We start from the raw sequence: 201,133 nt of genomic DNA, 5'->3' as shown, positions 1-201,133 counted from the left end.
GTGTTGGTGTTGGTGTTGGTGTTGGTGTTGGTGTTGGTGTTGGTGTTGGTGTTGGTGTTGGTGTCGTCATTGATCTGCTTTGAGTAAAGTTATTCCGTGCGCCTTGATCGGTTGTATGAACTGAAATTTACACAAACAGTGGGCGATGTATTTCACAAGGAAAATCATTCCATTGTAAAGAATATAAATCCGAAAATAATTTCATAAAGCAACATGTTGATACAAATCAACTTCTATGCGCAGGGCAATGATTTCTGCCGTTTTCCAAACTTAGAAGCGGCGTGCGTGTGGGTGCAGGCATAAGCGGCACGGGCAAAAAAAAGCTCCTGGAAAACCAGGAGCCTTGTGGGGTCGGGCAGGCAATGTGGTCCGCACCGGCGACTCTAGGTGAAGCGCCAGCCGGACCGCTATCCACGCCAAGGGGTTCAGTTACCTGCCATCAACCGCATTGTCAAGAGACTTCGTCGTAGCAGCTGATTGAACGAAGAAACTCTCCAATATTTGCAGGCCGACCATCTGCCGCCGCTACAGCCACCCCTCGCGCTTCAGCCGCCGGTGCAGCCAGAAGCAGCCGGCGATGATGAGGACGATCACGGCTGGATAGCTGCCGCGCCACTTCAGTTCCGGCATGAATTCGAAGTTCATGCCGTACAGGCTGAAGACCATGGTGGGCACGGCCAGGATGGCGGCCCAGGCGGCCAGGCGCTTGACGACCTCGTTCTGGCGGATCGAGATCTGCCCCAGCGCCACCTGCATGGCCGAATTGACCAGCTCGCGCATCTGCCCCGCCGTGTGCGTGACCCGTTTGACGTGGTCGAGAATGTCGCGGTAATAGATGCGGTTTTCCTTGGGCACGATGTCGCCATGGAAACGGATCAGCTGGGTGCAGATGTCGTGCAGGGGATTGACGGCCGCGTCGAGCTTGAGCAGCTCCGTCTTGAGCTGGTAGAAATCCTGCAGCTTGTCTTCGCTCAAACTGGGCTTGAACAGCTGCAGTTCGTAGTGCTGGAAGCGGGCCTGCAAATGGTCGATGCAGGGCTGGTACTGGTCGACGATGAAATCGATGATGGAATACAGCACGTAGCCGGGGCCGCTGGCCAGCTTCTCGGGCACACTTTCCTTGCGCTCGCGCAGCTTCGCATAGCCGGCCGAGGGGCCATGGCGCACCGTGATGATGAAGCGGGGGCCGAGAAAGACGTGGGTTTCGCCGTAGACGATGGCCTCGCCATCGAGGGTGGCCGTGTGCATCACCATGAACAGGGTGTCGCCGTACTCTTCCAGCTTGGGCCGCTCGTGCGCGCCCTGCGCATCCTCGACGGCCAGTTCGTGCAAGCCGAACGCCGATTGCAGCGCCTGCATGGCCGTGGCGTCGGGGCTGGCCATGCCGATCCAGACGAAACAATCGGGGTCGCCGAGAAAGTCGCCCACCTTGTCGATGTCGAAGTGGGCGATCTTCTTGCCATCGCGATACGCTTCGCAATTGACGACGGCGGCGTGGGTACTCAGGTCCATGTGATTTTCGGGCTACGATGTCGGGCCGTCAGTATAGCGGAAAGACCTCGATTGCCATGCCAATACAGCCCCGCCGCCATTGACATTCAACCATGTGACAATTTGTGAGTTTTCCATACAGAAATATCCGTAGAATCACGGCGCGCCACGGCACGCCTTGCCGGCATCACTGATCCTACTATGAAAAAAATCATTATCACTCTTCTTGCAACCATGCTCTCCGCCTGTGGCGGCGGCGGAGGTGGCGGCGATGCCGCACCAGCGCCATCGGTCATCGCGGCCATCAGCAGCGGTACATTGGACGGCAAGTGGAAGTGTGCAACTGGCTCCCAAACGCTGGGCCAGATCGCCGCCGGCGCCAGCGACACCTTGCAGATATCGGGCCTTGCCTATTACCCTTATCTGGGGGCATCGGCACAAACACTCTCGTTAAACCAGGGCATCATCACCGGCCCCGATACGGCGCATTATGGCGGCGCCGGCAATCTTGCAAGCCAATTAGTCAACGATCGCATCTATCCGGTAATCCACCTTGCCGACAAGATCGGCTATGCCGGCATCTATAGCACGCAAGATGCGCCAATTGGACGGGGTCGGGAATTCCGCCTGAATTCCAGCGGCAACTTGGTTGTAAAAGATTACGCTGTAAAATTCCTGTATGACACGGTCTTCTCGGATGCCAGCGGCAAGGCTGCGAACCTGGATATTACCGAAACGACTTGCACAAAAGTATAGTCCGCCCTCCTGCTAGCAACCCGGCAAGGCTCTGACGGCCTTGCCCCTCTCCCCCAGGGCATACCCCGTCGATATGACAGCATTCAAGGCCCGCCGCAATTCCTTCAGCCGGGGCGGCTTGCCCAGCACGCAGTTGACGTGTTCGGGATAGTCGCTGTCGGCCGCCAGGCGCTGGCCCCAGCCCGTGAGCATGATGATGGGCGTGGCCGGCGAACACTGGCGCACGGCGCTGGCCACCTTGCGCCCGTCCACGTGGGGCATGCCCAGGTCCGTGATGACTACCTCGAAATCTTCGTGCCGGTCGCGCGCGGCCAGGAAGCTGTCGATGCCGGCCTGGCCCCCATCGGCGGACACCACGTCGTGGCCATCGATTTCCAGGATGTCGCGCAGGGACTTGAGCACCATCGGGTCGTCGTCCACCACGAGGATGCGCAGGCGCGGCGGCACGGCGTGGGCCGCGTCGGGCGCCGGCTCCCCCGCGTCCGCCGCGCAGGCGGGAAATGCCAGGCGCACCGCCGTGCCCTGCCCCGGCGCCGTGACGATGTCGATGCTGGCGCCATGGCGCTCCATCATACCGTACACCATGGCCAGGCCCAGGCCCGTGCCCCGCTCGCCCTTGGTGGTGAAAAACGGTTCCAGGCAGCGGCGGCGCGTGTTCTCGTCCATGCCGACGCCCGTGTCGGCCACTTCGATCAGCACCTGGCCGGGCGCGCCCACGCCGGCCGTGCGCACGGTCAGGGTACCGCCATCGGGCATGGCGTCGACGGCGTTGAAGACGAGGTTGGTCAGCGCTTCGCGCAATTCGCCCACGCTGCCGGGCAGCATGGGCAGCGCGTCGGCCAGCTCCGTGCGCAGGGCGATGACGATGCCGCGCTGCTGCGGCATGTCGCTCCAGCGCGCGCGCGTCAGGTCCAGCACCTGCTGTACCACCAGGTTGGCGTCGATCGGCGAGAGCGCCAGTTGCGGTTCGCGCTGGCGGTAGAATTCGCGCATGCGCGCCACGGTGGCGGCCACGTCGTCGATGGCCCGTTCGATCACTTCCAGGCAATGCCGGCCCTGCGGACTGAGATTGGTTTCCGTCTCCAGCAGCGATTCCGTGTACAGGGCGACGGGGGAAATGGCGTTATTGATGTCGTGCGCGATGCCGCTGGCCATCTGCCCCAGCGCGCGCAGGCGTTCCTGCTGCATCACCGACTGCTGCGTCTGGCGTAAATCGTCATACGCGCGCTGCAGTGCACCGTAGAGCTGCGCCTGGTTGGCGGCCAGCGCCACGTGTTCGCTCAGCTGGCTGAGAAATTCGCACTCGCCGCTGGTAAAGCTGTTTGCGGCGCGGCGCGCCACGATCAGGATGCCGAACACCGTGTTTTCGGCCAGCAGCGGCGCCATGACGAGGGCGCGCAGCCCCCCTTGCGCCAGGCGCTGCGGGAATGGAAACGCCACCCCGGCGATGTCGGCTTCATACACAAGCTTGCCGCGCACGCAGCTCGACAGGCCATTCTCGTCGATGGGAATGTGCGCGTGTTCGCTCATCATGAACGACTGCGCCAGCGCCTCGCTGCGCACGCCCACGCACGTCACCTGCAGCGCGTGCTGCGACGGTTCGTACAGGCAGATGCAGCTGAAATCGATGGGCAGCTGCTCTTCCAGGCTGCGCACCACCACCTGAAAGATGCTGCGCAAGTCCTGCCGCTCGCCGATCGAGCGCGTGATCTGCTGCAGCAGGTTCAGGCGTTCGAGCTGTTCATGCACCTTGCGCTCGGCCAGCTGGCGTTCGGCGATCTGCGTTTCCAGGGCGGCATTCGTGTGCGCCAGCTCGTCGCGCGAGACGGTGGTGCGGCGCAGCTTTTCCGTCATGCCGTCGAAGGCGCGCGCCAGGTCGCCGATTTCATTTTTGGTGTGCACGCCGAGCGAGAAGTCCAGCTTGCCGGCGCCGACGATCAGGGTACCCTGGCGCAGTTTTTCCAGCGGTCCCGTGACGCTGGTCATGGTGAAGTAAATCAGGCCGGCCACCAGCGCGATGATCATGCCGCCAAACAGCACCACGGCCACGTTGGCCCGCTGCTGCGCCTCCAGCACCCCTTGCCGGCTCAATTCGGACAGCCGCATCGCCTCCGAAATCATGCCCTGCACCTTGCCCATGATCTGGCCGGACAGGCGCGACTCCAGCTCGTCCAGCACTTCGCGCCGCTGCGGGTCCTGCCCCAGCTCGCGGTGGTTCGCGACAAACAGGTGGAACAGGCCGCCCACGCCGGCCAGGTCGCCCTGCAATTTCAGCAGCAGCGCGCGCTCCTCGTCCGTGCTGAAGGCGGGCGCGGCCAGCAGGCCCGACGACAGCGATTCGCTGCGCAACTGCCACTGGGCCCGCGTGCGCTCGCCATGGTGCAACGCATATTCGATCGACAGGTAGCGCAGCGACGTGACGGCTTGCAGGATATCGGCCGCCGCCTTGTTCTTCGCCAGTTCGCGCTGCATCGCCATGGTGGTGGAAAACAGCATGGCGACGATGATGGCCACGAGCACCACGCAAAACAGTTCGGCCAGCTTGAAACGCGTTACGATTTTCACGGTGGCCTTCTCAATGAATGACCGTCACGGCCGATGGCGCGACGGCTTCCAGGCCGTCCAGGTAGACGGCGTCGAGGAAGTTCGGCATGTCGCCGCGCTCGGCCAGCCGGTTCCTGATGGCCCAGCGCGCCTCGTCTTCCAGCGCCAGCAGCAAGCCCTGGTCGAGCACGACGCCGAAGCGGTAACCGTGCCAGGCCGCCTGCAGGCGCGCCGTCTCGCTGGCCGATGCCTTGGCAAACAGGGCGCGCGCGGCGTCGGGCTCGTCCTGGCAAAAACGGGCGCCGGCGATCAGCGCGCGCAGCACCTTGCGCACCGTGGCCGGGTGGCTGCGCACATAGCCGTCCGTGCCGGCCACGTTGAACAGGCCCGCATAGACATCCTCGCCATAGAAGATGGCCGCCTTGCCGGCGATGGCATGCGTCATGCCCGTCAGGAACGGTTCCCAGCCAGCCGCCGCATCGATCTCGCCCCGCGCCAGCGCCCCGGCCAGCTGCTCGGGCGCGTAGTTGCGCAAGGTGACTTCGGCGGGCAGCAGCTTCTGGCGGTTCAAAAAGGCATCCAGCGTGAATTGACCGGACGTGCCCAGGGTCACGCCGATGCGCTTGCCCTTCAGGCTGGCGGGCGTGGACACGCCGCGGTCCAGGCGCCCCACGATGCCGTGGTCGCGCTCGGCCTCGAAGATGCTGGCGATGATGACGACGGACTGCTTCTTCAGGCTGGCCAGCACGACGGGAATATCGGAAACCGTGCCCAGGTCGGCCTTGCCCTGCAACACGGCTTCCATCGAGGCCTTGCCCGACGAATACGGCTGCAGCCGCGCGTCGATGCCTTCGCGCGCGAAATGCCCCTGCCCGTGCGCGGCCAGGACGGGGCAGCTGCCCACGTATTCCGCATTCACGGCCAGGCGCAGCACTTCCACGGGGCCGGGCGGCGCGGCGGGACGGGCATGGAACTGCCAGATGGCCGCGGCAACCAGCGCCAGCAACAACGCGATGACCGCCAGCCTGGCCATCCACCGCCCCGGTGCAAGGCCGCTCATGCGCTGCACTGCGCCGTGGCCGACTCCAGCGCGCTGTTGATCGCCTCGGAAAACGCCGTTACGTCGATCGGCTTGGTGAGATAGCGGTAAAAGCCCGCCGCCAGCCCCTGGCGGATATCGCCGGGCCCGGCCAAGGCCGTCAGGGCGATGACGGGGATATGCGCGGTGCGGGCATCGGCGCGCAGCTGCTGCATGACTTGCGTGCCGCTGATGTCGGGCAGGTCGCTATCCATCAGTATCAGCTGCGGCACGTGGCGGCGCGCCATGTCCAGGCCCGTCTGGCCGTCGCCGGCCGACAGCAGGTCGAGATCGGGACGGAAATGGATCAAACCCGCCACCAGGGTCACATTCAGGGGATTGTCTTCCACATACAGCAGCGTCTTGCGGTCCGGCAGCCGTACCGCTTCGGCGGGCCGGGCAATGACGGACAGGCGCGCACTTTCCTGCGGCGGCTGGCGCGCCGGGCAACTGGCGATATCGAGCCAGAAGGTGCTGCCGCGCCCGGGCGTGCTGGCCACGCCCAGCCTGGCCTGCATGGCTTCGGCCAGGCGCTTGCTGACCACCAGCCCTAGGCCCGTGCCCTCCTCGTCGCGCGCATCGCGTCCCAGGCGGTTGAAGGGCTGGAACAGCGCCTCCAGCTGCGCCGCGCTCATGCCGCCGCCCGTGTCGCGCACGGACAGGCGCAGCTGGCGCGCGTCGACGGGCTGGCAATCGACGTGGATCTCGCCCTGTTCGCGGTTGTACTTGACGGCGTTCGACAACAGGTTGATCAGCACCTGCTTGAGGCGCGTGCGGTCGGCCAGCACATGCACGCCGCCCGCTTCGACGAACGTCAGGGTGATGCCGCGCTTGTGCGCCAGCGGTTCCATCATTTGCCAGCATTCGTGGTAGATGTCGGCCAGGCTCACGGGTTCCATCGACAGCGACATATTGCCCGACTCGATCTTGGCGATGTCGAGAATGTCGTTGATCAGGGTCAGCAGATGCCGGCCGGCGCCGAAGATGTGCGAGGCAAAGGTTTTCTTTTCCTGCGCCGTCGAGGGGATGGAATCGGACATCAGCATCTGCGAAAAGCCCATGATGGCGTTGAGCGGCGTGCGCAGCTCGTGGCTCATGCTGGACAGGAAATTGGTCTTTTCCTGGTTCGCCCGCTCGGCCACTTCGCGGGCCAGCTGCAAATCCTTGTTCATGGCGTCGAGTTCGGCCGTGTGCTGGCGCAGCAGCAGTTCCAGGCGCGCATTGGCGATGCGCAGCTGGCGCGTCTCCAGCGCCCGCGCCAGTATCAGCAGGATGCCCGACACCTTGAACGGCTTGACGACGTAATCGAGCGCGCCCGCCTTCATGGCCTGCACGGCCGAGGCGATCGTGCCTTCGCCCGTCATGATGATGCAGGCCAGGTCGGGATCGATCTTGCGCGCCGCTTCCACCACGGCGATGCCGTTCATGCCCGGCATCATCAGGTCGACCAGCAGCAGGTCGAACGATTCGACGGCCAGCAGGGACAGCGCCGTCTCGCCCGAAGCGAGCCCCGTCGTGTCATACGCCTGGCCGCGCAAGGTGTCGCACAGCGCGCGCACATGCGCCAGCTCGTCATCGACGATCAGTATCCGCGGCGGCATTGATGAGCTGTTCATGCATTCTCCTGGCGGCATGGCCTTGCGAGCCGGAAATTTTCCCCGCACCATGCGTTCCGAGCATAGCACTTGAAAATTACCAAAAATACACGCATTGTCACGCGCGCAAGGACGCCAGGCAGATGTCAGCTCATGACGGGCAGCCCCCGCAGCAGCTTGTCGAGGGTCAGCGGATAGTCGCGCACGCGCACCCCCGTCGCGTTGTAGACGGCATTGGCGATGGCGGCCGCCACGCCGCAGATGCCCAGCTCGCCCACGCCCTTGGCTTTCATGGGCGAAGACGTGGGGTCCGTTTCTTCGAGGAAGATGACGTCCTGGTGCGGAATGTCGGCGTGCACGGGCACTTCGTAGCTGGCCAGGTCGTGGTTGACGAAGAAGCCGCGGCGCTGGTCGACCACCAGTTCTTCCATCAGGGCCGCGCCCACGCCCATGGTCATGGCGCCGATGACCTGGCTGCGCGCCGCTTTCGGGTTCAAAATGCGCCCGGCCGCGCACACGGCCAGCATGCGGCGCACGCGCACTTCGCCCGTGTCGCCGTCCACGCCCACTTCGACGAAATGGGCGCCAAACGTCGATTGCTGGAACTTTTTATCGAGGTCGCCGTATTCCATATGATCTTCCGCGACGACGTCGCCATGGTAGGCGGCGGCAGCGAGCGGCACGCTGCGCTCGCCCTGAGTCACTTGCCCATCGGAAAAGCGCGCCTCTTTCTCATCGAAGCCCAGCTTGACGGCGATGGCCTGGCGCAGGCGCACGCAGGCCGCGTACACGCCAGCCGTGGAACTGTTGCCGCCCCACTGCCCGCCCGAACCGGCCGAGACGGGAAAATCCGAGTCACCCAGACGCACGACCACCTTGTTCAAGGTCACGCCCAGCATTTCCGCCGCCGTCTGCGCGATGATGGTGTAACTGCCCGTGCCGATGTCCGTCATGTCCGTTTCCACGGTCACGATGCCGTTGCCGTCGAGGCGCACGCGGGCGGCGGACTTCATGACAAGGTTGTTGCGGAAGGCGGCCGCCACGCCCATGCCCACCAACCAGCGGCCGTCGCGCCGCGTGCCCGGCTGCGCCGATCTCTCCTTCCAGCCGAATTCCACAGCGCCCGTGCGCAGGCAGTCGATCAGGCGGCGCTGGGAAAACGGCCTACTTGGCTTTTCCGGGTCCACTTTCGTGTCGTTCAGGATACGGAAGACGATGGGGTCCATTTTCAGCTTGTCCGCCATCTCGTCCATGGCGATTTCCAGCGCCATCATCCCAGGCGCCTCGCCCGGCGCGCGCATGGCATTGCCTTCCGGCAAGTCAAGCACGGCCAGGCGCATGGCCGTCATGCGGTTCGGTCCCGCATACAGCAGCCGCGTCTGCATCACGGCCGTTTCCGGCTGCCCCCCTTTCAAGTCGCCGGACCACGATTCATGGCCGATGGCCGTGATCTTGCCGTCGCGCGTGGCGCCGATGCGCAGGCGCTGGATGGTGGCGGGCCGGTGCGTCGTGTTGTTGATCATCAGGGGCCGCGCCAGGGCGACCTTGACGGGACGCTGGGCCGCGCGCGCGCCCAGGGCCGCCAGCAAGGCTTCCGCGCGCACGAACAGCTTGCCACCGAAGCCGCCGCCAATATACGGCGAAACGATGCGCACCTTGTCTTTCGGTATCCCCAAAGTGCGCGCCAGATCGCCGCGGCCCCAGTCCACCATCTGGTTCGCCGTCCAGACCGTCACCTTGTCGCCTTCCCAGGCGGCAATCGAGGCGTGCGGCTCCATCATGGCGTGCGACTGGTCAGGCGTCGTGTAGGTCGCATCCAGGCGCACGGGCGCATGGGCATAGGCGCCGGCGAAGTTGCCCGTCTTGCTGTCGGGCTTGCCGTCTTTCGGCTTGGTGGCGCCGCCCTTGGCCCTGGCCAGGTCGAACACGCCCTGTTGCTCGATGTACTTGACGTCGAGCAGCTGCGCGGCCGAGCGGGCTTGCTCGAAGGTGTCCGCCACCACGAGCGCGATGGTCTGGTGGTAATGTTCAATGTCCGGCCCGCCCAGCAGCTTTGCCGTGTTCATCTTGCCTTTGCCCAGCTTGCCAGCCGACTCGGCCGTCACCACGGCCAGCACGCCCGGCGCGCGCCGCGCGGCGCTCGTGTCGATCGAAGCAATGCGCCCCTTGGCGATGGCCGCGCCGACGACATGGCCGTAGGCCGCATGCGGCGCGGCCTTGTTCTGCTCATACGCATACGGCGCCGTGCCCGTGGTTTTCAGGGGGCCGTCGATGCGGTCCGTGGGGCGGCCCACGATTTTCAGCTGATCGATGGGATTGGTGGTCGCAGGTGTTGAAAATTTCATGGCGCTAGCCTTTCTTCGCTTGTGCTTGCGCCAGCACCGAGGCAATCGTGCGCTGCGCCAGGCTCACCTTGAAGCCGTTGTCGTCAGTGGGATGGGCGCCGGCCAGCAGGCGTTCGCTCACGGCGGCGGCCCCCTCGGGCATCGCCTGCTCGGCGGCGGACACGCGCCACGGCTGCGGCGCGACGCCGCCCAGGGCCAGCCTGCCCGTGCCGTTCGGCAAGATGATGGCCGCCACGGACACGAGCGCGAACGCGTACGAGGCCCGGTCGCGCACCTTGCGGTAGACGTGCGTGCCGCCAGCGGGCCGGGGCAAGGTCACGCTGGTGATCAGTTCGCCGGGCTGCAGCACGGTTTCCACGTGCGGCGTGTTGCCCGGCAAGCGGTAAAAGTCGGCGATGGGGATGCTGCGCGTGCTGCCATCGGCCCGCACCGTGTCGATGCCGGCATCGAGCACGCGCATGGCCACGGCCATGTCGCTCGGGTGCGTGGCGATGCAGGCATCGCTGCCGCCCAGAATCGCCAGCGGCCGGCTGAAACCGCCGATGGCCGAGCAGCCGCTGCCCGGCACGCGCTTGTTGCAGGCCTGGTTCGTGTCATAGAAATACGGGCAGCGCGTGCGCTGCAAGAGGTTGCCTGCTGTCGTCGCCTTGTTGCGCAATTGCGCCGAAGCGCCGGCCAGCAAGGCGCGCGACAGCACGCCATAATCGCGCCGCACGGTGGCGTGCGCGGCCAGCGCCGTGTTGCGCACAAGGGCGCCGATGCGCAAGCCGCCATCCTTTGTTGCTTCCACCTTATCCAGCGCGAGGCCATTGACGTCGATCAAGTGTGCCGGCGTCTCGATTTCCAGCTTCATCAGGTCGAGCAGATTCGTCCCGCCCGCGATGAAGCGGGCGCCCGGCGTGTTCACGGCGGCCGCCGCCGCTTCGGCCGGCGTGGCAGGCTTCTGGTAGCTGAACACTCTCATGCCGGCCTCCCCGCCACCTCGGTGATGGCCTCGATGATGTTGGAGTAGGCGCCGCAGCGGCAGATGTTGCCGCTCATGCGTTCGCGCAGCTCTTCCGGCGTTGCCTGCGGGACCGCGTTCAAGTCCGTGCTGACGTGACTGGGGATGCCCTGGCGTATCTCTCCCAGCGCGGCGACGGCCGAGCAGATCTGCCCCGGCGTGCAATAGCCGCATTGATAACCGTCGTGGGCGATGAAGGCGGCCTGCATCGGGTGCAGCTTCTCGGGTGTGCCCAGCCCCTCGATGGTGGTGACCTTGGCGCCGTCATGCATCACGGCAAGAGTTAAACAGGCATTGATGCGCTGGCCGTCGAGCATGACGGTGCAGGCGCCGCACTGGCCGTGGTCGCAGCCCTTCTTGGTGCCCGTCAGCTGCAAATGTTCGCGCAAGGCGTCGAGCAAGGTGGTGCGCGTGTCGAGTTCCAGGCTGTGGCGCCGGCCGTTGACATCGAGGCTGACTTTCATCAGGACTGGTGGCGCCTGGCCGGTCGTGCTGACGGCCTGCGCCGCTCCCGCGACGCCGGGCACGGCCGCCGCCGTGGCCGACAGCGCACCGGCGATCAGCAAGCCGCGCCTGCCGGCATTAATTTCATTACAGTCTGTCATCTCGCGCTTCCTCCTGGCTGGGTGGGCGCATGCAGGCCCGAAGCAGCAGTCTGACGGCCCGATGCCTACGCGTCTGTACGCAAACGAACGTTCAGCCTGAGGCCGCGCCGGGTCGTGCCGACGCCGCCCTGCGCCGCGTAGCCCGTGTGGCGGGCGCAATGGTCGAGCGCCTGGCGCAAGGCCGTATCGACGTTACGCAAGGACATGCCGTGCCGCTCGGCCACCTCCTGGCGGGTCAGTTCATCCACGCGCAGCGCTTCGAGCACTTGCCGGTGGCGCCGCGGCAGCAAATCGACAGCCAGCGCCAATCGGCGCACGTCGGCCTGCAGCTCGGCCAGGCGTTCCGGCCCCGCCGCCGTATCGGCGAGGAAATCGACGAGGCCTGCACCACTCCCATCGCCGTCGTCCGCGTACAACCAGGCGCGGTTGCGGCGCAGGCTGTCCATGGCCGCATTGCACGCGACGCGAAACACATAGGCGACGGGGCTGTGCGCCAGCGCAGCTCCGTCCGCGTCCCCGGCCGCCAGCCTGCCCAGGCGCAGCCAGGCGTCGTGCAAGCTGTCGCTGGCCAGCTCGGCGCAGCCCAGGTGGCGCGCCAGGCGCCGGTGCAGGGCCGCGTAATTGCCCTCCAGCACAGCCTGCAGCCGGGCACCCTGCCCTGGCGCCACGTCGTTCGCCGCCTGCTGCCGGGGGCGGATGGCCGGGCGGTACCAAGCCATGCCCGTCATGCGCAAGGGCAAGGCAGCCGTCATACTCACCAGGCCGGCCATCATGGCGACAACCTGCTGCGCTCTTGCGCCGTCAGCTGGCGCGTGGCCGATTCAGGCAGCGGGCCCAGGCCCAGCACGCGCACGGCGCTGCGCGGATTGTAGTCGGCCGCCTCGATGCGCGCGCCATCCTGCGGCGCCGCTTGCGCGCTGTCGGGCGGCGCGTCATTGCCGAAGCCCAGCACGCGCACCGTAAACACGGAGGGCTGCGCCGAACGGGTGGCGGCGCGCTCGCGCTGCACCACGTCCTGGGCGGCGGCCGTGGCCTGCGTGGCGGCCGCGCTGGCGTTCGTCATGGCCGCCACGTTGACGGATGCCACGGCCGGCATGCCCTTGGCTTCGCCCTTGACCTGGATGTTCGCCGCGTTCATCACCGTCAGCGCGGCCAGGTTGACGTTGCCCGACACGCGGATGCCCGCCTCGCCCGCATCGATGGTGCCCAGCGGGGCCAGCAAGTCCACGTCGCCGGCCGGCACTTCGGCGATCGGCGCCAGGGTGGCGATGCCGGCGCCCGTGCTCGGCACGTCGGACGACAGGGCCACGTTGCCCCAGCTGTCATACACGCGCTTGGGCGGCGTGTAGACGATGGTCGACTTCGAGCCGCGCCCCGCGTTGATGTCGCCCGTCGATGACCAGCCGAGGATGTCGCCGCCAAACGTCGTCATGATGCGGCTCTGGCCCAGCAGGATGCTGCCGTGCGAGAACAGGCCGATATTGCCGCCGCCCTTGGTGATCACGCCCGACGTCGATGGCGGCGCCTCGCCTTCGATGCCCAGCACCTGCTTGCCGCCCGGCGTCAGCATCTGGATGTCGCCGCCGAAGTTCGTATGCACGTAGCCGCTGCGGGGGAAGTAATCCCAGCGCTGCTCGCCGTCGTTGCGCTTGGCGTACAGGCCGCGGTACATGATGATGTCGCCCGCATAGGCAATCGTCTTGCCATTCGCGTCCGTGGCCGGCGCCAGGCCCGCGATGGCGTTGCGGCTGCGCAGGAAGCTGCCGTAGCGCGCGCTGTCCGCATCGTTGAACTCGCGCCCGCCCGCCTTCAGTTCCGCGAAATACACGTTGCGGGCAAACACGCGCTGCTGCGGCTCGGGCAAGGCCAGGAAGTAGGCCAGCGCTTCGGCGGCCGTGCCCTTGAAGCCGTAGCGCTCGCCGAGCCAGCTCGCCAGTTCGCCGTCGTACGCTTTCACCACCTTGCCGGCCTGGTCGGCCAGCGGCACGCCCGTCTGCGCCACGTTCGCCGGGTCGAGATAGGGCTTGACGAAGCGCAGGTAGTCAAGGCCGGCCGCGCCCACGCCGGCCTGCATGGCGATGCCGGCGCCTGGACGCTTGTCGCCCGCCACAACGGGACCGAGGCTGACGACGCTGCCCTTGTCCTGCATCAATATATTGCGCCCGGCGCTGATGTCGAGCGTGCCGGGGCCGGCCACGTTGAAGGAACTGCTGAGGATATCGCGTCCGGCCGACACCACCGACACGTCGAAAGCGTTGTTGTGCACGAACAGGTTGCTGTAATTGCGGAACATCATGTCGCCACCGCCCGTGCCGTCGATGGCTTCCAGCAGCGCCGTGCCGCTGCCGACGATATCGCGGCCCGCCCTCATCCAGACCGGTTGCGCTCCCTCGTACCAGGTGATGCCCGCGTGCTTGGCGTCGTAGAACGCAACCATGCGGCCGCTATTGACGCCGATCAGATCGCCCTTCACGGCATAGATGCGCGCCACTTGCGTGCCGCTGTTGGCCGGACCGGCGGCGGAATCGGGCCCGAAGGCGAACAGCGGAAAGTTCCACTGCGACGATGGCACGCCCGTGCCCGAAACATTGCCGCCCGCCGACGTCAGGCTGCCAGGCCTGAGATTCCACGCTTCGAAGGCCGGCTTGAACGGCGTGGCCATGCTGTCGGCGGCCGCGCCGGACTGGCTGACGGCATAGCCGCCCGCATAGATGGAATCGCCGGCCAGCCACTCCAGCTGGGCGTAGCCCGACGGCGCCAGCAGCAAAGGATCGGCATACGCGGTCGCACCACCCCAGTCCGAGATGGTCTTGCCATAGTACAAGCTGCCATTCGCGGCCGCGGCCCGCACGATGGACGGGTAGACGACGGCCAGGTCGGTGGCCGTGCCGACCGGCGCCGTCAGCGGCGTCATGTTGCCGCCGGCGGAGAACAGGTCGAGCGCCGTGCGCGGCGTCCAGAGGCTGAACCAGCTGTAGCCGGCGCCCGGCTCGCCCGACGCGCTGATGAACGGCGCGGCGTTGAACATCGGCACGCGGCCCGGGTCGGCCACGTCCTGCAGCACCTGGTCGCCCAAGGTTGCCACGCTGACGGTGGCGTCGCCGGGCACCAGGGTCATGCCGCCCTGCGGCGTGGCGCGCGTGGCGTGGAAGGCGTCGAAGGCGCGCGTTTCCAGCGGCACGTGGTCGGTCGAGCGCGTCCCGTACTGCAGCGCGACATTGCCCAGCTGCGTTGCGGCCACGTCCACGTGGCCGCGCAAATCGACCAGCGCGCCATTCAAGTGGCCGCCACCGGACTGGCTGGCAGGATTGAGGGCGCCGCCCACGCGCAGGTCCAGGTCGCCGCCGCCCGTCAGTTGCAGGCTGCCATCGGCCAGCACGCGGCCCGTGCTGCCCACGGCCAGCAGCAAGCCCTGCGAGCGCGGATTGATGTTGATGTCATACACGGTGGCAACCTTGGGCGCCAGCACGCCCGCATCGCCCGCCACGTCGGCGCGCACGTTGCCGCCACCCAGGGTGCCGAAGCCCGTAAAGCCCAGCACGGTATCGGCCAGGGTATCGCGGCCCACGTAGCTGCCGAAATTGATCCACCACGCTGTCGGCTGGGCCGGACCGCCCGTGGCCACGCCACCGCTGCCCTGGCGCCACAGCCAGTTGCCCACGGCCACCGAATCGCCCGGACCATCCTTGCTGACGGGGCGCCCGTTGGTGGCGGCGGACGCGCCGACCAGCGAGCCGCTCAGGTCGCCCGCCACCCGCAGCAGCAGATTGCCGCCCTGGTCCGGATACCATGCCCGGTAAATGCTGTCGGCGCCGCCATCGACCAGGCGTTCATGCGCACCATCGGGATTGGCCAGCACCTTGCCGTCCAGATTGCGCGCGCGCGCCAGGTTGTACGGGTCGCCGGCCGTGGTCGCCATGGACGACATGCCGGCCGTGTACACGCCGTACAGGCTATCCACGCGCAAGTCGCCGCCGCTGACGAGGTCCAGGTCGCCCGTGCCCGTGCGCAGCACGCTGTGGCGCAGGCTGGACGCCTTGTTGTCGAAGGTAGGGTTGGAGGTGCCGCACCAGGTGGGGTTTTCCTCGCACATGGTGGGCCAGCCCAGGCCGGCCAGGTCGACCACGTCGCCCGCCTTCACGCTAGGGTCGGCGAATTCTTCGGCGCCGGCCTTGGTCCACACATAGGCCAGCTTCAGCACACACATGCTGGCGTCGCCAGCGCAGAACTCCGCCACGGTCTGGCCGAACTGGCTGATGAATTCCTCGGTGATCGGTTCGCCCGCCACGATGCCGACGATGCCCTCGCGCTCGCCCAGCTCCTGCGCCGCCTGCGTCCAGTGCTGCACGCCCTTCGGCGGGATCATGACGCCATACATGCCGTAATGGCTGTCGGCCAGGCGCAGGGTGCCGTGCGACGGATGCGCCTGCACGCTGCGCGTGTCGGCCGCGTCCAGGTCGGCGCCGGCCGCCAGGCGCATGCCCCACGATTGCGAACCTTCGGCCAGCATCGGTGCGATGGCCCACAGCGCGCCCTGGCGCCCCGCCACTTCCGGACGCAGTTCGATGGCATCCACGCCGGGCAGCAGCTTGACGTCGGTGCCGTTCGGGATCAGCGCGCCGACGGGCAGCGCCACCTTGCCACTGAGCGTGACCACGTTGAGCTCGCCCAGCAAGCCGGGCAAGGCAACGCCTTTCGGCCAGGTCATGGCGCGCACCTTGACCATTTGCGCGACCACGCTGCCCGCGTCGAGCCGCATGCCGGCAGTAAAGGTCTGTTCCGTGGCCAGCAAGGTACCCGCCGCGTGGACGATATTGCCGGCGCTGTCGCGCACGGCAGCGGCCAGTACCGTGCCGGCCGGCACGGTGAGCTTCTGGTTCAGGACCACATCCACGGGCAGGCGCGTGTTGGCGCGGAAACTCAGGGCCTTGACGGGCACGTCGTAATTGAGCGTGACGCCGCCCGGGAAGATGGTGCCGTCGGCCAGGGTCACGCCCTTGCCCGGCACGATGACGTCGCTGCCGTTGATGTCTCGCCCCGGCAGCAACAACCAGCCCTTGTCGTCCTGCGTGGACGGCGGCGGCGCGAAGCCGTCATTGATGCTGCCATAGATATTCAAATCGCCGCCAGCGCGCAGCAGCAGGCTGCCCACCTCGCCCGAGCCGCGCGCATTCGTCACTTGAAAACGCGGGTTCAGGCTGGCGTAGCGCATGCCTGACAAATCCAGGTCGCCCTGCACCACCAGGTCGCCGTCCGCCGTCTTGCTGACGATATCGACGCCGGGACGCAAGTGCAGCGCCTCGGCATACGCGGCCGTGTTCAAGCCCGCCAGCTTGCCATTGCGCAAGTTCGTGTTGGCCAGCGCCGCATCGATAAAGGCCGTGCTGTCCACATGCTTGCTGTCGAGGTATGCCTGGTTGACCACCTGATATGGGCGGCCGGTGGCCGACAGGTCCGTGGCATAAGCCGCATCGTCATAGCGCTGCATGGCATTGACGGCGATCGATTTCGCGCCGCGGATGGTGAAACCGCCGCCAGCCGTAATGGCGATATCGCCAAAGGTGGCCGCGTCTGCGTCCGTGCGGGAACCGCCGCTGCCCAGGCGCGGCGCGCTCAGTTCCACCGTGCCGCGCGCGGCGCCGTCGTATGCGCCCTTGCCCTTCCCAAGCACGGCCGCCGTGCCGTGGCGCACGTCGATCTGCGCGCCGCCGGCCAGGTCCAGCAAGCCTTCGCCCCCGTTCAGTTCCACCATGGCCCGGTTCGGGCTGTCGATGATCTTGCCATAGCTGTCGACGCGCAGAACGGTGCCATGCGCGTCAAGCACGGCGTTGTTGGCCAAGGTGACGCCATGCTTGCCGGCCAGGCGGATGCTGCCCACGCGCTCGCCGCTGGCATCGATCACGCCGGCCACCGTCAGGCGGCCATTGTCGACGGATACCTGCACCTCGCCCGCCATCAGTTCATTGCCGATGGTCAAGTCGCCCTGCTTCAGCTGGAAGCTGCGCGCGCCCGTCACGCCGCCCTCGTTCAAGCGCGTGTTGAGCGCGGCGAACTGGCCGTCCACGGTGCCGCCCGCTCCCAGGGTGTGCGCGCGCACGTCCACGCTGCCGTTCTTATAGTGCAGCATGGTGCCGCCCGCGTCGTAGCTGCCGCTGGCGCCGCCCAATATCTTGCCTTGCAGCTCCACCATGCCGGCCGCGCCATCGAGGGCCACGGCTTTCAGGCTGCCGGCGCGGTTGTTCCCGGCCGACAGGTCGATCACGCTGCCGCCAGCTGCGCGGATATCCCCGGCGCGGCTGTCCAGGCTCACGTCGCCGCCCCAGCTGTATTTGTCCACGTCGAAGAAAGTGCTCTTGCGGCCCGCCATGTCGATGCGCGCAGCGTCGGCCACACTGATGTCGTGCTGCGCGCTGATGGTGAGCTTGCCGCTCGGCAGCACCACGGCCGTGGCCACGTTCACGCTGTCGCCGTGCAAGGCCAGCTGGGCGCCCAGCGCGGCGTTATTCTTGGCGGGAATGGCTGCCGCCGCTCCGGCCGGCGCCGTCACGGCCAGCGCGCCACCGGCCGTGTAGCTGTGGGCGGAACCGGCGTCGCCCGTCAGCAGCGGCGTGACGATGTTCAGGTTGCCGCCGCTGTACTGGAAACCCTTGCCCGTCTCATACGCGCCCTGCGCCTGGTGGACGGACAGGCTGCCCTTGTGGTTGGCCGTGACCTGGCCCGACGCTTTCAGGTTGACGGTGCCAAAACCCAGCGCCATGCGGTCGAAGGTGGCGACGCCGGCCGGCTGCGTGAACGGGCCGAAGCCGAAATCGATGCGTTCCGCTTCCAGGCTCAGGGTGCCGCTGCCCGTGCCGGCGCCGCGCGCAATCACATTGCCGGCCTGCGACAGGGCGCCACCCCAGATCAGATTGGCCGTGCGGATGGTGGCCACTGTGCCGGCAGCGCCCTGGCCGTACATGGCCGGCGTGGTCAGCACCAGGCGCTCCAGGTTCGATTTTCCGCTCGTCTTGTCGTAGGTGTCGAGCACCACGTCGCCATAGAAATTGACGCTGTCGGCCGCGTTCAGCATCAGCGCCTGCAGCGCTGGCGCGCCCGTGCTGGTGTCGCCGCGCAGCAATCGGTCCAGCAGCCCCTGGTTCAGGGTCAGGCCGGCGGGACGCGTGCCGCCGGCCTGGGCCGCCGCCAGCGCCTCGTTCGAACCGATATTGATGGCGCCCACGGCCAGGCTCAGGTTGCGCGTGCCGTAGCGGGCCGTGTCGTCGAGCTGGAAGCTGCCGCTGGTCGCCAGCAGCAAGGTGCCTTCCGAGTACAGGCTCGCTGTACCCGTGCCTGTGCCGGCGCAAGCGGCGGCGCACATGCCGATGCGGATGCCGCCGCGCGTCGTGCCGCTGACGGGGGCCACATTGAGCAAGCCGTTCGACGCGGCCAGCACGTGCACGTCCGGACGGCTTTTGTAGATAAAGCCATCGTTGGCGTCGTACGCGGCCTTGCCGCGGCCCAGGGTGTTGATGCCGGCGCCGGCCGCGATATCGATCAGGCCATTACCCAATTGCGCGTTGCTCGGGTCCTGGGCGACGAGGAACACTTCGGGCGCCGACAGGACGGCGCCGGCGCGCAGGTAGATGGCGCGCGCCGACTGGACGCCGAAGTTCACGTAATTGCCGCCCTGGCCATATTCCACGGTGGGCGAATTGCCCACCACAATGCGGGCCGCGCCGATATTGTTCAGGCTTGAAGCGCGTATGCTGACCTGTTTTGCGCCGCCGCTGGCTGGCGCGCCGTCAGCGAGGATTTCAATTTCGCCAGTCGAGCTATCGTTCGACATCAGCACCACGGTGCCGCCATAGCCGCCCTCGGCCGCCGCGAACTTGCCGGCGCCCTGGAACTGGAACGTCTCGAGCCCGCCGCCGGGCGCCATGTTCAGCTTGAGCGTTTTCGCATCGGACGGCAGCATCGCGCGGGGAATGCCGCGCGTTTGCGCATCGGCCAGGGCAAACGCGGCATAGCCCATTTCGTTGTACTGGGAATACGTGCGCAAGACCTTGGCCGGCGTGAGTATCAGCTGGCTGGCCAGCGGCGCGCGGATGTCCGTGCCGGCGATCGACAGGGTGCCGGACGCGGCCCAGGAACCGTTGCGCAGCTGCTGCGCCAGCGTACCGGCGCCGCCCTGGCCCGCCAGGCCGTTCAGCTCCACGCGGAAGGCGCCCGGCAGCAAGGCGTAGGTCGACGGCATCAGTGTATAGGTGCCGGCCGCCAGGCCCGGCACGCCGCTGCCTATCGTCACTTGCCGGCCAATGACCGCATCGGCGGCGCCCGAAGGCGCTTGCGGCGCCTGCACGCCCGGCACGATGGCGTACACGGGATTCGTCGCCAGGCCCGGCAGGATGAAACCGCCGTTCGCCCCCACCTGCACCAGCGGGTGGGTGCGCGCATCGGTGGAACCGCCGCGGCCCGCGATGAAGCCGGCGCCCGTCAGTTCGCCGCCGCCGGACAGGTAGAGCAGCGCGCCCGGCTGCACGTGCACGGCCACGCCGGCCATTTCCACGCCGACGCGCAAGCCGCCCTGCGCATTGAAGCCGCCCACGCCCATGAAGGCGGCCAGCTTGCCGTCCACGTTCCAGCTCTGGCCATCGACCGTGCCGCCATACGGCATGACCAGGCCGGCGCCGCTGACGGAGCTGATGCTGTTGGCCAGCAGATTGACGCTCAGGCTTTTGTCATTGTCATAGCGGGCCGCGCCGATCGCCAGGCGGCCCAGCGGTGCGCGCACCACGCCGCCCTGCTCGATATGCGCAGCCTCCAGTTCCAGCGAGCCGAAGGCGGAATACGGCATGGCCGGCACGCCATCGGTCGTGCGAGCGATGCGCAGGCTGCGCGCCGGGTCGTAGCCGAACTTTCCATCGGTGCGGCCATAACCGACGCGTACGGCGGCGCCGGCGCCCGTGTCCGGGTACAGCTGGGCCGCGCTGAGGGTCATGTCGCCCGGCGAGGACAGCACCGTCGTCGCCTCCGCACCGCCCCAGCCCAGCGGGGACAGCAGGAAACGCAAGTCGCCGCGGCTGGTCAGGCGCACGTCGTCGGCAACGATATTAACCAGGCCGCGCACGTCGATCAGGTCGCCCGCCATGCTGACCTGGCCGGCGACCGGCGACTCGCCCGCCGTGCCTGGCGTGACATAGAAATCGCGTCCAACCGGCTTGACGCTGGCCAGGCGCACGTACGGCGCCGCGATGCCGACCTTCGCGCCGGGCTTGCTGCCTGGTGTCAGCACGGGCGCGCCGTACAGCTGGAAGCTTTGCTGCAGATGCAGCGACACGTCGCCATCGAAGGAGGCGGCACCCAGCAGGGCCAGGCTGCCGAAGCCGCCCGCTTCCACCTGCTCCACGGAAAACCGGCCGTGGCCGTACTGCAGCGTTGCCGCCGCGTCCCGTGCGCTCACGTTTTCAGCCAGGTCGCTGGCGCCCTGGCGTTGCGTCAGCGCCAGCTGGCGCCCCTGCAGCACCTTGTCCGTGGCCAGCACTTTCAGGTATTCGGGCGACCCCGTGGCCACGGACAGCGTGCCGCCCGCCGCGCCCGCGCCACCGGCCCTGGCCAGCAGCTGGCCATCGAGATACAAGCCATTGTTCGACGCCAGCGCGATGCCCCCGCCCGCGCTGGCCACGTCGACGGCCGCGCCGTTCACGTCGAGTACGGCATGCGCGCCGGAAGCGTCGAGCACGGCACCGTCGCGCACGACGACGAACAAGCTGGCCGCCGACGTGCTGCCCTGCACAGGGTCGATCTCGCCGCCGACGACGATGCTGCCGCCATCGACCACCTTGCCGTAGCGCCGGCCCTGCGCATCCGTGGCCGTGACGGCGCGCGAGGCGACGTCGAGCACGGCATTGTCGCCTATCCACAGGGAACGGCCATGGCCGGCCGCTTCCACGGCTTCGGACACATTCACGGCGACGCCCACGCCGCCCAGGCTGATCTTGCCGCCCCAGGCGTTCAAGCGGCCATCCACCGTCAGCTGGCCCACGCTGGACAGCTTGATGGACTGGCCCGCATCAACGCTCACCACGGCACTCTTGCCCACCAGCAGTTCGGCGCTGGCCATGCCGGCCGCATCGGACTCGATATCGCCCACCTGCAAGGCCAGGCTGGCGCCCTTGCGCTGCGTCAAGGTGCCCTTGAGCGCGTTTTCCGTGACCTGCTCCGGCGTCCATACGGCCAGTTTCTCGTTGTCCACCACGCGCAGCACGGGCATGCGCACGTCGACCTGCGTGCCCTCCGCCACCGCCACGCCCTGCTTGCCGACCAGGCTGTAGCTGGAAAACCCCTTGTCGAAGAAGTCGCCGCCCAGTTGCAGGGCGCCTTTCCGTTCCGTCTCGGCCTGGCCGATCACGATCTTGTTCGCCTGCAATTCCAGCTTGCCGCCGCCCGCCACGCCATGGCCGCGCACTTGTGCGCCCTCGCCCAGCACCAGGTCGGCCTTCGGCCCATAGCTGGCCAGGCTCACGTTGCCGCCCTTGCCACCCTGCTGTTTCGCCTGCGACAGGATGGCCGCGCCCGAGCTCACGTCGATCAGGCTGCCATTGCCGATGCGCACGTCGCCGCTCGCCCGCAACGAGACATTGCCGCCATTCATGTAGGGCAAGCCGGCGGCGGCCAGCGGGTCGCGCAGCACATTGCTAAGCAAACCGCTGGTGTCGAGACTGACGCCATCAGCCAGCACCAGCTTGCCCACGGACCCGCCCGGGATGACGACGGTGTCGCTCATGCCCAGCGCGCCGATCTGGTTCAGCACATTGCCGGCCATGATGCTGCCGCCATGGCTGCGCAGGCTGGCGTTGATGGCCACGTCATTGCCGAACAAGGTGATGTTGCCGCCATCGGCCACCTGCAGCGCGCTGTCGACGGTGACCGCGCCCTTGGCCGCGATGCGGATGGCGCCCAGTTGCTGGCTGTTCAGCAAGCCGGTGTCGAGCAGCAGCTTGCCCTGGCGCTCAGCGTCCAGCATGCCTGTCACGTCGAGGGCGGCGGCGATGCCGTCCTGCACACGCGTCAGGCGCACCTCGTCCATGACGGCCGACAGCGCATGCTGCAGCACGCCCGTGCGCTTGTCGAACATGGGCTGATACTGGCCAACGATCAATTGTCCCCGCTGCGCGGCCGCGAACTGCGACTGCTGGTAGCCGTCGAGCAGCGCTTGCGGCGCCTGCACCTGGCGCTCGCCCTGGAAAACGTCGCCGGCGATGCCGCCTTCCAGCACGGCCGACCCCGTGGCGACCACGAGCTTGCCCGCGTCGCGGCCTGCCGTGTAGCCGTTTTCCAGGCGCAGTTGCGCGGCGATCAGGGGATTGGCGTAGAAGGCGCTGGCATCCTTGCCCCAGCGCGCGTGTTCCTCCTCGTAACCCTTGTAGACGCCCAGATACTGCAAGTCGCCGGGCGCATTGCCCGCCTCGTGCAGCTTGCCGTCCGCGCCTTTGAGCCAGGTCTGGCGCACGGCGCCCGTTTGCACGTCCAGGGTGCCGCCCGACAGGTTGATGCTGGAGCCAAGCTGCGTGACGACATCCTTGCCGCCAAAACTCACCGTGCCGCCCTGCGCCATCCATTCGCTGACGGAATGGCCTTGCGTGCCCAAATAACCGGCCACTTCCAGCAAGCCGCCGGCCGTGTACCAGCGGTCGCTGTCGTAGCCGTTCGTGCCTTTCGGTACGAACACGAGCTTGCGGCGGTCGACCCAGATGCTGCTGTTGTTCAGGGCCTTGCCGTCGCGGTTGACGGGCGCGTCGCGCTGCTCGTTGCCCTGCACGTTGATCTCGACATTGTTCGCAGACATCGCCACTTTCACGCCCACGGCGCCGGAAACGTCGAGCTGGGCGCCATCGCGCACGAGGCTGCGGCTGCCGGCGTTGACGGCGAGCTGCCCGCCCGTGGCCAGGGTCAGCGAGTCGCCAAGGAATTCCACCGTGCCGGCGCTGCCGATCTCGATGCGCGACTGGTCGCGGCGGTCGTTGACGGCGAGGATATTTTCCGTGGACGTCACGGCCGGCCCGCGCATGGCGTCGCGCTGGCTGTCGAGCGCCATCGTCTTGCCGTCGTCCTCGACGACGATGGCCGTGGTGGCGCCGCGTCCCAGGGTCACGGCAGCATCGCCGCCCAGGGCGTTGAGGTGGATGGTGCCTCGCGTGGCCGCCGTGGTGGACGCGAGCAGCACGCCATCCTGCCGCACGTCGCGCCCGGCCAGGGTGATGTCGCCTTCGCGCGCCTGGATCAGGCCCGTGTTGACGACCTTGCCCGCAGTGCTGGCGGCCGCGAATTGCGGCGTGACTTCGCTGCCGCGCGTGGTCGACAGCGGGTTGCCATCCGTGCCCACGCCCTTCTTGATGGTAAAACTGTCGCCGGCGGCCAGCAGGGCCTGGCCTTTCGGCGTATTGATCTCGCCAGCATTGTGGACCTCTTTGCCCAGCAGCATCACGTAACCGCCGCCTTCCGTGCTGCCCTTGGGCGCATTGCTGGCCAGGCGCGCGCCCGTCTGCACCAGCACCTTGCCGTCCGCCTCGGTGAACGTCGCGGCGCCGGCAGTGCCGGGGCTGTAGATGCCGTTCTTCTGGAATTGCGCATCGCTGATGCGGGCAGCGGCCGCCACCAGGCTGCGCGTGTCGACCTGGCTCGTGCCGCTGAACACGATGCCGTTGCGGTTGACCAGCAGCACCGTGCCGTCGGCCTTGATCTGGCCCTGGATCTGGCTGGGCCGCGCTTGCGGATCGTTGACCCGGTTCAGCACGGCCCAGTCCTTCTGCTGCTGGAACGTCAATGTCGTGTCCTTGCCCAAATTAAACGTTTCCCAGTTCAGGATGGCCTTGTCCGCCGTCTGCTGCACCAGCACGGCCGTCTTGCCTGCCGCTACCGTCTGCACGGGCGCCTGGGCGTTGAGCCAGCCAGCCGTCAGGCTGTTGGTGTCGACCTGCAAGCCGCCCTGCGCCAGGCCGTTCGGCAAGCTGGCGCCGCCGGCAGCGGCCTGACGCGCCTGCGCCTGGGCCGCTTGCTGCGCGGCGATGGCGCGCGCGGCCAGGTTCAGGTTGTTGAGCGAACGCTGCAACTGCTGGTTCGCCTGCTGTTGCTGGCCCTCTGGGCGGCTGCCCAGCGGCAGCGGCTGGCCATTCGGCAAGCGGCCGGAGCTGGCCGCCGTATTTTGCGCCGCGCCCTTGGCCGCGAACCAGCCGCCGCTGAACGCCTGCTGCGCGCGGGCCGGCGTGCTGAAGGCGCCCGCCATCAGCATGGTGGTCAATGCGTAAGCGAGCGGCGTGAGCCGCAAGCGGCTGCCCAGCGTGGACGTGGGGACTGGGCGCTGGGCAGTGTGAAGCTTGGTCATGGCAATGGTTTCCTGGCTAGAGAGAAGGGAACGGAGCCTGGCGTTAGCGCAAGCGTCCATGCCTCCATGACGTAGCTGGGCGGCGGAAGGGATAATACTTTTGTAAAATATTTTTTGCGGCGCACCCTGGCACGCGCCGCACTTCAGCTGAGCAGCACGATGCCGCCTGGCAGGCTGGTCATTTGCGCCCCAGTCAAGTCGCGTATCATCGCCAGCGCGCCATCCATCTGGGTGATGGAAAAGCGCATGCGCACGAGGCGCCGGCCCAGTTCCGCATTGCGCAATACGACCCTGCCCGGACGGTAGCGGTTGATTTCATCGACCACGCGGGACAGCGGCTGGCCGGCAAACGACAGCGCACCCGTGCGCCACGCGCTGGCTTCCTCTGCCGGCGCGGCCGTGGCCGCCTGCACGCCCCGCTCGTCGTAGACCAGTTGCTGCCCCGCGTCGAGAGTCTGGCGGCGCTGCTGCCAGACCACGTCCACGGCACCCGCCAGACAGGTGACGCACACGGCGTCGTCCGTGTGGCGCACATTGAAGCGGGCCGACTGCGCCAATAAACGCCCGGCACCCGCCACCACCGATACGGGCTGGCGCGCGCCGCTGGCAACGATTTCCGCTTCGCCGCCCAGCAGTTCGATCGCTTCCGGCGCCCGCACGTTAATGCGCGTCTGCGTATTCATCTGCACCGTCATCTGCCGCGACAGGGCCACTTGCCGCTGCTCGCCCGTGCCCGTGCGGTAGTCGGCGCTCAGTTCCTGCAGCGACGGCCAGGCGCCCAAGGGCGGGCGCAAGGCCAGCACGGCCACGCCGGCCGCCAGCGCGCCACCGAGAAAAGCACGGCGTCCGGGCCGCACCGGGAACGCCAGCACGGCCGCCTGCTGCGGTGCGGCGGCGCGGGTCAAGGCGGGGTCGAGCGCCTGCCACACTTGCTTGAGCTCGCGCCAGGCGCGCGCATGGTCGGGGCTAAGCGCGCACCAGGCGCGCAAGGCGTCGGCGTCGGCTTGCGTAAAATCGTCGGCACGCAGCCGCGCCCACCAGGCAGCGGCTTGCCGGCCGATGTCAGCCTCGCTGTTGGCAGTATGGGAAGGGGCGCGTGGATCGCGGTCGGGAGCAGTCATGGGATTCATCAATATTTACGCCGGCCCGACACATCGCTGCGCTGGGCCGCATCGGCGTCGGCCATGCACGTTTTACAGTGTTGCAGGGCGGCCTGCAATTCTTTCTTCACCATCGCCACAGAAATGCCGAAGCGTTCGGCAATGTCCGCATTGAGCATGCCGTCGATGCGCGCCGCCGTCAGGATGGCGCGGCGGCGCGGCGACAGGGCCGCCAGGGCCGCGTCGAGCGCCTGCACGTCGAGCCGCGCCGAGACGATGCGCGCGGGGTCGCTGATGTCGTCGCCGGGTTCGTCAGCCATGCCCATCAGCTCTTCGCGTTCGCGCTCGGTGACGATGATGCGGTCGCGGCGGTAGGCATCGGTGGCGATATTGGCCGCCATGCGCAGCAGATAGGCGTCGGGATTGTGGACGGGCGCGGCGGCCGGTCCCGGCGCCACCATCGCTTCGAGGCGCAGCCAGGTTTCCTGCAGCGCATCGGCCGCATGGTGCTTGCAGCCGACGACGCGCTCAAGACGCCAGCGCAGCACGGCGTAGCGCGAACTGAGGTGGCGTTTGAGCTTGGTGCGCAGGTCGGGCATGCTCATGGCGCGGACATGGTCTTGGGGGCGCAATCGACTTCGCTGCCCGGCCCTTGCGGCAGCAGCAGGATGGAAACGGGCTGCGGCATCGAGGGCAGCGGCGCGGCGCCCACGCGCATGCCCAGCACTACCCGCGCGATGGCCGTGTCGCGCGCGCGCAAACCCGTGCTGTCGAGCAGGTGCACGCGGTCCACCACGCCGGCACGGTTCAGATACAGTTGCAGCGCGAGACGGTAGCCGCCGGGACGCGTCTGCGCCGCGCGGCACAGCAGTCCCAGCAGCACATGCTGCAAGCGGCTGACATAGGCCGCATGGTCGCCGCCGCCCTGCGTGGCGCCCGGGATGTCGGCGGCGGCCACGACGCTGACTTGCGGCAAATCGCCAGCGGCCGGGGCATACACGATGACGGCTTGCGCGTCGGACAGGCGCGATAGCAGGCCCGTGCCTTCCAGCAAGACTTGCAGGGCCGCACCCGCCGCATACGGGCCGCGCACGGCGGCCGACTGGCGCTGCGCGTAGCGCTGGTCCATCAGCACGGCGACGCCCGTGCGGCGGCTGTACATATCGAGCGCGTCGCCCAGGTTTTGCGCGCCGATATCGAACTGCAACACGGCGCCATCGGCCGGCTGCGCCCGCACGGGCCCCACCGTGGCCAAGAAACCCAGCAGTACCAGGTATCCCGCCAGCGCAAGCACATGGACGGATGCCGGGCTGCCTGTCATATCGCTATCGAGTCGCTATCGTGTGAGGGGAAAACTGCGTGGCAACAAGTGATTGCCAAGTAACAATTCTTGTATCAACTGCAATAGCCTACACACAAAAAATGACGGCTTCGTGACATGCTTGCCATCAATAAATTTCGCCATGCGGGACGTCGGACGTGGCGCTTATTTCGGCTACACTGGCTGCTACTTTCCCTTTCAGACGCCTGATGATCGAAAAGAATCTGCCCGAGCTGGTCATGCTGAAGCGCCTCATCGACGAGGGCGGCAGCCACCTGGAAGTGGCCGCGCCCTGCAGCATCGCCATGGATGGGCGCGAATTTCCCGTGTACTCGATCGCCATGGGCAATCCCAGCCCGGACGTGCCCGTGCTGGGCTTTTTCGGCGGCATCCACGGCCTCGAACGCATCGGCACGCAAGTGCTGCTGTCGTTCCTCGAAAGCCTGATCGCGCGCCTGCGCTGGGACGCTACCTTGCACCAGCAGCTGGAAACCATGCGCCTCGTGTTCATGCCGCTGGTCAATCCGGGCGGCATGTGGCAAGCGACGCGCAGCAATCCGCAAGGCGTGGACCTGATGCGCAATGCGCCATTGAGCGCGCGCGAAAAAGTGCCGTTCATGCTCGGTGGGCAGCGCTACAGCGCCCGCCTGCCCTGGTACCGGGGCGCGGCGGATGGCCCGATGGAGGTGGAAAGCCAGGCCGTGTGCGACCTCGTCGAGCGCGAACTGCTGTCGCGCCAGTTCAGCATCGCCCTCGATTGCCATTCCGGTTTCGGCTTGCGCGACCGCATCTGGTTTCCCCATGCGCATACCAAGGTGCCCATCGAGCACCTGGCCGAGATCGGCGCGCTGGAAGAATTGTTCAGCCAGAGCTATCCCAACCACAACTATGTGTTCGAGCCGCAAAGCCGGCAATACCGCACGCATGGCGACCTGTGGGACTATCTGTACCTGAACGGCACCAGCTACAGCGGGCGCGTGTTCCTGCCGCTGACCCTGGAAATGGGCTCGTGGCGCTGGGTCAAGAAAAACCCGCGCCAGCTGTTCAACCGGGTCAGCATCTTCAACCCCACGGCCGCGCACCGCCTGCAGCGCGTGCTGCGGCGGCATCTGGTGTGGTTCGATTTCCTCATGCGCGCCGCCAGCAGCCACGGCCGCTGGATGCCGGAGGGCTTGCTGCGCAAGGCCCAGCGCCGGCGCGCCCTGGCGCAATGGTACGAGTCATGAACGGGTCGCCCACCTGGGTCCTGCTGCGCGGCCTGATGCGCGAACAGCGCCACTGGGGCAGCTTTCCCGCCACCCTGGCCCGCGCCCTGCCCGGCGCCCACATCGTCACGCCCGACTTGCCCGGCAATGGCACGCGCCACGCGCAGCACAGCGCCACCCGCGTGGCCGCCATGGTGGAAGACTGCCGCCAGGAGCTGCAGGCGCGCGGCATCCCGGCGCCCTACCACTTGCTGGCCCTGTCCCTGGGCGGCATGGTGGCCGTCGAATGGGCTCATCGCTATCCGCAGGAAATCGCCCGCTGCGTGCTGATCAACACCAGCATGCGGCCGTTCAGTCTCTTCCATCAACGCTTGCGCTGGCAAAACTATGGCGCCCTGCTGCGCCAGTTGCTGCTGGGCGACGCAGGCAGCCAGGAAGCGCTGATCCTGCGCCTGACCAGCCGCAGGCATGCCCATGGCAACCCCGCGCTGCTGGCCGACTGGCTTAGTTACCAGCAGCAATACCCGGTCAGCCGCCGCAACGCGCTGCGCCAGCTGCTGTCGGCCGCCCGCTACCGCGCCCCGGCAATCCGCCCCCCCATGCCCGTGCTGGTGATAGCCGGCGCGCTAGACCGACTGGTGGACCACCGTTGCTCGCAGCGCCTGGCCCGCGCGTGGCAGGCCGATTGCCTGATCCACGGCGATGCGGGCCACGACTTGCCGCTCGACGAGGGGCAATGGGTGGCGCAATCGGTGGCGAGGTGGCTGGGCGTGGCAGCGACAGGCAATAACAAGATAAACACAGCACAATCATCATGCCAATAGCAAACCACACAGACCAACTGACAGCGCTGGTAGAAGCCGGCGTCCGTGACCACATTTTTCCAGGCGCGGCCTGGGCCGTGGGCAGCGTCGACCACGGCGTGGCACGCGCGGCCGGGCGGCTCACGCCCGAAGCGTCCAGTGCCGCGATGCAAGTCGACACCTTGTTCGACATCGCGTCGCTGACCAAGATCATCAGCGTCTGGTCGCTGACCGGCCAGTTGGTCAAGCAGGAACGCCTGCGCCTCGATAGCCGGCTGGCGGACCTGCTGCCCGGCACAGTGGGATACGCGCTCGCGCCCATCACGATTTTCCAGCTGCTGACGCACACGGCCGGCTTGCCGCTGCGCGCCCGCCTGCGCGCCAGCTATGGCGAGGTGTACGACGATATCGTGCGCGGCGTGCTGCGCGAACCGCTGGAAGGCGTACCAGATCAAGCTGTCGAATACACGGACCGCGCGGCCCTGATCCTCGGCCTGGTCATCGAGCGGCTGCTGGACATGCCGCTGGACGTGGCGCTGGCCGAGTACGTGCTGCAACCGCTGGCCATGGCCGCCACGGGCTACGGTCCTGTGGCGACCCGGCACGGCCAGCTGGTCGCGCCGACCGAGTATTGCGAGCAGGCGGGTGCGCACCTTGCCGGCGTGGCGCATGATTTTTCGGCCCGGCTGCTGGGCGGCGTGTGCGGCATTTCCGGGCTGTTTTCCAACGTACCGGACCTGGAGCGCTTCCTGCGGGCGATGCTGGCGCCGGACGGCAAGGTATTCGACGCCGGCTGGGTGCGCGATTCGCTGACGGTGCGGACGGGCGCGCTGCAGCCGTCGCGCGGCCTGTTCTGGCATCCGGCGGCAGGCACCGGGCCGCAAGACGATGTCTGGTGCCACCTGGGCTTTACCGGCACGGCGATGTGGCTCAGCCCCCGGCGCGGCCGCTATGCCGTGCTGCTGACGAACAAGCTGTATTACACGCGCGATTTCACCAGGATCAACGACATCCGGCGCGACTTCATGCGCTGCGCATTCGATCTCTGAAGCCACGCCGCTTTTCAGAACAGTCCGATTTTCCGTGGATGCCGAAGTTTCTATACTTCGTCCATCTTAACCTGTCGGGAAAATCGCCATGAGCGCAGCCGTGTATGCCCTTTCATCCACCACGATGAGGCAGCGCCTGCCGGCGCGCCCCTTCGCCGTGCCCAGCGACGCGGACGTCATCCATGCCATCCATTCGGGTGACGGGCTGCGTGTCGTCTACCAGCCCCAGTATGACTTGCACAGCCGGCGCGTTGTCAGCGCGGAAGCGCTGCTGCGCTGGGACCATCCACAGCATGGCAGCGTGCCGCCGTCGGTACTCATTCCCATGGTGAACCGGCTCGGCCTGCATCTGCCGCTGTTCGACCTGGTCGTCAAGGAAGTCATCGCCATGTTGCAGCACCTGCGCCGTCAAGGTGGCGACGTGCCGGTTGCCGTCAACGCCTCGATCGATACCGTGTGCACGCCCGGCATGGCCGATCTGCTTGCCACAAGAATGTGGGATGCCTGCCTGCCGACGCGCCTGCTGAAAGTCGAAGTCACCGAAGACTTGCCGGTGCTCGACGAACTGTGCCTGTCGGCTTGCCTCAACACCTTGCGGGCAAAGGGCTTTCCCCTGTCGCTCGACGATTTCGGCGCCGGTTCCGCCACCTTCAACGTCCTGTTCAAGATGCCTTTCGATGAAGTCAAGATCGACGGCGCCTTCATTCGCGACATGGAAACCAACGCCCATTCGCACGCCATCGTCGCCACCCTCATTTCACTGGCACAAAGACTCAACCTCAAGCTGGTGGCCGAAGGCATCGAGAACGAATCGGTGCTGGCGGCCCTGCTGGGCATCGGCTGCCATATCGGCCAGGGCTATGCGCTGGCGCGCCCGATGGAGCGCGAAGAGTTTATCCAGCGTCAACTGACCAGGCCCGTGGCAATGGCAATGACACTGAAGGCGATGTGACATGAGCGACATGAAGCAATTACCGCTGATCTTGACCACCGATGCCATGGCTGCCGGCACAAGCGTCCACACGCACGATGCTGCGGCACTCGTCGAACGCCTGCTCGCCTACATGGGACTGCGCAATGATGCCTGCCTGGCACGCGAACTGGGCGTGCCGCCGTTCGCGATCAGCAAGCTGAGAAGAGGAAACGCCGCGCTCGATACGGACATGCTGATACGCATGCACGAAGCATCGGGCCTGTCCATCGGCGAACTGCGGGCACTCACGGATCCCCGGCACTGATCCCCACCGAGCGGCATGGCCGCTCCCCAAGCAAAAACGGCGCGCCATCACTGGCGCGCCGTTTTTTTGTATTGGAGCATCCCCGCATGGCGGCATGCTCCAGCCATTGCACAGCTTTATGGCTTTCTCTTTTGCGTGATGCCTGCGGCGGCCAGCTGCGGGCCCTGGCGTGGCGAGCGCGCCATGAGGAATGCGGCCGGCACTTGCAGATCGAGGCGCTGGACAGCAGCCTCATGACTCCAGCTGGCGCCGGGAATCGACGCCAGCACTTGCTGGCACGGCAGCAGCAACTGCTCTTTGGACAGCTGCACGCCATACTCCTGCAAATCCACTGTACTCATGCACGGCGAGGGACGGCTTTCTCCAGCCACCGGCAGGAAGGCCACGTCGCGCCGTTCCATGCGCTGGCCATTGACGAATATGTCAACCGTATGCGTGCCGCCCAGCAGTTCGGCGCTGCGTTCATCGGCGGGTGCCGCCTTGGCATTGATGAGCTCAGGCACGCACACGGCATCGGCTTGCTGCAGCTTGCCGCCCTCGCCTTGCATGACAGATGCGGGAATGGCCAAAGTACAACGTTCATGCGCCCTGCCGCCCCAGGAAATCGATAACTGCCGGGTAGTTTCCTGCAGGCGCGCATACAGCTGGCCGCCCTGTCCCACCACGCCCACCGGCAAGCCTTGCTCATCTTTCACTGTGGCACCAAAGGCCAGCACCTCGCCGTTCGCCAAGCTCACGTTGAATAGTATCGCGCGGCCCGTGCTGGTGCCATACTTCAAAAATACGACAGCGCCATCACGCGGTGCCACCTGCTGGCTTGTTTCGCTCAGCTCGACATCCATCGACGTGCCCTGCGGATCAATCGCCACTTCATTCAATTCATACGGACGCAAATAGGGCAGGACCGCATTGCCGCTGGCGTCGAGCCTGAGGCCAGGATAGCCGGCCACCTTGGCGCCGGCGGCACCAGGCGCATGCACGACGGCGATGGTTTCGCCACGCAGCGGCGTCAGGGTCACACCGCCCGGATGGGCCACCACGCTGCCGCTCATGCTGACCGAGGCACTGCTATAGCCGGTGCCGCGCCCCACGCTGGCGCCAACCATCGCCTGCGCCCCGGTATACTGGCCGTTGAGGGTGCTGCTGTTGCTGCTGCCATTGCGGCTCACTGATGCGCCATAGCTAAATTGCCGTTCTTCTCCGGCGCTGCCGCTCAGCGTTGCCAGCTGGTCATAGCGGCCATCCGTGTCGCGCGATACCTGCGCCGACATTTGCGGCCTGTACAGACTGTCATTGCCACCCAGCGGCATGCTCAAGGTCAGTTGTATCCTGCTTTCCATACCGCCATAAGATACCTTGCTGCGATTGGCATTGATGCCGTAGCTCACGCGCCCCACCTGCTTGTTGTAGCTGAGCTGATATTGCAAGTCCTGGCCCGGCCGGTTCCAGTAATTCTGTGCATAACCGCTGATGCTGACCTGCCCCCACGCACCCAGGCGCTGGTCGGCGGTCAAGGACACGCGGTTGCGGGGCCTATACTGCATATTGGAATCGTAACCATTGCGTTCGGCGTCGAGCACTTGCGTCGCATTGGCAAAATCCAGATAGCCGCTGGTGGAAAAACGGTAAGCAGCCATCGAGAAATTACTGCCGGTGCTCAAGACATTCTTGCTGTATGACAAGCGCAGACTTTGGCCCTTGGCCGTGTCTGCGGCAAGTTTCGTCTGCGCGTGACTTAGATCGATGGATACGGCGCCTATCGGTAATGCAAAGGCCACGCCGCCGAGCAGGGACAAATAGTCCTCACTGGCCTGCAAGCCACCGTAACCGGTCAGGCTATTATTCAAACCATACTGCAAAGTGCCCTGCAGGACGCGCGCCTGCTTGCTCAAGAAATTATTGCGCGTTACGCCAGCCGCCGCGCCGAAGCGCAGCGAACCCGGACGCAGCAACTGGCTGACGGCCGCATACGGCACGACAAAGCGCTGTTCGCTACCGTCCGCTTCGGACACTGTCACGTTCAAGTCGCCACCGTAACCCGTGGCATACATGTCGTCGATGACGAAGGCGCCTGGCGCCACCGTCGTTTCAAGCAGGAGATTGCCCGCCTGGCGTATGCTCACGCGCGCGTTGGTGCGGGCAATGCCGCGCACCACGGGCGCATAGCCGCGCAAGGAATTGGGCAACATGCGGTCATCGCTGGCCAGTTGCGCTCCCCGGAAGGATAAGGTATCGAAAATCTCCCCGCTGGTATTCGCATCGCCCAGTGTCAGCTGGCTTTTCAGCGCCGTCATGTCGCGCCGCGCATAGGTATCAAGCACCTGGTAACGACTGCCTCCCTGCTGCTGCCAGCTGAGTGCGCCATTATGGCGAAAACGCCAGCCGCCCATATTGAAGCCGCCGTTGAGGCCCAGATAAGCGGAGTCGAATGACGTACCGCCACTCTTGTTGTGATAGCTGTTAAAGTTGTAACCCAACATGCCCGAAGTGACACCGCTATCCCACAGTTCCGGGCTGACATAACCGCGCGCATTGCGCCGCAGCGACGCCTGGGGAATGCTGATATTGACCTGCTGAATCTCCGGCAAAAACACGGCCGTGGCATTCGCTATCAATTTGCCCAGTTCGACACACTGCCCTTCTGCCAGCAAGGTCATGGCTTCCGGCGACAGCAGTGATATATTCACGCCCAGCAATTCAAGCAGTTTGCGCGATACGCACACCACGGGACTACTGCCGTCATCGTTGGCATTGATGCGGATATCCTGACGATTTCTCAGCTCGCCGTTGAGGGCGATATCGGCGCGATACGTGCCCGGCAAGACAGGATTGCCTTTTTGATAAATGGCGAGATCCAGGCTGCGCGAGCCTTCCGGCAAGAAAACACTATTAAACTCGACCTGGTCCGCATGTGCAGCTGGCACGGTCAAGGCACATGAACTGAACGCCACCGCCTTGAGCATACTGCCAACAAGCGCATTGACGCCTGGACCAGGCTTTGCTTGAGGATAATAGAAGACGTGGCGATGATTATTCATGATTCAAACCTTAAGGAGCGGGCCGCGCGGCCGGCGCAGAAAGGCTACGCCGTGCCGGCATCGGGACACCGTAATCATTGATGGCGCTAAACTCCACCTGTGCGCCTGCGGTAGGCAAGGCCTTCAGGGAGGGCAGCGCAAATTGTTTCGTCTCGCCTGGCGCCACCATGCCGCCATCACTCTCACTGCGCTGGGCGCCGGCCACCAGCGACAGCGACGCCACCGACACGTGAAAGGCGGACGGGTTATATGCTTCCAGGGCAAAGCCCTTGCCACTGCTGGCAGAAACGGCACGCCATTGCACTTGTTCGATCGCGTCGACAGGATTGCCAGCGAGTCCCTCGGGGCGGTAAAAAATCTTGACGCGTGAGCGGAACGCCATCTGCAGGCTGTTCACATCGGCGTCTTGCGACTTGGGTGGGATCTCCAGCATATTCAGCCAGAACACCGATTCTTTCGTTGCCGGCAAGGCCGGACCGACAAACATCAGGCGCAGGCTCTGCCCCTTGCCCGGATCGATGCGGGCCAGCGGCGGCGTCAGCACAAAAGGCACTTTGGCCGCCGCCGGCGTCGATGCGACATCGCCAGCATCGACCCACGCCTGCACCAGCGCCGGCACTGCGCCATCGTTATTGAGCTTGACCGTGATTTCTTTTTGCTTCGCCGGATAAATCTGCCGCGTGCCCGTGATCACTACGCTGGCCATTGAGGAAGAACAAAACAACAAGGCGAGACTGAGCAACAACGAACTTTGCAATGAATGATAGGGGAGCATGGAAGACCTCAGAATGTAGACCGGAAGCGCGTCCCGCCTATGCGGCGAGGACGTGCTTCCCTGGCGAGTGGATTACTCGTAAGTGATGGAGTAGGTAACGGCACCCTTCACCAGACCGGCGGCGGCAACGCCGGTGGAAATATATTGCACGGCATACGGCAGAACCGCGCCGCCGCTAGCATCTTTCGTGACCTTGCTGGTATTCGCAACTTGCGAGAAATCACCAGCCTTGATCACCTGACCGTTATTGGCATCGACCAGCTGCAGCTGAACATTCTGGGCACCACCTACGCTCTTGTCGTTATTTCTCAGATTATGGGTCAGTGGATCAACGTTGGCACCCGCTTCGAAAAATGCGGCGGCCTTGGTGGTCGTACCGCTACAAGCACTCAGCGTAATGTTAAAACCTGTCTGACCTGCAATGGTGCCAGCCGTTTTCAGCTGGGCAGCCGAGACTTTCGGCAATGTCACGGTCGCAGCAGCAGGGCCAACCGTGCCGTTAACATTCACGGTACAAGTCGAATCGAGCAGTTGGCCTTCAAAATTGATCGTGCCATCGGAAGCGAAAGCGGATTGGCTTACAGCGGCGGCCAGCAGAACGGCGAGGATACGGACTTGGGATTTCATTGAGACTACTCCTGAAAGATAAAGGTAAATGCGCACCAGTTAATGTAGGAACGCGGCTGTTGATGCAGATTCGTACTTTACAGAGCCGCGGTAGTTGTCGATATGAGAATGGTCTTAAAAATCCGCGCCGCCGGATGAGACATGTGCAAATAGATGCACACATCGGCAACAACACGCGCAGGATGCAAGCTGCCTGGCAAGCTGGCGTTGCGGCGTGGCTGGAGAGAATGGAGAGGCAGTGCGGGGATGAAAGCTGTGGGGAGCGCCTGCAAGACGGCGCTTGCAGGCGAGATGAAGGCTGCTGGCTGGTCAGCCGGGCAGCACCGCCTGATCGTCAGGTTTCAAGATTGCCTGCGCCAGCCAGACCAGAGCCGTCGCCAGCAGCAAAGGGCAGACAAGCAGCAATAAAACCAGCGTTGTCCAGCCAACCCTCTCTTTCAGAGTGATGCAAAGGAGATCGGCGAGCGGAATGCCCAGGTTGAACGCGACATAGAACAAGCCCACGGCCCGCATGTTCTGCAGAGGTTCCACCGCTTGTATCAGGGCCGCCATGATATTGACGTAGAACACCGCAGTGAAGCCAAAGCCCACCAGGAATACCGGCAACATGAGAATACCCAGGGGAATCTGCCATCCCCAAAATATCAGACCGCCGATAGCAGCTGTGAGGGGAAGAGCAATCAACAGCAATTTCAGGGTGCCATAGCGGTCCCCCAGCCAGCCACCGAGCGGTGCCAGCAAGTTTCCAATCACGACAATGCCGATCGCCATCTGTACCGTCTTGATGGGAACGCCCAGTATCTCGCGCAGGTAGGCGCTATACAGATAGTCGAAGTTACCAGCGCTCAATGGCAGGCATAGGGCAGCCAGAAACAGCAGCAACGGGCCTGGGGACCAGACCGACCCCACCGTTTTTTTCGCTTCAGGGCGGATGAAGCGCCGCTCGCCGGTCGTATTGATATGCTGAAAAAAATGCCAGATCAGGATATACAGCAGGATCAGGATCAGCATGCCAGCCAGGGCGGGCAACAGGGGCGGCTTCCCCTCTTCATTGATGGCATGGTTGATGGCGCTGAATTGGCTGGCAACGATGTTACTGGCCACGGCCAGGCAGTTCATGAGTCCCACCACCAGCGCACAATGGCGCGGAAAATACGTGACCCCGATACTGATCCAGGCACAGATATTCATCGTGCATCCTATGCCGCCCAGCAAGCTCCAGCAGCACAGTTCAAATAGCGTGCGGGAATACAGGCCCATAATCGCGGCTACCGCCAGCAGCAGGAAGCCTGCCAGCAAGGTTTTCTTGCGCGACAGCGTTGCCGGCAGCAGTGCCAGCACCAGTCCCGTCAACCCCATGCTGACGTAAAAGATCACTGCGGCTATCGGGAAACTGCCCAGCGTCGCGGGCAGGCCGAATGGCAGGGGCCGGGATGCCAGCGGCAACTTTGCCGGATCCATGCCGGACAACACCAGGAACAGCAAGGTGGTCGGCAACATCAACGCCAGCATCCCCATGGCCTCTTTTTTATTCTTGTTCATCCTGCGCAACATGATGCTCCTTTCAATTGAAATCAATGCTGACCGCGGCTACGCCAAGCTGCCACCAGTTCCCGCAGGAGCTGGCCGCAGCGCGCATCGGTCAGCGCTTCCGCACCGCGCAACAGGCTCTCGAGCTGCCCTGCCGGCTGCGCCATCTCCGTCCATTGCATGGCCAGGGCGGCGCCATGCAGGCGATGCGCGGCACGCACCGCACCATCCCGTTCGTGCATGGCCATGGCCTGCAGCAATTCGCCCATATCGTTGGCGAACGCCGCGCGCACTTGCGGCATATCGAATACGGCCAGGGTTTCCATCGGCGGCGCATGCAGTACCAAGGTCGCGTCGCACCACAGTTCGACGATATCCTGCAGTTTCGCCAACCGGATCGGCTTGCTCAATATGCCATCCATGCCGGCTTCAAAGCAGCGTTCCGCATGATCCTCGCCCGTCGAGGCGGAAATCGCGATGACCGGACAGCGCGCCTGTTCCAGGTCCGCTTCGCGCCTGCGCCATTCGACCGTCAGGCTGTAGCCGTCGATGTCGGGCAAGTCGCAATCCATCAGTACCAGGTCATATTCGCGCAGGCCGAAACAGGCCAGGGCCCTGGCGCCATTCTCGGCAATGTCGGCATCGCAGCCCAGGCTGGCGAGCTGGGCCCGCAACACGGCCTGGTTGGCCGGCACATCCTCGATGACCAGGATGGACAGGCGCTGCGCGGCCGCGCCCCCCACCGGAGCGGGCCGGGCAACGACCACGTCGGCCGCAGCAGCGGAGCCGGGCGCCAGGTCTGCAGGCAAGGAAATCAGCATGCGCGTGCCCCTGCCCATCTCGCTGTCGATGGTGATCGTGCCCTGCATCAATGTCACCAATTCACGGCAAATGACGAGGCCCAGCCCGGTGCCGCCCGAACGTTTGTAGGTGCCCTCCACCTGCACATACGGGCGAAACAGGATCGCTTGCATGGCGGCGGCTATGCCGATGCCCGTATCGGCAACGGCAATTTCCAGCCGCGCCTGGCCATGCCCATCGTCCAGCATGGCAATCTGTATCTCGACGCCGCCGCTTGCCGTAAATTTGATGGCGTTCGAGACCAGGTTGTGCAGCACCTGCAGCAGCCTGGCCTCGTCCAGCATCAGCAGCGGTACCGCCGCGTGCACCGGCACATCGAGCGTAATGCCCTTCTCCCGCGCCCGCAGTTGCTGCAGGGCCGCCACGTCGTTGGCCAGGGCCGCGACATCGACGGCATCAAGGCTGAGCGTCAGTTGCCCCGCCTCCAGCCTGGAGACATCGAGCACGTCGTCGAGCAAACGCAGCAGGATATTTCCGCCGTTGCTGGCCAGGTCGACAAAGTGACGCTGCTCCGCATTCATGGGCGTGGAGCGCAGCAATTCCACGGCGGCCAGCACGGCATTCATGGGCGAGCGGATTTCATGGCTCATCACGGCCAGGAACATGGCCGCCCGGCGCTCGTTGCGCAAGGCGCGCCGGTGCGCACCGTAGGCCTGGTACGCCAGGCCCGCCAGGATCAGCAGCAAGGCCACAGCCAGGCCCACATGTTCGCCAAAGTGATCCGCCGAGAACAGCATGCCCGAGTGATCATCGCCCGGCGCTCCCAGCCAATCCTGGCGTACCAGCCGGATCTGGGCCGGGGTCATCGCGGCCAGCGACTTGTTCACGATCGATACCAGCAAGGGATCGCTATCGCGCAGCGCCATGCGCACATCGGACGTCATCGCCACGGGCAATTCCGAAAAATAAAGCTTTGCGCCTTCATCGCGCATTAAATTTGGCAATAGCTGCGCCTTGCTGCCGATGGCGACGTCGGCGCCGCCCTGTGACAGCAGCGCCAGCGCCTGGCGCATGGTGGGACTGACAACGATGCGCATGCCGTCGTGGCGTTCACGCAGGAAGGGACCGAACAGGCCAGCTTCCGCGGCCGGCAGCGCCACGGTCTTGCCATCGAATGCGATGCCATCGGCACCAGGTTCACCCTGTTCACGCGTGGCGGCAATAGCCGTGGTCGACAGGTAGGGCAAGCTGTAACTGATGCCGGGCACCTGCTCCGGCGTGCCGATGCTGCGCACCGCGGGCAGGCAATCGACCCTGCCTTCACGCAGCGCAGCCAGGCCGTTGTCGGTGTCGGCCAAGGTCACGATGTCAAAGTCCAGGCCGCTATGCCGTTGAATGACTTTGATGTAATCGGCGGCGATGCCAACCCCGGTCGCGCCGCGCTGGACGATTTCAAACGGTGGCCGGTTTTGCAGCAGGCCCAGCTTCAACACGGGATGCGCGCGCACCCAGGCTTGCTCCGCGGCGTTGAGCGCGTGCGCCCTTTCCTCTCCCTGCGCCGCCATGCAGCAGACGGCCAGCAGGAAAGCGGCGATGCCGGCGCGCCAGCGCCTCATGCTTCGCCTATGGTATGCCTGATCTTGAATAGTTCATTATTCGATGTGACGCCGAGCTTGCGGAAGGCGGTGGTCTTTTGCGAGCTGATGGTCTTGATGCTGCGTTTGAATTTTTCGGCGATTTCCGTCACGGTCATCCCCGCCAGATAACAGCGGATCACCTCGCGCTCGCGCGCCGACAGCGCCGCCCCCAGCAGCAGCGCATCCGCGCCGTCCTCACCCTCTCGCGCATCAAAGGTGGTGCTCGCTTCGGCCACCCGATAGGACATCTCGGCGCTCAGGTACACGGCGCCCGACACCACCTTGCGCAGCGCCTTGACCAGCTCCGCCATTTCCTCGCCCTTGCCGGCAAAACCACGGGCGCCGACGCGCAAGGCCAGCGCCACCGTGGCCGGCTCATGATGCGTGGACAACACCAGGATGGGACAATCGGGGAATTTGGCCCGCAATGCGCGGATCAGCGACACGCCATCGAGTTCGTCCGGACCCAGCGCATAGTCGAGCAAAATGACGTCGGCCGGGGCCGCGAGCAAGCCCGCGATCAGCTCCCGGCTGGTACTGTAGGCGCCCACCACGTCGATATCCGGTTCCGCGCCGAGGCGGGCCACAAGGCCATGCCGCACCACGGCGTGATCATCGAGCAAGGCAATACGTAAGCGTTTCATAGGCATGGGCAAGAACCGGACGCTGTATGAAAAAAGTTTCTTTTGATGAGATTACTCCTATTTGTGCCACGACCGCCATACGAGATGCAGTTTATTAACATAGGTGCTCCTGTGCAACAAAAATGCTTCGATTTACCCGCCTTCAGACTCACATCACAATAAAGTTACTTTTATTGCATTAGCGAAGGCACGCATTATTTATTGCTGACGCTGGCGAAAAAGTCGCGCAACTCCAGGGGGCGCGCCAATGCATAGCCTTGCCCCGTGGGGCAGCCAAGCTGGCACAGCGCCTCGATGCACGATGCGTCTTCGATACCTTCCGCCACCACTTTCAGATTCATCAGCCGTGCCAGATTGACCGTCGCGGTAATGACGGCCTGCGCGGAAGCACTGGTTTTCATGTCGCGCACAAACGCGCCATCGATCTTGACCTCGTCAAAGGTCATCCTGGCCAGCAGATTCAGGGTCGATGAACCCTGCCCAAAATCATCAAGCGAAACGGGAAACCCTTTCGCCCGCAGCGTATTGAGCGAGGCGGACAGCAGCAGTTCATCGTCGACCGGCAGATCGCCAGTCAATTCAATTTTCAGCAATTGCGGCGGCACGCCTGCCCGCTGCATCTTTTCAGCCAGCCGCTGCGCGAGACCTGGCGTACACACGGTTTCGGCAGAAGCATTCAGGGCGATGGGCAAGGTCACCTGGCGGCTCTTGAGCACCAGCAGGACGTCGATCACGCGCGTCTCGATAAAGCTGAACAACAGCAAGTGCAGGCCCAGGCGGTTGACCATGGGGATCAGCACCGATGGCGGCACTTCGCCAACGCCGGGATGGTTCCAGCGCAGCAGCGCCTCGGCGCCGATGATGCGCCTGGTACGCAAATCGTACTGCGGCTGCAGCATCACGCGCAGATTCTTGCCTGTCGTCAACGCTTCGATCACATCGGCTTCCGTCGGACCGTCGGGCGGCGCAAAACAGCCTGCCTGCCGCTTGATCGACGGGACCAGCAGCAAGGCGCGCAAGGCCTCGGCAAACGCGGCGTTGCCGCCGCCGTAGACCATGCCTACATTGATGCCGGCGCGATGCGCCAGCCGGGCATGCGCCAATAATGCCGTCACGGACAAGCCGCCGATGCGGGCAACCGCCGGTTTTTCGAGCATCGCCGCGGCCTGCCCATGCAGCAAATTGAGCAGCGTCGGCTGGCCCACCCACAGCACATGCGGAAAACGCGCCAGCGGATTGGCCGCATCGAGCGTCTTGAGCAAAGTCGGCACCATCAAGCCACCATGTTCGACATCCGCGACGATCACGTCAACCTTCCCTTCGCGCAAGAGCGAAGGAATCAAGCTCAAGGAATTGATGCTTTTTACGTCTGCAACATTGATGGCACTCAGCATCGTGCCCAGCCATCGGGCACCACTCTTGTCCGTATCAGGCGTCAAGGTCAGCACGCGCAGGCAATGAAATTCGCTACGCACAGGGGAGCTGATGGTTTTCACGGAAGTTTTCCTTGGGTTAAGACGCATGGGTGAACAAAGAGTGGAAGACGCCAGAAAATGACGGGCGGCAAACCTCTTAATTGCTGTCCTCGTCATCGGGCATGCCGAAACGCGTGCGATGATCGCCCATGCATGCCCGCAGCTCATGAATACTCAGCCGGCTTACCTCGTGCATGCGTATGAGGATGGCGGCGCTGACCGGCAGCGAGCCATGTCTGATTTTGGAAAGGATGGGAGCCGATACCTGCAATTCGCGCCCCAGGGCCGCATCGTTCTTCAAGCCCAGAAAATCGATGAGCACATCGAGCAGATCGGCGTTGCGAAAACCGCTTGCAGCATTCTGTGGAAGCCGGTTGCGTAATCCCGTCACGCGTGGGGAATGCTGCTGTATTTGCTTTGTCATAGCCGCTACTTTCAATAAGGAAGATCAGGAACCGGCCACGACATGCGCATGGCAGCTGGCGCGAACCGGTGATGACTTGAAGTGTAGCGACAGACTTTCTTGACCGAAATCAGAACAGTCCTAAAATTCCCAATGAGAATTTAAAACGACGTCCTACAGCCGCAGGCTGACGAAAATCGCCAGCAGCAGCGCGCTAGCCGCCGCCAATAGTGCGCTGTTGAAACTGTGCGACTGTGCATACAGGCTGCCGGCCAGCACGGGGCCGATGATCTGTCCGATACCGTACACCACCGTCATGATGGCCATCATGTTGGCGCCAGACTTGCCCGCCTTGCCGGCGGCCCGCTGCGCGGCCGGCATGGCGATGGTCACCGTGCCGACAAACGTGCCGCCGACGAGGATGGCGCTGAGCAGGTAAGCGGCGGCCGATGGCGCCAGCACGGGCAGCGCCACGCCCAGCGCCTGCAGCAGCAAATTGAGCCTGAGCGTCTGGCGCGTGCCAAATCTCACATGCAGACGGTGCCACATGAAACACGAGGGCGCCGCACCGAGGCCGAACACGGCCCACACGTGGGCGGAGTTCAGTCCGGGCAAGGCCGCGCCGACCAGCACGGGCAAATACGTGGCCGTGACGATGTAGCCGAGTCCCGCCAGTCCGTAGATCAGCACCAGCGGCCACGGCGCCACGGGCGCCAGCGCGGTTGCGCCAACTTGCGCCGGCGCATCCGGCGCATCCGGCGCCGGCTGGCCGCTGGCGGCAATGGCGGGCGCGGCCGCCAGCCCCGTCAGCACGGTGACGCCGGCCAGCAGCAACCACATGCCGGCGCTGTGCCAGCCCAGGTGCGACGCCAGCACCAGCAATTCGGCCGACACGGCGATGCCGGCGCCCACCCCCGCGTACAGCAGCGGCGCGCCGCGCGCCTGCCGGCGCTGCACCAGCAACCATAATGAGGCGGCCACCATGGCCAGGGCGCTGAACACGCCCGCCACGCCGCGCACCGTCACGATGAGCCAGACGGGCATAGTCAAGGCCAGCACGCCCAGGCACAGCGCCGTGCCGGCCACCGACCACAGGCTCAGCCGGTGCGCGTTGTGCGCCCGCGCGCGCATGGCCAGGATGGCGCCCAGCAAGTAACCGGCATAGTTGGCCGAGGCGGCCAGGCTGCCGTCGCGCAAGCTCAACACGCCTTCCCCCACCATGTGCGGGTAGATGGCCGTGAAGGCGAAGCGGCCGAAACCCATGCCGATGGCGAGGACGACCGCCGCGGCGATGGCCGCGCGCAGCCTGGCAGGCGCGTTCACGGCGCCTCGCCGAGCTGCACCAGCAAATGCTGAAAGGCGGGCACGTCGAATCCGGCGCGCCACACCAGCACGGTGTCAATCTGCCCTGCGGGCAAGGTTGTCAAGGTGGCAGGCGCGTCCGACAGCGCCAGCACGCTGGCCGGCAGCAGGGTCACGCAGGCGCCGGCCGCCACGCAGGCGATCATGGTGTGATACGAACTCAGCTCCTGCACCTGCCATTGCGTGCTGCCGGCCACGCCCAGCAGCTCTTCGGCGATGCCGCGGTAGGTGCAGCCCTGCGGGAACGCCGCCAACGAGCGCGTACGCACGTCCGCAGCGCGGCGCGCCTGCCCTTCGCTGGCCGGCAGCAGCAAACACAGTTCCTCGCGCCACACGGGCATCGATGCCAGGCCCAGCTCTTCCAATGCGGCGGCGCCTCCGAACGCGGGCGGCAAGGCGACGAAAGCGCAGTCGAGCAAGCCCGTGCGCACCTGCTCGATCAGGGGGCGCGACGGCCCCGTGCTCAGCGCCAGGCGCGTGGCCGGATGGCGGGCGTGATATGCGGCCAGCAGGGCCGGCAAGCGGCTGGCCGCCGTGCTTTCCATGCTGCCGACGCGCAAGGTGCCGCCCTCGCGCCCGCCCGTGACGACGTGCCGCGCTTCTTCCGCCAGCGCCAGCAAACGCTGCGCATACTCGAGAAAGCGCTCGCCGGCCGCCGTCAGGGCCATGCGTTTATTGGTGCGCACGAACAATTCGGCGCCGATATCGGCTTCCAGCTGCTGGAGGCGCGTGGTGACGCTGGATGGCGCACGGCCCAACCTGGCTGCGGCCTGGGTGACGCTCAGCTCACTGGCGACAGAGCAAAAAATCCGCAATGATTCCAACTCCATCGTATTCTCCATTTGAAAATGATTATGCTATTATATTCTCAAAATACGAATTGAACGCAGCATCCTCAACTTCATGAAGGAAACATCATGACTTCAATCCAGCCCTTCCTCGACCGTCTCGGCTTGCAACTGCCCATCATCCAGGCGCCGATGGCCGGCGTCTCCACGCCGCGCATGGCCGCCGCCGTCTCGAACGCGGGCGGCCTCGGTTCGCTGGCCATCGGCGCGGGCACGGTGGCGCAGGCGCGTCAGGTGATCATGGACACCCGTGCGCTGACGGATGGGCCCTTCAATATCAATGTGTTTTGCCATGCGCCGGCCGTGCGGGATGCGCGGCGCGAAGCGGCCTGGCTGGCCCATCTGGCGCCCCTGTTTGCGGAGCTGGGGGCAAGCGTGCCCGTGGAACTGGACGAAATCTACGCAACGTTCATCGGCAATGACGCGACATTCGATCTGTTGCTGGAACAGCGGCCCGCCGTCGTCAGCTTCCATTTCGGCTTGCCGACACCGCAGCAAGTCCAGGCCCTGCGTCAGGCCGGCATCTACACCATGGCCACGGCCACCAATCTGCGCGAGGCGGCCCTGATCGAACAGGCCGGCGTCGACGCCATCGTGGCGCAAGGCGTGGAAGCGGGCGGCCATCGCGGCGTCTTCGACCCGCAAGCGCCGGACGAGCGCCACAGCACCAGCGTGCTGCTGCGCCTGCTGGCGGGCCGCACCGCCCTGCCCCTCATCGCCGCCGGCGGCATCATGGATGGGCAAGGCATCCACGCCGCGCTGGACCTGGGCGCGGCGGCCGCCCAGCTGGGCACGGCCTTCGTGCTATGCCCGGAATCGTCGGCCAATGCAGGCTACCGCGCCAACCTGAAAAGCGAGCGGGCATCGGCCACGCGCCTGACCTGCGTGCTCTCGGGCCGCCTGGCGCGCGGCATGGTGAACCGCTTGATCGACTACGGCGAAGCGCCAGGCAGCCCGCCACCGGCCGATTATCCCGTCGCCTACGATGCCGCCAAACAATTGAACGCGCTGGCCAGCCAGCACGGCAACAGCGAGTTCGCCGCGCAATGGGCTGGCCAGGGCGCGCCGCTGGCGCGGGAAATGGGGGCGGAGGAATTGATGTTGACTTTGGCCAGGGAAATGGCGCGCTGATTTCAGCACGCCGCTGACATGCGGGCGGCCAGGACAAGGAAGCCCTTGGTCGCATGCCGTCTTGGCTAGACGCTGCGACGGCATTGCAGTATCCGCTTCAGCCGCGAAGCGGACCTTTCAGCGATGATACGCTTGCCACGAAGTAGCCTTAGAGACAGCCCCAAAGATAAATGGACTGTCCCGTGGTGGCGGCTTGACGTGCGAGCGATTGCAAATCCTTTAATAGCGGCCGCAAATCTGCTGCATCGCACTCCATCTCTTCAGTTTTTGCCCATTGCTCCGATGCGCTCTCCAACCCGTCCGCATTTGAATTTGCAAGAAGACTTGTCAGCTCGTCCGGAAATCGGTGCAGCCAGGACTCGCCGTCCTCCTCAACGTAAATGTCTTCAGGCATGTGTTTTTCTATATCCCACTCCCTGCTTTCCAAAATGGCCCAAAGAGTACCGATTTCCAGGTCTGTGATGCCATTGAATTGGACCGGATTCAACAAAAGCGCAATTTCCTCGCCTTCGTCAGGCTCTTCAATCCGATTTGCATATCGGATGGCCTCGGCTGGACCGGCGATAAAGAAGTCTGCAATTACTCCCAATGTAGTTCTCCCAGTTTTTTGCACAAGATTGATTGGATATTCAACGACTGCTGCTGGCCGGCTGCCGTCGTTTCACTAACGGGCTAGGCGCCGATCCGGTGGGATTCCCTCAGGACGTTTTCTGACCGAGCTGTTCGGCAAGCCCGATGAGGATTCCTTCCGGACCACGAATATAGCAGAGCCGGTACATGTTTTCGTACTGGACTACTTCGCCGACCAGCTTCGCGCCGCGTTTGACGAGCCGGACGAGCGTATCGTCGATATTCTCGACGGTAAACATGACGCGCAGGTAGCCGAGCGCGTTCACTGGGGCGTTGCGGTGATCGGCGACCACGGGCGGCGCGAGGAAACGGGATAATTCCAGACGGCTGTGACCGTCCGGCGTACGCATCATGGCAATCTCGACGCGCATGCCGTGCAGTCCGGTGACGCCATCTGCCCACTCTCCTTCAACCGGGGCGCGCCCTTCGAGAACGAGACCAAGTTCGGTGAAGAATGCAATGGCGGCATCGATGTCTTCTACCACGATGCCGACGTTGTCCATGCGCTTGACTGTCATGTTGCCTCCTGGGTGTTAACGTAGTCTGCGGTCAGGGAGAACGAGCGCCCCGCTACGGCAGCCTGTGCCGGAAAGTCGGCTCGATATTACGCGCATGCAGCCAGCGCACGATGTCTTCCAGGCTGGCGTCCTGCAGCAGCAAGCCCGGCGCAGCGGCGGATGTTGCCACTGGCAATGCGGCGATGGCGGGAGCGGGCACGGCGTCAAGCAACCCCGCATGTCCCTGCAACTTCGCCAGCGCCTGCGCGAATTGTCCCGGGTTGATGCTGCGCAAGCTTTCCAGGAAACCCAGCTGCGCGGCTGGGGGCGGCGGCATGTCCAGGCCCGGCTCGTCAACGAAGGCGGCGCCCATGCTGGGGTGGATGAAGGCGGCCCACTTGCCCGACGGCTGCAGGCACGGCGGCAGCGCCGCCTGTTCCACATAGTCTGGCGGCGCGATGGCGAGGATGTCGGTCGATGCTGGCAGGAAAGTCGAGCGCAGCAATTGGACGAATTGGCGCGCCTGCGCGACGGGCACGGGCGTGGCCAGCGACAGCCACAGCTGGAATGCACTGCCCGAGATGCTGACGGCGGGCGCCGGCAAGTCCAGCTCGTGCTGCACGGCATTGGCGATCGTGCACAACGCGCCCCAGTGCGCCTCGCCGCCACCCTTGCCGCCAAACTCCAGCACCAAGGCGCGCGTCAGGCCGCTCTCGGTCACGAGTTGCACGGCCACCGTCTGCTCGCCCGACAGATGGCGCGCCAGCACGGCCGGCGTCAGCGGCTGCGCGCCGCCCTCCGCATCGATGTGTTGCTGCTGTTCCTCGAACAGGTACAGGCGGGTGAGTTCGGAAATCAGTTTATGCATGGGCGGCCTCGTAATAACGTTGAGCAAGACTTGTCAACGTGCCCAGATTATAGCGTCCTGGCTATTCCCTCACTGGCAGCCCGGCTGCATGCCGCGTCCGTCCGGCGCCAAACACCAGCCAGCTGGCCACGGCGAACAGGCAGGCGGCCACGCCGCCATACAGCATCACGGCGCCAAATCCCTGCGCCAGCGCCAGCTTCGCCACGCCGGCCGGCAGTGCGCCGGCGCCCTTGCCTACCGACAAGCCTTCCGCCATGGCGCGCAAGGTGGCTGCGTCCAGTCCGCCGGGCAACTGCATCCGCAAGGCGGACTGGATGGCTGCGACGAGAATACAGCCCATCAGCGCGATATTCACCGACAGGCTGATCATGCGCGCGCTGATGTCGATGCTGGAAGCCATGCCGGCCCGTTCGCCCGGTACGGCGCCCGTCGTCGTATTGGTGACGGGCGTGTTAGTCAGGCCCAGGCCCGTGCCCGCCAGCAGGCAGCCGGGCAGGATCGTCAGCCAGCTGGCGGCATCCACACGGCTGCCCCACAGCATCAGCAAAAAACCCACGCCGATGACCAGCAAGCCGGCAGGAATGACGGCATCGGCCCGGTAGCGCAGCGCCAGGCGCTCGGCCAGCGGCGGCACGAGCAAGGTGGGCAAGGTGTAGGCCAGCAAGGTCAGGCCCGTGTCCAGGCTGCTGTAGCCGAGGCCATACTGCACGTACAGGGGCAGATAAATCATGAACGGCCAGAAACTGCAGTTCATGCCCGCCGAACCGAGCAGCGCTCCCGAGAAACGGCGGATGCGGAACACGGCAAAGTCGATCATCGGTTCGGCCTGGCGCCGTTCGATCATGACAAACAGCATCAGACTGATCAGCGCCACGGCCAGGCTGGCCACGCTGCGCGGATCACCGAACCCCAGCGCCGGCCCCTGCGTCAGGCACCAGGCCAGGCTGAACACGCCCAGCGACAGGGTGGCGATGCCGGCCACGTCCAGCTTGCGCCGCTGCGGGTCGCGCGATTCGCTCACGCCCAGCGTCACCAGCAGCAACGCCGCCAGCGCCAAAGGTCCGTGTACGAGAAATACCCACTGCCAGTTTGACAGCGCGACGATGGCCGCGCCGATGATGGGACCGAAGCCCAGGCCCAGGCCAAACACGATGCCCCAGGCGCCAAACGCCCGGCCCCGCGCGGCGCCGTCCGGAAACTGCTGCGACAGCACGGCCACCTGGCAAATCAGCATGGCGCCGCCAGCCATGCCCTGCAGCGCGCGCGCGGCGATCAGCACGCCCGTGCTGCCGGCCCAGCCGCATGCCAGCGAACTGAGGCCGAACAGGATCAGGCTGGCGAGCAGCAAGCGCTTGCGGCCATAGCGGTCGGCCAGGGTGCCGGTTGCCATCAGCACGGTGGTGCAAGCCAAGGTGTAGGCGTTCATGATCCATTGCAAGTCCTTGAAGTCGCCATGCAGCACGGTTTCCAGGGTGGGCAGGATCACGGGCACGCTGGAAATTTCCAGGCCAAACATGAGCGAGGCCAGGCAGACGGCGGCCAGGGTCAGTGCGTTTTGTTGCGAAGTAGTCAGGTGCATCGAAGCTTTGCTTTCGGTAGTCATGGAGGGATGCGTAGTGCCGGAGCACTGCAAGCGACCATTCTAGAAAACGTGGACTCATGAGGGAAATGATAAAATTTTGTACAATTCATTCATTTTCATCATGAATAACAGGAACCCCATGGACTTCGATACCGCCCTGCTGCGCGCCTTTGTGGCGGTGCAGGACACGGGTGGCTTTACGCGCGCCGCCGAACGGTTGCACCTGAGCCAGTCCGCCATCAGCCACCAGATCCGCCGCCTGGAAGAGCAAGCGGGCAGCGCGCTGCTGGTGCGCACGACACGCAGCCTGCGCCTGACGGAAGACGGCGAGGATTTTTTGCGCCACGCGCGGCAGATCCTGGCTGCCCAGGATGCGCTGGCGCGGCGCTTTCAGCGCTCCTCGATTGCCGGCGCCGTGCGCTTTGGCGTGCCGGAAAATTTCATGGGCGCGCGCCTGCCTGCCCTGCTGGCGCAGTTCGCGCACCTGTTTCCCGCCGTGCGCCTGGATGTCACGGTAGGCACCTATCTTGACTTGCAGAAACTGGTCGCTGCCGATGCGCTGGACCTGGCCGTCGTCATGGCCCTCGCGGACGGACAAGATGAGGCAGCCGTGCTGCGCCGCACGCGCTTCGTCTGGGCTGCGGCGCAGGATTTCCGGCACGACAGCGCGCTGCCGCTGCCGCTGGCGTTTTCGCCCGCACCCTGCCTGCACCGGCAAGTGGGCGTCGACGCCCTCGATGGCGCCGGAATGGACTGGCGCGTGGCGTTCACCTCGCCCAGCCAGCAGGGCTTGCGCGCCGCCGTGCTGGCGGGTCTGGCGATCACGGCCCTGCCGCAAGGCGACCTGGAAGCGGGCATGGTGGTCATCGATGGCCAGCATGGCTTGCCCGCCCTGCCCGCCGCCCAGTTCCAGCTGCTCTGGCGCGCCGCCAGCAGCACGGCGGCAGCCGAAGCGTTTGGACAATTGCTGCGCGAGTGGTCAGCCGTCGCCAGTGTACCTTTGCAGGCGACATTTTCAGGCCAAAGCACATCGCCAATGACGTAACAAGCCAGGTATTGCTGCTGATGGAGGCGGCAGTCCGATAAATCGTCGCCGGACGGCTACAAGTCAGTCATAACTCATCGTGAACGTCGCCGATGCGTTTGCCGGACCTGGCGTCACCTTGCTGCCCGTCTGCAGGTAGCGCGCGCGCAGCGCGATGACATAACTGCGTTCGGTGGAGCTCAGGGTCAGGCCGCTGCTCTGCAAGCTTGCCAGCGGCACCGTGTTACTGGCCTGGGTGGCTATCTGCAGGCCTATGCCGGTGGCGGCGGGAGGACGCCCGGCGGCACCGGAGTCGAGGCTCAGCACGCCGTTGCCTGCGTTGATGGCCATGCGAACGGGATCGATGCGATAGCGCAGGCTGTTCACTTCACGCGTTCCGGGTGTCCCCGTGCCGCCCGGAGAGCTGCCGCTTTGCGACTCCCAGCTTGCAGCGGTCTTGTTAACCGTTCCATGAAACGCCGGGCAATCATTCAAGCGTATGGAAAAATCCTTCCAGCCGGTGGCGCTGTTGATCCCGCTAAAATCTTTGGGTGCATACGTGCCCATGGGCACCGAGACATCCGGCGTGCTGCAGGTCCGCGAGACGATCTGGAGACTGCCGGTGATGCCTATCTGGAAGCCCAGCACTCTGGCATCGCCGAAATTGCCGTACAGGCTGACGGTCGGCAATGAGCTGTTTGTCAACACCCCGGGAGTCACGTCTCCCAGCTTGATCAATATCAATTCAAAATTGGACGGCCCCTCAAAAGGAATCAGGCAGCGATGGCCCGGCGTGCAGGTGCTCGGCTGCGTGGAGGTCCGTCTTGGCAGTACACCGCCCCGACTATTCATGACTACCCCCAACCCCGGAATACTGGTCTTGTAGACTTTATTGGCATACGTCCCGCTGGGCCAGGCGGCCAGGCCGAAGCTGGCGTCTACCGTCAGCTCGGTAAACATTTGAAACGGGGCATACAAGCAGTCCGGTGTCACTGCCTGGCCGGAGGCCATTTTGAATGTCTGGCGATACACCTCGGTGCCCACCGGCACGTCGCGCCCGACGGTGATCGCCGACACTTGCAAAGGCATGTAGCCTATTGCCGGCTGGATCCCATTCGAGTAAGTGCAGTTGACCGCGAAAGCCGAATCGGCTACCGCCCACAGTAGCGCGACGGCCAGACCCGATTTGAGCAAAGAGCCAATATTCATAACGCGACCTTTTATATGTTGATTGGTGCAACTTACTGATGATTCATGACGTAATCATGGCGCTGGCGAGGGCGCCCAGCGGCGCAGCAATTGCTCCGTGGCAGCCCCGAACCAGGAATGTCCGGCGTTCAGATGGAAAGCATCGATGCCCGAAATCGCTCCTGTGTTGTTGCGGATGAAGTGTATGGCCCCCACGGCACATGCCATATAGGAGCACTCCGAAAAGCGGATACATTGCAAAAAATGGCTATGTCACCGTCAGATGTGGGAATGCGCCCAGCGTTGCTTTCAATAATGCTCCGGTGAACGGATACACCGGGCGTCGAGTATCCAGCGCCATAACTGAGCAAACTGCGCGATAAAACTGATCCATCAAGCAAACCCGGCAATACCCGGCAGCGAGCTGGAAAGCCTGGTGCCTGGAACAATACCGATGCGGCGCCGGCGGCCATTTGAGCCAGCGCAAACCTCCTTCGAGCGTGCACGGCCACTTGCGCGAACACGCGTTTACCGCGCGGCGGCGCAGGTCTATAGTGGCATCTTTCCCACCTTTTCAAGGACAGGATCGCCATGAAACTCTTTTATTCTCCAGGCGCCTGCTCGCAAGCGCCGCACATCCTCCTGCGCGAAACGGGCACGCCATTTACGCTGGTGAAAGTCGATCTGGGCCAGCACCGGACGCAGGAAGGCGGCAATTACTATGAACTCAACCCGAAGGGACAAGTGCCGCTGCTGGCGCTCGACGATGGCACGACCTTGAGCGAAGGCCCCGTCATCGCCCAGTACATCGCCGAACAGAGCGGCAAGCAAGACCTGCTGCCGCCCGTGGGCAGCCTGGCCCGCTACAAGGTGCTGGAGTGGCAGAACTACATCACGTCCGAGCTGCATAAATCGTTCAGCCCCCTGTTCGATTCCCGCATCGACGCCGCCACCAAGGCCTTGTTCATTGAGCAACTCGGCAAGAAATACAAATGGGTGGACAGCCGCCTGGAAGGCCAGGCCTACCTGACTGGCGACACGTTCACGGTCGCCGACGCCTATCTGTTCGTTATCACGGGCTGGGCGCCAGGCCTGGGCGTGGATTTGTCCGCGCTGGCGAATGTGCAATCCTTCCTGGGCCGAATTGCCCAGCGCGACAGCGTCAAGGCTGCCTGGGAAGCGGAAGGTTTGGCCAAGGCCGCCTGAAGCCCTTTGCACGGGGTTCCCTGGGCTGGCGGAGCGCGACAGTCCCGTGCTAAGATCGTGCTGTCGAAAAAGGTGGACCGGCGTGGTGAGCCCCGGTCAGCCGTCCGCCTGCGGACGGTCATATTCCAGCCCTGGGGGCAGCGGACCACGACGAAAAGCGGACGTGCGCCGTTTTTTCGTCGGCGTGCGTTCCGTCACCCTGCTGCCTGAACGTCGTTGCGCCTGCCGCGAAAATTCACCACGTCCTTGACCGAGTGTGCTCTGCACAACACCCAGGACGACATCATGAACCCAGCTTCAATCCACACCCCTGTACTCATCATCGGCGGCAGTCTCGTCGGACTTTCAGCATCGCTCTTCCTCGCATGGCGGGGCGTGCCGCATATCCTCGTTGAAAAACACCACGGCAGCGCCGCCCACCCACGCGCCACGGGCTTTACGGAACACACGCTGGAATTTTTCCGCGCCGCCGGCATCGCCGAACGCATTCCCCAGGTACCGCCCGGCGCCACCGTGCGCCGCGCCCGCGTGGAAAGTCTGGCGGGTCAGCACTACGAGGAATTGCCGTGGACGCCAGGCCAGCCGGAAGAGCGCGACGGCAAGGCTACGCCCATGGCCGGCGCCGCCATCGCCCAGGACCTGCTGGAACCGATACTGCGCGAGGCCGCGCGCGCACGGGGCGCCGATCTGCGCACGGGCGTGGAACTGTTGTCCGTGCAGCAGGATGCGCAGCGCGTCACGGCGCAGCTGCGCCAGCGCGACACGGGCGCAAGCTATGCCGTCACGGCCGATTACCTGATCGCCGCCGATGGCGCTGCCAGCCCCATCCGCGAACAGCTGGGCATCGCGCGCCAGGGCGCCGGTCCCCTGCGCGTGCTGCGCAGCGTGCTGTTCCGCTGCGCGGAGGCGGACACCTTTCTGGAACCGGGTATCCGCCAGTTCGACATCGACCAGCCAGGCTTCAAGGGTTTCCTGGGCACGTATTCGGACGGGCGCTGGTTCCTCATGTTTGAAGAACAAAGCGACAGCACTGACGCGCAATTGCGGGCGCTGATCCGCCAGGCCCTGGGCAAGGACATGGCCTTCGAGCTGATCACCACCGGGCGCTGGGAGCTGGCCGGGCTGATCGCGGACAGGTTCAGCGAGGGACGCATTTTCCTGGCCGGCGATGCGGCCCATCAATTGCCGCCCACGCGGGGCGGCTACGGCGCCAACACGGGCATCGACGACGTCTACAACCTGGCATGGAAGCTGCAAAGGGTGGTGCGGCAACAATCGCGCCCCGCCCTGCTCGACACCTATACGGATGAGCGCCAGCCCATCGCCTGGCTGCGGCACCAGCAAACCTTCGCCCGGCCGGACTACGCGAAATGGGTCGGCGACGGCTACCAGAACGAACCCTTGTATGGCAACCTGGCGATGGAGCTGGGCCAGTTGACGCGCTCTGGCGCCATCCTCGGCGCGGACGCGGCGCTGCCGCCGGCCGCCCACCCGCGCGACTGGGCTGGCCAGCCCGGCACGCGCGCGCCCCACGTATGGGTCCGGCATCGCGGCAACAGCGTCTCCAGCATCGACCTCTTGACCGACGATTTCGTGCTGCTGACAGCCGATCCCCGCTGGTCTGCCGCCGCCGCGCACCTATCGTTGAAGACCTTGCTCATCGGCGCCGATGTGCTCTTCCCCGCCGATCAGGCCTTCGGCGACACCTACGGCACAGGCGATGACGGCGCCGTGATCGTCCGGCCGGACGGCATCATCGCCTGGCGCTCGGCCCCGGCCGCGGCGCCAGGCGCCACGCTGCTGCGCGCCGTGATGGAAAAAATCGCCATGCCGCACGGCTGACGGCAACGGCGCCGCCGCGCTGTGCGAAAATGCCCGCCTCTGCCATTGCCGGACTTTGCCCATGCCGCACGCTGCCATTGCTACCCTTTCCGAACGCGACGCGCGCCGCATCGCCCGCCACGCCCAGGCGGCTGATGCGGCCCGCTTCCTGCATCCGGCCCAGCAAGCCTTGCTGCACCGGCGCGGCTGGCTGACGATGCTGGCGCCGCGCAGCGCGGGCGGGGCCGAATTGCCCTTGCCGCAAGTGGTGCGCCTGGAGGAAGCCGTGGCCGCCGTCGATGGCAGCATGGGCTGGGTGCTGACCCTGTGCGCGGGCGCGGGCTGGTTCGCGGGTTTTCTGGCGCCCGACATGGCGCGGACCATCATCGGCACGCCCCGCGTCTGCCTGGGCGGCAGCGGCGCGGCCACCGGCTACGCGGAAGAAGAAGGTGACGGCTACCGCATCACGGGCAGCTGGGACTACGCCAGCGGCGCGCCCATGGCGACCCACTTCACCCTGAACGCCCAGCTGCGGCGCGATGGCCAGCCTCTGCTCGATGACGAAGGCAAGCCGCGCATCCGCGCCTTCCTCGTGCCCGCCGCGCTGGTGCAGCTGCTGCCTTCGTGGACCAGCATCGGCATGCGCGCCAGCGCCTCGCACAGCTACCGGATCGACGGCCAGTGGATTGCCAAGGAAAATGGCTTCACCATCGACGCCAGCGCCGCGACGGCCGGCGGCCCCCTGTACCGCTACCCGTTTTACTCGCTCGCCTACGTGACCCTGGCCGCCAACGTGGCCGGCATGGCCGCGCATTTCATGCAATTGGCCGAAGAATGCATGCACCACCGCCGCCACGCGCGCGCAGGCTTGCCGCTGCTGGAGGTACCGGAGGTGGCGGCCATGTTGCAAGCAAAGAAAGATGTTTACGCTGCCGCACGCACCCGTTTTTACACCGTGCTGGACGACAGCTGGGCAACGGTGGCAGGCGGCGCGGTGCTGGACGACAACGCCATGCAGGCCGTGCAAGAGCGCTCTCTGGAGCTGGTCGCCGTGTGCCGCGCGGCAGTCGATGGCCTGTATCCGTATTGCGGCCTGTACGCGGCCCGCGAAGACAGCACCATCAACCGCGTGTGGCGCGACTTTCATACGGCCGGCCAGCATGCATTGCTGCTGCCCTGACAGGCGCATGGCTGAAAAGGCTGCCGGGCGCCATGCAGGCCGGATTGCCTGATACTATGGGAGCATTGCTACTTCCCGCTCCCCTACCCATGCACGTCAACACGCTCAGCAGCCTGGCGCAACTTTTGGCCAGCGCCGAAACGGAAACCCTGGCCTTTCCCACAAGCATCAATACGGCCCTGCTCCTGCAAAAGGAGCTGGCCAATCCCGATTGCCACTCGGCCGACATCAGCCGGCTGCTGCTGTGCGAACCGACCTTGTCGGCGCGCGCCGTGGCGCTGGCCAATTCGGCCCTGTTTGCGCCCGGCCAGGCGCCCGCCATCACCAGCGTGCGCGGCGCCGTCGAGCGGCTGGGCCACCGCAACCTGTATGCGCTGGCGACGGCGGCCGTCATCCGCCAGCTGAACGCGGGCATCCGCGACGAAGCCTTGCGCGCCCGCGCTACCCAGCTGTGGGCGCACACCGTGCACGTGGCGGCGCTGGCGCATGGATTGGCGGGCGCCGTCACGCAGACGGATGCCGATACGGCGCTGTTCGCCGGCATCGTGCATGAAGTGGCCGGCTTTTATCTGCTGGCCCAGGCCGACAAGACCCCGGGCCTGTACGCCCACCTGGAAACGCAGATGGCGTCCGCGCTGGAAGTGATCGGCCGCGCGCTGATGCGCCAGCTGGGCGTGCCGCAGGCGGTTGCCGATGCCGTCAATACCTTGCCCGGTTCGACCATCATGCTGCCGCCCGAAGGCTTGCGCGACACCCTGCTGCTGGCCAAGGCGCTGGCGCCCGTGCCCTCGCCGCTGCCGCAGGCCGGCATCACCGTCAGCGCGCCGCTGCAGGCCTACCTGGACAACGATCCCGTGCTGCTTGCGCTGCGCACGCAGCCGTCGGCCGAAGCGAAAGCCCTGATCGAGGTGCTGCTCAGCTGATGGCCGATCTGCTATGATGGCGCAGGCCGGGATGGACCCGGTCCGCTTTCATTCATGTCCACTGGAAAACTGCCTTGACTACCTCCTTACGCATGCTCGGCCTGGCCGCAGCTCTGACCATGGCGTGCAACGCCAACGCCGACAGCTTCGTTTCCTCGGCCTCCAGCGCCGGCTCGCAGTCGAGCGGCAGCATTTCCGATTCGCTCAACGGTTCGAGCAACAGCTCTTCGCGCGACAACAAGGTGGCCAATGGCCCCTACCGCATCATCGACGTGGCAGCCTTGCCAGGCCGCAACGGCATGACGCGCCTGACCATGCAGGCCGACGCCACGGCCACGCCGCTGGTGCTGGACTTGCCGCAAGCGGCGCTGGACAAGCAGCAGCTGGCGCAGGGCGACGTGGTGCATGCGCAAAACCGCGCCTACGGCATCGAATTCTCGCGTAACGACACGCGCGCCGCCTTCTTCCTCGTGCTGGCCGACGACTGGTACGGCGAAATGGCCACGCGTCCCGTCAGCCTTTGATTCGTTTTCTCCCGCGCCGCCCGGCACTGCTGCTGGGCGTTTGCGCCATCTTCAGCGCCGGCGCGGCGCAGGCGGGCACCTCGCTCGCCTCGTCGCGCTTTTGCGACCGCGCGCAAGAACTCACGGCCACGGAACAGGACCGGCTGCTGCGCTTTGCCGCCGTCGTGCGCGAAGAACTGGCCGCCAGCGAAGGCAGCGTGGCCCTGATCAGCCGCTCGGGCCTGGACCTGGCCCGCTTCGGCATCCGCTATTCGCACGCGGCACTGGCCTGGCGCCACGACAGTGACAGCGGCTGGTCCGCGCGCCAGCTGTACTACGCCTGCGACGAAGGCCGCCCGCGCATCTTCGACCAGGGCACGGCCGGTTTCGCCATGGGCACGGAAAATCCATCGCTCGGCTACATCTCGCTCGTGAAACTGCCGGCCGAAACCGTGCCGCCCCTGCGCCGCGCCCTGCTCGATCCCGTGCGCGTGCAGCAGTTGCTGGCGGGCCGCTACAGCGCCAACGCGTATGCCTACAGCCTGAAATACCAGAATTGCAATCAGTGGGTGGTGGAAATGCTGGCCGCCGCCTGGGGCGAACTGGCGGCCGGCGGCGACTTGCGCGCCCGTGCCCAGGACTGGCTGCGCGCCGCGCCGTATGCGCCCGCCCCCGTCGACGTGGGTGCGCGCTGGCTGATGCTCGGTTCCATCTTCGTGCCCCTCGTGCACATGGACGACCACCCGCCGGAAGCCATCGGCACGATGCGGCTGGCAGTGAGCTTGCCGGCCAGCCTGGAAGCGTTCGCGCGCCAGCGCCTGCCCGCCAGCGAGCGCGTGGAAATCTGCCACGACGGCAAGCAGGTCGTGGTGCACCGGGGCTGGGATGCGATCGCCGACGGCTGTATTCCAGGCGTAAACGACAGGATCATCGCCCTCGACGATACGCCGCACGACAGTCCCTGACGACAGTCCCTAAGCAGCGGCCAGCACCGCTTCGACCTGGTCAAGCAGGCGCGATGGTTCGAGCCCCTGCCCCATCCGGCGGGCCACCTCGCCGCACGCCAGCTGGACCCCGGGCGCGGCGAGCAGGCGCGCCAGCTGCCGCTGCATGCGCCCCGCCGACAGGCGCCTGGCCAGCAAGACATCCCCCACGCCGAGCCGTTTGACCCTCCAGCCATTATCGAACTGGTCGTATGCGAACGGCACGATCAGTTGCGGAATGCCCGCACGAAAAGCATCCGCGCTGGTGCCGATGCCGCCATGGTGCACGACGGCCGCCACGCGCGGCAACAGGGCCGCAAACGGCACGTGCGCCTGCCACATGACGCTGGCCGGCAAATCCTGCGGCACTTGCGCCGCATGGGGCGTGAGGAACAGGCCGCGCCGTCCCAGCCGCCGCAACACTTCCAGGGCGACGCTGAAATAGCGCTGCGCGTGCTGGTGCCCGGTACCGGGCGTAAACACGATGGGCGGTTCGCCCTCGCCCAGAAAGCGTTCCAGCTCCGACGGCAGCGCCGCAGCGCCATGCGTGGCGGCGCCGGCGAAACCAGTTTGCACGAAATACGGCGGCCAGTCCGCCTGCGGGGCGGCGAACCACGCTGGAAACAGTCCCAGCGAGGCATCCGGCGCGGCCAGCATGTGCGCAAAAAAATGCGCTTCGGGCGGCAGTCCGTGCTGCGCGCGCGCCCCGTTCAGGCCAGGCAGCAGCACCGGGTCGACCATGCTGCGGTTGATCAGCCGCCACAGGGCCTGCCGCCAGGCCAGCGGCACCCAGGCGGGAACGCGCAGCGAGCCGGCCGCCAGGAAATCATGGCTGCTGCACAAATTCGATGGCGCCAGATAGGCCGCGACGATGCGCAGGTCCGGGCGTGCCGAGCGTGCCAGGGCAGCCATCGGCACGAGGAAGGGGTGGCACAGCACCACGCAATCTTCTCCGTCCGGCAAGCCTTGCACGATGCCGCGCACGGCGCCCAGGTGCGGCACGAGGCCGCGCCACACCAAGCCCCAGCCCTTGCGTTCATCCCACAGGCCCGGGTCGCCCAGCATGGCCTGGCCCTCTGCCGCGCTGCCAAAGGTGTGATATGGCAGCCTTGACGCCTGCGCTGTCGCTTCCTGCCAGCCCGGCACGAGCAGCAGCACGCGCCGGCCCCGTTGCTGCAAACCCTGCGCCAGCGCGATAAACGGTTGGATGTCGCCGCCCGTGCCGCTGCTGGCGACGATGACGAGCGGCGTGGCGGCGGCCTGGCCCGCCAGCGCGTCAGCCCGGGGCAGCATCGAGCGCCTGGCCGATCGCATAGAAGCGCCCGCCGGCGATGTAGTGCAGGCTGCGCCAGGATGGATCCGCGTCTTCGAAATGCCAGTGCCCGTCGCGGAACACGCGCGTGTCGGCCCAGGCGCCCACCACTTCGCCGATGAACAGGTCGTATGCGGTCTGGTTGTGCGACTCGGGGATCAACCGGCAGGCCAGCCAGGCGGAACACCCGGCCACGAACGGCAAATCGTATCCGTCCATGTGAAACAGCCGCACGCCGGCGCGCGCCAGTTTGTCGGGCTGTGCATCGAGGCTGTACGTGCCGACGGCGTGGGTCAGTTGCAGCTGCGCCGCCGTCGGCACCTGGATGACGAACGTGCCGCTGCCTTCGACCAGCGCGCGTGTGCGCGTCGCCTTGTCCAGCACCACGGTCAGTTTGGGCGGCGCGAAATCGAGGGCGCAAGCCCAGGCGGCGGCCATCACGTTGTCGATGCCGCCATGGCGGGCCGAGACGAGGATGGACGGACCGTGATTGAGCAAACGATAGGCTTTTTCCAGCGGCACGGCGGCGATGTGGTCCCGTTCATTTAGCGACAGCAGCATGTCCCACTGGTCGATGCCGGGCCCGAAGCCGTCCGGCGTCACCTTGACTGTCTCAAAGCCGAAGCGCGCATAAAAGGCCTGCGTGTGCTGGCTGGTGTTCATACTCACCTCGGCCACGCCCGGCACGGCGCGGATGGCGTCCAGGCGTGCCTGCGTCAGCGCGCGGCCCAGACCCTGGCCGTGCAGATCCTGCGCCACCATGCCCCAGCACAGGCTGGCCACCGTGCCGCCCGTGTCCAGCGCATGGCCGCCGCAGGCGACGATGCGTCCGTCGAGTTCGATGACCAGATAAGGATGTGTCGAATTTTCCAGCCAGGCGGCAAAGTCCGCGCGCTCGGACGGGTCGAAAAAGCGCGGCGTATTGCCGTCGAAAAGAGCCAGGCAGGCATCGCGGTCGCCGGCCTGGTAAGGACGCACTGTTTGCATTTGTTGTACTTAAAAAAACATGAATGGCAATTATAAGGGGCGCGCGGTCAAGCCAGCTGTTCCGGGCCGACGACGTGCACGCCCGGCGTGCCGGCCAGCGCCGCTTCCAGCAAAGCGCTGGCGATACGCGGCGCGGGATTGATGCGCCAGCGGCGCGGCAGCACGGGACCGAGCACGCGCAGGACGCGCAGGGCAGCGCCCTCGCCCGCCCGCGCCTCCTCGCGTTCGCCGCCGATCAGTCCCGGCCGCACGTGCGTCAGCGATGCAAAGCCCAGCGCTTCCAGGTCGCGTTCCAAGTCTCCCTTGACGCGGTTGTAGAAAAAGCGCGAGGCCGCGTTGGCGCCGGCGGCGGAATTGAGCGCATACGTGCGCGTGCCGGCCGCCAGCGCCATCCGCGCCGCGGCCACCGGATAGTCATGATCGACTCTGCGGAACGCCTGCCGCGTGCCCGCCACCTTCATGGTCGTGCCCAGGGTGCAGATGACGGCGTCCGCCTGCCACCAAGGGGCATCGGCCGGCAAACGGTCGAAGTCGACGAGCGGCGCGTCCAATTTGGGATGCGCCGGCAAGGGCTTGCGCACGGGCGCGACGATGGCCGTGACGCGCGTGTCACTCAGCGCCAGGCGCAGCACTTCGCGGCCCACCAGGCCCGTGGCGCCTATCAGTATCAGTTTCATTCATTCTCCCCGCATGCTGGACGCCACACGATACAGCATCGGGCGCCCAGGCAGCGCATCAGGCGCCCGCGTGCGTGTGATAGATCTTGCTCACGATGGTCCACTCGCCCTGCACCTTGAGCAGATTGAAAAAGTCGGTGAAGCGGAAGCCCGAGATATCGTCCGTGTCGACGCGCGCGCTGGCCGCCGTGCCCACGATATCGATCCGCGCGATGGCCGCCTTTGCCTGCGGCGATGGACGGAACGCGCTGTCGATGATTTCGAACAGGCCTTCGATGGGCCCGCCCGTCAGCTTGTCTTCCCCGTCGATGCCGAAAATGGTGGCCTCGCTGCTGAAGGCGGGGCGCATGATGCTGCTGTCGGCCTGCGCGCCGCCCGCATTGTATTGATTCAGCACGGCGACAATCGCCTGGTAATCCTGCACATAAGTGGTGTTGTTCATGGTGCGCTCCTTGGTTGGGTGAAAAGAAAAATCAGGACTGGCTGGCCGGCCAGTCGGTGTAGCCGACGGCGCCGCCGCCGTAATACGCCGCGCGCGGCGCCACGGCCAGCGCCACGCCATGGCGCAGGCGCGCCACGAGGTCCGGGTTGGCGATGAAGGGACGGCCGAAGGCCACCGCATCGACCTTGCCTTCGGCGCGGCGCGCCAGCGCCAGCGGCAAGTCGTAATGGTTGTTGCCGATGTAGGGGCCATCGAACAGCGCCCGCAACGCGTCGAGGTCGACGCCGTCCGGTACCTCGCGCGAGGTGGCCGTGGCGCCTTCGACGAAGTGCAGATAGGCCAGCCCGTGGCGGTTCAACTGTCCGATCAAATAGCCATAGGTGGCCATCACGTCGCTGTCGACGGGCGTGTTGCCCGCGTCGGGCGTGACGGGCGACAAACGGATGCCTACCCTCGCCGCACCCCACACGTCCACCACGGCATCCGTCACTTCCAAGGTCAGGCGCGCGCGGTTGTCGATGCTGCCGCCATATGCGTCCGTGCGCCGGTTGGTCGAGTCGCGCAGGAACTGGTCGAGCAGGTAGCTATTGGCCGAATGCACCTCGACGCCGTCGAAACCGGCGCGCAACGCGCATGTGGCCGCATGCGCATACTGGGCAACGATGCCGGCGATTTCCCGCGTGTCCAGCGCGCGCGGCATCGACACGGGCTGCATGCCGCTGGCCGTGTAGGTGCTGCCCTCGGCCCGGATGGCGGACGGCGCGACGGGCGCGGCGCCATCGGGCTGCAGGCTCGTATGAGAAAACCGCCCCACATGCCACAGCTGGCAGACGATCTTGCCGCCGGCCGCATGCACGGCGTCCGTGACCAGCTTCCAGCCAGCCACCTGCTCGTCCGACCAGATGCCCGGTGTCAGGGCATAGCCGCGCGCCTGGGGCGAAATATTCGTCGCCTCGCTGATGATCAGGCCGGCGCTGGCGCGCTGGGCGTAGTACTCGGCGTGCAAGGCGTTCGGCACGCCATCGTCGCCCATGCGGCTGCGCGTAAGCGGCGCCATGACGATGCGGTTGTCCAGCGCCAGCGCGCCCAGGTCGACTGGAGAAAATAGATCGCTTTCATGCTGTTCGGTCATCGTATTGCTTTCATATTGTGCGAGAGATCAAAAAATAACTGACCGGTCGTCTAGTTAATGATTAAAAAAAACGGCTACGCCAGCAGCCGTTGCGTGGTGGACATGGCCGCGTCGAACGGCCCGCCGTTCCTGGCCACCTTGACCATCAGGGAAGCGCCCAGCCACAGCTGGTACAGCGATTCGGCCAGCACGCGGGCCGGCGTCGTCGCCGCCACGGAACCGTCGAGGTGGCCCGCTTCCACGCACTGCGTCAGACGGTCGAGGACGGCGCCTGTGCCCTGCTGCAACACGGCGCCCATGTCCACGGACAGGTCGCACACTTCGGCGCCCAGCTTGACCACCAGGCATTTGCCTTCCGGCGCACTGCCGGCCTGGGTCGTGCTCCAGTAGTCAAAATAGGCCAGCAGGCGCTCGCGGGCGGTGCCCGGGCCGTCCAGCAAGGCGTCAACCGTCTGCAGATAGGTGGTGAAATAGTCGTCGAGCAAGGCTTGGCCAAACTCTTCCTTCGACTTGAAGTAATAGTAGAACGAGCCTTTCGGCACGCCGGCCGCCGCCACCAGTTCGGCCAGGCCCACGGCCGTATAGCCCTTCTCGGCCATCAGGGCCTTGGCGATGTCGATCAGGTGCTGGCGCATGTCAGCGGAGGATTTTTTGCTCATGCGGCCAGTATAGCAAAAAATCTGACCGGTCGTCTAGTAAACTATCCCCTGCTCCGCCATCACCCCAGGCGCAGCGCCAGCGCGGCCAGGGTCACGAGCAGCACGGGCACGGTCAGCACGATGCCGACGCGGAAATAGTATCCCCAGGAAATGTGGATATTCTTGCTGTCGAGCACGTGCAGCCACAGCAAGGTAGCCAGGCTGCCGATGGGCGTGATCTTCGGTCCCAGGTCGCTGCCGATGACGTTCGCGTAGATCATCGCTTCGCGCACGGCTCCCTGCGCCGTCGTCGGATCGATGGCCAGCGCGCCCACGAGCACCGTCGGCAAGTTGTTCATCACGGACGACAACAAGGCCGTCAGCACACCCGTGCCCATGGCCGCGCCCCACACGCCGTACTGCGCAAAGTGGTTCAGCATGCCCGTCAGGTAAGCCGTCAAGCCAGCATTGCGCAAGCCGTACACGACCAGATACATGCCCAGCGAAAAAACGACGATCTGCCACGGCGCATGGCGCAGCACGTGGCGCGTGGAAATCACGTGGCCCTTGCCGGCCACCACCAGCAGCAGCGCGGCGCCCACGGCCGCGATCAGGCTGATGGGCACGCCCAGGCGCTCCTGCGAGAAAAATCCCACCAGCAGCAGCGCCAGCACCAGCCAGCCGGCGCGGAAGGTAGCCAGGTCGCGGATGGCGGCGTCAGGGCGTTTCAGCTGCGCGACTTCGTAGTCGCGGGGGATATCCTTGCGGAAAAAGAGCAGCAAGGCGGCCAGGGTCGCCAGCACGGCGACGACATTGACTGGCGCCATCACGGACGCGTACTCGGCAAAACCGATCTTGAAGAAATCGGCCGAAACGATATTGACCAGGTTCGACACTACGAGCGGCAGACTGGCCGTGTCGGCGATGAAGCCGGCCGCCATCACGTAGGCCAGGGTGGCCCTGGCGGAAAATTTCAGCGCGCGCAGCATGGCGATGACGATGGGCGTCAGGATCAGCGCGGCACCGTCATTGGCGAACACGGCCGAGACGAGCGCGCCCAGCAAGACCAGCAGCACAAACAGTTTTCTGCCGCTGCCCCCGCCCCAGCGCGCCACGTGCAGCGCGGCCCATTCAAAGAAGCCGGCCGCATCCAGCAGCAAGCTGATGATGATCACGGCCACGAAGGTGCCCGTGGCGTTCCACACGATATGCCAGACGACGGGAATGTCGCCCCAGTGGATCACGCCGGCCAGCAAGGCGACACAGGCGCCGATGACGGCGCTCCAGCCGATGCCCAGGCCGCGCGGCTGCCAGATAACGAGGATTAAGGTGGCGAGGAAGATGAGGAAAGCGGTGAGCATGGGGCGAGGTTCCGGGTATGCGGCATCGCGGGCACCATGCGCCGCAGCCATTGAATATCAACAACAATTCTATAATACTGGAATTATTGAATCAAAGCAAAGCTGCGGCGTACTTCCTTACTTGAGCGCGATGGCAATATCCACCAGCCCCACCGCCCCATTGCCGATGGCGGAAGCGGCCGGCGTGGCCGCACCGCCGCTCAGCACGGCCCCACCCGTCGCCAGGTCGATGCGGTACAGCGAGCTCGGTCCCGTGGCCGACGTGCGCAAGGCCGCCAGGGCCAGGCCGTTGGCGCCGCCCGCGATATCGAAGCCCACGTCGCCCGCCACCGCCACGCCAAGCGCGCCGACATTCACCAAAGTGCCGTCGTTTGGCGGATTTTGCAGGGCGAGCGAGGCGCTGGCGGTGTCGATATCGAACAGCATGGTCGCCGTCGTGCCGGCAAAGCTGTTGGTATAGGCGGCGGCTGTCACGCTAGGCGCGGCGCCCGCGCGGTTGACTGTACCGTCGGTGGTGGTGGCGCCCGTGTCGACATTGATGCGCAGGCTTTGTCCCGCGTTGCCGATCACGCGCAGGCGGTCGGCGACGGGATTGAAGTCGACGCCAAAGGCCGTGCCCGCGATGGCCGTGTACGGCGCGGTGACGTCCAATGCATCGGCGGCCAGCGTCGCCTTGACGGTGGCCGCACCCGTGGCCGGGTCGATGGTGACGATGCGCCCCGTCGACGATATCCCGTACAGCAAGCCATCCTTGGGACGGATGTCAAAGCCCAGCAGGCGCTCGCCTGCCGCCAGGCCCGTCACGGCCACGTTGGCATCGAGGGTGTTCGGCGTGGCCGTCTTGAAGGTGACGATGCGGGTGTCGTCCGTCAAGCCGTAGGCGATAGGCGCGGCCGGCGCTTTCAGGGCGATACCGCGCAGCTCTTCCGCCGCGCCGATGGCCGCCACCAGAGTCGCCGGCGCCGTGGTGGCGGCCAGGTTCAAGATGTACAGGTTGCGCGCGCCGGCCACCGTCATGACGGCGTAGCCCGTATTCGTGCGCGCATCGATGTCGAAGCCGGCCACGCCGGTGGCCGCCACGCCCAGCGGCACGGCGCCGGCCAGGGTGCCGTTGTTCGGCGGATTTTGCGTGTACAGGGTGGCGTTGGCCGCATCGATGACAAATAAGGTGGTGCTGGCCGTGCCGGCAAAGCTGTTGGTATAGGCGGCCGCCGTGATGGCCGTATTCGCTGCACCACCGTTGATATTGCCATCTGTCGTGGTGGCGCCCGTATCGACATTGATGCGCAGGCTCTGGCCCGTGTTGCTGACGATGCGCAGGCGGTCGGCGACGGGGTTGAAATCGACGCCGAACTCCGTACCGGCCAGCGTCGTGTACGGGGCCGTCGCATCGGCTGCATCGGCTGCCAGGGTCGCTTTCACGGTGGCGGCGCCCGTCACGCCATTCAGGGTGTAGATGCGGCCCGTGCTGCCGACGCCATACAGCTGGCCATCGGCGGGACGGAAATCGATGCCCAGCAGGTTTTCGCCGGCCTGCAGGCCCGTCACTGTCGCCGTGGTGCGGATGGTGGCCGGCGTGGCACGGTCAAACGACAGCAGCTTGTTGCTGGCGGTGAGCACGAAGACGTCGCCGGCCACCACCACGGGCGGCGGTGGCGTGACGACAACATCGTCGTGGTCGCTGCCGCCGCCGCAAGCGGACAAGGTCATGGCGACGGCGGAAACAAGCAGCAGCTTGGCGTATGGCAAGGTTGGCAGTGGTGACATGGTCGTGGTCCCGATAGAGTGAGTGGAGGTGCCGCTCATGCCGCCGTTGCGGCGAGCGCACCCCTGTACTACTCGCCGTGCCCGCGTTTGGATGCAGTGATGCAAAAAAATTTATTTCGGCGCAATTTATGCTTGTGTTTAGGCAACTTAATCGGTGTATAGTCGCAGGCACGATTGAAACTGGGGTCAGGAAAGTGGCGCGCATCTATCAGACCAACAACATGGGCGAAGCCGACGTGCGGGTGGCCATCGCGCAGCGTGGCAGCGCCGACTTGCTGGTACACCGCGTGGCCAGCTGGGGTCTGGCGCATGGCGACGCACAGTGGTTCATCACCCGTGAGCGCCAGGATGCAACGGCCAGCGTGTATTTCACCTCGCCAGGCTTCGCGCAGCTGACCATCAGTTTTGTCGACCACGCCAGCGAAGCGGGTTGGACCCGGCCACATCGGCTCAAGGGCTGCCTGTCGCACGGCGGCAGCTGACATCAAGCGGAGGAGCTCGTCATGGATTTGATTTTGCTGGAACCCGGCAACGGGGAACTCGTGTTCGGCAAGACGCCGGACGGTGGCAATGCCGGCATCGACGCGATCTGGCGCGACGCCGCTGCGCTGCAGGGCATGGGACCATGCATCGAGCTGGTCTCGCTGCACCAGGGCATGAAGCAGCAAATAACGACGGACGTCAGCAATTCTGCGCGCACGTCGGGGCGGCCCGTGATCACGGAATTTACCTGTGTCAAATATGTCGACCGGACCTCGGTCAACTTGTACGACCTGTGCCTGCGCGCCAAGCCGCTGGGCACCGGCACGGACCAGCCAACCAAGCTCTACATCGCCCGCAACTCGGGCGACAAGACGGCCAACATCATGACCATTTGGCTGCGCGACGCCATCATCAGCGAAATCCAGCTGCAAACCCATCCCGATGACATGCCGACCGAGCAGTTCAAGCTGAATTTCACGGAAATCCTCTGGAGCCACAGCGTGCAGCAGGCCGACGGCAAGCCCGGCCCCCAACACACGACAGGCTGGAGCCTGGCGCGCAATCGGCCCATCGGCGCTTTCACGGGCTAAGCAAAGCGCCTACTCCTCCAGCCCTCCCCCCAGCGCCTTGTACAAGGCCACGGCCGACTTGAACTGGTCGCGCCGTGCGTCAAGCAAGGCTTGCTGCGCCGCATACGACTGTCGCTGCGCGTCGAGCAATTCCAGGCGGCTGTCCTGGCCCGCGTCGTAGCGCAGCTGCGACAGGCGCTGGCGCTGCTGCGCCGCCACCACCACGCGCTGTTGGGCATCGATCTGCTGCGCGTACGTGGCGCTGCCGGCCAGGCCGTCGCGCACTTCACGAAACGCCACCTGGATCGCCTGTTCGTACTGCAGCACGGCCACGTCCTTGCGCAGGCGCGACAGCTGCAGTTCCGCGCGCAGCTGGCCGCCCTGGAACAGCGGCTGCGTCACTTGCGGCGCGAACGACCAGCTGCGCGCGCTGCCGCGGAACAGGTCACCAAGCTCCGGGCTGGCAAAACCCAGCGACGCCGTCAGGGACAGGCGCGGGAAGAAGGCGGCGCGCGCGGCGCCGATTTCCGCATTCGCCGCCACCAGCGCATATTCCGCCTGCAGGATGTCTGGGCGGCGCGCCAGCAAGTCCGACGGCAGGCCGGGCGGCAGCTGCGTCAGCACGGGCTGGCCATCAAGTGCGCGGCCAGCCGGCAAATCGGCGGGCAGCGGCGCGCCGAGCAGCAATTCCAGGTTGTTGCGCGCCAGGGCACTGGCCCGTTCGCGCGCCTGCACGTCCGCCTCCGCCGTGGCGGCCTGCCCTTGCGCCTGCGCCACGTCCAGGCCGCTGCCCTGCTGCGCGCCATGCAAGCGCTGCGTCAGCACCAGCGCCTGGCGCCAGTCGAGCAGGGTTTGCCGGGCCAGCGCCAGCTGTTCCTCGGCCAGCCGCTGTTCCAGATACGCGTCGGCCACGGCGCCGATCAGGGCCATGCGCGCGGCGCGCTGGCCCTGCTGCGTGGCCAGGTAGCGGGCAAACGCGGCGTCCGACAGGGAACGCAGGCGGCCAAACAGATCGATCTCGAACGCGCTCATGGCGATGCCGGCCGTGAATTGGTTTTGCGTCACCGCATCGGCGCCGCGCTGGCGCACGCCGCCAGCATTGGCGCCGATGGCCGGATAGCGGCCCGCATCCTGGATCTGGTACTGGGCCCGCACGGCTTCGACGTTGAGGGCCGCCACGCGCAAATCGCGGTTGTTTTCCAGCGCGATGTCGACCAGGCGCTGCAGGCGCGCATCGAGCAGCATCTGGCGCCAGCCCAGGTCCGCCGCAGTGTCCACACTGCCCGGTGCGGAGACCTCGGCATACGCTGCAGGGATCGGCGCCGCCGGCTTGACCAGCGGCGGCGTCAAGGAACACGCCGACAAGGCCAGCGCGGCCAGGGGTGTCATAAAGAATAAACGCATTACAACTCTCCTTCCACCGTCTTGACGGCGATGCGATGACTGCGTTTGTTGAAATAGCTGCTCATCTTGTCGACGGCGCCCAGCACCACGACAAAGAACACGGGCACGAAAAACACGGCCAGCACGGTGGCGGTGATCATGCCGCCGAAGACGCCCGTGCCGATCGCGTGCTGCGTCTCGGCGCTGGCGCCCGTGGCCAGCATCAGCGGCACGACGCCCAGCGCGAACGCCAGCGACGTCATCAAAATCGGACGCAAGCGCAAGCGGGCCGCTTCCACCGTCGCCTCGACCAAGCCCTTGCCTTGCGCCTGCAGCTGGCGCGCATATTCGACGATCAAAATGGCGTTCTTCGCCGACAGGCCGATGATCGTGATCATGCCCACCTTGAAGAACACATCGTTCGGCATGCCGCGCAACATCACGGCCAGCACGGCGCCCAGCAAGCCCAAAGGCACGACCAGCATCACGGAGACGGGAATCGACCAGCTTTCATACAGGGCCGCCAGCACGAGGAAGACCACCAGCATCGACAGCGCCATCAGCATGGGCGCCTGCGAGGCCGATTCCTTCTCTTGCAGCGACTGGCCCGTCCACGCCAGCGCGAAGCCCGGTGGCAGCTGTTTCACGAGCCGTTCCATTTCCAGCATGGCGTCTCCGCTCGATACGCCCGGCGCCGCGCTGCCCGAAATGCGCGCCGCAGGGTAACCCTGGTAGCGCACCAGTTGCAGCGGCGATTCGCTCCACACGGGACGCACCAGTTCGCCCAGCGCCACCATGCCGCCCGCGTTATTGCGAATGCGCAGGGCCAGCACGTCGTTCAACTGCATGCGCGACGGCGCATCGGCCTGGATGATCACCTGCTGCATGCGGCCGGCATTCGGGAAATCATTGACATAGGTCGAGCCCATGGCAGCCGTCAGCATGTCGGCAATGGCCGTAAACGACACGCCCAGCGCTTCGGCCTTGGTGCGGTCGATGTCGAGGCGCACGCTGGCGCCCGGTGGCAAGCCATCCGGATACACGCCCGCCACCTTGCCGCTTTGCGCAGCCAGGCCCAGCAACTGGTTCTGCGCCGCCTGTAAGGCAGCGACACCCTGGTTGGCGCGGTCTTGCAGGCGCATGGAAAAGCCGGACGAGTTGCCCAGTTCATCGATGGCGGGCGGCATCAGGCTCATGATCATGCCCTCCTTCGCCTGCGACATGGCCGCCTGCGCCAGCGCCACTTCTTCCTGCGCCGTGGCGCCGTTGCGCTCTTTCCAGTCCTTCAGCATGGTGAACGCCAGGCCCGCATTCGGCCCCGCGCCGGAAAAGCTGAAACCGAGAATAGACTGGTTCACTTCGATGCCGGGCCGCGTGGCCACGTGCTGCTCGTACATCTTGACGACGTCGAGCGTGCGCTCCATCGTCGCGTCGGACGGCAGCTGGATCGAGGTGATGAAGTATCCCTGGTCTTCCTCGGGCAAGAAGGCCGACGGCAACTGCATGAAGGCCACGCCCAGCGCCGCGACGATAGCGCCATACAGCACCATCGAGCGGCCCGCGCGTTTCACCATCGCCACCACGCCCTTTTCATAGCGCGTCGTCATGCGCTCAAAACCGCGGTCGAACCACAGGAAGAAGCCCTTCTTGTCATGGTCGTGCGGACCGATCGGTTTGAGCATGGTCGCGCACAGGGCCGGCGTCAGTGTCAAGGCCAGGAACGCCGAGAACAGGATGGACACGGCCATGGCCAGGGTGAACTGGCGATAGATCGCACCGACGGAGCCGCTGGCCAGCGCCATCGGGATGAACACGGCCGTCAGCACCAGGGTGATGCCCACTACCGCCCCGGTGATTTCGCGCATCGCTTTCGACGTCGCTTCCTTCGGCGACAAGCCTTCGGTCGCCATCAGGCGCTCGACGGCTTCCACCACGACGATGGCGTCATCGACGATAATGCCGATGGCCAGCACCATGCCAAACATGGTCAGCACGTTGACGGAATAGCCGGCCATCAGCATGACCGTGAAGGTGCCCATCAGGGCGATCGGCGCGACGATGGCGGGAATCAGCGTGTAGCGTATCTTTTGCAGGAACAGATACATGACGAGGAAGACCAGCACCATCGCTTCCAGCAAGGTGATGACGACCTTCTCGATCGAGATCTTCACGAACGGCGCCGTATCGAACGGTACCGAATACTTGATTCCGGCCGGCATGGTATGCGCCAGTTCGGCCATGCGCGCGCGCACGGCGCTGGCCGTCTGCACGGCGTTGGCGCCGGGCGACAGCATGATGGCGGCGCCCGACGCGGCTTGCCCGTTTTCGCGGATGCTGAAGTTGAAGCTTTGCGCGCCTAGCGACACTTTCGCCACGTCGCCGATCGTCACTTTCGAGCCATCCGCATTCGCGCGCAGCACGATGGCGGCAAATTCGGCCGGCGTCTGCAGCTGGCCCTGCACCGTCAGCGGAATGGTCACGCGCTGGCCGTGCACGGCGGGCGAGTCGCCGAGGCGGCCCGGGGCGATCTGCGCATTTTGCTGCGCGATGGCGGCCGTCAGCTCGCCCATGGCGATGTTGTACGACACCAGCTTGGCCGGATCGACCCAGATGCGCATGGCCCGCTCGGAGCCGAACAGCTGCACCTTGCCCACGCCGGGAATGCGGCGCAGTTCTTCCGTCACGTTGCGCGCCAGGTAGTCGCCCAGCGCCACTTCATCGTGCTGGCCATTGTCGGAAATCAGGCTGACGATCATCAGGAAGCCGGACGACGCCGATTCCACCGTCAAGCCGTTTTGCCGCACGGCTTGCGGCAGGCGCGGTTCGATGGCTTTCAGGCGGTTTTGCACGTCCACCTGCGCCATTTCCGGATCCGTTCCCGGCTGGAAGGTGACGGTGATCGAGGCCGAACCCGACGTATCGGTGGACGACTCGAAATACAGCAGGTGCTTGACGCCCGACAGTTCGCGTTCGATCAGGCCGACCACGGAATCGTTCATGGTTTGCGGCGTGGCGCCAGGATAGTTGGCGCTGATGCTGACACTGGGCGGCGCCACCGAGGGGAAGCGCGCAATCGGCAATTGCGGTATGGCGATCAGTCCGAACAGGACGATGAAGACCGCCACCACCCACGCAAAAACGGGGCGGTTGATGAAAAATTGAGGCATGTCGTTAGGCTTTCATGGTATTCAAATGGCGCATCAATGCGCCTTGGCGGCGGCCGCCGTTGCCACGACAGCCGGCTTCCACGGTTGCGGCGCGGCGGTGGCGCCCGGCTGCAGGCGCTCCTGGCCTTCGATGACGACGGTTTCTCCCGCTTTCAGGCCGCCGTTGACCACGTACTGGTGGTCGATCACGTCGCCCACGGCGATCGTTTTCAGGCTCGCTTTGTTCGTGCCATCGAGCACCCAGGCCTGCGCCTGGCCGCCGCTGCTGTGCAAGACGGCTTGCTGCGGCAGCAGCACGCCATTTTCCTGCACGGCGCGGGCGATGCGCGCGCGCACGAACATGCCTGGCAAGAGCTGGCGCTGCGGATTGTCGACCAGCACGCGGACGACGGCGTCGCCCGTGCCCGCATCGACGCTGATGCCCGAGAACAGAATGCGGCCCGTGACGGGATGCGGCTGGCCATCGGCGCCTAAAATGGTCACGGGCAGCTTGTCCGCTCCCCCGTTGCCCGAGGCTTGCAAGGCTGCCAGCGCGGCGGCCGGCTGGCGCACGTCGACGTACACCTTGTCGATCTGCTGAATGCGCGCCATCGGCGTCGCATCGGCCAGGCCCACGAGCGCGCCTTCCGTCACCAGTTCGGAGCCGATGCGCCCGGCAATCGGCGCCTCGATGCTGGCAAAAGCCAGGTCCAGGCGGCGGCGCGCCAGGGCGGCACGCGCCTGCGCCACGGTGGCCACGGCCTGCTCGCGCTGGGCCACGGCGTCGTCATACGCCTGGCGGCTGATGGCGTCCGCCTCCACCAGCGGTTTTAACCTGTCGGCCTGGCTGCTGGCGCGCTTCGCCGTGGCCACCGCATGCTGCAAGGAGGCGGCGGCCGAATCGACGTCCGCCTGGAATGGCGCCGGGTTCAGCTGGAACAGCTTCTGCCCCGCTTTCACTTCGGCGCCCTGCTCGAACTGGCGGCGCAGCACGATGCCGCCCACCTGCGGGCGGATATCGGCCGTGCGGAAGGCGGCCACCCTGCCCGGCAATTCATCGCTGAGGACGACGGGCGCCGCTTGCAGCTTGAGCACGGTGACGGCGGCGGGCGGCGCCGCACCTTCTTCCGGCGCGGGTTTGGAACAGGCGGCAAGGCTGAGCAGTGCCGCGGCGATCAACATGTTTTTCTTGGTGAGGTGGCTCGGATGCATGGTCTTTCTCTATGGCAGATCCCAACCGGCGGTCCGGTCGACAGATAGGCCGCAGCATAAAAGCCTTGCATGGATGTTCCGTCAAAGAAATGTGGAGATTCGATGGAGACAGCGAAGAATGCTAGACTAATTGCATGAACTATCATCACAGCGCCAGCCAGCCCTCCTTCCTTGCCACCACGCCGCCTTCCGCCCTCGTCCTGATCGCCGAAGATGAACCGCAAATCGCCCGCATCCTCGCCGGTTACCTCGAGCGCGACGGCTACCGCACGGCCTTCGCGCACGATGGCCAGGAAGCGCTGAACCAGCACCTGGCATTGGCGCCGGACCTGCTGCTGCTCGACGTGCAAATGCCCAGGGTCGATGGCTGGGGCGTGCTGGCGGAAGTGCGCCGGCGCGGCGAAACGCCCGTCATCATGCTGACGGCCCGCGACCAGGATGCCGATAAACTGGCCGCCCTGCGCGTGGGCGCCGACGACTACATCATCAAGCCCTTCAATCCGGCCGAAGTGGTGGCGCGCGTGGCCGCCGTGCTGCGCCGCTCGCGCGTGCGCCACCACCCGGTGGGCGGCCAGCGCCTGCGCTGCGGCCCCATCGAAATCGACCAGGAAACGTATGTGGCCAGCGTGCTGCAGGATGGCATGGCCCAGCCTCTCATGCTCAGCCTGACGTTGACGGAGTTCCGCCTGCTGGCGCACCTGGCGCGCACGCCGCGCCGCGTTTGCAGCCGCCTGGAATTGCTCGAGTCGTGCATGCCTGAGAGCAATTCGATGGAACGCACGGTGGACAGCCACGTCAGCAAGCTGCGCAAGAAGCTGGAAGAAGCGGGCGTGATGAACATGCCGGCCAGCCTGCGCGGCGTGGGCTACCGTCTCGAAAGCGAGCTCTGATGCGCTTCACAGGCCTGAACCGGCAGATCATCCTGTCGATGTCCGTGCTGATGGTGTGCAGCATCCTGATCATCTGGATCGGTTCCTGGACCTTCTTCGCCATCGCCTTCAAGATCGATCCCGGCATGCTGTCCGAGCCCGACGACTGGTCGCCCAGCACGGTCGAGTGGCTGTGGATCTTCGCCATCACCATCTTCGGCCTGGGCCTGGCCGCGTTTTTCGCCCTCAAGCTGGCCGCGCGCATCCTCAAACCGATCAATTCCGTGATGGACAGCGTGCGCCGCGTGGCCCATGGCGACCTGTCCGCGCGCGCGTTCGCCGGCGACCGCAGCCTGGGCGAGACAGCCATGCTGGTCGACAACTTCAACAGCATGGCCGAGCGCCTGCAGCGGGGAGCGCAGGAAAGCGAAACGTGGAATGCGGCCATCGCGCACGAACTGCGCACGCCCGTGACCATCCTGCGCGGCACCTTGCAAGGCGTCGTCGATGGCGTGTTCAAGCCCGAGGAAGTGCCGTTTTCCAGCCTGCTGGCGCAAGTGGAAGACCTGGGCCGGCTGATCGAGGACTTGCGCACCCTGAGCCTGGCCGACAGCGGCCACATGCAACTGCGCATGGCGTGGACGGACCTGACCCTGGAAATCGAGGAAGTGGGCCGGTTGCTGGCGCAGGAAATGGAAGCGGCCGGTTTTACCTTGCAGCTGCACCTGTCCGACCATCCCGTCTGCTGCGACGCGGCACGCATCCGGCAAATCGTGCTGGCCCTGCTCGACAACGCGCGCCGCTATGCGCACCCGGGCCTGCTGCGCGTGCGCACCCGCGTGCAGGCCGGCCAGTATTACCTGAGCGTCGAGGACGCGGGCCCCGGCATTGCCGAGGAATTGGCGCCGCACGTGTTCGAAGCCTTCCGCCGCGGCGACAGCGCCAGGGTCGACCTGAACGCGGGCAGCGGCCTGGGCCTGGCCGTGGTCGAAGCCATCGCGCGCGCGCATGGCGGCAGCGCCGTCTGCACGCGTGGCAAGGCGGGCGGCAGTCTGTTCACCATCAAGTGGCCGGTCGAGCATACCGCGCCGCCGCCCGCCGGCTAACTACGCCGGCGCGCGCAGCATGTCGACAAAGGCGCGCAAGACGGCCGGCATCTGGCGCCGGCTCGGGTAATACAGGAAGTAACGGGGCGGCGGCGGCAGGCAACTCTCCAGCACGCACGCCAGGCGCCCCGCCGCGATATCGGCGCGCGCATCGGCCTCGTACACATAGGCCAGTCCCGCGCCATCGCGGGCCGCGCGCAGCATCAGTTCATCGTCATCGAACACCAGCGGGCCGCCGACGGCGATGCTGAAGCCCTCGCCTGCCTGCTCGAACTCCCACGCATACTGGCGCCCGCTGGGAAAGCGCCGGCCTATGCAGGCGTGGCTCAGCAGCGCGCGCGGCGTGCTTGGTGCGCCATGCACGGCCAGGTAGGCGGGCGACGCCACCACCACGAACGGCTGCGGCGCGCCGACAGGCACGGCGATCATGTCGGCCGCCACCTGCTCGCCGAAGCGAATGCCCGCGTCAAAACCATCGCGCACGATATCGATCATGCCGTCGTCGGTCACCACTTCCACCTGCACGCGCGGATAGCGGGCGACAAAACTGGCCAGCATGGGCGCAAGCAGCAAGCGCGCGGCGGGACGGGGCACGTTCAGGCGCAGCTTGCCTGCCGGCACATCCTGCAAGGTGCTCAGGTCCAGCAAGGCATCGTCGATTTCGCGCATGGCCGGCGCCAGCCGCGCCAGCAGCAGCTGCCCCGCCTCGGTCGGCGTGACGCTGCGCGTGGTGCGGTTCAGCAGGCGCACGCCCAGCCGCTCTTCCAGCGCGCGCAGCGCATGGCTGAGGGCGGAGGCGGATACGCCCCGTTCCAGGGCCGCCTTGCGGAAGCTGCGCAGGCGGGCGACGGCGGCAAAGGCCGTCAATTCATTGAGGTCAGCCATTATTCATGAGTTTCATTCAGCAATACATGCAGGATAAGCTATCTTATCGCATGCTGTGCGCCCGCCCATACTCTGTGTTCCAACTATTAACGAGGAATGACAATGGAACACAGAACACTGGGCAACTCCGGCTTGCGCGTCGCCCCCATCGGCCTGGGCTGCATGGGCATGAGCTTTGCCTACGGCGGCGCGGACGAGGCCACCTCGCTGCGCGTGCTGCACCGCGCCGTGGAACTGGGCGTGACCCTGATCGACACGGCGGAAGTCTATGGCCCCTATGCCAACGAGGACTTGGTAGGCCGCGCCCTGAAGGAACTGCGCGGCAAGGTCAGCATCGCCACCAAGTTCGGCTTCAAGATCTTGCCCCATGGCCAGGGCGTGGAACGCATGGCGGGTGTCGACAGCCGCCCCGAGCACATCGTCCAGGCCGTGGAAGCGTCGCTGTCCAGGCTCGGCATCGAGTGCATCGACTTGCTGTACCAGCACCGCGTGGACCCCGCCGTGCCCATCGAAGACGTGGTGGGCGCCATGGCCGGTCTGGTGCGGGCAGGCAAGGTGCGCCACCTGGGGCTGTCGGAAGTGTCGGCCGCCACCCTGCGCCGCGCCCATGCCGTGCATCCGATCGCCGCCGTCCAGTCCGAATATTCGCTGTGGAGCCGCGACGTGGAAGCCGAGGTGCTGCCCGCCTGCCGGGAACTGGGCATCGGCTTCGTGCCCTACAGCCCGCTGGGCCGGGGCTTCCTGACTGGCCAGCTGAACTCCAGCGCCGCGCTGGCACCAGACGACTACCGCCACAGCCTGCCACGCTTCCAGCCGTCCGCGATGGCGGCCAACGGGCACCTCGTTGCCGAACTGCAGCGTCTGGCGGCCGCACGCGGCGCCACGGCGGCGCAACTGGCGCTGGCCTGGCTGCTGGCGCAAGGTACTGACATCGTGCCAATACCGGGCGCCCGCAGCCTGGCGCACCTGGCAGAGAATGTGGCCGCCGGCCAAATCACATTGAGCGAAAGCGAGCTGGCCGCCATCGGCGCAGCCATCGCGCCCGCCAGCGTGCAGGGTGCGCGCTACCCGGACGTAGAGCTTGCCATGGTTGGCCTGTAGACAACCATGCTGGAGTGCGCTAACTTGAGTATGACAAGCAATTCTTTGCCCCTTTGCACTTGAAATGCCCGAATCCGCTATCATTTCCAGTCTGAACTATTCATTATGAAAGGGATTTACATGTCCGATTTGCTCGAAACACTGCAATGGCGCTACGCCACCAAGAAAATGGACCCGACGAAAACGGTGCCGCAAGACAAGGTCGAGCGCATTCTGGAAGCCGTGCGCCTGACGGCCAGCTCCAGCGGACTGCATCCTTACGAAGTCTTCGTCGTGACGAATCCGGCCCTGCGCGAGCAGATCAAGCCGCATGCGTGGAACCAGTCGCAAGTGACGGACGCCTCGCATCTGCTGGTGTTTGCTGCCTGGGACAATTACACAGTCGAACGCATCAACAAGATGTTTGACCTGGTCAACACCGTGCGCGGCTTCAAGAATGAAGGCTGGGAAGCGTACCGCCAGCAAATCCTCGCCACCTACCCGCAGCGCGATGCGGAAACCAACTACCAGCACGCGGCGCGCCAGGCCTATATCGGCGTGGGCACGGCCCTGATCGCCGCGGCGCAGGAAAAAGTCGATTCGACGCCGATGGAAGGTTTTGATCCGGCCAAGGTCGACGAGATCCTGGGCTTGCGCGAAAAAGGCCTGCGTTCCGTCGTCATGCTGCCGCTCGGCTACCGCGCCGACGAAGGCGACTGGCTGGTGGACCTGAAAAAAGTGCGCCCTGCGCGCGAGCAATTCATCACCGAGCTGGCCTAAGCGCTTCGCCCGTGACTGAAAAGCGGATGCCTTCACCGGCATCCGCTTTTTTCATTCAGGCCGCCTGCGGAAAACGCACCGTCACCTGCAATCCCCGTCCCGCCTCCCCTTCGGCCAGCGCGATATCGGCCTGGTGGTGCTCGGCGATGTGGCGCACGATGGACAGGCCCAGGCCGCAGCCCCAGGCGTCATTCCCGTCGGGGCGGAAGAAGCGGTCGAACAGGCGCGCATGGTGCTGTTGCGGCACGCCGGGGCCGTTGTCGGACACGCGCAGCAGCGGTCTGCCCTCTTCCAGCACCGCCTGCAAATCGACCCTGCCGCCCTGCTGCGTGTAGCGCAAGGCGTTGTCGATCAGGTTATTCAGCAACACTTGCAGGCCGTCGGGATCGGCTTGCACCAGTACTCTGGCCGGCGGGGCTTCCACCACGCCCAGGTCGATGTCGCGGCTATCGGCCAGCGCGCTGTGGTCGGCCACGGCCGCTTCCAGCAATTGCCCCAGGTCCACTGTGTGCAGCTGGCTGGCCGTCAGCGCCGTTTCATGCCGTGCCAGGCTGAGCAGTTGCCGCACGAGGTGCGTGCTGCGGTCCAGCCGTTCGTGCAGCCGCGCCAGCGCCACGCGGCGTTCTTCCTCGCTGCCGGCCCGCTCGGCCACCTGCAGCTGCAATTTCAGCGCCGTCAGCGGCGAGCGCAATTCATGCGCCGCATCGGCAACAAAGGTGCGCTGCGCCGTCAACGCCGCTTCGAACTGCCCCATCAAACTATTCAACGCCAGCGCCACGGGGCGCAGTTCGGGCGGCATGTCGTCGGCCGCCAGCGGCGTCAAGGCGTCCGGCGAGCGACCCGCCACGGATTCGGCCAGCCGGTGCAGCGGCGCCAGCGCGCGCCCCACGACGACGACGATCAGCAGCGCCAGGATCAGCGCGAACACCAGCAGCGGGGCGCCGGCGCGCATGGTCATCTGCCAGGCCAGCTGGTCGCGCACGGCCTGCGCCTGCGCCACCTGCACGTAGCGGCCGCGCCGCGTTTCGCCGTACAGGCGCCAGTCCTCGCCGTGCAGCACGACATCGGCAAAGCCGGCCAGCGCATAGCGCGGCAATGCCGGCTGGCCCTGCAGGACGGGCAAGGGCTGGCCGTCCTCGTCCCACGCCTGCAGCACGAACGCTTCTTCCGGATCTTGCGCGGCGACCAGGCCCGCCTGCGGCTCGAACTCGTCGGGCAAGGCCACGGCCAGCTGGCGCAGCTGCAGGTCGGCCAGTTCATTGGTTTCTTCCAGCAGCGAGCGGAACAGCGAAATGCCGGCGCCGAGCACGCACAGCAAGGTGGCGGCCAGCAAGCCGAGCAGCAACTGGCGGCGGATGGTCAGCATGCCGCCACCCGCATCTTGTAGCCCACGCCGCGCACGGTCTGGATGCAGTCCGCGCCGAACTTCTTGCGCAGCTGGTATACGTACACGTCGACGGTATTGCTTTCCACTTCGCAATCCCATCCATACAGTTTTTCGCTCAGCTGGCGCTTCGACACCACCTTGCCCGGATGGTCGAGCAAGGCGCGCAGCACGGAAAACTCGCGCGGCGGCAATTTGATCAGTTCCCCCTCGAACGTGACGTCGTGGCTGGCCAAATCGAGTATCAGCGCGCCATGCTCGATGACGGAGCGCGAACGGCTGACCCGGCGCCGCAGCAAGGCGCGGATGCGCGCCAGCAGCTCGTCGAGGTCGAACGGCTTGACCAGGTAATCGTCGGCGCCGCTGTCGAGCCCGTCGACGCGGGCCGGTGTGCCGTCGCGCGCCGTGATGATCAGCACGGGCAACTCGGCGCCCCGCGCACGCATGCTGCGCAGCACGTCCATGCCCTGCTTGCCGGGCAAGCCCAGGTCCAGCAGCATCAAATCGTAGGCGAAACCGGCCAGCGCCAGCTCCGCATCGTGGCCGTCGCGCACCCAGTCCACGGCATAGCACTCGCCGCGCAAACCCTCGACCAGGCTTTCCCCGATCATCGGATCGTCTTCCACCAGCAACACGCGCACCTGGACCTCTCGCAGTCTTGAAAATACCGCTATCTTAACGTGGCTGGAAAAAGCTGGCCTGGCCGCCGCAGCAGCATGTGTCCGGCGCCCGTCGCAGGAATTCAAGATGCGGTGACTATGTGCGCATTTGGCGCGTTTTTTATGCGGTATATTTTCCTTCCCTCCACGCATCTGGAAAGGCACGCCATGTCCAGTTCCACCCAAGATACCGTCATCGTCAAGGCGGCGATTTATCCGCCCATCGGCATTGCCCGCGTGGGCAACAGCCCCAGCGAATACTTTCTGGGACCGGAAGTGCCGGAACCGGCGGCGCGGCCGGCCGGCTACTACCGCGATGCGTCCGGGGCCATCAAGCGCCAGGCGGCAAGCTTTCGCATCTACGGTCTGAATGCCGCCGGCGTGGCCGTGGCCGAATTGAACGCCGGCAATGCCGACATCGAATGGTCCGTCACCCTGGCCAACACCAAGGCGGCGTGGTACCAGTTCCAGATCGCGCTCGATATTCCGGAAGCGCATGTCACCCAGCCCTCGTTCCTGCGCAACATGGCCGTCACCGACCGCGCAGCGCTTTCCATCACGCCGGGCGAGCGCAAGATCAGCGGCAAGGAACAGCCGGCCGTCGCCTTCGACAGCGGCAGCTTCCTGGGCACGCCCGTCTACCTGGGTGAATTGCGCACGGATGCCATGGGACGGCTGATCGTGCTGGGCGGCCATGGCAAGTCGGCCTCGTGGAATGGCGCGCGCGCCATCACCTTCGCCAACAACGAAGGCTGGCATGACGACACGTCCGACGGCCCCGTCTGCGCCACCGTCCACTATCAGGGTCAGGCCTTGCCCGTCGACATGGCCTGGGTGGTCGTCGCGCCGCCCGACTACGCGCCGCAGCAAAAGTCCGTGCGCACGATGTGGGACTTGATGCGCGACTTGTTTGTTTCCGAAGGCAAAATTACCGCACCGGCCGTTCCCTCGTTCCAGGACGATATCCGCCCCATATTCGAGCGCCTGTCGAACCTGCAATGGGTCAACGCCGGCTTCGCGGCCGCCTTCGGCTGGGACGGCAGCACGCCGTTCAGCCGCGACGAGTGGATGGCGCGCCTGGCCAGCCCGTCCGAAAACCGCAGGGAGTGGCGCAACGTCATCTATAACCAGTTCCGCCAGTTCGAGCGCGACGCCTGGGCGCCATCGCCGTGGCCGTGGCTGTATGGCGATGCGATGGCCATCCCGCCGGCAGACACGCCGCGCCAGAACTGCGCGCTGAGCAACCTGCAATTGCGCTTCCTCAAGCAATGGGCCGACGGCAAGTTCACGGACGACTACGCTCCCGGCAAGGTGCCGCCGCAAAGCCTGGCCGAGGTGGATGTGGCCCAGCAACCGGACACCCTGCTGCGCGCGGCCATGGAATTCTGCCTGGCCGACGCCTTCCACCCCGGCTGCGAAATGACCTGGCCCATGCGCCAGGCCAGCATGTACAGCGCGCCGTTCCGCCTGGCGCACCGGCCGCCCGGCTGGGTCGAGCCCGATTACGGCGCCGTCCTGACGCCGGACAATATCGGCAGCCCCTGCTCGGCGCAGATCGCCGGCGGCGTGACGCGCTGGATGGCCGTGCCATGGCAGACGGACACGGCCAGCTGCCGCTCCGGCTACCAGTCCGATTACGATCCCTATGTACCCACGTTCTGGCCCGCGCGCGTGCCGAACCAGGTGATGAGCAAGCTGGCCTACGACACGGTGATGAACCGCGAAGTGCCCGTCGACGACCGCCTGGCCGCGTTCGCCCGGCGCGCCGCGTGGATACGCCCGCTGGGCAACATCAGCTATGAAGAGCAGATCAACAACATGATCGCCGACCTGGCGCAAGTGGGCGTGGTCGAGGTGCGCCCCGGTCCCACGGACGTGACCGGCTTCCCCTCATTCTTGCAGGTGGAAAACCTGCCGCCGCCGGTAGCCGGCCAGCACCAGTTGCGCGCGGCAGCGGCAATACCGGACGAGTTCGTCGACGTCGACCTGGAAGGCACGGAAAAAGCCCGCCATCTGCAGCGACACCGCTTGTGACCGTGCTGCAGGCCGACGTGCTCATCGTCGGCGCCGGTCCTGCCGGCGCCACGGCCGCCCTGAACCTGGCGGGGCGGCACCGGGTCTTGCTGGTCGACCGGCTGGCCGCCCCGCAGGCGCGCATCGGCGAATCGCTGCCGCCGGCCGCCGCGCGCCTGCTGCAGGACATGGGCTTGCTTGACGCCTTCCTGCGGCAGGGCCATGCGCCCTACCACGGCAACCGCGCCTGGTGGAACGGCGCCTGGACGGAACACCATTTCCTCAGCGATCCCGATGGCCACGGCTGGCACCTGGCGCGCGGCACCTTCGATCTGTGGCTGCGCGACGAGGCACGCCGGCGTAGCGCCGCCCTGCTGGCCGCGGCCACAGTCGCGGGCATCACGCCGGAAAATAGCGGCTGGAGAGTACGGCTGCAAACGCAGCGCGGCCCCTGCGACGCGGCCGCGCGCATCGTCATCGACGCCACGGGACGCAGCGCCCGGCTGGCCCGCAAAGTCGGGGCGCGGCGCCAGCGCGGCGACCGGTTAGTTTCAGTATGGCAATACGGACATGACAGGACGCCATCGACGCGTGGCTTTGCCCACATCGAGGCTTGCGAATACGGCTGGTGGTACAGCGCGCCCCTGCCCTGCCAGCGCCGCGTGCTGGCCCTGCATACGGATGCGGACTTGCTCGCCAACAACGCCCTGCGCGACGCCGGCTGGCTGGAAGCGGCGGCGCGCAAGCTGCCCGCTACGGGGGAATTGCTGGCGCAGCAAGGCTATGCGGCCGATACGCTCGCCATGGCCACGCCCGCGCATACGGCCAGCCTGGACGCCGGTGCCGGCCCAGGCTGGTTCGCCGTCGGCGACGCGGCCCTGAGCTTCGACCCGCTGTCGTCGCAAGGCATCTTTAACGCCCTGTACACGGGCCTGGCCGCCGCCGAGGCAGCCGACCGTACGCTGCAGGGAGAGCTGCAAGCCTACCGGCACTACAATGGGGAACTGGCCGCCATCGGCGCGGCGTACGAACGCCACCTGGCGTACTGCTACGGCCAGGAAACGCGCTGGCCCACGGCACCGTTCTGGAGCCGGCGCGTCCCGGCGCTCTAGCTGGCGCGAAAGGCGAATCTCCACAAGCAATGATAGAAAAATCGCATTGCCTCCCGCCATGTCCAGGCACGTCCCTGCTTGACTTCCCAGGCACGATTCGCTAACTTGGCAGTAAAAAAGCGTGTCGTCAGCGCCCTATGCCACTGTCCCGCACAGACCTTGCCCGCCGGCCTGCCCCGGCGCCAACTCCACGCTTTTCATATAGACGGGTATCCTGGACATGCCGACACACGATCATTCCCCGTCCCATCCGCTGGCCACGGCGCTGGCCCTGTCGCTGGGCGCCGCCGTGGCCCTGGGCCTGTCGCGCTTTTCCTATGGCTTGCTGCTGCCGCCCATGCGCGACGACCTGGGCTGGTCCTACCTGCTGGCCGGGGCCATGAACACGTTTAATGCGCTCGGCTATTTTCTCGGCGCCCTGGCCACGCCGGCGCTGATGCGCCGCCTGGGCGTGTGGCGCTTGCTCATCATTGGTTCCGTGCTGGCCAGCATCTTCATGCTGATGTCGGGCCTCGTCAGCGATACGACCACCCTGTTCCTGCAGCGCGTGTGCGCGGGCGTGGCAAGCGCCTTCATTTTCATCGCTGGCGGCGTGCTGGCGGCGCGGCTCGGCTCCATGCACAGCCAGCACGCCGGCTTCTACATCGGCCTGTATTACGGCGGCACGGGTTTTGGCATCGCGCTGTCGGCCCTGCTGGTGCCGGCCGCATTGGCCGCCGCGCAAGACCACGGCGCCGCACATGCCTGGCAATGGCCATGGCTGGCCCTGGGCATCGCCTGCCTGGCCGCCACCGCCATCATGGCCGTGCCGGCGAAGGCGATCGGCGAAGCGCCGCGCGCCCTCGACACGCCGCGGCGCTTCGCCTGGCGCGACTTTGCCCCCAGCCTGGCCGGCTACTTCATGTTTGGCGTCGGCTACATCGGCTACATGACCTTCGTTATCGCCCTGCTCAAGCAGCAAGGCATGAGCGCCACCTTGATCACCGTGTTCTACACCTTGTTGGGGCTGGCGGTGGTGGCGTCGTCGCGCATCTGGGCGCGCATGCTCGACCGCTACAGGGGCGGCGAATCGCTGGCGATATTGAACGGCGTGCTGGGCGCAGTTACGATCCTGCCCGCGCTGACGAGCTTTGCGCCCGTCGTGTTCATTTCAGGCCTCGTCTTCGGCGCCGTGTTCCTGTCCGTGGTGGCGTCAACCACGGCCCTCGTGCGGCATAACCTGCCACCGCAATCCTGGACGGCCGGCATCAGTGCCTACACGACGGTATTCGCGCTGGGCCAGATCGTTGGCCCCATCGTCGTCGGCTGGATCGCCGACGGCCCCGCCGGACTGGAGCGGGGATTGATCGCCTCGGCCATCGCCCTCTTTATCGGCGCCGCATTGGCATCGCGGCAAAAGGCGCTGGCGGCGGGCGCGTGAGCGGCTGTCTTCAGCTGCCGCCCTTATTGCGGTTTGGCATACCTTGCGACACCGGTGACATCGAACAGGACACAACGCTGATCTCCAACCACCCAGGCATCATGTCCCGGTGGCATATAGAAGACGTCACCCGGTCCATATTCCATCTCGGCGCCATCATTCATCCGTACCACCATCCGCCCCTCGAGAACCATGCCGGTATGCGCTGCCTGGCACGAATCCGTTCCCGCAATCGGTTTGACATGCAGGCTCCAGCGCCAGCCAGGCTCAAATTCGCCGCGCCCCATGGTCTGTTCGCCTAGCGTAAAGACAGCCATCCGGCCGGCTCCGTCCTTGAATGGACGCACTTCGTCCGGTTTGTCGATGGACTTCTTTTCTAACATTGCACTCATGACTCGTCCCCCCTTTTGGAATTTCTGGAAGTATTAAATTTCCGAATCGGAATAACTGACATGATATAAAAATCACATCATTTTCCAATATAGTTTAATAATGGAAATTTACAAGCGGAGCACCTTGTTGCATTTGCCTCAAGTGAGAAGCCGGACTCGTACAATTGACACTTCCCGGCCACTACTTCAATATCCATTTAAACCTTCGCAGAAAGAACATGATGAACACCGATGCACGAAAACTCCCGCCAACGATGGATGCCGAAACCCTGGAATTCATCCAGGGCCTGTTTGCCCTCGTGCGTGAAGGCGACACGCAGCAACTGGGCGCCATGCTTGCCCAAGGCGTGCCGGTCAACTTCCGCAACGAAAAAGGCGACAGCCTGATCATGCTGGCCAGCTACCATGGCCACCTGGAAACGTCGCGCCTGCTGCTCGAAGCGGGCGCCGACGCCAACGTCCCCAACGACCAGGGCCAGACACCGCTGGCCGGCGTGGCCTACAAAGGCTACCTGGACATCGCCGAGCTGCTGCTCAAGCACGGCGCGAATGTGGAAGGCGCCAGCCCGGACGGCAAGACACCGTTGATGATGGCCGCCATGTTCAACCGCCTCACTATCCTCGACCTGCTACTGCAACACGGCGCCCGCATCGATGCCGTGGACAGCCGGGGCATGACCGCCGTCAAGCTGGCCAAGAGCATGAATGCGCAGGAGACGCTGGCTCGGCTGATCAGCTTGGGGCAGATGGCATAGCCGATGCAGATATCGCCAGTAGTTTGCGACAGCCACTAGGCAAAAAAACCTAATAGCCAGAGCTTAGCTGTTTCATTGACCCGGCATTAGCCTACGGTTCTGGACGGGAGATTATTCCCACTCGATGGTCAATGAGGTGGCTAAGCGTTTGATTTTTCAGTGATTTCCAAACCATTCAGTTGCCGATACCCTCAACAATACCCTCACCAGCAAAACCCGTCATTGCCAGTTTGTCGCGGGCGCGAGAGGAGAGGAAAGTCCACTCACTCACAGCAGCCATCAGATTCTTCTGGGCGACGCCGCCTTCATTTCAGCACATCAGCAATCGCAGTGGTCCAATCATTCAAAGATGCGCCAAGGCAGCAGCACCGCGCTGTCACACTGTCACGCGCGCAGTATCACGCACGCTATAGCGACAGAGACGAGGCCATGGCACGCGCTTATCTGTCAACCGCTTTTACCATGTCCCACATCGCCGCCGCTTTTCACGTGTCGAGCAAGACAGTCAGTCGGGCCGTATTGGCATTTAATAAAGCGCAACTTGCTGTCGATCAAGACGGCAAAGGTTGAGACCGTGTACAAAAGTCGGACCTGACCCCGCCCCCCCCTGACCCCGCCCCCTCCGTTGAAACGGTCGAGGCGAATCTGTCGCAAGGCATGCGCCAACTCAATGGCGTTTATACCCAGCATTTCAATCGACGCCACAAGCTTGTCGGGCACGTATTGCAAGGCCGCTACAAAGCCATCTTGGTACAGAAAGAAAATTATCTGCTGGAATTAGCCCGCTACATCGTCTTGAATCCAGTCCGGGCGCACATGGTGGCATCACCCGACAACTGGCACTGGAGCAGCCATCACTACGTTTTGGACGATGCAATGCCTCCATGCTGGTTGACTCGTGACTGGCTATTGAGCCAGTTTGGCGCTACGCGTGACGAGGCGGTCGCCAACTATTCTCGGTTTGTCGCTGCCGGCATGGGCGAAACTAGTCCGCTCATCCATACCTGCCACCAGATGCTTCTGGGCGATGACGCCTTCGTTTCGGCACATCAGCAATCGCAGCGTTCCGATGCATACAAGGATACGCCAAGGCAGCAGCGCCGCGCTGTCGCGCTATCACTAGCGCAATACAAAGCCCTCTATAGCAACAGAGACGAGGCAATGGCACGCGCCTATCTCTCAACCGCTTTTACCATGTCCCACATCGCCGCCGCTTTTCACGTGTCGAGCAAGACAGTCAGTCGGGCCGTATTGGCATTTAATAAAGCGCAACTTGCTGTCGATCAAGACGGCAAAGGTTGAGACCGTGTACAAAAGTCGGACCTGACCCCGCCCGCGTGCAACCTGCTGCAGATCGAGACGACTAAGGCTGAGATCGTGTACGAATGCCGGACCTGACCCCGGCCGCCCGCCGGCCGCCCGCGGCCGCCCGTATGACCCCGGTCGCCCGTAAAGCCTGCGCCGCGTCAAGCACTATTTCACTGATTGGACAATAAATACGCTGGCTCGTCTCTTAACTTGGGTGGATTGGCATCTGACCACAACCTCGAATTAAACTATTATGAATTTATTCCACATATCTAAAATCCTTAACAATCAGAGGCTCAATATCATTAACCCATATCTCCGCCGCTATTTTCCTAGCACCTCCCTCGTCCTTAAGCTTAGAAAAATAATCACGCATAACTTTTATCAATAAAATAAAGTCATCCCCATCAAGCATCTGAAATGAATAAGCCTCCTGATAAATAAACTCTTCACTCTTCACACTAGACAATATCCGATTATTGAAAATTAAAACCTCATTAAAAATATCACCAAAAACACTCCAAATAGAATCATTTATACTAGCCCAAGATAAATTCTCTACCGACACCGGCTTCTCCGGATCAACAAAGCCAACAATAATAACACCCATAAATCACCTCACTATAATAATTTTTTTACGCAAATCGATTGGTAAAGTTTTAGCATAATTCATAAATATTTTTTGATTTTCAGAATTCAAAATCCTAAAATCAATAGGAACAAAATCCGCCTTCGATAAATGATCCATGATTCCAATCTGCGCACTACCAGATTTAAAAGATTTTTCATAAAATTTATTCAATCCATCAATCTCCTTGACCGTCAACTTGTCAGTCGTATACATTGCATCAACGGTTTTTCCTGCATTAGGACCATCTAAAATAACAAAATCTGGAGACTTCCCTCCCCTTCCCCCTGCTGGAGCCGGATAGCGTTCCATTGCACCCAATACAGATTCTAACTGGGCAGCCATCGCTGCCTCGGTTGGCTTCAACCCACCATTCCCCAAAACATCGTTGGTATTAAGTTTTTTCTGGGCATCTAACGGCGTAACCCTAACCTCCGTTTCCAAAAATCCATCGGCATTTCGCAGTAAAGTTTGTTCATATTTCCCAGTCGTTTTCAACGCATCGTCAAGTGCGCCGCCTACCTTACCGACCTTCCCTACCGAGCCAACAAGGAGTCCGACAAAATCGCCAGCCTTCCCGCCTCCAAATTTTCCAATTGTATCAACATCTCCCCGTTCATAAGCCAATGCAAGTTCATTGTTTCGCGCCCGAATGGAATTCCCCACTTCTGAGAAAGTTTTTTCTGGATTAGTTACCGCCTCATAAATTACAGACGCTGAATCGACGACCCGTTTTTGAGCATCCAAATCAAAAGTTAAGGCATTGACGGTAGTAAGAAAAGTTTTATATGAACTTACAGCACCATTTAAAATATTGTCAGCAAATCCTGAATTTCTTGCTCTCAACAAATCCAAACGTCCAAACGTAGAATTAGCTTGGCTTTGAGTATTTCCTGCCTCAATCGAATATGTAAGTCCCGGCACGCCAAACGTTCCAAATACATCATCAGATTTCCTAATGATTTCTGCATATGCGTAACGAACTTCTTGCCTTTTCCCATTGCAATAAGAACTTGCATTTCCTCGACAGTCATCAAGAATACGATCTCGCTGTTCACTTACTGCTTGCAACTCATCTCGCTCAGTGCACGAAGAAGCTTTCCCTGCCATACACTCAGAATTCTTCTTTTCCAGTTTTAATATTTCTTCATGTTTCAGGTAATTGTTCGCCACCTCATTCGCAGCACTGGTTGCCCCCGTAGCACCGCCAGCTGCGGCCCCCACAGCGGCCCCCGCTGCCAACGTCAGCGCGCCACGCAGCGTTTGCGGTATGTCCAATTTTTTAAGTTGCTCTGCGATAATATCCGTCGAAAACGCCGCTGCACCTGCTCCCAAAGCGCCGTTGGTACCGCCAGCAAGCCCACCAACCGCCGTGTGCAACGCTACCCGCGCGAGCCCATCCTCTTTCCAGTTACTTTTTATCTCGTCACTTTGACGCTTTAACTCTTTGCTTCTCTCAGGATCAGATTCACTAAGTTTGCCCGATTCACGTTCTAATAGTGCAGCTTCATCCAGCTTGGCGGAAGCATAATCTCCCACCTCCTTCGCCGCCGCCGCCGCAAACGCCGCCGTTACATCCATCGTCGCCTGCAACTTGGCCTTGTCGAAGTTGTTGCCAATCTTTCCGCTGCTATCCACCCCGGTCGTCACATTGCGGTTCACACCGGCGATAGCTTCATCCGCGCCCTTGCCCGTCGCTGCTCGCTGAGCCGCATCATCGGTGATGGCCAGTGTGCCGCCGCTGATGCCGCTGCGGGTCGTGCTGGTGGACTTCTCGCTGAGGGCAACTATGGCGGGGAGGCCTGCGGTGGTACCGCCTCCACCACCAACATTGGTCAAATTCTTATTCTCGTCGGTCTCCTTGCCAGCCACCGAAAAGCCCCCAGACACCCCCACACTGCTCCCCTTCGATATCGCATGATTGGCAATATCGCTGTGCGTCAAAGTCGAGGTAATCAAGCTGCTGTCCAGCTTGCCCGCCTCCGTGGCGCTGATGACGGCGCCCTTCAAGTCCGTATTGCCGCCCACCTTGATCTGAAAGCCGCCATTGCCCGCCTTGATGCCGCCTTGCTCCTGCACGCTGGCGTAGTCATTGTGCATATTGCTCTGACTATAGCTGCCGCTGAAGCTGGCGCCAATGCCCACCGTTCCGCTGGCAGAAATGCTCTGGCTCTTGCTGTCGAACTTGGCCGTGTCCTGCAGGCTTTCCAGGTTCAAATTGCCCTTGATGTCGGCAATGACCTGGTTGGCACTGGCCACGGCACCCTTGATGTTGGTGTCGCCACCGCTTGTGATGACCAGCTTGTCGCCCGCATTCACATGCGTATTGAGCTGCGTCGTGCCATCACCGTCTTCATGCCCCTTGCTGCCGCTGACGCTGGCCGTGAAACCGAACGACGTACCCTGTGTGCTCACGATGGCCTTCACGCCTACCGAAGCGCTGATGCTCGAACTCTTGCTGTGCTGGCTTTCCGTGTCCTGCGCGGCCAGCAGATTGACGTTGTTATCGGCATGCAGGCGAATATCATTTTTCGCGTTCAGGTCGCTGCCCAGGATATTGATGTTGCTATCCTTGCCACCGCCCATGGCCGTGATATTGATATTATTGCCTGTCAATACGCTGCCGCTATGCGTGGTGCTGGCCGTCGTTTGCGTCTGGATGCTTTCCGAATGGCCCGCCGTCAGGCTGATGCTGATACTCGGCCCTTCCTTCATCATCTCCTTGGCAGCGTCGTTGGCGGCCATAGCCGCCGTGGCGGCCGCCATCGCCGTGACACGGCCATCCTTGGCCGTACTGGCTGCCTTGCTCATGGTTTGCAGGGTCTGAATGGCGCTGATCACGCTGCCGCCCAGAGCCAGGGTCAAGCCATCCTGCGTCGTCTTGACTTCGAACTTGCCCTTCTCATTGTCCTGCCCCGGCTTGATGGTGACGCTCTTGCCGATAATATCGAGATCAGTGGCGGCAAGAATATCGCTGCCGCCTATCGTCACGTTATTGCCGGCGACCATCGTCAGCGCACCATTTGTGGCGCCAATCGAACTGCGCGCCTCGCCGCTTTGCAGGGTAGCGTCCCGCTCCTGATCCACCGTCGTGGTCTTGGTGCCATAGCTGAAGCCGATGCCGCCGCTGCTCATGAAACCGCTTTTCTTGGTGCTGGAATGATGCAGTTCGTACACGCTATTGGTGGCCGCATCAATAGTGATGTTGTTACCCGCGAATAATTTCGTCGCATCGTCACTCAAGATGCTCGAACCCGTCACCTGCAGATCGCGTCCCGCCTGCACCGTCACGCTGCTGCCGCCAAGCGAGGTACCGATCGCCGTGGTGGTATCGACCACGTCGTGCTTGATGGTGGTGGTTTTGTTCCAGAAGCCCTTCTTCGTCGATTTGCTGGCGACATCCGTCACTTCGTTCTGGAAGCCATTGACCAGGCTGATGTCATTACCCGCCACCAGTCCTAGCACCCCACCCGCCTGCACATCCGCAGCGCGCGCCAGCAAATCATGGCCGGCCTGCAAATTGACATTGCCTGCGCCCATGATCTGACTGCCCACTTCGCTAGTCTTGCTCTGTTTGCTGTAATTGTCCTTATTGCGCACTTCGTCGTGGGTTGAGGCCACGGTGACGGTATTGAGGGTCAGATTATTGCCTGCAATTAGGCTGGTCTGGCCGTTGGCGCCGGCATTGGCGATGACGCCCGCAGTGATTGTCATGTCCCTTCCCGCCTGGGCAATCAAGGCATTACCTTCGCCAGTGCCGGTAACGTACAATCCCGCCACCTTAGCGACTACCGTGCTGCTGTCACTGATGGTTTTTCTGTCACGCAGACGTACACTGGAGTCACTGACCGTCGTTGTCACCAGATTGATATCGCGGCCTGCGCTGGCCAGCAGCTGTGTTTCAGCAACGACGCCACTCGCACGGATATTGATATCGTTTCCTGCAACCAATGCCAATTTGTCGCTTTGCACGTCGCTGACCATCTCCTTGGCAAAATCCGACCCCACGGCGTTCGTGGCTTTCGCGACGACCGAACCGACTCTCAAGTCCCGCCCTGCGGAAATGCTCGTCGCTCCACCAGGCGCGGTATTGCTGACGATTGCGCCCGTGATGCTGACATCGCGGCCTGCAGAAACAATCATATTGCCGCTACCCGTTGCGCCGCCACTGACATAGAGGCCCGCCACGCGGTCGATAACGTGTCCACCATCGAGCGTGCCAGTGGCAATGTTGATGTCCCGTCCGGCGCTGGCCTGCAACGTACTGTTCGCGGAAATAGTTCCGCTGATGTTGTTGAGGTCATTGCGGGCGGCGATGGCAACCGCATCTCCATCGATGCGGCCACCGAGGTTGTTCACGTTCTCCGCATTGAGCAACACCACGTCGCGCCCGGCAATGGTGCCGCTGTTGGTCAGATCGCCGCTGATGTTGATATCGACATTTTTACCAGCCAACAAGGCACCGGTGCCATCGATGTCACCGGCGCGCAGGCGCACATACACTTGCGGCACCAGCGCCTTCTGCGTGCTGCCATCGGCCAGCGTGACTTCGCGCTCGACCAGCCAGACGATGTCGCTGGTCAATGCAGCCATCTGCTCCGGCGTCAATGCCACGCCGGGGCGCAAGCCATACTGCTGGGCATAGCTGACGCCAGCGTCCATCAAGCCACGGAATTGCTCCTCGTCGTTGCTGTAGTCACCGGTAAAGCGGTGGCCCGTCAGGTCAGCGACCTGCTCGCGTACCAATTGCTGCTCGTAGAATCCATCGCCCAGTCGCTTTTGCGTGACGGCGGGATCCAGTTGCATTTTGCTGCTCATGTAGTCCGAACCCGTCCAGGTGCGGTACTCCGCAAAGCGAGGATCCGTTTCAACCAGATACTGGGCCGACGCTGAAGGGCTGATCTTGAACAGGCTGGCATTCGGCAGTTGCAAGGCTTTGGCTCCGGTCCTGACAACTTCCGCTTTGCCGTCCGGATTGGCCAGCGCCACTTGCCGGATCAGCGGCGAACGTGCCTGACCCGCGCCAGGTCCCGCTGCGACCTTGCCAGCAGCGCCAGCCGCCGTACCGATGGCCGCTTGCTTGCCTGCGCCTACAGCCGCCTGCATGGCGCCTGCCGCGCCACCGACACTGGACAGGGCATTACCCGCGACGGCGCCAGGCTGCGCCGCCAAACCGGCATTGCCAGTCCGGTCGCTGCCACTGAGCCCTTTAGCGCCAGCAACGCCGGCCGGGCCAGCTACCGCCCCCACAGCCAGACCCGCCGTATCGACACCGCCTAAGGCTGGCGCACCCGTGACTGCCACATTGCTGCCAGCTACCGCTCCCACACTGCCAGCCTGGCCGGCACTGCCTGTGCGGTCGCTGCCGCCAGGACCACTGGCACCCTGGACGCCCGCGGGTCCGCCCTGGGCATCCACCCGCAGACTTCCGGTGCCGGCGATGGCGCCGGCGCCGGAATTGAGCATTGCATTCTGCCCCGCAATGACACCAATACTGTCCACCTGGCCAGCAGCGCCAGTACGATCACTGCCGTGCAAGCCTGCGCCACCAGTGACGCTGCTTGGCCCGCTCTGCGAGCCGATTGCCAACTGATGCGGATCGCGAATACCGCTGGCAACCTCCTCACCTACCGCCGCGCCCACACCTGCCGCTGCCACGGCAGAAATGCTGCCGGCCTGGCCAGCCTGGCCCGCGCGTTCGCTGCCTTGCAAGGCGCCGCTACCACTGGCCACGCCTGCACTGGCCACATCGGTGCCGGTGCCGACGTTGGAGCGCAGGATAGAAGACATATGGATATCGGCGCTGCTGCCGTTGGCTGCGGACACCGTCTGGCCCGCCACTGCGCCGACCGCACCCGTGCCGCCGATATTGCCCAGCTGGCTATCGCCTGGCGCACTGGCCGAGCCCGCATTTGCCGCACCCTGACCTGTACTGGCGGCCACGCCGGCAACGGAGCCTGCCGTGTTGCCTACCGTGTTGAGCCAGACGCTGACATTGGCGGCACCAGCACCACTGCTTGCGCCGGCAGAGGAAACATTCGCGCGTACCCCCACACCGTTCGAGGGCGCTCCGCCCGACGACGGCGTGTCCGGTCCGTTGATCGTTTTCGTCGTATTGCCATAAGAGCGCGTATAGTGAAATACTTCCCAATTCACAGCATTCGCTGGTCTTGCCATGTCAAGATACTCGTACTCAGTTATCAAACCTGTTTCGGTAATCACCGTCTGATTACCTGTAGAGATATTTTCTTCAATCGTGCCCTTGACTTTCAGCACCTGGCCCGCCACAAAGCGGCTGTTTTCATTGCGGATCTTATAGGCGTCCACCGTCAGATTGCCACCCGCGCTGATGACAGCAGGATCCGTTTCTGTCACCGTACTGGTACTGGTAGTACGCGTGATGGTGTATTGCCGGAATTGATAATTGCGTGCTAAGGGATAGGGGCTCACCAGTCGTCGATTCCCGTTCATCTCCAGGATAGTCTTAATGCCCGGTGTATTGGCAGAATAACGTGCGCCATCTAGTGTTTCATACTCAGTGATATATTCCGTCTGCCCCGTGGGAGAAAACTCCACAGCAAAGTGATTGTTCAACAAGGTAATTTCACCTGCCCTCAGCGCCAAATTGCCCATGGCCTGGATAGTGGCGCTGGCATTGGTCAGGCTGGCTACGGCCCCTGCAGCGTAGCGGTTGCTATCAAGACTGCCGCCGATCGCCATGTCCCCTGAACTGAAGATCAGCGCATGTTCCCTGTTGTTGATGGTGGTGGCACCGATATCGAGGCTGCCGCGTGACGCTATAGTCGCCGCCACGCCTCCCTCGACATCGTTGTTCAGCGTGCCCGCCCCGATACTGAGCGCAGTGCCGTAGATGCGCCCGCTGCCGAAATTGTTGAGCGTGCCCGCATCAATTTGCGTATTCACGCCATCGATCACACCGCGGTTAGTCAGGGTCGCTCCGATATTTACCTTGGTGGTGCCGGCATTGATGTCGCCGCTGCTGGTGTTGTCGAGACTGTAGGCATTGAGCGCCAGTGTCTGGCCTGCCTGCACCTTGCCCGCGTTGACAAGGCTGCCCCCCACGCTGAGACTGGCGTTACGGTTGGCGATCATCTGCGCGCCGGCCTCGATAATGTAATTGCCGCTCAGATCCAGGTTCAGATCGCCCCTGGACATCACGTTGCCACTACCGCTCAAGCCCGCCGCCTTTACCGCCGTCAATTCGCCGCCGATGATGGTGCCGCCGCCATTGTTGATGGCCAAGCTGCGGCTGCCTCCCTCGTCCTTGACGCTGACGGTATTGTTGGCGCTGATCAACCCGAATGTATTGTTCAAGCTGCCGTTGCTGCTGATGTTCAGATTATTGTCCGCACGCAAACCGCCCTGGCTGTTATTGATCGTGCCGGCCGACAGGCTGACGTCACGGCCTTCGATTCCGTTCCCGGCCCCCTGCGTTGCCTGGTTGACGATGGCGCCAGCCCCCAACGTAACGGCGGCGCCACTACGGATCAGTCCGGACGTGTTGTCAATCGTACCAGCACCCGCCTGTAAGCCCAGGTTGCCGACCACTTGCACCTGGCCGCCCTGATTCGCCAGTCCGGCAATGGCCAGCTCCAGGCCGCCGCTGGAGACAATTTTTCCGCCCAGGTTATTGATGTAGCCGCTGCTGCCACTTACCTGCCCAGCAGCGCCCAGAAAGCCAGCCGCGTTATTCCAGGCGCCAGTCGCCAGCGCCAGCGTGCCGCCGCTGCTGATGCCGCCATTGCTGCCGGCATGGCTAGCCGCATACGCCGCGGCATCGCTGTTGTCGAGCGTCTGGCCATGGGTGTTGACGACGATCGCATTGCCTGCTTGCAGCAAACCGCCACGATTGCTCAGTTCCCCCGTTTGCAGATTCAGCACTTGCGTGGCGGCGATGGTTCCCTGGACATTATTCAATGCTTGTCCCGCCGTATCGATGCTGACGTTGCGGCCCACGATGCTGCCCGCGGCGGCATAGCCGGAAGCCTGCGTATTGCCAAGGCTTGTGCTCTGCAAAACAATGTCCGCACCGGCCTGAATTTGCCCGCTGTCGTTGCGCAGCTGGCCCGTGGTCGCGCGCAGATTGCCCGTGACGCTGGCCAGTTTACCGCCCGTATTGTCGATACTGGCAGCCTGGATGCCGAGATTGCCATTGGCGGCCACCAGGCCGTCCTTATTGTCGAGCGCCTGGTTCAGCGTCAGCGCAAGGCTTCCGCCCATCGTCAGGCTGCCGCCGCGGTTCGACATACTGCCGGCCTGAAGCGTCGCGTCGCCTCCCGCTGCGATCTTGCCGCCGTTGTCATTATTTAATGAAGTACCGGCGCTCAGGTCCAAGGTGGCGCTGCCCGCCGCCTGCACCGTGCCGCCCTGATTGTTGATGACCTGCGCGCTGACGGTGGTATTGCCATTGCTGGCGATCAGGCCACCTTGATTGTCAAGAACTTGCGCGATGCGGATATTGCTGGCGCCCTGCCCCAGCTGTACCAACTCGCCCTGGCGGTTATCGAGGCTACCGCTATCGATAGTCAACTGCCCCGCCTGCGTACTGGCCTTGCGAAGATCGATGCTGGTAGCGGTGATCTTCAGACTGCCATTGGCGGTGATCTGGCCGCCCTGACCGTTCAAGGCGCCGGCATTGATGGCCAGCTGGCCCAGGCCAGCGTGCTCGATCCGCCCACCGGCATTGCTGAGCGTGGCGGCCCCCAGGGTGAGATTGGCGCTATTGACGGCAATCCGGCCATCGGTATTGTCGAGTACGCCATTTGGCGCGCGCATGACGATGCTCGTATCGCCGCTGCCGCTCTGCACGATGCTACCCTTGTTATTGTTGAGGTTCGCCGTCTGCACCACCAGTTGGCCAGCCACGATATCGCCACGGCTGTTATCCCACGTCTGGCCATTGCCGGCTTGCGCGTTCACATTCAGCGTACCGGCCGTGCCGACGTTCGCGTCGGCCGTGCTGACATTGCCCTGCGTCGCCGTCAGCGCGATGTTCGCCGCGCTGTTCACGCTGCCGGCAAGATCGACACCGCTACCCGTCATGCTCATATTGCCTGCGGCCAAGTTCTGCCCTGCCGCGCGTAATTGCTGCGTCGTCGTGACCAGCAGATTCCCGGTGCCTGCCAGCTTGCCATCCGCCGGCATGCCTGCCGCGAGCAGGCCTCCCGCCCCGCTGTCGAGGCTGGCGGCCGTAATGGTGGTATTGGCAAGCGCGGCAATCGTGCCGCTGTTGCGCACCACTCCGCTGACATTCAGCATCTGCGACGCGCCGTACATGCTGCCGGTATTGCTGACGTTGTCCGCATGCGTGACCAATTGTCCGCCGGCAAGGACGCTACCGCCGTCATTGTCCAGGTCTTTCACTTGCAGCCGGGCATCGCCGGTAACTGCCTGCAAGGTACCTCGGGTATTGCTAACATCGCCTGCGGTCAAGACCAACCCGGTAGCGCCAGCCAATGTGCCTCCGCTGTTGTCGAGTCCCGCACTGGCGGTTACATCCAGCACGCCGCCAGAAAGCACGCGCCCGCTCTGATTGCGCAAGTCTGCCGTTTGCAACACCAGGCCGCCATTGCTTTCAATCCGGCCGCCGGCGTTGTCAAGACTGGCGCTAGCCGTAAGCGATGTGTTGCCTTTGCCCAGCTGCAACAGTTCGCCCTGGCGATTATCCAGCGTGGAGGTGATAAAACTCAGTTGCTGCGCCACAGTACTGGCGTTGCGATGGTCGACATAGGTGGCGCGCACGTCGAGCGCGCCGTTACCCGTAATCTGGCCGCGTTGCCCATACAGGTTAGCCACGCTGATGCCCAGGGTGCCGCTACCCGCGTGCTCGATCTTGCCATCCACGTTGGTCAAGGTTCCTGCCGTCAACTGGAGATTGCGGCTGTTGACCGCGATACGCCCGGCCGTATTGTCCATCTGGCCCGCTCCAGCCAGGTTGATGGCGCTATCGCCACTTCCTGTCTGGATGATGCTGCCGCCGGTATTATTGAGGTTAGCCACCTTGACATCAAGCTGCCCGGCGCTTAACTGGCCACCTTGATTGAGCAGCGCCTGGCTATTCTGCGCGCTGGCCGTAATACTCAGCAAACCAGCCGTAGCGAGCACCGCCTTGGCGGTCGTGATGTTGCCGCTGCCAGCATTCAAGGTAATATTGCTGCCACTGGTCTGGCTACCTGCCAGGTCCAGCGATGCCCCACTGAGCGCAACTGTGCCGGCCGCGAGATTCTTGCCGCCTGCCTGCAGGACGCCATTGCTGCGAACAGTCAAGTCGCCCGCCTGTCCAAGCGCGCCGCTCGTCGTCAAGCCAGCCGCCAGCAAGCCGTTGCCGGACAAGCTGCCCGCCGTCACGCTGGTATTGCCCAGCGCGGCGATGGATCCGGTATTGGTCAGGCTGCCGCCTACGTCCAGAGACTGCTTGACGCCGGCATACAGCAGACCGCTGTTCAGCATGTCGCCAGTGACTGCCGTAGTCAGGTCGGTAGCGGCACTGAGTTCGCCAGCGGCGTTGATCAGACTCGCAGCCTTCACATCCAGGGCACCATCCACGGCTTGCACCACTCCGTGCGTATTATCCAGGGCCAAGGCATGCACCTGCACATTTTCCTTGCCAACAATCGTGCCTTCCTTGTTGTTCAACGCGCCCTGCGACGATACCGTGACATCGCCTTGCGCGGTAATATTACCCTTGGCATTGTCCAGACTACCCGTGTTAACTTGCAGCACACCGTTTGCTGCGATCGAACCGCTGCGATTGTCCAGCTCCTGCGCCACCTGCGCCGTGAGCGCCGTTGTCGACTGCAATTTGCCGCCCTGATTGCTCATCGCATCGGCCGCGATACGCAATTGCTGGGCCGAGGTGGTCGCCATGCTGTGGTTGAACGTGCCGGCAACGATGTCAACCAGGCCATTGCCCGTAATCGTGCCACCGGCACCGTTGAAGGCTGGCGTCGTGATCGCCAATTTCCCCGTGCCCGCGTGCTCGATCTTGCCAGCGGCATTCGTGAGTGCGTTCGCTGCAAAGGTCAGATTGCTGCTATTGACGGCAATGCGGCCGCCAGTATTGTCCAGATTCCCCGTTTGAATGACGGTATCGCCCACACCGGTCTGTAACACAGTGCCTTTTGCGTTGTCCAGATTGCCTACGTGCAGGTCGAGCTGGCCCGCCTGCAAGCTACCTTCCGTGTTGTGCAAAGTGGCGTTGGTCGTGATGTTCAATGTACCCGTTGTCGCGACGATCGCCTTGCTGGTCATGACATCACCCTGCGTTGCCGTCAGGCCGATGTTGCTGGCGCTGGTCTGGCTGCCGCTGATATCGAGCGTGGCGCCGGTCAAATCAGCATTGCCTGCCGCCAGAATCTGGCCGTGTGCATTCAGCGCTTGTGCGGTATTAATCGTCAGGTCGCCAGCCGTGCCCAGCTTGCCATCGGCTTGGATACCGGCGCCGATCAAGCTGCTAGCGCTGCTGTCGAGCGTCTTTGCCGTAAGGTTGTTGTTGCCCTGTGCCGCGATCACGCCTGTATTGGTGATGGCACCACTGGCCTTCAGGGTCTGGTTGCCCGCCGCATACAGGCTGCCCGTGTTATTCAAGGTATCGAGCGTGGTGTTCAGGTTGGCGCCAGCAAACACGCTGCCGGCCGCATTGTTCAAATTCGCTACATTCAAGATGGCGTTGCCCGCCACAGCTTGCAACTGGCCCTTGGTATTGTCGAGGTCGCCGCCGGTCAATGCCAGATTGCGGCCTGCCGCTACCGTGCCTTCCGTGTTGTCCAGGCTGCCCACGTTCAATACCGCATCCTGCGCCGCCACGACGCGGCCCGTGTTGTTCAGCAAGGAGTTAGCTTTTATCAGCGCATCGCCATTGCCTTCGATCTTGCCGCCCGTGTTGTCGAGCTGGCCCGTGGTGCTCACCGTCATGAGGCCCGTGCCCGTCTGTGCCAGGCTACCGGCACGGTTGTCCAGGCTGCCGGCGTTGATGGTCAGCTGATTTGCCACCGTCGTCGCATTGCGGTGATCGAGAGTCGCAGCGGTAATGTCGAGCTTGCCATTGCCCGTGATCTTGCCGAACTGGTTGTTGAACTGGCCCGCATTGATGGCCAACACGCCGGCACCAGCATGTTCCAGCTTGCCATTGATGTTCGTTAACACCGTGGCGTTCAGGGCCAGGTTAGCGCTGTTGGCGGCGATGCGGCCGGCCGTGTTGTCGAGCTTGCCTGTGGTAATGACGGTATCGCCGGCACCCGTCTGCACGATGTCGCCGCTGGCGTTGTTCAGGCTGGCCACGTTCAGTTGCAACTGACCTGCCACCAGTTGACCTTGGTTGTTCACCAGTGACTGGGCGTTGGCCGCATTGGCCGTGATGGCCAGCACGTTGCTGGCCGAGATGACGGCTTTGTTCGTCAGCACATCGCCGCTGCGCGCGGTAATGGCGATGTTGCTTGCCCCCGTCTGGCTGCCCGACAGGTCCACATTGGCACCCGTCAGCGTGGCTGTGCCCGCTGCCAGATTCTGGCCACTGGCCTGCAACACACCATCGGCATTGATGATCAGATCGCCCACCGTCCCAAGGCTGCCATCCGCTTTCACGCCGGCGCCCAGCAGACCGCTGCTGATCACTTTGCCAGCGGTAATCGTCGTGTTATTGACGGAAGCGATAGAACCTGTGTTGTTGAGCAAGCCGCCCACCGTCAGTTGCTGGTTGCGGCCCGCATACAGCAGGCCTGCGTTGTTCAGATCGCCGCTCACTTTCGCCGTCAGGTCCGTGCCGGCGCTGACCGTGCCCTGCTGGTTCAGCAAGCTGGCCGTATCCAGACGCAAGGTGTCCGCCTGCAATATGCCGCGCGTGTTGTCGACATGCACGCCACCGACATGCAAGTCGGCAGTCGCGGCAATCACGCCGTCCGTATTATTCAGCACGCCTTTGCTGACAATATCCGCCGAGGCAGCGGACGTGATGCGGCCCTTGCTGTTATCCAGCACGCCTGCTTGCAGATTCAAGATGCCTGTGCCCGCATGCTCGATCTTGCCATCCTGGTTCGTGACCGTGACGGCATCGATGTTCAGGTCCTTGCTGTTGACGGCGATGCGTCCGGCGGTGTTGTCCAGATTGCCGGTAACGATAGTCGTGTCGCCCGTACCCGTTTGCAACACGACGCCTTTGGCGTTGTCGAGGTTTGCCACGTGCAGGTCGAGTTGACCTGCCTGCAAGGTGCCTTCCGTGTTGTGCAAGGTGGCTTTGGTCGCCACACTCAACGTACCCGAGGTCGTCACGACCGCCTTGTTCGTACTGACGTCACCTTGGGTGGCCGTCAGGCCGACGTTGGCACCGCTGGCCTGGCTGCCGGTGATATCGAGCGTGGCGCCGGTCAGATTGGCACTACCTGCGGCGAGAATCTGGCCATGCGCGGCGAGGTTCTGCGCAGTGCTGATCGTCAAGTCACCCGACGTGCCCAGCTTGCCATCGGCCTGGATACCGGCGCCGATCAAGCTGCTCGCGCTGCTGTCGATAGACTTTGCCGTAAGGTTGTTGTTACCCTGTGCCGCAATGACGCCCGTGTTCGTGATGGCACCTGTTGCGGTCAAGGATTGATTCCCTGCCGCATACAGGCTGCCCGTGTTATTCACGGTGTCGAGCGTGGTGTTCAGGTTGGCGCCAGAAAACACGCTGCCTGCCGCATTGTTCAGGCTCGCTACGTTCAAGGTGGCGTTGCCCGCCACGGCCTGCAGCTGGCCCTTGGTATTGTCGATATCGCCACCGGAAAGGTTCAGGTGACGGCCCGCCGCTACCGTACCTTCCGTGTTGTCCAAGGTACCGACGTTCAACTCGGCATCCTGCGCCGCCACGATGCGTCCCGTGTTGTTCAGCAAGGAGTTAGCTTTTATCAGCGCATCGCCGTTGCCTTCGATCTTGCCGCCCGTGTTGTCGAGCTGGCCCGTAGTGCTCACCGTCATGAGGCCCGTACCCGTCTGGGCCAGGCTGCCGCTGCGGTTGTCCAGGCTGCCTGCGTTGATAGTTAGCTGATTCGCCACCGTCGTTGCATTGCGATGATCCAGAGTGGCAGCCATCATATCCAGCTTGCCATTGCCCGTGATCTTGCCGAACTGGTTGTTGAATTGACCCGCGTTGATGGCCAGCACATCGGCACCAGCATGTTCCAGCTTGCCATTGATGTTCGTTAACACCGTGGCGTTCAGGGCAAGATTATTGCTGTTGACGGCGATGCGGCCGGCCGTGTTGTCCAACTCACCTGTAGTGATGACGGTATCGCCCGTGCCCGTCTGCACGATCTCGCCGCTGGCGTTGTTCAGGTTGGCGGCGTTCAGCTGCAGCTGTCCTGCCACCAGCTGGCCCTGGCTGTTCACCAACGACTGGGCGTTAGTCGCATTGGCCGTAATGGCCAGCACATTGCTGGCGGAAATCACGGCCTTGTTCGTCACGACATCATCAGTATTTGCCGTGATGGCGATGTTTGCCGCGCCCGTCTGGCTGCCAGACAGGTCCATACTGGCACCCGTCAACGTGGCCGTACTTGCTGCCAGATTCTGGCCACTGGCCTGCAGCACACCATCGGCGTTGATGGTGAGATCGCCCGCCGTCCCCAGGCTGCCGTCCGCTTTCACGCCGGCGCCCAGCAAGCCGCTGCTGGTCACTTTGCCAGCGGTAATATGGGTGTTGCCAACGGAGGCAATGGAACCTGTGTTGTTCAGCAAGCCGCCCACCGTCAGTTGCTGGTTGCGCCCCGCGTACAGCAGGCCAGCGTTGTTCAGATCGCCGCTCACTTTCGCCGTCAGGTCCGTGCCGGCGCTGACCGTGCCCTGCTGGTTCAGCAATTTAGCGGCATCCAGACGTAAATTGTCCGCCTGCAACACGCCGCGCGTGTTGTCGATATTCACACCACCGACATGCAAGTCGGCAGTCGCGGCAATCACGCCGTCCGTATTATTCAGCACGCCTTTGCTGGCAATATCCGCCGAGGCAGCGGACGTGATGCGGCCCTTGCTGTTATCCAGCACGCCTGCTTGCAGATTCAAGATGCCTGTGCCCGCATGCTCGATCTTGCCATCCTGGTTCGTGACCGTGACGGCATCGATGTTCAGGTCCTTGCTGTTGACGGCGATGCGTCCGGCGGTGTTGTCCAGATTGCCGGTAACGATAGTCGTGTCGCCCGTACCCGTTTGCAACACGACGCCTTTGGCGTTGTCGAGGTTTGCCACGTGCAGGTCGAGTTGACCTGCCTGCAAGGTGCCTTCCGTGTTGTGCAAGGTGGCGTTGCTAGTGATGTTCAATGTGCCGGGCGTCGTGACTGCCGCCTTGCTAGCGTTGACATCGCCCTGTGTCGCCGTCAGCCCGATGTTGGCGGCGCCAGTCTGGCTGCCGCTGATATCGAGCGTGGCGCCGCTCAGGTTGGCATTGCCTGCCGCCAGAATCTGGCCATGCGCGGCGAGGTTTTGCGCAGTGCTGATCGTCAATTCACCCGACGTGCCCAGCTTGCCATCGGCCTGGATGCCGGCGCCGATCAAGCTGCTCGCGCTGCTGTCGATGGACTTCGCCGTGATGTTGTTGTTGCCTTGTGCCGCGATCACGCCCGTGTTCACGATGGCGCCGCTGGCGTTCAGGGTCTGATTGCCAGCCGCATACAGACTGCCGGTATTGCTCAAGGTATCGAGCGTGGTGTTCAGATTCGCACCGGCAAACACGCTGCCTGCCGCATTGTTCAGGTGCGCCACATTCAAGGTGGCGTTGCCCGCCACAGCTTGCAGCTGGCCCTTGGTATTGTCGATATCGCCACCGGAAAGGTTCAGGTGACGGCCCGCCGCCACCGTACCTTCCGTGTTGTCCAGGTTGCCCACGTTCAATACGGCATCCTGCGCCGCCACGATGCGGCCCGTGTTGTTCAGCAAGGTGGTGGCCTTTATCAGCGCATCGCCGTTACCTTCGATCTTGCCGCCCGTGTTGTCGAGCTGGCCAGTGATGCTCACCGTCATCAGTCCGGTACCCGTCTGGGCCAGGCTGCCGCTGCGGTTGTCCAGGCTGGCTGCGTTGATGGTCAGCTGATTTGCCACCGTCGTCGCATTGCGATGATCCAGCGTCGCAGCAGTGATGTCGAGCTTGCCATTGCCCGTGATCTTGCCGAACTGGTTGTTGAACTGGCCCGCGTTGATAGCCAGGATGCCGGCACCAGCATGTTCCAGCTTGCCATTGATGTTCGTTAACACCGTGGCGTTCAGGGCCAGGTTGGCGCTGTTGGCGGCGATGCGGCCCGCCGTGTTGTCCAACTTACCTGTGGTGATGACGGTGTCCCCGGCACCTGTCTGCACGATCTCGCCGCTGGCGTTGTTCAGGTTGGCTACGTTCAGCTGCAGCTGGCCGGCCACCAGTTGCCCCTGGGTATTCACCAACGACTGGGCGTTAGTCGCATTGGCGGTGATGGCCAGCACATTGCTCGCCGAGATGACGGCTTTATTCGTCAGCACATCGCCGCTGCGTGCGGTAATGGCGATGTTGCTTGCCCCCGTCTGGCTGCCTGACAGGTCCACACTGGCACCCGTCAACGTGGCTGTGCCCGCCGCCAGGTTCTGGCCACTGGCCTGCAACACACCATCGGCATTGATGGTCAGATCGCCCACCGTGCCCAGGTTGCCGTCCGCTTTCACGCCAGCGCCCAGCAAGCCGCTGCTGGTCACTTTGCCAGCGGTAATCGTCGTGTTATTGACGGAAGCGATGGAACCTGTGTTGTTGAGCAAGCCGCCCACCGTCAGCTGCTGGTTGCGGCCCGCATACAGCAGGCCAGCATTGTTCAACGTATCACTGATGCGCGCCGTCAGGTCCGTGCCGGCGCTGAGCGTGCCCTGCTGGTTCAGCAAAGTTGCCGCATCAATGCGCAACATGTCCGCCTGCAACACGCCGCGCGTGTTGTCCAGCGCAGTACTACCCACCTGCAGGCCAGTAGTCGCGGCGATCACGCCATCGGTATTATTCAGCCCATCTTTGCTGACGACAGAAGCAGCTGCCGCCGAGGTGATACGGCCCTTGCTGTTGTCCACCACGCCAGCCTGCACCGACAAAATGCCCGTACCCGCATGTTCGATCTTGCCATCGCGGTTCGTCAGCATGGCCGCATCGATGTTCAAGTCTTTGCTGTTGACGGCGATGCGCCCAGCCGTATTGTCCAGATTGCCGGTGACAATGTTCGTGTCACCCGTGCCCGTCTGCAAGATGGTACCTTTTGCGTTGTCCAGATTGGCCACATGCAAGTCGAGCTGGCCTGCCTGCAAGGTACCGTCCGTGTTGTGCAACGCGGCGCTGCTCGTCACATTCAATGTGCCTGGCGTCGTCACCACCGCCTTGTTCGTGCCGACGTCACCCTGGGTTGCCGTCAGGCCAATGTTGGCCGCGCTGGTCTGGCTGCCGCCGATATCGATGCTTGCACCTGTCAGATTGGCGCTGCCCGCCGCCAGATTTTGGCCATGCGCGGCCAACGTTTGTGTTGTGCTGATCGTCAGGTCGCCAATTGTGCCCAGCTTGCCATCAGCTTGCATGCCGGCGCCGATCAGGCTGCTCGCGCTGCTGTCGAACATCTTTGCCGTGATGCTGTTGTTGCCCTGTGCGGCGATCACGCCCGTGTTGACGATGGCGCCACTGGCGGTCAAGGTCTGGTTGCCGGCAGCATACAGGCTGCCCGTGTTGGTCAGGCTGGCCAGTGTCGCGTTCAGGTTAGCACCGGCAAACACGTTGCCTGCGGTGTTGTTCAAGTTCGCCACATTTAGGGTGGCATTACCGGCCACGGCCTGCAATTGGCCCTTGGTATTATCGATATCGCCACCGGAAAGGTTCAGGTGACGTCCCGCCGCTACCGTGCCTTCCGTGTTGTCCAGGCTACCCACGTTCAATACTGCATCCTGCGCCGCCACGATGCGGCCCGTGCTGTTCAGCAAAGTGTCTGCATTCACCAGCGCATCACCGTTGCCTTCGATCTTGCCGCCCATGTTGTCCAGCTGGCCTGTGGCGCTCACCGTCATGAGGCCCGTACCCGTCTGTGCCAGGCTACCGGCACGGTTATCCAGGCTGCCGGCGTTGATGGTCAGCTGATTTGCCACCGTCGTCGCATTGCGGTGATCGAGAGTGGTTGCCGTGATGTCGAGCTTGCCATTGCCCGTGATCTTGCCGAACTGGTTGTTGAACTGGCCCGCGTTGATGGCCAGCAAGCCGGCGCCGGCGTGTTCCAGCTTGCCATTGATGTTCGTTAGCACCGTGGCGTTCAGGGCAAGATTATTGCTGTTGACGGCGATGCGGCCGGCCGTGTTGTCCAGTTTGCCGGTGGTGATGACGGTATCGCCGGCACCCGTCTGCACGATGTCGCCACTGGCGTTGTTCAGGTTGGCGACATTCAGCTGCAGCTGTCCTGCCACCAGTTGCCCCTGGGTATTCACCAGCGACTGGGCGTTGTTTGCATTGGCCGTGATGGCCAGCACGTTGCTGGCCGAGACGACGGCTTTGTTCGTCAGCACATCGCCGCTGCGCGCGGTGATGGCGATGTTGCTTGCCCCCGTCTGGCTGCCCGACAAATCAATGGAATCACCCGCCAGCACCGCACTGCCCGCTGCCAGGTTCTGGCCGCTCGCTTGCAAGACCCCATCGGCGTTGATAGTCAGATCGCCCGCCGTACCCAGACTGCCATCGGCTTTCACGCCGGCGCCCAGCAGGCCGCTGCTGGTCACTTTGCCAGCGGTAATATGGGTGTTGCCAACGGAGGCGATGGAACCGCTGTTGTTCAACACTCCGCCCACTGTCAGCTGCTGGTCACGGCCCGCATACAGCAGGCCAGCATTATTCAAGTCTGTGCTGATGCGCGCCGTCAGGTCCGTGCCGGCGCTGAGCGTGCCCTGCTGGTTCAGCAAGCTGGCCGCATGCAGACTCAAGGTGTCTGCCTGCAATACGCCACGCGTGTTGTCGAGTCCAATACCTGTCAACTGCAGCGCCTGCGTGGCAGCAATCACGCCGTCCGTATTGTTCAGCGCCCCCTTGCTGGCGATATCCGCCGAAGCAGCCGAGGTGATACGCCCCTTGCTGTTGTCCAGTACGCCTGCTTGCACTTGCAGGCCGCCATTGCCGGCGATGGTGCCGCGCGTATTGTCCAGGGTCTGCGCCACGTCCACACGCATCTGTCCCGGTCCCGTCTGCTGCAGGGTACCGTCGCTATTGTCCAGCTGGCCGGCCTGCACTGTTACTTTCTGCCCGGAGGTGATGGCATGGCGGTGATCGATCGTGTCCGCCTGGATATCAACTAAACCATTGCCCGTCACCTTGCCGCGTTCGTCATCGAAGCGCGCCGCCTCAATACTCAGGCGGCCCGTGCCCGCATGTTCGATGTTGCCGTCGCGGTTAAGCACCTTGTCGGCATGCAGCGCCAGCTTGGCGCTGTTGACGGCGATGCGTCCGCCCGTGTTGTCCAGGGTGCTGCCTTGCAAGGTGGTGTCGCCATTGCCCGTCTGAATCAGGGTGCCGCTGCGGTTGTCGAGCGATCCCGTTTGGATATCCAACTGGCCCGCGCTCAAGGTGCCGCGCACGTTCGACAGGATCTGGCCGCTATCGGCCGCCGTCACGGACAGCAGACCGGTGGTCGTCACCAGTGCGGTATCGGTGACGACATTGCCTACGCTGGAATTCAACTCAATGGCCGCGCCCCCCGTCTGGCTGCCGCTCAGGTCGATGGCGGCAGCATGCATGCTGGTCTTGCCGGCGGCCAAGTTCTGGCCATGGGCCGCGATCGCTTGCGTGGCCGTCAGCTGCAACTGGCCGCCGCCGGCCAAGTTGCCGTCGGCGCGGACCCCGGCGCCCAGCAAGCTGCCGGCCACGCTGTCAATGCGGCTGGCGTCGATGCTGTTGTCGCCCTGCGCAGCGATCACGCCGCTGTTGCTGACGGCGCCACTCACCTGCAGCGTCTGGCTGCCGGCCGCATACAGGTTGCCGCTGTTCAGTACCTCGCCAGCCTTGGTGACAAGATTGTCACCAGCAAACACGCTGCCGGCCGTATTGTTCAGTTTTGCGACCGTCAAGGCCGCATCGCCCGCCAGCGCCTGTATCTGGCCGCGCGTATTGTCGACGTCGCCACTGTCGAGGCGCAGCTTTCCGCCCGCCGCCAGGGTCGCCTCCGTATTGTCCAGCGCGCCTGTCGACAGTGCCAGGTCGCCGCTGGCCACGATGCGGCCCTTCTGGTTTTGCACGCCGGCCGCCTGTACCGTCATGGTGCCGTTGCTCTCCAGCGCACCACCGCGATTGTCCAGCCCGCCGCGCACCTGCACGCCGGTCGCGCCCTGGCCGCTCTGCGCCAGGCTGCCGCCCCGGTTGTCCAAGCTACCGGCATTGATACTGAGCTGCCCCGCCACCGTGCGCGCGTCGCGGTGGTCGACCTGTTCTCCCGTCAGCGCCATCGCGCCGTTGCTGATGATGCTGCCGCGCTGCAAGTTGATTTGTCCCGCGCCGATCTCCAGCGCACCCGTGCCCGCATGCTGGATCTGTCCGTCCTGGTTGCTCAGGCTGGCGGCCTGCAGGCGCAAGGCCTGGCTATTCGTGGCGATGACGCCGCGCGTGTTGTCCAGGCTGCCGGGCAATTGAATACTCAAGTCGCTCGAACCGAGTTGCGTGATCTGGCCGCCCACGTTCGACAAGTCGTGCGCATTCAGCCCCAACTGCTGGCCCGTCAGCTGCGCTGCATCGCTGCGCACGGTGCGTGCCGCGTCCAGCTGCAGGCGTTCGCGCGCGCTGACCTGCGCGCGGCTGGCGTCGAGGTCGCCGGCGCTGGCGCCCAGGCTGACGTTCGCGCCAGAAACCTGCGCGCCAGCAAGGTCCAGCTGGCGGGCAGCCAAGCTGCTGTCGCCGCCAGCCACCACCGTACCGTGGGCGGCAATGGTGTCGCCAGCAGAAACACTCAGCTTGCCGCTGATGGTCAGTGTATTGTCCAGATTCAAGCCGGCCGCCAGCACGGAGCCAGCACCCGCATCGATGCGCGATCCGGCGCCCGTGGCTTGCACGCCGACATTGTTCTGCGCGCCGATCACGCCGCTGTTCGCAATATTGCCCTGCGCCTGCACCTGGCTGTCGCCGCCCGCATACACGGTACCGCTGTTGGCCACGTCGCCCGTGACGGCGATGCTGGTCTGGCTGCCGCTGCCGGCGGACTGGATGTTGCCGCTGTTGCTCAGCCAGCCGTTCGATTGCAGCACCAGGTTGCCCGCCGTCGCCGCCAGCACGCCCGCGTTGCGTACGCCCAGGCCTGCTTCCGTGCCGATCAAGGTAATCTTGCCCGCATACATGCCGCCCAGCTGCGCCACGTCCAGCGCGTAGGCTGGTGCAGGACCTACGCCAGACGCTGCGCCCGCCACGCCATGCGCCGCATCGATCTGATTCGTTCCTGTCACCACTTTCAGTTCCTGCGCCCAGATACCGCCATTGATTTGCGCGGCGCGCGCCAGGATGGCCGTATAGTCGCTCAGCGACGTATCGAGGCCGCGACCATTGATCGTGACCACGCCGCGCTGCACCATGTAGCCGTCCAGGCTGCCATCGTTGAGCATCGGCGTACCCGTCGTCAGCACGACCCGGCTGGCATTGATAAAACCGCCGCCATCGATGGCCACGCCAGCCGGATTGGCGATGACGACTTCGGCGCGCTGGCCCGCCACTTCCACATAGCCGCGCAACTGGCTCGGATTTGCCGAGTTGACCTCGTTGAGGATGACGCGCGCGCTGCCGCCCGCCAGCCACGGGTTGCCCTGCACCCAGCCGCCCGTCTGCGTCTGCACATTGCCGCGGCTGTTGTTGAGGATGGCGCCATTTGCCGTCACGTCGAACTGGCTGTAGGTATTGCGCGAGACGCCCGCCGCGCTCGGCGTCTGGATATTGACCTGGGTCACGCCATTGGCGCTTTGCACCACGGTCGGACGCTGGCGGCCCGGCGCGTTCGGGTCGGCCACGATCTGCCCCATGGCTGGGCCGGCTACAAAGGCCACCATGCCCAGTGCGCCAAATATCGCCAAGGCCAGCGGCCGCAGGCGTCCGTTCACACTTAAACTTAGCCCGCCACCGCCATCACCCTCAAATACGCCGCTATCCAGGCCGCCTTCGCCCTTGGCCGCCTTGCCTTGCGACGAGGCATTTTCGGCGACGACCATCAGTTGGCCACGGCGTTTATTGAAGATGATGCGGTACAGGTTCTTGTTCATGAAATGTCCTAATGACAATTAAATGATGCGATAAAGGGAGATGACAACTGATCGATGGCGGCGTCTTAGTAACTGGCGTTCAGGCTGAAGCCGGCCGTATGGCTGGCCGTACGGAACAGCTCGGGTTTGCGCACGGGCCAGCCGACAAAGGCGTCGTACTGCACGCCCAGCCACTGGCCGCGCAAACCGACGAAGCCGCCCGTCAGGCGCCGCGCAATCAGCCATTCGGCGGATGGCCCCGACACTTCGCCGTGGTCCAGCCCGGCATACGCTTCCTGGCCGCTGCTGCCCAGCGGCACGCCGAGCTCATTGCGCAGCAGCCAGCCGCGCTCGGCGGACAAGCTGCTTTCGCCGTCGTAGCCACGTACCGTGTAGCGCCCGCCGATGGCAAAGCGGTCTTGCGGCACCAGCGGCGTGCGGTTGTGCTGCATGCGCCAGCTGCCCGCGTAGCGCAGCGGCTGGCCGGCCAGCTTGAACGGTGCCGACAGGGCCGCGTCGGCCAGGATGAGTTTGAAACGCGACGTGCCCTCGCCAAATGCTTCCTCGGGCGCCGCCATCGCATGCATCGCGCCCGTGCCGCGCCGGTATTGCAGGTTCAAGTCCAAGGTGGCCTGTCCCATGAATTCGCGATGACCGATACCCAGTTCCCAGCCCGCCATGCGGCGGCGCTGCACTTCCACTTCCGTGTCGTCGATGAAGTTTTGCGCGGCGCGTTGCCAGCCACGCAAGGACACCGTCGTCTTGCGCGACGCATCGCGGTACACCAGGCGCGAGAGTTTCACTTCCTTGTTCTGGCTGGCGCCGCTGTAGTTGTAGTCTTGATTGATGCCGGCCACGGACTGGTGGTAATGGCTGTCGCTGGCCGTGAAGGCCAACAGCCAGTAGGCGTAGGGAATCGAATAGTGGGCCACCATGCCGCCCGTGCCGCGCGGGCCGTTGCGGTCGCCGTCGACGTTCTGGTTCAGGCTCAGGTAAAACAGGTCGTTCAGGGTCAACCAGTGGTCGTACGACAGGGTCACGCTGCCCTGCAGCTTGCCTGTCGAGCGCGAACCGCCATCATCGAGGCCCAGCGCCAGCCGAAACGGCAAGCCCTGCTTCCACTGGATCTGCAGGTCGCTCTCGCCCGGCTTGGCGTTGCCGCCCTCGGCCGGCATGATCTGGATATCGGCCTCGGCCGTCGGCACGCGCTTGAAGTTCTCCAGCGCCTGCTCCGTATCGCGCACGTTGAGCAAGTCGCCGGGCCGCGCCGGCACGGCATTCCACCAAGTGGCCCGGGGATTCGTGCCGGGCGCAAAACCGATCTGGCGGATACGCCCCGGTATCACGCTCAAGGCCAAACTACCCTTGCTCAAGTCCTGCGGCTCGGCCAGCACGCGCGTGGTGACGTAGCCGCGCGCGATGATGGCGTTCTGCATGCGGCCCATCAGTACATTGATGGCCTGCGTGCCCAGGCAACGGCCCAGCGGAGAATCCAGCGCGCCCAGGTCGTCGCGGTTGGTGGCGTTCAATGCCAACTGAAACTGCGCCGCATCCTCGCCGCGCAACACAAGATGGTCAATCGTAAAACACGGCGATTCGCCCGTCGGCAAGCGGTTTGCTGACACCGCGGCAGGCGCATCGAGCAGGCGCACGTCGGGATTGCGTTCCTGCTGCTGGCGCAGGACGCGCTCGCGCTCTTGCTGGCGTATCAATTCTTGGCTGGCATCGTCGCGCTGGCTGCTGCCAGGCGTGGTGGGAAGGGGCGGCGCGATTTCGGGACGGGTCTGCGCGGACACGGCGGCACACAGGGTGCCGCTAAACAAAAATACACCGCACCATGGCGTCAAGCGCAGGTGCATATGTTGCCTTAAATAATTATTTACGTAAGGAAATTATAAATTAATTATTTCTACCGGGCAACTTTATTTATTTCTTGAGAACTTTACCTCTTTGGTAACTACTTTTCATCTATCCAATTACCACTAGTAATCAAAGATATCGTCTTGAGCACCCAAGATCATGCTGAAGCCTGCGACAAGATCTCCGTCACTTGTCGCTGCCTGTACGCTGGAACAGCACCTAGCGTGCCTGCAGCAGCCTGGACGATCACTGCCAAGCCAGATATTTTCTGAACGGGAAATTTATTTTTGAAATTATCAAGCAGACTGAATTTTGTATTTCGACCTATGCTTCTTCAATGCCAATTCACAGCTATACCCAATAAAACCATAGCTGTGATCCTTGAATAAAGTAACGCCTTCGCGCATATCAAAGTCATTTGGCCTTGGAAAACCATGGACAGCGAAAATTTCTGTCGCATAGACCGCATAGTCACGCATGGTTCTAAAGCTCCAATACTCAAAAGGAAAACAAAAAATTAGCGGCATCAGAAATATGATGCCAAACATCGTAATTAAATGCTCTTTTTTTTCTAACGATACATCGATAGAAAAAAGAAGCATAAGTGAAAGAATTATCCAAACAGCGAATGTCATGTTCCTTGCAAATTTCATGCAACTCCAGAAAAAAGCACGCTCTCCGCAATAAGCATTCAATGGCATCATAAAAAAGCTATCGTCGATGCGCAGCAAACTGTGTACGTACAGCACATCCTCTTTCTGTGTCACCACCAATTTTACGATATCGCCATCCTTGATCTTGTCAGCGTCTCTAAAAACGCCACACACTACTTTTCCATTGACCATTCCGGCAAAATTGTACATATCTTCGCCATCGTAAAAACTCAGCATGGCGGCATTTGTCAAGGCTCCTGGCATGCCGTTGATCACGGCTGCAACGCCACCAGCCAGATTTTTTTCCACAAAGCTGCTTTCGATTTCATCAAGTAAATTCACATTTGTTGCAGCCATATGGAATTCCGTGAGCTTTCCCTCCACTGTAAAAAAATCCCCTTCGGAAGATGTATTTTCAATATTCTCTTCGGCCATGATTCGCTTCCTAACAATTATGCTTGAACCGCCTTTAATGCCTTATGCAGCTCCATCAATTTTTTCACCAGAATCAAACAGCTATTCGCTAGCTCCCACTTCTTTTCCTCAAGTCGCATATTTATCAGGCAGATGGAATCTTGTGCTTCAACCTGTGTTTTTTCAGAGCCAGCTCACAATTCGTTGCAAAAAATACATTTCCATTATTTTCGAAAAAAGTAATCCCTTTGCGAGCATCAAATACATCTGACTTTGGGAAACCATAAGCGAGGAAAATTTTCTCAGCGCATACAGAATAATCACGTATGCTCTTATATTTCCAGCATTAGAAAGGAAAACAAAACAGCGGAGGAATCAACAATATCGCGCCAAATGCTGTAATTAAATTTTCTTTTTTCCATTGATACCAATAATATATTTCCAATAACCCATCAATTCCGCGCAGGGAGTAACTGAGATCGAACTTCAAAATTAAAAAAAATTATCAGGAAGATTGAATATTATATTTCAACCGGTGTTTCTTCAAAGCCAACTCACAACTATATCCAATAAAGCCATGGCTTTGATTTTTAAATAAAGTAGCACCCATTCGCATATCAAAGTCACTAGGTCTTGGAAAACCATGGGCAGCGAAAATTTCTGTCGCACATATCGAATAATCACGCATGGTTCTGAAGCTCCAATATTCGAAAGGAAACCAAAAAACCAAAGGAGCCAGGAATATAATTCCACATGCCACAATTAAATATTCTTTTTTTTCAACTGATATATCAACATATGAAAAAAAGGCAGCAAAAGCCATAATCCACATAAACAGTATCATATTCCGCGCAAACTTCATGCAACTCCAGAAAAAAGCTCGCTTTCCGCAATAGGTATTCAATGGCATCAGCAACAAACTATCGTCAATACGGAGCAAACTGTGCACGTACAGCACGTCATTTCTCTGTGTCACCACCAATTTTACGATATCGCCATCCTTGATTTTATCAGCGTCTCTAAAAACACCACACACTACTTTTCCGTTGACCATTCCGGCAAAATTGTACATATCTTCGCCATCGTAAAAACTCAGCATGGCGGCATTTGCCAATGCCCCTGGCATGCCGTTGATGAGGGCGGCAACGCCACCTGCCAAATTTTTTTCCACAAAGCTGCTTTCGATTTCATCAAGTAAATTCACATTTGTTGCAGCCATATGGAATTCCGTGAGCTTTCCTTCCACTGTAAAAAAATCCCCTTCGGAAGATGTTTTTTCAATATTCTCTTCGGCCATGATGCGCTTCCTAACAGTTCTGCTTGAGCCACCTTTAATGCTTTATGTAACTCCATCGTTTTTTTCACCAGAATCAAACAACTATTCGCTAGCCCCCTCTTCTTTTCATAAAGTTACATATTTATCAAGCAGGTGGAATCTTGTGCTTCAACCTGTGTTTTTTCAGAGCAAGCTCACAATTCGTCGCAAAAAATCCATTTCCATTATTTTCGAAAAAAGTAATCCCTCTGCGAGCATCAAATACATCTGGCTTTGGGAAACCATAAGCGAGGAAAATTTTCTCAGCGTAGACTGAATAACCACGCATACTCTTATATGTCCAGTATTCGAAAGGAAAACAAAACAACGGAGGTATCAACAATATTGCGCCAAATGCTGTAATTAAATTTTCTTTCTTTTCCATTGATACATCGATCAATAAAAAAAATCCAGAAAATAAAACAACCCAAACAAATAACGTCATGTTTCTTGCAAATCTCATGCAATTCCATAAAAAAGCGCGTTCTCCGCAATAAGCATTCAGAGGCATCAATAAGAGGCTATCCTCTATACGAAGAAGGCTGTGTACGTGCAGGACATCACCCCTTCTTGCCACGACCAATTTGACGACATCGCCATCCCTGATCTTGTCCGCATCATCAAAAACACCACAGACTACTTCGCCATTGACCAGCCCGGCAAAAGTATGCATATCTTCGCCATCGTAAAAACTTAGCATGGCTGACGTTGCCAATGTTCCAGGCATGCCATTGATGGCCGCTGCGACGCCACCTGCAAGGTTTTTCTCCTCAATATTTTTTTCTATTTTCCTGAGTAAGTTTATAGTTGTTGCAGCAGTCTGAAAATCTGTGATTTTTCCTTCCAGTGTAAAGAAAACCTCATTTGAAAACATGTCTTCATTTTTCTCTTCTGTCACACTAACCTCAAAATTTATGATTGTATTGCCTTCAAAGCTTTCTGCAACTCCATTAGCTCCTGTTCAACAGTAGCAAATGGTTTCTCAGAAAACCATCCTCTTTCCTTTCTAAAGCTACACGCTTGAAACCAATTTTCCAATTCATCGTCCATGATCCATACTCGATATCCGACTTCGACAACAGTTATCCCTAAACCAATCAGATTAAACCGAGCCAACCTTATCAATAAAATAGTTCTGCCACCTACCAGGCTTTGTGCCAATCCACCAAAATAATTTATTGTCTTCAAAGAAAAACTGAAATTTTTCGCCAATTGGGATCCTGCCAATCGCGCCAATAAAGGAGCGCCGTAGGATAATGCAGCGGCCAAGCCCAAACCCATGTTTATTGCACCAAAAACAGCTCGGCTAGTGTAAATTCCCACCAAAACCCCATTAGATCGTTCCTTCTTTATTTCATCATAAGCCGAAAGAATATCCAAACAAACTACAATGAAACCCGAAATAGCCCCCAGTACCCCCGCAGCCATTTTGAATCCGCCGCGAATAATATCTGCCGCCTTATTTATCCCGTTAATTTTACTATAAGGTAAAATTTCCCGTATAGATTTTGTCACAGCATAGATCAGATCAAAAGTTATACTACTCAGTGAAAATATTGAGGCTGCCACCTCAGCCTTTAGTCTGGGAGAATCCTGAAAATGAGGCAATTTTGTTGCCAGGGAAAGGCTTTCAATTGACATTAAAAGGACACCCATGCGGGCATGGCGAAAGTTATTGGTCTCGGGCCTTTTACCCACATCTAATTCGTCCAGTGCAATCTTGACCTTGTTTTTTACCTTTGCCTGTTCATCTTCTATCAGTTTTTCTATGCTCCCTTCCACTTTTGCCGCATCTGCCTGAGCAATTCTGGTGGCCTCTTTTCGCGCTAGACGCTCAGCTTTATTTTCTATGCTTTGCTCTAATTTGTTTTTTTTACTTTCCGTTTTCAGCGTTTCAGCGTATTTCTTGGATTTTTCTCTTAATTCATCAATATTTTTTTGCTTTAGAGGAACCATCAATTCTTCGAAAGTTATCTTTTCAGCAAGATCAGCTAACTTAGAGTACAGCAATACACCGACGACGCCGGAAATTGCCTTGTCCAGCTTCCCGCTTTTAGTGGACAGTGCCTGAGTCCACTCCGATATTTTTGCAAATGCCATCCCCTCCGCAGTTCGATGATATTTTGATAAATTTACTATCGGCTTTTTTGTACTGGCCGATGGGTCCTTGTTGTGAATTTTAAGGACCCCGCTATCGCGCAACCATTCATCCCATGCGGAATCAATTTTCTTAAAGGAATCAATCAGGCCTTTGCAGGCCTTTAACCACGGTGCCGCCTGTACTTTTGAAATATCTCCGGCAGCCTCGACCTGGTCTTTAGCTTCCTTGAAAGCTTTTTCCGCTGCATCGTATAAAGATTTATGATTGTAAAAATTTGAACGCATGTACAAATTTTTTCTGTCAATTGAATTTACATCCATCCAACTTTTAAGAACAGGCGCATTTTCCGTACTCGCGAACATGCCAAACACACACCGGGAATATTCAAAATTAAAGCAAAAACCGCTGCTGATATTTTCTTCATCATAACTATCAAATGCGTCAACCAGTTCCGTGGATATCACCCACCTGGCATGATCGGCGGTTCTCTTCTTCGATTTTGCCTCAGCTTCTCGCGACAGTTTATCCAGGGTTTTCCGAAGTAAATCAATTTCCGAGACAGAGATGAGCGATTCATATTTTTTCTCGAATTTTTCGCGCGCATCCTGTTCACTGCCCGCAAGAATCTGCTCGCGCCTTTTCTCTCTCGCTTCAGAAGTTTTTCTTATTCTCTCTTCGATTATTTCAGCTTCTTTTACCCGATTTAATTTCCTGAGCATTTCAGCATTATTTTTATTGATGTCCGGAAGTGCCCTCAAATCCATGTCATCAAGATTTTTCTTTCTGATTTCTACGCCATATTTGACGACACAGTCCTTGATATCATCAATACCGACCATGACGTCCATCTTCCGCCGATTGCTGACTTTTTCCTTGTCAACCTGCCCAAGAAAATCCTCAAGCGGTTGTAGGGCGGCATTACGAAAATCGTTCAATTCCTGTGTGATGCCGATCGGGTCAAACACAGCAAAGGCTGCCGCCTTGGTCGCCACCATTTTCTCTTCCAGCTTCCCGATCCGCCCGCCCGGCGTCGCTAGCGGAAGATTTGCCATGCCTTCATAAGCATCGCAACTTGCCATGTAGAGCTGCTGCATGAGGATTTTCCCCAAGGGGCTCTTGCAGGCATTTTGATATTGCCGGGCGAGTACGGCCTCGGGCACGTATTTGCCCAGCTCTTCAGGCTTCAGGCTGTGCGGCTGTTCGGTACTGCCTGCCGCCCATTCCTTCGGCAGGAATACCTGCATCTGTCCAGTTCCAACCCTGGCGTCGGGATTGGCCGCATAGGCGTCCAGCCGATCTGTCGTCATGGCAGTCGGCGTAAACAGCAGATAAATTTTTTCGACAAACTCGATCTTGTCGATCGAGATCAGGCTGGCATTGATGCCGCAGGTGGTGCGGTCGCAGGAGAAAGTCACGGCCGCCGAGGGCGGTGTATCGACGGGGAATTTCGACAGAAAGGCGTCGTCGTCGGCAAAATAGCCCTCCCAATACAGCAGGCCCGACCGCTTGATCAGCACGTACAGGAAGCCGGAGCGCAGCAGGCGCGGCGCATAGCTGGCGTTTTCCAGTTTGATGTGCTTGACCTTGTCGCCCAGCTTGCCTGGCAGCGCGGGCACGCTGCCGGCCGCCCCCTCGCCCACCACTGCCGCATAGCGCAAGGGCAAGATGAACAAGCCGTTTTTATCGCAGAATTTACAGTCTTTCATCGCTCTTCCTGTTAGGTGTGCGGCACGCGGCCATTCTGCTGGGCATCAGTCCAGGGAATGCAGACGGGCTTTCAATACTATGTCCAGCGGCAAGCCTTGCGTCGCTGCCATCCGCATCAGTTCCCCGAGGGCGGGGTGCAAGGTGAAGGCCTGGCCGTATTCGACGGCGCGCCAGGCATAGGCGATCTGGTCGTCAGCCTGCTCCAGGCCCGCACTTGCGCTGTGGACAAGATGGTGGTCGATTTGCGCATCGATGCCAGGCCCGATTGCCGTTTGCCTTGCGCGCAGGATGCGCACCACCAGGTTGATCTGCTCGACGCGCTCCATCGCCTGCATGGTTGGCTCATCGATACGCAGGGGAATGTCTTGCAGCGCCGATACCGGCTGCGCATGGCCATGCTGGATCAACTGCCCATCGCGGTCGAGCTGGCACCATTTTTCAACAGGACCGAGCAGATCGGAAAAACTGCTGTCCCCCCCTGTTCCTGCCACGCTAGACGGGGGCAACACTCTTGCCAGATGCGGCATGACGCGCGGGTCAAAATAGCGCAGGTAGACGGCGTCGCCGGACGGATAGCGCACATTCAGGCGCGCCAGCATGGCGCTGCGCAAGCGCTCCAGGGTCGCCTGGCCAAACAGCCAGGCACAGATCCGGGGTACCGCTCCCGCTTCGGCTTGCTGCTCCAGCGCAAGCTTCAGGCTCTGTTCGACCAGCGCGTAGTGCTCGGGCCGGCGGTTTGACAGTTCGAGCAGCATCGGCGCGCGTTGCAAGTCATCCTCGAAGATCGGGTCATCGAGCAGCACGCTGGCCGCAGGCGGCGACAGGGCTTCGATCGCCTCGCGCAAGGGATTGTCGATGAACTGGTCGATCAGGACGATGGTCCTGTCATAGTCGCGGGCCACGTTGTACAGCACTTCATCGGCGCGCACCGCCGATACCGTTGGCGATGGTGAATTATCGTTTGACACTGGCCGCTCCCGCCATCGTGGCATCGAGAAGTTTCAGCGCGCAGCTTTTCAATTGTCCCATCGGCAAGGCCAGGGGTACAGGACTGGCGCTGGCCGGCCCCGTGAACTCCTTCATGCCGGCCTTGAATTCCATCTTGCCGGGTCCATGGATTTCGATATTGCCGCCCTCGAGCTTGATATAGGCGCCCTGCACTGTCATCAGCACATGCTGCTTGCCGCTGATATTGACGCTTTTACTGACGCTGGCCACGGTCACGGCCTTGTCTGCGGTTAATTTTGTTTCATCGGACTGGCTCTGGCTGCTGACCTTGCCGCTGGCGGCGTGCAGGCGGATGCCGGTTTCCTGGTTGGGTTTATCGGCTTTGCTGGCCTTGCCATAGGTGAACAGGCTGATGCCGGAACTGATCGCATGAAAATGGTTGCCTTGCGCGCCGAAATTGATGTCCTGCCCTGCCGCGATGCTGCTCGTATTGCCGGCGGCGAAAAGCGCATTGAGCGGCGTGGTGGCGGCGATGCCGGCCGGACTGGACAATTGCAACTGGGGCGCCCCGTAGGCCGTTGCCTGGCCGTCGCCCGTGCCCGTCGTGCCCTTGAGCATGTCGATGCTGTTCGCCAATTGTTTCAATGCGGGCAGCGTATCGGGCGCCGTTTCGGCCTGGCCTTGCCCACCGCCCAACACAGCCTTGTGCTTTTGCGCCGTCTCGGCAAGCGAAGTCAGCAAGGCCAGGCTCTGTTCGATCTGGGCCGTGGCTTCCTTCGTATCCATCTGCGTGCCGCTGGCGTTGGTACGCCCGTCGGTCGACAGCAGCAGCCCCTGCCCCGCACGCAGCGCGGCGCTGTGCTCGGTTTTCAGTTCGGCGCCGAAGCCGGCGGCGGCCAGCCGCTGGTTGTCGGTCTGATGGCGCAAGTGCCCGAGGTTCAGCTCGGCAGTACCCTGGTGCGCGCCGGCATGGCGCTGCAGGGCCACGCGCGGCTGACCCGGACTGTCGTCGAACACGAGCTGGCTGTACGCCGCGCCGCCCTGCTGGCTGGCCTGCATGGCTTGGCTCTTGATGCCGGACAACGCGGCCGGATGAGCATGCGCGCCCGCCTCACCGGGAAACCAGGCCGGTGCATTGCCGGTGGCGGGCCCGGCGCCATGGGACACGCGATTATTCTGGGCATCGGCCGTGCCCTGGCCGTTGTAGACGGCACCGATCACGAGCGGCCGGTCGATATTGCCTTCCAGGAAATCAATCAATACTTCCTGGCCGATGCGCGGCAAGGCATGGCCACCCCAGTTGGCGCCCGCCACCGGCGCCATGGTGGAGGCCACGCGCACCCAGGTGCCGGCACTGTCATCGCCAGGCGCACCAGTATGCTTGCCGCCTTGCGGATGGTCGAGGCGGCTGTGGCTCGTGACGCCGCGCTGCCAGTGAAATTGCACCTTGATGCGGTGGTCGCGGTCGGTGTGAATCGCGGCGCCGGCCGGGCCCACCACGACGGCCGTCTGCTGGCCATGCACGGTCGGGCGCGGATGCAGCAGCCGGCCATGCTGGTCCTTGCCGCTGGCGCGATAAGGAATGTTGCTGCGGATGGCATCGATGCGGTTCCGGTACAGGGGCCGCTCGGCAATGGCGCCCAGCAGCGCGGGCATGCGGTGCAGGCTGCCCGCTTGCTCCTTGCGGATGGCCGCATCGAGCAGGCCCGTCTTGAGCGTTTGCACAACGGACGATTGCAGATCCGCGCTCAGGTTGTTGTGCATCAGGTGCACCGTGCGCACAACCAGGAAGTTGCGTGCGTCGTCGCTACCCTGGTCGAACACCGGCTGTCCCTGCAAGCTGAACGTGGTGCCCGGCGACAAGGTACGCACGGTACCGGCCGCCACATGGACTTCCTTGCCCGCTTCAAGCGCCTGCAACTGGTTGCGCGCGATACGCTGGCCCTGCTCACGCGAGGCGTAGGCATAGGCCCCGGGCGCGTCGCGGCTGAGCAGCTCCACCTGCTGCGCCTCACCCGTCGCGCTGGCGACACGCTGGTCGAGCGAGCGGTAATCCCAGCTGCCGATGGCGATGGCATTGGTCTGCTGGCGCAATTCGGTGCGCCAGCGGTCGATGCTGTCGACCTTCATCACGGCACCCGGCTGCGTGAAATCGATGCTGCTCTGGGCATTTGGCTTGAACGCGCCGTTATGGTCCGCGATCACCAGGCAGTGGCTGCCCAGGCTGGGGCTGCCCTGGTCGCCGCTGTGCTCATAGTAATAGAACAGGCCTTCCTCGTGCATCAAGCGCTGCGCGTAGGCCCAGTCGCTTTCCTGGTATTGGGCGCTCAGGCTGCGTTTCGGGTATGCCGCGCGGTCGAGAATATCGAAACGCCAGGCTGGCGCCAGCTTGCCCTGCGCCTGGTAAGCGGCAAACAGCGCGTCGAGGATGTCGAATACCGTCATGTCCTGGAACACGCGGCTGTCGCGGCCGTGGGCAAGAAACGTGCTCCACGGTTCCAGTGTCAACTGATAGCGCGCCATGCCGCCATTCGCGCCAACCAGCTCAACGGCGGTGATGTGGCCGTGGAACGGGCGCAGCGCGTCGGCGCTGGTCGCGGTCAGCAATTGCAGCAGGGCCGGCTGGCCGATCAGGGTACGCAAGGAAATGGCGGCGTCCGTCGACAGGGCCGCGATCTGGAACACGAAGCCCGTGCTCAAGCCCTCCTCGCCGCGCACGCATTCGGCCAGCAGGCGGTCAGCGCCGAGGGGCGTGGTCAGCTGTAACAATCTGCTGGCTTGCGTGAAACTGGCGGGCAAGGACATGGACATCCGGAACTCCATCACGCGGCTTACCGCATAAAATTAGTAAATAAGCACTTTTATCAAAGCCATTACACCCTAGAAATTTCGTTATAGCAAGAGTGTTTCGATTGAAATCCGGACTGCGGCAATCATTGCAAGCCGTTAATACCGCGCAGTTCCGGCATGGCCGGTTCCGTAGGCCTCAAATGTGTACTCTTCAACAAGGTTTCCAGGCGCGCGTAGCTGGTCTTGAACGGCGGCGGATTCTGCTTCAGTTCCGGCGCCTGCTCCATGCTGCGGCTGTTAAGTTCGATCAGGATGTAGGGCAGCACTGCCGTACCCAGCCATCCCGCGTAACCGGTAAATACCGTATAGGTTTCAAACGGCGTACTGCCGGGCCGGCTCACTTTCAGCGCCACGCCGCCCTGCTGCGCCGTCAGCGCGCCGATGCGGGCGCTACGGGGCGCGATGCGTTCGACAATGAAAGGCTGGGCTTCCTGCTCGCCGCGGCTGCCGAACTTGCCGATGCCGCCGGTGGCGGCCGCCTGGACCAGCGGCACTTTCAAGGCGCGCGGATCGACATTGCCGGTGCTAATCGTATACAACACGCCGGGCGCGTCGGGCCAGCGCAAGGACTGCTTGATAGCGCTGACCGTTTTGCCATCGTCAGCGATAAAGCCATGCGGAATGCACAGGCCCAAGTCTTTCGGCACTTCATTGGCGGCGCGCGGGCGGAAGCTTTTCAGGAAGCGGATGAACTGCTGACCATGCGCTGCCTCGCTATCCTTGTCGCGTATTTCTTGCGTGGATTCAAACACGTAGACATAATCGCCGCGCTTCAGGTGGCTGCGATAGATGGAGTAGCGCATGGGGTTGACCGTTCCCGACCCTTCGCTGCTGCGGTAGCCTTCACTGCCGGGCAGGCCGGAATCAAATGCCTGGTAGTTGCTCTGCAGTTCCTTGATCTGCGCCTGCCTGCCGGTGACCGACTTCTGCGCCAGATAACTCGCCTGGCGGGTCCTGGCGTTGGCAGGCTGGCCTTTCAATTGGGCCAGTTCCGCCTCATCGTCCTTGAGCAGCGCCTGCAGCCTGTCGATCCTCGCTTGCGGCATGGCTTCCCGCAAGGCGGCCAGGTCTTCCTTGCCTAGCGGCCCCAGGACGCCGATGCGGACATTTCCAACCTGTATCTCATCACCTTGGTGAAATACTTCCTCGCTGAAAGAGCGGTAAAAGATACCCGTGTCGGAAGCGTCCTTGTAGCGGGTCGGCCATTGCACCGGCGCATGCACGTCGAACACCAGCCGCCCCAGGCATTCGCGCGCCGTGCCGGCCGGCGTCACGTAGCCGGATGCGGTCGCTTGCATCAGTTCCTGCGCCGTCGGCTTGCGCGACGGCGCCGCCGGATCGGCCTGCTCAGCGCCCATGCCGTCGCCATGCGCGCCTGCACACAGCAGGAGAGCGGCAAGATGGCGTACGGCACTACGCGGAAAACGAACTATCATCATGGGCAGCAATCAAAAAATACACTATTCTTCAGGCCGCGCTTTCGCTCTGGCCGGTTGGCGGGCGTTTGCCTGATTCAACGTGGGCGTAGGTTTCTTGCGGCAATGGATGGTCGACATCGTGCAGCCGTTTCTTCTCCTGATGGGCCAGCAGGGTCAGATTCATGCCAGATATATTGTTTTCGCCTGCCGTCCAGGTAACCGGCAAGGCCACGATAAAACCCTGCACGCCAACGGGCGCCGATTCGGGCGCGCGCGTTTGCGCCTCCCAGGAATGCGATTTGTCGCGCAAGATATCGGCATCGCGCCAAAAGCGCTCGTGGAACGGCATGTGGTGTTCCAGACTGCGCGTCCTGGCATTCCAAGTGGGCCAGATCGAGCTGGGCTTGCCGCTTGGCCGCGCCAAGAAAGCGAAGGCCTTGGCATACGCTTCCGCATTGGCAAGCGCCACTTTTTGAATCGCCTCCCAAGTGTCCGGGGCCGCCGGACGCAACAGGTGCTTGATCAGATCCTTGGCCGGAGTGGCGCCATCGGTCAGGCCGAACAGTTTTTTCCACAGGCGCACCCGCAAGTCATGCACGTTGACGCTGACCTTGTCGCTATCGACACCATCGAGCTCAACATCGGTCTGGTTGTCATCCCTGACGACGACCGCCAGTTCCGAATCGCGCCCGCCCAGCTGGCTGCGGTCGTTGATATTGGCACTGCCCAGGATCGCCACCCGGTCGTCGGCGATCAGCAATTTGGAGTGCACATAAATCTGCTCCGTCACGTGACGCTTGTCCAGGGTTTCCCATGAACGCAGGTTGAGCAAGGTCAGGTAGCTGGTCCACTTGTCGCCGGCCAGTTCGGCCAGCCGGTCCGGCGCGTAGCCGGCAACGGTTTTCCTGGCCTCTTCCGCTCCGAGTTTTTTGCTCTTGCGCAGATCCCGCACGAGGATGGCGCGCCGGATCCGGTTGACCAGACTATCCTTGCCAAACACCAGCGACTGCATCGTCAAATGCAGCTGCGTCATGATATTGAGGGTGTCGAGCGTGCCTTCCGGATGTACCGGCAGCACCATGTAGACATGGAAGGGCAAGCCATCGTTGATGGCGCGCTCGATGCGCTGCGACAATGCCAGGCCGATCGGGTTGAGGATGCCCGGCTCTTCCTTGCCCATCATGCGCGTCGAGGTGATATCGGCATAGTTGCTCATCACATTGAACAGATCGGCCATGAAATCGCTGCCGCCACCGGTAATGTCGGCCCTGACATCGTCGATCTGCGACCAGATCAGCTTGTCGATCATCTCCGCCGGCGGCACGCCGTACACGCCGAGCTGCCGCGCGTACTTTTCATAGGCCGGCGACTTGCTGATATCGAGCAGCGCCGCCATGGGACCGGACAGCGGCCTGGTCTTGCTCGCATCGTCGCCATATTCCGACTGGAAAAACTGGCCCTCGATATAGATGAATTTCTGCGCCCCATTAATCGCCGTCAACATCGCCTTGAGGCAATTGTTCTGCGGCCACTCCGGCCTGGCCGAACGTTTACTACCGCGCGCATGCGCGGCCCGCTCGTCATTGAGCAGCTTCATCGGCGCGCTGCGCAACACTTGCACCCAGGCGTCGCCCGGCTGCGCATGCGTATTCGGCGGCGGCGCGGCGGCGATGCGCTGCAAGATCAATCTGGGCGTGCCGGACATGCCCAGCGCCTGGAACATCTTGATCAGCGCAGGCGGCATGCTGGCCTGGTACGATTTTTCATAGCGCTGGGCAATGCCATTCCAGCGCTCGATGAAGTTGCGGCTCAAGTCGCTCACCGACGGCCCGACGATGGCCGCATGCACGTCGTGCCATGGCATGCGCGGCTGCGTGGCGGCGAAGGTCTTGGCCCCGGTCGGCATGATCTTGCGCAGTTTTTTCAGGTTTTCATAGCGCGTGGGACGCGCGTCGGCCAAGGTCGACAGATAAGTGAGGACGCCGATCACGAAGGTCTCGAGCAGCTTGACCGTACCGCTGCGCAATTCGGGCGGCAGCTTGTTCAGCGAGCCGGCATTCAGCCACGACATCAGCGCCGTGCCGCCGTCGATCACATGCGCGCTGCCCGTGGTGCGCACGCCATCGACCTTGTCGCGCAAACCTTTGTCGAGCTGGCCGTAAGCCCAGCGCGATATATCTTGTGCGACATCGATCGGTATGTCCTGCAGCTTGCCGATAAAGTCGGGCATCAGGTCGATCGCCTGCCATTTTGCGGACATATTCTTCGATATCCGCGCGATGCCGTCCTTGGCATCCTGCACCACGTCAAGCACGACGGCGACCGGCGTGGCCATGGCCGAGGTGGCGAACGTGGCCGCGCCACCGACTTTTCCGCCGATGCAGCCGGCCAGCAGTTCGGCGCGCGTCAGGTAGGCCGTTTGCGCTTCGTTATTCATCTGGTCGATGGCCGGGATGCAAGTGTTGTACACCTCGTTGCCCTTGCGCGTGCCATGGCTGAGGGCAAACTTGCCATTGTCGCGGCGGCCATAGGCAAGGTCGATGCCGCCGACAAACGCGCGCTCATCGTCGATCACCACCAGTTTCTGGTGATGGGAAAAGCCGATGCCCAGCATGCCTTCCATGTCGCTCTGGGCGATCGCCGGCAAGGCGAACGCCTTGGCGGGGCCGTCGACGCCGGCATTGAGCTGGAAGATCGCCAGCACGGTTTCGAAGTCGCCCGTGTCGACGCCGACCTTGGGCGAAAGCCACGGCATCACGTACACTTTCGGCGCGGCGGGGCTGGCGATGGCCGTTTCCAGGCATTCGAACAAGGTCTTCGTCGCCGTCAGTTCGACATCGAAATTGACTTGCCAACCGGTGATGAAAATCGATTTTTTTGCCCCTTCGATGGCCTTGGCCACGGCCGTGAAATACTCTTCGCCGGTGACATAGAACTCGACGCGGTTACCCTTTTGCTGTTCGGAAAAGATGCTGCCCCACTTATGCTTGGGGAAATTCGGCAGTTCCTCGCCATCGTGCACGAAACAGCCGGGCGCCGACGTGGCCGGCGCGCTCGGCGTACCGTCCTCGGCCGTCAGTTGGGAGATATTTTTATTTGTCATGACACATGTCGCAGTCTGTTGCCGACGTGGCGTAGTGGGAAAGAAAGCGTCGCCATCAGACTTTCACCTTCGGCAGGATGTTTTTCAGGGTCAGCGAAGCCAGCGCTTCTTTCGCATAGCGCGCCTGCGGTGCCGCCGCCGCCTCGAAGATGGTGCCGTAGCGTCCGGCGCTGAAGTCCGCCGCCTGCATCGCATGGAACAGCTTTTCCTTGTCGCTCCAGTCGGGCGATTCGGTTTCCACGTTCAGCCGCACGCTGTGGCCCGGATACACGATCCATGTATGGTCCGGATTGCTCGCATAGACGGCGGCAAGCTTTTCTTCCTCTGCATCGCTGAGCTTGATATTCCCCGATGCATCGGTCTTGCCCTGCGCCACCAGCTTGTCGTCGTCGATGAAATCCATGCCGTCGGGTTGCGCGCCATGGGCGATCTTCCACGGCGTGTGCGCCAGCGCATGGCCTTTCAGCCCCGGCGTATCGGCCAGGCGCAGCAAGAATTTCAAGGGCCGCAGCGCCAGCTCGGAGCGCGGCAGGCGCGGCAGCGGATAGCCGAGTCCTGCCGGCCCCAGAAAACTCTTCTTGCCCGCAAACACGGTGATCTTGCCCGGGCACTGGATGGTGATATTGCCGTCCTCGATCGTGATGTTGGCGCCGCCCGCCGTCGACAGGCGGATGCTTTTCGCCGCCGCCCAGTCGATGTGCGCGTTGGCGCTGGTGACATTGACCTCTTCGCGCGCCTGCACCTTGATCTCGTCGGACTGGGCCTGCACCTCGATGGGCTGGCTGGCCGCCACCAGTTGGACGCCCAGCTCGCCTTCGCCCGGCTTGACGACGCCGCCCAGCATGCCGATCGCCTGGCCCGTGTGCAATCGCCATTGGCCGCCGCTGGCGAACTGTGTATCGAGCCCACTCATCAATGTTGCCGTTTCGCCATTCGACAATTGCATATCCTGGCCGGCCACCACGCCCAGGCCCGCCTTGGCCGCCACCGCGATGATGGCGTCGCTGCTGTGCGGCAGCTTGTCTTCGGCTGGCGCGACGGGCTTGCCGGCCGCGTCGCTCCTGGCGGCCGCCACGCTGTCGCGGCTCAGCATGCCCGAGGCACTGGTCAAGAATGCCGGCAACGGCGCGGCCTTGGCATCGAGCGTACTGCTGCCGGGCGCCGTCGCCCCCAGGTGCGCCGCATAGGCCACCCCCTGGTGCGTGACGGCCGCCTCGCTGAAGGTCTCGCCCAGCTTGGCCGCCTGCTTGAGCAGCGCCATGCCGGGCGCATTGTCGCCGGCCGGGTCGCGTGCCCGCGCGTCGTGGTTGACGAGATAGCTGGAAATCAGGAGCCCGGCGCCCGCCCGCACCGCGCCATACGCATCGGTGCGCAATTCGGCACCGGCGCCGCGCAGGCTGCCCCGGTAATTGTCGGCCGTGTGGATCAGGTGGCCAAGAGTGAGTTCGCTGGCCGCATGGCTGCTTTTCAGCTGTACCCGGCCCTGGCTGTCGGTGTCGTCGAACAGCAGCTGGTTATAACCGGCCATGCCGCCCGCCTTGCCGAACTCCTTGCTGCGGATGCCCCATTGCGCGCTGGCATTGCGGTGCGCCGCGCTGGCCCCTGCTGCCCCGTGCCACAGCGGACTATTGCCGCCCGCCACATTGCCCTGGCCCGCTACCGCATGATCGTGGGCCGGCTGGAACACGCCGGCGTCGCCTGGCTCGCCGCCGACGCCGCCCGGGGTCGGTTTGGTACCGCCCTCGCCCTGGCCGTTGTACAGCGCGCCGATGATGACGGGCCGGTCGATATCGTTTTCCAAAAATTGCACCAGCACTTCCTGGCCGATGCGCGGCAGGAACTGGCTACCCATGCCGCCGCCGGCCGCGCGCTGCGCCACACGCACCCAGCAGGTGGCATGTGTTTCCTGTTGCCAGTGAAAGCGGATGCGCACCCGGCCCAGCCTGTCGCAATAGATTTCATCGGCGCCGCTGGCCGCGTCCTGGCCATCGGCTCCCACGACGATGGCGCTCTGGCTGCCGCAGGCGGTCGGTTTCGGATGCTGGCGCAGTCCGTTTTCACCGAGCACCGGGCGCCACGGAGTGGCGGCGGGAATCGCTTCCAGATGATTGGCATAGCCGCTGGCCACCGCTTGGGCGATCACCTGCTCGAAGTGTTCGATGTGGCGCGGTCCGAGGTTCAGTGTGCCCAGGCTTTCCTGCAGCAGTTCCGGGATCGGGCCGAACAGTTCAGCCAATCCTTGCCTGGCCGGCGCCGGCAAGTTGTTGACGCCCACGCTGCAGACGCGCAGCACCGTATAAGCCGGGGCCGGCGCATCGCCACCCGCCCCCTGCAGCGGCCCCTGTGTCAGGCTGAACCGCGTACCGGCGCGCAAGGTGCGCACCGTCGAGCGCGCAACGCAGCGTTCGCTGCGCGCTTCGAGCGCCTGCATCCGCAACAGCGCGTAGCGGCTGGCCTGGGCAGCGTCGGCATAGTAATACTGGCCCGGCGTATCGTAGCTTTCCAGCAATGGCGCATGCTGGCCGCCCACCGCCGTCCGGGTCGGCACGCCGGCCGCGACCGCCTGCTTGGCCTTGTAGTCATAACTGAGCACGGTCGCCAGCGCCGTGTTCAGCGAACGCGCCGTGCTGAACGCCTGCAGCGTATCGCCCTGCTCGCCGGCGCGCGCGCCATGAAAGCGGATGCCGCCGCCGGCCGCGCTGGAAGCATCTTCCGGCACCGCGCTGTCGGCGCTGCTGTCGGCAAACAGCACCAGGCAATGGCCGCCTTCCTGCTCCTCGAAGCGCCATGCCAGTCCTTCCTCGGTCAGCAGGCGGCCGACGAAATCGAGGTCCGATTCGCGGTACTGGCAGCAATAGCTGCGCACCGCGGCGCCATCCATGAACGGACGCGTGTCGTCGCTCCAGCGCCACCGCGCCGCGGGAACGTAGGACTGGAATACGGACTCGATGATCTCGATCACGCTCTTGTCTTGCCAGACTCTGCTGTTACGCACCTGGCCCAGCCGCCACAGCCACGGTGTCAGGCGCAGCCGATAGCGCGCCAGGCCGCCGAAGCTGCCCAGCATGGCCGCCTCGCTGACATGGCCGCTGAAGCTGGCGCGGCTGCCATCAAACAGGCTCACTTGCAGCGTGGCCAGCTTGCCCAGCATGGGCGCCAGCGCCAGCTGGGCGCTGGTCGACAGCACGATGACATCGCGCGCGCCGGGCGTCTGCAATTGCTCGTCACCGGCGAACGCTTCCACCAGCAAGGGGCCCGCATCCTGCGCGCCGTCGCCTTCCAGCGTGATCTCGTACAAGCGCGTGATACTCGAGAACGCTCCCAACGCAGCGTCCACCTGCTCCAGCTGCGCTGCGCTCATCGCGCGCCTTTCGCCGCAGCCCTGGCCGCCTTGCATAACGGCTTGTCGGTGCGGCCGGCGCAGGTCCTCTGCCGGCAGCTATCGGCGGCCGCCGGTTTCAATTTGCTGCATTGCTGTAACTGGACTTGCAGGCTGGACGGCGCTTTTTTGGGCGGCGTGCCAGCCTGGGCATGCGATACGAGCGCGGCCAGAAGCGCCAGGTCGTTTTCCTGTTCCGGCGTGACGGCGGGCTTGGCAGGAGCAGCGGGCTTGAGCGGTTTGGCTGGCGGTTTTTTCTGCGGCACGCGCGCCGGCTTGGACGCGCTCTTCTGCGGGCTTTCCAGCGCCTTGCTCAGCACATCCTTGGGGCCGGGCACGGACGCCGGCGCTGGGACGGGCAAGTCGGCGCCCAGCATTTCGCTCAAGCTCTGCCGTGGCAGCGCCTGCTGTTCCTCCTCGCGGATGCTGGCAGCGGCGGTGACGGGCGCGGCGGCCACGGCCGGTGTTTCCGGTGCTGGTGCCGTACTGCTCAACACGGGTTCGGCCACCGCCGCCGCCTCGTGTTGCCCCAGCCAGGCGCCGGTGGCCAGCAGCAACAAGGCGCCGGCCAGCATGCCGCCCCAGACCGGCCACCGGCTGGCGCGCCTGCCTTCATGCGGCATGGGCGCAGGCCGCCTGCCACCTTCGAGATGGTTGAGTATACGGCTGCGGTCGGCCTCGGCCTGTTGCGCGGGCGTCAATAAGCTGGGCCGTGTCGATGGCCGTGGGCTGTCGTCATTGCTTTGCAAAATCTTAACTCCTGTCAATATTTGCAATACCTTACGACAATAAAAAAAAGCGTGACGCATGTTAGGAAATCAACAGTGCGCACCCGGCGCACAATTGAAACTAAGCGCCCGTAATTAGCAAGTTAGTAAGATATACTCACAGGCAATATTAGCGCAAACGCTGGCGCAGCCGCATTCCACTGCCCATGCATGGCGCCTTTTTCGAGCGGGGTGGGCGTGTTTCTACTGGCGGTGGCACTCTATTTTTTACTGGCATGCCTGATCAGCTGGCTCGTGCTGTTTCCATCGGGCCGCGAACTGCTGCTGCGGGCGCTGGCGACGGCTGAACAAGGCATCGGGGCACGGCTCGATCGGCTTGCCCGGCGCAGGAACGCCGGCCTGGACACGCTGCGCCGTGGTGGCGCCAGCACCTTGCTCGGCAGCGCGGCGTTCGTGCGCCGCCATTACCTGCTGTTCCTGGGCGGTGCGGCGGTGATGTGTCTGCCACCGGCAATCGCCTTGCTGGCAGGCAGCAAGAGTGTCTTGGGCGGCTACGAAGTGTCGACGCGGGAAATGAATACACAAGTATCGGCCCTGCTGCAAGGCGAACAGCTGGTGCCGCCGGTGGATCTGCCGCCGCTGGTGTTCGCCACAGAGGAAGTACAGCAAGTGCGGCCGATGCTGGTATCGGCCAGCCGCAACTGGACGCTGCTCAATACCGAGTACGCACAAAGGCTGCTGCTGGTGTTCAAGATCATGAAGGAAAAACATGGCTACGACATGGCCATCCTGGAAGGTTACCGCAGTCCGGAACGGCAAAACATGCTGGCCGGCATGGGCAGCAATGTCACCAATGCGGCCGCGTTCCAGAGCTGGCATCAGTATGGCCTGGCGGCCGATTGCGCCTTTTTGCGCGACGGCAAGCTGGTGATCTCGGAAAAAGATCCCTGGGCCATGCGCGGCTATCAGCTGTATGGCGAAGTGGCCGAATCGGTTGGCATGACCTGGGGCGGCCGCTGGAAAATGATGGATTTCGGCCACACGGAACTGCGCGTGCCTGGTGTGATGAAAAAACAACGATGACTTAAGGAGCACATATGGCTGGTCCTGTAATCAGATTGGGTGACAAGACATCGCATGGCGGCAGCGTGCTGGAAGCCTCGGCGGTGACGGACAGCGGCGGCATCGGCATCGCGCGCGTGGGCGACAAGGTTTCGTGCCCGCGGCCTGGCCATGGCACCTGCCCCATCGTCAGCGGCGACGCCAGCTGGATCGTCGATGGCAAGCCGGTGGCCCGCCAAGGCGACAAGACCAGCTGTGGCGCGGTGCTGATCGCCAGCCAGCAAGCCACCACGGATCAGCTATGACGTCCGGCCGCCACTGCAAGGGAGCGCGCTGATGCGCGCGTGGCTGCGGCGCAGCCTGCTGATACTGGCCGTGTTCGCCTTGTGCTGGGGCGGCGCGATCTGGTACTGGCGCACCAGCACGCGCATGCCGTCGACGGGCGACCTGGCCGGCAGCATGCTGGCGTTGCCGCTGGCGCTGCTCATCAGTTGGTGGCTGGGCAAGAAACTGCTGGCCAGGCTGACGGCGCCGGCGGCATCTCCCGCGCTGGTTGACGCCGCCGGGGCCGACGCCGGGGCGCCCGGCAATGAACCTGCGCCGCGTGCGCCGCTGCACCTGGCCGCCGCCGCGCTACGCATGCCGGGCGGCGCCTCGGCGCCGGAACTGGCGGCCGCGCTGCAAGACAAGCAGCAGCGCCCAGAACTCGACCCGGAATTGACCGACGCGCAAGGCTACCCGGTGATGAGCGCCCGCGTGGCCGATGTCGATGAACATGAGCAGAAGGCACTGCTGGACGACTGGCTGCGGACCCGTCCGGCCGATACGGCGCAGGGCGCAACAGCGCATTTCGATGCCGAACACTTGCGCGCACTGGCGCTGGGCGCCGGCGTATTGACCGAACTGATGCAGGAAGCGGCGATGCACACGGAACTCGACGACTATAAGGCGGCGCAACCGCGATCGCGCGCCGCGCTGGCGCTGGCGCTGCCGACCCTGCAGCTGCATCTGCTGTTACCACCCGATTGGGACCAGCCGCAGCGCGACACGGGCGCCGCCTGGCTGCAGGCACAGGCGGAACAGCAAGGCTGGCCTGCCGACAAGCTCGGCGTGCACCTGGCCGGCGACAGCGGGCCGCTGGCGCTGATCGAACAGCTGGCCGCGCAGGCTGCCTTGCAAGAGTTGCCTTGCCTGGCCATCGTGCTGGCCTGCGGTTCGCATATCGGCGAGCTGACCGTGCATGACTGGACCTCGCGCGGCCTGCTGTTCAATGCGGGCCAGCCGGGCGGGCAAATTCCCGGTGAAGGCGCGGCCGGCCTCTTGCTGGCCGACGCGGCCCAGGCGGCGGCGCTGCAGGTGGACACGCCGGTACTGCTGCACCATGCCAGCATGGCCGTGCGTGGCCAGTCGGCGGACAGCCGCGGCCACGGCGATGCCACCTTGCTGACCGAGCTGGGCGGCAAGGCGATGTCGGCGGCGTCTGTCGCCCCGGCCGCGATTACGCGGCTATACGCCGATGCCGACCAGCGCTCGAGCCGCATGATCGAACTGATGAACAATGCCGGCACGCTGCTGCCCGATATCGATCTCAGCAACGACGTACTGAGCGTGGCGGCGGCCTGCGGCCAAAGTGGCCAGGTGGCCACCTTGGCGGCGCTCGTGCTGGCGCGGCACGAGGCGGCCGAGAATGCCAGCCAGGTGCTATGCCTGAGCAACCTCGACGCTTTCCGCCGGGCCGCAGTGGTGGTGGGGCCGGCGGCCCTTGCCCCTGAATCCATCGCAGCGACATGACCCCTCCCTCCACCATGCCTATCAACCTCTCGCCCCTCATACTATGATGCAACGATTCTGGCATTCCATTACTACCCGTTTCAGCCTGTTCGCCATCGGCTTCGTGGCGCTGGCCGCGCTGCTGGCCAGTTGCGCCATCATCTTCGAATGGCCGCTGGTATGGATCGTGCCGCCGCTGGCGCTGGTCCTGCTGATCGCCAGCGCGGTATGGTGGCTGCAGCGCAGGCGCCGCCAGCGCGATGCCGCACGGTTCGGCGGCATGCTGGAACAGCAGACGGCTGGCGCGGCGCCCAAGGCGGGCCCTACCCAGCGCGAGGAGACCGAAACCATCCGCAAGCGCATGCTCGAAGCGATCGGCACCATCAAGACGTCCAAGCTGGGCCAGCTGTCAGGTGACGCGGCCCTGTATGAGCTGCCCTGGTATATGGTCATCGGCAATCCGGCGGCCGGCAAGAGCACGGCGATCGCCAATTCCGGCCTGCAGTTTCCTTTTGCCGACAGCAAGATCGTGCAAGGCATCGGCGGCACCCGCAATTGCGACTGGTTCTTCACCACCGACGGCATCCTGCTCGACACGGCGGGCCGCTATTCCGTCAACGACGAAGACCGCGCCGAATGGTTCGGCTTCCTGGCGCTATTGAAAAAACACCGCAAGCGCGCGCCGATCAACGGCATCATCATCGCCGTCAGCATTGCCGAACTGACTGGCAGCCGGCCCGAATTCGCCATCAATCTGGCCAAGAACCTGCGCCAGCGGGTGCAGGAACTGACGGAAAAGCTGGAAGTGCACGCGCCCGTCTACGTGGTGTTCACCAAGGCCGACCTGATTACCGGTTTCAACGAATTCTTCCAGGACACGGAACGGGGCGAACGCGACCGGGTATGGGGCGCCACCCTGCCCTACAGCCAGACCAGTTCCAAACAGGACGTACTGGAGCAGTTCGACCAGCGTTTCGACGAACTGTATGACGGCCTGAAAGAGCTGAGCCTGGCCAGCATGGCGCTGCAGCAGCAGGAACGCATGCCGCCGGGCGTGTTCACCTTCCCGCTCGAGTTCAGCGCGATCAAGGGTTCGCTGCGCGCCTTCATCGCCACCCTGTTCGAGGAAAACCCGTTCCAGTTCAAGCCCGTCATGCGCGGCTTCTATTTCACCAGCGCGTTGCAGGAAGGCATGTCGGTATCGGCCTCGTCGGAACGCGTGGCGCAGCGCTTCGATTTGAAATTGCAACCGCAGCAACAGAACGCGGTGCAGGACCAGCACGGCTATTTCCTGCTCAATCTGTTCCGCAAGGTGATCTTCGCCGACAGGGAGCTGGTCGCCCAGTACGCCAGTCCAGCCAAGACCCGCCTGCGCTACGCCACTTTCTTTGCCGCCACCGCGCTGGTGGGCCTGGCGCTGGCCGGCTGGAGCTGGTCCTACATGGCCAACCGCCAGCTGGTGGCCAACGTGCAGGCCGACCTGGACCAGGCGATCAAGGTGCAGGACAAGCGGCTTGACCTGCAATCGCGTTTCGAAGCGCTGGAAATCATGCAGGACCGGATCGAGCAGCTCGATGCCTACCGCAACAGCCGGCCCATCTCGCTGGGCCTGGGCCTGTATCAGGGGGAACTGCTGGAACGCAAACTGCGCGAAGAATATTTCTCGGGTGTGCGTGAAGTGATGCTGACCCCGGTCGCGCAATCGCTGGAAGCCTTCCTGGCCGAGGTCAATGCCGGCGCCAGCCGCTTGCAGCCGATGGCCAGCACGCCGCAGTCGGGCGCGGTGTCAGCCGGCGCGGCCGCTACCCTGCCCGCGCCAGCCGGCACCCTGGCCGCACCGGTGGCCGCCACGCCGACGCCAGCCCTGGCCAGCGCCCCTGCCGCCGCACCGCCAGCCACGGCGGCCGCCGTCAACCTCGGCGCACAGCAGTTCAAGGACGCCTCGCCGGCCAATGTGGAAGACGCCTATAACGCCCTGAAAACCTATCTGATGCTGAGCGACAAGTCGCGCGCCGAAGCGAGCCACCTGAATGACCAGCTGACCCGTTTCTGGCGGGTCTGGCTCGACAGCAACCGCGGCAGCATGCCGCGCGAACAGATGATACGCAGCGCCGAGCGCATGATTTCGTTCTACCTCACCCAGATCAACGACCCGTCCTGGCCGCAGGTCGACAGCAAGCTGGCGCTGGTCGACCAGTCGCGCGACAGCCTGCGCCGCGTGGTGCGGGGCATGCCGGCCCGCGAGCGCGTGTACGCCGACGTCAAGGCGCGCGCCGCCACGCGCTTCGCCTCGATGACGGTGGCCCGCATTGTCGGCGAGCAGGACAAGGAACTGGTGCTGGGGAGCTACGCCATTCCCGGCACGTTTACACGCGACGCCTGGGAACAATTCATCCAGCAAGCCTTCCAGGAAGCGGCCAACCGCGAACTGCAAAGCGCCGACTGGGTGCTGAAAACGGCGTCGAAGGACGACCTGACCCTCGAAGGCAGCCCGGAGCAGATCCAGAAAGCGCTGGTCGAACTGTATAAAACGGACTACGCCAAGGAATGGCAGAAATTCATCCAGGGCGTCAGCATCCGCGAGTTGAACGGCTTCGACAACGCGGCGGCGGCCATGAACCGGCTCGGCGATCCGCAAACCTCGCCGATCAACAAGCTGATCGAAACGGTGTACAAGGAAACCTCGTGGGACAACCCCTCGCTGCTGGGCCAGGGCTTGCAGCGGGCCCAGCGCGGCATGATGGGCTGGTTCAAGGAAACCATCCTGCGCCAGAAACCGTCCGGCATCAACGTCAACATCGGCAGCGGCGCGCCCGCCGCCGGCGCCTTGCCGATGGGGCCGGTGGGCCGCGAGTTTTCCGGTGTGGCCCGCCTGGTGGTGACCAAGGACAAAGACGCTTCGCTGATGCGCGGCTACATGGACGCGCTGTCGAAGCTGCGCGCCCGCTTCAACCAGATCAAGAACCAGGGCGATACGGGCCCCGGCGCCAAACAGTTCATGCAGCAGACGCTGGACGGCACCGGTTCGGAACTGGCCGATGCGCTCAAATACGTGGATGAACAGATGCTGACCGGCATGACCGATGCGCAAAAGCAGGCCATCCGGCCGCTGCTGGTACGCCCGCTGATGCAGACGTTCGCCGTCATCATCAAGCCGACCGAGACGGAAATCAACAAGGTCTGGCTGGCGCAGGTGCTCGAACCGTTCCAGAAAACCCTGGCGCCCAAGTATCCGTTTGCGCCCGCCTCGGGTAGCGAGGCCAGCAATGCCGACATCGGCCAGGTGTTCGGGCCGGAAGGCAGCATCGCCAAGTTCTTCAATACCACCATCGGCCCGCTGGTGGTGCGCCGTGGCGATTCGCTCAGCGCCAAGACCTGGGCCAACATGGGCATCGGCCTGGCGCCGTCCGTGGTGGCCAGCTTCCCCGGCTGGATCGCTCCGCTCAGCGCCAACGGCGTGGCCACGGCGGCCGGCGCCGGCGAAGCGCAGACCCGTTTCGACCTGCAGGCGCTGGCCGCCACCGGCGCCACCGAGTACACGATCGAGATCGACGGCCAGGCGCTGCGCTGGCGCGGCCAGCCGCAGCCATGGATCCATATGGTCTGGCCGAATCCGCAAGGTACGCCCGGCGCGCGCATCAGCGCCATCACGCCGGAAGGCCGCACGGTCGTGTTGCTCAACGAGCCTGGCCATTTCGGCCTGAAGAAAATGATCGATTCTGCCAAGCGCAAGCGCAAGGATGGCGGCGTATTCGAACTGAGCTGGGAAAACAGCGGCGTGAGCGTGGCGGCCAACCTGAAGATCGTCGCCACCCCGGCGCCGGTTGCGGCACCGGCCACCGCCTCGGGTGCCGCGGGCTTCCGCGGCCTGAAGCTGCCGGAAATCGTGGCCCAAAGCGTTCCGGCCGTCAACACTCCCGCGCCGGCAGGCGCCACCGCGGCCAATGCCGCCGTCGCGCCATGAACCGCACCACCGCCACCCCGATCGGCTATTTCGGCAAACTGCCCAGCCGCGGCGACTTCGTCAAGGCCAGCGACAACCCGGCCCTGCTAAAGATCCTCGACGACTGGCTGGCGCAGGCGATGGACCTGCTCAGCGCCGACGCACGCTGGAAGCTGACCTACGATGCGCTGCCGCCCATGCATTTCGCCTTTATCGGCCCGCGCCGTGGGCGCGCCATCGCCGGCCATATCGCCGCCAGCAGCGATGCCTCGTCGCGCCGTTTTCCCTTCCTGATGATGAGCACCATGGAGGTGGACCAGCCGGCCGCGTTTGTCGCCAACAGTCCGCTGGTGCTATCGCGCCTGTGGAACCGTTTCGAGGCGCTCAGCAACGACATGCGCGGCCCCGATGCCGGCAACGCGCTGCACGCGGCCAGCCATGCCAGCATCGACCTCGACCTGCGCGCCGCCGCCTATGAAGCCACCTTCAACGACTTCCTCGACATGCAGACCGTGGGCGAACTCGACGCGCTGCTGGCGCCCACCGGTTTCACGGGCACCGTGCGGCAGGTGCTGCTGGCGCTAGGCCTGCTGCTGCAGCCGGTGATGGCCAGCAGTTCCAGCCGGCTGGAGAAAAGCCTCGAATTGCCGCTGCCGGCCGACCCGCTGTACCGCAACATGGTGGCGGCGTTCTGGATGCACCTGATCACGCCGTTCCTGGCGCGCGCCGACTTCGAGCTGGCGCTGTTCATCACCCGGCTGCGCGGCCGCCAGACGCTGGTGCTGGGATTTTCCGGCGCGTCAGCGCAGACCCTGCATGTGCTGATGAACCCGCAAGCGGCGCTCGATCACCATATCGCCTTCGACGACCTGGACTGGGTAGAGGAACAGGTCGGCAGCGACTATGCGATCAAGAAAGTGTCGACCTATCTGGCGCAAGCCAACCTCTCGCTCAAATCGGCGCACGATTCCTTGCGTGCCGCCTTTATCGGAACCTGACCATGCGCCTATCCCGTATCGTTCTCTTCCTCGGCATGGCGCTGGCCGCCCTGTCCGCTTCGGCGCAAGCGCCCACCTCGATACCCACAGCCGCCACGCCGCAGCCAGGCCAGGTGCTGGCCGCCGGCACCGTGCCCGACGAAGCGAGCAAGGCCGCCGTGCTGGTGCGCCTGCGCGAGCTGTACGGCGCCGACAAGGTGGTCGACCAGATCGCCGTCGGCCAGGTGGTGCTGCCCGCCAACTGGAACGCGTATGTGCAAAAGCTGCTGTCGCCCAACCTCAAGCAGATCAGCCGCGGCCAGCTGAAAATCGACGGCAGTGTCGTCAGCGTGCGCGGCGAAGTGGCGAACGAGGCGCAGCGGCAAAAAATCGCCAGCGATATCGCCACCAGCCTCAACCCTACCTACACCGTCAACAATGGCCTGCGCGTGTCGGCCAGCGAGCAAGGCGTGCTCGACACAACCCTGGCCAACCGCACGATCGAGTTTGAAAGCGGCAAGGCCACCTTGACGCCGTCGGGCCGCGCCATCCTCGACGAAATGGCGGCCGCCATGCAAAAGCTGGCCGGCCGCAAGGTCGAGATCATCGGCCATACCGACAATCAGGGCTTACGCGCCAGTAACCAGAGCCTGAGCCAGGCGCGAGCCGAGGCCGTCAAATTCTATCTGGCATCGAAAGGCATTCACGGCGACCTGCTGACGGCGTCGGGCCAGGGCTCCGACCGGCCGATCGCCAGCAATGACACGGCGGACGGGCGCGCCCGCAACCGGCGCATTGAATTTCGCATGGCGCAATAACCATCCATCAGAGGACCACATGTTTTCAGCCGAACAGTTATTACTTCCGATCAGCAATGAACAACCGGCAGGCGTGGACCTGGCGTTCTCGCCTGAACTCGACGCTATCACGTTGGCGCGCAAGTTCGACGACCCCACGCTCGACCAGGGCGAATGGGTTGCCGACCTGAAGGAGGCCGACTGGGACTTCGTCGTGCGCAGCTGCGCCGGCCTGCTTGCCGGCAGCAGCAAGGATCTGCGCCTGGCCGTCTGGCTGACCGAAGCGGGCACCAAGCGCCACCACCTGCGCGGCATGGCCGAAGGCTTGCTGGTGCTGGCGGGGCTGTGCGAAAAATTCTGGGACCGGGGCCTGTTCCCCGAAGCCGAGAACGGCGACCAGGAGCAGCGCATCGGCAACCTCAGCTGGATACTCTCGCGCATCCCGGCGCTGCTGCGCGAAGTGCCCATCACGGGCGGCCCGGGCGGCGCTTTTTCCACCATCGATTTCGAGACCGCGCGGCGCCAGGCCGCCCCGGGGGATTCCGCCAGGCAGCATGAGGGCGTCAAGCTGTCCGATATGGAAGCGGCGCGGCGCAACAACTCGGCCGCCTTTTGCGCCAGTTTCGCCGTCGACGCGCAAGATTGCCTGGAAGCGCTGCGCAAGCTTGAAAGAGTCGTCGACGCCCGCCTGGGCAACGACAGCCCAGCCTTTTCCACGGCACGCGAAGCCGTCGAAGCGATGCTGCGCGTAATGCCCTCCAGTGCCGGCGTGGCGCCCGCCGCGCCCGCCGCTGCGGCGGATGGCGGTGTGGCCATGGCTGAAAGCGCGATGGCGCCGGCCGTGCCGGCGATCCCGGCCGGACCGCCAGGCACCATCACTACGCGTGCACAGGCGATCGAGCAACTACGCGCCGTGGCGCAATTTTTCCGCCGCAGCGAACCGCACAGCCCCGTCTCCTATTTTGCCGACAAGGCCGCCAATGCGGCCGACCAGGATTTGCACAGCTGGTTGCGTTCGGTGGTCAAGGATGCCGGTTCGCTGGCGCATATTGAAGAGCTGCTGGGTGTGCAACCGCCCGGCAATGGCTAATATCCATGCCTCTGGCGGTGCCTCTGCCGCCGCCAGAGGCGGCTGTACCTGACTCCGTCTTATTTCGTTTTTTCCCGGTCTTGCTCGATCCAGCGCTTTTTCAGCTGCTCCAGCAACTCGGCCTCTGCATTCGCGTACTTCAAAATGACTTTTTTTTCTGCCTCATAATAAAGCCGGGCTTCCTGGCTGGCTTGCTGCATGGAATTTTTCGCGGTTTTGACTGCGTGGTTCAATTTCTTTTCCGCCTCCACCCCGGCATCGTGCACGTCGTGACCGGCGCGGGTGGCGCCATCGACGATCATCCGGCTCGTTTCCCTGTACGTTTCCACCGCCTGCCGTTCCAGCCGCTTTTCGGCCTCGGACACCGCCCGCGCGGTGGCAGCGATCTTTCTGCGCGCCACCCGGTAGGTGCTGACGGTGTAGCCATACAGCTTCTGGAAGTAGGTCACGGCCGCATCGCCCGCTGCCTTGACGGCCTTCAGCGATTCATTGGCGATATTCGACATGTTCGAATAATCATCGCTTTGCACGAAAACGTGGCGGAAGCGGCCATAGCCGCCGGTCAGCCATACCGGCTCGTGCTTGCCCAGGATGCGAAAGCCGGCGCGCGAATCGTGCACATAATCCTCAAACAGCGTGACGCAGCCAGCCGGCGGCTGCGCGCCTTCCGTCATGATTTTCAAAAACCGCTCTTCCCAGTCGCTTAACGGGTCTTTTCCTTCTTCGACAAACAGCATGCCAGCCGGGCTGACGCGATGCAAGACCGTCTTGGCGCGTTCATTGAGCCATCCCGACAAGGTCGCGTTGGCATTCTTTCGTTCGCGCCAGGAGCGCAGATATACCCCCAGATCGCTATCGGCCTCCAGCAAGTCTTTCTGGCCCGGCTTATCCGACTCCTTGAAAAAGCGCTTGGTCTTCAATTGCGCTGTTCCCTGCGCGTGCAACATGCCGCGCCAGCGCAGATATTGTTTTGTATGCGCCTCGGTAAAGGTCTTCACGTCTGCGCCCTTGATGCCGTTATGCGTCAGCCAGTTGTTGTAGGAGGCGATCAGTCTTGGGTCGGTGGAAAAAGACTTTCGAACAGCAACACGCTGTTTTTCGTTCATTTCTTTGATCGTCAATAACGGCACTCCCGCTTTGAGGGCGGCGAAATGCATGTCGATCAACGGTATCTGCGACAAGTGAGGTGAGGGCCCCCAGGCCGGCATGGATCGGCCCTGCTCTCCCGGGTAATAACCGCCGCCCACATCGGAATGCATGCCGGGATATCCTACATTACCCCGTCCAGTTGCCGATTCCAACGGAAAACTCGCGCGCTGTTCATGCAGAGCAATAAAGTGGGCACATTCTTCGACTACTGGATGGATGCTCTGCGTTCCATCTCCCCAAGCCATATGACCAAAGGTGACTGGTGTCACATCACCCACACCTACTGCCGCAACGGTATCAAAAATTCCCAGGAAACCTATCCGAATGGGTACGCCGGCAAGCTCAAATGCGCCATTTTCCCGTTCAAATATCTGATGCAGCCAATGTGCACTGGCACGCGCTTCGGCCGCGCCACGGGAAAAACCGAAAATGGAAACATTAATTTGCTTTACCTTGCGCTGATGGGTTTTTACGACCTTTGCAAGACGCTCTTCCAGAGCGGTCAACATTGCCCAGCGCCGCACGCCCTCTTTACCCAGCAGCATCTGAGAACTCATCAAGTTAACCAGCACCCGCTGTGTGTCGGACTCAATTAAGTTGGAGCCGGTCAAGTATGAATGCACTGCATTGAACAGCGAGGTAATGCCCCAGTTTATTCTATCGGCGCCCATATAGCCAAATCCACCGCCAGCATTATCGGTAAGGGCTGAAATAGTGTCACCAATAGCAGCAAACGGAGTTCCTACACCTGGCATATAGACACTAAAATATCCATTTCTCTCTTGCTCAAGATGCGCATCCCACAACTTGGCAACGTTGCTGTGCTTGTTCCGTTGCCGCTGTGTAAGATTTTTCGGATTGACAACGGGATCAACCTGCCTCCACGCAGCATTATTTCCGCTCCCATCATAAAACAGACCGATATAAACTTGCCCTTGGCATTCAGTTTTGTGAGGTGATCTAACACATGCCATGGCTTTTGCACGTTGTGACGATTCTTTTGCCGTGAGCCTGCGACGCCCATCCAAGGGGGCTTTACGTCCAGTATAAATAATAGACATTATATAAGCTCCATGAACAATTTTTTTGGAATTACTCCCATATAATCTCCAATGGCACACCTGGCTCAAGCTCTGCCTCCTTGCCTGAGAGTGGATACTTTCTGTGCCCTAATGCATATTTAGTTACAAATACCTTATAATTTCCATTGTGCAGAAAATGTACTATAAATCTTCCAGCATCGCTTGAGACATACTTAGGCACTGGGACGGTTTTTTCCACACTAATTTCTTTTCCATTTTTTATGGTACTCATGCGGATTGTTGCCGTCATTCCCGGCTGCCATACTGCTGGAATTGCAAGACAACAAGTGTATCCGCCGCCACCGGAACCCGCATCGAGATAACCGACCTCCACTTCAGACCCTGTCGACAAGGTCACTAAGTAACCCCCAATCCCATGTTCGGTATGATTATATCCACTTACATTGACTGGCAACATCATCTTTCCCTTGCCACAAGCCATATTTGAAAACAAAAGAAACCCACATAAAAGGACACAATAAAATCGTTTTCCCAATAAATTCATCATAACCTCTCAAGAATAAAAATAATTCATCGCAAATAACATTCATATCAGAAAAATTATTCCCAAATTATCTCAAGCGGCTCGCCTTGCTGCAATTCAGCTTCTTTTCCATAAAGAGGATATTTTCGATGTCCCAGCAGGTATCTGGTCACAAATACTTTATAACTTCCATTGTGCAGAAAATGTACAATGAACATCCCAGCATCGCCAGCAGTGTACTTTGGCACCGGAACACTTTCTTCCACATGAATTTCTTTGCCATTTTCTATTGAACTCATGATGATATTTGCAGTCATTCCCGGACGCCATATTGTCGGCAGGGAAAGGCAGCAAGTCATCCCTCCTCCACCTTTTCCAGGAGCAAGGAATCCGGCTTCCACCCTTGACCCATTTGATAGCGTCACGACATATCCACCGATTCCATTCTCGGTATGATTGTAGGCGCTCAAATTGACTGTCAAGTCCATTTTTTCCTTGCCACATGCCGTATTTGAAAATGCCATAAAAATACATAAAAATACATTGATTAAATTTCTTGGAAATAGCCTTTTTATCATCTGAGTTCCTGAAATTCATTGACCAAATACATCCCGAGATTGAAATGAAAATTACATCAACCTTAGATGTAACTTATCCCTTGGGTTCATACGCCTCCCACAGCGGCGGCCCCGCTTCCCAAACGGATTTCGGCAACGCTTGCAGCGCGTCGTAAAAAGCGTCCAGCGATGCGGGTGGGTTTTTCATGAATTCAACAAACAAGGGCTGTTCCATTGCCTTGCCAGAGGTGTACAGCGCCAGCAAGACATATTGCGTTTGCCGGTCGAGGTCATCGATCCCGGCATCGAGCGCGCGCTGCTGGTATTTCGCGACAAAGGCGTTCAGGACGCGCGGCGGCGTATCATTGGTTTCATCGGTGATCACGCGCCGCAAATGGCTGACCAGGTTGGCGGTGTCGGCCGGTTTCAGCTTGGCGTGCTTGACGGCGCTTGACGCCTGCGGCGCGGCTTTTACCGCTGTCTGCGCTGCGACGTTGCCGCCGGCAATCACCAAGGCCAAACTCAGGCACAGCGCCAGCGCCGGGAGCCGGTCAAGCTTCAAGCTGAATGCCCCACAAGGGCGGGCCGGCTTCCCATACGTCGTCGGACAAGGCTTGCATGGCTTCATAGAAACTTTCGATAGAGGTGGGTGGGTCTTGCATCAGGGCGATGAAATCGGGGTGTTCGATGCCGGCGCCGGAGGTGTACAGGGCCAACAGCAGGTATTGCGTCTGGCGGTCCAGGTCGTCGATGCCGGCGGCCAGCGCGCGCTGCTGGTAGCGGGCAACGAATTCGTACAGCAGCCGGGGCGGGGTATCGTTGGTTTCGTCCGTGATCACCCGCCGTAAATGACTGATCAGCGTATCGGCGTCACCGGCATCGACCAGCATGCCGTATTGCGCATCGTCCAGGTGGATGAGCGGCGAGCCCATCAGCGCAACGTCCGGCGCAGCACCGGCGGTGACGACATCGAGCAGGACGGCAACGTCGCCAAAACGGTTGATGTACTGCAAGCTCAACAACCCAGCTACAAACTGCTCGCGCTGTAGCGGCTCCAGGCAGGCCAGCCAGACGGGCAGGATGCGCGTGTCGTACCAGCGCAGCATCATCTGCTGCTCGTCACTCAGGCCGACGGCGTGAAACTGGCGCAAATGCCGCGCCAGTTCGGGCAAGGGCCACGGACTTTCCATCCAGCTCAGGCAAGGTGCGCCATAACCGAGTTTTTCGGCCCAGTCGCAGACTTTCTCCAGCATGGCAGGCGCAAGGCCGGACAGCGATATCAGCAGCGGCGCGATCTCGGGCAGGCTTGCTTCATGGGTTTCCTCGAACAGCGAGGCATACGGCACTTTCCAGCGCTGCAGCGTCAGGTGGCTGTTTTCGGCCTGCGCACTGTCGAGCAGCAAATAAGGCAGGCGTTGCCGCCCAAGACTGGCCCGGACCCAGCCGTGCAATGCCGAAACGCTGCCGGGCGTCACCGCAGTACTCCCGCTGCACCCTGTTGCATGGCGCTCAAAATGCAGCTTTTACACGTGCTCGATGGCAGCGGCGGCATCACATACGGCGCGCGCGTGGGGCCGATAAAACTCTTCTTGCCTGCAAATACGGTGATCTTGCCCGGACACTGGATCGTGATGTTGCCGCCTTCGATCGTGATGTTGGCACCGCCCGCCGTCGACAAACGGATGCTTTTCAGCGCTGCCCAGTCGACATGCGCGTTGGCGCTGATGACGTTGACCTCGTCGCGCGCCTGGAGCCGCAAGGTATCGCCTTGCGCCTGCACGTCGATGGTGCCCTGGGCGGCGATCAGCTGCACCCCGGCATCACCCTCCCCGGCCTTCATCGCGCCGCCCAGCATGCCGATGGCCTGGCCCGTGTGCAAACGCCACTGGCCACCGCTGCTCCATTGCGTGTCCTGCCCGCTCATCAGGATGACGCTCTCGCCATTGGCCAGCTGCAGGTCTTGGCCGGCGATCAGGCCCAGGTCAGCCTTGGCGGCAATGGCGATCAGCGAGTCCTTGGTGTGCGGCAGTTGTTCATGCATGCCCGCCACGCTGGCCTGCATGGCTTTCAGGGGCGCCGCCTGCTCGTCGAGTTCGCTGGCATTGGGGGCGCTGGCGCCGACATGGCTGGCGTAGGCCACCGTTTGATGCGTTTGTGCGGCCTGGCTGAAGGTGTCGCCCAGCAGTACAGCCTGCTTCAACAATGCCATGCCACCGGCATTGTCGCCGGCCGGCTCGCGTTGCGCGGCCTCGTGCCTGAGCACATAGCTGCTCACCAGCAAGCCCGCCTTGGACCGCACCGCGCCATACGCATCGGTGCGCAGCTCGGCGCCCGCGCCGCGCAGGCTGCCCCGGTAATTGTCGGCGCCGTGGATCAAGTGGCCAAGAGTGAGTTCGCTGGCCGCATAGCTGCTTTTCAGTTGCACCCGGCCCTGGCTGTCCGTGTCGTCGAACAACAGCTGGTTGTAGCCCGCCGCTCCTCCCGCCTTGCCGAACTCCTTGCTGCGGATGCCCCATTGCGCGCTGGCATTGCGATGCGCCGCGCTGGCGCCAGCGGCGCCATGCCACAGCGGACTGTTGCCGCCCGCCACATTGCCCTGGCCCGCTACCGCGTGATCGTGTGCCGGCTGGAACACGCCGGCGTCGCCAGACTCGCCGCCAACACCGCCCGGGGTCGGTTTGCTTCCGCCCTCGCCCTGGCCGTTGTACAGCGCGCCGATGATGACGGGCCGGTCGATATCGTTTTCCAAAAATTGCACCAGCACTTCCTGGCCGATGCGCGGCAGGAACTGGCTGCCCATGCCGCCGCCGGCCGCGCGCTGCGCCACGCGCACCCAGCAGGTCGCGGCCGTTTCCTGTTGCCAGTGAAAGCGGATGCGCACCCGGCCCAGCCTGTCGCAATAGATTTCATCGGCGCCGCTGGCCGCGTCCTGGCCATCGGCTCCCACGACGATGGCGCTCTGGCTGCCCAGGGCCGTCGGCGTGGCATGCTGGCGCGCATCGTTGCCATACTGCAGCGGACGCCACGGCGTGCTTGCTGTGATCATCTCGATGCAGTTGGCATAACCGCTGGTTTGCGCCTGCGCGATCGCGGCGGCGGCATCGGGAAAACCGTCGCCCCACTGCGCCACGGTTTCCTCCAGCAATTCCGGTATCGGGCCGAACAGTTCCGCCAATCCCTCCAGTGCCGGCGCCGGCAGGTTGTTGACGCCGATGCTGGCCACGCGCAGCACGACATACTCGGGCGCCGCCCCACCGGCGGGCGGCAATGGTCCCTGCGTCAGGGTAAAACGCGTGCCGGCGCGCAGGGTGCGCACGGTCGAGCGCGCCTGCCACAGCTGCGCGCGCGCTTCATGCGCCTGCATCTGCAATTGCGCGTAGCGCTGCGCCTGGGCAGCGCTGGCGTACCAGTACTGGCCCGGCGTATCGTAGCTTTCCAGCACCGGCGCATGCTTGCCGCCAAGGGCCATGTTGGTCGGCACGCTGGCGGCCACGGCCTTTTTCGCCTTGTAGTCATAGCTGAGTACGCTGCTCAGGCCCACCTGCAGGCTGCGCCGCGCGCTCAAGGCCTGCACGCTGTCGCCGGGCTCGCCAACGCGCGCGCCATGAAAGCGCAAGCCGCCGCCTTGCGCGCTGCTGGCGTCCTCGGGCGTGGCGCACACCTGGCTGCTGTCGGCAAAGACGACCATGGTCTGACCGTCAAACCGCCAGGCCAGCCCTTCTTCCGTCAGCAGCCGGCGCACGAAATCGTAGTCCGATTCGCGGTACTGGCAGCAATAGCTGCGCTCGCCCGCTTCCTGCATGAAAGATGCCACCTCGTCGCTCCAGCGCCACAGCGCGTATGGCGCATACGCCTGCAAGACCTCGTCGACGATGGCCGTCACGCTCCTGTCTTGCCAGACGCGGCTGTTACGCGCCTGGGTCAGCATCCACAGCCATGGGGTGATGCGCAGCCGGTAGCGCGCCAGGCCGCCATTGCTGCCGAGCGTGGCGGCGGCGCTGATGCAGCCGGAAAATGGAGTGCGCGTGCCGTCCGCCAGGCTGATATGCAGGCTGGCCGGCTGGCCCAGCAGGGACGCCAGCGCCACATGGGCGCTGGTGGACAAGGCGATGATGTCGCGCGCGCCCACCTCCTGCAGCCGTTCGTCGGCGGCAAAGGCTTCGACCAGCAAGCCGCTGTCCGCATCCTCGCCGTAGGTCAACTCGTACAGCCGCGTGGCGCTCGTGAAAGCAGCCAGCGCGTCAGCAATCTTGTCGGTCGAGGTGGATGACATGCGCTTCCCGTCAGTCGTTTACTAAATTTTGCATATTTAACAATTATTGTAACGAGGAATTTATATCACCGGAGCGCGATTGAAACCGGGTGAACAGATTGCTCCCTCCTCTCCACGCACCATGGCGGCAGGACTTACTTGATGGTGTACTTGAACTGCCCCTGCTTGCTGGCGCTGACCTTGATTTTCGTAATCGCTGCGCCTTCGGCCATCTTGGCCAGCACCGACTCGGCGATCTCGGGCAGCACCGTGCCGTTGAGGATATTGTCGACATTGCGCGCGCCCGAATCGACTTCGGTGCAGCGCGCCAGCACGGCCTCGACCAGCGCCTCGTCGTGGCTGAATTCGGCCTTGTGATTGGCCGCGATGCGCTGGGCGATCTTGCCCAGTTTCAGGCCGATGATATTGACCAGCACATCGTCCGAGATCGGATAGAACGGGATCACTTTCAAGCGCCCCAAAAAGGCCGGCTTGAAGGTTTTCATCAGTTGCGGGCGAAGCTTTTCCTCCAGCTGCTCCGGCGCCGGCAGGTCTGGTGCCGCCACATTCAGGCAGGCCTGCATCAGGATGCTCGAGCCGACGTTCGAGGTGAGAATGATGATGGTGTTCTTAAAGTCGATCTCGCGCCCTTCGGCATCCTCCATCACGCCCTTGTCGAAGACCTGGAAGAACAGTTCGAGCACGTCCGGGTGGGCTTTTTCCACTTCGTCGAGCAGCACCACGCTGTAAGGGTTGCGCCGCACGGCCTCGGTCAGCACGCCGCCTTCGCCATAGCCGACATAGCCGGGCGGCGAGCCTTTCAGGCCCGATACGCTGTGCGCTTCCTGGTATTCGCTCATGTTGATGGTGATCAGCTTGCGTTCGCCGCCATACAGCACATCGGCCAGCGCCAGCGCCGTTTCCGTCTTGCCCACGCCGGACGGGCCGACGAACAGGAACACGCCCTTCGGCTTGTTCGGGTCGTCCAGGTTGGCGCGCGAGGTGCGCACGCGCTGCGCCACCGCTTCGATCGCATGCGACTGGCCCAGCACGCGCTCTTCCAGCATGTCCTTCAGTTTGAGCACCGTGCGGATTTCATCCTTGACCATTTTCCCCAGCGGGATGCCGGTCCAGCCGGCGACGATTTCCGCCACCACGTGGCCGTCGACCTGCACCGGCACCATCGGCGTTTCGCCCTGCAGCGCGCGCAAGTCCTTGAGCAGGGCCTGCAGATCGCCGGCCTGGCTGGCGTCCGGTTTGACGCCGGCGCTTTCCAGGTCCTGGCGCGCCGCCCTGACTTTTCCGGTCAGCGTCTTTTCGTTTTCCCAGCGCGCGGCCAGCGCCGCATGCTCGCCGGCGGCGGCGCTGCGCTGCTCACGCAAGTCTTTCAGACGCACCGGGTGGTTGCCGCCGCTCTTTTCCTCGCGCTCGAGCGTGGCGACTTCGGCGTCGATGCGGTCGAGCTTTTTGACCAGGTTTTCCAGCAGGGCCGGCGTCGCGTTCTGGCCCAGCGCCACCTTGGCGCAGGCCGTATCGAGCACGCTGATGGCCTTGTCGGGCAGCTGGCGTCCCATGATGTAGCGGTGCGACAGCCTTACCGCTTCGGTGATGGCTTCGTCATAGATGCGCACATTGAAATGCTTTTCCATCAGCGGCGCCATGCCGCGCAACATGGCGCAGGCCAGTTCCTCGCTCGGCTCCTCGATCTTGACGACCTGGAAGCGGCGCGCCAGCGCGGCGTCCTTTTCAAAATACTTCTTGTATTCACCCCAGGTGGTGGCGGCAATCGTGCGCAGCTCGCCGCGCGCCAATGCCGGCTTGAGCAGGTTGGCCGCGTCGTTCTGGCCGGCCGTGCCGCCGGCGCCGATCATGGTGTGCGCTTCGTCGATGAACAGGATGATGGCGTGCGGGCTTTTCTTGACTTCGTCGATGACGTTTTTCAGGCGGTTCTCGAACTCGCCCTTGACGCTGGCGCCGGCCTGCAGCAGGCCCATGTCCAGCGTATGGATCTCGACACCCTTCAACACATCGGGCACGTCGTCCTGCGCGATGCGCAGGGCCAGCCCTTCGACCACGGCCGTCTTGCCCACGCCCGCCTCGCCCGTCAGGATAGGATTGTTCTGGCGCCGCCGCATCAGGATATCGATGGCCTGGCGGATCTCCGCATCGCGGCCGATCACCGGATCGACCTTGCCGTCGCGCGCGCGCGCCGTCAGGTTGGTGGTGAACTGGTCCAGCGCCGGAGTTTTCGACGCGGCCGCGCGCCCTGCCAGTTCGCCGACGGGGTCTCCTCCTCCCTCGCCGCCCTCGCCAGCCTCGCCATCGGCAGCCGAAGCGCCTGCCGCCTCCTGCGAGCCTTGCGTGATCTTGTCGAGGTTATGCTTCAAGTCGTCGAGCTTGAATTTGTTGAACAGTTTCGAGCCCCGGTAAGCCAGCTGCGCCAATTCAGGGTCGGTCAGCAGCGCCTGCAGCAGATGCGCACTGCGGATGCTGGCCTGGCGGCCCGCCTGCACGTCGAGCGACGCGATCAGCCAGGCGTTTTCAAACAGCTTCGGCAGCCGGGGCGAAAACACGGGGGTGCGCGCATTGCCGGTCTGCAGGCGCGCCACTTCGGCCTGCAAGTCCGCTTCGAGCATGCTGACGCTGATGCCGCTGTGGCGGGCGATCAGCGCAAAGTCGCTGGCCGGCTGTTCCAGCAGGGCCAGGAACAGGTGTTCCAGGTCGACCTCGTATTGTCCGAGGCCGACGCAGATGCCGGCGGCGCGGGTGGCGGCGGTACGGCTGGTGTCATTGAGCTTGCTGATCAGCGTCTTGAGGTTGATGCTCATGGGGCAAAGGTCCTTGTGTGGAAACGGATAAAAAAGAAAGATGGTTCATGCCAGCGTATGCAGTTCGTAGCGCACGTCGCCACGGTCCTGCGCGGCGCCGGCGGTGATCAGGAAACTGTCCCAGCCCAGCCGCCCGCCGCTGCGCGGCTGCTCCAGGGTGACGCCATGCACATCCTCGGCGCGCAGCACCAGCTGCACTTCGTATTCGAGGCACAGGCCGGTAAACATGGTGAGCATTTTTTCCAGCGCACGCGCGGCCGCCCCGCCCGGCAAAAAGGCGTCGAAATGGGCGCGCGCCAGCGGCCCGACCACCAGGCGCATGCGCAAATCGCGCTGCCAAACGCGCGCGCCGACCAGCGCCGTCGAACCCAGCATCGCGTTCATGCCACCGAGGCTGCTTTGCTGGTCGCGCGGCACGTCGTACCAGCAGCCGACAAACTGGGTCACCTTGATGCTCTGGCCGAAATACGCGGACAATACCTGGCCGATCGCCACCGCCGATGGCGGCCGGTGCCGCATGGCCGCGACAAAAAATCCCACCGACTCGTCGAGGACGCCATCGCCATCGTCGTAAAGGCGCTGGCACAGCGACGCATGGCCCAGCCCCGCCAGCGACAGCAGCAGCGGCAGGAACTTGTCCCTGCCATCGAGCTGGTATTTGAGTTCCAGGCGGTACTTGCGCCACGCTTCGTAGAACAGCGCCAGCGCGCGGCTGGAAAAAGTGTCGAGAAAAGCACGCGGTCCTTCGTCCTTTTCGTACAGCTGGTGCGCGGCGATGCGTTCCGTGTAATGGGCGGGCAGCGCGCCGGCCACGCCGAGAAAGCCCATGAAGGCCGGCGTGATGCGCACGTATTTCAGTCCGCCGCCCCGCACGGCTTCGCCCAGCGCACGCATGTCGGCCGCCAGGGCGCCCAGCTCGCGCGGTTCGGCCTGCACGGCTTCAAGCTGGCTGGGCGCGAAATTGAGCGACACCGAATTTTGAAAGCGCAGGTAGTTGGCCACCGCGCCCTCGCGCGCCATGCCGTTGCGAACCAGCCAGATTTCGAGCATGCGCACCGCCTGGAAGTACTGGAAGCGGTAAGGCTCGGCGAACAGGCGCTCGATTACACTAGGCTCAAATCGCCGCTGCGTGGTTTGCATCGCAACAACTCCTCTCCCGATTTTTTCGACAGCACCACCAGTTGCGTGAAACTGTTGGCATGCACGTACAGGCCGAGAAAACACTCGACGATATGGGCAAACGCATGGATGCCGCTGCCCACGAAAGCTTCCTCGTCGAGCGTCAGCCGCACTTCGAGGCCACGCACCAGGCAGGCGAAGGGATTGCCGGGCAGCCAGGCGTTGGCCGCCTTGTGGTCGATCGCGGCAATGCCGCTGATCTGCCGTTGCGAGGCCGCCGAGCGGGGCAAGTCATACAGGGTCAGCATTTCCTGGAACGCTTCCAGGCCGCTGCCCGACAGCGACAGATGGTTCAGCGACAGGTGCGAGATCAGGCGCCAGTGTGCGCCGCGGCCCCGCTCGAAGCGGTGCGACTCCGTCGGTTTGCGCAGGAAGTGGATGCTGCGCACGCTCGATCCGCCTTCCAGGAACAGGTCGCCGCCGCGCAGGCCATAGGTGAGTTGCGCCGGCAAGTCGCGGTTGGTGCAGCTCAACTCGAGGCTCAGGGTATCGGTTTCGATCGCGGCCGGGTCGAAATCGATGTCGACGATGGAAATCTCGGTCTCGTAGCCGGGGCTTTTTTCGCTGACGGTGTCATCGCGCCGCATCACCCAGTAATGCCCGTCCTTGGCCGGCATCTGGCCGTGGCGCAGCGAATAGAACGGGCGAAATTCGGTGATCGACTCCCCTTGCGGCGTCTGGCGCACCAGCTTGACCGATTCGATGGCCTGCACCTCGAAGGCATAGGCGCGGCGCGCATCGGCCAGCACCGGATAGCTGGCGGCCGTGTGCGTCAGCCGGATCGGCTCGCCGCGCTGGCGGAACAGGTTGACCACCGGCGTGCAGCCCAGCAGCAGGTTATTGGTCGTCATGGTGCCCAGCATGCGCGCCGTATTCGAATCGGTGCGCAGGCCGGCCAGGGCCAGGTGCAAGGTGATGCGCCTGCAGCCGGACGGCAGCGGCGCGCACAGCGCGGCCAGGTCGATGTCGAAAAAATTGAATTTTTCGGGAAAGCAGAAATATTCGGTCAGTAGCCGGTAGGCCGGATGCGAACGGGCCGAAAACGGGATCAGCGCATCGTCCTCGGCATAGCCGGCGGTGCTGACGGGAACCTGCGCCAGCGCGTTCCAGCGGCCGCCGTCGTCCGCTTCCACATAGGCCTTGACCGTGCGCATGAACAGCGCGTCGCGCAGCGCCGCGCAAAACGACGGTTCGCCGTCGATGAACACGCGCAGCTTTTTGACGCCCAGTTGCGCCAGGCTGATCTGATCGGCGGTCGCTTCGAGGACGATGCTGACGCTGGAAGTGGCGTTTGGCGGCAGTTGCACCTGCTCGGGCGCGTCGATGATGGCGGCAAACGCCGCATGCGTCAGCGCCAGCGGCGCCACGGTGACCGGATACGCGGTGCGGAAGGTGCATGCGACGCCCTTGACGGGGCGTGTCGCCAGCTCGGTGCCGCGCGCGATCTCGGTGGCGGCCGTCAGCTGCGCCGCCGCGCCGCTGTAGTCGAGGCGTGCGATCGAACACGAAGGAAATGGCCGCAGGTAATGCGGATACAGTACCTCGAACAGCGCCTCGGTGAATTCCGGGTAGTCGTCATCGAGGCGTTTCGAGATGCGCGAATTGAGCAGCGCGAAGGACTGGATCATGCGCTCGATATGCGGGTCTTCGCAGACTTCGCCGCCGATCAGCAGCCGTCCCGCGATCTTCGGGTAGCGCTCGGAAAACTCGCGCGAATAGCGGCGCAGGAAACCCAGTTCACGTTCGTAGTACGGCAATAATTCTTCCAAGTTCAGGCTCCTTGCGCCGTACGGCGCGCCTTGCTGATCGTGTAATGCAGGCTGGACGGCTGCAGGATGGCGTCGAAGTTGACAGGTTCCTGGGCCGAGTGCACCACCAGTAGCGCGGTGATGGCGAAATTGAGGCGGTTGATCGAGCCTTCCTGGATTTCCAGCGAAGCGCGCACGCTGCGCAGGCGCGGTTCATGGCGCGCGATGGCTTTTTCCAGGCACTGGCAGATATACGCGCGGTCGTCGGAACTCGACAAGCTCAGGCCGGCGAAATCATTGAGGCCGTAGGTGACGATCGAACGGCCGCATTCGGGAAATTTTTTCAGCAGCGCCTCCGGTATCACGGTGCGCGTGTTGAGCAGCGCCTCCAGGTCGCGTGCCACGGTATCTTTCAAATCCTCCAGCGACAGGCGCGAGACGGTGCTACTGGAAGCGCCCTGGACGGGCGTGTCCATCAGGCGGTCGAACAACCCCGGCGTAAAACCCTTCATCGGTATCCTGTCGTTGGCGGTGGGAAGGAACAAAAGGGCGGCCTGCGGCGGCCCTTTGATTCAGAAGCATCAGTCACGCAGGCACAAGCCGGAGTCACCGTCGGCGGCTAGCCGGAACGGCGTCATCCGGCAAGGGCCGTTGTCGATCAAATCGTCTTGTTGGCCGACAGATCCCAACCGCCAGAGGTATTGCCGCCCGAGCCACCACCGACTTTTTGCTGCGTGTATTTCCACTTGACCTTGGAATACTTGATCGACACGTTCTCGCCGAGGATGTCGCCAGCGGCGACGGACGGCGCCACGCTGCTGATCAGCACGTTTTCCAGCTCGATCTCGAAATACTTGATGCGCTCGCCCTGGCCGTCGGCGCGCAGGAATTCGAACTTGGCTTTCGGGATCGTTTTACCGGATGAGCAATTTTGCAGCAGCAGAGGCGTGGCGAGGTCGGCCAGCTTGGCGACCACGATATCCTTGTGCTCGGTACGTTCGGCGGTATGGCCGCCGCCGGTCGAGGCGGTGGCGGACTTCGGCTGCAACACTTCCCACTGAACCGACTTGCATTCGATCCAATCTTTATGGGAGGTGTCGGTGGATTCGCCTTTGATACCATCAATTTGCAAGTAAACGTCGATTGCCATGTCATTCCTTTCGGTTGTTGATGAAAAAATCAGGATTTGGTCGATTGCGGCAGCTCCGCGACCAAACGGAGTGAAACGGACAGCTCATCGAGCTGGAAATGGGGACGCAGGAAGGAAATGGCGCGGTAGACGCCGGGACGGCCCGGCACTTCCGACACCTGCACCGACGCTTCGCGCAGTGGGAACTGGGCCTTCTGCTCCTGGCTGGCGTTATCGTCGAGCAGCACATATTGCATCAGCCAGCGGTTGAGGAAATCTTCGACGTTGGACGCGGCGGCAAAGCTGCCGATCTTGTCGCGCATCATCGCCTTCATGTAATGGGCGATGCGCGAGACGGCAAAGATGTATTGCAGCTGCGACGACAGCACCGCATTCGCATTGGCGGAATCGGTGTTGTATTTCTTGGCCTTCTGCGCCGACTGGGCGCCGAAGAACGCCGCGTAATCGGTGTTTTTGCAATGCACCAGCGAAATGAAACCCAGGTCGCTCAACTCTTTTTCGCGCCGGTCGGTAATCGCGATCTCGGTCGGGCATTTCAGCGCCACTTCGCCTTCGTCGGTCTTGAAGGTATGCGTCGGCAAGTCTTCGACCAGGCCGCCGCCTTCCACGCCGCGGATCGCCGCGCACCAGCCGTAGTCGTCGAAAGCCGCCGTCAGCTTGGCGCCGAAGGCATAGGCGGCATTGCACCACAGGTATTTCTGGTGGTTGGTGCCATCGACGTCCTCGACGAAATTGAAACCGTCGACGGTGGCGCCATCGGCCGGGTTGAACGGCAGCCGCCCCAGGTAGCGCGGCAGCGTGAGGCCGACGTAGCGCGCATCTTCCGATTCGCGGAACGACTTCCACTTCGCGTATTCGACCGTGTCGAACACCTTGGCCAGGTCGCGTGGTTTGCCGAGGTCGGCATAGCTTTCAAGACCGAACAGTTCGGGCGATGCGGCCGAAATGAAGGGTGCGTGGGCCGCAGCGGCCACATGCGACATCTGTTCGAGGAAATACATGTCCTCGGGCTGGCGCGTAAACTCGAAGTCGCCCAGCAGCGCGCCGAACGGAGCGCCGCCGAAAGTGCCGAACTCTTCCTCATACACTTTCTTGAACATGGTCGACTGGTCGAATTCCAGCGCACTCTGGAAATCGCGCACCAGCTCGCGCTTGGTGGCGTTGAGCAGCTTGATCTTCAGGTTGGTGCCGGTGGGCGTGTTGTCGACCAGGTGATGCAGGCCCGTCCAGCTGCTTTCCAGCTTCTGGAATTCGGGCGCATGCATGATGACGCTGAGCTGGCGTGAAATCAGTCTGTCCAGCTCGGCAACGCGCGCATCGATGGTGGCCGCCAGGTTGTTCGACACCACCACGGTGCCCTCCATCACCTGGCTGACCAGTTCTGAAATCAGGTCCTTGGCGCGTGCATGCTCGACGCTGGATTTGGCGACCTTGCTTTGTTCGACGATCTGGTCGAGCAAGCCGATATCGGTGGTCGCGGCGGCGCCGGACGCGGGGGTCAGTTGAGCGGACATGGGATCAGTCTTTCTTGGCGGTGGATTGTTGTTCCAGCTGGGCCAGCTTCTCCGTGCTGTTGAGCACGTCGTTCAGGATATCTTCCAGTTTGTCGTTGCCGGCCAGCTTGTTGCGCAGGTCGGCCAGCTTGGTACGCGCCTCGAGCAGGCGGCGCAACGGTGCCACCTGTTCCACCACCGCCTCGGGACGGAAGTCGTTGAGCGACTTGAAGCGCAGGTCGACGCGCAGCTGGCCGCCCTCATCGCTGAGCTCGTTGGCTACGCCAAACGCGGCGCGCGGCTCGACACCCTTGAGCACTTCGTCGAAATTGTCGCGGTCGATGCCGATGAACTTGCGGTCCTTCAGCCGTTTTTGCTCGACTTCGGAATTGCCGCCGAAGTCGCCCACGACGCCCATCACGAAGGGCAGCTCCTTGTTTTCAATCGCATCGCCGATTTCCACGTCATACGTCATCTGCACGCGTGGCGGCCGGACCTTTTGCAGGCGTTTTTGAACACTTTCTTTTTTTGACATGACACATCCCTTCACGAGTAATGGGCGGCATCCGCGATGCCCCTGGTAGATCGCCTTACTGCTTCAGCTTCACTTCAAACCATCGAAGGGATTGGCACTGCTGTCAGCAGTCTTGCTCTGTCCCTTGCGCTGCGAACGCACCGGCGGCTTGTCGCGTACCTGCGCTGCGGCCGGGGCCGGTACCAGCACGGTTTCGCCCAGGCTTTCGCGCAACAGCTTGGCCAGGTCCTGCGATTCGGTGCGCAGCGGGCCGGACAGATTGTTCTGGCGGCTCAAGTCGGCCAATGCACGCGTCGACAGGCGCAGTCCGCTGATCGCAATGACGCTGTTGGCCAGCTTGTCAGCCGGGTCGCGCACCAGCACTTCCTGGGCATTGATGATGGCGTCGCCGTACTGGCCCGCCTCATAGCGGGTCTGCGCCATGCGAACCCATGGATGCTTATCGGCTGGAAATTCGACGGCGGCTTGTTTCCACAAACCCATGGCCGCTTCGTTGTTGCCCGAACTGGCGGCCTGGGTCGCCTTGGCCATCAGTTCGTCAAGCGAGGGCGGCGGCGGCGCCGACTTGACCGCAGGTGCGGTGCTGCAGGCGCTGAGCGTCAATGCGCAGGCAACAGCGGCAAACAAATGCAATGTGAATTGGCGAGACATGGTCTGATTTCCCTCAAAAAAAAGATGACGCGGTCATTAAAAAACTTGCAATTTATAGTTGCCAAATTCGTATTTTTGCCGAGACTAACACGGATTTAATATTGACTCCGTTCAATAGAAAATACGCGAAAACTCACATTTCAACCGCCCGCAAAGGCAGGCACCATGCGGGAAACGTACCGTACGCACCTTTCTTCAAGATAATGTTAATGTTGTTGCAGTTGCGAAAAAAGCACATAATTTCCTATTGCAAAGATTGAATGATCGGACGCTCCGGCAAGGCGCCGATCGCGCTTCAAAAGAACCCGGGAGCGGCAGCGTTCTCCGCGCTTTTACTTCTTCGGAAAAAAGGGCAATCGATGAGCATTACAAGCAAATTGTTATGGGGTGAAGGTCTGTTTCTGCGCCCCCAGCACTTCCAGCAGCAAGACCAGTACCATGAACATCGCCTGCACGAAAGCATCAAGGCGCTGCATCCCTACGCCTGGGGTGTCAACCACGTGCAGATCGACCGCGATGCGCTGAGCAATAACACGCTGCGGCTGCTGGAACTGTCGCTGGTGTTCCAGGACGGCGAAATCTACAACGCTCCCGGCGCCGATGAGTTGCCCGAAGCCCTGGACCTGAGCAAGCTGCTGCAATCGCAGCAAACCGTCACGTTCTATGCCGCCCTGCCCGCCTTCAAGCATTTCGGCGGCAACTTTGCCGCGCCCGACCAGCCCAACGGTGCGGCGCGCTACGGCCAGGCCAACCTGGAAACGCCCGACCTGTACACCCATGCGGCGCAGGCCGAACTGGCCTACCTGCAAAAATCGCTGCGCCTGGTGGCCGAATCGGAACCGCGCGATTCGTATGTGAATTTTCCATTGCTGCGCCTGCGTCGCCTGTCGACCGGCGGCTTCGAGCCGGACCCGTCGTTCGTACCGCCTAGCCTGTCGATCCGCAGCGCCCCGCTGCTGTTCCTGCAACTGCGCCGCCTGATCGATGCGCTGCAGGCAAAGGTCAACGCCCTGTACGGCCACCACCGCGAACCGAGCAAAAATGTGATCGAATTTCGCTCCGGCGACATGTCCTCGTTCTGGCTGCTGCACACGGCCAGTTCGGCGTTCGCCTCGCTCAGTCATTATTTCCATCATCCGGCGCTGCACCCGGAACGCCTGTACGAAGCGCTTCTGGCGCTGGCCGGCGCGCTGATGACGTTCTCGAAAACCCATGCCCTGGCCGACCTGCCGGCCTACCAGCACGCCGATCCCGGGCCGTCGTTCGCACGCCTGCACGCGATCATCCGCGAACTGCTCGATACGGTGATCTCTTCAAAATATTTCGCCATTGCATTGACCGAGGTCAAGCCGTCTTACCATCACGGCAAGCTCGATTCGGGCAAGATCGACGACAAGACGGCGTTTTACCTGGGCGTCTCGGCCGATTTGCCGGGCGTGGAACTGGTGGACGTGGTGCCGCTGCGCTTCAAGATCGGCGCACCCGACGATGTGGAAAAATTCGTGCTGTCGGCCCTGCCCGGCGTGCGCCTGCAGCACACGCCGCAGGTGCCGGCCGCCGTGCCGGTGCGGCCCGATACGTACTACTTCACCATCGAGGCGAAGGGCCAGATGTACGACCGCATGCTGCAGGCCCAGTCGATTTCCATCTACGTTCCGTCCGGCATGCGGGATCTGAAACTTGAACTTGTCGCCATCACTTCCTGAAGATAAACGATGAATGCAAACGCCCCCTCCCTGATGTCCGGCAGCTCCGCCGCTTACGCATCGAGCGTACCGGCCGGCCCGGGTACCGAACACACGCTGACGGACCTGATGTACGACGGTTTCTACGCGCTGTTCATGCTGAAAAACGGCAGCGGCCCGCAAGACAATGCCGACTTCATCAGAAAGATGACGCAGTTTCTCGACGAGTTCGGGCACGCGGCGAAAAAACATGCCGCCTCGGCTGATGATATCGATGCGGCCAAGTATGCATTTTGCGCGGCTGTCGACGAAATCATCCTGCGCTCGCCCTATGCCATCCGCGACGAGTGGGCGCGCCGCCCGCTGCAACTGGTGCTGTTCGGCGACCAGCTGGCCGGCGAGAACTTCTTCATCCGGCTTGAAGCGCTGCGCGCGCGCGGCAGCGCGCACCTGCAGGCGCTGGAAGTGTTCCACATGTGCCTGCTGCTGGGTTTCCAGGGACGCTACATCCTCGAAGGCTCGGAAAAACTGGCCTACCTGACGGCCCGCCTGGGTGACGAGATCGCCCAGATGAAGGGCAAGAAGGCGGGCTTTGCGCCACATGCGGAACGCCCCGACCAGATCGCGCACAAGTTGCGCAACGACGTGCCGCTGTGGGTGCTGTGCTCGGTATTCGCGCTGATCTGTGCACTGGGCTACCTGGGCTTGCGCACCATGCTGGCCAAAAACACCGAACAGCAGATGAACGCCTACAGCGATATCGTCAAGCTGGCGCCGCGCACGGCCAACCTGACCATCACGTTGCCGTAATGAGCGGCCCGGCAACGACAGAAGCTCCTCAGGGCGTGTTCGGCACCGGCCTGTCGCAGCATGCGCGGCTGATCACGCTGGCCACGGCGCAGGCATCGAACCTGCCCGAATCGCTGATGGCCGAGCGCATGAGGGGCCGCGAAGCGGTCAACGAGCTGTTCCGCTTCGAGGTCGATGCCTTGAGCACGGCGGCGGGCCTGGACCTTGCCAGCTTTCTCGGTGAGGAAATCACGCTCAAGCTGCTGCAGCCCGACGGCAGCTGGCGCGCCTGGCACGGACTGTGCACCGACTGCGGCTTTGCCGGCGCCGACGGCGGCGTGGCGCGCTACCGGCTGCGCCTCGAGCCTGCCCTGGCCTTGCTGGGCTTGCGCCGCGACAGCTATATCTTCCAGGACAAGAATGCGCGCGACCTCATCACGGAGCTGCTCGCCGACTACCCTCAGGTGCGCTTCGAATTCGATATCAGCCAGGAACTGGCACCCCGCCCCGTCTGGACCCAATACCGCGAAAGCGACCTGGACTTCCTGACCCGCGTGCTCGCCTTAGAAGGCCTGAGCTGGCGCTTCGAGCACGAGCAGGACGATGGCGCGGCGCAACAAGGCGAACAACAGAACGCACAGCAGGCCAAGCACAAGCTGGTGATTTTCGACAGCAAGGCAGCCGCGCCGCCGACGCCGGGCGTGGCTGGCTTGCGCTTTCACGGCGTGCGCGCCAGCGATACCGATGACGCCATTGACAGCTTCAGCGCGCGGCGCCAGGTGCGGGCCAATGCGGTCGGCATCAGCAGCTGGGACCCGCAGCAACTGTCGGCACCGGCCGCCGAACACAGTTCGAGCCTGCAGGCGGGCGAGCTGCCGCCCCTGCCCCTGTACGACGGGTCCGGCGAACGGCGCCATGCCGACAGTGCTGCGGCCGATCCGCACGGCTTGCGCATGCTGCAGGCACTGGAACTGGAGAACAAGCAGTTCACGGGCGCTGGCGCGGTGCGGCGCATGGCGGCCGGCCACACCTTTGAGCTGCTGCAGCACGAACAGTATGCCGGTGGCGCCAACCAGTTCACCGTGCTCTGGGTCGAGCACGAGGCACGCAACAACCTGGGGCCAGCCGGCGGCGCGCTGACGACGCTCTTGTCGAAATTATCGACAGTGGCCAGCCTGGGCGACGTCGCCAGCCTGCTCGCTGGCCAGCTTGAGGCGGGCACCTACCGCAATACCTTCGCTTGCGCGCGTACCAGCGTGGCCATCGTGCCGCTCGCCACGGCCGCGCGCCAGGCCAGCAGCGCGCTGGGGCCGCAAACGGCGCTGGTGGTCGGCCTGCCCGACAGCGTGGCGACCACCGGACGCGACCATCAGATACGCATCCAGTTTGCCTGGCAACGTGGCGCCGCCGCCAATCCCGGCGGCATGGCGCACAACACGGATCAGCAGGGCAACGCGCCCGGCAACGAAGCGTCAGGCACCTGGGTGCGCGTTGCCGAAGCCTTGGCCGGCCCGAACTGGGGTTCGCAATTTACGCCGCGCATCGGCACCGAAGTGCTGGTCGACTTCATCGAAGGCGACATGGACCGTCCGCTGGTAGTGGCCCAGCTCTATACCGGCAGCGACACGCCGCCCTATGCGGCCGGCGTCGATTCGGACGTCAATCACGCCGGCGTGATTTCCGGCATCCACAGCCACAATTTCGATGGCGGCGGCTATAACCAGTGGGTCATCGACGACACGCCGGGCCAGTTGCGCACCCGCCTGGCGACGAGCAGCGCGGCCACGCAGCTGAACCTCGGTTACCTGGTACAGCAAGGACCCAACACGGCGCAGCGCGGCAGTTACCGCGGCAGCGGCTTCGAACTGCGCACCGACGCCTGGACCGTACTGCGCGGCGGCGAAGGCGTGCTCATCTCGACCACAGCCCGCGCACAGACTGGCGCGGGCATTGCCTCTACCCAGCTCGACACCACGGAAGCCTTGGCCCAGCTAAAAGGCGCGGCCGAACTGAACAAGTCTTTGGCCGAGGCCGCGCAACAACAAACCGCCCTGTTCAGCCAGGATGCGAAACAGGCCCAGCTGGACCTGATCAAGCAGATCGATCCCCAGCAAGATGGCAAATACCAGGCCAGCGTGGGCGGACAGGAGGCACTGAAGGCCAGCGCGGGCGAGCGCAAGCTGGCTGCCGACCAGCCGGTGGAAAAATTCGGCCAGCCGCTGGTCGTGATGGAAGCGCCTGCCAGCATCAACTGGGCCACGCCAGGCTCGACCGTACTGTTTGCCGCCCAGCAGCTGCAGTGGACGACGCAGTCGGACTTGCACATGACGGCCGGCCACACTTATTCGTCCGTGTCGGCCAGTGCACATGGCTTGTTTAGCCACACCGGCGGCATCCAGGCGATTGCCGCCAACGGCCCCGTATCGCTGCAGGCGCATACGGGACAACTGGAAATCCTGGCCGACAAGGCCATTACAATACTCTCGGTCAACGACTGCATCGACATCAAGGCCAATCAAAAGATCACGCTGCAGGCCGGGCAATCGTCGATCACGCTTGAAGGCGGCAATATCACGTTTACCTGTCCCGGCAACTTCACGGTCAAGGGCGGCCAGCACGTGCTCAACGGCGCCGCCAGCGCGGCCGGCGTGCTGCCGGCGCTGCCGGACACGCGCATCAAGCTGTTTGACGAAGGCTTTGTGCTGCGCGACCGCGACACGGGCGAACCGATGCCGCGCCAGCCCTACCGCATCAAGCGCGAAGATGGCAGCTATGAGAGCGGCATGACCGACGAAAAGGGCTTGACGCATGTGATTGCAGCGGCCGCCGCCGAGGCGCTGGTGATCGAGCTGCTGAAAACGATGGGCGGCCAGGGTTCGGCATCCGCACCGGCACCCGACCCTGCCCCCTCTACAGCGCCGGCTCCGGCGCCGGTACCAGGTTCGCCAGGGCAGCCGGCAGCCAGAACCCCGCCGGAACCGAAATACAAGCCGGCAGGCGACTCCAGCACCACGCCGGTGGACAACAAGCGCCGCAAGGAAGTGCTGGTCAAGCTGCCGGCCTGCTGGATCGCGGACTATGAAAAGGAAATCGCCGGTCCCTCGTATGGCCGCTATGCGCAGCCTTACCAGCACGACGGTACGCCGCACAAATACAGGGACAAGATCTGGTTCAAGCTGTACGTGCCGGCAAAATCGGACGGTCCGGTGGTGGTGGAAGTGCGTTTCAAGGCCATCACGGTACTGGACGCCGCAGGACAGGCGCTGGAAGAGAGCGACAAGGGCACGGAATCGGCGGCGCTGCGCGTCAAGCAGCGCGCCTACGTGGTGGCGCTGGCGCAGAAAAACGCGACGGCCGGCATCGAAGGCAACTGGAACAACAAGTTCCGGCTTGAAATCAATGATCCGCAATGCGGACAAAAAGTGCTGCCCGTGGTTTTCCGCGTCCTCTGGGTCGACGAGAATCAGCACTACACGCTGCAGATCCACAAGCGCTATGACCGCGAAAACGTGACCGGCGACGTGATGAACGTGTCGCTGGCAACGGAACTGACCACGTATGCGCATGAATTCGGACATTGCGTCGGCATGCCCGACGAATACTCGTACACGGAGTTCGAAGAAACGGTACGCTATTTCAAGCCGGACGGCACGCTCGACGCGCCCATCGTTTGCCACGTCAACGGCACCTCGCCGCAAGACCTGACGCAATCGATCATGTCGTATGCAGAAGGCGCGCTGATCCTGAAACGCCACGGCTGGAATATCGCAATTGAAGCGCAGGAATTGTTGAGCAAAAAAATTGGCAGGAAAATACGATGCGATATTGTCTGAGCCTCCTTATCTATGCCATGCTGATGGCACTACCATTGAAAGCAAACACCATGACGAGCACCCACGCGCCCCTCTCCATCTCCCTGCAATGCCTGGGCAACGCTGGCTGCGTCTATGAGCGCAAGCCGATCGACGTGCTGGTCACCATCCGCAACGATGGCAGCCGCGATATCGGTTTTCCGCTCGACTACCTGCGCAAGTCGGGCCCGATCGTCAAATTCATCGACACCGATACCGGCGCCGTTACCTACGCCCGCCGTGGCCTGGCCAATCCGGCGCTGAAGACGAAATTCACCACGATCGCGCCAGGCGCCTCGATTTCCATGGAAATCGATATACACCCAACCGACATTGAAACGTTTCGCATCAAAAGAGTCGATATCAGCGTGGAGGTGATATTGAAGGGCGACATACGCATCGATGGCGAAACGGATCTGCAGGACTACCAGGGCGGCGCGAAGATCCGCATCTTTGAAAAAGAGGAGTGAGACGATAGACTGCCATGCTCGTCTCGGTCTGCCTGACGAGAAATCGCCTGGCGACTGGATATATCACGCAATACCGTCCGACGCTATCTGTGATCGGAAACCACTAAGCCCTCCTATGCGGAGCGGCGATCAGTTAGCGGATTAGACAAATACTCGGTGCTGCTATCCGGGTGGCTCAAGGCCGAGACGACGAAGCCGCGTAAGCAGCGGCACAATTTGAAGCAGATCCATGAGGACCTGAAAGAAATGGGCTATGCAGGGTCATACGACCGCGTGGCAGCGTTTGCCAGGCAGTGGAAGGCGCATCAAACAGAGTGGGTCAATTCTGCGAACAAACGAACACCTGCGCAGCATGTCGAACTTAATCTGGGTCCAGGGATCACCAAATGAATGCTTCATACTGCGTTCTTTCTCTATGGCGGGATAGATGGGGTGTTACCAGCCTATACATGCAGTCTTATAGATCAACGATATTCATGCAAGAGAAGGTAATTTCATCAGGGTAATGATATCCTTGATAGTGGTCAAACAATAATCAAAAGATGCGCTTGGAGCCGCCAACAGAACTACAGAATGAATTGTCACCAGTGGTTTGGCCTCTCCCGCACCATAGTTCTGCGTAAATAAGAAGTAGATAAATCGTATTGAGACCTTTGGCCTTCTGCCAAGCACCAAGTGGGTGCTGATATCGTTGTCTGATCCTACGACGAGATCACGCCGGGCCTTCCTATCCGCCTGCCCTACAGAGACTACTACCGCGCTCAATCAAAATGGCCTGCCCTTGCCATAAAGTACGGCGAAGGATGACATATCCGACCGAGTAAGCAACAGAGCATCTGCTTCTGAGAGCAATAACGGCATAATTGGCTACGATAAACTAGCCCGTCATCTGCTTCGTGCGCTCGGCCAGATGGGGGACTTTGCGCGCTGGTGGTGGAGTAGCAATAGCGATCACGGCTGACGCGACATGGCACCTGACGGCATCACGCCAAAACAGAAGCTTGCCATGGCCGCTTAACCTCTACTTCTAAAGCGCTCTAAAAATGGGGGGATTACCAATCATTGCTGGGTATATCGCGCGATCGATTTAAATCTCTAAAATTTAAACATAGGATCTAAAACCGTCAGTGAAATTATGCAATAATTCAAGAGGTTCCGTCATGCCAATTTGAAGTGCGGTACTGTCAACTGCAACACCCAACGCTGATTCTCCTATCTTAGTGAAAATAAACTGATGAAAATTACAAAAATTGTACTGGTCGCATCCCTTGCAGCACTACTTGGAGGCTGCGTGGCACCTCAACGTCCAAGCTTCACACCGTTGCCATTTGACGCCGTCGAATATGATGCACTTCCTAAAAGTGGCACCGGTATTGTAAAAGGTCAAGTCTTTGCGAAAACAGTGGGCGGCACCGTGAAAAAAGGTGCCGGGAATGCAGTACTTTTAATACCGGTGACAAAGTACAGGCAACAGTGGTACCAGGCGGTACTCATGGAAGGCAGGGCAGCAGCAGTCTCTCAGGATCCACGCTACTCGACCTATGATAAAACTAAAACTACTGATGGTGAAGGTCGTTTTGAGTTTAATGAAGTTCCACCAGGTCAATACTACGTACTCAGTAATGTGAATTGGGAAACCATTTCGGATAATGAATATTCACGGCGCTTGGGCCTTCTTGATCAACAAGGCGGCCTGGTTGTGCGAACAGTCGAAGTGAAGAACGGCGCGACAACTGAGGCAATCCTCAACCGCTAAAGTACAGTCGGGCGGCAGCTTACTTGAAATCTTGCCCTGATACAAAGGCAAGTCCAAGTAATTTGCCGCTCAATTGCCTGCTACTCTTCGTTTCGAATAGATCATACACCTACCTGCCGTACCGTCCAAAGCTTGCGTCTTGCCTGCGACTCTCCAGCTTCCATCTCCAACCTTTGTTGCACATCTTTCTGCTAAACCGCGCTGTCCTAAACCTGATCTTATTGAAGGCAAGAGGCAGGAAAAGCCTGCCTTGGAACGCCTAAACAAAACGTCGTCCAAAGAAACCCCTCGGCGGAAAGCATACCGGCCCCAATCCAACCGACCGGGGCAAGCTTGGCTGCAAGCCCCATCTGCTCATCGATCAACGCGGTCTGCCTCTGGTGGCGAGCATATCGGGGACTCAGGTACATGATTCACGGATGCTGATCCCGCCGCTTGTCTCGGCGTCCTTGACGCGGGCCTTGTTCCGCGCCTTTTCTTTCGCCGGGGACTTTCCGGCCGTGATCAGTTTCTTTGCCTCGCCCAGCTTCTCGCGCGCCTCCGCCAGCGTCATGCCGCCGACGCCATAGCGGCCGAAGGTAACGGTCTCCTGGCGGCCGTTGATTACATAGTGCCAGACAAAATAACAAAAAAGCCCGTGAAATCACGGGCTTAGGTGTGGTTTACTGCCTATCAGTGCCAGCAGTTGCTAGACATCAAATCATTCCCACTCGATGGTCGCCGGCGGCTTGCCCGAGATATCGTAGACGACGCGGTTGATGCCACGCACTTCATTGATGATGCGGTTCGAGACCTTGCCCAGCAGGCTGTGCGGTAGGTGCGCCCAGTGGGCCGTCATGAAGTCCTGCGTTTGCACGGCGCGCAGGGCCACCACGTATTCGTAGGTGCGGCCATCGCCCATCACGCCCACCGATTTGACGGGCAGGAAGACGGCAAACGCCTGGCTCGTCGCTTCGTACCAGTTGGTCGGAACGCTATCCTGGTCGAAGCCAGGAACCACGACCGGCTCATACGGCGTGTTGCGCAGCTCTTCGATGAAGATGGCATCGGCGCGGCGCAGCAGGTCGGCATAGTCTTTCTTGACTTCGCCGAGAATGCGCACACCGAGGCCCGGGCCCGGGAATGGGTGGCGGTAGACCATGTCATGCGGCAAGCCCAGAGCCACGCCCAGTTTACGCACTTCGTCCTTGAACAGTTCGCGCAAGGGTTCGAGCAATTTCAGCTTCATGGTGTCCGGCAAGCCGCCCACGTTGTGGTGGCTCTTGATGGTCTGGCCTTTTTTACCTTTACCGGCCGATTCGATCACGTCCGGGTAAATCGTGCCTTGCGCCAGCCATTTGGCGTTGACCAGCTTGCCCGATTCGACCTGGAAGACTTCGACGAATTCGCGGCCGATGATCTTGCGCTTTTGCTCAGGATCGGTGACGCCGGCCAGGTGGCCCATGAACTGGTCTTCCGCATCGACGCGGATGACTTTCACGCCCAGGTTCTTGGCGAACATGTCCATCACCATCTTGCCTTCGTCCAGGCGCAGCAGGCCGTGGTCGACAAAAACGCAGGTCAGCTGGTCGCCGATGGCGCGGTGGATCAGCGCTGCCGCGACGGAGGAATCGACGCCGCCGGACAGGCCCAGGATGACATCGTCGGTGCCCACTTGCGCGCGGATCTTTTCCACCGCTTCGCTGATGTAGTCGGGCATGTTCCAGTCCGATTTGCAGCCGCAGATTTCATGCACGAAACGGCCGAGCATGGCCTTGCCCTGCACCGTATGCGTCACTTCCGGGTGGAATTGCACGCCGTAGAACTGGCGCTCTTCGTCGGCCATGGCGGCGATCGGGCAGCTCGGAGTGTTGCCCATCAGCTTGAAGCCTGGCGGCATTTCCAGCACCTTGTCGCCATGGCTCATCCACACTTTCAGCATGCCATGGCCTTCGTCGGTAACGAAGTCGGCAATACCGTTGAGCAGCTTGGTATGGCTGCGGGCGCGCACTTCGGCGTAGCCGAATTCGCGCACCAGACCGTTTTCCACTTTGCCGCCCAATTGAGCCGCCATGGTTTGCATGCCGTAGCAGATGCCCAGCACGGGCACGCCAAGCTCGAACACGGCTTGCGGCGCGCGCGGCGAGTCGCCGTCCAGGGTGGAATTGTGGCTGCCCGACAGGATCACGCCGGCGGCGCCGTAGTTGCGCACGAACTCGTCGCTGACGTCATACGGGAAGACTTCGGAAAACACGCCGGAATCGCGCACGCGGCGGGCGATCAACTGGGTGACTTGGGAACCGAAATCGAGAATGAGGATTTTAGAATGCATGATGGGGACTTTATCTGAGGTCATTACAAAACCGGCGCACTAGGCGCCGGTCTGGTGTGTCGCTATTTACTCGGAACGGTAATTCGGCGCTTCCTTGGTAATCTGCACATCATGGACATGCGACTCGCGCATGCCGGCCGAGGTGATTTCCACGAATTCCGCTTTTTCGCGCAGTTCGTCGATGGTGGCGCAACCGCAGTAACCCATCGATTGACGCACGCCGCCCACCAGCTGGAAGATGATCGCCAGCACGCTGCCCTTGTAGGCGACGCGGCCTTCGATACCTTCAGGCACGAACTTGTCGGCCTTCATGGTGGCGTCCTGGAAATAGCGGTCAGCCGAACCATCGGACATCGCGCCCAGCGAACCCATGCCGCGGTACGATTTGTAGCTGCGGCCCTGGTACAGGATCACTTCGCCCGGTGCTTCTTCCGTACCGGCAAACATGGAACCCATCATGACGGTCGAGGCGCCAGCGGCCAGCGCTTTGGAAATGTCGCCCGAGAAGCGGATACCGCCGTCGGCGATACACGGCACGCCCGTGCCTTCCAGTGCTTCGGCCACATTCGAGATGGCCGTGATTTGCGGTACGCCCACACCGGCGACGATACGCGTGGTGCAGATCGAGCCAGGACCGATACCGACCTTGACCGCATCGGCGCCGTATTCCACCAGCGCCTTGGCGGCAGCAGCCGTAGCGATATTGCCGCCAATCACTTCGACTTGCGGGTACTTGGTCTTGATCCAGCGTACGCGGTCGAGGATGCCTTGCGAGTGGCCGTGGGCCGTGTCGACCACCAGCACGTCGACGCCGGCAGCGACCAGCAGGTCGATGCGCTCTTCATCCTTGGCGCCCACGCCGACGGCAGCGCCGACCAGCAGTTTTCCCTGGCTGTCTTTCGACGCGAACGGGTGCGAAGTCGACTTCTGGATATCCTTGACGGTGATCAGGCCGCGCAACTCAAACGCGTCGTTGACGACCAGCACGCGCTCGAGGCGGTGCTTGTTCATCAGGCGCTTGGCTTCGGCCGTATCGGCGTCTTCCTTGACGACCACCAGCTTTTCGCGCGGGGTCATCTTGGCGGAAGCTTCCGCGTCGAGTTCCTGCTCAAAACGCAAATCGCGGTTGGTGATGATGCCGACGACTTCCTTGCCTTTGACGACAGGGAAACCGCTGATGCCGTATTGTTCCGTCAGCGCGATCACGTCGCGGATTTTCATTTCCGGCGGAATCGTGATCGGATCACGCAGCACACCTGCTTCGAAACGCTTTACGCGGGCCACTTCACGTGCCTGGTCCTTCGGATTCAAATTCTTGTGGATGATGCCGATGCCGCCTTCCTGGGCCATCGCGATTGCCAGACGGGCTTCCGTCACCGTATCCATGGCTGCGGACAGCAAGGGAATATTCAAGGTGATATTGCGGGTCAGGCGAGTTTTGAGGGACGTATCGGCGGGCAGAACGTTGGAGTAGGCTGGGACGAGCAGCACGTCATCGAATGTGAGTGCTTTTTGAAGTAGACGCATAGCATTTCCTATTGGCGCAAAAGCAGATTATACAGAAAAAAGCGCCCTCCGTCCTTGCAGCATAGAAAAGATATTTGAAAATAGCCAAAAATGGCGCGCGCCAGGCAGCGGCCACCCTGCCCGCTCAGCCCTTGGCAGGCTTGCCGCCAGCCCTGCGCCGGCGTGCCTCTTTCGGGTCCGCCTGCAAGGGGCGGTACACTTCCACCCGGTCATGTTCGTGCAAGACCGTATCGAGCGGCCTCTTCTTGCCATAGATGCCCACCATATTGATGGTCAGGTCGATGCCGGGGATGGCCTGCAGCAAGCCGCTCTGTGCCACCGCCTGTTCGATGGTGGTGCCTGCAGGCACCGTCAAGGCGCGCAGGAAGCTGCTATCCGGCAAGGCGTGGCAGACTTGCACGTGGATGCTGGCGTCAGCCATACACGGTCTCCGCGCGCTTGCAGAAGGAATCGACCATGCTGTTGGCGATCATGCCGAAGACGGGGCCGATGATCTGTTCCAGTACGCGGCTGGAAAACTCGTAGTGCAGGTCCAGTTCGATCTTGCAGGCATCTTCACGCAGGGCCTTGAAGGTCCACACGCCATCGAGGGTCTTGAAAGGGCCGTCCACCAGCTTCATCTTGATGGATGACGGCGGCACGTTCTCGTTGGACGTGGTGAAGCTTTGGCGCACGCCGTGGTAATGTATGCCCACGCTGGCAACAACCGTGTTCTCGCCCCGCTCGCGAATCTCGACCGCACCGCACCAGGGCAGGAATTTGGGATAATCCTCCACCGCCGCCACCAGCGCGAACATTTGTTCGGCGCTATAGCCGAGAAAAACTGATTTATGTACTACTGCCATTGAAGAACCATTTGCTATGATGTTGGATACATTTGATTTTATCGCGCTTGCGCGAGACAGTAGTTTAACCGACCCGCGCACATTTACCATCTCATGACCATAGCAGACAACAGAAAAGCCTTCCACGACTACTTTATCGAGGATCGCTACGAAGCGGGCATCGTGCTGGAAGGCTGGGAAGTCAAAGCCATCCGCGACGCCCGCGTACAAATCAAGGAAGCCTACGTCGTCGTCCGCGGCGATGAGCTCTTCCTGTTCGGCGCGCATATCAGCGCCCTGCCGACCGCCTCCACCCACATCCATCCGGAAGCCGTACGCACGCGCAAGCTGCTGCTGCACCGCACGGAAATGGATAAACTGATCGGCAAGGTGGAACGCTCCGGCTACACCCTGGTCCCGCTCAACCTGCACTACAAGGGCGGCCGCGTGAAATGCGAAATCGGCCTGGCCAAAGGCAAGAAGCAGCACGACAAACGGGCTGCGGAACGCGACCGCGATGGCGCGCGCGAAGTGCAAGCGGCAATGAAATCGCACCGCCGCTGATCCGGCACTGCGCGCAGCGTGCTGCGCCAATACCAACAAGCCCGGCTATATGCCGGGTTTTATTTTGCCGATTGCCTGCGGCAAGCGGAAATGCACAACGTAACGGGATAAAAACAGGGAAAGGAAGAGATACGACGGAAATAAGACTGGTATTGACGAAAATACCGGGAAGATAAGCGATGTGAATCAGCTTTGCCTGCCTGGCCAAAGACGATAACGAGGAAAGTTCCGGATGCTTGCGTGCTGCCTGGTATTACCCCTGCACTACTCCACAGGACAAGCATCCGAATGAATGGCGTATTACATTACACCTTCAGCAGATCACGCGACTTGCCCGAATCGGTCCATTCTTTGACCCATTTCGGTTGACGGCCACGGCCAGTCCATTGTTGCGTCGCATCATCCGGATTGCGATAGCGCACTGCAACCGTGCCGGTTTTAGCGCGGATACCCGTACCAACCAGATCTTTCACGGAAACGCCGACGCTCTGGGCGATCGCCAGGATTTGTTCGCGCGCCTTGGACAGATCGTCCTGTTCGCGTTTCTTCATTTGCTTCTTGATGTCGTCCTGCAAGGTGCGCAGTTCGGACAGGGATAAGCTGGACAGATCCATGATATTTCCTTGTGTGAGTTGAAAAATATAACTGAACAGTTAAATTCTATCCAATTGTAACGCGACTGAGGTGATTTTTTTGAAGATTTGATTGTTTTTTACAATTCTTTTACCAAAAATCCTACTCCCCCCGGCTTTCAAGCGATGCTGCCTTCAACCAAGTGGGGCGGACATCACACATTGACCGTCTGCGCAAGCACCTCTGTTCTGTGCGGCGGCGATTCAATACCGCGCTATCGGCCGTATTTATTCTGCAGTATTTTTTGTTTCATTGCAATTTATAGTAATTCTAAATTGCAATTCAAAATATACATGAGGCCAATACTATCGGCCATCGCCCATCCGCCCCAAACCCCGCACCGGCATCCGTAGCGGACATCGGTGCAGCAGATTCTACTTCAATCAAAAAGATAAGCGTCGCACGACAGCATATAATCCCGAAAGTGCGCACAGCATAGCATAAAGAAAATATTTTCAACGTTACTGGTTCAAGCGCAGATACTCGATCCCTGCTGCCACCACATATTCCGGTAGCGCAAATGAAAACTGCCCGCCATATGGCGGGCAGTTTTGACGGCAAACTTGCTACCAGTTTGCTATTCGCCAGGCAATCAGGGAATAGCCACGCCGCCTTTCGGCTTCTGCGTTTTCACCACCTGCATCGCCGTGGCGATCAAACCGCTCATATCACCGAGATTGGCCGGCACGATAATCGAGTTATTCGTTTTCGCCAATTGCGCGAAGGCGCCCACATACTGCTCGGCTACTTTCAGGTTGACGGCATCTTCGCCGCCCGGCTCGCGGATGGCGGCTCCCACCTGGCGCAGCGCCTCGGCGCTGGCCTGCGCCAGCGCGACGATGGCCGTGGCCTGGCCTTCGGCGCGGTTGATCGATGCCTGCTTTTCGCCTTCAGAACGGGCGATGGCCGCTTCGCGCTCTCCGCTGGCGATATTGATCTGCTCCTGCTTGCGCCCTTCCGAAGCGGCAATCAGCGCGCGCTTTTCGCGCTCGGCCGTAATCTGCGCCTGCATCGCATGCAGGATTTCCTTGGGTGGCGTCAAATCCTTGATTTCATAACGCAATACCTTGACGCCCCAATTCGCCGCCGATTCATCGATGGCATTCACGATGGCTGTATTGATATGGTCGCGTTCTTCAAATGTCTTGTCGAGCTCCATTTTACCGATTACCGAGCGCAAGGTCGTTTGCGCCAATTGCGTAATGGCGGCAATATAATTCGACGAACCATACGAAGCACGCATGGCATCGGTAATCTGGAAATACAGAATACCATCGACCTGCAATTGCGTATTGTCGCGCGTGATGCACACCTGCGGCGGCACGTCGAGTGGAATTTCCTTGAGCACATGCTTGTAAGCGATACGGTCAACAAAAGGCACGACAATATTCAGGCCAGGACCCAATACCGCATGGAACTTGCCCAAGCGCTCCACCACCCAGGCATGCTGCTGCGGCACGACATTGACCGTCTTGAAGACAAATACCAACGCCAGCAATAACAAGATCAGCGACACGCTTCCGATACTTACTTCCATAATTTATTCTCCAGGTTATCCAACAATCAAACGGCTGCCACGCACGGCACGTATGGTGTAATGACCGGCCTGCGTATCGCTGCCGGGAATCAGTTCCACATCCCACAAGGCGCCGCGATACATGACGCGCGCCGCGCCATCGACCCAATGCGCGACCGCCACGCTTTGGCCGATATCGAGATTCACATTCGGATCCTGCGCCGCATCGCGCCGCGCCGCCTTGCCAAAACGGCTGCGCCGCAATAACAGGGTGGCCGCCACGCCGACAATAGCGGCCGTCAGGGCCTGCCAGCTGCCATTTCCGCCCGCCAGCGCCACCAATCCGCCCGCACTGACGCCGATGGCGATCATCAGCAGATAAAACGTGCCCGTAAACAGCTCCAGGATCAATACCGCGCCAGCCGCTACAAACCAGCCTACCCATTCAGCCATGATGCCTCCATCTTTATAAATCCGAAAATAAAAAACCCCGCAGCCTATATAAGCGACGGGGTTTAATGCGCTGTGCTGCCTGATATTATTCTTGCCAAACACCTATATACAAGCAGTCTAACGCAATTCCGGATGGCGTCAATAGCCAGGGGCGAATTAGCGCCACCAGCCCGGCAATTACTCTTCCAGCAGGCTGCGCAGCATCCACGCCGTCTTTTCATGCAAATCCAGACGCTGCGTGATCAGGTCGGCCGTCGGCTGGTCATTGGCTTTTTCCAGCAGCGGGAACAGGCGGCGCGCCGTGCGTGCGGTCGCTTCCTGTGCCGAGACCAGATGGCTGACCATCTCCAGCGCCGGCGGCACGCCGTCGATTTCCTTGATCGAAGCGAGTTTGACGAATTCCTTGTAGGTGCCCGGCGCCGGATAGCCGAGGGCGCGGATGCGCTCGGCGATCAGGTCCAGCGCGGCCCACTGCTCCGTGTATTGCGTCATGAACATCAGGTGCAGGGTGTTGAACATCGGCCCCTTGACGTTCCAGTGAAAATTATGGGTCATCAGGTACAAGGTGTAGCTGTCGGCCAGCAGGCCGGACAGGCCTTCCGCAATCTTCGCGCGGTCCGCCTCGGAAATGCCGATGTCGATCTTTGCAACTTTGCTCGGTTTCTTGCTTGCCATGTGAACTCCTGTTTCAATGTATTGGTGGAATCATTTTAGCTGATCTGGCGCAAGCCCATCGGATACTGCCGTGCGCCGCATGGCAGGCATAAAAAAACCCGCTGCCGGGTGAGCGGCAGCGGGTTTCAGACGGCGGTAAAGATGCTTACGCTTTCAGCGCAGCGAGCTTTTGCCAGGTGTCGATCACCGAGTCGGGATTCAGGGACATCGATTCGATGCCCTGCTCCATCAGCCAGACGGCGAAGTCAGGGTGGTCCGAAGGACCCTGGCCACAAATGCCGATGTACTTGCCGCGTGCCAGGCAAGCCTTGATGGCCAGGGCCAGCAGGGCTTTCACGGCAGGATCGCGCTCGTCGAAGTCGGCGGCCAGCAATTCCATGCCGGAATCGCGGTCCAGGCCCAAGGTCAGCTGGGTCAGGTCGTTCGAACCGATCGAGAAGCCGTCGAAATGGTCGAGGAACTGGTCGGCCAGGATGGCGTTCGACGGTACTTCGCACATCATGATCACGCGCAAATCGTTTTCGCCGCGCTTCAGGCCATTCTTTGCCAGCAGGTCGATGACTTTCTCGGCCTGGCCCAGGGTACGCACGAATGGCACCATGATTTCCACGTTCGTCAGGCCCATGTCGTTACGCACGCGCTTCATCGCTTCGCATTCCATGTTGAACGCTTCGGAGAAGTCGGCAGACAGGTAGCGCGCCGCGCCGCGGAAGCCCAGCATCGGGTTTTCCTCGTCCGGCTCGTAGCGCGAACCGCCGATCAGCTTCTTGTACTCGTTCGACTTGAAGTCGGACAGGCGCACGATGACTTTTTTCGGCCAGAACGCGGCGGCGATGGTGGCGATGCCTTCTGCCAGCTTGTCGATGTAGAACGCCTTCGGCGAAGCGTGGCCACGGGCCACCGATTCCACGGCCTTTTTCAGGTCGGCGTCGATGTTCGGGTACTCGAGAATCGCGCGCGGATGCACACCAATATTGTTATTGATGATGAATTCCAGGCGCGCCAGGCCCACGCCGGCATTCGGCACGGACTGGAAGTCGAACGCCAGCTGCGGATTGCCGACGTTGAGCATGATCTTGGTGTCGAGCTTCGGCAATTCGCCGCGCGACACTTCCGACACTTCCGTTTCCAGCAAGCCATCGTAGATCTTGCCTTCGTCGCCTTCGGAGCACACGACGGTGACGAACGTGCCGTCTTTCAGCACGTCGGTCGCGTCGCCGCAGCCGACGACGGCAGGCACGCCGAGTTCACGGGCAATAATTGCAGCGTGGCAAGTACGGCCACCACGGTTGGTGACGATGGCCGATGCGCGCTTCATGACCGGTTCCCAGTTCGGGTCCGTCATGTCGGCAACGAGCACGTCGCCTGGCTGCACACGCTCCATGTCGGCCGGGTCGTGGATCACGCGCACGGGGCCGGCGCCGATCTTCTGGCCGATGGCGCGGCCGGACGTCAGCACGGTGCCCGTGCTTTTCAGCTTGAAACGTTCCTGCACGTCGGTCGCCTTTTGCTGCGACTTGACGGTTTCAGGACGCGCTTGCAGGATGTACAGCTTGCCGTCGCGGCCATCCTTGCCCCACTCGATGTCCATCGGACGGCCGTAGTGGTTCTCGATGATGACGGCGTATTTGGCCAGCTCCACCACTTCGCTGTCGTTCAGCGAATAGCGGTTGCGCATTTCGACGGGCACGTCGACGGTTTTCACGGAACGGCCAGCTTTCGCTTCGTTCGTGAATTCCATCTTCAGCAGCTTCGAGCCGATATTGCGGCGGATCACAGGCGACTTGCCTTTTTCCAGCATCGGCTTGTGCACATAGAATTCGTCTGGGTTGACGGCGCCCTGCACCACGGTTTCACCGAGGCCATAGCTGGAGGTGACGAAGACCACGTCCTTGAAGCCCGATTCCGTATCGATGGTGAACATCACGCCGGCCGCACCCAGGTCGGAACGCACCATGCGCTGCACGCCGGCCGACAAGGCCACTTCAGCGTGCGTAAAGCCTTTATGTACGCGGTACGAGATGGCGCGGTCGTTGTACAGCGACGCGAACACCTGCTTCATGGCCTCGAGCACGTTGTCGATGCCGACCACGTTCAGGAAGGTTTCTTGCTGACCAGCAAAAGACGCGTCCGGCAAGTCTTCCGCCGTGGCGGAGGAGCGCACGGCAAACGACATTTCCGTGTCGGAATCGGCCACCAGCTTGGCGTAGAACTGGTCGATTTCGGCGGCCAGGCGTGGCTGGAATGGCGTTTCCACGATCCATTGACGGATCTCGGCACCGGCTTGCGCCAGCGAGCGCACGTCATCGATGTTCAGCCCTTCGAGGCGCTGGGCGATGCGTTCGGCCAGCGGCAAGCCGCCATTGGCGCTATACGACAGGAAATCGCGGAATGCCTGCGCCGTGGTGGCAAAGCCACCGGGCACGCGCACGCCGGCTTCCGCCAGCTGGCTGATCATTTCGCCCAGGGAGGCGTTCTTGCCGCCGACGGATTCGACATCCGTCATGCGCAAATGCTCGAACGAGGCAACATACACCGCGTCCTTGTCTTCCTGCTGTTGCGATACTGCGTTGGTCATAATGACACCCTTACTGATGATAGAAATCTTTACGCGCGGCGCACAGACAGTCTTCTTGTTATTCTTGGCGTCGTGCAGCACAATCATACCGTTGCAGCCATTTTACCTTGTGCGGCGCAAATTGACGACGCACAATCTTGATCCGAAAACCCATGACACAAGAACCACGCCCTCCTCTGCCCTCCGCGGCCCGCACCGTCTTCTTCGTTTCCGACGGCACCGGCATCACCGCCGAGACGTTCGGCCACTCGGTGCTGACGCAGTTCGATCTGCGCTTCCGCCAGATCCGCCTGCCCTTCATCGACACCATGGACAAGGCCCATGAGGCGGCGCGCAAGATCAACGAGGCGTTTGCCAGCGACGGCCAGCGTCCGATCATTTTCTCCACCCTGGTGAAGAACGACCTGTCGGCCGTGATCCGCAAGTCCAGCGGCATGCACATGGACCTGATCCAGACCTTTGTCGCCCCGCTGGAGCAGGAATTGGGCGTCATGTCGACCCATACCATCGGCCGCTCGCACAACATCGTCGACAGCGAGGAGTACAAGAACCGCATCGAGGCGATCAACTATTCGCTGGCGCACGACGACGGCCAGTCGCACAAGAACCTGTCATCGGCCGATGTCATTCTGGTGGGTGTTTCGCGCTCTGGCAAGACCCCGACCAGCCTGTATCTGGCCATGCAATATGGCATCAAGGCGGCCAATTATCCGCTGATTCCCGACGATTTCGAGCGCGACAAGCTGCCATCGGCCTTGCTGGAATTTAAGAATAAAATTTTCGGATTGAGCATTACGCCCGAACGTTTGTCGGAAATACGCAACGAAAGACGCGCTGGCAGCAAGTATGCGGCCATTGAAAATTGCCGTTACGAGGTCAACGAGGCGGAAAAAATGATGAAACGCGAGGGAATACGCTGGCTGTCATCGACCACCAAGTCGATCGAAGAGATCTCCACGACCATCTTGCAAGAGATTAAGCCGAACCGCCGCGAATACTGAGAAAAACACCTGACCAGACCCGCTGCGCGTCGGTTTTGTCAGGTGGTCGCCTCGCTGGACAGCACCGTCAGCGCGGCCACCAGCTGATCGAGTTCACCGGTGGTGGTCGTGATGGCGACCGTGGCGCGCACGACATCGGTATCGCCGATATTGCGCTGCACGGTAAAGACGCCGAAACGCTGCAGCAAGGCTTGCTGCAGATCGCGCGCGCTCATGCCATCGACTGCAAAGGCGACCAGCGCCGTACCACGCCTCGCATCGAGCGGCGACAACATGCGCACGCCCGGCAGTTGCGCGGCGCGGCTGACCCAGTAATTGCGCAGCCAGGCCAGGCGTTCGTTCTTGGCCGGCGTGCCGCCCAGGCGCGCATGGAAATCCAACGCGGCAGGCGCGGCCAGGATGGCGCCGATCGGCGGCATGCCCATGTGCAGGCGGCTGCGGATATCGTCCAGCGGATAATCGTCGTCGCCACAATGCGGCTCGATCTTGTGCAGCTGCGATGCGCGGATATACACGACACCGAGTCCCGCCGGCGCCCCCAGCCATTTGTGCAGATTGAAACCGGCGAAATCGACGCCCATGGCCTGCACGTCCACGTCGACCTGTCCCAGCGCATGGGCGCTGTCGAGCAGCACGTCGATGCCGTGCTCGCGCGCCAGCGCCATGATGTCCTTGAGCGGCAGTTGCTGGCCGTTGGCCGGCGTCACCTGCGACAGCAGCAGCAATTTTGGATTGACGGCCTGGCGCATGGCTTGCGCGTAACGGGCAATGATCTCGTCATCGCTGATGGGCAGGCTCAATGTGACTTGCGTGCTGGTGACGCCACGGCGCTGCGCCAGCCAGCGCATGGCCGTGCGCATGGCCGGATAATCGAGATTACTCCACAGCACCGTATCGCCGGGCGCCAGGGCGTGGTATTGCGTGATCAGCACCTGCATCGATTCGGTGCCGCTGCGGGTCAGCAGGATCTCGTGCGGCTGCGCGCCGATCAGCGCGGCGACGCGCTGGCGCAGGATATCCACATGCGTGCGCGTGAACTCGCCGCGCACGAAAGGGCTCAGTTGCTCGTTGGTGTAGCGCACGGCCTGTTCGAACGCCGCTTGCACGGGCGCGGCCATGGCGCCGAAATAGCCATGTTCGAGATTGACGATGGCGTCCGGCGGCGCGGGATAAAACGCGGCTACCTGGCGCCACCAGGCCTCGTCACGTGCGGCACCATCGGCAAGCGGAGGAAAAGACATGGCTACCCTGTTCAGGACTGGCCCTGGCGCAGCTGCTCGAAGAAGCAGACGGCGGCGCAGGCGGCCACGTTCAGCGATTCGATCTGGCCCAGGTGGGGAATGACCACCTGGTGCGTGGCCATAGCCAGCAGGTCGTCGGCCACTCCCTGCCCTTCATGGCCGAACAGCCAGGCGACCGGTTGGCGCAGGTCGACGTCGTACAGCTGCTTCGTGGCGTAGCCGCTGGTGGCCAGCGTTGCTACCTTGGCGCCAGCAACGAGCGCCGCCAGGTCGACGTTTTCAAAGATGTCGAGCACGAAGTGCGCACCCATCGCCGCGCGCAGCACCTTCGGCGACCAGCAGAAGGCCGTGCCGGCGCTGCAGTAGACCTGCGTGATGCCGGCGGCGGCCGCGCTGCGCAAAATCGACCCCACGTTGCCCGGATCTTGCAGGTTATCGAGCAGCACGGCCGACACGCTCAGTGGTTGCGTGACGGCCCGTTCCGGCGTCTCGATGAGGAACATCACGCCTACGCCGTGTTCGACCTGGCTCACGGCGTTATACAGCGCGTCGGGCAAGCCCAGTACATGCGCGCGCTGGCTTTCCAGCTGGCCGACGATCTCCGCCACTTCCGGATTGCGCAAGGCGCTTTCGCTGACGATGCACTGCTCGGGCATGCCGCGCAGCTGCAGGTACGACTGGCACAGGTGCACGCCGTCGAGCAAGGTGCGGCCCGACTTGCGGCGCGCCTGCGAACTGCCCGCCAGCTTCAGCAAATCCTTGTATTGCGCATTGTCGCGCGAAGTGATCGTCTTCATGCCGCCACCTCCCGTCCGCCAAACAGCGCGATCACATTGCGCACGGGGGCGAACGAGCGGCGGTGCACGGGCGAGGCGCCGTGCAGGTGCAATCGCTCCAAGTGCAATTTGGTGCCATAACCCTTGTGCTGGTCGAAGCAGTATTCGGGATAGGCCGCATGCAGGTGCACGAGGGCCGCGTCGCGCGCCGTCTTGGCCAGGATCGAGGCAGCGGAAATCGAATCGACTTTGTCGTCGCCACCGACGATGGCCATGCCGCGTATCGGCATCACGGGACAGCGGTTGCCGTCGATCAGGGCCAGGGTCGGCACGGTGGCCAGGGCCTCGACGGCGCGGCGCATGGCCAGCATCGACGCCTGCAAAATGTTCAGGCGGTCGATCTCTTCTTCCGACGCTTCGGCGATGGCCCAGGCCAGGGCCTTGGCCTTGATCTGCGGCGCCAGCAGGTCGCGTTTTGCTTCGCTGAGTTTTTTCGAATCGCGCAAGCCGTCGATGGGCTGCTGCGGGTCGAGGATCACGGCGGCGGCGAACACGGGGCCGGCCAGCGGACCGCGGCCTGCCTCGTCGACGCCGCAGATGATTTCATCGAGCGAGAATGGCAAGTCGTCAAACAGGCCGGGATAGATATTTTTCACGTTGAATCTTTGGTAGGAACTGCGATTGAAACGGTGCTCACTTGCGGTTGGCGGCGATGACTTGCATGACGGCATTCGCGCTTTCCTGCGCGCTGTCGCGCAGCAGGCTGTGATGCATGTCCGTGAAGCGCTGTACCAGGCGCAAACGGCCCGGCACGTCGCTCAGCTGCAGCCACATGGCCTCGGCCAGCGCTTCGGGGCTGGCCGCGTTTTGCAGCAGCTCGGGCACCAGGTAATCGCGCGCCAGTATGTTCGGCAAACCGATCCACGGCTGGTAGCCCATGTGGCGCATGATTTCCCACGAGGCGCGCATCATCTTGTAGGCGATGACCATGGGCTTCTTGTACAGCGCCACTTCCAGCGACGCCGTACCGGATGCCACCAGCACCGCATCGGCGGCGCAGATGGCCGTGTGCGAGCCGCCGTCCGTGAGCAATATCTCGACGTCCTGCAAGCCCGCTTCCGCAATCAGTTGCAGGAAGTACTGGCGCTGCTTTTCGCCGGCCATGGGTGCAACGAAACGCAAGGAGCGGTCGCGCGCCAGCAGCAGCTTGCAGGCGCCGACAAAGGCCACGGTATTGTATTTGAGTTCACCCATGCGGCTGCCCGGCATCAGGGTCACGACATTCGCGTCTTCGGGCAAACCCAGGACACGCCGCGCGGCCGCTTCATCGGGCTGCAACGGAATCATCTCGGCCAGCGGATGGCCGACATAGGTGACGGGCACGCCCGCCTTGCGGTAGATCTCTTCCTCGAACGGGAAGATCACCAGCATGTGCGACACGGCCTTGATGATTTTCTTGATGCGGCCACCGCGCCAGGCCCAGATCTGCGGCCCGATGTAATGCACGGTGGGGATGCCGCCTTCCTTGAGATGCTGTTCCAGTCCCAGGTTAAAACCCGGATAGTCCGCGCCGATGAAGACGGCGGGACGCTCGGCCAGCAGCTGGTCGCGCAGCGCGTTCTGGATGCCCTTGATCTCGCGGTAGCGGGGAATGATCTCGAACAGGCCACGCACGGTCAGCTTGTCGAGCGGCCAATCGGACACAAAACCCTGCTTGGCCATGTGCTCGCCGCCGATGCCATGGAAGCGCGCGCCGGGCAGCTGCGGCACGAGGCCCGACAGCAGCCGGCTGGCCAGCAGATCGCCCGACACTTCGCCGGCGACGATGGCGACCGACAGGTCGCTGGCATGGTCAGCGGACGATGCCACGCGACGCCACGCCAAGGAATTCGCGCATGGCGCGAATATGTTCCGCCACCTCGGGCGAGGCTGCCGCTTCTTCTTCGAACAGGGCTGCCTTGGATTCTTCCAGGGTCAGTCCCGAGCGGTAGATGAGTTTATACGCGGTACGGATGCCGTTGATCTGCTCGCGCGTAAAGCCGCGGCGTTTCAAGCCTTCGATATTGACGCCATGCGCCTGCGCCGGATTGCCGTTCAACAGGACAAATGGTGGCACGTCCTGCGTCAGGCTGGTGCTCATGCCGACAAAGGCATGCGCACCGATCTTGCAGAACTGGTGCACATTGGCGAAGCCGCTCATGATGACCCAGTCGCCGATTTCCACGTGGCCCGCCAGCTGCGCGTTGTTCGAAAAAATCGTGTTGTTGCCCACCAGGCAGTCGTGCGCCAGGTGCACATACGCCGAGATCCAGTTGTCATTGCCCAGGCGCGTCACACCGCCGCCTTGCACGGTGCCGGTGTTGAAGGTGCAGAATTCGCGGATCGTGTTGCGGTCGCCGATTTCCAGGCGCGTCGCCTCGCCCGCCCATTTTTTATCCTGTGGCTGCGCGCCGATGGAGGAAAACTGGAACAGGTGGTTGTCGGAGCCTATCGTCGTGTGGCCGTCGATGACCACGTGCGGGCCAACCCTGGTGCCAGCGCCGATGCGCACGTGCGGACCGATGATGGTGTACGGACCCACCTCGACCGAGCTGTCGAGCTCGGCCTTCGGATCGATGACTGCCGTGGAGTGGATGGCCGCCATGTTACTGTCCCGCTGGCTGGCTCGCAGACTGGCTCGCATCTTGCGCGCTGCGGATGGTGCACATCAGTTCCGCTTCCACCGCCAGCTTGCCGTCGACCGTACCGACGGCCTTGTATTTCCAGATGCCGCGCGAGACGCGCAGGATTTCCACATCCATCTTCAGCTGGTCGCCCGGTTCGACAGGACGCTTGAAGCGCGCATTGTCGATGCCGACGAAGTACACGACCGAATTTTCGTCCGGTTTCACGCCCATCGACAGGAACGACAGCAGGGCCGCCGTCTGCGCCAGCGCTTCGATCATCAGCACGCCTGGCATCACCGGCTTGTGCGGGAAATGGCCTTGGAAGAACTCTTCGTTGACCGTCACGTTCTTGATGGCGGTGATGGTTTTATCCGCTTCCCAGTCCAGCACGCGGTCGACCAGCAGCAGCGGGTAGCGGTGCGGCAGCAGCGATTTGATGGCGAGGATGTCGAGGGTCTTTTTTTCAGTAGTCATTTTTCGTCTTGCGTGGTCAGTGTTTTAATTGTTTTTTCAAGCGCGCGGATTTTCTCGCGCATGCTTGACAGGTTGCGCACGATGGCGGCGCTCTTTTCCCAGTCGGCGTTCTTCGCCAGCGGATAGAAACCAGTGTACTGGCCCGGCTCCGCGATCGACCGCGAGACCATGCTGCCCGAGCCCACGTGGACGCGGTCGGCGATGGTCAGGTGGCCCAGCACCATGGCGGCGCCGCCAAAGGTGCAGTACTTGCCGATGATGGCGCTGCCAGCCACGCCGACGCAGCCGGCCATGGCCGTGTGCGCGCCGATATGGCAGTTGTGGCCGATCTGGATCTGGTTATCGAGCTTGACGCCATCTTCGATGATGGTGTCGGCCAGTGCGCCGCGGTCGATGGTGGTGTTGGCGCCGATATCGACATCGTCACCGATCACCACCCTGCCCGTCTGCGGAATCTTGATATACACGCCGCCTTCGTTGGCGAAGCCGAATCCGTCGGTGCCGATCACGGCGCCCGAATGGATGATGCCGCGCTGGCCGATCACGCAGCGCGCGTGGAAGGTCACGTTGGCGAACAGCTGGGTGCCGGCGCCGATGACGGCGTCGCGGCCGATCACGCAGCCGGCGCCGATGACGCAGCCGGCGCCGATCACGGCGCCCGCTTCGATCACGGCGCGCGGTCCGACCGAGGCAGTGGCGTCGACCCGCGCGCTGGCATCGACGATGGCGCTGGCATGGATACCCACGGGCGCCTTGATCTCGGCCAGGGCGGCGAAGTACTGCGCCGCGCGCGCGAAATACACATAGGGATTCGGTGTGACGATGCGCGCGCCGGCGTAGTCGCCGCCGATCAGCGCGTCGTCGGCCGGCGTGAGTATCAGCGCCGCGGCGCCGCTCTGGGCCGCCTGTGCGCGGAATTTGCTATTGCTGAGAAAGCTGATGTGCGAAGCGCCGGCGTCAGCCAGCGGCGCGATCCCTGAAACTTCCAGGTTGGGATCGCCCGCCAACTGTCCGCCGAAGCGTTCGACCAATTCACCTAGTCGAGTGCCCATCGATATACCCTTATAAAAACGCCTGACTATGCCTACTGCGCGGCGCGATTTGCGGTCTCCGATGCTCACTGTGCATTCGCACAGCTCCGCTTCTCAACCACAACTCACATCCGCTCGCTACGGCACTGCCAGGCTTGAAACCGTTACTGTTACTTATCCAACGCCTTCAAGACCTTGTCGGTGATGTCGATGCGCGGGCTGGCCCACAGGGCTTCCTGCAGAACGATGTCATATCCTTCGATATGCGCCATCTGCTGGATGATGGTGTTGGCTTTTTCCGCGATGGCGCTGCGCTCTTCGTTCGTGCGCTGGTTCAGGTCTTCGCGGAACTCGCGCTGGCGGCGCTGCAATTCCTTGTCCAGCTCGAAAAACTCGCGCTGGCGCTTGGCGCGCTCCGCCTCGCTCAGGGTCGGCATGTCCTTTTCCAGGGCTTCGTTGGCCACCTTGAAGCGGGCCGCCAGTTCCTGCACGGCTTTTTCGCGCGAGCGGAACTCTTCGGCCAGCTTGGCGCTGGCCAGCTTGGCCAGCCTCGACTCGTTATAAATACGTTCGCTGCTGATCCAGGCGATCTTCGACTCCTGAGCCTGCGCCTGCACCGGCAACAGCGAACTCCAGCACAATGCGATCACGGCAAGGGTCTTGGGCAGGGTAGCGGATGCGGTGTTCATGATACTCCATGGTCAAAAAGTAAAAGCTGTCGCCCCCGTTCAGATGGCCGGTTAGAAACCGGTGCCCATCTGGAACTGGAAGCGCTCCAGGCGGTCCGTCGGCTTGGCGTTCAGCGGCTTGGCGTAGCTCAGCTTGAGCGGGCCCACCGGCGAAATCCAGCTGATGCCCAAGCCAGCAGAATAGCGCAATTGCGACAGACGCATTTTTTCGCCTTCCTGGTAGACCTGGCCGCCGTCAAGGAAACCGAACCAGCGCAAGCTGCGGTCATTGCCCGAACCGGGGAATGGCATCTGCAGTTCCGCGTTCGCGATCAGGCGCGAAGCGCCGCCCAGTGCATCGTTGGTGCTCGGTTCGACCGCGCCCAGCGAGGAACTCAGGTAGCCGCGCACCGAACCGATACCGCCGCCGTAGAAGTTCTTGAAGACCGGATAGACGTGATTGCCGATGCCGTGGCCGTAATCGAGCTCGCCCTTCAACGCCAGGGTGACCTTGCTGAACAACGGACGGAAATACTGGTGCTCATAAATGGCACGGAAATATTTCTGGTCGCCGATCAGGTCAGCCTCCAGGTTGACGCGCTGGTAGCGGCCGATCGATGGCGTCAGGGCGCTGTCGCGGCTGTCGCGCTGCCATGCCGCCGTCAGCGGGATGGAATTCGTCGTGGCCGAACCGATACCGTCGGACGGGCCGCCATTGTCGACCACGTACTGCTTGAAGCGGATCGGGCTGGTGACGTCGGTTTCGATGCGCGAACGCTCGGCGCCGATGCCGAAGAAGACGGTGTCGACTTCCGAGAACGGCACGCCGAAACTGACGCGGCCACCGGTCTGCTTGATCTTGTAGCTGCCGATGTTCAGCGCCGGCGGTTCCGTCGTACGCAGGTAGACTTCAAAGCTGCGCGAAATGCCATCGTCCGTGTAGTACGGATTGGTCTGCGAAAACGCGATCGTGCGGCTGTAATGGCTGGTATTGAGTTCGATGCCGACCGTGTTGCCGCTACCGGCGAAGTTGGCCTGCGAAATCGATGCCGACAGGGTGAACTTCTCCGATTGCGAGAAGGCGCCGCCGATCAGGAAGTTACCGGTTGGTTTTTCCACCACCGTCACGTTGACGTCGACCTGGTCGGTCGTGCCCTGCGCTTCCGGCGTGTCGATGGTCACGTCCTTGAAGTAGCCGAGGCGGTCGACACGGTCGCGCGACAGCTTGATCTTGTTGCTGTCGTACCAGGACGATTCGAACTGGCGGAATTCGCGGCGGATGACTTCATCGCGTGTGGTGGTGTTGCCGGCGATATTCATGTGGCGCACGTAGACGCGCTTGCCCGGATCGATGAAGAAGGTGAAGCCGACTTCATGCTTTTCGCGGTTGATTTCGGGATTGGCGTTGACGTTGGCAAACGCATAGCCGAACGTGGCCAGGCGGTCCTGGATACGTTTGTTCGTGGCCGTCAGGCGTGCGCCCGAGTAGATGTCGCCTTCGCGCATCAGGTTCAGCGCTTTCAGTTCTTCTTCACGGCCGAACATCTCGCCTTCGAACTTGGTGCCGGCGATCTTGTACTTCTCACCTTCGGTGATGTTGATCGTCAGGTAGATATCTTTTTTATCGGGCGTGATCGACACTTGCGTCGAATCGACCTGCATCTCGATATAGCCGCGGTCCAGGTAATAGGACTTGAGCGACTCGATGTCGCCCGTCAGCTTGGTCTTCGAATATTGATCGGCCTTGGTGTACCAGCTGAACCAGCCGCCCGTGTTCAGGGCCAGCTGCTCGCGCAGTTCCTTGTCCGTGAAAGCTTTGTTGCCGACGATGTTGATCTGCTTGATGCGGGCCACGTCGCCCTCGTCGACGGCGAACACCACGTTGACGCGGTTACGCTCGATCGGCGTGACGGTGGTGGTGATCTTCACGCCGTACAAGCCATGCGACAGGTACTGCCGCTTGAGTTCCTGTTCCGCGCGGTCGACGGACGCCTTGTCGAAAATTTTGGCTTCACCGACGCCGATTTCCTTCAGCGCCTTGACCAGCACGTCCTTTTCAAATTCCTTGGTCCCGGTAAATGCCACGGAAGCGATGGCCGGGCGTTCCTCGACCAGCACCACCAGCACGTCGCCATCGGCTTCCAGGCGCACATCCTTGAACATGCCCGTCGCATACAGGGCCTTGATGGCGGCAACGCTCTTCTCGTCGGAGAACGTTTCGCCGACCCGCACCGGCAGGTAGGCAAACACGGTGCCCGCTTCAGTACGCTGGATCCCTTCGACCCGGATGTCCTTGACAGTAAATGGCTGGACGGCCAGCGCATGGCCGGAACAGAAGGCCATGACGGCGGCGCCGATCAGGGTGCGGCGAAAGGAAGGCAAGGCAAAACGAGCAGAATGTAATTTCATTGGGGTTATTCAATGGGTAAATCAATGGACAACATACACAAAAGATTGCTTGTGCGACTCACGCAATGGCATCAACCACCGCCCTAATTCAGCAATCGCAACACGTCATTAAAGACGGCAAGCACCATCAAGGTCAGCAACAAACCGATCCCCAGGCGCTGGGCAATCTCGCCTACGCGCTCCGGCAAGGGGCGTCCGGTCAAAACTTCCAGCGAATAATACAGCAAATGCCCGCCATCCAGAACAGGAATGGGTAGCAAATTCATCACGCCCAGACTGATACTGATGAAGGCGATGAAGCTCAGGTAGCTTACCAGGCCGATGCGCGCCGTCTGGCCCGCGTAATCGGCGATGGTAATGGGCCCCGTCACATTCTTCAGCGACACCTGGCCGGTGATCATCTTGCCCAGCATTTTCAGGCTCATGACACTGGTATCCCAGACCTTGGCGGACGCCTTGCCCACGGCAGAAAACGGTCCCGATGCCACGGTGATCATATCCGGCACCTGTCCCAGCTTTGCTTGTATCTTACCAACTGTTACAGCTCCCTCCGCCCCGGCGCCCGGCACGGCGTCCGGCGTAATGGGCAGGGTCAGATCCTGGCCCTGGCGCAAGAGTTGCAATTGCAAGGTCTTGCCCGGCGCCTGGCTCAGGGTGGCGATGACGGCCGCCACGTCGTGCACGGGCTGGTCGTCGATGGCGAGAATCTGGTCGTTTTTCTGCAGGCCGGCGCGCGCGGCGGCACCATCGGGCATGATTTCCATCAGCGTGGGCGCGGAACGGGCCAGGGTCAGGCCCAGCTTGCCCAGCACGTCGCCTTCCAGGTCCGTCTCTGTCAGGCTGGCCGTCGGCAACGTCGCCTCCTGCTGGCCACGGTCAGGACGGCGCACTTCGATGCGCGCCGGCTGCTTGTCGAGGGTGGCCTGGATCAGTTCCCAGCGCAGCTCGGACCAGCTGGCCACGGCCTTGCCGTTGACTGTTTCAACGGTATCGCCGCTGCGCAGGCCGGCCGCATAGGCGGCAGTCTGTTCGGCCACGGGGCCGAGTTTACTCGACGGTTCTTCGATGCCATGCATGAACAGACCCGCGTACAGCACGATGGCGACGAGGAAATTGGCCAGCGGGCCGGCGGCCACGATGGCGATGCGGCGCCACACGCTCTGGCGCGTGAATTCGCGGCGCAATTCGCTTTCCGGCAAGTCGCTGAGGTCTTGAGCCCGGCTGTCGAGCATGCTGACATAACCGCCCAGCGGCAGCGCGGAAATCGCCCATTCCGTCTGGTCCTTGCCAAACTTGCGCGAATACACCACTTTTCCCATGCCGATCGAGAAACGCAGCACCTTCACGCCGCACCAGCGCGCCACCAGGTAGTGGCCCAGCTCGTGCAAGGTAATCAGTGAACCGAGCGCGACGATAAAAGCCAGCAAGGTGGTGATGAGCGTCATGCAGCCAGCCTTTGGGCAATATACGCTTGCGCGGCCGCTCGGGCCAGGCGGTCCTGCTCCATCACGGCTTCGATGCTGGAAGCGGCGCCGTGCGGCACCGTCTCGATCACGTGCGCGATGACCCGGTCGATCTGGCGGAAGCCGATCTGCTCGTCAAGAAACGCTTGCACGGCCACTTCATTGGCCGCGTTGAGCAGGGCCGGCGCCGTGCCGCCCGCGCGCAAGGCGTCGAACGCCAGTGCCAGGCAAGGGAAACGGCGGAAATCGGGACGTTCGAACTGCAGGGTGGCCACTTGGGCCAGGTCCAGCTGCGCCACGCCGGAAGCGATGCGCTGCGGATACGCCAGCGCATGGGCGATCGGCGTGCGCATGTCCGGATTGCCCAGCTGGGCCAGCACGGAACCGTCGATGTAGGACACCATCGAATGGATCACGCTTTGCGGATGGATCAGCACTTCGATCTGGTCGGCCGGCGCGCCGAACAGCCAGTGCGCCTCGATCACCTCCAGGCCCTTGTTCATCATGGTGGCCGAATCGACGGAAATCTTGCGCCCCATGGCCCAGGTCGGATGCTTGCACGCCTGGTCCGGCGTGACCGTGTCGAGCGTCTCGACGTCGCGCGTGAGGAAGGGACCGCCGGATGCCGTCAGCACGATTTTCGCCACGCCCGCGGCGCCTGGCGCGCGGCCATGCGCGTGCGGCATGCATTGGAAGATGGCGTTGTGTTCGCTGTCGATCGGCAGTAGCACCGCGCCGTTGTCATGCACGGCATCGATGAACAGCTGGCCGGACATGACCAGCGCTTCTTTATTGGCCAGCAATACTTTCTTGCCAGCACGCGCCGCCGCCAGGGTCGGCGCCAGGCCGGCCGCGCCGACGATGGCCGCCATCACACCCGTCACCTGCGGCGCGCTGGCGATGGCGCACAGGGCTTCCACGCCGTACTCGACTTCCGTAGACACGCCCTGCCCGCGCAGCAAGCGCGTCAGTTCAAGGGCCGCATCCGCCGTGCCGACGACGGCGCGCTGGGGACGAAATTGCAGGCATTGGGCGGCCAGTTCGGCCACGCGGCTGTGCGCGCTCAGCGCATATACGCTGTATTGCTCGGGATGACGCGCGAGCACGTCCAGGGTGGACACGCCGATCGAGCCGGTCGCGCCAAGGATGGTGATGTATTGCATGAGTTTCCTTAAAGCCAGCTGGCCACGAGGGCGGCAAATGGCAGGACCGGGATCAACGCGTCGATACGGTCAAGTACGCCGCCATGGCCAGGCAGCAGATTGCTGCTGTCCTTGATGCCGGCGCGGCGCTTCAATTGGGATTCGAACAGGTCGCCGACGATGCTGGCGGCGACGATCAGCAACAGCACCAGCAAGGCCACGAGCCAGCCGCGGCGCAATTGCAGCTGCACGGCGAAGGTATCTTGCAAGACCGGCAGCGATGGCGCGGCGATAATCGTGATGGCAGAGATGAGCAGCACGGCGATACCGCCGCCGATGGCGCCCTCCCAGGATTTGCCTGGGGAAATACTTGGCGCCAGCTTGCGCTTGCCGAACGCCTTGCCCGAGAAATAGGCGCCGATATCGGCGATCCACACGAGGGCCATGACGGACAGCAGGTACAACGGGCTATGCAGGAACAGGGCGATGATGGCAACGAAGCAGCCGACGATGGTCACCGGGTACACGAGGCTGAGCAAGGTATTGCCCAGGCCTTCGGTCGGCGGCAAGCCTGTCGCCAGCGAAGGCACGAAGCGGATCAGCCAGATGGCCACGCACAGGGCGAACCAGAAATTGAGCTGCGCCATGCCGTTACCGACAAAGAACGTATACGCGAAGGCGGCAGTCCAGACGGCGGCGATCAGCAGCGCCTGGCGATTTTTGAAGATGCGGAAGCTTTCCCATACGGCGGCGCCGAAGAACGCCGTGGCGATCACGGCGAAGGCGGGGAAATAATTCAGATACAGAACGGGCAGCAAGACCGCCAGGAGGACCAGGGCGGTGATTATCCGTGTTTTCAGCATCAGTTTGTCTTTTCAGTTAATTGCGCGCTGGTACGGCCAAAGCGCCGTTCGCGCTGCTGGTAAGACGCGATTGCCGCGTCGAGGCACTCGTCATTGAAGTCGGGCCAGAAAGTCTCGGTGAAAAACAACTCAGTGTACGCCAGTTGCCACAGGAGGAAATTGGAAATGCGCTGTTCGCCGCCCGTGCGGATGAACAGGTCGGGCTCGGGCGCGTAGGCCATGGCCAGGTGCGGCGCCAGTTGCTCTTCCGTGTAAGCGTGCCCGGCAGGCTGGCCATTGGCGCCAGCCTCGGCCGTCATTTTATTGACTGCCTGCATGATGTCCCAACGGCCGCCATAGTTGGCGCAGATGGACACCGTCAGGCGCGTGTTGTTCGCCGTCTTGCGCTCCGCATTGGCGATCAGGGTTTGCAGCTCTCCATTGAAGCGCGACAGATCGCCCACCACCTTCAGGCGGATGTCGCTGGCATGCATCTTGACCACTTCGCGTTCCAGCATCGTGACGAACAGGCGCATCAGCATCGACACCTCTTCTTCCGGACGGCGCCAGTTTTCCGAGCTGAAGGCAAACAGGGTCAGGTATTCGACGCCGCGTTCGAGGCAGGTCTCGACGACACGGCGCACGGTATCGGCGCCCTTGACGTGGCCAGCCACGCGCGGCAGGAAGCGCTTGGTTGCCCAGCGGCCATTGCCATCCATAATGATTGCCACATGGCGCGGCACCGTGCCCACCTCAGGTACTGCCGTTGTCGAACTCGAATAGATCATGAAAACACGAATACCAAAAATAAAAGATAACTATTATGCTCCAAATAGCACTGCCCGGAAAAGCCATGCTTTCCCGGGCAGTGTCAAAAGGACTGAAAACTAGACCGTCAGCACTTCTTTTTCTTTGTCGACAACCATCTTGTCGATGTCGGCAATAAACTTGTCCGTCAGCTTCTGCACTTCTTCCGACGAGCGGCGCTCATCGTCCTCGGAGCAGGCTTTTTCCTTGACCAGTTTCTTCAGCGACTCGTTCGCATCGCGGCGAATGTTACGCACGGCAATCTTCGCGTCTTCCGCTTCGCTCTTGACCAGCTTGACCATTTCCTTGCGGCGCTCTTCCGTCAGCGGCGGCGTCGGAACGCGGATCAGGTCGCCCTGTGCCGATGGATTCAGGCCCAGGTCGGCGTCGCGGATGGCTTTTTCGATGGTCGAGGCCATTTTCTTTTCATACGGCTGCACACCGATGGTGCGCGCGTCGATCAGGGTCACGTTGGCAACCTGGGTCAGCGCCGTCGGCGAACCGTAGTAGTCGACCATCACGTGGTCCAGGATACCCGTATGGGCGCGGCCGGTACGCACTTTGGCCAGGTCGGCACGCAGTGTTTCCAGCGATTTCGTCATGCGTTCCTGGGCATTCTTTTTAACGTCAGCTAAGGACATTACTGTACTCCTGTAGTGACGCCTGTCAAAACCTGCTGCGCGTCGGCATTTGCGGCCTGTGATGCTCACCGTACCTTCGTACGCTTGCGCTTCTCAGCCACAACTCCCTTCCGCTCGCGACGGTTTTGTCAGGCGTTGTTAGTGATAAATTAATCTTGCAATTACATCCATATAACGAGCGGCTGGCGCCCGTCAAGAGTGCCGAAAACCGTTCAGGGCAAGGCGCAGCGCCGAAGGCAGTACGAATAGTACGGCGAGGCGCTGCAACGCAGCCATAGACGGTTTCTCGGTGCTCCTTATTTCTATACGTGAACCAGCGTGCCTTCATCTTCACCCATGATGACGCGCATCAGCGCGCCTGGCTTGGTGATCGAAAACACCTTGATTGGCAGTTTCTGGTCGCGGCACAGGGCAAAAGCGGTGGCGTCCATCACTTGCAGGTGCTTGGCGATGGCGTCGTCGAACGTAATCGTGTGGAACAGGGTGGCGTTCGGATCCTTCTTCGGATCGGCCGTGTAGACGCCGTCGACCTTGGTGGCCTTCAGGACGATCTCGGCGCTGATCTCGGAACCGCGCAGGGCGGCTGCCGTGTCGGTGGTGAAGAACGGATTGCCGGTACCGGCGGCGAAGACGACCACTTTACCTTCTTCCAGGTATTGCAGGGCTTTCGGGCGGACGTACGGCTCGACTACTTGTTCGATGCCGATGGCCGACATGACGCGCGCGGTAATGCCGACGTGGCGCATGGCATCGGCCAGGGCCAGTGCATTCATCACGGTGGCGAGCATGCCCATGTAGTCGGCGGTGGCACGGTCCATGCCTTGCGCGCCAGGCGCGACGCCGCGGAAGATATTGCCGCCGCCAATCACGATTGCCAGTTCCACACCCAACTTCGCCACCTCGGCCACATCGGCCACCATGCGCTCGATCGTGGCGCGGTTGATGCCGTAGGGATCATCGCCCATCAGGGCTTCGCCGGACAACTTGAGGAGGACGCGCTTGTAGGCTGGTTTTGACATGAGCTGGGGCTCCATAAATGAGGTTATTCGAGTATGACATGGCGCAGCGCCTTGCAGCGCCGGATAGGCGGGAGGAAGCTGCCCATGCCGCCGCCCGGCACGACAGGTGCGGGCGGGCCAAAAAAACGGGCCTCTCGGCCCGCTTTACTTACGCTCCCTGGGAGGCAGCCATCTGTGCTGCGACTTCTGCTGCGAAGTCGTCTTGCTTCTTCTCGATGCCCTCGCCCACTACGTACATGGCGAAACCTTTGACGCTGGTGTTAGCCGCCTTCAGCATTTGCTCAACCGACAGCTTGTCGTTTTTCACGAAAGCTTGGTTCAGCAGGGAAACTTCTTTCAGGAACTTCTGTACGGAACCTTCCAGGCGCTTGGCCAGGATTTCCGGCGATTGCGCTGGCTTGCCTTCGGCGGCCGCTTTGGCTGCGTCTTCTTCGGCTTTCAGTTGTGCAACCGAACGCTCTTTTTCGATCAGTTCCGCTGGAACTTCGTTCGACGACAGCGACACTGGCTTCATGGCAGCGATGTGCATGGCCACGTCTTTGCCCACTTGCTCATCGGCGCCGTCGAATTCGACGATCACGCCAATGCGCGAACCGTGCAGGTACGAAGCCAGCTTGGCGCTGGTTTCGAAACGCTGGAAGCGGCGGATGGTCATGTTTTCGCCGATTTTGCCGATCAGGGCAGCGCGCACGTCTTCCAGGGTCTTGCCATCGAGTGGCAGGGCCAGCAGGGCAGCTACGTCAGCCGGGTTGTGTTCCGCTACCAGACGGGCAGCGTTGTTGGCCAGTGCCAGGAAATCGTCGTTTTTCGCAACGAAGTCGGTTTCCGAGTTCACTTCGACCAGGGCGCCTACGCCGTTGGCGATGTAGGTTGCCACGACGCCTTCAGCGGTGATGCGTGCCGATGCCTTCGATGCCTTGCCGCCCAGTTTGACGCGCAGGATCTCTTCCGCACGAGCCATGTCGCCTTCGGCTTCGGTCAGTGCTTTTTTGCATTCCATCATTGGTGCGTCGGTTTTGCCGCGCAATTCGCCTACCATCGCTGCTGTAATCGCTGCCATGTGTTTCTCCTGATTCGGTGAGTCGATAGTCGCGGCCGGGCATGCATGCCTCGCCAGCGGTCACTATCGTTTTTTTGTTAAAAAAAAGGGGGAGCTGCTGCCACCCCTTTTCCCTTACTGCTGTGCTTACAAACGGCTATCTTGCGATAGCCTGGCCATTAAGCCTGTTCGTTAACTTCGACGAATTCGTCGCCAGCGGCTGCTTTAACCATTTCAACAACTTCGTTACCGGCAGCTGCACGGCCTTCGATGATTGCATCAGCAACACCGCGAGCGTACAACATGATGGCTTTCGAGGAGTCATCGTTACCTGGGATCACGAAGTTCACGCCTTCTGGGGAGTGGTTGGTATCGACAACGCCGATGACCGGGATACCCAGCTTAGCTGCTTCGGTGATCGCACCTTTGTGGTAGCCGACGTCGACGACGAAGATTGCGTCAGGAATGCCGCCCATGTCCTTGATGCCGCCGATCGATTTTTGCAGCTTGATCATTTCGCGGGAGAACATCAGCGCTTCTTTTTTCGACAGCTTCTCGATCGAACCGTCTTCGATCATCACTTCCATGTCTTTCAGACGCTTGATCGAGGTTTTGATCGTTTTGAAGTTGGTCAGCATGCCGCCCAACCAACGTTGATCAACGAAAGGCACGCCAGCGCGTTGTGCTTCAGCAGCGATGATTTCGCGAGCTTGACGCTTGGTGCCAACCATCAGGATGGTGCCACGGTTTGCAGCCAGTTGACGCACGTGCTTCATTGCGTCCTGGTACATCGCCATGGTTTTTTCCAGGTTGATGATGTGGATCTTGTTGCGATGGCCGAAGATGAACGGTGCCATTTTTGGATTCCAAAAACGGGTTTGGTGACCAAAGTGGACACCGGCTTCCAGCATTTCGCGCATTGTTACGGACATTATTAACTCCAGGGTTGGGTCTGGAATCCGATCAGTCACCATACAGGCACCCTTGTCGACCGGATTCGCGTGTTTATATAAATTAAAGACACTGTTTTACTGCATTGCTTAAAAGAGAATTCAAGCAACCCGGGATTCTACACTGAAATGCCTGCCGCATCAAGTCCGCACCGCAAATCGCGCGCCCGGCGGAAACACCCAGCGCACCACCATGGTGCAAGGCGTGGCCGCGCCGCCTTTTCATCCGCTTTCTCCCCACAAATCCCCTTCCGGCCCTAGGAAGGAGGCGGCGGATTGAGGGCGCCTCGTTTATAATTTCGACATATTTGCAGACTTTTCCCATACAGCAGGGATCGTCTGTGCTTTTCACCTGAATTCTTGCAGATTGCGAATTACACCATGTCCACCATCCGTATCAATACCGCCGCCGACATCGAAGGCATGCGCGTTGCCGGCAAGCTCGGCGCCGAAGTGCTCGACTACATCACCCCGTTCGTCAAGGTCGGCGTCACGACAGGCGAACTGGACCGCCTGTGCCATGAATACATGGTCAACGTGCAAGGCACCATCCCTGCCCCGCTGAACTACTGCCCGCCCGGCTACACGCCCTATCCAAAAGCCATCTGCACCTCCGTCAACGACGTCATCTGCCATGGCATTCCCGGCGACAAGGTCCTGAAAAGCGGCGACTCCGTCAACCTCGACATCACCGTCATCAAGGATGGCTACCACGGCGACAACAGCCGCATGTTCCTCGTCGGCACGCCGACCATCCTGGCCAAGCGCCTGTCGGAAATCACTTACGAGTGCATGTGGCTGGGCATCGACCAGATCAAACCGGGCGCCCACCTCGGCGATATCGGCCACGCCATCCAGCAGCACGCCGAGAAAGCCGGCTACAGCGTGGTGCGCGAATTCTGCGGCCACGGCATCGGCAAGGTCTTCCATGAAGAACCGCAGGTATTGCATTACGGCAAACCAGGCACCCTCGAGCGCCTGGAAGCGGGCATGATTTTCACCGTCGAACCGATGATCAACTCGGGCCGCCGCGAAATCCGCGAAATGAACGATGGCTGGACCATCAAAACCAAGGACCGCAGCCTGTCGGCGCAATGGGAACACACGGTGCTGGTGACGGAAACGGGCTATGAAGTGCTGACCGTCTCGCCCGGCATGCCGCCACCGCCCGCCTTGATCCTGAACAAAGCCTGATCTTCCATCCCACGCACCGCCACCCAGGGCCCAGATGAAAAAGCAAGTTCGGGAACAGCTGAAACAGCAACTGAAAGCCGACCGCCAGGTCGTCATTACGGCCTTCCAAGCCGACGGCAAGCCTGAAAAACTGCTGCGCAGCCTGCGCCACAGCGTCGACGGCGTGCTGGCGCGTGCCTGGCAGGAAGCGGGCTTGCCGCCCGGCACTGCCCTGGTGGGCGTGGGCGGCTATGGCCGCGGCGAACTGTTTCCGTATTCCGACGTCGATCTGCTGATCCTGCTGCAACAGGCGCCGGACGCCGCCACGCAGGAAAAGCTTGAGGAACTGGTGCAACTGCTGTGGGACCTGGGCCTGGAAATCGGCCACAGCATCCGCACGATCGATGAATGCATGGTCGAGTCGAAGGCCGACATCACCGTGCAAACGAGCTTGCTCGAAGCGCGCCTCGTGTGCGGCAACGCGGACCTGTTCGCGCAATTGCAGCAACGCTATGACGCGGCCATGGACCCGCAAGCCTTCTTCCAGGCAAAAACAGCGGAAATGCGCCAGCGCCATGCCAAATATGAAGACACGGCTTTCAGCCTGGAACCGAATTGCAAGGAAAGCCCGGGCGGCCTGCGCGACCTGCAGGTCATCCTGTGGGTGGCCAAGGCGGCCGGCCTGGCGAACTCGTGGCGCACCCTGGCCACGAGCGGCCTGATCACCCTGACGGAAGCGCGCCAGCTGATGGAAAAGGAGCGCGCCTTCAAGGATATCCGCGTGCGCCTGCACCTGCACGCGGGCCGGCGCGAAGACCGCCTCGTGTTCGACGTGCAGACGGCGATCGCCGAATCGCTGGGCCTGCAAGCGACAGGCAGCGGGCCGCACATGCGCCGCGCCAGCGAATTCCTCATGCAGCGCTACTACTGGGCCGCCAAGACGGTGACCCAGCTCAACACGATTTTGCTGCAAAACATCGAGGCACGGCTGTTCCCGCAAGACGACGTGGCCGTGCCCATCAACGAGCGCTTCAATGAAGTCAACAGCCTGATCGACATCAGCGCCGACGATACGTTCGAACAATATCCGTCGGCCATGCTGGAAATTTTTGTCCTGATGACGGAGCGCCCGGCCCTGAAGGGCATGACCTCGCGCGCCACGCGGGCCCTGTGGCATGCACGCTTCAAGATCGACGCCACATTCCGCCAGGACCCCGTCAACCGCGCCCTCTTCCTGCGCATCATGCAGGCGCCTGTCGGCATCATCCATGCGCTGCGGCGCATGAACGAGATGAGCATCCTGGGGCGCTACCTGCCGAATTTCCGCCGCATCGTGGGCCAGATGCAGCACGACCTGTTCCACGTGTACACGGTCGACCAGCACATCTTGATGGTGGTGCGCAATATGCGCCGCTTCACCATGAGCGAACACGCACACGAATACCCGTTCTGCAGCCAGCTGATGGCCGACTTCTCGCAGTCGTGGCTGCTGTACGTGGCGGCCCTGTTCCACGACATCGCCAAGGGCCGCGGCGGCGACCACTCGAAGCTGGGCGTGGCCGACGCCACCCAGTTCTGCCAGGACCACGGCCTGTCGCAAGAAGACACGGAACTCGTGGCATTCCTTGTAGAAAATCATTTGACCATGTCGCAAGTGGCGCAAAAGCAGGACTTGTCCGATCCCGATGTCATCGCCGCCTTTGCGAAAGTGGTCAAGGATGAGCGCCACCTGACGGGTTTGTACCTGCTGACGGTGGCCGACATCCGCGGCACCAGCCCGAAAGTGTGGAATGCCTGGAAGGGCAAGCTGCTGGAAGACCTGTACAAGATCACCCTGCGCGTGCTGGGCGGCGAGCCGCACACGGCCGACCGCGAGCTGAAAAACCGCCAGCAGGAAGCGCTGGCTACCCTGCGCCTGTACGGCTTGCCGCCCGATGCGCACTTGAAACTGTGGCAGCAGCTGGACGTGGCGTATTTCCTGCGCCACGACGCGTCCGACATCGCCTGGCAGACACGCTCGCTGTATGACAAGCTCGACAGCAAGTTGCCGGTGGTAAAATGTCGGCTGGCGCCCATCGGCGAAGGCTTGCAGGTGGCCGTGTACATTCCCGACCAGCCCGACCTGTTCGCGCGCATCTGCAGCTATTTCGACCGCAAGAATTTCAGCATCCTCGACGCGAAGATCCACACGACGAAAAACGGCTATGCGCTCGATACCTTCCTCGTCACCGAACAGAATTTTGCCAAGAGCTACCGCGACATCATCAGCCTGATCGAGCATGAGCTGGGCGAGCTGCTGCAGTCGCAAACGCCGCTGCCGCCGCCGGGCAAGGGACGGCTGTCGCGCCTGTCACGCACCTTCCCCTTCCAGCCGACCGTGGATTTGCGGCCCGATGAGAAGGGCCAATACTATTTGCTGTCGGTGGCGGCCAACGACCGCACTGGCCTGCTGTATGCGATCGCCAATGTGCTGACCAAGTACCGCATCAACTTGCACACGGCTAAGATCATGACCCTGGGCGAGCGGGTCGAAGACGTCTTCCTCGTCGACGGTCCCGCGCTCAACAATGCCCGCAACCAGATATTGCTGGAAACCGATTTACTCGATGCACTGAAAGTGTAAGCTTTCCGCGCAACGCCTACCCTTACTGAAACTGAAACAACATGACCGAAGAATTATTACGCTTGTCCAAACGCATGTCCGAACTGGGCCTGTGCTCGCGCCGCGAAGCCGATGAATGGATCGCCCGCGGCTGGGTCCGCGTGGATGGCAAGGTGGTGTCCGAGCTGGGCAGCAAGGTCTACCCGAGCCAGAGAGTCACCGTGGAACGCCAGGCGGCGGCCGAGCAATCAAAACGGGTCACCGTACTGATCAACAAACCGGTCGGCTATGTCAGCGGCCAGGCCGAAGACGGCTACACGCCCGCCGTGGCCCTGATCAAGGCGGAAAACCGCTGGGCGGAAGACCGCAGCCCGGAACAGTTCCACCCGACCCAGCTGCGCAGCCTGGTGGCCGCCGGCCGCCTGGACATCGATTCCGTCGGCTTGCTGGTCTTGACGCAGGACGGCCGCGTGGCCAAGCAGCTGATCGGCCACGATACCGATATCGACAAGGAATACCTGGTACGCGTGAGCTACACCAAGGGCGGCACCCTGCCCGACAGCGAACTGAAAAAGCTCAACCACGGCCTGTGGCTCGACGGCAAGCCGCTGCTGCCGGCCAAGGTGCGCTGGCAAAACGAAGACCAGCTGAGCTTTACCCTGCGTGAAGGCAAGAAACGCCAGATCCGCCGCATGTGCGAAGCCGTCGGCCTGAAAGTGCTGGGATTGAAACGCGTACGCATCGGCAAGGTCAAACTGGGCGACTTGCCGACGGGACAATGGCGTTACCTGAGCGCTGACGAGCAATTCTAAGCGCCCGCCTGGCATGCCAGGCCACATAAGCAACAGGAATATAGTGATATAAAATCAATTATTGTGATTTACTTAGTAAATATTGCCTTAAACCTATACACTATTCCCCATTAGAACAGAAGAGATACGCTGTCGTGAACGATCCCATTCCCAATCCCCTGCGCAAGGGCGCGCCCAGTCTGGCTGACGTGGCCGAGCCGATGGCTCCCGGCACCAAGCCGCACCATATGAGCGATCCATGGGATATCGGTGAAACCCTGTGCAGCCTGGCTGACAACGGCGACGCCATTTCCATCTACCCGGCGGGCGGCGAAGACGTCATCCTGGCGCGCATCCTGTCCGTCGATGACGACTTGCCGCAATTCGTGCTGGAACTCAATGAAGGCGCGACCCTGCCGGAAGGTGGCGCCACGTTTGTATCGTGGGTGCAAAGCGCCAAGCTGCAATTTACCATCAATGGCGAATGGCAAGCGTATCCCGACCGTCCCAACGTCTACCTGACGAACTTCCCCAGTCATTGCCTGGTGCTGGAACGGCGCGAATCGACGCGCCTGGAAACGCCGCTGGGCGTGTACTACCTGGCCGCCTTCGTGCTCGAGGGGCGTCCGTATGAACTGCAGCTGTACGATTTCTCGGCCGGCGGCATCGGCATGCGCGCCCATCCGCGCGACACGGTCGGCCTGTACGTGGGCCGCAAGCTGTCGCGCGTGCGCCTGGAACTGGGGCCGAACAAGGTCATGATCGCCGACCTGGAAATCCGCCTGTCGCGCACCTTCCGCTCCTTCCTGCTGGGCGAGCAGGTGCAGATCGGCTGCCGCTTCCTGAACCTGACGGATGCCATGCAGGATGAGTTGAAGAACTTGCTCGATAACCTGGGCAGCAACCGCAAGGTGCGCTAGGTTTGCTTCACATATAAAAATGGCCGCCCAGCTGATTGCTGCGCGGCCATTTTTTTTGTTTGATAGTCACAAGTACGAGGTGCCTGAAAAACGCTCAGGGCAAGGCGCATTGCCGAAGACAGTACGAATAGTACGGCGAGGCAATGCAACGCCGCCATGGGCGTTTTCTCAGGTGCCGATCAGTCGTCGTCGTTTGGATCGAGGTCCGGAAACATCACTTCCGTATAACCGAACTGCGTGAAGTCGACGATACGCATCGGATACAGAATCCCGTGCAAGTGATCCACTTCATGCTGCACCACGCGCGCATGGAAGCCGTCGCAATCGCGGCTGATGGGCTGGCCGAACTGGTCCACTCCTTCGTAGTGCAGCTCGCTCCAGCGCGGCACGCTGCCGCGCAAGCCGGGCACGGACAAACAGCCTTCGAAGCCCTCTTCCTTGCGTTCAGACAAAGGCGTCAGCACAGGGTTGATCAGCACGGTTTCCGGCACTTGCGGCGCGTCCGGATAGCGCAGATTTTGCTTGAAGCCGTAGATCACCAGCTGCAGGTTGACGCCGATCTGCGGCGCCGCCAGGCCCGCGCCATTGGCTGCATGCATGGTATCGAACATGTCGGCGATCAAGGCATGCAGTTCGGGCGTATCGAATTCACGCACGGGCTCGGCCATCCGCAGCAGGCGCGGATCGCCCATCTTGAGGATTTCACGTACGGTCATTTTGCTTCCAGTGCCGATTG

At 62.5% G+C, this 201,133-nt stretch carries 140 protein-coding genes and 3 pseudogenes (1 of these 143 running past the window's edge); 44 read left to right on the top strand and 99 right to left on the bottom strand.

Going from position 1 to position 201,133, the window contains the following annotated elements; all coding sequences use genetic code 11:
- Window positions 1-525: 525 nt before the first annotated feature.
- Window positions 526-1,512 (bottom strand): magnesium/cobalt transporter CorA, encoded by a 987-nt coding sequence (corA, locus tag SKZ59_RS23800; RefSeq protein WP_319993142.1) that lies wholly within the window; start codon window positions 1,510-1,512, stop codon window positions 526-528.
- 180 nt (window positions 1,513-1,692) lie between these two features.
- On the opposite strand from corA, the gene SKZ59_RS23795 reads away from it, so the two are divergent.
- Complete coding sequence (locus tag SKZ59_RS23795; protein ID WP_319993141.1) at window positions 1,693-2,247, top strand: hypothetical protein; 555 nt, start codon at window positions 1,693-1,695, stop codon at window positions 2,245-2,247.
- Between the two features lie 12 nt (window positions 2,248-2,259).
- Here the strand turns inward: SKZ59_RS23795 and SKZ59_RS23790 are convergent, their stop codons facing one another.
- From SKZ59_RS23790 to SKZ59_RS23740, 11 genes are all read right to left on the bottom strand, one after another.
- Window positions 2,260-4,812: an ATP-binding protein gene (locus SKZ59_RS23790; protein ID WP_319993140.1), complete on the bottom strand. Its 2,553-nt coding sequence runs from the start codon at window positions 4,810-4,812 to the stop codon at window positions 2,260-2,262.
- A 10-nt stretch (window positions 4,813-4,822) separates the two neighbouring features.
- The gene (locus tag SKZ59_RS23785) at window positions 4,823-5,851 is read right to left on the bottom strand and encodes an NrtA/SsuA/CpmA family ABC transporter substrate-binding protein (protein WP_319993139.1); all 1,029 of its coding nucleotides are present in this window, start codon (window positions 5,849-5,851) and stop codon (window positions 4,823-4,825) included.
- Complete coding sequence (locus SKZ59_RS23780; RefSeq protein ID WP_319993138.1) at window positions 5,848-7,485, bottom strand: response regulator; 1,638 nt, start codon at window positions 7,483-7,485, stop codon at window positions 5,848-5,850. The genes SKZ59_RS23785 and SKZ59_RS23780 overlap by 4 nt, the downstream gene beginning before the upstream one ends.
- 125 nt (window positions 7,486-7,610) lie before the next feature.
- Entirely contained in the window at window positions 7,611-9,809 is a 2,199-nt protein-coding gene (gene paoC, locus SKZ59_RS23775; protein WP_319993137.1) for an aldehyde oxidoreductase molybdenum-binding subunit PaoC, read from the bottom strand.
- A gap of 4 nt (window positions 9,810-9,813) precedes the next feature.
- Window positions 9,814-10,773, bottom strand: coding sequence for a xanthine dehydrogenase family protein subunit M (locus SKZ59_RS23770; RefSeq protein WP_319993136.1), 960 nt, complete (start codon window positions 10,771-10,773; stop codon window positions 9,814-9,816).
- The gene (gene paoA, locus SKZ59_RS23765) at window positions 10,770-11,417 is read right to left on the bottom strand and encodes an aldehyde dehydrogenase iron-sulfur subunit PaoA (protein WP_319993135.1); all 648 of its coding nucleotides are present in this window, start codon (window positions 11,415-11,417) and stop codon (window positions 10,770-10,772) included. The genes SKZ59_RS23770 and paoA overlap by 4 nt, the downstream gene beginning before the upstream one ends.
- A 65-nt stretch (window positions 11,418-11,482) precedes the next feature.
- Complete coding sequence (locus SKZ59_RS23760; protein WP_319993134.1) at window positions 11,483-12,190, bottom strand: sigma-70 family RNA polymerase sigma factor; 708 nt, start codon at window positions 12,188-12,190, stop codon at window positions 11,483-11,485.
- On the bottom strand, window positions 12,187-24,777 hold the full coding sequence (locus SKZ59_RS23755; RefSeq protein ID WP_319993133.1) for a filamentous haemagglutinin family protein: 12,591 nt from the start codon (window positions 24,775-24,777) through the stop codon (window positions 12,187-12,189). Before SKZ59_RS23755 ends, SKZ59_RS23760 begins: the two co-directional genes overlap by 4 nt.
- A 143-nt stretch (window positions 24,778-24,920) precedes the next feature.
- A complete protein-coding gene (locus tag SKZ59_RS23750) occupies window positions 24,921-25,898 on the bottom strand; it encodes a FecR family protein (RefSeq protein ID WP_319993132.1) in 978 nt (325 codons plus the stop codon).
- A gap of 8 nt (window positions 25,899-25,906) precedes the next feature.
- Entirely contained in the window at window positions 25,907-26,482 is a 576-nt protein-coding gene (locus SKZ59_RS23745) for an RNA polymerase sigma factor (protein ID WP_139143524.1), read from the bottom strand.
- A complete protein-coding gene (locus tag SKZ59_RS23740) occupies window positions 26,479-27,198 on the bottom strand; it encodes a hypothetical protein (protein ID WP_319993131.1) in 720 nt (239 codons plus the stop codon). Before SKZ59_RS23740 ends, SKZ59_RS23745 begins: the two co-directional genes overlap by 4 nt.
- Before the next feature lie 209 nt (window positions 27,199-27,407).
- Between SKZ59_RS23740 and SKZ59_RS23735 the strand changes: the two genes are divergently transcribed.
- From SKZ59_RS23735 to SKZ59_RS23715, 5 genes are all read left to right on the top strand, one after another.
- Window positions 27,408-28,424 carry a M14 family zinc carboxypeptidase gene (locus SKZ59_RS23735; protein ID WP_319993130.1) on the top strand — a complete coding sequence of 339 codons (1,017 nt, stop codon included), beginning with the start codon at window positions 27,408-27,410 and terminating at the stop codon, window positions 28,422-28,424.
- Window positions 28,421-29,227, top strand: a complete 807-nt coding sequence (locus SKZ59_RS23730; protein ID WP_319993129.1) for an alpha/beta hydrolase — start codon at window positions 28,421-28,423, stop codon at window positions 29,225-29,227. Before SKZ59_RS23735 ends, SKZ59_RS23730 begins: the two co-directional genes overlap by 4 nt.
- Window positions 29,218-30,255, top strand: a complete 1,038-nt coding sequence (locus tag SKZ59_RS23725) for a serine hydrolase domain-containing protein (protein ID WP_319993128.1) — start codon at window positions 29,218-29,220, stop codon at window positions 30,253-30,255. The genes SKZ59_RS23730 and SKZ59_RS23725 overlap by 10 nt, the downstream gene beginning before the upstream one ends.
- Window positions 30,256-30,343: 88 nt before the next feature.
- Entirely contained in the window at window positions 30,344-31,207 is an 864-nt protein-coding gene (locus tag SKZ59_RS23720) for an EAL domain-containing protein (protein WP_319993127.1), read from the top strand.
- Window position 31,208: 1 nt separating this feature from the next.
- Entirely contained in the window at window positions 31,209-31,493 is a 285-nt protein-coding gene (locus tag SKZ59_RS23715; RefSeq protein WP_319993126.1) for a hypothetical protein, read from the top strand.
- A 116-nt stretch (window positions 31,494-31,609) separates the two neighbouring features.
- Here SKZ59_RS23715 and SKZ59_RS23710 read toward each other — a convergent pair whose 3' ends face one another.
- The 10 genes from SKZ59_RS23710 to SKZ59_RS23665 all read right to left on the bottom strand — a co-directional run bounded on the left by SKZ59_RS23710 (window position 31,610) and on the right by SKZ59_RS23665 (window position 44,615).
- Window positions 31,610-34,417 (bottom strand): fimbria/pilus outer membrane usher protein, encoded by a 2,808-nt coding sequence (locus SKZ59_RS23710; protein ID WP_319993125.1) that lies wholly within the window; start codon window positions 34,415-34,417, stop codon window positions 31,610-31,612.
- A 124-nt stretch (window positions 34,418-34,541) separates the two neighbouring features.
- Window positions 34,542-35,237 (bottom strand): molecular chaperone, encoded by a 696-nt coding sequence (locus tag SKZ59_RS23705; protein WP_319993124.1) that lies wholly within the window; start codon window positions 35,235-35,237, stop codon window positions 34,542-34,544.
- A 141-nt stretch (window positions 35,238-35,378) separates the two neighbouring features.
- Complete coding sequence (locus SKZ59_RS23700) at window positions 35,379-35,933, bottom strand: fimbrial protein (protein WP_278318765.1); 555 nt, start codon at window positions 35,931-35,933, stop codon at window positions 35,379-35,381.
- Window positions 35,934-36,242: 309 nt separating this feature from the next.
- Window positions 36,243-37,487 (bottom strand): MFS transporter, encoded by a 1,245-nt coding sequence (locus tag SKZ59_RS23695; protein WP_319993123.1) that lies wholly within the window; start codon window positions 37,485-37,487, stop codon window positions 36,243-36,245.
- A 20-nt stretch (window positions 37,488-37,507) separates the two neighbouring features.
- Window positions 37,508-39,880 (bottom strand): ATP-binding protein, encoded by a 2,373-nt coding sequence (locus tag SKZ59_RS23690; RefSeq protein ID WP_319993122.1) that lies wholly within the window; start codon window positions 39,878-39,880, stop codon window positions 37,508-37,510.
- On the bottom strand, window positions 39,877-40,545 hold the full coding sequence (locus SKZ59_RS23685; RefSeq protein WP_099403428.1) for a response regulator transcription factor: 669 nt from the start codon (window positions 40,543-40,545) through the stop codon (window positions 39,877-39,879). The genes SKZ59_RS23690 and SKZ59_RS23685 overlap by 4 nt, the downstream gene beginning before the upstream one ends.
- Window positions 40,546-40,739: 194 nt before the next feature.
- Window positions 40,740-42,041 carry an EAL domain-containing protein gene (locus SKZ59_RS23680; protein ID WP_319993121.1) on the bottom strand — a complete coding sequence of 434 codons (1,302 nt, stop codon included), beginning with the start codon at window positions 42,039-42,041 and terminating at the stop codon, window positions 40,740-40,742.
- A 76-nt stretch (window positions 42,042-42,117) separates the two neighbouring features.
- A complete protein-coding gene (locus tag SKZ59_RS23675; RefSeq protein WP_319993120.1) occupies window positions 42,118-42,444 on the bottom strand; it encodes a hypothetical protein in 327 nt (108 codons plus the stop codon).
- 153 nt (window positions 42,445-42,597) lie between these two features.
- Window positions 42,598-43,746, bottom strand: a complete 1,149-nt coding sequence (locus SKZ59_RS23670) for a YbfB/YjiJ family MFS transporter (RefSeq protein ID WP_319993119.1) — start codon at window positions 43,744-43,746, stop codon at window positions 42,598-42,600.
- On the bottom strand, window positions 43,743-44,615 hold the full coding sequence (locus SKZ59_RS23665) for a LysR substrate-binding domain-containing protein (RefSeq protein WP_319993118.1): 873 nt from the start codon (window positions 44,613-44,615) through the stop codon (window positions 43,743-43,745). The genes SKZ59_RS23670 and SKZ59_RS23665 overlap by 4 nt, the downstream gene beginning before the upstream one ends.
- A gap of 87 nt (window positions 44,616-44,702) precedes the next feature.
- On the opposite strand from SKZ59_RS23665, the gene SKZ59_RS23660 reads away from it, so the two are divergent.
- Window positions 44,703-45,764, top strand: a complete 1,062-nt coding sequence (locus SKZ59_RS23660; RefSeq protein ID WP_319993117.1) for a nitronate monooxygenase — start codon at window positions 44,703-44,705, stop codon at window positions 45,762-45,764.
- Window positions 45,765-45,912: 148 nt separating this feature from the next.
- Here the strand turns inward: SKZ59_RS23660 and SKZ59_RS23655 are convergent, their stop codons facing one another.
- From SKZ59_RS23655 to SKZ59_RS23640, 4 genes are all read right to left on the bottom strand, one after another.
- Window positions 45,913-46,353, bottom strand: a complete 441-nt coding sequence (locus tag SKZ59_RS23655) for a PDGLE domain-containing protein (protein WP_225241018.1) — start codon at window positions 46,351-46,353, stop codon at window positions 45,913-45,915.
- A gap of 109 nt (window positions 46,354-46,462) precedes the next feature.
- A complete protein-coding gene (locus SKZ59_RS23650; protein ID WP_319993116.1) occupies window positions 46,463-46,912 on the bottom strand; it encodes a VOC family protein in 450 nt (149 codons plus the stop codon).
- A gap of 52 nt (window positions 46,913-46,964) precedes the next feature.
- Window positions 46,965-47,759, bottom strand: coding sequence for a TOTE conflict system archaeo-eukaryotic primase domain-containing protein (locus SKZ59_RS23645; protein WP_319993115.1), 795 nt, complete (start codon window positions 47,757-47,759; stop codon window positions 46,965-46,967).
- Window positions 47,760-47,820: 61 nt separating this feature from the next.
- Window positions 47,821-49,362, bottom strand: a complete 1,542-nt coding sequence (locus SKZ59_RS23640) for an MFS transporter (RefSeq protein ID WP_413774591.1) — start codon at window positions 49,360-49,362, stop codon at window positions 47,821-47,823.
- A 118-nt stretch (window positions 49,363-49,480) separates the two neighbouring features.
- Here SKZ59_RS23640 and SKZ59_RS23635 point away from each other — a divergent pair, with 118 nt between their 5' ends.
- Complete coding sequence (locus SKZ59_RS23635) at window positions 49,481-50,386, top strand: LysR substrate-binding domain-containing protein (protein ID WP_319993114.1); 906 nt, start codon at window positions 49,481-49,483, stop codon at window positions 50,384-50,386.
- Between the two features lie 63 nt (window positions 50,387-50,449).
- Here the strand turns inward: SKZ59_RS23635 and SKZ59_RS23630 are convergent, their stop codons facing one another.
- Window positions 50,450-51,574 (bottom strand): fimbrial protein, encoded by a 1,125-nt coding sequence (locus SKZ59_RS23630; RefSeq protein WP_319993113.1) that lies wholly within the window; start codon window positions 51,572-51,574, stop codon window positions 50,450-50,452.
- Between the two features lie 570 nt (window positions 51,575-52,144).
- On the opposite strand from SKZ59_RS23630, the gene gstA reads away from it, so the two are divergent.
- From gstA to SKZ59_RS23600, 6 genes are all read left to right on the top strand, one after another.
- Window positions 52,145-52,759 carry a glutathione transferase GstA gene (gene gstA, locus SKZ59_RS23625; protein WP_319993112.1) on the top strand — a complete coding sequence of 205 codons (615 nt, stop codon included), beginning with the start codon at window positions 52,145-52,147 and terminating at the stop codon, window positions 52,757-52,759.
- Window positions 52,760-53,044: 285 nt separating this feature from the next.
- Window positions 53,045-54,601, top strand: coding sequence for an FAD-dependent monooxygenase (locus SKZ59_RS23620; RefSeq protein ID WP_319993111.1), 1,557 nt, complete (start codon window positions 53,045-53,047; stop codon window positions 54,599-54,601).
- Between the two features lie 61 nt (window positions 54,602-54,662).
- A complete protein-coding gene (locus SKZ59_RS23615; RefSeq protein ID WP_319993110.1) occupies window positions 54,663-55,760 on the top strand; it encodes an acyl-CoA dehydrogenase in 1,098 nt (365 codons plus the stop codon).
- Between the two features lie 56 nt (window positions 55,761-55,816).
- Window positions 55,817-56,683 carry an HDOD domain-containing protein gene (locus tag SKZ59_RS23610; RefSeq protein WP_319993109.1) on the top strand — a complete coding sequence of 289 codons (867 nt, stop codon included), beginning with the start codon at window positions 55,817-55,819 and terminating at the stop codon, window positions 56,681-56,683.
- Window positions 56,684-56,775: 92 nt separating this feature from the next.
- Window positions 56,776-57,207: a hypothetical protein gene (locus SKZ59_RS23605; RefSeq protein ID WP_034754765.1), complete on the top strand. Its 432-nt coding sequence runs from the start codon at window positions 56,776-56,778 to the stop codon at window positions 57,205-57,207.
- Window positions 57,204-58,151: a DUF2145 domain-containing protein gene (locus SKZ59_RS23600; protein ID WP_319993108.1), complete on the top strand. Its 948-nt coding sequence runs from the start codon at window positions 57,204-57,206 to the stop codon at window positions 58,149-58,151. Before SKZ59_RS23605 ends, SKZ59_RS23600 begins: the two co-directional genes overlap by 4 nt.
- Before the next feature lie 9 nt (window positions 58,152-58,160).
- Here the strand turns inward: SKZ59_RS23600 and SKZ59_RS23595 are convergent, their stop codons facing one another.
- From SKZ59_RS23595 to SKZ59_RS23555, 9 genes and pseudogenes are all read right to left on the bottom strand, one after another.
- On the bottom strand, window positions 58,161-59,462 hold the full coding sequence (locus tag SKZ59_RS23595) for a glycosyltransferase (protein WP_319993107.1): 1,302 nt from the start codon (window positions 59,460-59,462) through the stop codon (window positions 58,161-58,163).
- Window positions 59,446-60,042, bottom strand: coding sequence for a flavin reductase family protein (locus tag SKZ59_RS23590; protein ID WP_319993148.1), 597 nt, complete (start codon window positions 60,040-60,042; stop codon window positions 59,446-59,448). The genes SKZ59_RS23595 and SKZ59_RS23590 overlap by 17 nt, the downstream gene beginning before the upstream one ends.
- Window positions 60,043-60,051: 9 nt before the next feature.
- Window positions 60,052-60,468 (bottom strand): annotated as a pseudogene (locus SKZ59_RS23585) (GNAT family N-acetyltransferase); the annotation flags it as partial.
- Between the two features lie 47 nt (window positions 60,469-60,515).
- Window positions 60,516-61,145, bottom strand: coding sequence for an NAD(P)H-binding protein (locus SKZ59_RS23580; protein WP_319993106.1), 630 nt, complete (start codon window positions 61,143-61,145; stop codon window positions 60,516-60,518).
- A gap of 58 nt (window positions 61,146-61,203) precedes the next feature.
- Entirely contained in the window at window positions 61,204-61,587 is a 384-nt protein-coding gene (locus SKZ59_RS23575; protein ID WP_319993105.1) for a nuclear transport factor 2 family protein, read from the bottom strand.
- A 31-nt stretch (window positions 61,588-61,618) separates the two neighbouring features.
- Window positions 61,619-62,719: an alkene reductase gene (locus tag SKZ59_RS23570; RefSeq protein WP_319993104.1), complete on the bottom strand. Its 1,101-nt coding sequence runs from the start codon at window positions 62,717-62,719 to the stop codon at window positions 61,619-61,621.
- 74 nt (window positions 62,720-62,793) lie between these two features.
- Window positions 62,794-63,378, bottom strand: a complete 585-nt coding sequence (locus SKZ59_RS23565) for a TetR/AcrR family transcriptional regulator (RefSeq protein WP_319993103.1) — start codon at window positions 63,376-63,378, stop codon at window positions 62,794-62,796.
- 59 nt (window positions 63,379-63,437) lie between these two features.
- Window positions 63,438-64,718: an arsenic transporter gene (locus SKZ59_RS23560; RefSeq protein WP_319993102.1), complete on the bottom strand. Its 1,281-nt coding sequence runs from the start codon at window positions 64,716-64,718 to the stop codon at window positions 63,438-63,440.
- A 117-nt stretch (window positions 64,719-64,835) separates the two neighbouring features.
- A complete protein-coding gene (locus SKZ59_RS23555) occupies window positions 64,836-66,485 on the bottom strand; it encodes a DUF4394 domain-containing protein (RefSeq protein ID WP_319993101.1) in 1,650 nt (549 codons plus the stop codon).
- Between the two features lie 194 nt (window positions 66,486-66,679).
- Between SKZ59_RS23555 and SKZ59_RS23550 the strand changes: the two genes are divergently transcribed.
- Together SKZ59_RS23550 and SKZ59_RS23545 are read left to right on the top strand one after the other, a co-directional pair.
- Window positions 66,680-66,967 carry a DUF6150 family protein gene (locus tag SKZ59_RS23550; protein WP_319993100.1) on the top strand — a complete coding sequence of 96 codons (288 nt, stop codon included), beginning with the start codon at window positions 66,680-66,682 and terminating at the stop codon, window positions 66,965-66,967.
- Window positions 66,968-66,988: 21 nt separating this feature from the next.
- On the top strand, window positions 66,989-67,558 hold the full coding sequence (locus SKZ59_RS23545; protein WP_072453861.1) for an Hcp family type VI secretion system effector: 570 nt from the start codon (window positions 66,989-66,991) through the stop codon (window positions 67,556-67,558).
- Window positions 67,559-67,567: 9 nt separating this feature from the next.
- Here the strand turns inward: SKZ59_RS23545 and SKZ59_RS23540 are convergent, their stop codons facing one another.
- Genes SKZ59_RS23540 through SKZ59_RS23530 form a run of 3 tightly spaced genes read right to left on the bottom strand, consistent with a single transcriptional unit; the run spans window position 67,568 to window position 73,278 of the window.
- The gene (locus SKZ59_RS23540; protein ID WP_319993099.1) at window positions 67,568-68,941 is read right to left on the bottom strand and encodes an efflux transporter outer membrane subunit; all 1,374 of its coding nucleotides are present in this window, start codon (window positions 68,939-68,941) and stop codon (window positions 67,568-67,570) included.
- Window positions 68,941-72,087, bottom strand: coding sequence for an efflux RND transporter permease subunit (locus SKZ59_RS23535; protein WP_319993098.1), 3,147 nt, complete (start codon window positions 72,085-72,087; stop codon window positions 68,941-68,943). The genes SKZ59_RS23540 and SKZ59_RS23535 overlap by 1 nt, the downstream gene beginning before the upstream one ends.
- Window positions 72,088-72,120: 33 nt before the next feature.
- Window positions 72,121-73,278 carry an efflux RND transporter periplasmic adaptor subunit gene (locus SKZ59_RS23530; RefSeq protein WP_319993097.1) on the bottom strand — a complete coding sequence of 386 codons (1,158 nt, stop codon included), beginning with the start codon at window positions 73,276-73,278 and terminating at the stop codon, window positions 72,121-72,123.
- A 134-nt stretch (window positions 73,279-73,412) separates the two neighbouring features.
- Here SKZ59_RS23530 and SKZ59_RS23525 point away from each other — a divergent pair, with 134 nt between their 5' ends.
- Window positions 73,413-74,168, top strand: a complete 756-nt coding sequence (locus SKZ59_RS23525; RefSeq protein ID WP_072453865.1) for a response regulator — start codon at window positions 73,413-73,415, stop codon at window positions 74,166-74,168.
- Window positions 74,168-75,253: an ATP-binding protein gene (locus SKZ59_RS23520; protein WP_319993096.1), complete on the top strand. Its 1,086-nt coding sequence runs from the start codon at window positions 74,168-74,170 to the stop codon at window positions 75,251-75,253. The genes SKZ59_RS23525 and SKZ59_RS23520 overlap by 1 nt, the downstream gene beginning before the upstream one ends.
- On the opposite strand, the gene SKZ59_RS23515 is transcribed toward SKZ59_RS23520, so the two are convergent.
- Window positions 75,254-76,138 carry a LysR family transcriptional regulator gene (locus SKZ59_RS23515; RefSeq protein WP_319993095.1) on the bottom strand — a complete coding sequence of 295 codons (885 nt, stop codon included), beginning with the start codon at window positions 76,136-76,138 and terminating at the stop codon, window positions 75,254-75,256.
- A gap of 102 nt (window positions 76,139-76,240) precedes the next feature.
- Between SKZ59_RS23515 and SKZ59_RS23510 the strand changes: the two genes are divergently transcribed.
- Window positions 76,241-77,239, top strand: a complete 999-nt coding sequence (locus SKZ59_RS23510) for an aldo/keto reductase (protein ID WP_319993094.1) — start codon at window positions 76,241-76,243, stop codon at window positions 77,237-77,239.
- A gap of 120 nt (window positions 77,240-77,359) precedes the next feature.
- Window positions 77,360-77,998, top strand: coding sequence for an NAD(P)H-dependent oxidoreductase (locus SKZ59_RS23505; protein ID WP_070306009.1), 639 nt, complete (start codon window positions 77,360-77,362; stop codon window positions 77,996-77,998).
- A 55-nt stretch (window positions 77,999-78,053) separates the two neighbouring features.
- Here the strand turns inward: SKZ59_RS23505 and SKZ59_RS23500 are convergent, their stop codons facing one another.
- Together SKZ59_RS23500 and SKZ59_RS23495 are read right to left on the bottom strand one after the other, a co-directional pair.
- The gene (locus SKZ59_RS23500) at window positions 78,054-79,364 is read right to left on the bottom strand and encodes an ATP-binding protein (protein ID WP_319993093.1); all 1,311 of its coding nucleotides are present in this window, start codon (window positions 79,362-79,364) and stop codon (window positions 78,054-78,056) included.
- The gene (locus SKZ59_RS23495) at window positions 79,358-80,023 is read right to left on the bottom strand and encodes a response regulator transcription factor (protein ID WP_034754799.1); all 666 of its coding nucleotides are present in this window, start codon (window positions 80,021-80,023) and stop codon (window positions 79,358-79,360) included. The genes SKZ59_RS23500 and SKZ59_RS23495 overlap by 7 nt, the downstream gene beginning before the upstream one ends.
- A 186-nt stretch (window positions 80,024-80,209) precedes the next feature.
- Here SKZ59_RS23495 and SKZ59_RS23490 point away from each other — a divergent pair, with 186 nt between their 5' ends.
- The 3 genes from SKZ59_RS23490 (at window position 80,210) to SKZ59_RS23480 (ending at window position 84,586) form a co-directional block, all read left to right on the top strand.
- Window positions 80,210-82,075, top strand: coding sequence for a LodA/GoxA family CTQ-dependent oxidase (locus tag SKZ59_RS23490; RefSeq protein ID WP_319993092.1), 1,866 nt, complete (start codon window positions 80,210-80,212; stop codon window positions 82,073-82,075).
- The gene (locus SKZ59_RS23485) at window positions 82,072-83,166 is read left to right on the top strand and encodes a tryptophan 7-halogenase (protein ID WP_319993091.1); all 1,095 of its coding nucleotides are present in this window, start codon (window positions 82,072-82,074) and stop codon (window positions 83,164-83,166) included. The genes SKZ59_RS23490 and SKZ59_RS23485 overlap by 4 nt, the downstream gene beginning before the upstream one ends.
- A gap of 220 nt (window positions 83,167-83,386) precedes the next feature.
- Entirely contained in the window at window positions 83,387-84,586 is a 1,200-nt protein-coding gene (locus SKZ59_RS23480; protein WP_319993090.1) for a YbfB/YjiJ family MFS transporter, read from the top strand.
- Window positions 84,587-84,609: 23 nt separating this feature from the next.
- Here the strand turns inward: SKZ59_RS23480 and SKZ59_RS23475 are convergent, their stop codons facing one another.
- A complete protein-coding gene (locus SKZ59_RS23475) occupies window positions 84,610-84,969 on the bottom strand; it encodes a cupin domain-containing protein (protein ID WP_319993089.1) in 360 nt (119 codons plus the stop codon).
- A gap of 230 nt (window positions 84,970-85,199) precedes the next feature.
- Here SKZ59_RS23475 and SKZ59_RS23470 point away from each other — a divergent pair, with 230 nt between their 5' ends.
- Both SKZ59_RS23470 and SKZ59_RS23465 read left to right on the top strand, forming a co-directional pair.
- Complete coding sequence (locus tag SKZ59_RS23470) at window positions 85,200-85,733, top strand: ankyrin repeat domain-containing protein (protein WP_413774593.1); 534 nt, start codon at window positions 85,200-85,202, stop codon at window positions 85,731-85,733.
- A 657-nt stretch (window positions 85,734-86,390) separates the two neighbouring features.
- Window positions 86,391-87,035 carry an addiction module toxin RelE gene (locus SKZ59_RS23465; protein ID WP_319993087.1) on the top strand — a complete coding sequence of 215 codons (645 nt, stop codon included), beginning with the start codon at window positions 86,391-86,393 and terminating at the stop codon, window positions 87,033-87,035.
- A 265-nt stretch (window positions 87,036-87,300) separates the two neighbouring features.
- On the opposite strand, the gene SKZ59_RS23460 is transcribed toward SKZ59_RS23465, so the two are convergent.
- The 13 genes from SKZ59_RS23460 to SKZ59_RS23400 all read right to left on the bottom strand — a co-directional run bounded on the left by SKZ59_RS23460 (window position 87,301) and on the right by SKZ59_RS23400 (window position 130,258).
- The gene (locus SKZ59_RS23460; RefSeq protein WP_319993086.1) at window positions 87,301-87,651 is read right to left on the bottom strand and encodes a hypothetical protein; all 351 of its coding nucleotides are present in this window, start codon (window positions 87,649-87,651) and stop codon (window positions 87,301-87,303) included.
- A gap of 3 nt (window positions 87,652-87,654) precedes the next feature.
- Window positions 87,655-109,908 (bottom strand): filamentous hemagglutinin N-terminal domain-containing protein, encoded by a 22,254-nt coding sequence (locus SKZ59_RS23455; RefSeq protein WP_319993085.1) that lies wholly within the window; start codon window positions 109,906-109,908, stop codon window positions 87,655-87,657.
- 65 nt (window positions 109,909-109,973) lie between these two features.
- Window positions 109,974-111,746 (bottom strand): ShlB/FhaC/HecB family hemolysin secretion/activation protein, encoded by a 1,773-nt coding sequence (locus SKZ59_RS23450; RefSeq protein WP_319993084.1) that lies wholly within the window; start codon window positions 111,744-111,746, stop codon window positions 109,974-109,976.
- A gap of 297 nt (window positions 111,747-112,043) precedes the next feature.
- Window positions 112,044-112,835, bottom strand: coding sequence for a hypothetical protein (locus SKZ59_RS23445; protein WP_070306025.1), 792 nt, complete (start codon window positions 112,833-112,835; stop codon window positions 112,044-112,046).
- A 484-nt stretch (window positions 112,836-113,319) separates the two neighbouring features.
- Window positions 113,320-114,111, bottom strand: a complete 792-nt coding sequence (locus SKZ59_RS23440) for a hypothetical protein (protein ID WP_070306027.1) — start codon at window positions 114,109-114,111, stop codon at window positions 113,320-113,322.
- Between the two features lie 124 nt (window positions 114,112-114,235).
- Window positions 114,236-115,027: a hypothetical protein gene (locus SKZ59_RS23435; protein WP_139143530.1), complete on the bottom strand. Its 792-nt coding sequence runs from the start codon at window positions 115,025-115,027 to the stop codon at window positions 114,236-114,238.
- Window positions 115,028-115,041: 14 nt separating this feature from the next.
- Window positions 115,042-117,936, bottom strand: coding sequence for a T6SS effector BTH_I2691 family protein (locus SKZ59_RS23430; protein WP_319993083.1), 2,895 nt, complete (start codon window positions 117,934-117,936; stop codon window positions 115,042-115,044).
- A gap of 45 nt (window positions 117,937-117,981) precedes the next feature.
- A complete protein-coding gene (locus SKZ59_RS23425) occupies window positions 117,982-118,905 on the bottom strand; it encodes a DUF4123 domain-containing protein (protein WP_319993082.1) in 924 nt (307 codons plus the stop codon).
- Window positions 118,892-121,696, bottom strand: a complete 2,805-nt coding sequence (locus SKZ59_RS23420) for a type VI secretion system Vgr family protein (RefSeq protein ID WP_319993081.1) — start codon at window positions 121,694-121,696, stop codon at window positions 118,892-118,894. Before SKZ59_RS23420 ends, SKZ59_RS23425 begins: the two co-directional genes overlap by 14 nt.
- Before the next feature lie 122 nt (window positions 121,697-121,818).
- The gene (locus tag SKZ59_RS23415; RefSeq protein WP_319993080.1) at window positions 121,819-123,174 is read right to left on the bottom strand and encodes a T6SS immunity protein Tli4 family protein; all 1,356 of its coding nucleotides are present in this window, start codon (window positions 123,172-123,174) and stop codon (window positions 121,819-121,821) included.
- Window positions 123,175-123,202: 28 nt separating this feature from the next.
- Complete coding sequence (locus SKZ59_RS23410) at window positions 123,203-126,256, bottom strand: phospholipase (RefSeq protein WP_319993079.1); 3,054 nt, start codon at window positions 126,254-126,256, stop codon at window positions 123,203-123,205.
- 55 nt (window positions 126,257-126,311) lie between these two features.
- The gene (locus SKZ59_RS23405; RefSeq protein WP_319993078.1) at window positions 126,312-129,617 is read right to left on the bottom strand and encodes a type VI secretion system Vgr family protein; all 3,306 of its coding nucleotides are present in this window, start codon (window positions 129,615-129,617) and stop codon (window positions 126,312-126,314) included.
- Window positions 129,614-130,258, bottom strand: a complete 645-nt coding sequence (locus tag SKZ59_RS23400) for a hypothetical protein (RefSeq protein ID WP_319993077.1) — start codon at window positions 130,256-130,258, stop codon at window positions 129,614-129,616. The genes SKZ59_RS23405 and SKZ59_RS23400 overlap by 4 nt, the downstream gene beginning before the upstream one ends.
- A 315-nt stretch (window positions 130,259-130,573) precedes the next feature.
- Here SKZ59_RS23400 and SKZ59_RS23395 point away from each other — a divergent pair, with 315 nt between their 5' ends.
- Genes SKZ59_RS23395 through tssA form a run of 7 tightly spaced genes read left to right on the top strand, consistent with a single transcriptional unit; the run spans window position 130,574 to window position 140,002 of the window.
- The gene (locus tag SKZ59_RS23395) at window positions 130,574-131,446 is read left to right on the top strand and encodes a M15 family metallopeptidase (RefSeq protein WP_319993076.1); all 873 of its coding nucleotides are present in this window, start codon (window positions 130,574-130,576) and stop codon (window positions 131,444-131,446) included.
- 14 nt (window positions 131,447-131,460) lie between these two features.
- Window positions 131,461-131,730, top strand: a complete 270-nt coding sequence (locus SKZ59_RS23390) for a PAAR domain-containing protein (RefSeq protein WP_034754859.1) — start codon at window positions 131,461-131,463, stop codon at window positions 131,728-131,730.
- A 31-nt stretch (window positions 131,731-131,761) separates the two neighbouring features.
- Entirely contained in the window at window positions 131,762-133,216 is a 1,455-nt protein-coding gene (locus SKZ59_RS23385; protein WP_319993075.1) for a hypothetical protein, read from the top strand.
- Window positions 133,217-133,262: 46 nt separating this feature from the next.
- The gene (tssM, locus tag SKZ59_RS23380) at window positions 133,263-137,159 is read left to right on the top strand and encodes a type VI secretion system membrane subunit TssM (RefSeq protein WP_219330397.1); all 3,897 of its coding nucleotides are present in this window, start codon (window positions 133,263-133,265) and stop codon (window positions 137,157-137,159) included.
- On the top strand, window positions 137,156-138,136 hold the full coding sequence (tagF, locus tag SKZ59_RS23375) for a type VI secretion system-associated protein TagF (RefSeq protein ID WP_034754871.1): 981 nt from the start codon (window positions 137,156-137,158) through the stop codon (window positions 138,134-138,136). The genes tssM and tagF overlap by 4 nt, the downstream gene beginning before the upstream one ends.
- A 2-nt stretch (window positions 138,137-138,138) precedes the next feature.
- Window positions 138,139-138,933 carry an OmpA family protein gene (locus tag SKZ59_RS23370; protein ID WP_319993074.1) on the top strand — a complete coding sequence of 265 codons (795 nt, stop codon included), beginning with the start codon at window positions 138,139-138,141 and terminating at the stop codon, window positions 138,931-138,933.
- Window positions 138,934-138,952: 19 nt separating this feature from the next.
- Complete coding sequence (gene tssA, locus SKZ59_RS23365; RefSeq protein ID WP_319993073.1) at window positions 138,953-140,002, top strand: type VI secretion system protein TssA; 1,050 nt, start codon at window positions 138,953-138,955, stop codon at window positions 140,000-140,002.
- Between the two features lie 59 nt (window positions 140,003-140,061).
- Here the strand turns inward: tssA and SKZ59_RS23360 are convergent, their stop codons facing one another.
- The 14 genes from SKZ59_RS23360 to SKZ59_RS23295 all read right to left on the bottom strand — a co-directional run bounded on the left by SKZ59_RS23360 (window position 140,062) and on the right by SKZ59_RS23295 (window position 157,110).
- Complete coding sequence (locus SKZ59_RS23360) at window positions 140,062-142,212, bottom strand: phospholipase effector Tle1 domain-containing protein (RefSeq protein ID WP_319993072.1); 2,151 nt, start codon at window positions 142,210-142,212, stop codon at window positions 140,062-140,064.
- Window positions 142,213-142,243: 31 nt separating this feature from the next.
- Entirely contained in the window at window positions 142,244-142,741 is a 498-nt protein-coding gene (locus SKZ59_RS23355) for a DUF3304 domain-containing protein (protein ID WP_139143539.1), read from the bottom strand.
- Between the two features lie 53 nt (window positions 142,742-142,794).
- Window positions 142,795-143,295 carry a DUF3304 domain-containing protein gene (locus SKZ59_RS23350; protein WP_319993071.1) on the bottom strand — a complete coding sequence of 167 codons (501 nt, stop codon included), beginning with the start codon at window positions 143,293-143,295 and terminating at the stop codon, window positions 142,795-142,797.
- A 73-nt stretch (window positions 143,296-143,368) separates the two neighbouring features.
- A complete protein-coding gene (locus tag SKZ59_RS23345) occupies window positions 143,369-143,836 on the bottom strand; it encodes a hypothetical protein (RefSeq protein WP_319993070.1) in 468 nt (155 codons plus the stop codon).
- Window positions 143,826-144,749 carry a DUF4123 domain-containing protein gene (locus SKZ59_RS23340; protein ID WP_319993069.1) on the bottom strand — a complete coding sequence of 308 codons (924 nt, stop codon included), beginning with the start codon at window positions 144,747-144,749 and terminating at the stop codon, window positions 143,826-143,828. The genes SKZ59_RS23345 and SKZ59_RS23340 overlap by 11 nt, the downstream gene beginning before the upstream one ends.
- Complete coding sequence (locus tag SKZ59_RS23335) at window positions 144,746-147,547, bottom strand: type VI secretion system Vgr family protein (protein WP_319993068.1); 2,802 nt, start codon at window positions 147,545-147,547, stop codon at window positions 144,746-144,748. Before SKZ59_RS23335 ends, SKZ59_RS23340 begins: the two co-directional genes overlap by 4 nt.
- A 134-nt stretch (window positions 147,548-147,681) precedes the next feature.
- On the bottom strand, window positions 147,682-150,354 hold the full coding sequence (gene tssH, locus SKZ59_RS23330; protein WP_319993067.1) for a type VI secretion system ATPase TssH: 2,673 nt from the start codon (window positions 150,352-150,354) through the stop codon (window positions 147,682-147,684).
- A gap of 45 nt (window positions 150,355-150,399) precedes the next feature.
- Entirely contained in the window at window positions 150,400-151,494 is a 1,095-nt protein-coding gene (gene tssG, locus SKZ59_RS23325; RefSeq protein ID WP_072453894.1) for a type VI secretion system baseplate subunit TssG, read from the bottom strand.
- Complete coding sequence (gene tssF / locus SKZ59_RS23320; protein WP_319993066.1) at window positions 151,458-153,302, bottom strand: type VI secretion system baseplate subunit TssF; 1,845 nt, start codon at window positions 153,300-153,302, stop codon at window positions 151,458-151,460. The genes tssG and tssF overlap by 37 nt, the downstream gene beginning before the upstream one ends.
- A gap of 2 nt (window positions 153,303-153,304) precedes the next feature.
- Entirely contained in the window at window positions 153,305-153,793 is a 489-nt protein-coding gene (gene tssE, locus SKZ59_RS23315) for a type VI secretion system baseplate subunit TssE (RefSeq protein WP_034752188.1), read from the bottom strand.
- A 146-nt stretch (window positions 153,794-153,939) separates the two neighbouring features.
- Window positions 153,940-154,431 carry an Hcp family type VI secretion system effector gene (locus SKZ59_RS23310; protein ID WP_034752191.1) on the bottom strand — a complete coding sequence of 164 codons (492 nt, stop codon included), beginning with the start codon at window positions 154,429-154,431 and terminating at the stop codon, window positions 153,940-153,942.
- Between the two features lie 29 nt (window positions 154,432-154,460).
- Window positions 154,461-155,945, bottom strand: a complete 1,485-nt coding sequence (gene tssC, locus SKZ59_RS23305; protein WP_034752193.1) for a type VI secretion system contractile sheath large subunit — start codon at window positions 155,943-155,945, stop codon at window positions 154,461-154,463.
- 4 nt (window positions 155,946-155,949) lie between these two features.
- Window positions 155,950-156,459: a type VI secretion system contractile sheath small subunit gene (gene tssB / locus SKZ59_RS23300; protein WP_034752195.1), complete on the bottom strand. Its 510-nt coding sequence runs from the start codon at window positions 156,457-156,459 to the stop codon at window positions 155,950-155,952.
- A gap of 69 nt (window positions 156,460-156,528) precedes the next feature.
- On the bottom strand, window positions 156,529-157,110 hold the full coding sequence (locus SKZ59_RS23295; protein WP_319993065.1) for a hypothetical protein: 582 nt from the start codon (window positions 157,108-157,110) through the stop codon (window positions 156,529-156,531).
- Window positions 157,111-157,469: 359 nt separating this feature from the next.
- Here SKZ59_RS23295 and tssK point away from each other — a divergent pair, with 359 nt between their 5' ends.
- The 6 genes and pseudogenes from tssK to SKZ59_RS28185 form a co-directional block, all read left to right on the top strand.
- Window positions 157,470-158,816 (top strand): type VI secretion system baseplate subunit TssK, encoded by a 1,347-nt coding sequence (gene tssK, locus SKZ59_RS23290; RefSeq protein ID WP_034752199.1) that lies wholly within the window; start codon window positions 157,470-157,472, stop codon window positions 158,814-158,816.
- A 9-nt stretch (window positions 158,817-158,825) separates the two neighbouring features.
- On the top strand, window positions 158,826-159,605 hold the full coding sequence (icmH, locus tag SKZ59_RS23285; RefSeq protein ID WP_072453897.1) for a type IVB secretion system protein IcmH/DotU: 780 nt from the start codon (window positions 158,826-158,828) through the stop codon (window positions 159,603-159,605).
- Window positions 159,605-163,417 carry a type VI secretion system Vgr family protein gene (locus tag SKZ59_RS23280; protein WP_319993064.1) on the top strand — a complete coding sequence of 1,271 codons (3,813 nt, stop codon included), beginning with the start codon at window positions 159,605-159,607 and terminating at the stop codon, window positions 163,415-163,417. The genes icmH and SKZ59_RS23280 overlap by 1 nt, the downstream gene beginning before the upstream one ends.
- 50 nt (window positions 163,418-163,467) lie before the next feature.
- Entirely contained in the window at window positions 163,468-163,905 is a 438-nt protein-coding gene (locus SKZ59_RS23275; RefSeq protein ID WP_319993063.1) for a hypothetical protein, read from the top strand.
- Window positions 163,906-165,139: 1,234 nt separating this feature from the next.
- A complete protein-coding gene (locus tag SKZ59_RS23270) occupies window positions 165,140-165,661 on the top strand; it encodes a hypothetical protein (protein WP_139143435.1) in 522 nt (173 codons plus the stop codon).
- Between the two features lie 284 nt (window positions 165,662-165,945).
- Window positions 165,946-166,098: pseudogene (locus tag SKZ59_RS28185) on the top strand (IS5/IS1182 family transposase); the annotation flags it as partial.
- Here the strand turns inward: SKZ59_RS28185 and SKZ59_RS23260 are convergent.
- The 5 genes and pseudogenes from SKZ59_RS23260 to SKZ59_RS23240 form a co-directional block, all read right to left on the bottom strand.
- A pseudogene (locus tag SKZ59_RS23260) lies at window positions 166,092-166,283 on the bottom strand (Arm DNA-binding domain-containing protein); the annotation flags it as partial. The pseudogenes SKZ59_RS28185 and SKZ59_RS23260 sit on opposite strands and share 7 nt — an antisense overlap.
- A gap of 78 nt (window positions 166,284-166,361) precedes the next feature.
- The gene (gene guaA, locus SKZ59_RS23255; protein WP_034752205.1) at window positions 166,362-167,972 is read right to left on the bottom strand and encodes a glutamine-hydrolyzing GMP synthase; all 1,611 of its coding nucleotides are present in this window, start codon (window positions 167,970-167,972) and stop codon (window positions 166,362-166,364) included.
- A gap of 66 nt (window positions 167,973-168,038) precedes the next feature.
- A complete protein-coding gene (gene guaB / locus SKZ59_RS23250) occupies window positions 168,039-169,499 on the bottom strand; it encodes an IMP dehydrogenase (RefSeq protein WP_034752206.1) in 1,461 nt (486 codons plus the stop codon).
- A gap of 124 nt (window positions 169,500-169,623) precedes the next feature.
- The gene (locus tag SKZ59_RS23245; RefSeq protein WP_319993062.1) at window positions 169,624-169,920 is read right to left on the bottom strand and encodes an RnfH family protein; all 297 of its coding nucleotides are present in this window, start codon (window positions 169,918-169,920) and stop codon (window positions 169,624-169,626) included.
- Window positions 169,913-170,344 (bottom strand): type II toxin-antitoxin system RatA family toxin, encoded by a 432-nt coding sequence (locus SKZ59_RS23240; RefSeq protein ID WP_034752216.1) that lies wholly within the window; start codon window positions 170,342-170,344, stop codon window positions 169,913-169,915. Before SKZ59_RS23240 ends, SKZ59_RS23245 begins: the two co-directional genes overlap by 8 nt.
- Window positions 170,345-170,437: 93 nt before the next feature.
- Between SKZ59_RS23240 and smpB the strand changes: the two genes are divergently transcribed.
- A complete protein-coding gene (gene smpB, locus SKZ59_RS23235; protein WP_034752217.1) occupies window positions 170,438-170,887 on the top strand; it encodes an SsrA-binding protein SmpB in 450 nt (149 codons plus the stop codon).
- A 305-nt stretch (window positions 170,888-171,192) separates the two neighbouring features.
- Here smpB and SKZ59_RS23230 read toward each other — a convergent pair whose 3' ends face one another.
- The 5 genes from SKZ59_RS23230 to ppsA form a co-directional block, all read right to left on the bottom strand.
- Entirely contained in the window at window positions 171,193-171,501 is a 309-nt protein-coding gene (locus tag SKZ59_RS23230) for an H-NS family nucleoid-associated regulatory protein (RefSeq protein ID WP_010397665.1), read from the bottom strand.
- 611 nt (window positions 171,502-172,112) lie between these two features.
- Complete coding sequence (locus tag SKZ59_RS23225; protein WP_034752220.1) at window positions 172,113-173,057, bottom strand: SPFH domain-containing protein; 945 nt, start codon at window positions 173,055-173,057, stop codon at window positions 172,113-172,115.
- A gap of 15 nt (window positions 173,058-173,072) precedes the next feature.
- Complete coding sequence (locus SKZ59_RS23220; protein WP_034752222.1) at window positions 173,073-173,489, bottom strand: NfeD family protein; 417 nt, start codon at window positions 173,487-173,489, stop codon at window positions 173,073-173,075.
- Window positions 173,490-173,666: 177 nt separating this feature from the next.
- The gene (locus SKZ59_RS23215; RefSeq protein WP_046684974.1) at window positions 173,667-174,164 is read right to left on the bottom strand and encodes a Dps family protein; all 498 of its coding nucleotides are present in this window, start codon (window positions 174,162-174,164) and stop codon (window positions 173,667-173,669) included.
- Between the two features lie 145 nt (window positions 174,165-174,309).
- Window positions 174,310-176,742, bottom strand: coding sequence for a phosphoenolpyruvate synthase (gene ppsA, locus SKZ59_RS23210; protein WP_034752367.1), 2,433 nt, complete (start codon window positions 176,740-176,742; stop codon window positions 174,310-174,312).
- Between the two features lie 152 nt (window positions 176,743-176,894).
- Here ppsA and SKZ59_RS23205 point away from each other — a divergent pair, with 152 nt between their 5' ends.
- Window positions 176,895-177,743, top strand: a complete 849-nt coding sequence (locus SKZ59_RS23205) for a pyruvate, water dikinase regulatory protein (protein WP_034752226.1) — start codon at window positions 176,895-176,897, stop codon at window positions 177,741-177,743.
- A gap of 38 nt (window positions 177,744-177,781) precedes the next feature.
- On the opposite strand, the gene SKZ59_RS23200 is transcribed toward SKZ59_RS23205, so the two are convergent.
- From SKZ59_RS23200 to rpsB, 17 genes are all read right to left on the bottom strand, one after another.
- Window positions 177,782-178,984: an aminotransferase class V-fold PLP-dependent enzyme gene (locus SKZ59_RS23200; protein ID WP_319993061.1), complete on the bottom strand. Its 1,203-nt coding sequence runs from the start codon at window positions 178,982-178,984 to the stop codon at window positions 177,782-177,784.
- Between the two features lie 11 nt (window positions 178,985-178,995).
- Window positions 178,996-179,781 (bottom strand): TrmH family RNA methyltransferase, encoded by a 786-nt coding sequence (locus tag SKZ59_RS23195; protein WP_070304018.1) that lies wholly within the window; start codon window positions 179,779-179,781, stop codon window positions 178,996-178,998.
- Window positions 179,778-180,416 carry a ribonuclease HII gene (gene rnhB / locus SKZ59_RS23190; protein ID WP_319993060.1) on the bottom strand — a complete coding sequence of 213 codons (639 nt, stop codon included), beginning with the start codon at window positions 180,414-180,416 and terminating at the stop codon, window positions 179,778-179,780. Before rnhB ends, SKZ59_RS23195 begins: the two co-directional genes overlap by 4 nt.
- A 37-nt stretch (window positions 180,417-180,453) precedes the next feature.
- Window positions 180,454-181,629 carry a lipid-A-disaccharide synthase gene (gene lpxB / locus SKZ59_RS23185; RefSeq protein WP_319993059.1) on the bottom strand — a complete coding sequence of 392 codons (1,176 nt, stop codon included), beginning with the start codon at window positions 181,627-181,629 and terminating at the stop codon, window positions 180,454-180,456.
- A complete protein-coding gene (gene lpxA / locus SKZ59_RS23180; RefSeq protein WP_319993058.1) occupies window positions 181,613-182,404 on the bottom strand; it encodes an acyl-ACP--UDP-N-acetylglucosamine O-acyltransferase in 792 nt (263 codons plus the stop codon). Before lpxA ends, lpxB begins: the two co-directional genes overlap by 17 nt.
- A 1-nt stretch (window position 182,405) precedes the next feature.
- A complete protein-coding gene (gene fabZ, locus SKZ59_RS23175; RefSeq protein ID WP_034752234.1) occupies window positions 182,406-182,900 on the bottom strand; it encodes a 3-hydroxyacyl-ACP dehydratase FabZ in 495 nt (164 codons plus the stop codon).
- Window positions 182,897-183,952 (bottom strand): UDP-3-O-(3-hydroxymyristoyl)glucosamine N-acyltransferase, encoded by a 1,056-nt coding sequence (gene lpxD / locus SKZ59_RS23170; protein WP_319993057.1) that lies wholly within the window; start codon window positions 183,950-183,952, stop codon window positions 182,897-182,899. Before lpxD ends, fabZ begins: the two co-directional genes overlap by 4 nt.
- A gap of 149 nt (window positions 183,953-184,101) precedes the next feature.
- Complete coding sequence (locus SKZ59_RS23165) at window positions 184,102-184,620, bottom strand: OmpH family outer membrane protein (protein WP_051991282.1); 519 nt, start codon at window positions 184,618-184,620, stop codon at window positions 184,102-184,104.
- Between the two features lie 51 nt (window positions 184,621-184,671).
- A complete protein-coding gene (bamA, locus tag SKZ59_RS23160; RefSeq protein WP_219328429.1) occupies window positions 184,672-187,008 on the bottom strand; it encodes an outer membrane protein assembly factor BamA in 2,337 nt (778 codons plus the stop codon).
- 83 nt (window positions 187,009-187,091) lie between these two features.
- Entirely contained in the window at window positions 187,092-188,453 is a 1,362-nt protein-coding gene (rseP, locus tag SKZ59_RS23155; protein WP_219328428.1) for an RIP metalloprotease RseP, read from the bottom strand.
- Window positions 188,450-189,634: a 1-deoxy-D-xylulose-5-phosphate reductoisomerase gene (ispC, locus tag SKZ59_RS23150; RefSeq protein ID WP_319993056.1), complete on the bottom strand. Its 1,185-nt coding sequence runs from the start codon at window positions 189,632-189,634 to the stop codon at window positions 188,450-188,452. The genes rseP and ispC overlap by 4 nt, the downstream gene beginning before the upstream one ends.
- 8 nt (window positions 189,635-189,642) lie before the next feature.
- Window positions 189,643-190,476 carry a phosphatidate cytidylyltransferase gene (locus SKZ59_RS23145; protein ID WP_034752252.1) on the bottom strand — a complete coding sequence of 278 codons (834 nt, stop codon included), beginning with the start codon at window positions 190,474-190,476 and terminating at the stop codon, window positions 189,643-189,645.
- Window positions 190,476-191,243, bottom strand: a complete 768-nt coding sequence (gene uppS / locus SKZ59_RS23140; protein WP_034752255.1) for a polyprenyl diphosphate synthase — start codon at window positions 191,241-191,243, stop codon at window positions 190,476-190,478. Before uppS ends, SKZ59_RS23145 begins: the two co-directional genes overlap by 1 nt.
- Window positions 191,244-191,342: 99 nt before the next feature.
- Window positions 191,343-191,903, bottom strand: coding sequence for a ribosome recycling factor (frr, locus tag SKZ59_RS23135; RefSeq protein ID WP_034752256.1), 561 nt, complete (start codon window positions 191,901-191,903; stop codon window positions 191,343-191,345).
- Between the two features lie 302 nt (window positions 191,904-192,205).
- A complete protein-coding gene (gene pyrH / locus SKZ59_RS23130) occupies window positions 192,206-192,922 on the bottom strand; it encodes a UMP kinase (RefSeq protein WP_034752258.1) in 717 nt (238 codons plus the stop codon).
- A gap of 148 nt (window positions 192,923-193,070) precedes the next feature.
- The gene (gene tsf, locus SKZ59_RS23125; RefSeq protein WP_034752260.1) at window positions 193,071-193,982 is read right to left on the bottom strand and encodes a translation elongation factor Ts; all 912 of its coding nucleotides are present in this window, start codon (window positions 193,980-193,982) and stop codon (window positions 193,071-193,073) included.
- Between the two features lie 158 nt (window positions 193,983-194,140).
- A complete protein-coding gene (rpsB, locus tag SKZ59_RS23120) occupies window positions 194,141-194,893 on the bottom strand; it encodes a 30S ribosomal protein S2 (protein WP_010397614.1) in 753 nt (250 codons plus the stop codon).
- Between the two features lie 399 nt (window positions 194,894-195,292).
- Here rpsB and map point away from each other — a divergent pair, with 399 nt between their 5' ends.
- The 4 genes from map (at window position 195,293) to SKZ59_RS23100 (ending at window position 200,397) form a co-directional block, all read left to right on the top strand.
- Entirely contained in the window at window positions 195,293-196,105 is an 813-nt protein-coding gene (gene map / locus SKZ59_RS23115) for a type I methionyl aminopeptidase (RefSeq protein WP_035826955.1), read from the top strand.
- A 34-nt stretch (window positions 196,106-196,139) separates the two neighbouring features.
- Window positions 196,140-198,707: a [protein-PII] uridylyltransferase gene (locus tag SKZ59_RS23110; RefSeq protein WP_319993055.1), complete on the top strand. Its 2,568-nt coding sequence runs from the start codon at window positions 196,140-196,142 to the stop codon at window positions 198,705-198,707.
- 41 nt (window positions 198,708-198,748) lie between these two features.
- Window positions 198,749-199,498 (top strand): pseudouridine synthase, encoded by a 750-nt coding sequence (locus SKZ59_RS23105; RefSeq protein WP_034752263.1) that lies wholly within the window; start codon window positions 198,749-198,751, stop codon window positions 199,496-199,498.
- 134 nt (window positions 199,499-199,632) lie between these two features.
- Window positions 199,633-200,397 carry a PilZ domain-containing protein gene (locus SKZ59_RS23100; protein WP_319993054.1) on the top strand — a complete coding sequence of 255 codons (765 nt, stop codon included), beginning with the start codon at window positions 199,633-199,635 and terminating at the stop codon, window positions 200,395-200,397.
- 179 nt (window positions 200,398-200,576) lie between these two features.
- Here SKZ59_RS23100 and def read toward each other — a convergent pair whose 3' ends face one another.
- Both def and galU read right to left on the bottom strand, forming a co-directional pair.
- Window positions 200,577-201,113, bottom strand: a complete 537-nt coding sequence (gene def, locus SKZ59_RS23095; RefSeq protein WP_034752265.1) for a peptide deformylase — start codon at window positions 201,111-201,113, stop codon at window positions 200,577-200,579.
- Window positions 201,110-201,133 carry the 3' portion of a UTP--glucose-1-phosphate uridylyltransferase GalU gene (galU, locus tag SKZ59_RS23090; RefSeq protein ID WP_034752268.1) on the bottom strand. It continues 870 nt past the right edge of the window, so the window shows 24 of its 894 coding nt (coding positions 871-894); its start codon lies beyond the right edge, outside the window; its stop codon occupies window positions 201,110-201,112. The genes def and galU overlap by 4 nt, the downstream gene beginning before the upstream one ends.

Source organism: Janthinobacterium sp. GMG2, from assembly GCF_033949445.1.
Lineage (GTDB): Bacteria > Pseudomonadota > Gammaproteobacteria > Burkholderiales > Burkholderiaceae_D > Janthinobacterium > Janthinobacterium aestuarii.
The sequence above is the reverse complement of the archived record's forward strand: the minus strand, read 5'-3'. Positions and strand labels throughout refer to the sequence as shown.

Excerpts from the sequence above, each read along its gene's own strand:
- lpxA (WP_319993058.1), bottom strand. The coding sequence starts at position 182,404 with ATGGCGGCCATCCACTCCACGGCAGTCATCGATCCGAAGGCCGAGCTC.
- SKZ59_RS23715 (WP_319993126.1), top strand. The coding sequence starts at position 31,209 with ATGAGCGACATGAAGCAATTACCGCTGATCTTGACCACCGATGCCATG.
- tssM (WP_219330397.1), top strand. The coding sequence starts at position 133,263 with ATGCAACGATTCTGGCATTCCATTACTACCCGTTTCAGCCTGTTCGCC.
- SKZ59_RS23205 (WP_034752226.1), top strand. The coding sequence starts at position 176,895 with ATGACACAAGAACCACGCCCTCCTCTGCCCTCCGCGGCCCGCACCGTC.
- rpsB (WP_010397614.1), bottom strand. The coding sequence starts at position 194,893 with ATGTCCGTAACAATGCGCGAAATGCTGGAAGCCGGTGTCCACTTTGGT.
- frr (WP_034752256.1), bottom strand. The coding sequence starts at position 191,903 with ATGTCCTTAGCTGACGTTAAAAAGAATGCCCAGGAACGCATGACGAAA.
- SKZ59_RS23505 (WP_070306009.1), top strand. The coding sequence starts at position 77,360 with ATGTCCGATTTGCTCGAAACACTGCAATGGCGCTACGCCACCAAGAAA.
- guaB (WP_034752206.1), bottom strand. The coding sequence starts at position 169,499 with ATGCGTCTACTTCAAAAAGCACTCACATTCGATGACGTGCTGCTCGTC.
- SKZ59_RS23215 (WP_046684974.1), bottom strand. The coding sequence starts at position 174,164 with ATGGCAAGCAAGAAACCGAGCAAAGTTGCAAAGATCGACATCGGCATT.
- SKZ59_RS23650 (WP_319993116.1), bottom strand. The coding sequence starts at position 46,912 with ATGACAGTCAAGCGCATGGACAACGTCGGCATCGTGGTAGAAGACATC.
- SKZ59_RS23230 (WP_010397665.1), bottom strand. The coding sequence starts at position 171,501 with ATGGATCTGTCCAGCTTATCCCTGTCCGAACTGCGCACCTTGCAGGAC.
- SKZ59_RS23675 (WP_319993120.1), bottom strand. The coding sequence starts at position 42,444 with ATGACAAAGCAAATACAGCAGCATTCCCCACGCGTGACGGGATTACGC.
- lpxD (WP_319993057.1), bottom strand. The coding sequence starts at position 183,952 with ATGGGCACTCGACTAGGTGAATTGGTCGAACGCTTCGGCGGACAGTTG.
- SKZ59_RS23660 (WP_319993117.1), top strand. The coding sequence starts at position 44,703 with ATGACTTCAATCCAGCCCTTCCTCGACCGTCTCGGCTTGCAACTGCCC.
- def (WP_034752265.1), bottom strand. The coding sequence starts at position 201,113 with ATGACCGTACGTGAAATCCTCAAGATGGGCGATCCGCGCCTGCTGCGG.
- ppsA (WP_034752367.1), bottom strand. The coding sequence starts at position 176,742 with ATGACCAACGCAGTATCGCAACAGCAGGAAGACAAGGACGCGGTGTAT.
- SKZ59_RS23470 (WP_413774593.1), top strand. The coding sequence starts at position 85,200 with ATGAACACCGATGCACGAAAACTCCCGCCAACGATGGATGCCGAAACC.
- ispC (WP_319993056.1), bottom strand. The coding sequence starts at position 189,634 with ATGCAATACATCACCATCCTTGGCGCGACCGGCTCGATCGGCGTGTCC.
- SKZ59_RS23430 (WP_319993083.1), bottom strand. The coding sequence starts at position 117,936 with ATGAAAGACTGTAAATTCTGCGATAAAAACGGCTTGTTCATCTTGCCC.
- SKZ59_RS23575 (WP_319993105.1), bottom strand. The coding sequence starts at position 61,587 with ATGAACAACACCACTTATGTGCAGGATTACCAGGCGATTGTCGCCGTG.
- tsf (WP_034752260.1), bottom strand. The coding sequence starts at position 193,982 with ATGGCAGCGATTACAGCAGCGATGGTAGGCGAATTGCGCGGCAAAACC.
- map (WP_035826955.1), top strand. The coding sequence starts at position 195,293 with ATGTCCACCATCCGTATCAATACCGCCGCCGACATCGAAGGCATGCGC.
- tssK (WP_034752199.1), top strand. The coding sequence starts at position 157,470 with ATGAGCATTACAAGCAAATTGTTATGGGGTGAAGGTCTGTTTCTGCGC.
- SKZ59_RS23455 (WP_319993085.1), bottom strand. The coding sequence starts at position 109,908 with ATGAACAAGAACCTGTACCGCATCATCTTCAATAAACGCCGTGGCCAA.
- SKZ59_RS23635 (WP_319993114.1), top strand. The coding sequence starts at position 49,481 with ATGGACTTCGATACCGCCCTGCTGCGCGCCTTTGTGGCGGTGCAGGAC.
- SKZ59_RS23540 (WP_319993099.1), bottom strand. The coding sequence starts at position 68,941 with ATGCGTTTATTCTTTATGACACCCCTGGCCGCGCTGGCCTTGTCGGCG.
- SKZ59_RS23275 (WP_319993063.1), top strand. The coding sequence starts at position 163,468 with ATGACGAGCACCCACGCGCCCCTCTCCATCTCCCTGCAATGCCTGGGC.
- corA (WP_319993142.1), bottom strand. The coding sequence starts at position 1,512 with ATGGACCTGAGTACCCACGCCGCCGTCGTCAATTGCGAAGCGTATCGC.
- SKZ59_RS23525 (WP_072453865.1), top strand. The coding sequence starts at position 73,413 with ATGAACTATCATCACAGCGCCAGCCAGCCCTCCTTCCTTGCCACCACG.
- guaA (WP_034752205.1), bottom strand. The coding sequence starts at position 167,972 with ATGCATTCTAAAATCCTCATTCTCGATTTCGGTTCCCAAGTCACCCAG.
- SKZ59_RS23640 (WP_413774591.1), bottom strand. The coding sequence starts at position 49,362 with ATGACTACCGAAAGCAAAGCTTCGATGCACCTGACTACTTCGCAACAA.
- SKZ59_RS23480 (WP_319993090.1), top strand. The coding sequence starts at position 83,387 with ATGCCGACACACGATCATTCCCCGTCCCATCCGCTGGCCACGGCGCTG.
- SKZ59_RS23105 (WP_034752263.1), top strand. The coding sequence starts at position 198,749 with ATGACCGAAGAATTATTACGCTTGTCCAAACGCATGTCCGAACTGGGC.
- SKZ59_RS23760 (WP_319993134.1), bottom strand. The coding sequence starts at position 12,190 with ATGATGGCCGGCCTGGTGAGTATGACGGCTGCCTTGCCCTTGCGCATG.
- SKZ59_RS23440 (WP_070306027.1), bottom strand. The coding sequence starts at position 114,111 with ATGGCCGAAGAGAATATTGAAAAAACATCTTCCGAAGGGGATTTTTTT.
- SKZ59_RS23555 (WP_319993101.1), bottom strand. The coding sequence starts at position 66,485 with ATGTCACCACTGCCAACCTTGCCATACGCCAAGCTGCTGCTTGTTTCC.
- SKZ59_RS23200 (WP_319993061.1), bottom strand. The coding sequence starts at position 178,984 with ATGTCTTTTCCTCCGCTTGCCGATGGTGCCGCACGTGACGAGGCCTGG.
- SKZ59_RS23270 (WP_139143435.1), top strand. The coding sequence starts at position 165,140 with ATGAAAATTACAAAAATTGTACTGGTCGCATCCCTTGCAGCACTACTT.
- gstA (WP_319993112.1), top strand. The coding sequence starts at position 52,145 with ATGAAACTCTTTTATTCTCCAGGCGCCTGCTCGCAAGCGCCGCACATC.
- SKZ59_RS23465 (WP_319993087.1), top strand. The coding sequence starts at position 86,391 with ATGCGCCAACTCAATGGCGTTTATACCCAGCATTTCAATCGACGCCAC.
- SKZ59_RS23355 (WP_139143539.1), bottom strand. The coding sequence starts at position 142,741 with ATGATGAATTTATTGGGAAAACGATTTTATTGTGTCCTTTTATGTGGG.
- SKZ59_RS23695 (WP_319993123.1), bottom strand. The coding sequence starts at position 37,487 with ATGTTGCGCAGGATGAACAAGAATAAAAAAGAGGCCATGGGGATGCTG.
- SKZ59_RS23395 (WP_319993076.1), top strand. The coding sequence starts at position 130,574 with ATGGCGCCTTTTTCGAGCGGGGTGGGCGTGTTTCTACTGGCGGTGGCA.
- paoC (WP_319993137.1), bottom strand. The coding sequence starts at position 9,809 with ATGAAATTTTCAACACCTGCGACCACCAATCCCATCGATCAGCTGAAA.
- paoA (WP_319993135.1), bottom strand. The coding sequence starts at position 11,417 with ATGACAGACTGTAATGAAATTAATGCCGGCAGGCGCGGCTTGCTGATC.
- SKZ59_RS23535 (WP_319993098.1), bottom strand. The coding sequence starts at position 72,087 with ATGCCTCAATTTTTCATCAACCGCCCCGTTTTTGCGTGGGTGGTGGCG.
- SKZ59_RS23645 (WP_319993115.1), bottom strand. The coding sequence starts at position 47,759 with ATGCATAAACTGATTTCCGAACTCACCCGCCTGTACCTGTTCGAGGAA.
- SKZ59_RS23245 (WP_319993062.1), bottom strand. The coding sequence starts at position 169,920 with ATGGCTGACGCCAGCATCCACGTGCAAGTCTGCCACGCCTTGCCGGAT.
- SKZ59_RS23410 (WP_319993079.1), bottom strand. The coding sequence starts at position 126,256 with ATGACAAATAAAAATATCTCCCAACTGACGGCCGAGGACGGTACGCCG.
- SKZ59_RS23685 (WP_099403428.1), bottom strand. The coding sequence starts at position 40,545 with ATGAAACGCTTACGTATTGCCTTGCTCGATGATCACGCCGTGGTGCGG.
- fabZ (WP_034752234.1), bottom strand. The coding sequence starts at position 182,900 with ATGACTACTGAAAAAAAGACCCTCGACATCCTCGCCATCAAATCGCTG.
- tssB (WP_034752195.1), bottom strand. The coding sequence starts at position 156,459 with ATGTCAAAAAAAGAAAGTGTTCAAAAACGCCTGCAAAAGGTCCGGCCG.
- SKZ59_RS23490 (WP_319993092.1), top strand. The coding sequence starts at position 80,210 with ATGTCCAGTTCCACCCAAGATACCGTCATCGTCAAGGCGGCGATTTAT.
- SKZ59_RS23295 (WP_319993065.1), bottom strand. The coding sequence starts at position 157,110 with ATGTCTCGCCAATTCACATTGCATTTGTTTGCCGCTGTTGCCTGCGCA.
- SKZ59_RS23240 (WP_034752216.1), bottom strand. The coding sequence starts at position 170,344 with ATGGCAGTAGTACATAAATCAGTTTTTCTCGGCTATAGCGCCGAACAA.
- SKZ59_RS23665 (WP_319993118.1), bottom strand. The coding sequence starts at position 44,615 with ATGGAGTTGGAATCATTGCGGATTTTTTGCTCTGTCGCCAGTGAGCTG.
- SKZ59_RS23795 (WP_319993141.1), top strand. The coding sequence starts at position 1,693 with ATGAAAAAAATCATTATCACTCTTCTTGCAACCATGCTCTCCGCCTGT.
- SKZ59_RS23690 (WP_319993122.1), bottom strand. The coding sequence starts at position 39,880 with ATGAGGCGCTGGCGCGCCGGCATCGCCGCTTTCCTGCTGGCCGTCTGC.
- SKZ59_RS23725 (WP_319993128.1), top strand. The coding sequence starts at position 29,218 with ATGCCAATAGCAAACCACACAGACCAACTGACAGCGCTGGTAGAAGCC.
- SKZ59_RS23545 (WP_072453861.1), top strand. The coding sequence starts at position 66,989 with ATGGATTTGATTTTGCTGGAACCCGGCAACGGGGAACTCGTGTTCGGC.
- SKZ59_RS23450 (WP_319993084.1), bottom strand. The coding sequence starts at position 111,746 with ATGCACCTGCGCTTGACGCCATGGTGCGGTGTATTTTTGTTTAGCGGC.
- SKZ59_RS23510 (WP_319993094.1), top strand. The coding sequence starts at position 76,241 with ATGGAACACAGAACACTGGGCAACTCCGGCTTGCGCGTCGCCCCCATC.
- SKZ59_RS23360 (WP_319993072.1), bottom strand. The coding sequence starts at position 142,212 with ATGTCTATTATTTATACTGGACGTAAAGCCCCCTTGGATGGGCGTCGC.
- tssA (WP_319993073.1), top strand. The coding sequence starts at position 138,953 with ATGTTTTCAGCCGAACAGTTATTACTTCCGATCAGCAATGAACAACCG.
- SKZ59_RS23590 (WP_319993148.1), bottom strand. The coding sequence starts at position 60,042 with ATGCTGCTGTCGCTAAATGAACGGGACCACATCGCCGCCGTGCCGCTG.
- SKZ59_RS23630 (WP_319993113.1), bottom strand. The coding sequence starts at position 51,574 with ATGAATATTGGCTCTTTGCTCAAATCGGGTCTGGCCGTCGCGCTACTG.
- SKZ59_RS23745 (WP_139143524.1), bottom strand. The coding sequence starts at position 26,482 with ATGAGCATGCCCGACCTGCGCACCAAGCTCAAACGCCACCTCAGTTCG.
- pyrH (WP_034752258.1), bottom strand. The coding sequence starts at position 192,922 with ATGTCAAAACCAGCCTACAAGCGCGTCCTCCTCAAGTTGTCCGGCGAA.
- SKZ59_RS23280 (WP_319993064.1), top strand. The coding sequence starts at position 159,605 with ATGAGCGGCCCGGCAACGACAGAAGCTCCTCAGGGCGTGTTCGGCACC.
- SKZ59_RS23580 (WP_319993106.1), bottom strand. The coding sequence starts at position 61,145 with ATGAAACTGATACTGATAGGCGCCACGGGCCTGGTGGGCCGCGAAGTG.
- SKZ59_RS23420 (WP_319993081.1), bottom strand. The coding sequence starts at position 121,696 with ATGTCCATGTCCTTGCCCGCCAGTTTCACGCAAGCCAGCAGATTGTTA.
- SKZ59_RS23735 (WP_319993130.1), top strand. The coding sequence starts at position 27,408 with ATGATCGAAAAGAATCTGCCCGAGCTGGTCATGCTGAAGCGCCTCATC.
- SKZ59_RS23740 (WP_319993131.1), bottom strand. The coding sequence starts at position 27,198 with ATGACAGGCAGCCCGGCATCCGTCCATGTGCTTGCGCTGGCGGGATAC.
- rseP (WP_219328428.1), bottom strand. The coding sequence starts at position 188,453 with ATGACGCTCATCACCACCTTGCTGGCTTTTATCGTCGCGCTCGGTTCA.
- SKZ59_RS23225 (WP_034752220.1), bottom strand. The coding sequence starts at position 173,057 with ATGGAAGTAAGTATCGGAAGCGTGTCGCTGATCTTGTTATTGCTGGCG.
- SKZ59_RS23730 (WP_319993129.1), top strand. The coding sequence starts at position 28,421 with ATGAACGGGTCGCCCACCTGGGTCCTGCTGCGCGGCCTGATGCGCGAA.
- SKZ59_RS23720 (WP_319993127.1), top strand. The coding sequence starts at position 30,344 with ATGAGCGCAGCCGTGTATGCCCTTTCATCCACCACGATGAGGCAGCGC.
- icmH (WP_072453897.1), top strand. The coding sequence starts at position 158,826 with ATGAATGCAAACGCCCCCTCCCTGATGTCCGGCAGCTCCGCCGCTTAC.
- bamA (WP_219328429.1), bottom strand. The coding sequence starts at position 187,008 with ATGAAATTACATTCTGCTCGTTTTGCCTTGCCTTCCTTTCGCCGCACC.
- SKZ59_RS23110 (WP_319993055.1), top strand. The coding sequence starts at position 196,140 with ATGAAAAAGCAAGTTCGGGAACAGCTGAAACAGCAACTGAAAGCCGAC.
- SKZ59_RS23700 (WP_278318765.1), bottom strand. The coding sequence starts at position 35,933 with ATGAAATCCCAAGTCCGTATCCTCGCCGTTCTGCTGGCCGCCGCTGTA.
- SKZ59_RS23595 (WP_319993107.1), bottom strand. The coding sequence starts at position 59,462 with ATGCTGCCCCGGGCTGACGCGCTGGCGGGCCAGGCCGCCGCCACGCCG.
- SKZ59_RS23390 (WP_034754859.1), top strand. The coding sequence starts at position 131,461 with ATGGCTGGTCCTGTAATCAGATTGGGTGACAAGACATCGCATGGCGGC.
- SKZ59_RS23620 (WP_319993111.1), top strand. The coding sequence starts at position 53,045 with ATGAACCCAGCTTCAATCCACACCCCTGTACTCATCATCGGCGGCAGT.
- SKZ59_RS23400 (WP_319993077.1), bottom strand. The coding sequence starts at position 130,258 with ATGCCGCATGAAGGCAGGCGCGCCAGCCGGTGGCCGGTCTGGGGCGGC.
- SKZ59_RS23310 (WP_034752191.1), bottom strand. The coding sequence starts at position 154,431 with ATGGCAATCGACGTTTACTTGCAAATTGATGGTATCAAAGGCGAATCC.
- SKZ59_RS23385 (WP_319993075.1), top strand. The coding sequence starts at position 131,762 with ATGCGCGCGTGGCTGCGGCGCAGCCTGCTGATACTGGCCGTGTTCGCC.
- tssC (WP_034752193.1), bottom strand. The coding sequence starts at position 155,945 with ATGTCCGCTCAACTGACCCCCGCGTCCGGCGCCGCCGCGACCACCGAT.
- tagF (WP_034754871.1), top strand. The coding sequence starts at position 137,156 with ATGAACCGCACCACCGCCACCCCGATCGGCTATTTCGGCAAACTGCCC.
- SKZ59_RS23530 (WP_319993097.1), bottom strand. The coding sequence starts at position 73,278 with ATGCATCCGAGCCACCTCACCAAGAAAAACATGTTGATCGCCGCGGCA.
- SKZ59_RS23520 (WP_319993096.1), top strand. The coding sequence starts at position 74,168 with ATGCGCTTCACAGGCCTGAACCGGCAGATCATCCTGTCGATGTCCGTG.
- SKZ59_RS23415 (WP_319993080.1), bottom strand. The coding sequence starts at position 123,174 with ATGATGATAGTTCGTTTTCCGCGTAGTGCCGTACGCCATCTTGCCGCT.
- SKZ59_RS23770 (WP_319993136.1), bottom strand. The coding sequence starts at position 10,773 with ATGAGAGTGTTCAGCTACCAGAAGCCTGCCACGCCGGCCGAAGCGGCG.
- SKZ59_RS23220 (WP_034752222.1), bottom strand. The coding sequence starts at position 173,489 with ATGGCTGAATGGGTAGGCTGGTTTGTAGCGGCTGGCGCGGTATTGATC.
- SKZ59_RS23165 (WP_051991282.1), bottom strand. The coding sequence starts at position 184,620 with ATGAACACCGCATCCGCTACCCTGCCCAAGACCCTTGCCGTGATCGCA.
- smpB (WP_034752217.1), top strand. The coding sequence starts at position 170,438 with ATGACCATAGCAGACAACAGAAAAGCCTTCCACGACTACTTTATCGAG.
- SKZ59_RS23405 (WP_319993078.1), bottom strand. The coding sequence starts at position 129,617 with ATGAGCGCAGCGCAGCTGGAGCAGGTGGACGCTGCGTTGGGAGCGTTC.
- SKZ59_RS23500 (WP_319993093.1), bottom strand. The coding sequence starts at position 79,364 with ATGCTGACCATCCGCCGCCAGTTGCTGCTCGGCTTGCTGGCCGCCACC.
- uppS (WP_034752255.1), bottom strand. The coding sequence starts at position 191,243 with ATGATCTATTCGAGTTCGACAACGGCAGTACCTGAGGTGGGCACGGTG.
- SKZ59_RS23370 (WP_319993074.1), top strand. The coding sequence starts at position 138,139 with ATGCGCCTATCCCGTATCGTTCTCTTCCTCGGCATGGCGCTGGCCGCC.
- SKZ59_RS23605 (WP_034754765.1), top strand. The coding sequence starts at position 56,776 with ATGCTCGGCCTGGCCGCAGCTCTGACCATGGCGTGCAACGCCAACGCC.
- tssE (WP_034752188.1), bottom strand. The coding sequence starts at position 153,793 with ATGAAGGGTTTTACGCCGGGGTTGTTCGACCGCCTGATGGACACGCCC.
- SKZ59_RS23615 (WP_319993110.1), top strand. The coding sequence starts at position 54,663 with ATGCCGCACGCTGCCATTGCTACCCTTTCCGAACGCGACGCGCGCCGC.
- SKZ59_RS23335 (WP_319993068.1), bottom strand. The coding sequence starts at position 147,547 with ATGTCATCCACCTCGACCGACAAGATTGCTGACGCGCTGGCTGCTTTC.
- SKZ59_RS23145 (WP_034752252.1), bottom strand. The coding sequence starts at position 190,476 with ATGCTGAAAACACGGATAATCACCGCCCTGGTCCTCCTGGCGGTCTTG.
- SKZ59_RS23750 (WP_319993132.1), bottom strand. The coding sequence starts at position 25,898 with ATGACTGCTCCCGACCGCGATCCACGCGCCCCTTCCCATACTGCCAAC.
- SKZ59_RS23445 (WP_070306025.1), bottom strand. The coding sequence starts at position 112,835 with ATGGCCGAAGAGAATATTGAAAATACATCTTCCGAAGGGGATTTTTTT.
- SKZ59_RS23560 (WP_319993102.1), bottom strand. The coding sequence starts at position 64,718 with ATGCTCACCGCTTTCCTCATCTTCCTCGCCACCTTAATCCTCGTTATC.
- SKZ59_RS23570 (WP_319993104.1), bottom strand. The coding sequence starts at position 62,719 with ATGACCGAACAGCATGAAAGCGATCTATTTTCTCCAGTCGACCTGGGC.
- SKZ59_RS23755 (WP_319993133.1), bottom strand. The coding sequence starts at position 24,777 with ATGACCAAGCTTCACACTGCCCAGCGCCCAGTCCCCACGTCCACGCTG.
- SKZ59_RS23350 (WP_319993071.1), bottom strand. The coding sequence starts at position 143,295 with ATGATAAAAAGGCTATTTCCAAGAAATTTAATCAATGTATTTTTATGT.
- SKZ59_RS23460 (WP_319993086.1), bottom strand. The coding sequence starts at position 87,651 with ATGGGTGTTATTATTGTTGGCTTTGTTGATCCGGAGAAGCCGGTGTCG.
- SKZ59_RS23780 (WP_319993138.1), bottom strand. The coding sequence starts at position 7,485 with ATGAACAGCTCATCAATGCCGCCGCGGATACTGATCGTCGATGACGAG.
- tssH (WP_319993067.1), bottom strand. The coding sequence starts at position 150,354 with ATGAGCATCAACCTCAAGACGCTGATCAGCAAGCTCAATGACACCAGC.
- SKZ59_RS23475 (WP_319993089.1), bottom strand. The coding sequence starts at position 84,969 with ATGTTAGAAAAGAAGTCCATCGACAAACCGGACGAAGTGCGTCCATTC.
- SKZ59_RS23195 (WP_070304018.1), bottom strand. The coding sequence starts at position 179,781 with ATGAAGACGATCACTTCGCGCGACAATGCGCAATACAAGGATTTGCTG.
- SKZ59_RS23785 (WP_319993139.1), bottom strand. The coding sequence starts at position 5,851 with ATGAGCGGCCTTGCACCGGGGCGGTGGATGGCCAGGCTGGCGGTCATC.
- SKZ59_RS23610 (WP_319993109.1), top strand. The coding sequence starts at position 55,817 with ATGGGAGCATTGCTACTTCCCGCTCCCCTACCCATGCACGTCAACACG.
- SKZ59_RS23705 (WP_319993124.1), bottom strand. The coding sequence starts at position 35,237 with ATGGCCAGCGTAGTGATCACGGGCACGCGGCAGATTTATCCGGCGAAG.
- tssG (WP_072453894.1), bottom strand. The coding sequence starts at position 151,494 with ATGCAAACCACGCAGCGGCGATTTGAGCCTAGTGTAATCGAGCGCCTG.
- SKZ59_RS23565 (WP_319993103.1), bottom strand. The coding sequence starts at position 63,378 with ATGAGCAAAAAATCCTCCGCTGACATGCGCCAGCACCTGATCGACATC.
- SKZ59_RS23515 (WP_319993095.1), bottom strand. The coding sequence starts at position 76,138 with ATGGCTGACCTCAATGAATTGACGGCCTTTGCCGCCGTCGCCCGCCTG.